General features: G+C 34.9%; 189 protein-coding genes, 4 tRNA genes, 1 rRNA gene, 1 other RNA gene and 42 pseudogenes (2 of these 237 cut by a window edge). 132 read left to right on the plus strand and 105 right to left on the minus strand.

What is annotated here, in order from left to right:
• A protein-coding gene (locus OPR24_RS00555; protein WP_265033387.1) for a F0F1 ATP synthase subunit epsilon crosses the window boundary here: on the plus strand, positions 1-35 show its 3' portion. The gene continues 310 nt to the left of window position 1, outside the view; only the last 35 of its 345 coding nucleotides appear in the window; its start codon lies beyond the left edge, outside the window; its stop codon occupies positions 33-35.
• 295 nt (positions 36-330) lie between these two features.
• A complete protein-coding gene (gene fsa / locus OPR24_RS00560; RefSeq protein WP_265033388.1) occupies positions 331-972 on the plus strand; it encodes a fructose-6-phosphate aldolase in 642 nt (213 codons plus the stop codon).
• A gap of 10 nt (positions 973-982) precedes the next feature.
• Here the strand turns inward: fsa and guaB are convergent, their stop codons facing one another.
• Together guaB and rsmA are read right to left on the minus strand one after the other, a co-directional pair.
• The gene (gene guaB / locus OPR24_RS00565; protein WP_265033390.1) at positions 983-2,476 is read right to left on the minus strand and encodes an IMP dehydrogenase; all 1,494 of its coding nucleotides are present in this window, start codon (positions 2,474-2,476) and stop codon (positions 983-985) included.
• Positions 2,477-2,507: 31 nt separating this feature from the next.
• Entirely contained in the window at positions 2,508-3,326 is an 819-nt protein-coding gene (gene rsmA / locus OPR24_RS00570) for a 16S rRNA (adenine(1518)-N(6)/adenine(1519)-N(6))-dimethyltransferase RsmA (protein ID WP_265033392.1), read from the minus strand.
• A gap of 78 nt (positions 3,327-3,404) precedes the next feature.
• On the opposite strand from rsmA, the gene OPR24_RS00575 reads away from it, so the two are divergent.
• Positions 3,405-3,477: transfer RNA gene (locus tag OPR24_RS00575), tRNA-Thr, on the plus strand.
• 24 nt (positions 3,478-3,501) lie between these two features.
• Positions 3,502-4,227, plus strand: coding sequence for a triosephosphate isomerase (locus OPR24_RS00580; protein ID WP_265033393.1), 726 nt, complete (start codon positions 3,502-3,504; stop codon positions 4,225-4,227).
• A 351-nt stretch (positions 4,228-4,578) separates the two neighbouring features.
• Here the strand turns inward: OPR24_RS00580 and dprA are convergent, their stop codons facing one another.
• Positions 4,579-5,667 carry a DNA-processing protein DprA gene (dprA, locus tag OPR24_RS00590; protein ID WP_265033395.1) on the minus strand — a complete coding sequence of 363 codons (1,089 nt, stop codon included), beginning with the start codon at positions 5,665-5,667 and terminating at the stop codon, positions 4,579-4,581.
• Between the two features lie 61 nt (positions 5,668-5,728).
• Between dprA and OPR24_RS00595 the strand changes: the two genes are divergently transcribed.
• The 3 genes from OPR24_RS00595 to OPR24_RS00605 all read left to right on the plus strand — a co-directional run bounded on the left by OPR24_RS00595 (position 5,729) and on the right by OPR24_RS00605 (position 8,290).
• Complete coding sequence (locus tag OPR24_RS00595) at positions 5,729-6,103, plus strand: ferredoxin family protein (RefSeq protein WP_182366623.1); 375 nt, start codon at positions 5,729-5,731, stop codon at positions 6,101-6,103.
• Between the two features lie 437 nt (positions 6,104-6,540).
• Positions 6,541-7,551 carry a D-alanine--D-alanine ligase gene (locus tag OPR24_RS00600; protein ID WP_265033399.1) on the plus strand — a complete coding sequence of 337 codons (1,011 nt, stop codon included), beginning with the start codon at positions 6,541-6,543 and terminating at the stop codon, positions 7,549-7,551.
• The gene (locus OPR24_RS00605; RefSeq protein WP_265033400.1) at positions 7,532-8,290 is read left to right on the plus strand and encodes a cell division protein FtsQ/DivIB; all 759 of its coding nucleotides are present in this window, start codon (positions 7,532-7,534) and stop codon (positions 8,288-8,290) included. Before OPR24_RS00600 ends, OPR24_RS00605 begins: the two co-directional genes overlap by 20 nt.
• 423 nt (positions 8,291-8,713) lie before the next feature.
• On the opposite strand, the gene OPR24_RS00610 is transcribed toward OPR24_RS00605, so the two are convergent.
• The gene (locus tag OPR24_RS00610; protein ID WP_265033401.1) at positions 8,714-8,953 is read right to left on the minus strand and encodes a hypothetical protein; all 240 of its coding nucleotides are present in this window, start codon (positions 8,951-8,953) and stop codon (positions 8,714-8,716) included.
• 62 nt (positions 8,954-9,015) lie between these two features.
• On the opposite strand from OPR24_RS00610, the gene OPR24_RS00615 reads away from it, so the two are divergent.
• On the plus strand, positions 9,016-9,210 hold the full coding sequence (locus OPR24_RS00615; protein ID WP_265033402.1) for a hypothetical protein: 195 nt from the start codon (positions 9,016-9,018) through the stop codon (positions 9,208-9,210).
• 117 nt (positions 9,211-9,327) lie between these two features.
• Here the strand turns inward: OPR24_RS00615 and murB are convergent, their stop codons facing one another.
• The 6 genes and pseudogenes from murB to OPR24_RS00645 form a co-directional block, all read right to left on the minus strand.
• Positions 9,328-10,215 (minus strand): UDP-N-acetylmuramate dehydrogenase, encoded by an 888-nt coding sequence (murB, locus tag OPR24_RS00620; RefSeq protein ID WP_265033405.1) that lies wholly within the window; start codon positions 10,213-10,215, stop codon positions 9,328-9,330.
• The gene (gene hemC / locus OPR24_RS00625) at positions 10,206-11,084 is read right to left on the minus strand and encodes a hydroxymethylbilane synthase (protein ID WP_264688058.1); all 879 of its coding nucleotides are present in this window, start codon (positions 11,082-11,084) and stop codon (positions 10,206-10,208) included. Before hemC ends, murB begins: the two co-directional genes overlap by 10 nt.
• A 495-nt stretch (positions 11,085-11,579) precedes the next feature.
• Positions 11,580-12,027, minus strand: a pseudogene (locus OPR24_RS00630) (Rpn family recombination-promoting nuclease/putative transposase); the annotation flags it as partial.
• 432 nt (positions 12,028-12,459) lie between these two features.
• Entirely contained in the window at positions 12,460-12,804 is a 345-nt protein-coding gene (locus OPR24_RS00635) for an ankyrin repeat domain-containing protein (RefSeq protein WP_265033407.1), read from the minus strand.
• Positions 12,804-13,812 (minus strand): annotated as a pseudogene (locus tag OPR24_RS00640) (IS630 family transposase). The gene OPR24_RS00635 and the pseudogene OPR24_RS00640 overlap by 1 nt, the downstream one beginning before the upstream one ends.
• A 265-nt stretch (positions 13,813-14,077) precedes the next feature.
• Positions 14,078-15,079 carry an RDD family protein gene (locus OPR24_RS00645; RefSeq protein WP_265033409.1) on the minus strand — a complete coding sequence of 334 codons (1,002 nt, stop codon included), beginning with the start codon at positions 15,077-15,079 and terminating at the stop codon, positions 14,078-14,080.
• Positions 15,080-15,186: 107 nt separating this feature from the next.
• Here OPR24_RS00645 and OPR24_RS00650 point away from each other — a divergent pair.
• A pseudogene (locus OPR24_RS00650) lies at positions 15,187-16,198 on the plus strand (IS630 family transposase).
• On the opposite strand, the pseudogene OPR24_RS00655 reads toward OPR24_RS00650, so the two are convergent.
• The 5 genes and pseudogenes from OPR24_RS00655 to OPR24_RS00675 all read right to left on the minus strand — a co-directional run.
• A pseudogene (locus OPR24_RS00655) lies at positions 16,183-16,569 on the minus strand (sugar phosphate nucleotidyltransferase); the annotation flags it as partial. The pseudogenes OPR24_RS00650 and OPR24_RS00655 overlap by 16 nt on opposite strands.
• A gap of 117 nt (positions 16,570-16,686) precedes the next feature.
• Positions 16,687-17,949 (minus strand): hypothetical protein, encoded by a 1,263-nt coding sequence (locus OPR24_RS00660; protein WP_265033413.1) that lies wholly within the window; start codon positions 17,947-17,949, stop codon positions 16,687-16,689.
• Positions 17,950-18,025: 76 nt separating this feature from the next.
• A complete protein-coding gene (sdhD, locus tag OPR24_RS00665) occupies positions 18,026-18,382 on the minus strand; it encodes a succinate dehydrogenase, hydrophobic membrane anchor protein (RefSeq protein WP_265033415.1) in 357 nt (118 codons plus the stop codon).
• Positions 18,379-18,756, minus strand: coding sequence for a succinate dehydrogenase, cytochrome b556 subunit (gene sdhC / locus OPR24_RS00670; RefSeq protein WP_265033417.1), 378 nt, complete (start codon positions 18,754-18,756; stop codon positions 18,379-18,381). Before sdhC ends, sdhD begins: the two co-directional genes overlap by 4 nt.
• Positions 18,757-18,856: 100 nt before the next feature.
• Positions 18,857-20,360: ribosomal RNA gene (locus OPR24_RS00675) — 16S ribosomal RNA — on the minus strand.
• A gap of 153 nt (positions 20,361-20,513) precedes the next feature.
• On the opposite strand from OPR24_RS00675, the gene OPR24_RS00680 reads away from it, so the two are divergent.
• Positions 20,514-21,128, plus strand: coding sequence for a hypothetical protein (locus OPR24_RS00680; protein ID WP_253309859.1), 615 nt, complete (start codon positions 20,514-20,516; stop codon positions 21,126-21,128).
• Positions 21,129-21,978: 850 nt separating this feature from the next.
• Positions 21,979-23,322 carry a DNA repair protein RadA gene (gene radA, locus OPR24_RS00685; RefSeq protein ID WP_265033419.1) on the plus strand — a complete coding sequence of 448 codons (1,344 nt, stop codon included), beginning with the start codon at positions 21,979-21,981 and terminating at the stop codon, positions 23,320-23,322.
• Here the strand turns inward: radA and ftsY are convergent.
• Positions 23,309-24,220 carry a signal recognition particle-docking protein FtsY gene (gene ftsY, locus OPR24_RS00690; RefSeq protein WP_265033421.1) on the minus strand — a complete coding sequence of 304 codons (912 nt, stop codon included), beginning with the start codon at positions 24,218-24,220 and terminating at the stop codon, positions 23,309-23,311. The two genes, radA and ftsY, sit on opposite strands and share 14 nt — an antisense overlap.
• A 192-nt stretch (positions 24,221-24,412) precedes the next feature.
• Here ftsY and iscU point away from each other — a divergent pair, with 192 nt between their 5' ends.
• From iscU to hscA, 4 genes are read left to right on the plus strand one after another with little or no spacing between them, the layout of a single operon-like run.
• Positions 24,413-24,805 carry a Fe-S cluster assembly scaffold IscU gene (gene iscU, locus OPR24_RS00695; protein WP_096617533.1) on the plus strand — a complete coding sequence of 131 codons (393 nt, stop codon included), beginning with the start codon at positions 24,413-24,415 and terminating at the stop codon, positions 24,803-24,805.
• Positions 24,806-24,815: 10 nt separating this feature from the next.
• Positions 24,816-25,220 (plus strand): HesB/IscA family protein, encoded by a 405-nt coding sequence (locus tag OPR24_RS00700; RefSeq protein ID WP_265033424.1) that lies wholly within the window; start codon positions 24,816-24,818, stop codon positions 25,218-25,220.
• A complete protein-coding gene (locus OPR24_RS00705) occupies positions 25,213-25,671 on the plus strand; it encodes an iron-sulfur cluster co-chaperone HscB C-terminal domain-containing protein (protein WP_265033426.1) in 459 nt (152 codons plus the stop codon). The genes OPR24_RS00700 and OPR24_RS00705 overlap by 8 nt, the downstream gene beginning before the upstream one ends.
• Complete coding sequence (gene hscA / locus OPR24_RS00710) at positions 25,649-27,397, plus strand: Fe-S protein assembly chaperone HscA (RefSeq protein ID WP_265033427.1); 1,749 nt, start codon at positions 25,649-25,651, stop codon at positions 27,395-27,397. The genes OPR24_RS00705 and hscA overlap by 23 nt, the downstream gene beginning before the upstream one ends.
• Before the next feature lie 3 nt (positions 27,398-27,400).
• Here hscA and lepB read toward each other — a convergent pair whose 3' ends face one another.
• Positions 27,401-28,147, minus strand: a complete 747-nt coding sequence (gene lepB, locus OPR24_RS00715) for a signal peptidase I (protein WP_265033428.1) — start codon at positions 28,145-28,147, stop codon at positions 27,401-27,403.
• 441 nt (positions 28,148-28,588) lie between these two features.
• Here lepB and OPR24_RS00720 point away from each other — a divergent pair, with 441 nt between their 5' ends.
• Positions 28,589-29,776 carry a phosphoglycerate kinase gene (locus OPR24_RS00720; RefSeq protein ID WP_265033430.1) on the plus strand — a complete coding sequence of 396 codons (1,188 nt, stop codon included), beginning with the start codon at positions 28,589-28,591 and terminating at the stop codon, positions 29,774-29,776.
• A gap of 58 nt (positions 29,777-29,834) precedes the next feature.
• Positions 29,835-30,663: pseudogene (locus OPR24_RS00725) on the plus strand (EndoU domain-containing protein).
• 131 nt (positions 30,664-30,794) lie between these two features.
• Here OPR24_RS00725 and OPR24_RS00735 read toward each other — a convergent pair.
• The 3 genes and pseudogenes from OPR24_RS00735 to OPR24_RS00745 all read right to left on the minus strand — a co-directional run.
• Positions 30,795-31,760, minus strand: coding sequence for an RluA family pseudouridine synthase (locus tag OPR24_RS00735; protein WP_265033957.1), 966 nt, complete (start codon positions 31,758-31,760; stop codon positions 30,795-30,797).
• Positions 31,751-33,796: a hypothetical protein gene (locus tag OPR24_RS00740; RefSeq protein ID WP_265033435.1), complete on the minus strand. Its 2,046-nt coding sequence runs from the start codon at positions 33,794-33,796 to the stop codon at positions 31,751-31,753. Before OPR24_RS00740 ends, OPR24_RS00735 begins: the two co-directional genes overlap by 10 nt.
• Before the next feature lie 35 nt (positions 33,797-33,831).
• Positions 33,832-34,814, minus strand: a pseudogene (locus OPR24_RS00745) (ComEC/Rec2 family competence protein); the annotation flags it as partial.
• A gap of 86 nt (positions 34,815-34,900) precedes the next feature.
• On the opposite strand from OPR24_RS00745, the pseudogene OPR24_RS00750 reads away from it, so the two are divergent.
• Positions 34,901-35,909, plus strand: a pseudogene (locus tag OPR24_RS00750) (IS630 family transposase).
• The gene (locus tag OPR24_RS00755) at positions 35,909-36,241 is read left to right on the plus strand and encodes a hypothetical protein (RefSeq protein ID WP_265033437.1); all 333 of its coding nucleotides are present in this window, start codon (positions 35,909-35,911) and stop codon (positions 36,239-36,241) included. The pseudogene OPR24_RS00750 and the gene OPR24_RS00755 overlap by 1 nt, the downstream one beginning before the upstream one ends.
• A gap of 10 nt (positions 36,242-36,251) precedes the next feature.
• Here the strand turns inward: OPR24_RS00755 and OPR24_RS00760 are convergent, their stop codons facing one another.
• Positions 36,252-37,427 carry an aspartate aminotransferase family protein gene (locus tag OPR24_RS00760; protein WP_265033439.1) on the minus strand — a complete coding sequence of 392 codons (1,176 nt, stop codon included), beginning with the start codon at positions 37,425-37,427 and terminating at the stop codon, positions 36,252-36,254.
• A 65-nt stretch (positions 37,428-37,492) separates the two neighbouring features.
• Here OPR24_RS00760 and OPR24_RS00765 point away from each other — a divergent pair, with 65 nt between their 5' ends.
• Positions 37,493-38,920: a sensor histidine kinase gene (locus tag OPR24_RS00765; protein WP_265033440.1), complete on the plus strand. Its 1,428-nt coding sequence runs from the start codon at positions 37,493-37,495 to the stop codon at positions 38,918-38,920.
• A gap of 279 nt (positions 38,921-39,199) precedes the next feature.
• A pseudogene (locus tag OPR24_RS00770) lies at positions 39,200-39,779 on the plus strand (winged helix-turn-helix domain-containing protein); the annotation flags it as partial.
• Between the two features lie 50 nt (positions 39,780-39,829).
• On the opposite strand, the pseudogene OPR24_RS06470 reads toward OPR24_RS00770, so the two are convergent.
• Positions 39,830-39,988 (minus strand): annotated as a pseudogene (locus OPR24_RS06470) (hypothetical protein); the annotation flags it as partial.
• A gap of 353 nt (positions 39,989-40,341) precedes the next feature.
• Here OPR24_RS06470 and OPR24_RS00775 point away from each other — a divergent pair.
• The 8 genes and pseudogenes from OPR24_RS00775 to OPR24_RS00805 form a co-directional block, all read left to right on the plus strand.
• On the plus strand, positions 40,342-41,424 hold the full coding sequence (locus tag OPR24_RS00775) for an MFS transporter (protein ID WP_265033442.1): 1,083 nt from the start codon (positions 40,342-40,344) through the stop codon (positions 41,422-41,424).
• Between the two features lie 72 nt (positions 41,425-41,496).
• The gene (locus OPR24_RS00780) at positions 41,497-41,802 is read left to right on the plus strand and encodes an integration host factor subunit alpha (protein WP_265033444.1); all 306 of its coding nucleotides are present in this window, start codon (positions 41,497-41,499) and stop codon (positions 41,800-41,802) included.
• A complete protein-coding gene (locus OPR24_RS00785; RefSeq protein ID WP_265033447.1) occupies positions 41,802-42,137 on the plus strand; it encodes a MerR family transcriptional regulator in 336 nt (111 codons plus the stop codon). The genes OPR24_RS00780 and OPR24_RS00785 overlap by 1 nt, the downstream gene beginning before the upstream one ends.
• A gap of 53 nt (positions 42,138-42,190) precedes the next feature.
• The gene (locus OPR24_RS00790) at positions 42,191-42,796 is read left to right on the plus strand and encodes a murein hydrolase activator EnvC family protein (RefSeq protein ID WP_265033959.1); all 606 of its coding nucleotides are present in this window, start codon (positions 42,191-42,193) and stop codon (positions 42,794-42,796) included.
• A gap of 12 nt (positions 42,797-42,808) precedes the next feature.
• Positions 42,809-45,310 (plus strand): leucine--tRNA ligase, encoded by a 2,502-nt coding sequence (leuS, locus tag OPR24_RS00795; RefSeq protein WP_265033449.1) that lies wholly within the window; start codon positions 42,809-42,811, stop codon positions 45,308-45,310.
• Between the two features lie 349 nt (positions 45,311-45,659).
• Positions 45,660-45,848: pseudogene (locus tag OPR24_RS06475) on the plus strand (IS630 transposase-related protein); the annotation flags it as partial.
• Between the two features lie 167 nt (positions 45,849-46,015).
• Positions 46,016-46,267 (plus strand): transposase, encoded by a 252-nt coding sequence (locus OPR24_RS00800; RefSeq protein ID WP_265033357.1) that lies wholly within the window; start codon positions 46,016-46,018, stop codon positions 46,265-46,267.
• A gap of 106 nt (positions 46,268-46,373) precedes the next feature.
• Positions 46,374-46,697 (plus strand): annotated as a pseudogene (locus OPR24_RS00805) (helix-turn-helix domain-containing protein); the annotation flags it as partial.
• Between the two features lie 10 nt (positions 46,698-46,707).
• Here OPR24_RS00805 and OPR24_RS00810 read toward each other — a convergent pair.
• The 3 genes and pseudogenes from OPR24_RS00810 to OPR24_RS00820 all read right to left on the minus strand — a co-directional run bounded on the left by OPR24_RS00810 (position 46,708) and on the right by OPR24_RS00820 (position 49,219).
• Positions 46,708-47,719, minus strand: a pseudogene (locus OPR24_RS00810) (IS630 family transposase).
• Positions 47,720-47,764: 45 nt separating this feature from the next.
• On the minus strand, positions 47,765-48,487 hold the full coding sequence (locus OPR24_RS00815; RefSeq protein ID WP_265033451.1) for a hypothetical protein: 723 nt from the start codon (positions 48,485-48,487) through the stop codon (positions 47,765-47,767).
• Positions 48,488-48,748: 261 nt separating this feature from the next.
• Positions 48,749-49,219, minus strand: coding sequence for a hypothetical protein (locus OPR24_RS00820; RefSeq protein WP_265033452.1), 471 nt, complete (start codon positions 49,217-49,219; stop codon positions 48,749-48,751).
• 342 nt (positions 49,220-49,561) lie between these two features.
• Between OPR24_RS00820 and nuoE the strand changes: the two genes are divergently transcribed.
• The 3 genes from nuoE (at position 49,562) to OPR24_RS00835 (ending at position 51,843) form a co-directional block, all read left to right on the plus strand.
• Entirely contained in the window at positions 49,562-50,062 is a 501-nt protein-coding gene (gene nuoE / locus OPR24_RS00825) for an NADH-quinone oxidoreductase subunit NuoE (RefSeq protein ID WP_264731629.1), read from the plus strand.
• Complete coding sequence (gene tgt / locus OPR24_RS00830) at positions 50,063-51,280, plus strand: tRNA guanosine(34) transglycosylase Tgt (RefSeq protein WP_265033454.1); 1,218 nt, start codon at positions 50,063-50,065, stop codon at positions 51,278-51,280. It abuts the gene before it with no gap.
• 143 nt (positions 51,281-51,423) lie between these two features.
• Positions 51,424-51,843 carry a hypothetical protein gene (locus tag OPR24_RS00835; RefSeq protein WP_265033456.1) on the plus strand — a complete coding sequence of 140 codons (420 nt, stop codon included), beginning with the start codon at positions 51,424-51,426 and terminating at the stop codon, positions 51,841-51,843.
• A gap of 42 nt (positions 51,844-51,885) precedes the next feature.
• On the opposite strand, the pseudogene OPR24_RS00840 reads toward OPR24_RS00835, so the two are convergent.
• The 7 genes and pseudogenes from OPR24_RS00840 to smpB all read right to left on the minus strand — a co-directional run bounded on the left by OPR24_RS00840 (position 51,886) and on the right by smpB (position 57,162).
• Positions 51,886-52,897 (minus strand): annotated as a pseudogene (locus OPR24_RS00840) (IS630 family transposase).
• 19 nt (positions 52,898-52,916) lie between these two features.
• The gene (locus OPR24_RS00845; RefSeq protein WP_265033458.1) at positions 52,917-53,270 is read right to left on the minus strand and encodes a hypothetical protein; all 354 of its coding nucleotides are present in this window, start codon (positions 53,268-53,270) and stop codon (positions 52,917-52,919) included.
• Between the two features lie 90 nt (positions 53,271-53,360).
• Complete coding sequence (ruvB, locus tag OPR24_RS00850) at positions 53,361-54,335, minus strand: Holliday junction branch migration DNA helicase RuvB (RefSeq protein ID WP_265033459.1); 975 nt, start codon at positions 54,333-54,335, stop codon at positions 53,361-53,363.
• Positions 54,332-54,904, minus strand: a complete 573-nt coding sequence (gene ruvA, locus OPR24_RS00855) for a Holliday junction branch migration protein RuvA (RefSeq protein WP_265033460.1) — start codon at positions 54,902-54,904, stop codon at positions 54,332-54,334. The genes ruvB and ruvA overlap by 4 nt, the downstream gene beginning before the upstream one ends.
• Positions 54,905-54,987: 83 nt before the next feature.
• Positions 54,988-55,146, minus strand: coding sequence for a hypothetical protein (locus tag OPR24_RS00860; RefSeq protein ID WP_265033461.1), 159 nt, complete (start codon positions 55,144-55,146; stop codon positions 54,988-54,990).
• 768 nt (positions 55,147-55,914) lie between these two features.
• Positions 55,915-56,706: a prolipoprotein diacylglyceryl transferase gene (gene lgt / locus OPR24_RS00865; protein WP_265033463.1), complete on the minus strand. Its 792-nt coding sequence runs from the start codon at positions 56,704-56,706 to the stop codon at positions 55,915-55,917.
• A gap of 6 nt (positions 56,707-56,712) precedes the next feature.
• Complete coding sequence (gene smpB / locus OPR24_RS00870; protein ID WP_253309571.1) at positions 56,713-57,162, minus strand: SsrA-binding protein SmpB; 450 nt, start codon at positions 57,160-57,162, stop codon at positions 56,713-56,715.
• Positions 57,163-57,260: 98 nt separating this feature from the next.
• Here smpB and OPR24_RS00875 point away from each other — a divergent pair, with 98 nt between their 5' ends.
• Positions 57,261-57,782 carry a Na+/H+ antiporter subunit E gene (locus tag OPR24_RS00875; protein ID WP_265033464.1) on the plus strand — a complete coding sequence of 174 codons (522 nt, stop codon included), beginning with the start codon at positions 57,261-57,263 and terminating at the stop codon, positions 57,780-57,782.
• Here OPR24_RS00875 and OPR24_RS00880 read toward each other — a convergent pair.
• The gene (locus OPR24_RS00880) at positions 57,775-58,191 is read right to left on the minus strand and encodes a hypothetical protein (RefSeq protein WP_265033466.1); all 417 of its coding nucleotides are present in this window, start codon (positions 58,189-58,191) and stop codon (positions 57,775-57,777) included. The genes OPR24_RS00875 and OPR24_RS00880 overlap by 8 nt on opposite strands.
• A gap of 438 nt (positions 58,192-58,629) precedes the next feature.
• On the opposite strand from OPR24_RS00880, the gene purN reads away from it, so the two are divergent.
• Positions 58,630-59,196, plus strand: a complete 567-nt coding sequence (gene purN / locus OPR24_RS00885) for a phosphoribosylglycinamide formyltransferase (protein WP_064125413.1) — start codon at positions 58,630-58,632, stop codon at positions 59,194-59,196.
• Here the strand turns inward: purN and OPR24_RS00890 are convergent.
• Genes OPR24_RS00890 through ribF form a run of 4 tightly spaced genes read right to left on the minus strand, consistent with a single transcriptional unit; the run spans position 59,190 to position 63,271 of the window.
• Positions 59,190-60,509 carry a M16 family metallopeptidase gene (locus OPR24_RS00890; protein WP_265033468.1) on the minus strand — a complete coding sequence of 440 codons (1,320 nt, stop codon included), beginning with the start codon at positions 60,507-60,509 and terminating at the stop codon, positions 59,190-59,192. The two genes, purN and OPR24_RS00890, sit on opposite strands and share 7 nt — an antisense overlap.
• Positions 60,496-61,836, minus strand: coding sequence for a M16 family metallopeptidase (locus OPR24_RS00895; protein ID WP_265033470.1), 1,341 nt, complete (start codon positions 61,834-61,836; stop codon positions 60,496-60,498). Before OPR24_RS00895 ends, OPR24_RS00890 begins: the two co-directional genes overlap by 14 nt.
• Before the next feature lie 29 nt (positions 61,837-61,865).
• Positions 61,866-62,342, minus strand: coding sequence for a signal peptidase II (gene lspA, locus OPR24_RS00900; protein ID WP_265033472.1), 477 nt, complete (start codon positions 62,340-62,342; stop codon positions 61,866-61,868).
• Positions 62,339-63,271 carry a riboflavin biosynthesis protein RibF gene (gene ribF / locus OPR24_RS00905; RefSeq protein WP_265033474.1) on the minus strand — a complete coding sequence of 311 codons (933 nt, stop codon included), beginning with the start codon at positions 63,269-63,271 and terminating at the stop codon, positions 62,339-62,341. Before ribF ends, lspA begins: the two co-directional genes overlap by 4 nt.
• Positions 63,272-63,338: 67 nt before the next feature.
• On the opposite strand from ribF, the gene grxC reads away from it, so the two are divergent.
• Complete coding sequence (grxC, locus tag OPR24_RS00910) at positions 63,339-63,689, plus strand: glutaredoxin 3 (RefSeq protein WP_265033476.1); 351 nt, start codon at positions 63,339-63,341, stop codon at positions 63,687-63,689.
• Between the two features lie 115 nt (positions 63,690-63,804).
• Positions 63,805-64,677 carry a hypothetical protein gene (locus tag OPR24_RS00915; protein WP_265033478.1) on the plus strand — a complete coding sequence of 291 codons (873 nt, stop codon included), beginning with the start codon at positions 63,805-63,807 and terminating at the stop codon, positions 64,675-64,677.
• Between the two features lie 778 nt (positions 64,678-65,455).
• Here the strand turns inward: OPR24_RS00915 and OPR24_RS00920 are convergent.
• From OPR24_RS00920 to rsfS, 3 genes are all read right to left on the minus strand, one after another.
• The gene (locus tag OPR24_RS00920; RefSeq protein WP_265033480.1) at positions 65,456-65,725 is read right to left on the minus strand and encodes a hypothetical protein; all 270 of its coding nucleotides are present in this window, start codon (positions 65,723-65,725) and stop codon (positions 65,456-65,458) included.
• Between the two features lie 275 nt (positions 65,726-66,000).
• The gene (tyrS, locus tag OPR24_RS00925) at positions 66,001-67,251 is read right to left on the minus strand and encodes a tyrosine--tRNA ligase (RefSeq protein ID WP_265033482.1); all 1,251 of its coding nucleotides are present in this window, start codon (positions 67,249-67,251) and stop codon (positions 66,001-66,003) included.
• Positions 67,252-67,495: 244 nt separating this feature from the next.
• Positions 67,496-67,822, minus strand: a complete 327-nt coding sequence (gene rsfS / locus OPR24_RS00935) for a ribosome silencing factor (RefSeq protein WP_253309997.1) — start codon at positions 67,820-67,822, stop codon at positions 67,496-67,498.
• 181 nt (positions 67,823-68,003) lie between these two features.
• On the opposite strand from rsfS, the gene OPR24_RS00940 reads away from it, so the two are divergent.
• Genes OPR24_RS00940 through OPR24_RS00950 form a run of 3 tightly spaced genes read left to right on the plus strand, consistent with a single transcriptional unit; the run spans position 68,004 to position 69,925 of the window.
• Entirely contained in the window at positions 68,004-68,621 is a 618-nt protein-coding gene (locus OPR24_RS00940) for an ATP-binding protein (protein ID WP_265033484.1), read from the plus strand.
• A 34-nt stretch (positions 68,622-68,655) separates the two neighbouring features.
• Entirely contained in the window at positions 68,656-69,099 is a 444-nt protein-coding gene (locus tag OPR24_RS00945; protein WP_406833286.1) for an RNA pyrophosphohydrolase, read from the plus strand.
• Between the two features lie 16 nt (positions 69,100-69,115).
• The gene (locus OPR24_RS00950; protein WP_265033487.1) at positions 69,116-69,925 is read left to right on the plus strand and encodes a TatD family hydrolase; all 810 of its coding nucleotides are present in this window, start codon (positions 69,116-69,118) and stop codon (positions 69,923-69,925) included.
• On the opposite strand, the gene mdh is transcribed toward OPR24_RS00950, so the two are convergent.
• Genes mdh through OPR24_RS00980 form a run of 6 tightly spaced genes read right to left on the minus strand, consistent with a single transcriptional unit; the run spans position 69,900 to position 73,677 of the window.
• A complete protein-coding gene (gene mdh / locus OPR24_RS00955; protein ID WP_265033489.1) occupies positions 69,900-70,862 on the minus strand; it encodes a malate dehydrogenase in 963 nt (320 codons plus the stop codon). The two genes, OPR24_RS00950 and mdh, sit on opposite strands and share 26 nt — an antisense overlap.
• A 3-nt stretch (positions 70,863-70,865) precedes the next feature.
• The gene (locus tag OPR24_RS00960) at positions 70,866-71,438 is read right to left on the minus strand and encodes an NADH-quinone oxidoreductase subunit C (RefSeq protein WP_253307178.1); all 573 of its coding nucleotides are present in this window, start codon (positions 71,436-71,438) and stop codon (positions 70,866-70,868) included.
• Positions 71,431-71,946 carry a NuoB/complex I 20 kDa subunit family protein gene (locus OPR24_RS00965; protein WP_265033492.1) on the minus strand — a complete coding sequence of 172 codons (516 nt, stop codon included), beginning with the start codon at positions 71,944-71,946 and terminating at the stop codon, positions 71,431-71,433. Before OPR24_RS00965 ends, OPR24_RS00960 begins: the two co-directional genes overlap by 8 nt.
• 3 nt (positions 71,947-71,949) lie before the next feature.
• A complete protein-coding gene (locus OPR24_RS00970; RefSeq protein ID WP_006279576.1) occupies positions 71,950-72,303 on the minus strand; it encodes an NADH-quinone oxidoreductase subunit A in 354 nt (117 codons plus the stop codon).
• Positions 72,304-72,321: 18 nt separating this feature from the next.
• Positions 72,322-72,690, minus strand: coding sequence for an HIT domain-containing protein (locus OPR24_RS00975; protein WP_265033494.1), 369 nt, complete (start codon positions 72,688-72,690; stop codon positions 72,322-72,324).
• Between the two features lie 3 nt (positions 72,691-72,693).
• Positions 72,694-73,677 carry a hypothetical protein gene (locus OPR24_RS00980; RefSeq protein WP_265033496.1) on the minus strand — a complete coding sequence of 328 codons (984 nt, stop codon included), beginning with the start codon at positions 73,675-73,677 and terminating at the stop codon, positions 72,694-72,696.
• 149 nt (positions 73,678-73,826) lie between these two features.
• Between OPR24_RS00980 and OPR24_RS00985 the strand changes: the two genes are divergently transcribed.
• Positions 73,827-75,203, plus strand: a complete 1,377-nt coding sequence (locus tag OPR24_RS00985) for a UDP-N-acetylmuramoyl-tripeptide--D-alanyl-D-alanine ligase (protein WP_265033498.1) — start codon at positions 73,827-73,829, stop codon at positions 75,201-75,203.
• A gap of 50 nt (positions 75,204-75,253) precedes the next feature.
• Positions 75,254-76,204, plus strand: coding sequence for a complex I NDUFA9 subunit family protein (locus OPR24_RS00990; protein ID WP_265033500.1), 951 nt, complete (start codon positions 75,254-75,256; stop codon positions 76,202-76,204).
• 8 nt (positions 76,205-76,212) lie between these two features.
• On the opposite strand, the gene OPR24_RS00995 is transcribed toward OPR24_RS00990, so the two are convergent.
• Positions 76,213-76,286: transfer RNA gene (locus OPR24_RS00995), tRNA-Arg, on the minus strand.
• Positions 76,287-76,373: 87 nt separating this feature from the next.
• A pseudogene (locus OPR24_RS01000) lies at positions 76,374-77,385 on the minus strand (IS630 family transposase).
• Positions 77,386-77,454: 69 nt separating this feature from the next.
• Here OPR24_RS01000 and OPR24_RS01005 point away from each other — a divergent pair.
• From OPR24_RS01005 to ubiA, 6 genes are all read left to right on the plus strand, one after another.
• Positions 77,455-79,689 (plus strand): efflux RND transporter permease subunit, encoded by a 2,235-nt coding sequence (locus tag OPR24_RS01005; RefSeq protein WP_265033502.1) that lies wholly within the window; start codon positions 77,455-77,457, stop codon positions 79,687-79,689.
• A 220-nt stretch (positions 79,690-79,909) separates the two neighbouring features.
• Positions 79,910-80,350: an efflux RND transporter permease subunit gene (locus tag OPR24_RS01010; protein ID WP_265033504.1), complete on the plus strand. Its 441-nt coding sequence runs from the start codon at positions 79,910-79,912 to the stop codon at positions 80,348-80,350.
• An 88-nt stretch (positions 80,351-80,438) separates the two neighbouring features.
• Entirely contained in the window at positions 80,439-82,001 is a 1,563-nt protein-coding gene (nusA, locus tag OPR24_RS01015) for a transcription termination factor NusA (RefSeq protein ID WP_265033962.1), read from the plus strand.
• A 9-nt stretch (positions 82,002-82,010) separates the two neighbouring features.
• Complete coding sequence (infB, locus tag OPR24_RS01020) at positions 82,011-84,335, plus strand: translation initiation factor IF-2 (protein WP_265033506.1); 2,325 nt, start codon at positions 82,011-82,013, stop codon at positions 84,333-84,335.
• Positions 84,336-84,344: 9 nt separating this feature from the next.
• Positions 84,345-84,761 carry a ribosome-binding factor A gene (locus tag OPR24_RS01025; RefSeq protein WP_164225054.1) on the plus strand — a complete coding sequence of 139 codons (417 nt, stop codon included), beginning with the start codon at positions 84,345-84,347 and terminating at the stop codon, positions 84,759-84,761.
• A 3-nt stretch (positions 84,762-84,764) separates the two neighbouring features.
• On the plus strand, positions 84,765-85,622 hold the full coding sequence (gene ubiA, locus OPR24_RS01030) for a 4-hydroxybenzoate octaprenyltransferase (protein WP_253307364.1): 858 nt from the start codon (positions 84,765-84,767) through the stop codon (positions 85,620-85,622).
• Between the two features lie 706 nt (positions 85,623-86,328).
• Here the strand turns inward: ubiA and OPR24_RS01035 are convergent.
• Positions 86,329-86,553, minus strand: a pseudogene (locus OPR24_RS01035) (transposase); the annotation flags it as partial.
• An 84-nt stretch (positions 86,554-86,637) separates the two neighbouring features.
• Between OPR24_RS01035 and OPR24_RS01040 the strand changes: the two are divergent.
• From OPR24_RS01040 to OPR24_RS01050, 3 genes and pseudogenes are all read left to right on the plus strand, one after another.
• A pseudogene (locus OPR24_RS01040) lies at positions 86,638-87,649 on the plus strand (IS630 family transposase).
• Between the two features lie 33 nt (positions 87,650-87,682).
• A pseudogene (locus OPR24_RS01045) lies at positions 87,683-88,089 on the plus strand (DDE-type integrase/transposase/recombinase); the annotation flags it as partial.
• A 74-nt stretch (positions 88,090-88,163) separates the two neighbouring features.
• Positions 88,164-89,342 (plus strand): ribonuclease D, encoded by a 1,179-nt coding sequence (locus tag OPR24_RS01050; RefSeq protein WP_265033507.1) that lies wholly within the window; start codon positions 88,164-88,166, stop codon positions 89,340-89,342.
• 155 nt (positions 89,343-89,497) lie between these two features.
• On the opposite strand, the gene coaE is transcribed toward OPR24_RS01050, so the two are convergent.
• Positions 89,498-90,085: a dephospho-CoA kinase gene (coaE, locus tag OPR24_RS01055; protein WP_265033508.1), complete on the minus strand. Its 588-nt coding sequence runs from the start codon at positions 90,083-90,085 to the stop codon at positions 89,498-89,500.
• Positions 90,086-90,251: 166 nt separating this feature from the next.
• Between coaE and OPR24_RS01060 the strand changes: the two genes are divergently transcribed.
• Together OPR24_RS01060 and OPR24_RS01065 are read left to right on the plus strand one after the other, a co-directional pair.
• On the plus strand, positions 90,252-91,655 hold the full coding sequence (locus tag OPR24_RS01060; RefSeq protein ID WP_265033509.1) for an NAD(P)H-dependent flavin oxidoreductase: 1,404 nt from the start codon (positions 90,252-90,254) through the stop codon (positions 91,653-91,655).
• A gap of 80 nt (positions 91,656-91,735) precedes the next feature.
• A complete protein-coding gene (locus OPR24_RS01065; protein WP_265033511.1) occupies positions 91,736-92,566 on the plus strand; it encodes a hypothetical protein in 831 nt (276 codons plus the stop codon).
• Positions 92,567-92,860: 294 nt separating this feature from the next.
• On the opposite strand, the pseudogene OPR24_RS01070 reads toward OPR24_RS01065, so the two are convergent.
• Both OPR24_RS01070 and OPR24_RS01075 read right to left on the minus strand, forming a co-directional pair.
• Positions 92,861-93,232: pseudogene (locus tag OPR24_RS01070) on the minus strand (IS4-like element ISWosp8 family transposase); the annotation flags it as partial.
• A gap of 8 nt (positions 93,233-93,240) precedes the next feature.
• Positions 93,241-94,252, minus strand: a pseudogene (locus OPR24_RS01075) (IS630 family transposase).
• A gap of 86 nt (positions 94,253-94,338) precedes the next feature.
• Here OPR24_RS01075 and OPR24_RS01080 point away from each other — a divergent pair.
• From OPR24_RS01080 to rnc, 13 genes and pseudogenes are all read left to right on the plus strand, one after another.
• Positions 94,339-95,274: pseudogene (locus OPR24_RS01080) on the plus strand (sugar phosphate nucleotidyltransferase); the annotation flags it as partial.
• A gap of 133 nt (positions 95,275-95,407) precedes the next feature.
• A complete protein-coding gene (locus OPR24_RS01085; protein ID WP_265033513.1) occupies positions 95,408-96,637 on the plus strand; it encodes a lipoprotein-releasing ABC transporter permease subunit in 1,230 nt (409 codons plus the stop codon).
• Positions 96,630-97,361: a hypothetical protein gene (locus OPR24_RS01090; RefSeq protein WP_265033514.1), complete on the plus strand. Its 732-nt coding sequence runs from the start codon at positions 96,630-96,632 to the stop codon at positions 97,359-97,361. The genes OPR24_RS01085 and OPR24_RS01090 overlap by 8 nt, the downstream gene beginning before the upstream one ends.
• On the plus strand, positions 97,358-98,611 hold the full coding sequence (locus OPR24_RS01095; protein WP_265033515.1) for a tetratricopeptide repeat protein: 1,254 nt from the start codon (positions 97,358-97,360) through the stop codon (positions 98,609-98,611). Before OPR24_RS01090 ends, OPR24_RS01095 begins: the two co-directional genes overlap by 4 nt.
• 208 nt (positions 98,612-98,819) lie before the next feature.
• Positions 98,820-99,692: an ATP synthase F1 subunit gamma gene (atpG, locus tag OPR24_RS01100; protein WP_265033516.1), complete on the plus strand. Its 873-nt coding sequence runs from the start codon at positions 98,820-98,822 to the stop codon at positions 99,690-99,692.
• Positions 99,693-99,710: 18 nt separating this feature from the next.
• Positions 99,711-101,045, plus strand: coding sequence for a TldD/PmbA family protein (locus OPR24_RS01105; RefSeq protein WP_265033517.1), 1,335 nt, complete (start codon positions 99,711-99,713; stop codon positions 101,043-101,045).
• 174 nt (positions 101,046-101,219) lie between these two features.
• Positions 101,220-101,471 carry a cold-shock protein gene (locus tag OPR24_RS01110; protein ID WP_064124857.1) on the plus strand — a complete coding sequence of 84 codons (252 nt, stop codon included), beginning with the start codon at positions 101,220-101,222 and terminating at the stop codon, positions 101,469-101,471.
• Positions 101,472-101,506: 35 nt separating this feature from the next.
• On the plus strand, positions 101,507-102,733 hold the full coding sequence (locus OPR24_RS01115; RefSeq protein WP_458694316.1) for a DEAD/DEAH box helicase: 1,227 nt from the start codon (positions 101,507-101,509) through the stop codon (positions 102,731-102,733).
• Between the two features lie 204 nt (positions 102,734-102,937).
• Positions 102,938-105,244: an AAA family ATPase gene (locus tag OPR24_RS01120; protein WP_265033519.1), complete on the plus strand. Its 2,307-nt coding sequence runs from the start codon at positions 102,938-102,940 to the stop codon at positions 105,242-105,244.
• 64 nt (positions 105,245-105,308) lie between these two features.
• A complete protein-coding gene (locus OPR24_RS01125; protein WP_264329045.1) occupies positions 105,309-106,205 on the plus strand; it encodes a class I fructose-bisphosphate aldolase in 897 nt (298 codons plus the stop codon).
• Between the two features lie 5 nt (positions 106,206-106,210).
• A tRNA-Cys gene (locus OPR24_RS01130) sits at positions 106,211-106,282 on the plus strand.
• 138 nt (positions 106,283-106,420) lie between these two features.
• Positions 106,421-107,488: a quinone-dependent dihydroorotate dehydrogenase gene (locus tag OPR24_RS01135; RefSeq protein ID WP_265033520.1), complete on the plus strand. Its 1,068-nt coding sequence runs from the start codon at positions 106,421-106,423 to the stop codon at positions 107,486-107,488.
• A gap of 90 nt (positions 107,489-107,578) precedes the next feature.
• Positions 107,579-108,277, plus strand: a complete 699-nt coding sequence (rnc, locus tag OPR24_RS01140; RefSeq protein ID WP_265033521.1) for a ribonuclease III — start codon at positions 107,579-107,581, stop codon at positions 108,275-108,277.
• A gap of 33 nt (positions 108,278-108,310) precedes the next feature.
• Here the strand turns inward: rnc and OPR24_RS01145 are convergent.
• The 5 genes and pseudogenes from OPR24_RS01145 to OPR24_RS01165 form a co-directional block, all read right to left on the minus strand.
• Positions 108,311-108,638 (minus strand): annotated as a pseudogene (locus OPR24_RS01145) (transposase family protein); the annotation flags it as partial.
• Between the two features lie 142 nt (positions 108,639-108,780).
• Positions 108,781-109,323, minus strand: coding sequence for a hypothetical protein (locus OPR24_RS01150; protein WP_265033522.1), 543 nt, complete (start codon positions 109,321-109,323; stop codon positions 108,781-108,783).
• Positions 109,324-109,634: 311 nt separating this feature from the next.
• Positions 109,635-109,940, minus strand: a pseudogene (locus OPR24_RS01155) (phospholipase D-like domain-containing protein); the annotation flags it as partial.
• A pseudogene (locus OPR24_RS01160) lies at positions 109,941-110,952 on the minus strand (IS630 family transposase).
• 190 nt (positions 110,953-111,142) lie between these two features.
• Positions 111,143-111,366 (minus strand): annotated as a pseudogene (locus OPR24_RS01165) (hypothetical protein); the annotation flags it as partial.
• A 54-nt stretch (positions 111,367-111,420) separates the two neighbouring features.
• On the opposite strand from OPR24_RS01165, the pseudogene OPR24_RS06575 reads away from it, so the two are divergent.
• The 12 genes and pseudogenes from OPR24_RS06575 to OPR24_RS01220 all read left to right on the plus strand — a co-directional run.
• Positions 111,421-111,554: pseudogene (locus tag OPR24_RS06575) on the plus strand (IS3 family transposase); the annotation flags it as partial.
• Between the two features lie 103 nt (positions 111,555-111,657).
• Positions 111,658-111,993: a transfer-messenger RNA gene (ssrA, locus tag OPR24_RS01170) on the plus strand.
• Between the two features lie 22 nt (positions 111,994-112,015).
• Positions 112,016-112,453, plus strand: coding sequence for a ClpXP protease specificity-enhancing factor SspB (locus OPR24_RS01175; RefSeq protein WP_265033523.1), 438 nt, complete (start codon positions 112,016-112,018; stop codon positions 112,451-112,453).
• A gap of 202 nt (positions 112,454-112,655) precedes the next feature.
• A complete protein-coding gene (locus OPR24_RS01180) occupies positions 112,656-112,889 on the plus strand; it encodes a hypothetical protein (RefSeq protein WP_406833288.1) in 234 nt (77 codons plus the stop codon).
• Positions 112,870-113,181, plus strand: a complete 312-nt coding sequence (locus OPR24_RS01185; protein WP_265033524.1) for a type II toxin-antitoxin system RelE family toxin — start codon at positions 112,870-112,872, stop codon at positions 113,179-113,181. Before OPR24_RS01180 ends, OPR24_RS01185 begins: the two co-directional genes overlap by 20 nt.
• Before the next feature lie 142 nt (positions 113,182-113,323).
• The gene (locus tag OPR24_RS01190; RefSeq protein WP_265033525.1) at positions 113,324-113,602 is read left to right on the plus strand and encodes a YggT family protein; all 279 of its coding nucleotides are present in this window, start codon (positions 113,324-113,326) and stop codon (positions 113,600-113,602) included.
• Entirely contained in the window at positions 113,603-115,717 is a 2,115-nt protein-coding gene (locus OPR24_RS01195) for an FtsK/SpoIIIE family DNA translocase (RefSeq protein WP_265033526.1), read from the plus strand.
• Positions 115,718-115,865: 148 nt separating this feature from the next.
• On the plus strand, positions 115,866-116,417 hold the full coding sequence (locus OPR24_RS01200; protein WP_265033527.1) for a hypothetical protein: 552 nt from the start codon (positions 115,866-115,868) through the stop codon (positions 116,415-116,417).
• A gap of 197 nt (positions 116,418-116,614) precedes the next feature.
• Positions 116,615-117,232, plus strand: a complete 618-nt coding sequence (locus OPR24_RS01205; protein WP_265033528.1) for a TRP75-related protein — start codon at positions 116,615-116,617, stop codon at positions 117,230-117,232.
• Between the two features lie 25 nt (positions 117,233-117,257).
• Positions 117,258-118,538, plus strand: a complete 1,281-nt coding sequence (gene ispG / locus OPR24_RS01210; protein ID WP_265033529.1) for a flavodoxin-dependent (E)-4-hydroxy-3-methylbut-2-enyl-diphosphate synthase — start codon at positions 117,258-117,260, stop codon at positions 118,536-118,538.
• A gap of 105 nt (positions 118,539-118,643) precedes the next feature.
• Complete coding sequence (locus OPR24_RS01215; RefSeq protein ID WP_265033530.1) at positions 118,644-119,000, plus strand: hypothetical protein; 357 nt, start codon at positions 118,644-118,646, stop codon at positions 118,998-119,000.
• 273 nt (positions 119,001-119,273) lie between these two features.
• Positions 119,274-119,597 (plus strand): annotated as a pseudogene (locus tag OPR24_RS01220) (helix-turn-helix domain-containing protein); the annotation flags it as partial.
• 10 nt (positions 119,598-119,607) lie between these two features.
• Here the strand turns inward: OPR24_RS01220 and OPR24_RS01225 are convergent.
• Together OPR24_RS01225 and OPR24_RS01230 are read right to left on the minus strand one after the other, a co-directional pair.
• Positions 119,608-120,619 (minus strand): annotated as a pseudogene (locus OPR24_RS01225) (IS630 family transposase).
• 263 nt (positions 120,620-120,882) lie between these two features.
• The gene (locus OPR24_RS01230) at positions 120,883-121,377 is read right to left on the minus strand and encodes a Smr/MutS family protein (protein ID WP_265033964.1); all 495 of its coding nucleotides are present in this window, start codon (positions 121,375-121,377) and stop codon (positions 120,883-120,885) included.
• Positions 121,378-121,469: 92 nt separating this feature from the next.
• Between OPR24_RS01230 and rlmB the strand changes: the two genes are divergently transcribed.
• From rlmB to OPR24_RS01250, 4 genes are all read left to right on the plus strand, one after another.
• Positions 121,470-122,234 carry a 23S rRNA (guanosine(2251)-2'-O)-methyltransferase RlmB gene (rlmB, locus tag OPR24_RS01235; protein ID WP_265033531.1) on the plus strand — a complete coding sequence of 255 codons (765 nt, stop codon included), beginning with the start codon at positions 121,470-121,472 and terminating at the stop codon, positions 122,232-122,234.
• A 93-nt stretch (positions 122,235-122,327) separates the two neighbouring features.
• Positions 122,328-123,041, plus strand: coding sequence for a Bax inhibitor-1/YccA family protein (locus OPR24_RS01240; RefSeq protein ID WP_265033532.1), 714 nt, complete (start codon positions 122,328-122,330; stop codon positions 123,039-123,041).
• Entirely contained in the window at positions 123,042-123,578 is a 537-nt protein-coding gene (locus OPR24_RS01245) for a cytochrome c oxidase assembly protein (RefSeq protein WP_265033533.1), read from the plus strand. It begins immediately after the preceding gene.
• A 270-nt stretch (positions 123,579-123,848) separates the two neighbouring features.
• Complete coding sequence (locus OPR24_RS01250) at positions 123,849-124,826, plus strand: quinone oxidoreductase family protein (protein ID WP_265033534.1); 978 nt, start codon at positions 123,849-123,851, stop codon at positions 124,824-124,826.
• Positions 124,827-125,054: 228 nt separating this feature from the next.
• On the opposite strand, the gene ispH is transcribed toward OPR24_RS01250, so the two are convergent.
• Positions 125,055-125,984 (minus strand): 4-hydroxy-3-methylbut-2-enyl diphosphate reductase, encoded by a 930-nt coding sequence (gene ispH / locus OPR24_RS01255; RefSeq protein WP_265016307.1) that lies wholly within the window; start codon positions 125,982-125,984, stop codon positions 125,055-125,057.
• Between the two features lie 2 nt (positions 125,985-125,986).
• Here ispH and OPR24_RS01260 point away from each other — a divergent pair, with 2 nt between their 5' ends.
• Positions 125,987-127,552 (plus strand): peptidoglycan D,D-transpeptidase FtsI family protein, encoded by a 1,566-nt coding sequence (locus OPR24_RS01260; protein ID WP_265033535.1) that lies wholly within the window; start codon positions 125,987-125,989, stop codon positions 127,550-127,552.
• A gap of 2 nt (positions 127,553-127,554) precedes the next feature.
• Here the strand turns inward: OPR24_RS01260 and OPR24_RS01265 are convergent, their stop codons facing one another.
• Together OPR24_RS01265 and elbB are read right to left on the minus strand one after the other, a co-directional pair.
• A complete protein-coding gene (locus OPR24_RS01265) occupies positions 127,555-127,863 on the minus strand; it encodes a hypothetical protein (RefSeq protein WP_064125016.1) in 309 nt (102 codons plus the stop codon).
• Between the two features lie 178 nt (positions 127,864-128,041).
• Positions 128,042-128,767 (minus strand): isoprenoid biosynthesis glyoxalase ElbB, encoded by a 726-nt coding sequence (gene elbB / locus OPR24_RS01270; protein ID WP_265033537.1) that lies wholly within the window; start codon positions 128,765-128,767, stop codon positions 128,042-128,044.
• Between the two features lie 123 nt (positions 128,768-128,890).
• Between elbB and OPR24_RS01275 the strand changes: the two genes are divergently transcribed.
• From OPR24_RS01275 to OPR24_RS01285, 3 genes and pseudogenes are all read left to right on the plus strand, one after another.
• Positions 128,891-129,115 (plus strand): hypothetical protein, encoded by a 225-nt coding sequence (locus OPR24_RS01275; protein WP_265033538.1) that lies wholly within the window; start codon positions 128,891-128,893, stop codon positions 129,113-129,115.
• A 44-nt stretch (positions 129,116-129,159) separates the two neighbouring features.
• A pseudogene (locus OPR24_RS01280) lies at positions 129,160-130,171 on the plus strand (IS630 family transposase).
• Positions 130,172-130,296: 125 nt separating this feature from the next.
• Positions 130,297-130,545 carry an ankyrin repeat domain-containing protein gene (locus OPR24_RS01285; RefSeq protein WP_265033965.1) on the plus strand — a complete coding sequence of 83 codons (249 nt, stop codon included), beginning with the start codon at positions 130,297-130,299 and terminating at the stop codon, positions 130,543-130,545.
• Between the two features lie 83 nt (positions 130,546-130,628).
• Here OPR24_RS01285 and OPR24_RS06490 read toward each other — a convergent pair whose 3' ends face one another.
• The 7 genes from OPR24_RS06490 to OPR24_RS01315 form a co-directional block, all read right to left on the minus strand.
• On the minus strand, positions 130,629-131,048 hold the full coding sequence (locus OPR24_RS06490; RefSeq protein WP_406833289.1) for a DedA family protein: 420 nt from the start codon (positions 131,046-131,048) through the stop codon (positions 130,629-130,631).
• A 6-nt stretch (positions 131,049-131,054) separates the two neighbouring features.
• The gene (gene cysS / locus OPR24_RS01290) at positions 131,055-132,428 is read right to left on the minus strand and encodes a cysteine--tRNA ligase (RefSeq protein WP_265033539.1); all 1,374 of its coding nucleotides are present in this window, start codon (positions 132,426-132,428) and stop codon (positions 131,055-131,057) included.
• Positions 132,421-133,077 (minus strand): exopolysaccharide biosynthesis protein, encoded by a 657-nt coding sequence (locus tag OPR24_RS01295; RefSeq protein ID WP_265033540.1) that lies wholly within the window; start codon positions 133,075-133,077, stop codon positions 132,421-132,423. The genes cysS and OPR24_RS01295 overlap by 8 nt, the downstream gene beginning before the upstream one ends.
• A 90-nt stretch (positions 133,078-133,167) precedes the next feature.
• Complete coding sequence (locus OPR24_RS01300) at positions 133,168-133,824, minus strand: exopolysaccharide biosynthesis protein (protein ID WP_265033541.1); 657 nt, start codon at positions 133,822-133,824, stop codon at positions 133,168-133,170.
• Positions 133,825-134,050: 226 nt separating this feature from the next.
• Complete coding sequence (locus OPR24_RS01305; protein WP_265033542.1) at positions 134,051-135,070, minus strand: hypothetical protein; 1,020 nt, start codon at positions 135,068-135,070, stop codon at positions 134,051-134,053.
• 289 nt (positions 135,071-135,359) lie between these two features.
• On the minus strand, positions 135,360-135,527 hold the full coding sequence (tatA, locus tag OPR24_RS01310) for a twin-arginine translocase TatA (RefSeq protein WP_006013840.1): 168 nt from the start codon (positions 135,525-135,527) through the stop codon (positions 135,360-135,362).
• A 195-nt stretch (positions 135,528-135,722) separates the two neighbouring features.
• Complete coding sequence (locus OPR24_RS01315; protein WP_265033543.1) at positions 135,723-136,430, minus strand: ABC transporter ATP-binding protein; 708 nt, start codon at positions 136,428-136,430, stop codon at positions 135,723-135,725.
• A gap of 148 nt (positions 136,431-136,578) precedes the next feature.
• Between OPR24_RS01315 and OPR24_RS01320 the strand changes: the two genes are divergently transcribed.
• Positions 136,579-136,655 (plus strand) — tRNA-Arg (locus tag OPR24_RS01320).
• 137 nt (positions 136,656-136,792) lie between these two features.
• On the opposite strand, the pseudogene OPR24_RS01325 reads toward OPR24_RS01320, so the two are convergent.
• Positions 136,793-137,796 (minus strand): annotated as a pseudogene (locus OPR24_RS01325) (IS630 family transposase).
• Positions 137,797-138,039: 243 nt separating this feature from the next.
• Here OPR24_RS01325 and OPR24_RS01330 point away from each other — a divergent pair.
• Positions 138,040-139,326, plus strand: coding sequence for an ankyrin repeat domain-containing protein (locus OPR24_RS01330; protein WP_265032673.1), 1,287 nt, complete (start codon positions 138,040-138,042; stop codon positions 139,324-139,326).
• Between the two features lie 145 nt (positions 139,327-139,471).
• The gene (locus OPR24_RS01335; RefSeq protein WP_265032675.1) at positions 139,472-139,894 is read left to right on the plus strand and encodes an IS5 family transposase; all 423 of its coding nucleotides are present in this window, start codon (positions 139,472-139,474) and stop codon (positions 139,892-139,894) included.
• 46 nt (positions 139,895-139,940) lie between these two features.
• On the opposite strand, the pseudogene OPR24_RS01340 reads toward OPR24_RS01335, so the two are convergent.
• Positions 139,941-140,812: pseudogene (locus OPR24_RS01340) on the minus strand (IS982 family transposase).
• 161 nt (positions 140,813-140,973) lie between these two features.
• On the opposite strand from OPR24_RS01340, the pseudogene OPR24_RS06580 reads away from it, so the two are divergent.
• Positions 140,974-141,145, plus strand: a pseudogene (locus OPR24_RS06580) (pyrimidine dimer DNA glycosylase/endonuclease V); the annotation flags it as partial.
• 205 nt (positions 141,146-141,350) lie between these two features.
• Here the strand turns inward: OPR24_RS06580 and OPR24_RS01345 are convergent.
• From OPR24_RS01345 to OPR24_RS01355, 3 genes are read right to left on the minus strand one after another with little or no spacing between them, the layout of a single operon-like run.
• Positions 141,351-142,937, minus strand: a complete 1,587-nt coding sequence (locus OPR24_RS01345) for a PD-(D/E)XK nuclease domain-containing protein (RefSeq protein ID WP_265032677.1) — start codon at positions 142,935-142,937, stop codon at positions 141,351-141,353.
• Positions 142,925-143,728, minus strand: coding sequence for a hypothetical protein (locus tag OPR24_RS01350; protein WP_265032679.1), 804 nt, complete (start codon positions 143,726-143,728; stop codon positions 142,925-142,927). The genes OPR24_RS01345 and OPR24_RS01350 overlap by 13 nt, the downstream gene beginning before the upstream one ends.
• 11 nt (positions 143,729-143,739) lie before the next feature.
• The gene (locus OPR24_RS01355) at positions 143,740-145,191 is read right to left on the minus strand and encodes a hypothetical protein (RefSeq protein ID WP_265032681.1); all 1,452 of its coding nucleotides are present in this window, start codon (positions 145,189-145,191) and stop codon (positions 143,740-143,742) included.
• A gap of 894 nt (positions 145,192-146,085) precedes the next feature.
• On the opposite strand from OPR24_RS01355, the gene OPR24_RS01360 reads away from it, so the two are divergent.
• From OPR24_RS01360 to OPR24_RS01370, 3 genes are all read left to right on the plus strand, one after another.
• Positions 146,086-147,573, plus strand: a complete 1,488-nt coding sequence (locus OPR24_RS01360; RefSeq protein WP_265033544.1) for a hypothetical protein — start codon at positions 146,086-146,088, stop codon at positions 147,571-147,573.
• 350 nt (positions 147,574-147,923) lie between these two features.
• Positions 147,924-148,115: a hypothetical protein gene (locus tag OPR24_RS01365; protein WP_265033545.1), complete on the plus strand. Its 192-nt coding sequence runs from the start codon at positions 147,924-147,926 to the stop codon at positions 148,113-148,115.
• 33 nt (positions 148,116-148,148) lie between these two features.
• Complete coding sequence (locus tag OPR24_RS01370; protein ID WP_265033546.1) at positions 148,149-150,779, plus strand: hypothetical protein; 2,631 nt, start codon at positions 148,149-148,151, stop codon at positions 150,777-150,779.
• Between the two features lie 11 nt (positions 150,780-150,790).
• Here the strand turns inward: OPR24_RS01370 and terL are convergent.
• From terL to OPR24_RS01390, 4 genes and pseudogenes are all read right to left on the minus strand, one after another.
• Positions 150,791-151,225 (minus strand): annotated as a pseudogene (gene terL, locus OPR24_RS01375) (phage terminase large subunit); the annotation flags it as partial.
• 12 nt (positions 151,226-151,237) lie between these two features.
• A pseudogene (locus OPR24_RS01380) lies at positions 151,238-152,246 on the minus strand (IS630 family transposase).
• A 28-nt stretch (positions 152,247-152,274) separates the two neighbouring features.
• Complete coding sequence (locus tag OPR24_RS01385; RefSeq protein ID WP_265033548.1) at positions 152,275-153,492, minus strand: ankyrin repeat domain-containing protein; 1,218 nt, start codon at positions 153,490-153,492, stop codon at positions 152,275-152,277.
• Between the two features lie 796 nt (positions 153,493-154,288).
• A complete protein-coding gene (locus tag OPR24_RS01390; RefSeq protein WP_265033549.1) occupies positions 154,289-155,305 on the minus strand; it encodes an aspartate-semialdehyde dehydrogenase in 1,017 nt (338 codons plus the stop codon).
• Between the two features lie 140 nt (positions 155,306-155,445).
• Between OPR24_RS01390 and OPR24_RS01395 the strand changes: the two genes are divergently transcribed.
• Entirely contained in the window at positions 155,446-155,892 is a 447-nt protein-coding gene (locus OPR24_RS01395; protein ID WP_253307368.1) for a hypothetical protein, read from the plus strand.
• A gap of 8 nt (positions 155,893-155,900) precedes the next feature.
• On the opposite strand, the gene OPR24_RS01400 is transcribed toward OPR24_RS01395, so the two are convergent.
• Positions 155,901-157,178, minus strand: a complete 1,278-nt coding sequence (locus OPR24_RS01400) for an APC family permease (protein ID WP_265033550.1) — start codon at positions 157,176-157,178, stop codon at positions 155,901-155,903.
• A 138-nt stretch (positions 157,179-157,316) separates the two neighbouring features.
• On the opposite strand from OPR24_RS01400, the gene OPR24_RS01405 reads away from it, so the two are divergent.
• The 4 genes and pseudogenes from OPR24_RS01405 (at position 157,317) to OPR24_RS01420 (ending at position 162,684) form a co-directional block, all read left to right on the plus strand.
• Entirely contained in the window at positions 157,317-158,069 is a 753-nt protein-coding gene (locus OPR24_RS01405; RefSeq protein WP_265033551.1) for a hypothetical protein, read from the plus strand.
• 102 nt (positions 158,070-158,171) lie between these two features.
• Positions 158,172-158,726: a hypothetical protein gene (locus OPR24_RS01410; protein WP_265033552.1), complete on the plus strand. Its 555-nt coding sequence runs from the start codon at positions 158,172-158,174 to the stop codon at positions 158,724-158,726.
• 692 nt (positions 158,727-159,418) lie between these two features.
• Positions 159,419-161,332 carry an excinuclease ABC subunit UvrB gene (gene uvrB / locus OPR24_RS01415; RefSeq protein ID WP_265033553.1) on the plus strand — a complete coding sequence of 638 codons (1,914 nt, stop codon included), beginning with the start codon at positions 159,419-159,421 and terminating at the stop codon, positions 161,330-161,332.
• A gap of 340 nt (positions 161,333-161,672) precedes the next feature.
• A pseudogene (locus tag OPR24_RS01420) lies at positions 161,673-162,684 on the plus strand (IS630 family transposase).
• Here OPR24_RS01420 and OPR24_RS01425 read toward each other — a convergent pair.
• Positions 162,641-162,775, minus strand: coding sequence for a hypothetical protein (locus OPR24_RS01425; RefSeq protein ID WP_265034026.1), 135 nt, complete (start codon positions 162,773-162,775; stop codon positions 162,641-162,643). The pseudogene OPR24_RS01420 and the gene OPR24_RS01425 overlap by 44 nt on opposite strands.
• Positions 162,776-162,912: 137 nt before the next feature.
• Between OPR24_RS01425 and OPR24_RS01430 the strand changes: the two genes are divergently transcribed.
• The 3 genes and pseudogenes from OPR24_RS01430 to OPR24_RS01440 all read left to right on the plus strand — a co-directional run bounded on the left by OPR24_RS01430 (position 162,913) and on the right by OPR24_RS01440 (position 168,755).
• The gene (locus tag OPR24_RS01430) at positions 162,913-164,262 is read left to right on the plus strand and encodes a phosphomannomutase/phosphoglucomutase (protein ID WP_265033554.1); all 1,350 of its coding nucleotides are present in this window, start codon (positions 162,913-162,915) and stop codon (positions 164,260-164,262) included.
• Between the two features lie 361 nt (positions 164,263-164,623).
• The gene (gene ppdK / locus OPR24_RS01435; RefSeq protein ID WP_265033966.1) at positions 164,624-167,305 is read left to right on the plus strand and encodes a pyruvate, phosphate dikinase; all 2,682 of its coding nucleotides are present in this window, start codon (positions 164,624-164,626) and stop codon (positions 167,303-167,305) included.
• 438 nt (positions 167,306-167,743) lie between these two features.
• Positions 167,744-168,755, plus strand: a pseudogene (locus OPR24_RS01440) (IS630 family transposase).
• A 405-nt stretch (positions 168,756-169,160) separates the two neighbouring features.
• Here the strand turns inward: OPR24_RS01440 and OPR24_RS01445 are convergent.
• Positions 169,161-170,456 carry a Na+/H+ antiporter NhaC family protein gene (locus tag OPR24_RS01445; protein ID WP_265033555.1) on the minus strand — a complete coding sequence of 432 codons (1,296 nt, stop codon included), beginning with the start codon at positions 170,454-170,456 and terminating at the stop codon, positions 169,161-169,163.
• A 175-nt stretch (positions 170,457-170,631) separates the two neighbouring features.
• Here OPR24_RS01445 and OPR24_RS01450 point away from each other — a divergent pair, with 175 nt between their 5' ends.
• The gene (locus OPR24_RS01450; protein ID WP_265033556.1) at positions 170,632-171,591 is read left to right on the plus strand and encodes an RluA family pseudouridine synthase; all 960 of its coding nucleotides are present in this window, start codon (positions 170,632-170,634) and stop codon (positions 171,589-171,591) included.
• Positions 171,592-171,598: 7 nt separating this feature from the next.
• Here OPR24_RS01450 and OPR24_RS01455 read toward each other — a convergent pair whose 3' ends face one another.
• Together OPR24_RS01455 and aspS are read right to left on the minus strand one after the other, a co-directional pair.
• Positions 171,599-172,861: an MFS transporter gene (locus OPR24_RS01455; protein WP_265033557.1), complete on the minus strand. Its 1,263-nt coding sequence runs from the start codon at positions 172,859-172,861 to the stop codon at positions 171,599-171,601.
• Positions 172,862-172,922: 61 nt separating this feature from the next.
• Entirely contained in the window at positions 172,923-174,725 is a 1,803-nt protein-coding gene (gene aspS, locus OPR24_RS01460; protein ID WP_265033558.1) for an aspartate--tRNA ligase, read from the minus strand.
• Between the two features lie 316 nt (positions 174,726-175,041).
• On the opposite strand from aspS, the gene OPR24_RS01465 reads away from it, so the two are divergent.
• The 3 genes from OPR24_RS01465 (at position 175,042) to OPR24_RS01475 (ending at position 176,618) form a co-directional block, all read left to right on the plus strand.
• Complete coding sequence (locus tag OPR24_RS01465) at positions 175,042-175,473, plus strand: hypothetical protein (protein ID WP_265033559.1); 432 nt, start codon at positions 175,042-175,044, stop codon at positions 175,471-175,473.
• Between the two features lie 3 nt (positions 175,474-175,476).
• Positions 175,477-176,100, plus strand: coding sequence for a heme ABC exporter ATP-binding protein CcmA (gene ccmA / locus OPR24_RS01470; protein WP_265033560.1), 624 nt, complete (start codon positions 175,477-175,479; stop codon positions 176,098-176,100).
• A gap of 389 nt (positions 176,101-176,489) precedes the next feature.
• A complete protein-coding gene (locus OPR24_RS01475; protein ID WP_265033561.1) occupies positions 176,490-176,618 on the plus strand; it encodes a hypothetical protein in 129 nt (42 codons plus the stop codon).
• Between the two features lie 44 nt (positions 176,619-176,662).
• Here the strand turns inward: OPR24_RS01475 and OPR24_RS01480 are convergent.
• A pseudogene (locus tag OPR24_RS01480) lies at positions 176,663-177,674 on the minus strand (IS630 family transposase).
• Between the two features lie 117 nt (positions 177,675-177,791).
• A complete protein-coding gene (pdhA, locus tag OPR24_RS01485) occupies positions 177,792-178,772 on the minus strand; it encodes a pyruvate dehydrogenase (acetyl-transferring) E1 component subunit alpha (RefSeq protein ID WP_265033562.1) in 981 nt (326 codons plus the stop codon).
• 65 nt (positions 178,773-178,837) lie between these two features.
• Between pdhA and hemJ the strand changes: the two genes are divergently transcribed.
• From hemJ to OPR24_RS01505, 4 genes are all read left to right on the plus strand, one after another.
• On the plus strand, positions 178,838-179,266 hold the full coding sequence (gene hemJ / locus OPR24_RS01490) for a protoporphyrinogen oxidase HemJ (protein ID WP_265033563.1): 429 nt from the start codon (positions 178,838-178,840) through the stop codon (positions 179,264-179,266).
• A 276-nt stretch (positions 179,267-179,542) separates the two neighbouring features.
• Positions 179,543-180,865 carry a tRNA (N6-isopentenyl adenosine(37)-C2)-methylthiotransferase MiaB gene (miaB, locus tag OPR24_RS01495; RefSeq protein WP_265033564.1) on the plus strand — a complete coding sequence of 441 codons (1,323 nt, stop codon included), beginning with the start codon at positions 179,543-179,545 and terminating at the stop codon, positions 180,863-180,865.
• Between the two features lie 72 nt (positions 180,866-180,937).
• Positions 180,938-184,264: an isoleucine--tRNA ligase gene (gene ileS, locus OPR24_RS01500; protein ID WP_265033967.1), complete on the plus strand. Its 3,327-nt coding sequence runs from the start codon at positions 180,938-180,940 to the stop codon at positions 184,262-184,264.
• Positions 184,265-184,332: 68 nt separating this feature from the next.
• Positions 184,333-187,008: a hypothetical protein gene (locus OPR24_RS01505; protein WP_265033565.1), complete on the plus strand. Its 2,676-nt coding sequence runs from the start codon at positions 184,333-184,335 to the stop codon at positions 187,006-187,008.
• Here the strand turns inward: OPR24_RS01505 and pheT are convergent.
• Positions 187,005-189,401 carry a phenylalanine--tRNA ligase subunit beta gene (gene pheT / locus OPR24_RS01510; RefSeq protein WP_265033566.1) on the minus strand — a complete coding sequence of 799 codons (2,397 nt, stop codon included), beginning with the start codon at positions 189,399-189,401 and terminating at the stop codon, positions 187,005-187,007. The genes OPR24_RS01505 and pheT overlap by 4 nt on opposite strands.
• Positions 189,402-189,513: 112 nt before the next feature.
• Positions 189,514-189,684 carry a hypothetical protein gene (locus tag OPR24_RS01515; protein WP_265033567.1) on the minus strand — a complete coding sequence of 57 codons (171 nt, stop codon included), beginning with the start codon at positions 189,682-189,684 and terminating at the stop codon, positions 189,514-189,516.
• A gap of 347 nt (positions 189,685-190,031) precedes the next feature.
• Here OPR24_RS01515 and OPR24_RS01520 point away from each other — a divergent pair, with 347 nt between their 5' ends.
• The 6 genes from OPR24_RS01520 to OPR24_RS01545 are packed head-to-tail and all read left to right on the plus strand — an operon-like array spanning position 190,032 to position 194,615.
• A complete protein-coding gene (locus OPR24_RS01520; RefSeq protein ID WP_265033568.1) occupies positions 190,032-190,757 on the plus strand; it encodes a F0F1 ATP synthase subunit A in 726 nt (241 codons plus the stop codon).
• A gap of 60 nt (positions 190,758-190,817) precedes the next feature.
• Complete coding sequence (locus OPR24_RS01525) at positions 190,818-191,045, plus strand: F0F1 ATP synthase subunit C (protein WP_265033569.1); 228 nt, start codon at positions 190,818-190,820, stop codon at positions 191,043-191,045.
• 3 nt (positions 191,046-191,048) lie between these two features.
• Positions 191,049-191,528 carry a F0F1 ATP synthase subunit B family protein gene (locus tag OPR24_RS01530; RefSeq protein ID WP_265033570.1) on the plus strand — a complete coding sequence of 160 codons (480 nt, stop codon included), beginning with the start codon at positions 191,049-191,051 and terminating at the stop codon, positions 191,526-191,528.
• Between the two features lie 8 nt (positions 191,529-191,536).
• Positions 191,537-192,013, plus strand: a complete 477-nt coding sequence (locus tag OPR24_RS01535; protein ID WP_064125097.1) for a F0F1 ATP synthase subunit B family protein — start codon at positions 191,537-191,539, stop codon at positions 192,011-192,013.
• 14 nt (positions 192,014-192,027) lie between these two features.
• Positions 192,028-193,635 (plus strand): glycosyltransferase family 2 protein, encoded by a 1,608-nt coding sequence (locus tag OPR24_RS01540; RefSeq protein WP_320157130.1) that lies wholly within the window; start codon positions 192,028-192,030, stop codon positions 193,633-193,635.
• Complete coding sequence (locus tag OPR24_RS01545) at positions 193,584-194,615, plus strand: COX15/CtaA family protein (protein WP_265033572.1); 1,032 nt, start codon at positions 193,584-193,586, stop codon at positions 194,613-194,615. The genes OPR24_RS01540 and OPR24_RS01545 overlap by 52 nt, the downstream gene beginning before the upstream one ends.
• On the opposite strand, the gene OPR24_RS01550 is transcribed toward OPR24_RS01545, so the two are convergent.
• Positions 194,598-196,676: an acetyl-CoA carboxylase biotin carboxylase subunit gene (locus OPR24_RS01550; protein WP_265033573.1), complete on the minus strand. Its 2,079-nt coding sequence runs from the start codon at positions 196,674-196,676 to the stop codon at positions 194,598-194,600. The two genes, OPR24_RS01545 and OPR24_RS01550, sit on opposite strands and share 18 nt — an antisense overlap.
• A 61-nt stretch (positions 196,677-196,737) precedes the next feature.
• Positions 196,738-197,499: a hypothetical protein gene (locus OPR24_RS01555; RefSeq protein WP_265033574.1), complete on the minus strand. Its 762-nt coding sequence runs from the start codon at positions 197,497-197,499 to the stop codon at positions 196,738-196,740.
• A 69-nt stretch (positions 197,500-197,568) separates the two neighbouring features.
• On the opposite strand from OPR24_RS01555, the pseudogene OPR24_RS01560 reads away from it, so the two are divergent.
• From OPR24_RS01560 to OPR24_RS01570, 3 genes and pseudogenes are all read left to right on the plus strand, one after another.
• Positions 197,569-198,580, plus strand: a pseudogene (locus OPR24_RS01560) (IS630 family transposase).
• Positions 198,581-198,754: 174 nt separating this feature from the next.
• Positions 198,755-199,594, plus strand: a complete 840-nt coding sequence (locus OPR24_RS01565; RefSeq protein WP_320157123.1) for a polysaccharide deacetylase family protein — start codon at positions 198,755-198,757, stop codon at positions 199,592-199,594.
• Positions 199,549-201,105, plus strand: coding sequence for a penicillin-binding transpeptidase domain-containing protein (locus tag OPR24_RS01570; RefSeq protein WP_320157124.1), 1,557 nt, complete (start codon positions 199,549-199,551; stop codon positions 201,103-201,105). The genes OPR24_RS01565 and OPR24_RS01570 overlap by 46 nt, the downstream gene beginning before the upstream one ends.
• Before the next feature lie 728 nt (positions 201,106-201,833).
• Here the strand turns inward: OPR24_RS01570 and OPR24_RS01575 are convergent.
• The 8 genes and pseudogenes from OPR24_RS01575 to OPR24_RS01610 form a co-directional block, all read right to left on the minus strand.
• Positions 201,834-202,179: pseudogene (locus OPR24_RS01575) on the minus strand (transposase); the annotation flags it as partial.
• Positions 202,180-202,194: 15 nt separating this feature from the next.
• Positions 202,195-203,526, minus strand: coding sequence for an IS4 family transposase (locus tag OPR24_RS01580; protein ID WP_406833281.1), 1,332 nt, complete (start codon positions 203,524-203,526; stop codon positions 202,195-202,197).
• 82 nt (positions 203,527-203,608) lie between these two features.
• Positions 203,609-203,922, minus strand: a pseudogene (locus tag OPR24_RS01585) (transposase); the annotation flags it as partial.
• 13 nt (positions 203,923-203,935) lie between these two features.
• Positions 203,936-204,947: pseudogene (locus OPR24_RS01590) on the minus strand (IS630 family transposase).
• Positions 204,948-205,024: 77 nt separating this feature from the next.
• Positions 205,025-205,195 (minus strand): annotated as a pseudogene (locus tag OPR24_RS01595) (phospholipase D family protein); the annotation flags it as partial.
• A gap of 43 nt (positions 205,196-205,238) precedes the next feature.
• On the minus strand, positions 205,239-206,726 hold the full coding sequence (locus tag OPR24_RS01600; protein WP_265033579.1) for a UbiD family decarboxylase: 1,488 nt from the start codon (positions 206,724-206,726) through the stop codon (positions 205,239-205,241).
• 95 nt (positions 206,727-206,821) lie between these two features.
• On the minus strand, positions 206,822-207,901 hold the full coding sequence (locus OPR24_RS01605) for a Fic family protein (protein WP_265033580.1): 1,080 nt from the start codon (positions 207,899-207,901) through the stop codon (positions 206,822-206,824).
• A gap of 10 nt (positions 207,902-207,911) precedes the next feature.
• Positions 207,912-208,064, minus strand: coding sequence for a hypothetical protein (locus OPR24_RS01610; RefSeq protein WP_196770130.1), 153 nt, complete (start codon positions 208,062-208,064; stop codon positions 207,912-207,914).
• 271 nt (positions 208,065-208,335) lie between these two features.
• Here OPR24_RS01610 and OPR24_RS01615 point away from each other — a divergent pair, with 271 nt between their 5' ends.
• Positions 208,336-209,118, plus strand: coding sequence for a DsbA family protein (locus OPR24_RS01615; protein ID WP_265033581.1), 783 nt, complete (start codon positions 208,336-208,338; stop codon positions 209,116-209,118).
• Between the two features lie 199 nt (positions 209,119-209,317).
• Positions 209,318-209,917, plus strand: a complete 600-nt coding sequence (locus OPR24_RS01620) for a TIGR02217 family protein (RefSeq protein ID WP_265033582.1) — start codon at positions 209,318-209,320, stop codon at positions 209,915-209,917.
• On the opposite strand, the gene OPR24_RS01625 is transcribed toward OPR24_RS01620, so the two are convergent.
• The 5 genes from OPR24_RS01625 to purE all read right to left on the minus strand — a co-directional run bounded on the left by OPR24_RS01625 (position 209,910) and on the right by purE (position 216,639).
• Positions 209,910-212,555 (minus strand): 2-oxoglutarate dehydrogenase E1 component, encoded by a 2,646-nt coding sequence (locus OPR24_RS01625; protein WP_265033583.1) that lies wholly within the window; start codon positions 212,553-212,555, stop codon positions 209,910-209,912. The genes OPR24_RS01620 and OPR24_RS01625 overlap by 8 nt on opposite strands.
• Before the next feature lie 313 nt (positions 212,556-212,868).
• Positions 212,869-213,393: an ankyrin repeat domain-containing protein gene (locus OPR24_RS01630; protein ID WP_265033584.1), complete on the minus strand. Its 525-nt coding sequence runs from the start codon at positions 213,391-213,393 to the stop codon at positions 212,869-212,871.
• 84 nt (positions 213,394-213,477) lie between these two features.
• The gene (locus tag OPR24_RS01635) at positions 213,478-213,675 is read right to left on the minus strand and encodes a hypothetical protein (protein WP_265033586.1); all 198 of its coding nucleotides are present in this window, start codon (positions 213,673-213,675) and stop codon (positions 213,478-213,480) included.
• A gap of 605 nt (positions 213,676-214,280) precedes the next feature.
• Positions 214,281-216,140 carry a DNA mismatch repair endonuclease MutL gene (gene mutL, locus OPR24_RS01640; RefSeq protein ID WP_265033587.1) on the minus strand — a complete coding sequence of 620 codons (1,860 nt, stop codon included), beginning with the start codon at positions 216,138-216,140 and terminating at the stop codon, positions 214,281-214,283.
• A 7-nt stretch (positions 216,141-216,147) separates the two neighbouring features.
• Positions 216,148-216,639, minus strand: coding sequence for a 5-(carboxyamino)imidazole ribonucleotide mutase (gene purE, locus OPR24_RS01645; RefSeq protein WP_253307285.1), 492 nt, complete (start codon positions 216,637-216,639; stop codon positions 216,148-216,150).
• Positions 216,640-217,074: 435 nt separating this feature from the next.
• Here purE and OPR24_RS01650 point away from each other — a divergent pair, with 435 nt between their 5' ends.
• From OPR24_RS01650 to OPR24_RS01710, 13 genes and pseudogenes are all read left to right on the plus strand, one after another.
• Positions 217,075-217,371 (plus strand): helix-turn-helix domain-containing protein, encoded by a 297-nt coding sequence (locus OPR24_RS01650; protein ID WP_265033589.1) that lies wholly within the window; start codon positions 217,075-217,077, stop codon positions 217,369-217,371.
• A 60-nt stretch (positions 217,372-217,431) separates the two neighbouring features.
• On the plus strand, positions 217,432-217,836 hold the full coding sequence (rpoZ, locus tag OPR24_RS01655; RefSeq protein WP_265033590.1) for a DNA-directed RNA polymerase subunit omega: 405 nt from the start codon (positions 217,432-217,434) through the stop codon (positions 217,834-217,836).
• Positions 217,837-217,864: 28 nt separating this feature from the next.
• Positions 217,865-218,110 carry a monovalent cation/H+ antiporter complex subunit F gene (locus OPR24_RS01660; protein ID WP_082860906.1) on the plus strand — a complete coding sequence of 82 codons (246 nt, stop codon included), beginning with the start codon at positions 217,865-217,867 and terminating at the stop codon, positions 218,108-218,110.
• A gap of 6 nt (positions 218,111-218,116) precedes the next feature.
• Complete coding sequence (mnhG, locus tag OPR24_RS01665; protein ID WP_096617042.1) at positions 218,117-218,404, plus strand: monovalent cation/H(+) antiporter subunit G; 288 nt, start codon at positions 218,117-218,119, stop codon at positions 218,402-218,404.
• A gap of 1 nt (position 218,405) precedes the next feature.
• Positions 218,406-218,933, plus strand: a complete 528-nt coding sequence (locus OPR24_RS01670; protein ID WP_265033591.1) for a DUF4040 domain-containing protein — start codon at positions 218,406-218,408, stop codon at positions 218,931-218,933.
• Positions 218,926-219,345, plus strand: a complete 420-nt coding sequence (locus tag OPR24_RS01675; protein WP_265033593.1) for a Na(+)/H(+) antiporter subunit B — start codon at positions 218,926-218,928, stop codon at positions 219,343-219,345. Before OPR24_RS01670 ends, OPR24_RS01675 begins: the two co-directional genes overlap by 8 nt.
• On the plus strand, positions 219,342-219,668 hold the full coding sequence (locus OPR24_RS01680; protein ID WP_064124916.1) for a cation:proton antiporter subunit C: 327 nt from the start codon (positions 219,342-219,344) through the stop codon (positions 219,666-219,668). Before OPR24_RS01675 ends, OPR24_RS01680 begins: the two co-directional genes overlap by 4 nt.
• 123 nt (positions 219,669-219,791) lie before the next feature.
• A complete protein-coding gene (gene rpoD, locus OPR24_RS01685; protein ID WP_265033968.1) occupies positions 219,792-221,735 on the plus strand; it encodes an RNA polymerase sigma factor RpoD in 1,944 nt (647 codons plus the stop codon).
• A 207-nt stretch (positions 221,736-221,942) separates the two neighbouring features.
• Positions 221,943-222,923, plus strand: coding sequence for an SGNH/GDSL hydrolase family protein (locus OPR24_RS01690; RefSeq protein ID WP_265033595.1), 981 nt, complete (start codon positions 221,943-221,945; stop codon positions 222,921-222,923).
• A 1,010-nt stretch (positions 222,924-223,933) separates the two neighbouring features.
• Positions 223,934-224,959, plus strand: coding sequence for an extracellular solute-binding protein (locus tag OPR24_RS01695; RefSeq protein WP_265033597.1), 1,026 nt, complete (start codon positions 223,934-223,936; stop codon positions 224,957-224,959).
• Between the two features lie 203 nt (positions 224,960-225,162).
• The gene (locus OPR24_RS01700) at positions 225,163-226,059 is read left to right on the plus strand and encodes an aspartate carbamoyltransferase catalytic subunit (protein WP_265033598.1); all 897 of its coding nucleotides are present in this window, start codon (positions 225,163-225,165) and stop codon (positions 226,057-226,059) included.
• Positions 226,060-226,438: 379 nt separating this feature from the next.
• Positions 226,439-227,444: pseudogene (locus tag OPR24_RS01705) on the plus strand (IS630 family transposase).
• A gap of 2 nt (positions 227,445-227,446) precedes the next feature.
• The gene (locus OPR24_RS01710) at positions 227,447-228,289 is read left to right on the plus strand and encodes a hypothetical protein (RefSeq protein ID WP_265033599.1); all 843 of its coding nucleotides are present in this window, start codon (positions 227,447-227,449) and stop codon (positions 228,287-228,289) included.
• Between the two features lie 32 nt (positions 228,290-228,321).
• On the opposite strand, the gene OPR24_RS01715 is transcribed toward OPR24_RS01710, so the two are convergent.
• From OPR24_RS01715 to OPR24_RS01725, 3 genes are all read right to left on the minus strand, one after another.
• A complete protein-coding gene (locus OPR24_RS01715; protein ID WP_265033600.1) occupies positions 228,322-228,873 on the minus strand; it encodes a 5-formyltetrahydrofolate cyclo-ligase in 552 nt (183 codons plus the stop codon).
• Entirely contained in the window at positions 228,857-229,477 is a 621-nt protein-coding gene (locus tag OPR24_RS01720; RefSeq protein WP_265033602.1) for a ferredoxin reductase domain-containing protein, read from the minus strand. Before OPR24_RS01720 ends, OPR24_RS01715 begins: the two co-directional genes overlap by 17 nt.
• A gap of 95 nt (positions 229,478-229,572) precedes the next feature.
• Positions 229,573-230,686, minus strand: partial view of a SurA N-terminal domain-containing protein gene (locus tag OPR24_RS01725; protein ID WP_265033605.1) — the 3' portion only. It continues 32 nt past the right edge of the window; the window shows 1,114 of its 1,146 coding nt (coding positions 33-1,146); its start codon lies off the right edge, out of view; its stop codon occupies positions 229,573-229,575.

The following is a 230,686-nucleotide window of genomic DNA, read 5'->3' on the forward strand; positions in this document are numbered from 1 at the left end:
ATTTAAGTTATCTTGATGAGAAATTTCTTTCTTAGTTATTTTAGGCAAAAAGTCGGTTATCACTTTCTTGTCATCCAAGTAGCCCAACTTTTGTCATCCAAGTGCTTTTTTTTTCTTTTATCCAGTATTCTCTTCCCTGTCATCCTAGTGCGTGACACTGGGATCTAGGTGTAAAAATATTTGTAAATTATGCAATGGGTAATAGATTCTAGGAGCATATAATGTTCATAATAAAAAAAAGATGGATCCCAGTGTCAGCTACTTTGATGACAAAGGAGGGCGTTTGGATGACAAGATTTTGCAAGGGTATTTTTTTTATGGGAGATTAATATGGAAATTTTTCTTGATAGCGTTGATTTAAATGAAATTAAAGAACTAAAGGAGTTCATTGACGGCATAACAACTAATCCTTCTTTAATAGCAAAGTCCGGGCGTAAAGATAAATACGAGGATTTAGTGCGTGAAATATGCTCTATTATCAAGGGGCCTGTTAGTGTTGAAGTTGTTGCAAATAACCATGCAGATATGGTTAAAGAAGGCCTTAAGTTAGCGAAAATCGCTGATAATGTTGTGGTAAAATTGCCCCTTACATATGAAGGATTAATTTCTTGTAAAAAGTTGTGGACAGAGCATAAAATACCTGTTAACATCACATTATGTTTTTCTCCTGGACAAGCACTGCTTGCCGCTAAGGCCGGTGCTTGTTTTATTTCTTCCTTTGTTGGTCGCCTTGATGATATAAGCTATGGTGGCTTATCGCTAATAGAAGATATATGTACTATATATTCTAATTACGGTTTTGATACTAAAGTTCTTGTTGCATCAGTGAGAAGCCCAGCACATGTAATAGAAGCTGCAAGGCTTGGTGCTGATTCAATTACTGTGCCAGCAAAAGTACTTAGACAATTAATTAATCACCCACTTACTGACCAAGGGCTAGCAATATTTGAAAAAGACTGGGGTGCAAAATAATAAACGGTCACTACTCTGAATCGGTTGACAAATTGGACGCTTGATAAGCGTAATTTGGAGCTTCTTGTGTAATGACTATATCATGAGCATGACTCTCTCTTAATCCTGATGCAGTAATAGTAACAAATTTACAATTTTTTTTCATCTCTTCTATATTCCTATTACCAGTATACCCCATTGCAGCTTGCAATCCGCCAATCAACTGATGGATTACTCCTGAAGCTGGACCTTTGAATGGAACTCTTCCTTCCACTCCTTGTGGAACTAATTTTAGTTTTGAATCTTTATCTTGAAAATAACGGCTAGCTGAACCTCGTTTCATTGCACTAATAGATCCCATTCCTCGATAGCCTTTATATGCTCTGCCCTTATACATGATAATCTCACCTGGGCTTTCGTCAGTGCCAGCAAAAATCGAACCAATCATCACAGAGTCAGCACCAGCTGCAATAGCTTTTGCAACATCTCCTGAGTATTTTACCCCACCATCAGCAATTAGTCTGACGTTTCTTGCTCTACACGCCTCTGCAACATTCTTGATTGCAGAGAATTGTGGCACACCAACACCTGTAACTATTCTGGTTGTACAGATTGATCCTGGTCCTATTCCGACCTTCACTGCATCAACACCCGCATCAATCAACGCTTCAGCAGCCTCCTTTGTTGCAATGTTTCCGCCAATTAATTGCATATTAGGATACATCTTTTTTATTTCCCTAATGGTATTGATAACGTTTTCGGAATGACCGTGAGCAGTATCCACAACAACTACATCAACTTCTTCTCCAATCAAAGCTTCACATCTGTCTATACCATCTTTTTTACCAGTGCCAGTTGCAGCGGCAACTCTGAGACGCCCTTTACTGTCTTTACATGAATTTGGGTATCTATTGTATTTTTCAATGTCTTTAACCGTAATTAAACCTATACAACAAGAATTTTCATCTACGACCAAAAGCTTTTCTATTCTATTTTCATGCAACAATTTCATTGCTGAGGCACTATTCACTCCCTGCTCCCGCACTGTCACTAACTTATCTTTTGTCATCACTTCGGAAACTTTTACATTCATGTTTTGGTCTTCAATAAACCTCACATCTCGGTTAGTTAAAATTCCAACTAACTTGCGTTGATCGACTACAGGAATGCCAGAATAATTGTGCTCTCTCATTAATGAAATTGCTTCCGCAACTGTTTTATCCGGTGAAATCGTAATTGGGTTATACACGATCCAACTTTCATATTTTTTCACCCTTCTTACTTCTAAAACTTGTTCATCTATTGATAAATTCTTATGTATGCAACCTATCCCTCCATGTTGGGCAATAGCTATTGCAAAGCCCGATTCAGTAACAGTATCCATTGCAGAGGATATGAGAGGGATATTTAGTTCTATATTATTTGTTAAATAAGTTTTTGTATCTGCATCGCAAGGCAATATATTAGAATAGGCTGGCAAAAGAAGTATATCGTCAAACGAATAACAAGCTTCCATTTTTTTCATAGGCTTTATTTAAAGCTTATACGCCAATTAATTAAATTGCAATAGGGCTTTTGCAAAATGAGCATTCTACATTATTTGCCAGCAAACAAAACTGCTCAATGGTTAAGTTTTCTGGACGTTCGTTTCCACTCAATTTAGCGTTTTCAAGGACAGTTTCAGCGTGGTTCGTTATATTTTGCAAGCTATTTCTCAGCATCTTTCTTCTTTGAGCAAAAACGGCACGTGTTAATCTTGTTAAGGTTTCCAAATTTACTGCAAACTTTGGGGTAGTCAAAGGATTTACTGTAATTACTGAAGAATGTACTTTTGGTCTTGGAAAAAACTCTTTAGGTTCAATATCAAATTCCTTTTTTATATCACATAGTAACTGGCTTAGCACTGATAAGGAACCATAATCTTTAGAATTGGGTCTTGCCGTAATGCGATCTGCTACCTCTTTTTGAAACATTAATGTCAAGTTCGTAAAAAATTTTATATTATTTAACCACTTTAAAAATAATACTACCGAGATACTGTAAGGCAAGTTAGCAATAACTTTGACTGGGCGCTCTATCAGCTCTTCTTCTATAACATGCAGTGCATCCGCTTCTATAATTCTATACTTTCCTTGATGCTCATTTAGCAGTTGGTCATGGTGTTTTACTAAATCTCTATCTTTTTCTATAGAAAGTAGAGACTTTGGATTATGCACCAATATTTCTCTTGTTAATGCACCATATCCAGGACCAATTTCAATGACATTAAAATTTTCCAGACTATCAGCTAAAGCGACGATTTTTTTTGTTATCTCACTCGATAAAATAAAATTTTGCCCTAGACTCTTTTTTGGCTTCAGTAAAAATTTTCTCATATTATTTTCATTATACAGTATTTTAAAAATCAGTTGACTAAAATCCATTGATAATTGTATATTATTAATGTGTTTAACGCCGGCTTAGCTCAATTGGTAGAGCAACTGACTTGTAATCAGTAGGTTGTCAGTTCAAGTCCGACAGCCGGCACTCTCGCCCATATAAGTAAAGTTGATGTCCTTTTTAATAGTAGCAAATTGGAAAATGAATGGAATGCGTTCTTCATTTGTTGACTTTATAGGCAAACTTAACAACAAGAGCAACGAAATTACCTCTAAATTAGTAATTTGCCCTCCTTTTACATCATTTCCAAGCAGTATAGAGTTGAACAATAATATTAATATAGGAGCACAGAATTGCCATCATAAAAAGTTCGGTTCTTACACAGGTGAAATTAGCGCAGAAATGTTAAAAGAACTAGGGTGTACTTACGTAATACTTGGGCATTTTGAAAGGGCCAATGAAAAAGATAGTGAAATAAAACTTAAGTCGGAAATAGCAATAGAATCAGGCTTACACCCAATTATTTGTGTAGGTGAAAATTCAGAAGATTATAAGAATGAAAAAACAAAAGAAGTAATAGAATATCAATGCAAAAACCGTTTGCCAACACACGGTGAATATACCGTAGCATATGAGCCAATATGGGCAATAGGCACAGGTCATGTGCCAAATAATGATGCAATTGCTGAGGTGATAGAGGTAATAAAATTGTGTACTGGTAAAAAACACATTACATATGGTGGTTCAGTCAGTTCAGAAAATATAGAAAATTTGTTAAATATTTCAAATTTATCAGGAGTTTTAATTGGCAGTGCAAGCTTAGATTTCGATCACTTTTATAAAATCATACAACAAGTTGAAAAAAAGTTTTCTCTTATCAATTCTAAAAGTAGATAAAAGGGAATTACTCACTATAGGAATAGGGCTATCACGGGCGTCTCAGCAGATTCCGCTAACGCGTACTCCCTCATCATAACGTCACGGTATCCGCTAACACGTAGCGAGATGACGGTTGTCAGAGTGACACTGGTTTCCATACAAAGGTGGTGTCATCTAAGTGGCTGACACTGATTTCCATCCAAGACGGTGTCATCCCAGTGCCCAGACACTGGGATCCAGAAGACTTAATTTCAACCAAGTGGCTGCATAATAAAGGCTGGATTCCAGCGTCACGCGCTGGAATGACATCTTTCTTGGTGGACTCAAATCACAATGTTCGTACGGTTGTGGGCTTATAGCTAAAGTAATCTAGAAAATTAATGATATTTTATTCCCCGGTGAACGCTCTATTTTGTTTTCCAACTCTAGTTCTAAAAGAGCCATTAGAGCTATGTTGGCAGAAAGTCCGCTTGCTAATATAAGTTCATCTATATCAACAGGTACAGAGTTAATATGATCAACTATAACAGATTTTGCCTGTTGTAATTTTTCTTGTTTTTGGTTAACAGCATAGTGCTCAACATTAAATAGGTTTTTTTGCTGCGGAGGTAAACTAAGCCTAATACTCTCTATTATGTCATCAGCGGACTCGATAAGCTTAGCACCGTTTTTAATTAAATAATTACTACCACTACAGCGTGAATCTAAAGGGAAACCAGAAACTGCAAATACCTCTCTCCCTTGATTTAAAGCAAAATCTGCTGTTATTAGAGAGCCAGAACGTTTCGATGCTTCAATCACTACAACACCCAGCGATAGACCAGATATAATTCGATTCCTTTGAGGAAAATACTGAGGCTTTGGTTTAGTAGCAAATGGAAGCTCAGTAATTACTAAACCACCGTTCCCAGTGATTTTTTTGTATAGATCAAAATTCTCTTTTGGATACACCAAATCAATTCCGCTTGCTGTAACAGCAATAGTGGGATGATTTTTGTATATTACACTGTTTGCTGCGGTATCGATTCCTTTTGCAAGTCCAGAAACGATAACAAAACCAGCTTCGCTTAAATCAAGTGCTAGTTTACTGGCAAAATTTCTTCCATTCATCGAAGAGTTGCGCCCACCGATTATTGCAATTATCTCACGGCTTAATAATGATATATTACCAAACGCAGTTATTATAGGAGGACAACTAGAGATATTTCTTAAAAGATCAGGGTAATCTGGGTCACATGCGGGTATAATTTTAGCTCCAATTCTTTCTGCATTATTGATTTCTTCTCGTGCATCTTGAATGCCATACACCTTATTATTAGCCACCCTATTGAGATATTTTAGCACCTCATCTAGAGATCCATGTGTTCTTAGTATACTAAAAAACTTTATTGGTCCTATAGTTCTAGCCAAGCTTAACCATACTTCTAATTCTTTGTTGTTCAATTTATTTATCTTCATAAAAGGCTTGAATTTCTTATCAATTTAGTGTACCCAAGATAATACAAATATACAGTGTTTTATGACGCATTTTGTTACAGATAAATGCATAAAATGTAAATATACGGACTGTGTGGAAGTATGTCCCGTTGACTGCTTCTATGAAGGTAAAAACATGCTCGTGATTAACCCAGATGAATGTATTGATTGCGGAGTGTGCATACCTGAGTGTCCAGTAGATGCAATTGTAACTGATGATTCCATAAAAGATATTTTAGAATTAGATGAAGAATTACTGAACAGCGAACAAAAAACTTTCAAGTTATTTTACGATATAAATGTAGAATACTCACAAAAGTGGCCAAACATCACAGCTAAAAAGCAACCTCTCTATACTGCAGAAGAGTATAAGGAAAAAAAGGATAAAACAGCTTATTTTGATGAAAATTTAGAATAATATTAACAAAGAAAAAGATCAGACTCCTTGCATAACCATATAAAAACTAGCAACTCACCCTTCTTTGTCATTCCAGCGCGTGACGCACAATCGTACAAACATTGCAATTTGCAGGTGGCAGATGGTGTCATGCAAGTAGCTGACACTGGTTTCCATCCAAAAGGGCAGTGCCTCTATGATGTCATCCCAGTGCTTGACACTGGGATCCAGGAATTTTATTAAGTTGGTAAGCATAAAAGTAGCCGTTTTATGTTAAAATACGACGTTTTGATGATTATGAAAAAGCTGGATTCCAGCGTCAAGCACTGGAATGACACCACCTGCAAATTGCAATGTCTGTACAGTTGTGCATAGGATAGAGCTATAGAATTTTTCAAAGCGTTTTTTCTATTGAAGATAAGAGCATCTTTTATATATGCTATATAGTAAAACATAGAATGCTTATGGTTCCAACTATAGCAATTTTAAGTGGTGGATTTTCTTGCGAAAGAGAAATATCACTGATGAGTGGAAAAGCAGTAAAGAAAGCGCTTGATAGCCTTTCATATAATGCAATAGAAATAGATGTTGACAGCAACATTGCTGAAAAGCTTAAAAAGATTAATCCGGGCCTTGCTTTTATAGCTCTGCATGGACCTTATGGTGAAGATGGCTGCATTCAAGGTTTATTGGAGATTTTAGGTATAAAATATACACACTCAGGAGTTATGGCTTCGGCTGTTGCTATGAATAAAGTGATGTCAAAGCATATATTTCGATCCCTTAGTATCGACACTCCAAAAGGTTATGTAATTAGCCGAGAAGATCTACTAAAAAATAATATTAAAATCGATTATCCGTACGTCTTAAAACCAATTAATGAAGGTTCTAGCATCGGAGTGCATATTGTTTCCTCACATGAGGATTATTTAAAACTGAAATTTGATGTCATTCCAGCGCGTGACCAGGCAGTATCTGGCTACTTGGATGACAAGGAAGGAGCTACTTCTATGGCAAAAGATTTGATGATCATAGAAGAATACATTCCAGGTGTAGAGTTACATACTGCTGTATTGCTGGATGAAGCAATTGGTACTATGGAAATACGACCAAAAAATAGATTCTATGATTATGAAGCAAAGTATACAGATGGATTTGCAGAACATATATTTCCTGCTGAAATTCCTGACAATATATATAAAATGACCTTGGAACACGCACTGAAAGTTCATCGATTTTTAGGATGCAAAACTATTTCCCGCTCAGATTTCCGTTATAATCCCAAAAATAACACTTTAAAAATGCTTGAGATTAATACACATCCTGGCTTTACTGAGTTATCATTAGTGCCAGAAATTGCAAAATTGGCAAAAGGAATCAATTTTAATGAATTAGTTAAAATTATTATTGAAGATAGTTTGCAGCACAAAAATATTAGGGATTTAAGTCATGTTGAGCAGTATTACTAGAAGCCAAAGGAGTTTTTTGCGTAAGTGTGCCTTGGTTATTATCACAGCACTTTTTCTTACGCTAATGCTCTACAGCTCACTTGATAAAATAATAAATCGATTTAATTACTACTTTACTTGGTATAATGACTGCCTCTCTAGTTTATTACTCAGTAGTGGATTTTCAATCGACGAAGTAGTCGTGAGCGGCAACAAATTTACAAACAAAAAGGACATTCTAAGTTTGGTAGATAGAACGCAACCTATCCTGTATATATCACTTTCAAAACTTGCCGGTAGCATACAATCTGTAAGCAGATGGATAAAACACGTAAGAATCCATAGAATTTTGCCCAATACCCTACATATTAATATAGATGAGCATAAACCGTTTGCTCTCTGGAAAGATAATAACAAAACCTCGGTAATTGATTTCGAAGGTAAAGTGATCGTAGATGACTATCCAGTAGATGATCTTGTTGTAATTACAGGACAAAACTCGTTATCAAACCTAGAATTTGTTAGAGATGTGTTAGAGAGTAAAACTCAATTAAGTGACCACATTTCTTCTTTTGCTTATATAGGGAATAGAAGATGGAATATCATACTTGATAACGATTCCACAGTGAAACTGCCTGAAGATAACCCTTCTAGTGCATGGGACTATTTAAACCACTTACACAATACAACTGATTTTACTTTCAGCGATTGGAGTATTATTGATATGCGTATTACTGATAAAATTTTTGTGAAGAGGTGATCTGCTGTCATCCAAGTAGCGGGATGACGAGCTTATCGTCATGCTGCCGCGAACCTTCATACCGCCGCGGTATCTCTTAGCCGCTAACAAGCAGCGGGATGACTGTTGTCGTTTAGCTACAAACATTAAGAAACTTACCAAATGGAAAAAAAGGCAAAAAAAGCCCCGGTTAATATCTATTTTAAAACATTGGCGTTTTTTTTATGTTTTAAACACTTAATAACCGCGACTCAGCTTATGTAGGTAAAAACCTAGAAATTTTATAAAGACATACGATGCACATAATGCAAAAAATTAAACAATAGTACGCCAAATACGAGTTTTCTTGTCATTTTAATCTGCTGCAGAGATTGCGAAGTTAAATAAAATAGCTTCAATTTTATGACGTTCAGTACAATGTTGCAAATTAAAAATTTCTCCATCCTACGCTGGTTCTTCGATCCGAAATGCTACTTCTACCTGATCACGACCAATGTTAATTTGTTCTATTAATGCTTTAATAATACCACGTTTAGTTCGCCAATCTAGCTGTTCCAAGTTCGATTTTACACTAGAATAAAGACTCTTTATGCTATTTATAATAAGATTCATTCCCTTTTCTACTGCCTTTTGGTCAACTACCTTTTTTTTCTCTTCTTCTATCCCTTTTAAGCGTTCCTTCATTAGACTTCTTGCATAACTAAAGAAAAGGAGTACTATAAGGAAGGTAATATATTAGTGAAGGTATGAAATTTGAACAAATAAACAAGCTTGATGAAGAGGAATTTCGTAGGTTAACAGGAGTAAAAAAAACATTTAAAAAAGTAATTCAAATTTTAATAGAGGAAGAGACTAAGAAAAAGGCAAAAGGTGGAAAGCCAAATAAGCAGTGCATGAAGGATCGTCTTTTAATGGCCTTGGCATCATTCTACCTTATCTAAAGCCATTTTATACCTTTTTATCCCTTCTGGGGAAACCTTTTTTCAGTTAGCTATAGATTACTTGTCTACCTTATTTGCCGTTCTCCTGAACGAATATACAGCAGCTATAAAAACTGTTTAATAGCCACCCAAAACCCTTATTTCCCACTCAAGTTCAACATTAAATTTATCCTTCACTGCATCTTTTACTCTGTTGCCAAGGTTTTCCAAGTCAGATGCAGTTGCATTATTGTAATTGAGCAAGAAGTTACAATGTTTCTTAGAGATTCTAGCTCCACCAATATTTAACCCTAGGCAGCCAGATTTATCAATTAACTCCCATGCTCGGTAGTTTTTTGGATTTTTGAATATGCACCCAGCAGTTTTTCCTCTTATTGGCTGGCTTTTATTTTTTTTCTCAACAATTTCTTTTAACCTTTGCAATATAAGCTCATACTCTGAGTTTACTCCTTTAAACTCAGCTTCAACAAAAATCCAATTTCCTTTTAGGCTATGTCCACGGTAAAAATACCCCATTTCTTCGCTGGAGAACTCATATAGGTTTCCGTCCTCTAGATTCACTGCTTTTATGGATTGTACAACGCTTGCGATGTCACTACCATACGCACCTGCATTCATTTCTATTCCGCCACCAACTGTTCCTGGAATTCCAACTAGAAACTCGAGTCCACTAATTTGTTGCTCTCCTGCAAAGTAAGCAAGGTTCCTGAGCAGCGCAGCACCACCTGCAACAATGGAGTTGTTACCCTTACTTTTAATATATGCAAACTCCTTACCTAATTTTACTGTTATTCCTCGAATGCCACTATCTCGTACTATTATGTTGGATGTTGCACCAATAACGCTAACTGGCAGTTCAGTATTTTTAATCAAGTATGTTAAATCTTCAATATCACATGGTTTAAATAACACATCAGCTCGTCCACCGACGTTTAACCACGTCGCTTTAGACATTAAGATGTCATAACGATAGATTCCACGTACTTTAGGTAAGCTTATAAGCATTTTGATTTCAACTCTAGTCCTGCATCCATACCCATTTTCTCCGCATCTTCTATAAATGAAGTGCGCTCAGTGAAGTATATATTTTTTCCACTTGCTAACATACAACAAAGGTGTAGCATATTTTCGTTCACATATTCAGCCAAAGCTGCAAGTGGTGTAAAACATGAACCATTAACTGTCTTCATAAAACTACGCTCTGATTTCACTCTTATAAAAGACATATTATTATTAATTTTCTCTACAAGATCGATAATTTTTACATCATTCCTTCTACATTGAATACAAATCGCTCCCTGTCCCACTGCACTTAACATAACTTTTGGTGGCAATACCTCTGTAATTAAGTGATTCTTTTCTAATCTTATGAGTCCTGCTTCAGCTAGAATTATTCCATCAAAACTTTGATTTTGCAATCTAGTTGTTACATTTCCACGTAGCGATATTATATTTAGATCTGGTCTAACATTTAACAACTGAACTTTTCTTCTTATTGAAGAAGTGGCAATAGTAGCCTGCTGTGGCAAAGACTCAAGGCTATTGTGTTTATGAGAAATAAACGCATCGCATGGACTTAGCCTTTCTAAAACACAAGGAATTGTTAAACCCCCTGAGAAAAACGCAGGCACATCCTTTAGCGAATGAACTGCCATATCTATATTATTTTCGAGCAATTCAGCCTCAATTTCTTTAATGAATAATCCTTTACCTCCTATTTCAGCAAGATTTGCGTTTGCATACTTATCTCCAGAAGTTTTTATCTTAACAATTTCAATAGATAAGTTAGGAAAAGAGTCCAGCAACTTTTGTTTTGCTTCCAAAGCCTGGGCAACTGCAAGCTTGCTTCCTCTGGTACCTATTTTGACTAGCATATGTATGACTGTTTGAATACCAAACCTTAACCTAATTAATTATTTAAACACTTTGGTAGCGTGTATCGCATGAACTTCGGTTACCATCTCTCTGATGTCATCCGAGTAGCTGACTACTTGGATCCAGTTTAATTCATCATATGAGCCTTTGCATTTATTGTACTTTAACTTAAAACCAAAAGCAACTTTGCCTTTACAAAATAATAACCTTTTATATGCATAAATAAGCTTACTGGATTTCAATGTCAGCTACTTGAATGACATCGTTTACTATTTGCCATATTGCAATGTTCGTACAGCTGTGTGTCACGCGCTGGAATGACATGGTGGAGTGTGTAAACGCAGTCTCAACAACCATAGGGTGTCATCCAAGTAGCCGACACTGGTTTCCATCCAAAAGGGTGTCATTCCAGTGCTTGACACTGGAATCGAGAAAAGTTGATAAGTTTCTGCCTTGTATCTTGTAAAAAGCATCTAATGCTTTAAGCTTAAGCATTGTAAGTCATGCTCATTAGTTTCCTCATCTCTTATAGTATAGCTAGATATATAATTGGATTTCTTAGGAAACAAAATACAATTTGAAATCGCAATAAAGAAGACCTTCTTTAAATTAGTGTATCTGCCAGACTGTCTTGAGTAAACTTTACCAGCATATGCTTGTGCGCGTTTTTCAAAGCCCTTGTCGCGAGCGAGCTGCATTTCGACCACAAATCTGTTCCCAACAGAATCTTGACAGAGAACATCAACTATACTTTGTCTCTCAGAGGCAAATTCAGGATTCAGAGCAGTGTTGATAAACTCTATTTCTTGTATAACATTAACTTCAGTACAACCTAAAATATCGTTCAAAAAATGAATGAGGATACTACTGTTTTTTTTCCGTACCGAAGATTTTTTTGAATGTTAAATCTAATTTTGGATCTAAAAATTTAGAAAAAGACATAGGAAATTCACTTAAAAATTATTAATAGTATACACTATTTTCCGCGATTTTTCAACTTTCCCGTATTAACCAGATATGGCACTGTAACCTTTCCAGTTGACCCGCTGCGGTTTTCTATCGGAAAGCGTAACTTCTACTACAACTCAGCTATTTTAAGTCTGTATATTATTTTATCTATGTCTCGTCAACAATAAAAATCCTCCCATACACCAAAACTATATACCATAAAGATATGCTTTTAAGTCTAGTACAGGAGGCACATTAACTATTTATTTCCTTTTCCACATTCCAGTTTTGTTACCACTAATTTTTACTTCATCAATGTCAGTGCCAGGTCCCTGTTGTATAGCTTTTATAATCATGTCCTCATCTATATTATTTAACCTCATTGATTGCTCTCTTGGTGATAAAAGATTTTCATGAATTGGTTGCTTATGTTTTGTTAAACAGGCTAGTTGCTAGAATGCCTAACATTAATGTGTTATTTACTACAGCAGTGTTTATTTCCGGTATAGCTATAACAGTATGGTTGTTATGCTCTCTAGAAGTAAGTAGAGCTGTAGCTTCTGTAGAACCCTTAACCCAATTAACAATACTGCTAATCCATAATGGTAGCTTACTTGTCCCATTTATGGGCTGACTCAAGTCTTTAGATTCAATACTACGACGGCTACGGCGAGCCCCTTTTGACTCAAGGTATTTTACTACATCTAAGTGACCGTTATAAGCAGCCTTGTAGAGAGGAGTATCATTACCATTGCTTATACCAATTCTCATTATTGGTCAGTCAAATAGGAGAAATTGCAGAGTTGTTTAATTGTGGAGCTGGCAAGAGAAGTAATAAATTTGCACAAAGCACCCTAAAGCAGAGCAATTGTATCGTATATTTTATTGCGCAAAATGTTCTGTTTTATATATAACCAAAGCCTCTCAACAAGATTTAGCTCAGGTGAATATGTAGGTAGGTATATAATGTCGATATTTTTAGGTACCTTTAAATTTTTTGACCTATGCCAACTAGCACAGTCCATAACGAGAAAAGCCTCTCGTGTTTCTAGATATTGCGACATCTGCTCAAGAAATATGTTCATGCAATCAGTGTTGACATTTGGTGCAAATAAGCTAGAACTCTCTCCATTTCTAGGATTAACCGCACTATAGAGATAGAAATTTTGCCTAACTAATTTTGTTTTAACCTGTGTTCTAATCCCCTTTTTAAACCACCCATGTCCAACCTTTGAATGTGTGCCAAACCTTGATTCATCAAAGAAAAATAGCTCTTTTTCTGGATACTTGCTAATAGCTCCATTGAGATTTTTTTTTGAATTCCTCTTGTTTGCTTTTATCTTGTCCATTATGAACTGGTCTGGGTGTAATATATGAGAATTTCATCTTTTGCATATAGCGGTGTACTGTAGATTTGCTGATATTTAATCCGAACTTTTCCTGGATTCTTATTCTCATTTCTTTAATGGTAATATTAGGATTTTCTTCTATCCACTCTTCAATTTGCCGTAGTTGATCCTGATTTAATTTAGTTTTTCTACGCCGTTGTGGAGGAGTAAACAGTTTTTCTTTTCTGCCAAATTTCAAGAGTTTTACCCACGAAGTTAGTGCGCTTCTTGAAATGCAATATATTTTTGCTACAGCCGCTATACTGTGCTTTTTTGCTGCAATTACAGCATTTAGTTTTTTTGAAACATATGCATTGTTCCTTACTTTCTTCAGCATTTCTTTTGCTGATTCTACTACTTTTTCATCCAATAATTTTAATCTTAATGCCATTTATACCTCAACTATTTTACTTGCTTCATTATGGCTTTTCTTCCATCATTGTCCATCTGGTTGCCTTGTAATGGGAATTGGTATAAGTATAGCTTTGCTTGTAACACAGATATTTTTAGTGTCAACAATTTTTTTGACAAATTCCATATGGATTAAAAAACTGTTTTTATTGCAAGAAATCACATAGTTTATTTGGAACTAGCATTAAAAGAATCACATCAACTACAGTAGTCATATACTAATCAGCGTATAGCAAGGAGAAAAATTACCTTGAAGGTTTATAGTTTATTGCCACTGTCTTTGCAATTTTATCGTGAAGAAATTGCTTGCGTCTGTCGAATATTGCAGATGTAAAAATTAGTATTATAGCTACAAAGGTTAAGCTTGATAAAGGGTCAAACCACCACTCAGAAGCATACTTATCAAGAGCATCAGGAAATATATTCATAATTAATATAGAAATCAATATGAAGTTAATAACTTCAAACAAAACACACCTAATTATTGTTTGTATTAGAGTAGGATTTTTAAGTGTATTTATATCTTTAATGCAAATATAGTACAACAATTGCCCTAAAGTGCCACTAAGTCTTCTTGTTATAAATATTCCTAACACTATTGGTAGGAAAAAAAATAGATAAAAGTATATGATTAATATTTGAGATTTATCAGGGTGGAAAGTTGTTTTTACAAGAGAAACACAAAACAAAGAGGCTCCAATAATAATAAAACGATCAATAATATATGCTATAACACGCCTAGTTATTCCCACGCAGTTTAAATTTAAGTGGCATTTTTCAGGTCTGTAATCTATTACTACTGTTTTTGCAATTTTATCGTGGAAGAACTGCTTGCGTTTATCAAATACTGCGAATGTTAAAACCAAGACTGGTAATATTAAAAACCACTCAGAAATACAGAAAGGTGCGAACACAAGCATCTTAAGAGAGCTTCTTATCACTACTTGCATTAAAGCAATATTTTCAAGTGTATTTGCATCTTTTACGTATATGCCACATAATAACTTTCCTGGAGTCCAGCCAAGTTTTGCTATCATTAATGTTTCCAATACTATAAGCAGTAATATTCCTAATACTCCTTCTTGCACTGAAAAGTCTGTATCAGTATAACTGAAGACAACATTAACAAGTTCAGTAAAGGGCTCACCTGATGATATGGACAAAATGAATAGAGAAAAGACTAGAAATATTATTTGATCAACTATAAACGCTATAACACGTTTATTAATTCCCGCATAGTTATCCATTTTTGTACCCAACACGATTGCCTAATACCAATTCCCACTATACAAAGAACGGATAGACAATAATGGGAAAAAAGCCATACTAAAGTAAGTGAAGTAGCGAGGTATAAATGGCATTAAGATCAAAATTATTGGATGAAAAAGTAGTAGAATCAGCAAAAGAAATGCTGAAGAAAGTAAGGAACAATGCATATGTTTCAAAAAAACTAAATGCTGTAATTGCGGCAAAAAAGCATAGTATAACGGCTGTAGCAAAAATATATTGAATTTCAAGAAGCGCACTAACTTCGTGGATAAAACTCTTGAAATTTGGCAGAGAAGAAAAACTGTTTGCTCCTCCATCACGCCGTAGAAAAACTAAATTAAATCAGGCTCAACTACAGCAAATTGAAGCATGTATAGAAGAAAATCCTAATATTACCATTAAAGAAATGAGAATAAGAATCCAGGAAAAGTTCGGATTAAATATCAGCAAATCTACAGTACACCGCCATATGCAAAAGATGAAATTTTCATATATTACACCAAGACCAGTACACAACGTACAAGATAAAAGTAAACAAGAGGAATTCAAAAAAAAATCTCAATGAAGTTATTGGCAAGTATCCAGAAAAAGAGCTATTTTTCTTTGATGAATCAAGGTTTGGCACACATTCGAAAGTTGGGCATGGATGGTTTAAAAAAGGCACTAGGACTCGGGTTAAAATAAAATTAGGTAGGCATAATTTTTATCTCTACAGTGCAGTTAATCCTAAAAATGGAGAGAGTTTTAGCTTATTTGCACTAAATGTTAACACTGATTGCATGAATGTATTTCTTGAGCAAATGTCGCAATATCTAGGGACAAGAGAAGCTGTTCTTGTTATGGACTGTGCTAGTTGGCATAAGTCAAAAAATTTAAAGGTAGCTAAAAATATTGAGATTATATACCTACCTCCATATTCACCTGAACTCAATCCTGTTGAGAGGCTTTGGTTATACATAAAACAGAACATTTTGCGCAATAAAATATACGATACAATTGCTCTGCTTTAGGGTGCTTTGTGCAAATTTATTACTTCTCTTGCCAGCTCCACAATTAAACAACTCTGCAATTTCTCCTATTTGACTGACCAACAATGAGAATTGGTATTAGACGCTTTCTCAACGGAAGCATAAAAATTATTCAAATCACCTATAAAATGGTCTGAAGGCAGAATTAACATTATCTCGTTTTCATTGCAGAGAAGCGCAGCAATTAATATCGCTGCTGCTGTTCCAATTTTCACTGGTTCGAAAATCACTTTATATTCTCGCAGCGCATGCAACTCCTTCTTCACTAATGACTCGTACTGTATATTTGTGGCAATTATGGGTGGCATATAACCACTTTTTAGCCTCAATAAAGTGTTCTGAAACATAGTGTTATGGCTAAATATTTTTTGAAATTGCTTTGGCTTCGATAAAGGCCAAAGTCTGCTGCCACTACCACCACATAGTATTACAGGGCGCATATAGTTAAGAAAATTAATTAAATAATTAACATCTTATACTAATAGTAAAATGCATGCAAGTTTTTGTTGTGGAATAGTTAATAAAGAAAGTAAATGTTAATTTAAAGTAGTGGCCGGTTAGCGAGTAGGTAATTGAATTTTTTCGTCTTGCAATGAATTCCGTCTGCTTAGTACTTCATTAACATGAGGAGTATCACTCACTTTTTCAACATCTGCTTTTTTAGACGCAGCTATTTTCTCATTACTTTTGTTTTGCAACTTCTCCTTCTTTAAGCTTTTTCCAATATCTGGTTCTCTAGATTTATCTATACTTTCACTACTTTTATTTGACGGCTTCTCTAAGTCTTTTTCAATACCTGGCCTTCTAGCGTTAAGCTCATCCCATGTGCCCACTATACTAAGTGGCTTATGATCCTTTTGCCCTGGCTTTAGCCTTTCTCCACCCTTAATAACATTAAAGTCACTTTTTGCTTCTTCCCAACATCCTTTCAATTGGTGTTTCCACATAGTGAAGTAAGCATCACCATACTTCTTCTTATCTGCTACAAATAATAAAATTGGAGCCTTAAGTATGGTAGCTCCCATATTCACTAAATTTTTTACTGCCATTGCAGGGGTGAACAAAAGATAGCCAAAAGACTTTGCAATTGGGTTTTGTTCGATTATTAAATACTCCCCTAACTTTATAGGAAGAGAGGTCAACAATTTAGTACAAACTTTAGCCAAGCTTGTAGCAAAAACGATAGGAACAGATATAAGACTTTTATCTAGCTCTAGATTACCATCCTGATCTCTAATTTCTGAAAAATGGGTGCTTAGCTTCTTGTAATCACTAGCGTATAGTAATTTTCCATTTCTTCCTTTTTCATCTCTATCTTTCTCATCAACTTCTCCCGTGTCATCATTGATGAAGCAACCTTTTTTAGCAAGAAAAGAAAAATTAGTTAATCTAAGTAACTTAGTATCAACCTCAAAGACCGGCAAGTGTTTTTCAAGATCTATTTTTGAAAACTTAAATGGCTTATAAAATTTACTATAATCATTAACCTCACGCCTACCTTTACTAACTAAAAAGTCAATAGTAAAGTAAGATTTTTTATCAATTTCCTTAACCAAGGCTAGATCAAATTTGTATTCATTATATATAAGCTGGTACTCTGGATTTCCGTCTTTATCTTTCACAAGCTTGTCATTTTTTTTTACAACTCTCCCAGAATCTACAATCTGATCATAATTTTTTGGATATTGACACTTTCGTCCATCCTCATATATCATTACCTTTCTAAGGTCTTTGACATAAACTTGAGACTCAGATGAACTAAATAGATCCTTCACCTTTAGCGTAAGGTCTATTCCCCACTTTTTCAATGTCTCTAACATATTGCTAAACCAAAATCGCTATAGCTCAATAATAAAACTAGTACACTAATAATATATTAACACAGAATTGGCAATTTTACAAGAAAATATGCCTGTAGAAGACAAAGATTGTAAAAGCGAGGGTTATATAAGTAATGCTTGATAAGTACTTTATGCATGTAATTGTGAAAATCCTTAGAGATACGCTGTGTATATAATCTTCACACACTACCTGCATTCCAAGAACTGCGTGCCAAAAAATGCAAAACAACAATACAACAAAAAATAAAAGCTCTAGAGGGTGATTAATAAATTTTTCACTAAAAGACAAAGAGCTATCAGTATAAAATGCGCAAGAAAATGAATAGATAAACCAAGGAAACAGGAGCAGTAAAATTACCGCAGAAACACGCTGGACCCACCAATGATGTACTGAATTTCCAAATTGACTCATATAAACATAAATAAAAAAGCAATAGTAGAAAGAAGTAGAGTTACTGTCAGCAGTATAGCACTCCTTGAAACGCCAGTAATTTCTAAATTAAGCCCAACATCCCACAATAAATGACGAATACCATTAAGAAAATGATATACAAAACTTATAAAACATAAGACATAAGCTAATTTAGCAACAGGAGTGAATAATAATGCATTTAAGTACCTTACTATAAGTAACTCAGGAAAGTAAACATGTAATATGAAATACCAAGAAAGTATCATTAATAAAAGGAATAGCAAGATACCAGTCAATCTGTGCATAATAGAGAAAAAACTAGTAACTTGTACTTTATATATTTGTAAATGTGGAGAAAGAGGCCTATCACTCATAAAATTACGTTATCGGGAAATTAAAATAAAGTAGAAGTAAAGACAGCAGTATAGCACATAACAACACCATCATTAAAAATGGTAAGTTATGCGTAAAGCCTAAGGAGGTAATCCAGCTGCAGATTCCCCTACTGCTACCTTGTTACGACTTCACCCCAGTCACCGATCCCACTTTAAATAACTCCCTCCTTGCGGTTAGGTCGTTAGCTTCGAGTGAAACCAATTCCCATGGCGTGACGGGCAGTGTGTACAAGACCCGAGAACGTATTCACCGTGGCATGCTGATCCACGATTACTAGCGATTCCAACTTCATGTACTCGAGTTGCAGAGTACAATCCGAACTGAGATGGCTTTTAAGGGATTAGCTTAGCCTCGCGACTTTGCAGCCCATTGTAGCCACCATTGTAGCACGTGTGTAGCCCACTCCATAAGGGCCATGATGACTTGACATCATCCCCACCTTCCTCCAGTTTATCACTGGCAGTTTCCTTAAAGTCCCCAGCATTACCTGATGGTAACTAAGGATGAGGGTTGCGCTCGTTGCGGGACTTAACCCAACATCTCACGACACGAGCTGACGACAGCCATGCAACACCTGTGTGAAATCCGGCCGAACCGACCCTATCCCTTCGAATAGGTATAATTTCCATGTCAAGGAGTGGTAAGGTTTTTCGCGTTGCATCGAATTAAACCACATGCTCCACCGCTTGTGCGGGTCCCCGTCAATTCCTTTGAGTTTTAATCTTGCGACCGTAGTCCCCAGGCGGAATGTTTAACGCGTTAGCTGTAATACAGAAAGTAAACTTCCCATATTTAACATTCATCGTTTACAGCGTGGACTACCAGGGTATCTAATCCTGTTTGCTCCCCACGCCTTCGCGCCTCAGCGTCAGATTTGAACCAGATAGACGCCTTCGCCACTGGTGTTCCTCCTAATATTTACGAATTTCACCTCTACACTAGGAATTCCTCTATCCTCTTTCAATCTCTAGATTAGCAGTTTTAAAAGCAGTTCCAAGGTTAAGCCTCGGGATTTCACTTTTAACTTACTAACCAGCCTACGCGCCCTTTACGCCCAATAATTCCGAATAACGCTAGCCCTCTCCGTATTACCGCGGCTGCTGGCACGGAGTTAGCCAGGACTTCTTCTGTGAGTACCGTCATTATCTTCCTCACTAAAAGAGCTTTACAACCCAAAGGCCTTCTTCACTCATGCGGCATGGCTGGATCAGGCTTTCGCCCATTGTCCAATATTCCCCACTGCTGCCTCCCGTAGGAGTCTGGACCGTATCTCAGTTCCAGTGTGGCTGATCATCCTCTCAGATCAGCTATAGATCATTGCCTTGGTAGGCTATTACTCCACCAACTAGCTAATCTAATATAGGCTCATCTAATAGCAATAAATTTTTCCCCCGTAGGGCGTATACGGTATTAGTTGCCGTTTCCAACAATTATTCCGTACTACTAGGTAGATTCCTATATATTACTCACCCGTCTGCCACTAAGTTATACCATAGCAAGCTACAATATAACTCCGTTCGACTTGCATGTGTTAGGCCTACCGCCAGCGTTCATTCTGAGCCAGGATCAAACTCTCAAATTTAGACTTCAACCTATAAAAGGTTGAGGGTACATCGGATAAATCCGACAAAAAATAATTTAGCTTAATACTGCTGTCTTTATTTCTACTTTAGAAATATTTTAATCTCCAACTATTCAAACAACTTTAAGAATATTATTATGTGATATAATCACTATGTCAATATGTTTTTGCAAATCAAAAGCATTAATGTATAAATATATAACTATTTGGAATATTACCATGAAAAAATACATCTTTCTGCTTGCACTCGCACCAATGTTAGTTGGCATCACATTATACTTATTGCGCAACATTGATAACACAAAACAATCTATAACTGCGGGTGACAAGTTTTACGAAGTATTATTCTTTAAAAAAGATAATAAGCCGCTACTAGAAGAAATAGATTCAAATTGGGGGTATTTAGCAAATTTTGAACACGCATTCAATCATATCTCAGATTCAATGCCAACAAACACAGCATCTATTTATAATGATTTGGCAGATGATAAAGATGCTCCTAATGTTTTGCGTGAGTTAGCACAATACTTAGAGGTAATGAGCTTACTTCACTCCAACGGTGAAAAAATAAATAAAGATAAAATTGATAATTTAGAATCAAGTGCAGTGTATCCTTATTCAAGCCAAGAAGCTATCGCTGTAGTAAAGATACATAATAACGACATTAAAGGTGCAACTGAAATATTGCGTTCCCTATTAAATGACAGAAAATGCCCTATCCTAATCAAAGCTAATGCACAAGAACTACTCAGGATATATGGAAGTTAACTCATTAGACTTTTTGTATAGTTTTTGGCAACAACCGTTAGAAACGAAAAACTACTTGACAAACTCCGCCAGCACCCTTATCATTATACTGAAGCTATTTTATCTAACTCCGCAATCTCTGCAGCAGATTAAAATGACAAGAAAACTTGTATTTAGCGTACTATTGTTTAATTTTTTGCACTATGTGCACCGTATGTCTTTATAAAATTTCTAGGTTTTCACCTACATAAGCTGAAACGCGCTTATAAAGCGTTCAAGACATCACCCAACGTCAAATTTTAAAATAGAGAGTGAATAACTAGCTACTGCGGGTTTTCTATGCCTTTTTTTCTGCCTGGTAAATTTCTTAAATATTTGTAGCTAAGGTTAGTTGCATTTAAAAGCAGCTAAATTGCAGTATTTAAGACTTAAAAAACGCCAATACTGAAAATAGACAATGACCAGGGTTTCTTTTGCCTTTTTTTCGCTTGGTAAATTTCTTAATGTTTGTAACCAAATGAACTGGGCAGCGCGTGACACTGCCCTCCTTTGTCATCCGAGTGGCCCCTATGATGTCATTCCAGTGCTTGACACTGGAATCCAGGAAACTTAATTTTACACCAGGTAATAAGAACTGGATCCCAGTGTCAAGCACTGGGATGACAAAAAAAGGATGCTACTGGAATGACAGGAGAATGGGCTACTTGGATCCTAGAGGGAAGCGTTCGTGCAATTATTGTGCATGAATTTAAATGGCACAACTTATGACAATTATCTTCGCACCAAAACGTTTGTGAGACTCAGTGTTTAGATTTACTTCGCCTATTCAGCTAATTTTTATTACAATTACAACAAAATAATTTTGGCTTTGATGAAAACTGTATATGTATGTCAATCCTGTGGTTACAGCACTGGTAGGTGGGTAGGAAAGTGCATTGCATGTGACAATTGGGATACAGTTGTTGAAGAAATAGCAGTAAAAACGGGCAAAAGAAGTATATCTGCGCCAATTTTAATAAAGACGTTATCGGGTAGCGAAATTATCACTCCAAATCGTTTTCTAACAGGAGTAGAAGAATTAGATAGAGTTTTTGGTGGGGGTATCGTTCAAGGTGCTAGCATTCTAATTGGAGGCGAACCTGGTATTGGAAAATCCACCCTTTTGCTTAGAATTGCAGCTAATGTTGTGCAACTTTCCTCTTTTGAATGTCTTTATGTATCCGGCGAGGAATCTTTAGAGCAGGTGAGTTTAAGAGCAAAGCGTCTTAAGATAAATGAACCTAAAATTAAGCTTTTATCTACAGTGTCTTTAACTGATGTAGTAGCAACAATAAAGGAAAATAAAAGTATTAAATTTTTAGTAATTGACTCTATACAAACAATGTATGATAGCAGAATTACATCGGCACCAGGAACTGTAACTCAGGTTCGTACTTGTGCCCATGAATTAACCATTCTTGCGAAACAATATGGTGTTTCTCTTTTAATAGTTGGTCATATAACTAAGGATGGACAAATAGCTGGACCTAAAACTTTGGAGCATATGGTAGATACGGTATTATATTTTGAAGGTGAAAATAGTAATCAATATCGCATTTTACGCACTATTAAAAATAGATTTGGTCCTGCAAATGAAATTGGTGTTTTTGAGATGTCTGAAGCAGGACTTGTGCCTGTTGATAATCCATCATCATTGTTTCTGATGGCCCATGACAGAGAAGTAGTTGGCAGCGCCGTATTTGCAGGAATTGAAGGTTCAAGACCAATTTTAATGGAAGTTCAAGCGTTGATAGCAGGGACTAATATGGCAACCCCAAGAAGGGCAGTAGTTGGGTGGGATATTAATCGATTGGCTATGATCATCGCGGTGCTAAATGCTCGCTGTAAAATGTTTTTGCATGATAAAGAAGTGTACCTAAACATCGCTGGAGGATTGAAAATACAGGAACCATCGGCTGATCTTGCTGTTGCTGCTTCCCTTATTTCAAGTGTAGTAAATTTACCGCTGCCAACTTCTTCAATAATCTGCGGTGAAGTTGCACTTTCTGGAGAAATTAGGAATGTCTCGCATGCTGATCTTAGACTAAAAGAAGCACAAAAGTTAGGATTCAAAAAAGCAATTATGCCTAAAAATGGTAATTACTCTTCTCATGATATTGAGATAATTAAGCTTGGTCACGTAAGGGAATTAAGAGAAGTTTTTAATTACAATTAAATAACGCTTCAGCAAACTCTTTACTAGTAAACTCCTTTAAGTCCTCTATACTTTCACCAATTCCTATAGCATGTAACTTTACCTTATAAGCTTCTGCAAGTCCAATTACTACTCCGCCCTTAGCAGTGCCATCTAGCTTTGTTATGATTAACCCTGTAACACTAACCATCTTACTAAATGCCTCTAATTGGCTATAAGCATTTTGGCCGGTAGTTGCGTCAAGAACTAAAATAACATCATGAGGGGCAGTGTCATCCAATTTCTTTATCGTTCTATATATTTTTGATAACTCCTCCATAAGGTTCACATTATTTTGCAGCCTTCCTGCTGTGTCAATTAGAACAACATCAACGTTATCTTTTATAGCTTGACTTACAGCTCTATATGCCACACTTGCAGAGTCGCTACCATGCTCTCCAGTAACAATCAAGCAATCAGAACGTTCTGCCCAAATGTTTAATTGTTCACTAGCAGCAGCTCTAAATGTATCGCATGCAACAAGCATAACGGACTTTCCCATCTCCTTATATTTATATGCGAGCTTACCTATAGTTGTGGTTTTACCATTACCATTTACTCCACATACCATTATTATGTGTGGTTTTCTGTTTAAAATTAACGGTTGCACGACAGGGTTCAATATAGCTTCTATTTCGTTCATTAACTGCTGTGTGATGATATTATGCTCAACTTCCTTGTCAAATTTGATGCTTGCGAGCCTATCGATAATCAACTTAGAAGTTTTATGACCAATATCCATGCTAATTAGCAATTCTTCTAGCTCATCCAAAAGCGACTGATCTAATTTTTTTTTGCCAGAAAAAATACTTTTCACCCCGTCGCTAAAGCGAGAAGAGGTTTTTAACAAGCCTTTATAAAGATTACTAAACAAACTCAAGGGAATATTCCTTTTAAAATTATAAACTTAATTACAATATAGAGAATGACACGCACTACGTGTATTTGTAAAGTAAAATGCACTCACTTTGCGGGTATTTTGTGAGCAAAATATACCGTTTGCTAGTGTATTTTACTTTAGTTTTTAACCTAAACATGTTATAATGTAGGACAGTGGTTTATAGGTAATTTTATGAGTTATAATGAAAAAATTTTAGATCATTACGAAAATCCAAGGAATGTTGGTTCTCTGGATAAAAATGATCCAAATGTTGGTACTGGCCTAGTTGGTGCACCATCGTGCGGTGATGTAATGAAATTGCAGATAAAGGTCAATGACAAAGGTGTTATTGAAGATGCAAAATTTAAAACTTTTGGTTGTGGTTCTGCCATTGCTTCAAGTTCCTTGTTAACAGAGATGATAAAAGGAAAAGCTATTGAAGATGTAACACAGATAAAGAATACTCAAATAGTGGAAGAGTTGTCTTTACCTCCAGTGAAGATACACTGTTCGGTGCTTGCTGAAGATGCTATAAAGGCTGCTATTCATGACTATCAAAGCAAACAAAGTAAAGGTGGACATTGAGAACTAAAGCATGAGTGAATATCAAGGAGTAAACGCTATAAAGAAAGATAAAAAACTTATCACTATAACTGCAAATGCAGTGGAGAGGATAAGGTATTTATTGGACCAAAAGAAGCATACTAACCTTGAGAAACCGGAAGAAGCAATAGGAATAAGAGTGCTAATTAAACAAAAAGGATGTTCTGGTTTAAAATATGATATTGAATATGCGTATGATACTCGTCCTTTAGAGTCGATAATTGAGGAAAACTGTAGTGATGGCCAAAAAGTTAAAGTGTTGATCGATCCAAAATCCGTCATGTTTATTCTTGGCTCTGAAATGGATTATGTAGAAGAAAAATTTTCATCGGGTTTTGTTTTCAAAAATCCTAATGAGAAAGGAAAATGTGGTTGTGGAGAGAGTTTTCATGTCTAGCAAATATTTTGCATTGTTTGAAATTGAACCAACTTTCAATATCAGCTTTGATGAGTTAGAGAAAAAATATATTGAGCTAAGCAGGACTGATATAAACGAAGGACAATCTAAAAATATAATTAATATTAACAAAGCTTATCAAGTGCTAAAGTCACCACTAGAACGTGCCAAGCATTTGTTGAATCTTTTTGGTGTGGAAAGCCCAAAGGATCATCCAAATTCTGAAATATTAAATGAATCAATGGAAATAAGAGAATATTTGCTGGACTGCGATGATCTACAATTTGCAAGTAGGATGGTTGATGAAAAAATAAAAGATTGCGTTAAAAACCTAATTAACACTTTTGCTGTAAAGAATTTTGATGGAGCTGCTACACAGGTTTTAAGATTGAAATATTTGTATAAGTCACTTGAGGAGATGAAGAAAAATGCAGCCAATTCAAATTTCTGAACCAAGTTCAAATGAGGTAGTTTTTGGTATAGATCTTGGCACTACTAACTCTTTAATTGCTATGGTAAATAAAGCTGGCAACGTGGAGATATTTAAAGATGAGCAGGGAAGAGAGCTACTGCCTTCTGTTATTTCGTATGAAAATAATACATTGAAAACTGGCTGTGACGTCAGTCAAAATGCAATCTACTCAATAAAGCGTTTAATGGGTGAAAGTGTTGAAGAATTAAATAAAGAAGGCCTCAATTTTGAAATAGATAACGAAAGTGAAAAAGTTATTAGAGTAAAATGCTCAGAGGAGAAGTATCTTACTCCTGTTGAGATTTCTGCTGAGATATTAAAAGCTTTATGCGAGAGGGTAAAAAAATCCACAGGGATAAAAGTGAAAAAAGCAGTAATTACTGTGCCAGCTTACTTTGACGATTCAGCACGTAACGCAACTAAATATGCAGCAAAATTAGCTGGCATAGAAGTTCTTCGCCTCGTTAACGAGCCAACCGCTGCAGCGCTTTCTTACTCCATTGAAAAGAACAATAACAGTGGAATATATGCAGTTTATGACCTTGGTGGAGGAACATTTGATATTTCAATATTGAAATTACATCAAGGAGTGTTTCAAGTCCTTGCGGTTGGTGGTGATACCAAACTCGGCGGTGATGATTTTGATCACCTACTAAGTTCAATTGTACTTGATAAGTATAGAGAAAAAGTAGGTTTAAACAAGGAGTCGACAACACACCTTAATGTCATTCCAACACATAACGCTGGAACCTGTAATATCCGTACCGCGAAAGAATACTTAAGTGAAAATGCATCAGGCACTTTTGGCTTTAACATTAACGGCAAGCCATTTGAATGTGAAATAACTAGAGAGAAGTTCGAACAGGCAATAAGTCCTTTAGTTAATAAGACTATCAATATAGTCACTCGTACTATAAGCGACATAGATCTTAAAATTGATGATATAAAAGGAGTAATTTTAGTTGGTGGTGCAACTAGAACACCATTGGTTCAAAATTCACTAGTCAAGCTCTTTGGAAATAAAGTACTAAGTGACGCAGATCCAGATAAAGCAGTGGTCATTGGAGCAGCTTTGCAGGCTCATTCTGTTCTCCTTGATGTTCTACCTTTATCACTTGGCATAGAAACTATGGGAGGCATAGTTGAAAAAATCATACCAAGAAATACACCACTACCAGTTTCAGAGATAAAAGAGTTTACAACTTATGTTGATGGGCAACCAGCAATGAAAATTCACGTTTGTCAGGGAGAACGTGAAATGATAGAGGATAACAAATCTCTAGCGCAGTTTGAACTAAAAGGTATACCGCCACTGCCTGCAGGTTCTGCAAGAATTGAAATAGAATTTACAGTTAACGTTGACGGGATCTTGACTGTTACTGCAAGAGAAAAAGCTACTGGAATTGAGCAGACAGTTGAAGTAAATTCAAATTTTGGCTTGAGTGAAGCTGATGTTCAAAATATGGTTAACCAGTCAATAAACAGCTTTGATGAAGATATGAAGGCTCGTTCCCTTGCAGAGGCTAAAATTAACGGTAACAAGCTCATACATCTAGTTGAAAATGTTTCCACTGATCAAAAGTTGAAAAACCTATTACAAAACGCAAAAAACGCTTTACAAGGCAATGACTTGAATGAAATTAACAACGCTATCGCTGAGTTAGAAAGTTCTGCTTTAGAATTATGTGAATTAACAGATAGGTAGAGTTTACACAACTTTATGCAATATCCTGTCAAATCTCAGAGCAACAGGTAACCTGAAATTAAATGGTAACCAATCGAACTTCCCCAATTTAAACGATAAACCAACTATACTTACACGCCCAATGATATTTTCCATTGGTACAAAACCAACTTCAGGAAACCTGCTATCCAAAGAATTATTTCTATTGTCTCCCATAACAAAAAATTGATCGTTAGGTACATAATAAACCGGAGTGTTATATGATAGCTTATTAGAAATGTTATCTATCAAAATCTCATGCTCCTTGCCACTTAAAAGCGTTTCTATATATCTTGGTATGTTACGATTTGACTCATAATCAAAAAAACTTTCAATTTGCCTTCGCTCTACTTTCTGATCATTTAGGTATAATTCTCCCTCTATCATTTGCACTTTGTCACCTGGTGTTCCTATTACTCGCTTAACAAACCTGATGCTGTCATTTCTTGTGGGTTTGAAAACTACTATGTCGCCACGCTTTGGAAGGGTATAAAAAATCCTGCCGCTAAAAATGTTTGGAGAAAATGGAAATGAGTGTTTACTGTAACCGTATGAATATTTACTAGTAAAAATGTAATCCCCTTCAAGTAGGGTGCTTTTCATTGAACCAGAAGGTATATGAAATGGCTCAAATAAAAAACTACGTATTGATAGCGCAATCAACAGTAAAAAAAACAATGAAGATAAAAATCTTCCCGTTCTTATCACCCAGTTTTTGCTTAGTTCTTCCAACTTTTCCAACTTTGTTTTTCTTATAGATTAAGCTTATTATAATACATAAATTAAAAAATGGTAATATGAAATTTTACTTGTGAATGTTATTCCTCTATTCAAAACAATTTTGAAAAGGCGGTTCATTTCTTTCAACGGTGTCATCCAAGTAGCGTGACACATAACCGTACGAACATTGCAATTTGCAGGTGGCAGATGAAAGTAGGCTGACACTGGTTTCTGCAATCTCATCGAAAACGTTGTAACCACTTTCTATGCTAATTTGCTTGTAAGCAACCTGGATCCCAGTGTCGGCTACTTGGATGACACCATTATAGAGTGAACCAGTGTCAGCTATTTTCATGACACCATCTGGATGCAAATTTCCTTAAATGTTCGTAAACTTAAAACTTTACTTTAGGTCAAACTGCTGTATAGTGGCTTTATAGCTTTAGTTTTACAATGAATATACCTAGTATAGAAAATTGTGATCTTCACAATAAAACCGTCTTACTCAGAGTTGACTTCAATGTTCCTATAAAAGATGGAGAAATTCGTGACGTCACTCGTATTTTGAGAGCATTGCCTACTATTGAGTATTTAGTGAATGCAAGTGCAAAGATTATTATTATATCGCATTTCGGACGCCCAAAGGCCAGAGACAATAATCTGTCGCTAAAAAATGTAATTGACACTTTATCGCAGTTACTAAATAAAAAAGTGAAATTCATTGATGATTGCGTTGGTGAAAAAGTGCAAAAAGCAGTGAGTGCTATGGATGCAAGAGATATAATATTACTAGAGAATCTAAGATTTTATAAAGAGGAAGAGCAGAGTGACTCAAATTTTGCCAAACAACTAGCATCTCTAGCGGATATATATGTAAATGATGCATTTTCTTGCTCTCACAGAGCTCACGCTTCTATTTCACGCATTACAGAGTTTTTACCTTCCTACGCGGGATTTTGCTTACAAGATGAGCTAAAGTATCTTGAAAAAGCTGTATCGTTTAAAGCTAAACCTATTACTGCGATAGTTGGGGGAGCCAAAATGTCAACTAAGATAAAAATGCTTATAAAGCTAACAGAAAAGGTTGATTACCTACTTCTCGGAGGTGCAATTGCTAATAATTTTTTGTTATTTAGCAAAGTAAATATAGGAAAATCTTTCTTTCAAAATGGTGTTGACGACCTTCTACATAATATTGTTGAAACAGCAAATAAAAACAATTGCAAAATAGTTGTGCCAGAAGACGTTCTGGTTGCAGTAAACTCTGATTACAGCACTAGTATTTCAAGAAGAACTGAGTCCATTTTGGACGGTGATATAATTTTGGATATCGGACCACAAACTTTGAGTACAATAAGCAGTATAATAGCAAGCAGTAAGACTCTGCTGTGGAATGGACCTATTGGTGTTTTTGAACATTCAGCTTTTGCAAGTGGTACAATAGGGGTAATGAAAGTCGTAAGTGACTTAACGTACAAAGGAAAGTTAACCAGCATAATAGGAGGAGGTGATAGTCTATCTGCAGTAAGCGCTGCAGGCCTTACCGATAAGGATTTTACATGTGTTTCCACTGGTGGAGGAGCGTTTTTAAGTTGGCTGGGTGGTGATGAAATGCCAGGAGTTGCTGCTCTGCAAAAATGATTAGATTAAAACTTTTTTAAATTGTTTCTTACAGGCTAGCTTTTTTGTGAACGTGATTATGTCGAAGACAGTTAAACTAATTTTATGTTTAATAATACCAATAATAGGATTGATTTTTTATATTAAGGATCATTATTTTCACACCGGCTATGTAGAAGAAAATGTTAAGGTCAATTTTGAACCATTTTTCAGTTCACAACCAGGTTATATACCACCGTTTCCAGAATTAACTGACTTCGATAGAGGAGTGTTGAAAGTTTGTGGAGATTGGGGAGCACATCCAGATAAAGAAGATTTCAAAATTTTACTTAGTTGTCCGCAGCATCAAGAAGTAGTGAAAGGAATATATGATAAGCTTGATCATCAAGTGATTACGCCAGATGCGGATTTGGAGTTATTTAAAGATGAACTGGCTAACATTTGGTTTACAAATAGTGGAAGTGAAAAAGAAACTATAGGGTTTGGACATATTTTTTGTGGTGAGCCAAACGATAAATTAGGTGATATGCATTTTGTAGGTAGATATGTTGAAGCTCAAGAAGATAAATGGGCAGGTGCAATTTGGAATGATAAATCCCTATGCAATAAATCAGATATTAAGCCACCAGTTTATACATTTGGAATGAAATATTTGGGTAAGGATGGGGAAGTTGAAAGTTAAATGCCCAAATGGATACGCATATAACCTTCATGCCGATGATATTTTAATTTCTGCAACTAAGGCGTTCAAGGAATTAGGAAAAGATGGAATGTGCCTATATGAAATGGAAGATGACAATTATCAATCAGTGTTTGTAAGAAAGAATGATGCTATACTCACGTTCTATCCCGACTTAACACCAAAATGTGATGATAAGAGTACTAATTGTAGTTGCAATAAATCTTAATTTCAAAACCAATAGGGTGAACAAATGATAAAAATGTTATAGCCAATTTATGCTGACCCAAGCAACACCCGCGGTATCTCATCCGCTAACTAATAGCGGAATGACGGTTTTTCAAATTGTCGGTTTACACTTCAAAAATCAGGTAAACCTTTCTTAGGTATATTTTCAAACTCACCAATTAAAGTTTTTATATCTTGCGGTAAATCAGAGACAAATTCCATGTATTCCTTACTTTTTGGGTGGTATAAGCCCAGTGTATAAGCATGTAGTGCTTGCCTATTGAAATTATGAATGAAACTAGAGTTTTTAGCATATTTTGTGCTTTTACTACTATTTTTTCCGTAAACTTGATCACCAACTATGGAATGTCCTATGTGGCTCATGTGGACTCGAATTTGGTGTGTTCTGCCTGTTTCTAAAGTGCATTTAACCAGGCTTGCTTGTCCTATAACTTTTTGCACTAAGTAGTGAGTGATTGCTAATTTGCCTGTGATTTTTGTTACACACATCATTTCTTTATTACCGCGTTTGGGAGCAATGTTAGTTTTTATCGTGCCTTGCTGAGAAGATAATATTCCCCAAATTACTGCTAAGTATTCCCGCTTTACTTTACGATTTGATAACAACTCAGACAAAAAACCATGGGCTTCCTCATTTTTTGCAATGACCATCAGCCCACTGGTATCTTTATCGAGTCTATGAACAATTCTTGGTCTTACATCAAGGTGAGCGATAACTGCATTTAAGAGCGTATCATTGTTTGTCCCAGCACCTGGGTGCACTGTTAATCCACTTTGTTTACTCAGAACTATAATGTCCTCATCTTCATAGACGATATCAAGTTTTATGTCATAATTAGGCTCAATTGATGTGGATATGTCAGGTTGAACGAGATGCACCACATACTCTTCATCTGGTTTTACTATATGGTCATTATTAATTATCGGTGTGCCAAGTAATTTCACCTGCTCATTCTGTATCAATCTTTGCGCTTTACTGCGTGATATATTGCATTTTCCAGCTATATAGGTGTCTAACCTTAATTTCTCTTTATCATTATTAACACTTAAGGTTATTACTGAGTGATCTATAGTGATTTACCCCGCGCCATTTCCCATGCTGCTTGAATATTTTGATTTACGAAATCAACTTTTGTACTAGGAAGATCACCTTGTTTTTTAATATGGCAAGTTGTTTGAGAGCCATCTTTCCAGTGAATTATTATCTTGTTATCAAAATTCCATAATGTTGCTTCACCAATCTTTTCTCCTTTACCACCTTTTTCTTCCAGCTTAATAGATTCTAGTATGTAATGTAAAAATTCACTTGGGTTGCCATTTATACTTTTCTGCCACTTATTTATTTCTTCTTGCTCAGGAGATTTTTTCTTTAACTTGGCGTTCTCTTCTTGCAAGTCTTTTATTTCTTGTTGTAATTTCAAGTCTTTATTTTCCTTACGCAATACATTTCTTTGTTTCTCCAGTAGATTAGTAATACTATCCACGCTTTCAGAACTAGAAGAGCTATTACCACTACCAGGTTGGTTTTGATTATTTTCCTTTTTTTTTAATACCCTCTCCAATGCTTTTATTTTCTTTTTTAGCTGCCCTATCTCTTTTACTCCTTTTTTCCAATACACTCGTTGTGCATTAGGTACTTCATCACTACTTGTCTGTTCATCTTGAGGTAACTGGTCGTTTTCTCTTCCTCCAGGTGCATTAGGTACTTCATCACTACTTGTCTGTTCATCTTGAGGTAACTGGTCGTTTTCTCTTCCTCCAGGTGCATTAGGTACTTCATCACTACTTGTCTGTTCATCTTGAGGTAACTGGTCGTTTTCTCTTCCTCCAGGTGCATTAGGTAATCTTTCATCTACAAAAGTCGCTCCGGATAATCCCATACGGGCTCCAGGTTTAAGTCTAGATATTCTATCTTCGAGAGTCTCTGCCAATCTACTTAGATTATTTACTAAATCTTTTATACTTATCTTATCCAATTTTTTTTGTACATCCTTGCCAACTCCCTTACATAACTCATCAACACTTTTGTCAATATCTTCCAGATATTGAATTATCGCTTCATTTGCAGTTGCTTCTACTCCGTCTACATTTTGTTGTATGCTTTCTTTTAAATTATTCAGTAAAGTCTCAATATCCTTTCTTATGCCATCAAGCGTTTTCTCAATTTTAATATTTGCAGGCTTTAAAAGACTGTTGTCAAACAGGTAACAAACTTCATTGACCAAATGAGTTAGGCGCTTATCAAGTAATTTTATCAATCGAGATATAGGATCATTCTCCTCTTTACTTTCAAATTTATTCTCCATTACCGACACAACAATACCTTTTCTACATGGGAGTAGAATATCTAAGTTATCGAATTTTTTAACAATATTGCATGCGTTATTTACTTCATTACTTTTACTCAATGCTATACATATTCCAGCAATGAAGACAGCACTCACGAATGCAATGAAAGTCCATTCTTCCCAACCATGAACATTGGCAAAGCTAAATTTATTTTGTATCAATGCACCAACTACAATCAGACCGCTCAGCACATATGGCACAGTAAGCAAAATAACTTTATTTCTATTCTCTTGTCTTTTGTTTTCCAATATTTCTCCCTGTCTTTTAGAGATTGGTAAAACTATTGAAAAACCTTGCTTTTTATCGACCAAATCAGGAACAATTTCTATTGTTAATGCATTTTGGGCAATCTCATTTATTTCATTACTTTTTCCACCTCGAATTTTTATATCTATTGGGCTATCACCATCTTTTGATTTCTCATTTTTTATTTCTTGCTTGTATATATATCTTAGAGCAAGAGAGGTTAATAAAACTACTCCAAGAATAACAGAAACCAGAAAGTAAGTTGGCATTAATGTTGGGTTAAAAGTAGCAATAAAGCTTAAATCGTTAAGGGTTATTATCATTGCAGTTACGTAGGCTAGAGAAAATTGAAGCCAAGTATTCACGGCTGCTATAGATAGGGTATTATTTACAGAATATTTTTTTGCTGCACTCCATGCTTTAGGGAGAAAACCAATGGCATCATTTATTCTGGCTACATTATGATCGTGAGTTAGGTTGAGGTTTAAAGAATTTCCTTCTTGAGTACCTGAATACATAAGTTTCCTTACATTTAAATTTAATTAATTATATGTTAACAACACTTTAAAATCAAGCTTTTTAACTTATGCCAAGGCCGGTTAGAGCGCACTGTATTAATCTTTACGTAACGATTTGTTAACCAAATTGAATGTGTGCCATATGTTTTTAGATTGGTGTATTTAATAGTTCTAGTATTACAAACTGAATAGTCGAATTCACTTAATTGAATTATTAAATCAACTTTATCACAATTTTCTGAAATATCTTCTTTTTTATAAGCAAGCAGTACTGATTTATTATTTCCTTTATTATATATACAGCCATAATCGTTGCACTTTAGTCTTTTATCTGGATTGCTATATTTTGTATGATTCAAAATTTGGTTCTGCCCATTTTGTTTCGCCCATGTTTTGACAACAAAGTTCCTATTTTTTCTGGTGAGAGAATATAGTAAGTTACCACTCTCCTTTGCAGCAACATTATCAGCATTTATTAGGATGTCGGGGGTTTTATATGCGGTGCTAAAGCAAATACCTAGTACAATAAAGAAAATTCCGAAGAAACGCCAATTTCTTTCCCACAAGCACAGCCACAATAAACCAAGTGTTATGATAATAATTGATGAGGCAGGAAAAGTACTAATGGGAATAACCAAATATTGAAGACTAGCGATTGCATTTGTTATATACAAGATACTGTCATTGGGCGCTCTATAAATGGCTCTATAATCCATTCAATACCTAAAGGAATCAATAAGACATAAATTATTCCAAGTGGAATAATAATTAATGTAACTATTGGTATAGCAACTAAATTTGTGATAATACCACTAATTGAAAAATAATTAAAATTGTATATCGTGTACGGAACAGTTGCTAAACTTGCTATTACTGAGCTGATCATTATCGACACAAAATATTTCATTATTTTTATTTTGAACAATTTATTAGCATTAATTTGATAACTGGCAACCAGTGCCAAAACCGCAGAAAATGACATCTGAAAGCCTGGCTTTAAAATTGCTTCTGGTTCTACTTATACCAATTCCCATTACAAGGCAACCAGATGGACAATGATGGAAGAAAAGCCATAATGAAGCAAGTAAAATAGTTGAGGTATAAATGGCATTAAGATTAAAATTATTGGATGAAAAAGTAGTAGAATCAGCAAAAGAAATGCTGAAGAAAGTAAGGAACAATGCATATGTTTCAAAAAAACTAAATGCTGTAATTGCAGCAAAAAAGCACAGTATAGCGGCTGTAGCAAAAATATATTGCATTTCAAGAAGCGCACTAACTTCGTGGGTAAAACTCTTGAAATTTGGCAGAAAAGAAAAACTGTTTACTCCTCCACAACGGCGTAGAAAAACTAAATTAAATCAGGATCAACTACGGCAAATTGAAGAGTGGATAGAAGAAAATCCTAATATTACCATTAAAGAAATGAGAATAAGAATCCAGGAAAAGTTCGGATTAAATATCAGCAAATCTACAGTACACCGCTATATGCAAAAGATGAAATTCTCATATATTACACCCAGACCAGTTCATAATGGACAAGATAAAAGCAAACAAGAGGAATTCAAAAAAAAATCTCAATGGAGCTATTAGCAAGTATCCAGAAAAAGAGCTATTTTTCTTTGATGAATCAAGGTTTGGCACACATTCAAAGGTTGGACATGGGTGGTTTAAAAAGGGGATTAGAACACAGGTTAAAACAAAATTAGTTAGGCAAAATTTCTATCTCTATAGTGCGGTTAATCCTAGAAATGGAGAGAGTTCTAGCTTATTTGCACCAAATGTCAACACTGATTGCATGAACATATTTCTTGAGCAGATGTCGCAATATCTAGAAACACGAGAGGCTTTTCTCGTTATGGACTGTGCTAGTTGGCATAGGTCAAAAAATTTAAAGGTAGCTAAAAATATCGACATTATATACCTACCTACATATTCACCTGAGCTAAATCTTGTTGAGAGGCTTTGGTTATATATAAAACAGAACATTTTGCGCAATAAAATATACGATACAATTGCTCTGCTTTAGGGTGCTTTGTGCAAATTTATTACTTCTCTTGCCAGCTCCACAATTAAACAACTCTGCAATTTCTCCTATTTGACTGACCAATAATGAGAATTGGTATAAGATATGTCGTTGTCATGATGTTATTTCCACATCTACTTGAATCTGTTACTCCAATAGGTTCTTTACTTGTAAACATAGTGCTGTTCGCAATGGTCTTTTATCCTGAAAAACCTAGAGAATTTCTATTTAATGATAATATTCAAAATGATTCATGCTCTGCAGTGAATGAACTAGACTTATTAAGTAAGCAGTCTGAAGTTAAATGCATGAATGAAACGGCTAATGATGTTAATCTCACTGCTACTAACTTATTTTCAGTCCTGATACAGCAAATACCTTGTGAAGTGAAATCTCCTTGTGTGAGTGTACCTGCTTGATACGTAGTACTTAATCAGAAGATTTCTCAGATAAATATTGAGCCAGAATTTCGATGCCTTCATCAATTTCTTTCTCGGTGATAATTAGTGGAGGTAAAATTCTCACAACGTTATTTGATGTTACCCCAACAGTAAGCAAGCCGCGATAACTTAGCTCTTCTGCAAACTTTTTATTGTTTGCTTTCACCTTTATTCCAAGCATTAACCCTTTCCCTCTCACTTCTTCTATTATTGGAAATTTACTTGCTAAGTCTTCTAATTTATTTTTTAAATACTTACCTCTAATTTCAACATTTTTCAAAAAGCCAGGACTGAGCAATTCTTCGAGCACAGCATTACCTACTGAGGTTGCAAGCGGATTGCCACCAAAAGTGGAACCGTGCATACCGACCGCCATATACTTAGCAGCCCTTTCAGTTGCAAGACAAGCCCCTAGCGGAAAGCCTCCTCCTATTCCCTTTGCAAGAGCACATATATCAGGTTCCACTCCTATATGTTCGTATGCGAATAATTTTCCTGTCCTACCAGCACCGCATTGTACGCAATCAAAAAATAACAATATGTCATTTTCATCACACAGCTTTCTTAGCTCTTTCATAAAGACTTCATTCATTACTTTGATACCGCCTTGCCCTTGTATTGGTTCTATTAATATAACGCCTATACCACTTGAAATTGCTTTCTTTACACTCTCAATATTGGGCTCGATATTATCACACCAATCAATACAGGGACTCAGTAATTCAGAAAATTTCTGTTTATCGTTTGCAGCACAAGTTAGGAAGGTTCTTCCATGAAATGCACCATGGAATGTTAAAATTCTGTGACGGTTTTTATTGCCTTTTCCGTTTTGATAGACCCTAGCAATCTTAAGCCCACATTCTACTGACTCTGATCCAGAATTTGAGAAAAATACAGTGTCAGCGAAACTGTTGTTTATTAATTTTTCTGCAAAATTATTGGCAGCAGGTATATTATAGGTATTTGATATATGCCATAATTCTTCTCCTTGCAATTTTAGAGCACTAATTAATCGCGAATTGGTGTGACCTAAGCTACTAACGGCTATTCCAGAGTGAAAATCTACGTAGCGCTTACCGTCAATATCGTACAAGTAAATACCTTTACCATAAGAAAAATTTATGTTAACAGGAGAATAAACTGGCAAAATAGGAGAAATTGTCATAAAATATTATATGCTAAATTTTATTATTAATAACATAAAAACCGTTGTTTCACAATAAGAAGGATATGTATAAGCTAGGTAAATCAATGTTTTCTGCGCTGGAGAAAAACAAATACACAAAAGTTATTGCATTACTCTCATCGATCTTTATGATTTTATTCAGTGTGATATATTGTAATTATTTACTAAGGAGTAATTTCCTTTCTTCTTACCGTGATTCAAGTGTAAACTTAAAAAGTATACTGGAAAATGGCATAATAAAAAAATACCATTGTTTACTAATAGAAAAGCATCACATTAAATACAAAAATTTTGACTACATAAACCAACTGGTAAAACTGCGTGCTGAATTATTACAATCAGTGAGCAAAGTAAAGGATTTCAGCTTAATACTGTATGATCAAAACAGCAGAATAATATTCAGTAATTTTAACACTCAAGATTATGATTATGAACAGTTACTTACAAACGATGAAATTGATGAACTATTAAGTAACCAAGAAATATTTTATACTACAGGAAATACATTAACTTCTATTTTTCCTATATTCCATGAAAATAGCGTTAAACCGTCGTTTTTTTTGAAGATTCTTCGAAACTACAATAATTCTTATGTTATAGCATATGGCCTATTTTTAACATTTTTGGGCTTATTATTAATAATTTTAATATTAATAATGTTCTATTTGCACTTTTCTAATACCCAAATGCTAGCCAAGCAACATAAAACTAACATTGAATTACAGCAGATAAAAGAGGCATTAGAGCAAGAAAATGCAAATAAGCTAAAATTTTTTGCAAGCGTTACACATGAATTACGCACACCTCTTAATGCTATTATTGGATTTGCGGAGTTGATCAAAAATGAAACTTTAGGTTCAATGGATAACTCTCAATACAAGGAGTATGCAGACGATATATATAATGCAGGAACACACTTACTTAGCTTAATTAATGATGTGTTAGATTTTTCAAAAGCTGAATCAAGTAGTTTAACAGTAGAAAAAGTGAAGTTTAACCTGAACAAAATAATAGATTCATGCGTAAATATGCTACTACCTAAATTAAAAGAAGCCGGGATTAATTTAAAAAAAGAGATGACTAATAAACAATTATTGGTCATTGCAGATCCTAAGAGAATGAAACAAGTTATAATAAATTTATTATCAAACTCAATCAAGTTTACTCCCAAAGATGGTTTAATAAGAATGGTGATAAAAGAAAATATAGAAAAAAACTTATTAACTATTGAGTTTCATGACAATGGAATAGGAATAATGCAGCAGGATATATATAAAGTTATGTCTGTTTTTGGCCAAGCAGATTCGGGATATAGAAATGAAGGTACGGGCATCGGATTACCGCTAAGCAAGAAATTAGTAGAGTTAATGGGTGGAACTTTCGACATTAAAAGTGAAGCAAAACTTGGTACTACGATAACATTGAACTTCTTTTATGAAGAACAAACATGTGAAGATTCGATTGATTTTTAATAGGATCTATTTGATATGGTCTTGAAAACCACACTTTATCAAAAGCAGCAAGCCGAGAAGGTAGATACCGTCTGGCTAGTCAACAAGAAAATTATAAAAATTGAATCTCAAGCTGTATTGTAAAATCAAAAAATACTTCTAACTGTGTAGCGGTATACAGATTATAGTTAGTGGATATGTTGATAAGTAAATTAGTTATACCAATTCCCGCTATACAAGTAACGGATAGACAATAATGGAAAAAAGCCATACTGGAGTAAGTAAAATAGCGAGGTTTAAATGGCATTAAGATCAAAATTATTGGATGAAAAAGTGAGCAAAAGAAATGCTGAAGAAAGTCAGAAATAACACATATGTTGCAAAAAACTAAATGCTGTAATTGCAGCAAAAAAGCATAGTATAACAGCCGTAGCAAAAATATGTTGCATTTCAAGAAAGGCACTTACTGCATGACCTAAAATTTGGCAGAGAAGAAAAATTATTTGCTCCACCTCAACGCCGTAGAAAAACTATATTGAACCAAAGCCAACTTGAACAAGTTGAAGCATGGATACAAGAAAATCCCAACATTACCATTAAAGAAACGAGAATAAGAATTCAGGAAAAGTTTGGTTTAGCAAGTCTACAGTACACCGTAATATGCAAAGAATGAAATTCTCATATATCACACCAAGACCAGTGCATAACGGACAAGATAAAAGTAAACAAGAGGAGTTTAAAAAAAAATCTTAATGAAACTATTGTCATGTATCCTGAAAAAGAGCTGTTTTTCTTCGATGAATCGCGGTTTGGCACACATTCAAAGATTGGACACGGGTGGTTTAAAAAAGGCATTAGGACACAGGTTAAGGTAAAACTACTATAAGGACTATCTTGTACGTTGGGATCAGCTCCCTGATCTAACAAGCATTGGACTAGTGGTGCACATGCAGCACTTTTCCTGCATTGAATGGCAATGTGCAGTAGCGTTGCTTCTACTTCATAACCATCATCTAATTTGAATCTGAAGTTTGGATTAAATTCACTACTTTTCCATTCTTCATATACATTATTAAGTTCTTCTCTCAGCTAATTTTTTATTTCATCATAAATCTCAATAGAATCACCCTTACCAGAATCAATGGTGTCACTTATTCTTGCTAATATATTGTCAAACTTTTTGAATTGAGATTTATCTTGTGGTGCCATATTACCAACCTCTAGAATAAAATTATTTAATTATACAATAAAGCTAAAGGAAGTCAAGTCCAGCACTTATTCAGGAAACAATAGCTTAAAAAAAGACTTAGTGTTAAATTTCTAATAGATTACTTATAAAAATAAATCTTATGGAAAGCAGAGCTAAGGCTTGGTTCATTTGGCTGATCAGTAACTTGGTTGTTATATTCAGCAATATTCAGATAGTTTATACTTTTATAAGTGTGAATCTTGAAAAAGAACTTGGACTTACAATCGCGCAAGTTGCACTGGCTAATTCAGCATATACTTGGACTTTTGCCATCTTACAATTTTTTAGTGGGGCAACGTTTAATGTTTTTTCCAGTAAAAAAATTTATTTTTTCTCATTATCAACTATGATCTTGGGGTTTTTTGTCCTTATTAATAGTGACAATTTTTCCCATTTGATTTTGTCTCAAGTGTTGATTGCAACTGGAGCATCATTTGGTTTTATTGGTGCTGCTCATACAAGTAGCATATGTTTTTCCGCTGCCCAATTTGGACTAATGTTTTCACTAGTGCAGACAATTTCAAGCCTTTCTGCACTGATAATTCAAATATTGTTCTCTAGCTTGCTTGCCGAAGGTGCAGATTGGAAGAATATGATTGTATGCATAATACTATTTGGTGTGTTGATATTTGTACTTACACTCTTTTGTCCAAACACACTTCCAGAAAGCAGTTCAGAAGAATGCACAATACAAAACTCTATAAGAACAGTAATGTGCTCTGTACTCACAGTGCTAAAATTAAGAGATATCTGGATAACTTCAGTGGTGGGTGCTATTACTTTTGGAACATTTTTAGCACTTAACACCTTGTGGGCTCCAAGGTTACTGGGCAACTCAGAACTCAATACAATAGAGTCAGGTATAGCAACCGCAATACTATGGCTTGGTCTTGCAGTTGGTGCTCCAATTGCAGATCGAATCTCAAACTTATTTAAAAATAGGAAATATGTAATTTCTGCTTTTGCTTTATTGCAAGGCGTCTCAATTATTATTTTACTATGCAGCCATTTAACAGTCCACGTTGTGTACTTTTCTATGTTAATGTTCGGGTTTTTTGCGGGAGGACATATGCTTAATTTTACTGTCGGCAGCGAGATTGTGAAACGAAAATACATTAGCACATCATCATCCATTATCAATGGGTTTATGTTTATTGTCAGCGGAATTATAGTGTCAATGCTAGCACTTTTTACAGATCATAAAATGGCGCTTTTTGCAATATTTGTAATGTTGGCAGTTGCTAGTATTTTAAATTATGCTACAGAAGAGACATAACCTAAAAAATAAAGTAGCTGAATCTCGAGTCGATTGCTATATTATATTTACGTATTGTAATATTTATCAATAATGGATCACGTTACAACAAAAGACACAACAGTAACTAAGGCAACAATAGCTGAAAATATAAACCAAGAAATAGGATTATCAAAGGAAGACTCTGCTTCGATAATAGATGATATATTGAACGAAATAAAGACAAGCTTGGCAAAGGATGGAATAGTAAAAATATTGTCATTTGGAACATTCTTGGTTAAGAAAAAGAAGGAAAGACCAGGAAATATACCAAATACATCAGAGAAAGTGATAATTCAGGCAAGAAATTCAATTTCTTTTAGGCCTTCAAAAATTATAAAAAAATTAATCAATAATTAATGAATAAGGAAAAATTATTTTATACGATTGGGGAAGTAGCTGAAGAGCTACATTTGGAACAGCATGTTTTAAGATTTTGGGAAGGTCAATTTCATCAAATTAAGCCTACAAAGCGTAAAGGAAGAAGGCTATATGATCGTAAGTGTATAGAGGCCATAAAGAAAGTAAAATACATGCTATATGATAAAGGATATACAATAAAAGGAGTGCAAAAAGAATTTGGTAATGATATAAAAGTCAATCGTGATCCAAAGAATTTGTTGCAAGAACTTACCGATTTGAGGGATTATTTAACTAGTAAAATAAATAACGAGGAAAGTAACGAACAGGCGTGAAACACTACGTCTCGCTAAAATTTTGGAGTTTTGTGAGAGTTGATATATCTAAAATGTGGCATATAGCTTCATTTCTTATATTATTAGCAATATTAATAGGCTGTGGCCTGCAAAAACCTGCACCTGTGCTGCTTAAAGGCGAAGAATTTTACGGAAAAAGAGAGCTGGAATATACAAGAGAGTACCATTTAATTAGGGAGCCTTTAATAAAAAAAGAAAATAGAAAAGCCATCATAAACAGGATATACAAAGATAACAATAATGCACAAAACATGGGGGTAAATTGCAAATTTGTAATGCCAGTTAAAGGTACAGTTATTTCAGCTACCTCTTCTGATGAAATGTGTAAGGATGGCATAAAAATTGCTGCTCAAAATGGAACGAATGTAGTTGCCTCTGCACCCGGCAAAGTGGTATATGTAGGCAAAGGGCTGAGATGGTATGGAAATTTAATTATAGTAGAACACAAAGATAATTACATGACTGTGTACTCCTATTTAAAAAACATACATGTTGAAATTGGTGATAAAGTAAAGCAAGGTCAAGTGATTGGATCTGCAGGTAAATCAAGCACACAAGATAAAGATCCACAGATGTGTTTCACAATACGGCATAATGGCCAAGCGGTTGATCCTTTGATGCATGTGAACTGTAATTGAATTTGGATTTATATGAAATATGATTTTAAAAGTGTTGAAAAATTTTATCAAGATAAATGGGATTTTTCTGTAAGCAAGAATAGTGAACAAGAGAAATGTTACGTATTGGAGATGTTTCCATATCCATCCGGTAAAATTCATATGGGGCACTTACGTAACTATGCAATAGGGGATGTGATAGCGCGTTACAAGAGAGCTCGTGGATTTGAGGTTTTGCATCCAATTGGCTGGGATGCGTTCGGATTACCAGCTGAAAATGCAGCAAGGGACAATAATATTAGCCCTGAAACATGGACAAAAGAGAATATAGATAATATGCGTACACAGTTGAAATCTATAGGTCTTTCTTATAATTGGGAGCGTGAACTCTCCACATGTGAGCCTGATTACTACAAACACGAACAAAAATTTTTCCTGGATTTTTTAAAGCATGGGCTTGCCTATCGAAAAGAGTCATGGGTTAACTGGGATCCAGTGGACCAAACAGTGCTTGCAAATGAACAGGTGGTTGATGGAAAAGGATGGCGATCAGGTGCAGTTGTTGAAAAACGTAAGTTATCCCAATGGTTTTTAAAGATTACTGATTTCGCTGAAGATTTACTCAAGTGCCTGCAAAGTTTGAAAAATTGGCCAGAAAAAGTCAAAACAATGCAGGAGCGCTGGATAGGAAAATCCAAAGGGGTCACCATAGAGTTTGAAATAGTTGGTCTAAATAAGAAATTAAAGATTTTTACAACTTCTCCTCATACTTTATTTGGAGCTTCTTTTCTTGCGGTAGCAGCAGAGCACCCTATTGTGCAAGGTTTAAAAAACAAGGAAATACAGGACGTCATTGATAATATAAAAACAAAAGGGGAAAATGACGAAAAAATTGGAATTTATACCGGGTTAAACGTCAAACATCCATTTCTTGAAAAGGAATTGCCACTTTACATAGCAAATTTTGTGTTGGTGGAATACGGAGAGGGAGCAATTTTTGGATGCCCTGCACATGACCAGCGTGACTTTGAATTTGCACAGAAATATAATTTGCCGATTATTCCGGTTATTTCTTTAGCCGACTTGGGTGCCATTCCAACGTGTGAAGCTGGAATCCAGGGCACTGAGATCCAGTGTCCGATGACGAAAGAGGTGCATACTGACGACGGAGTGATGTTTAACTCAGAGTTTTTAAACGGATCAACGGTCAGCAAAGCAAAGGAAGTAACCATTAAAAAGCTCGAAGAAAAAGGGATAGGCAAAAAAACGATAAACTACCGTTTACATGATTGGGGAATTTCAAGGCAGCGTTATTGGGGATGCCCTATACCTATTATATATTGCAAGGATTGCGGAACTGTTCCAGTGCCAGAAAAAGACCTTCCTGTAGTTCTGCCAACGGATGTGGAATTTACCAGTGGTGGCAATCCGCTTGATAAACATCCAACTTGGAAATTTGTTGATTGTCCAAAATGTGGAAAGCAAGCAGAGCGTGAAACCGATACATTCGACACCTTTTTTGAATCTTCTTGGTATTTTGCTGCATTTTGTAATGAAAATAAGTCTATCGATAAAGACGCGTGTAATCGTTTCATGCCTGTGGATTATTATATAGGTGGAATAGAACATGCAATTCTGCATTTACTTTATTCAAGGTTTTTCTGCCGTGCTTTAACCAAATGTAGCTATTTTGATATTAAAGAGCCTTTCTCTACTCTAATCACTCAAGGAATGGTCTGCCATGTAACTTACAAAGACGAAAATGGTAAATGGCTGTTTCCTGAAGAAGCAAAGGAATTGATGACACAAGGTGCTAAGGTTCAAGTTGGGAAAGTTGAGAAGATGAGCAAATCGAAAAAGAACACAGTTGATCCAAATTTTATCATAGAAAAGTACGGTGCTGACACCGCTCGCTTGTTCGTATTGTCTGACACTCCTCCAGAGAAAGATATGGAGTGGTCCGATGATGGTGTGGAAGGTTGTTCTCGCTATATAAATAAATTGTGGCGTATGGTAATGCAGCTAAGGCCTGTGAATATTCACTATGATAATGAAAATGTTACAGGTAAACTTTTGGAATACAGAAAAAAAATACATAAACTCTTACACGGACTTACAGATGACTTGGAAAACTGCAGACTAAACTGTGTAGTGGCAAAATTCCGTGAAATGACGAATTTGATAGCTGAAATAGATGTGAAAAATGGAAAACCTCTTATTGATGAAAGTATATGTATACTAATCAGAGTAATCGAACCGTTCATACCACATCTAGCTGAAAGCCTATGGCAAGAAATAGGAGGTGAAGGTATACAACCTTGGCCAAAAGCTGATGAATCATTATTAGTTGACGATACGGTAACTATAGCAGTGCAAATCAATGGAAAATTACGCACAACAATAAAGGTAGCAATTAACTTACCTCAAGAAGAATTGAAGAAAATAGCGATAGACTCTGTGTCCAGTAAGATCGATCAAAGCAAAGTTCGCACTGTATATGTTGTACCAAATAAGATAGTAAATATAGTTATATAAAAAATCCGAGTGTATCTGTTCAGGTAATGGCGTCAACTTAAGGGAAAATATCAGTGATAGTGTATAAAATTTCTCTCTAAAATTTTTACCATTAAATTACCCAAAAGCTGCAATAAACAGCACTTTTGTTTCTGTTTTATAGTATTTTCAAAAGCGAATGATGAAGGTATAATATATTTTTCTAAAGTAGGGAAAGCGATGGTATATAGTGTAGATTTAAGGGAAAAAGCAGTGTTTGTGGTAGAAAAAGGAAAGTCAAAGGTTGAAGTTGCAGAGGTTTTTGAGATAGACACTATATAGATGGCTAAAAAAGAAAGCTACTGGCCAAGGTCTCAAAGCGGTAAAAAGTACTGGTTTTATTCGGAAAATAGACCCAAAAATACTTGCAGACTATGTTAAAAAACACCCAGATCACACACTAGCAGAAATGAAACAAAACCTTGGCTTTGGAATAAGTGCAATTTGGTATAGGTTAAAACAGCTAAAAATAACCTTAAAAAAAAGTCACATTCTATCAAGAGCGCAATCAAGAAGATAGGCAGCAATTTATCGATCAAGTCTCAAAAATAGACCACTGTAGCATTTTATATATAGATGAAGCAGGAGTTGATAATAGACTATACCGAGAATATGCATGAGCTCCAAGAGGAGAAAAAATATATGCTGATGTTCCAGGAAAAAAGCGGGAAAGAGTGAGTATAATAGGTGGATGGATTTGAAAAGAAGTTTATTGCACCAATGACCTTCACAGAAGGGTGTAATAAAGATGTATTTAATGTATGGTTAGAGCGAAGATTACTTCCACAATTGCAGCGTAATACAACCATAGTTATGGATAATGCTACATTCCATAAAACTCCCAAAACAAAGTCATTAATAGAGTCTTTTGGCTGTCATTTGCTTTATCTTCCAACATATTCACCTGATCTAAATCCTCACTTTTACCCACAAATGTAAAAAGTGAGTAAGCTAAATAATTTATACCAATTCCCACTATACAAAGAACGGATAGACAATAATGGAAAAAAAGCCATACTAAAGTAAGTGAAGTAGCGAGGTATAAATGGCATTAAGATCAAAATTATTGGATGAAAAAGTAGTAGAATCAGCAAAAGAAATGCTGAAGAAAGTAAGGAACAATGCATATGTTTCAAAAAAACTAAATGCTGTAATTGCGGCAAAAAAGCATAGTATAACGGCTGTAGCAAAAATATATTGAATTTCAAGAAGCGCACTAACTTCGTGGATAAAACTCTTGAAATTTGGCAGAGAAGAAAAACTGTTTGCTCCTCCATCACGCCGTAGAAAAACTAAATTAAATCAGGCTCAACTACAGCAAATTGAAGCATGTATAGAAGAAAATACTAATATTACCATTAAAGAAATGATACCAATTCTCATTGTTGGTCAGTCAAATAGGAGAAATTGCAGAGTTGTTTAATTGTGGAGCTGGCAAGAGAAGTAATAAATTTGCACAAAGCACCCTAAAGCAGAGCAATTGTATCGTATATTTTATTGCGCAAAATGTTCTGTTTTATATATAACCAAAGCCTCTCAACAAGATTTAGCTCAGGTGAATATGTAGGTAGGTATATAATGTCGATATTTTTAGGTACCTTTAAATTTTTTGACCTATGCCAACTAGCACAGTCCATAACGAGAAAAGCCTCTCGTGTTTCTAGATATTGCGACATCTGCTCAAGAAATATGTTCATGCAATCAGTGTTGACATTTGGTGCAAATAAGCTAGAACTCTCTCCATTTCTAGGATTAACCGCACTATAGAGATAGAAATTTTGCCTAACTAATTTTGTTTTAACCTGTGTTCTAATCCCCTTTTTAAACCACCCATGTCCAACCTTTGAATGTGTGCCAAACCTTGATTCATCAAAGAAAAATAGCTCTTTTTCTGGATACTTGCTAATAGCTCCATTGAGATTTTTTTTTGAATTCCTCTTGTTTGCTTTTATCTTGTCCATTATGAACTGGTCTGGGTGTAATATATGAGAATTTCATCTTTTGCATATAGCGGTGTACTGTAGATTTGCTGATATTTAATCCGAACTTTTCCTGGATTCTTATTCTCATTTCTTTAATGGTAATATTAGGATTTTCTTCTATCCACTCTTCAATTTGCCGTAGTTGATCCTGATTTAATTTAGTTTTTCTACGCCGTTGTGGAGGAGTAAACAGTTTTTCTTTTCTGCCAAATTTCAAGAGTTTTACCCACGAAGTTAGTGCGCTTCTTGAAATGCAATATATTTTTGCTACAGCCGCTATACTGTGCTTTTTTGCTGCAATTACAGCATTTAGTTTTTTTGAAACATATGCATTGTTCCTTACTTTCTTCAGCATTTCTTTTGCTGATTCTACTACTTTTTCATCCAATAATTTTAATCTTAATGCCATTTATACCTCAACTATTTTACTTGCTTCATTATGGCTTTTCTTCCATCATTGTCCATCTGTTTGCCTTGTAATGGGAATTGGTATCACTTGCGAATAAAGCATCGTGTTTCCATTTAATGCCAATTGCCCCGGATTATCAAAATTGAACAATTTTCTTTCTGTAACACCTTTTTCTCCAGTCAACACCTTAAATTTTCCGCCTTTGTCTGATTTCAAATACCAAGAAACTAAAGTTTGATCCTTTAAGTTATGAGCGATTACGATTACATTACCATTATCAACTTTCACTGCTTTTGGTTGAAAGTAACTATTGCTCACATTTGCAAGACTATTATTATCAATATTCTTTTGTAATTTTCTTTTACCTAAATGTTCAACTGAAGGAGTATTAACTGATTGTTTAATTCCGTAAGTGTTAAAAGATAAGCCTTTAACGCATTTTTCTCTTTCTTCGCCAATTCCCTCTTCAGGAAAGATAACTCCAACTTTATCTATTTCAGCTGAATCTTCTATTAATGTGAGAGATAATTGATCTTTGAATTCATTTGCTACGCTGATATTTGTACCACATTCGTATGTTTTTGATTGATATAATGGACTAATAAGTAATTTTACTTTACTGCTCCCATTATCATTATCTTGATAGCTGAGTCCGTAAGCAACTCCATTCCCCTCAATTAATTCTACGTTTGTTGGATTAAAACCTATCGCTTCTTTAACTTCCGGTGTATTTGAGTTGATCCCGAGCAATCTTCTTAATATAGACATAATTTTATTTTAAACATTAATAAAATGCTATTATGATTACTCCTGTGTGTTAATGTCAATGAAAATTTTAACTAAAATTAAAAAATTAACGTCTTTATTTTATACTAAAAAGTAAGTATAGGCTCGAAAATGGCTAAGAAGTTTTATAGATGAAAGGAAGGTAGAGTTCTCAAAACCCTATAATCTATATTTAAAGGTAAATTTTTATTCGTTATGTCTTATGCAGATTCCGCTAACAAGTAGCGGAATCTTAAGTTTTGGCTAAGATTTTTGTTGACTCTCTCCTAGGGCTTCTGCCTCTAGCTCCTCCATAATTGTTTGAATTTCAGGAAGCTCCTTATGTTTTTCATGATTTGATACATATTCTTCCTTTTTGTTGGAGGCTTTATATTCATGTTCTTGATAAAGTGAGTATAGAAATCCAACTCCAAAAATAACAATTGATGCAAGTGCCATGTATTCAAGTGGTCTTTGCACTTTTTCCCTTAAATCAAAATATCGAGACAACAGAATCAGAGCACAAGATGCTATCACTACTGCACCAGAAGCAAATTTATTTTCTCTAAAATGCTTTTTATTGTGACTCTGTTCATAATTTCTATAAATAGTTGTGGCATGATCTTGAAGCCTTTTTTCTTTATCTTCTCCCTCATTGTCTAATATTGACATAATAAATTTTTTAAAACTCTCTTCACCAGTTTCCTGTCTCCATAAGTTTAATTGTTTACTCATAGTTTAACCTCATATTAATAAATATAGTTTATTATACACAACATTTATAATAAATGTCAAGAATAGTATATTTATAAATAATATACTATAATTTCTTAAGTATTTTTTTAAAGTAGTTAGCTGTAGCTAAAATAATTGAGATTTACTAAAACAAACTTATGAAACAATTGAAGTTAGCGCATGATCAGATTTTTTAACTGGATTCTATTGCCAAGCCAAAAGAATTTACAAGTTGGGCAGTATGGGTAGTATGATACTGCAAAATGCTATTTCTCAAAAAACCAACAATTGCAATCATTGGTTCTACAGGTATAATCTGTAAAGTTTACACGAGTCTCATGAATGATAGAAAAAGAAGAACAGTTTAGTTTTACATCAGAAAACCTTAAGAAAGCGGAAAAGTTTATAGAGATGTATCCTAAAGGCAGAGAAGGTAGTGCTGTCATGCCTTTACTATACCTGGTTCAAGAGCAATGTGGATGGGTTTCTGAATCTGCTATGCGTTATGTTGCTGATATGCTGCATATTCCACATATTCGTGTATATGAAGTGGCAAATTTTTACACCATGTATAATTTAAAACCAGTAGGCAAATATCTAATACAAATTTGTAGAACAACTCCTTGCTGGTTGTGCAATAGTGAAGAAGTTTTAAATACCTTTAAAAAAAAACTTGGAATCAATATCGGTGAGACTACTAAAGATAATTTGTTCACTTTAAAAGAAGTTGAATGCCTAGGTGCATGCGTTAATGCTCCCGTTGTGCAGATCAATAATGACTTCTATGAAAATCTTACTCCTGAGAAAGTAGAAAACATCATAACAGAACTTTCAGGCAAATAGATGAAAGAAGAATTTGCATTCAAGATAATCAAGCAATCAGGTTCTGCAAAAGTTGGAACAATTAAAACTCCAAATGGAAACATAGAAACACCAGCATTTGTATTTTGTGCAACCAAAGCTGCTATTAAAGCTGCAGATATCGAGAGAATTAGTGAAGCAGGTACTCAGATAATACTTTCCAACACCTATCACCTAATGCTCCAACCAGGGGAAGATACCGTAGCAAAACTTGGTGGCTTGCACAAGATGATGGGATGGAGTGGACCAATGCTCACTGATTCTGGTGGATACCAGATATTTAGCTTAGGGCACGGATCAGTTTCGGAAGAGATAAAAGGAATAAGAAAAAAACAAAAAACTCTGATCAAAATTAATGAGGATGGGGCAATTTTTCGTTCTTACATTAATGGTAAAACTTATTGCTTGACTCCTGAAAAGTCTATACAAATTCAACAAAAACTAGGTGCAGATTTAATCTTAGTCTTAGATGAATGTACTCCATTTCACATAAGCAAAGAATACACAGCAAAGTCAATGCTCATGAGCCACAAATGGGCTGAACGTTCTTTAAATGAATTTGAAAAAAACAATAATGGCAAGCAGGCACTGTATGGAATTAGTCAAGGCGGAGTATATCAAGATTTACGTAGAGAAAGTTGTAATTTTATTAACGATTTGCCATTTTTTGGTCAAGCAATAGGTGGATCACTTGGTCAAAGTAAAGAGCAGATGTACGATGTAGTTTCTTTCACTATGGACCATCTGAAAAAAGATAGGCCTACTCATTTGCTTGGTATTGGTGGAATTGTGGACATCTTTCGCGGAGTTAGTCTTGGAATTGATACGTTTGATTGCGTGCATCCAACCCGTTTAGCAAGGCATGGTGGTGCGCTTATTAAAGTAAAAAATAGAGATTCTATTTCTTCAAAGTGCAAAGAGCATATTAATTTGCGAAATCAACAATTCGAGCTGGACAATAACCCAATTGAAAGTGACTGCTTATGTTTTACCTGCAGAAAGCATTCAAGAGCTTATATACACCATTTACTGAAAGCTAAAGAGCTCCTGGCTTACACACTCGTTACCATTCATAACGTTTTCTTCATGAATAAGTTAATGGCATCTATAGGGCAGGCAATATTGGATGATAGGCTAGATCAAGAGAAAAATAATTGGATTAGTGAAATACCATTGCACTTTGATTTGGCCTCTCTTTAAGTCTTTTCTTTATGCCGTTGATTTTTACTTCTTGTTATATTTACTTTATTTATCACACTATTAATTAGAAAGGTTATAATAAATAATTAATCTATTAATGTTAGTCTCTACCCATATGATTTGTAAGGATTAGAGGTGAAGATATGGCTAAAGGAAATAATACCCTATTAATATTTGATTTTGATAACACTATCACTAATGGACACATGCATAATACTTTTTCTAGGTTAGGAAAAAGTGATTTTAATTCTGCTGCGGAAGGTGCAGTGACTGATCACAATATAAAAGATTTTCTAGAAAACACAGACGGAATAAAAAATGAAGAGGGGCTAAAGTCTGCACTGCAATCTGCGCTTTCAAGCGGAATGGAAGTTAATATTGCATCCTACACAGGATATTCAGACGCTGTGAGAAGGGTTGTAGAGAATCATTTGGGTTTATCTAAAGAACAAGCAGGCGGTATTTCTGTATTTGGTGGGTTTCCAGGAGATTATGATAATGAGCTTCCAAAAGGTCTCAAAGAACAAAAAAATCAAGTTGGAAAAAAATTTACACATCTGTAAGGCAATTGTGGAGTATAAGGATAAACATGGTGATACCAATTCTCATTGTTGGTCAGTCAAATAGGAGAAATTGCAGAGTTGTTTAATTGTGGAGCTGGCAAGAGAAGTAATAAATTTGCACAAAGCACCCTAAAGCAGAGCAATTGTATCGTATATTTTATTGCGCAAAATGTTCTGTTTTATGTATAACCAAAGCCTCTCAACAGGATTGAGTTCAGGTGAATATGGAGGTAGGTATATAATCTCAATATTTTTAGCTACCTTTAAATTTTTTGACTTATGCCAACTAGCACAGTCCATAACAAGAACAGCTTCTCTTGTCCCTAGATATTGCGACATTTGCTCAAGAAATACATTCATGCAATCAGTGTTAACATTTAGTGCAAATAAGCTAAAACTCTCTCCATTTTTAGGATTAACTGCACTGTAGAGATAAAAATTATGCCTACCTAATTTTATTTTAACCCGAGTCCTAGTGCCTTTTTTAAACCATCCATGCCCAACTTTCGAATGTGTGCCAAACCTTGATTCATCAAAGAAAAATAGCTCTTTTTCTGGATACTTGCCAATAACTTCATTGAGATTTTTTTTTGAATTCCTCTTGTTTACTTTTATCTTGTACGTTGTGTACTGGTCTTGGTGTAATATATGAAAATTTCATCTTTTGCATATGGCGGTGTACTGTAGATTTGCTGATATTTAATCCGAACTTTTCCTGGATTCTTATTCTCATTTCTTTAATGGTAATATTAGGATTTTCTTCTATACATGCTTCAATTTGCTGTAGTTGAGCCTGATTTAATTTAGTTTTTCTACGGCGTGATGGAGGAGCAAACAGTTTTTCTTCTCTGCCAAATTTCAAGAGTTTTATCCACGAAGTTAGTGCGCTTCTTGAAATTCAATATATTTTTGCTACAGCCGTTATACTATGCTTTTTTGCCGCAATTACAGCATTTAGTTTTTTTGAAACATATGCATTGTTCCTTACTTTCTTCAGCATTTCTTTTGCTGATTCTACTACTTTTTCATCCAATAATTTTGATCTTAATGCCATTTATACCTCGCTACTTCACTTACTTTAGTATGGCTTTTTTCCCATTATTGTCTATCCGTTCTTTGTATAGTGGGAATTGGTATAACTCGACATATTTACGCTTATTCTTGTCTGGTGTTGATTTAGGTATATCCTGAGTGCTCAAATCGCTAGGAAGTCCTTTTGTTTTATCAGAATTACCGCTCTCCTTTGCTTTATTACTTAGAAGGGTAAAATGCTCTTCTGGCTTTTTCTTATCCGGTTTTAAAGTTGTATCATCAGAAGGAAGTTCCTCCACCATAGGCACATGAGGACTTTTAACTTTATCCTTATTGCGAAAAACTGGAATGCTTTCCCAGAGCTTTTTCCAGAGTTCTGTAATCTTGCCTAACATATACCCTCCATTATCGTTAACACATAATGCTAGTGCACGAGCATTATATCAATTGGTCAATATATAATTACAGCAACAAAATTTTTTATATTAAAGGCTCAAATATTCCTTTGCTTGTTCGGTTAGAACGCGCCCTCTTGGTGTGCGCTTTACAAAACTAATTTTGATTAAATAAGGTTCTACTGTTTCTTCAATATTGCCAACATCCTCGGATAGCGCAATAGATATAGTGTCAATTCCAACAGGTCCTGAGGTGTTGAATAAAAATCTTAGATAATGCATATCAAGTTTATTGAGTCCCATTTTGTCTACACCCAATTTTAGCAATACAGAATCAGCGACTTCATAAGTGATTTTTTTATCATCTTTCACTTCAACAAAATCCCTTATTCTTCTGAGTAACCTCAAAGCAATTCTTGGAGTGCCACGTGCACGGCAGGCAATTTCCCGTGCTGCATTTTCTTCAATTTCAGTAGAAAGAACTCTTGCGCCTCTTTTTATAATATTAACCAGTTCTTCAAAAGAATAAAACTCAAGATGCAAGGGAATGCCAAAACGATCTCTGAGTGGCGCAGAAAGTAATCCAAGCCGTGTTGTTGCTCCAATTAGCGTAAATGGTGGTAGATCTATCCTTAAAGTGCGAGTAGATGGACCTTCACCTACTAATATGTCCAGGCAAAAATCTTCCATAGCAGTATATAAAACTTCTTCAATGCTGCGATTTAATCTATGGATTTCGTCGATAAATAGAACATCTTTTGCATTTAAAGTGGTAAGCACTGCGGCCAAGTCCCCAGCTTTGCTAAGTAAAGGACCAGAAGTTGCGCGAAAGCTGACCCTTAACTCTTTAGAGACAATTTGCGCTAAAGTTGTTTTGCCAAGTCCTGGAGGACCATACAATAAGACGTGATCTAAGGCTTCAGTTCTTGTCTGTGCAGCATTTATAAACACTTTTAAATTTTGTATTAAGTCTTTTTGCCCGACAAAATCATCAAGTTGTTCAGGTCTGATGTTGATATTGCGCACATCTTCAGTATATTCTTTATCGCACGATATTGATTTCATAATGTTTTAAGTGCCATGCGAATAATATCCTTGGTGTCCAGATTTGACGATTCGTCTTGTATTTTTTTTATCGTATCATAAGCTTTCATTTTTTCATACCCAAGATTGATCAATGCTGAAAAGGCATCTTCATTGATTGGATGAAAATTATTGTTATTTATTTCTAATTTACTCACTTTGCCACTTAATTCAGTGATGATTCGATTTATGAGTTTCAGGCCAAGTCCGCTCATCTTAAGTGCTACTTTATCTTCATTCATAATTGCCAGAAACAGCTGTTCTGGAGTTAATTTACTCAAAATTGACATTGCAGTTTTGTAGCTAACACCGCTTACTTTAACAAGCAATCTCAAGCACTGCTGTTCTTCTTTGCTTATGAAACCATATAGCTGAGCAGTGTTTTCTCTGTTATTTGCATAGGTTTCGATAAGTAATTTGATTCTACTTCCAATTGCACAAGCACTTAAAGTTTTGACTGAAAGATGCACTATATAGCCAATATCATTCACATTCAGGATTATGTGATCACTGCGCACTTCATCAACTATTCCGCTTAGATTTCCTATCATTTTTAGCACTGTATAGGGTTCAGTTTAAATACTCCTGGATCTTAGGTCAAGCAAACGAACATTATAACAGAGAGCCAAGTAGCTCATAGAAACGAAAAACTTCCTTGACATATTTTGCCAACATTTGCCGCTTCAAGTCTGTCTGCTATGACTTCTATATACTGATAATCATTATACTCACACCCCGGCACCACCGTTTGAAAGAACAGTTCAATGAATTTTAGAAAGTTTATTTTGTCCATGATATAATGTTGAAAGATGTCATCCGAGTAGCTGACACTGGGATCCAGGAAACTTAATTGCAAGTAATGCATTAGGTTTGGTGAGTATAAAAGTGTTGTGTTATGGCTAACGCTGGCTAGGTTTTCCTGCATCATACCGCCGCGGTATCTCTAGATCCCGCTAACAAGTAGCGGGATGACGATTCTTCAAATCGTCAAGGTGTCATCCCAGTGCCCAGACTACTTGGATCCAGAAAACTTAACTTTAAATAAGTGGCTGCATAATAAAGACTAGATTCCAGCGTCACGCGCTGGAATGACACCATTTTCGGTCTCTTAAATTGCTTTAGCTACAAACATTAAGAAATTTACCAAGCGGAAAAAAAGGCAAAAGAAGCCCCGTGGTGCAAGTTTTGACCCTATAATAATTTAAACTGGCGCTGTAATAATGTGCGAACGCTTAAAATAAGCGCGATTTGGCTGAATGTAGAAAAAATAAAAAAGACATGCAGCCGCTATAATTTTATGTAATCCGCCAATAAATACCCTGAGTTTTTTACTGAATTTTGTCATTGAGCCCGCAGGTCAAAAACAAGTTTTGAGTCATAAATACCCTTATTGTCATAATAAGGGGGCTGGCGGAGTTTGTCAAGCAAGTTTTATGGCCTAGCGTCACACGCTGGAATGACACCGGATCTCACATTCATTCTACTGCAACGCAGAAAATTCGTACAATTGTGCATGATGTAGGGTTTCTGACTACATTTTTCTATTAAACTCACCTTTCCTCTATGTAACAGATTTCGTGTTAAATTTTAAATTTAATGCGCCTAGATATACAAGCATTCCTAGCAAAACCATAGGTATAGAAAGCAACTGCCCCATAGTTAAATCAAGCCACAAATAGCCAATTTGATAGTCTGGTTCGCGAAAAAACTCAACGAAAAAACGTGCTATTCCATACCACATAACTGCAATACCAGTTAACGCACCGTGATACAGTCTTATTCTAGTCAAGAAAAACAGTGAATTTGCAACTGCAAAAAGTAGCAGTCCTTCAAAAAGTGCCTCATAAAGCTGGCTTGGATGACGCAGCAAATTATCACCACTTTCTGGAAATACCATACCCCATGGCATAGTTGTAACTCTGCCAAATAACTCTCCGTTTATAAAATTGCCTATGCGACCTAAAAATAAACCTATGGGAACTACGCAAGAAACTAGGTCCAGTGCATAAAATATAGGAATGTTATGTCTTTTACACGAAATTATTACTGCAAGCAAAACTCCTATAGCACCACCATGAAATGACATTCCTCCTTCCCAGGTCTTCAATATCTCGATAGGGTTGCTTATATAAAGAACTGGATCATATATCAATACGTAGCCAAGTCTACCTCCAAGGATAATGCCTACAATAGTGGCTGTTAATAATGAATCGTAAAAATTCTTAGTAAATATTTTTTGGTCGTCTAGCTTGTGTAAATACCAATATGCAGACACTATACCCAAAACGTAAGCTAAGGAATACCAATATATAGAAACAGGACCGATGCTGAAAATTACTGGATTTAAAGACATATTTTGCTATAAATTATTCTTAGACAATCTACTTTTTTCACGATCCCACTCTCTCTGTTTTATGGTTGCTCTCTTATCGTAGAGTTTTTTTCCTTTTACAATGGCAATTTTAGTTTTTGCAAATCCTTTATCATTAAAATAGATCGAAAGCGGCACAACAGTTATCCCAGCGGTTTTAATTTGACCAATTAGTTTGTTTATCTCTTTTTTATGTAAAAGCAGTTTACGTTCCCTTTTTGGTTTATGATTTTTTCGGTTTGCAGCTTTATATTCTGCAATATGCATATTGTGCAGCCATATTTCGCTATTCTTTTCGATAACGTAGGCGTCGGAAATATTTACTTTTCTTTCTCTTAGCGATTTAACTTCACTGCTTAATAAGACCATACCCGCTTCAAATTCTTCTAAGATGAAATATTCAAACCTTGCTTTCCTATTTTCTGCAATAACTTCCATATCTAAAGATATCTTTAAGCTTCAATATATTACAGAGTTTTTGACTTAATTCATAATATATCTTTCCTTAAAAAATCATTTAAGTTATACTGCAAACCATGAACCTTAGGCAAAAAATCAAGTTTTTTTCTCTATCATTTGTAATTTTATTTTCTCTATGGACTGTATTGTCTGGTTATTTTGAGCCATTTTTTATTTTTTGTGGAGTGTTTTCCTCTATATTCACATTATTTATCTTTAGAAGGTTGATAAACGCTGAAAGAGCTCTTAGCCAGATTTTAAATGGTACGAGTAGACTGTCGTTTTATAAGTTAGTAAGTTATATACCATGGTTAATGTACCAAATCATTTTATCAAGTGTTTATGTAACAAAAAAGGTGCTACGACTCAAACCTAAGCTTGAGCCAATCATTATCCTAAGAAAATGCAAAGGGCATAATGATGAAAGCATTGCGTTATTTACCAATTCGGTTACAATCACTCCTGGAACTTTAACTATCAATGTTGAAAGTAAGCAGAAAACATATTTCTCTACCATGTATCTGATAGATAAAGATCTTGAAAGCGGCATTTCTGAAATAGAAAATAAAATCTTAAAAATACTACGTTCAGTTAAGTAATTGCTTTAAATAAGTTAACAGCATCCTTATATTCCCTTACAAGACTTTCAAGCATCTCTTTTGGAAGGCTATTGTTAACAATAGAACATAAATAATTATATAAATCTTCTAACCTTAGTATGTTATTTCTCTTCTTGCTGTTGAATTTATACGGAAAAATACCTTCCATAACTTCAATAGTAGTAGCCTTGTTTAAAAATACATTTTCACTTGTCACGCTTATTCTTGCTAAAACAGTGTTAATTTCAGGTTCGTCATTTGTATAAAAATCTGATAGCTGAGTTATTCTAATAACGTATAAAGTTACTATTTTTGATAAGCAATTATCAGCATATTCACAATTTTTTATTACCTCCCACTGAGTAACCTGGGATTTACCTATTTTTGCATTGTTCGGTAATTTATTCATTCAACTTTCTCCATTTAATCCAGTAGATAGATTATACTAATACTTTGTTAAATAAATGATAACGCAATCATAAAAATATATATTCATAATGGCATGTTATGTAAAATAGTACGATATCCAAACATTAAAGTTGATTTAGGCTGGTTTATATTGGGCACCTCTTATTTCTGCATTACCTAAGCAAGCTAAGCTGTAAAATGACAGTTGGACATCAGCTCATAACAGGAGCACTCTGAAATATAGCTAACCCAAGAAAGGTTTCCCCACGTCATACTGCGATTAATTCGCGGTATCTCAACATAGATTCCGCTAACGAGTAGCGGAATGACGAATTTGTTGTTTTTCAAATCGTTTGTAAACCTAAGTCACTTTAGCTATAGATTTACTTTTTGAGTTATTTTGTTAACATTAATTATTACACCAAATCAATTGCACAAAATGAAAAAGGTGAAACTTGGGATACTAATTTCAGGCAGGGGATCAAATATGCAGGCCTTGATAGAGGCATGTCAAAATCGTAATTTTCCTGCAGAAGTTGTGTGCGCTATCACAAATAATAGCGAAGCTGCTGGCCTAAAAATAGCAGAACAAGCAGGAGTGCCAGCGTTTATTGTTAGAGATAAACCACTTGATGCTGATAAAATTCATGAAATATTTGTTCAACATAAGGTTGATTTAATTTGCCTTGCAGGGTTTATGAGAATCCTGCAAGCTAATTTTCTCAGTAAATGGAATAACAAGGTGATAAATATTCATCCCTCTCTACTTCCGTCCTTTAAGGGCCTAAATGCTCAAGAGCAAGCTCTAAAAGCAGGAGTAAAAATCGCAGGCTGTACTGTACATTACGTCACCCCTGAAATTGATGCTGGAGCCATAATTGCTCAAGTTGCTGTGCCAGTGTTACCAGCTGATGATATTCAAAGCCTCTCAGAACGCATTCTAGCTGAGGAGCATAAGTGTTATGTAGAAGCAGTAAGATCAATAGCAGAAAGTATTAATTATTGACCTTGAGTGTTTTTTCCAACTTCAACAAAAAATAAATTTTCGGGTTCCAGTAAAGAACTTGCCAGTTCGTTTACTTTCTCTGATTTAACGTCATTAATGATATTCGCATAATTATTTATATGGTTAACATCACAATCATTTATTTGCATATCATCAAGCAACATTGCTGTATTTGTGTTATTGGACAGGAAAAGGACAAAATTATTTACCATACCAATTTTTGCATCCTTGAACAACTGCTCATCAATTCCTTTCTTTTTTATTCTGCTCAATGTATCTTTTACCGCTGATATAGCTTTACCAGCAGTAGAACTATCAGTACTAAGACTTCCAATTATAAAGTTCCCATGTTTATTGGGAATAATACTTGCATAAACACCATAAGTAATACCCAAGTTTTGCCTCAGTTCTTTCATTAATATTGAATTCAATCCCATGCCACCAAGTGCATTAATCAAGACACTAGCATTATAATAATTAGGATCTTCATAAGCTATACCTTTTTGAGCAAAAAGTATCACACTCTGTGGTATATCCATAAAAATATTCTTACTTTCTGCAGAACCAAAATCATTTTTCACAAGTATTTTTCTAACTTTTGATCTTTTTGACGGCAATTTAGATAAATATTTATCTAACAACGTAATAATTTCTTCTTTTTTTGCACAACCAGCAACACTGATAACTATGTTATCTTTAGCAAAATTACGCTTTATGTATATTAAAACATCGTCCCTAGTAATGCTCATTATAGTGTCAAGAGTACCGTACACACTTTTTGAGTAAGGGTGTTTTTTAAACAATAACGTATTCAATTCTTCTCCAGCAATAAAAAAAGGATTTTTTTCAAGATTATTAAAATCAACTTTGGCTTTCTCGAAAACTCTATTCAACCCTTCAGAGTCAACTTTAGGACGTATTATAGCGTCACTAAGTAGTGAAACACCTTCTTCTAAATTCTCAGACAGAGTGTCCAACGAAACTCCAAACGTTTCTAAACCAGCACTAAAACGTAGACTAATTCCTTTATCTTCTAGCCTTTTTGCAAAATCTTTGGCATCATTTTTTCCTGCCCCTTCTTGAATTATAAGAGAAGTAAACCAGGTAAGTCCCTGTTTTTCTGCATTCTCATACACATGACCTGCATCCTTGAACGATATATTCAGTGAAACTTTTGGTAAATCACAGTTTTCAACAAATAAAAACTTAAATCCTTTACGGGTGGTGACCTCCTCTATATTTAGGTTACCACTTACTTGTAAATTAAAGCCTAGACAGAAAAAAAATAGAAGTACAAATTTACTTATTCTCATTATCATCTGCTTTTGGCAACAAACGACCAATTAACTTATTAGCAGAAAAAATAGCACGGATTTTATTATTTACATCCTCTAAATTGACATCATTAATCTTGCTATATGAAATATCTATTTCATCAAGTGGAATACCAAGCGCTAACTGTGAGCCGTAAAAGAATGCTATATTCTCTAAGCTAGATAAGTTATCAAACTGTGCTGCTTTATATCTATATTTTGAGCTTTGCAACTCCTCATCCGTTATTCCTTTAGACATGAAGTTATTAATAGCATTGTCTAACTCTCTTTCAACAATATCTAAATTAACTCCGCTTTTTGGAATTATTTTAATATCAATGTAGCCATCACTAAAAGTTAAACTATTGTAATAAGCAGATACTGATACTGCCACATCTTTATCTAAAACCAAATCTTTATACAGTTTGCTGGATTTGCCGCCACCTAAAATGTCAACCGCTAAATGAGCAGCATAGGCTTCATTTATGTGCTCAAATAAGGGAACACGATAACGAAAATATAAAATTGGTTCTTTTACTTCAGTGCTCTCTAAAATCACCAATAAACCTGCATTATGCACTGGATCCTGATTTGGATAATGCCTAATTATAGGCTTAGCTTTAATTTCGCCATATTTTTCTTCTGCTAATTTCACTACTTCATCATATTCCACATCACCCACAATCAGTAATATTGCATTGCCGGGGTGATAATAGTTATCATGAAACCTCGTTATGTCATCTTGATTGTAAGTTTTAATATCGCTCTCCCAGCCGATAACAGATCTACCATAGCCAGTACGGTAAAATGCACTATCCATTTCTTCCCATAACAAGTTGTTAGGATAATTATCAAATCTCATCTTCCTCTCTTCCAGTACAATGTTTTTTTCTCTTTCTATTTTATCTTGGGTAACATTAAAATTGCCCATTCTGTCTGCTTCAACTTCCATTGCCAGTGGTAAGTCATTTTTAAGGACTAATTCGTAGTAACAGGTATATTCCTTAGTAGTAAACGCATTAAACTGGGCCCCAATGCTACTCATAGTGGCTTCTATATCTGTGAACTTCCCTGTAGTTTCAAACATTAAATGTTCAAAGTAGTGAGCCAATCCTGCTTTGCCAATTGGATCATCCATTCCCCCAACTTTGTATATTACTGCATGTAAAACGGCTGGAATCCGATGATTAGGAACAACATAGACATCTAGTCCGTTACTGAGTCTAGCATGTTTTATGTCGTGCTCTATGCTTAAAGCCTTCAAAGAAATTGGGTAAGTAAAAAAGAGTGCAGGTAGTATAAAAAAACTAAAAAACTTATTAAGCATTATTTCGACCTAATATAAAAACAATTATTTTATTCCTCATTTTGTTTAGAAATAAACATATCGTATATATACCACTTATATAACAATGTAAACATTCCACAAACTATAGATAAATCCGCTAAATTAAAAGCTGGCCAATACCAATCATCAATATGAAAATATATGAAATCATATACAGCTCCCCAATAAATCCTATCAACTACGTTTCCGATTGCTCCACCAATCATCAGAGAAAACCCAAGGTAAATTGACTGATCATCAGACTTGTATATCAAGTATGCAAGCATACCAATTATTAGTATTGAAAATGCTGAAAAAAAGAAACCGCCATGCGGTAAAGCGCTACACATTCCAAAACTAATGCCTGAATTCCAAACTTCAACTAGCTTTATAAAGCTAGCGATCTCAATTGATTCTCCCTCATCAATCAATGAGTTTATGTACAATTTGCTCGTTTGGTCAATCAATACTATAATTAATATAACAATTAAGCATAACTTTTTCATAAATTTGCCTTTAACCTATAAACTTTAAGTATATCATAATTTATCTGTTTTGTTAACTCCTCAATACTATGGAATTTTTTTTCTGACCTTATGAATTTTAAAAGTTGTATATTGACTTTATGATTATATACGTCTTCATCAAAATCGAATATGTGCATTTCTATTATAGGCTTTTTCAGATCCTTAAATGTAGGTCTCATACCAATATTGACTACTCCATATAACCAGTTTGGGTTATTATAAGAAAACATCACTTTAGCGTAATATGTACCAAATTTTGGTTTTATCATGCAATCTTCTATAGGAATATTTATGGTTGGGAATCCTATTTCTCTACCTCTACACACACCCTTTGTCACAACACCAGAAACTTGATAAGGTCTACCAAGTAATTTATTAGCAATGTCTATTTCACCTTTCTGTACATACTCTCTGATTGAAGAAGAAGAGCAAATTTTGCCGTCAATTATTAATGGCTCTAATTTAGTCAAAGAGTATCCATATGTTTCAGAATATTTCTCTAGAGTTAATATATCACCAAATCGTTTATGACCAAAAGTGCAATTTTCTCCGACAATTATGTGTTTAGCGCCATATTTATCTATTAAAATCTCACTGATAAAGTCATCGCAGCTAACCTCAGAAAAACCTCTACTAAAATTAATAATATACAAGTAATCTATACCATAGCTGCTGATTAGTTCCTTTTTTTGTTCTTGGTCTATTAACCTAAAATTGTTTCTACCAAATAAAACAGTTGATGGGTGAGGCTCAAAAGTTAAAACTGCAGAGGGTAATCCTCTTTCTTGTGCTACCTTCTTTAGAGTGGAAATTGCAAATTCATGTCCTAAATGAATGCCATCGAAATTTCCGAAGGTTAGTGCTATATTATTTTCTATCCCTTGCTCACAATTATAAATAATTTTCATACAATTTGATGTTTTTACATGTTTCTTATTATAATAACTATATTTTAGCAAGCTACGGAGATAAATTGTGAAAAATACTAAAGGAAAAGTTATAATATATGTAAAGCATCACTGCCCATTCTGCAAAAAAGCAAAAGAGTTACTGGATAAAAAAGGTGTGAAATATGAAGAAATCGATGTGCTCAAAAACTCAGATCTATTTAACGACATAAAATCAAAGTATAACGTTAGAACAGTTCCACAGATCTTTATTAACGATAAGCACATTGGGGGGTGTGACAAATTGATGGATCTTGAAAAAGAAGGAAAGTTGGGTGATATGCTAAATAATAATGACAATCACACTGATGTCACAACCTACACAAACAGCAATGATGAATGTGGAGAGTGTGTTATACCACATGATGATTTTATGTAACTTTTTATCTTGTTTTGTCGTGTAATACGTAAATGAAAACTAGTATGCTCACTTTAAACAATTCTTAATGAATTAAAAATACAATTCATTTAGTGAGTTTTTTTAGTGGGAAAAAATGACAAAAAATATTTCAATTATTAGCAGAAACTTAATTAGTATCGAATTAGTTAACAAACAAGATTTAGAGAATTTCATCAAGATTTTCACAGTGCTTGATAAACATATAGCAGCTAAAACACTTTTTACAGAAGAAGTGAGAATAGAGTATAAACAGCGCGACGGCATAGAAGTTGTTGAATTGCTAAAAGATACAGACTTTACATATCATGAGGTTGAAAATGTATTGAACCACCTGAGTAAACATGGAATGAAGGTGCCCATCAGTGTTATAGCACACACCCTTTTTGCTGCATACAATCACGCACTTGAATCTAAGAATGTAGCATTTTCTTTTTCTGAAGGCTCTCCACAATTTAACATCAGAGTGAGCAAGAACACCTTCATAATAACTCCTATGAGTGAAGAGAATTTGGAATTGAATTCACAAAGTAGCAAGACATTAATAGAGTCGTTACAGAGCGAAAAAAATATTTATGATTGTATAGTAGAAGAAAATACCATTAAAGTTATAGTGCATTCTGAAATACATCAAGCTATAAATTTGATTATAAAATCACTGATAAAGTCTTGCCTTTTAGCAAAAGAGGAAGAAGGAAAATTCAAAGAGAAATTAAGACAACTTGCCTTTAAGGATCAAGCTTTTGTTGAGTATTCCAGTATCAAAACCATCAGTAGGTATCCACATAATCATCCTCTGAGAAAGCATGAAAGTATTACTAAGGACATAGAAAATATTTTATGTGATTTCATAACAAATGAGAATAGCGAGTTTGCTATAGAGCGGTTAAATAAGCTGAGCTCAGCAGTTTCTCCGGATACTCCAAGAATCATCACTAAAACTATAGATAAACTTGTTAAATTTCATTAAGATATACGAGAGCCAATAGACTTCTTGTACTACCTTCTGTCATCCAAGTAGCCAAGCTACTTGGTTCTTTTTTTGGGTTCCAGCACTATGTACATAGCTGTACAAACATTGTAGCCGTTATTCAAGTAGTCCGCAGAAGCGAAAAACTTCCTTGACAAACTCCGCCAGCCCCCTTATTATGACAATAAGGGTATTTATGACTCAAAACTTGTTTTTGACCTGCAGGCTCAATGACAACATTCAGTAAAAAACTTAGGGTATTTTTTGGCGGATTACATAAAATTATAGCGGCTGCATGTCTTTTAAATTTTTTCTACATTCAGCCAAACTGCGCTTAAACTAAGCGTCAGCACATTATTACAGCGCCAATTTAAAGTATTAGAGAGTCAAAACTCGCACCACGGGAGTTCTTTGCCTTTTTTTTTATTTGCTTAACGTTTGTAGCTAAAGCAATTTAAGAGACCGAAAATGGTGTCATTCCAGCGCGTGACGCTGAAATCTAGTCTTTATTATGCAGCCACTTATTTAAAGTTAAGTTTTCTGGATCCAAGTAGTCTGGGCACTGGGATGACAGGAAAAGGTACTACCCTGACAACCGTCATCCCGCTACGTGTTAGCGGATGAGATACCGCTGCGGTATGACGGTCTGCGGCAGTATGACGGTTCACGGTGGCATGACGATAACCTCGTCATTCTGCTACTCGTTAGCGCCGCGGCGGTATGATGTCTTCCTTGGATCAGCTATAGATTACCTGATCTCACCATCTTTCCAGTTGTTTTATACATAATTCTCGGATTTTGAAAGTTCACTTTGAATAAATTGCTCATATTCTTTATCCTCTAGTTCTTCAAAAATCTCTGGATGTTGGTCACCTAGAAGAACAATTATTGAAATGAGCTCTTTGTTTGTTTTTTTAAGTAAAAACCTTTCAAGGAGAGTTTGTTCATCAACATATCCCGGGCACATAGATGATCGATACTCCTTTCTGTCAAGATCAATCAAAGCAAAACCCGTTGCAGCCATATGCTTGCACGGACCATAATACACAAATGCAGGACAGGAACACTTTCCACTAAGGAATGGACTATCGTATTCTAGTTTTACCCGATATACACTTGATCCAACTACCTCTTATTTAGCGTGAGATTTGTTGATAGATACGTTTCGTACTTTTCCTTTGTTGAAATAATCTCTTCCGCTAGAGAGGTAAGATTCTTTAAGAAGATTTTTGATATCTTTATAATATAATCTCGTTTTTGCCTCCTTATTTCATATATAAAGCCCTCAATTTTCTAATATATCCTTTCTTCCATAAAAATTTATTAACCCACCACAACTTTAATATGGCGCTTCTTTCCTGCAGATAATTTTATAAATGGCTGACCTTTAAAGCTCTCGAAATTTATTATATAACTAACGTTGTTTATAATATTATCATTAACTTTGCATCCATTGCCCTGTATTAAACGCTTTGCTGCGCATTTTGAAAATTCCAAACCGGTGTCACGCAGCAGGTTTACTAAGGATATGCCGCTTGCAACTTGTGCTTTTTTTATGATGTAATCAGGAAGTAGTGAGCTATCTTCATTCTCAAAAGCAGAGACTGCAGCAGATAGTGCAAGTTCCGCTTCTTTGTCACCATGACATATTTTTGTCACCTCTGTTGCTAAAACTTTTTTTGCTTCATTTATTTCCTGATCTTTTAAGGATTCTAACTTTTTGATCTCATCAATTGACACATCAGTGAGCAATCTCAAAAAACGTCCAACATCTTGATCATCAACGTTGCGAAAATATTGCCAGTAGTCGTAAGGCTTTAGCATATTATCATCAAGCCACACTGCTCCACTTTCAGTTTTGCCCATTTTTACCCCTTGAGCATTCAATAAAAGAGGGGCAGTAAGGCCAAACAGCTCAGGTAAATTCAACTTTTTTCCAAGCTCAATTCCGTTTACTATATTTCCCCACTGGTCTGACCCTCCAATCTGCAGACGACAGCCATGCTTTTTATTCAACTCAACAAAATCATAAGCCTGCAATAGCATGTAATTAAATTCCAGAAAGCTTAAGGTTTGCTCTCTATCCAGCCTAGTTTTCACACTATCAAAACTTAGCATACGATTTACAGAAAAATAAGCTCCTATATCACGCAAAAAATCTATGTATTTTATGTTATCCAACCAATCTGCGTTATTTACTATCATTGCACCAGTCTTGTTGTCATTAAAAGACACCATTTTCTCTAATATTCTCCTTATGCTGGATGTATTTTGATTGATGTTCTCTACAGGCAAGATGCTTCTTGCTTTATCTTTGAAGGATGGGTCACCAATTTTTGTTGTGCCACCTCCAAGTAAGACTATCGGCTTATAACCAAATTTCTGCAGGTGACGGAGCATCATAATCTGAATTAGGTGACCAGCATGAAGACTTGGTGCTGTGCAATCAAACCCAATGTATGCGACTATATGATTATTTTCGGATAATAGCTGATCTAACCCTTCAATATTTGTACATTGGTATAGGTACCCTCTTTCTTGTATGAAATTTAAAAATTCAGATGCGTGTTTCATTTTGTAAACCCCAGCCTATCCTGTCATTAATGCGAAGTAACCCTAATAGGGAAAGATGTCATCCCAGTGCCCAGACACTGGAATCCAGAAAACTTAATTATAAACAAGCACACTATACAACGTTTTCGATGAAATTGCATGAAAAAATGGATTCCAGTGTCAAGCACTGGAATGACACCACCTGTGCAGGAGTTGCCTTCAAAATTACAACGTTTGTGCAGTTGTGCACCAGCTATCCAGGCAATCAGTTCCATAACTCTTCTATTTTATAATACTCCCTTACTTCTGACCTGAATATGTGAACCATTATGCCTTGAAAATTCAAAATCACCCAATTGCCTTCATCCATACCTTCTACATCTATTTTATCATGTCGCTCGAGACTTTTTATTACGTGTTCAGCTAACGCTTTCACATGGCGACTTGAATCACCAGATGCAATAATCATATATTTTGCAATAATGGTTCTATTCTGCACATCGAGAGTAACTATATCGTGACCTTTATTTTGATCTATTATACTTACAATCATGCTTTTTATTGATTCTGTATCACTGGATACATTAGTCATCATCTTAAATTATTTAATTTACTTATAATTATACACTCAAAATCTCTAAATATGAACTATTTTCAACGCGACTGTTCGTTAAAAAGGTATTACCTGCATCTATTTTATCATCATGTTTTTAGCATGTACAATGTATATACTTTTATATATAATTGAAAATAGCTTTCTACTAGTATTCATTATGGGCAAGACTCTCATCTACTTAATCGGCTTTCCAGGTAGTGGTAAGTTTACTACTGCAAAGGAACTGTGTAAAATCATTGATGCAGTAATAGTAAGCAATAATCTATTCAATAATATTATATTTGATATTGTTAAATTGCAGGATGCTGAAGTTCCAGATGAACTATGGGAAAAAATTTTTGCAGTTAGGGAAAATGTATTAGCAATACTAGAAAAACACTACATAAAATCAAAACATTATATATTTACAAATGAATTGATAGAGGGTGACCCCTATGATCAGAGAATATACAACTCTGTGGTAAATTTAAGTAAAAAAATGGATATGGAAATTCTTCCTGTAGTGTTACATTGTAATGACGAAGAACTAGCAAGGCGTATTCACTCAAAGGAGAGATGCCAAAAAAATAAAATTATTGATTCGGATTTTGTTATGAAAAGAATTGAAGGGAAAAGGCTATTTATACCGGAAGGTACACTTGAAATTGATAACTCAAACTTAAGTGCAAAGGAAGTTGCAAAGAAAATTGTTGAAGAGATGAAGGAAGAAAAAAATGGAAAATTAATTAAAACTTCTGTAACAAATCATTTAAAAACAGAGCGTACTCGTGGTTGAGCAGGAAGATAAGTATCGTCCTTGTGTTGGCATAATGCTATTTAACAGACAGGGACATGCCTTTATTGGAAAACGCTTTGATAGCGACTCTTACTGGCAGATGCCACAAGGAGGTGTTGATGATGGTGAGGAACTGGAACAAGCAGCGTTACGTGAGTTGCTAGAGGAAGTTGGTACTAATAAAGTAAAGGTTATAACTAAAAGCAAGGATTGGATATACTACAACTTGCCTGAAGAAGTTATACCAAAGTGCTGGAATGGGAAATATTCTGGTCAAAAGCAAAGGTGGTTCTTAATGAAATTTTATGGAGAGGATAAGGATATTGATATTAATTATACTGATCATCCAGAGTTCAAAGAGTGGCGTTGGCAAAGTATAGATGATTTAGTAGCCAATGCTATATCATTTAAAAAAGAAGTTTATAAGACAGTGATAGAAGAGTTTTCTTCTACAATCAAAGCCTCTATTATTGAGTAAAATTTACAATAAGCTCATGATAGTAGATTCTCATTGCCACTTGATTTATTTTTCTGATGATGAAATACCAAAAGTAATTTCAAGGGCAGAGCAAAATGGTGTAAAAATTTTGCATAACATATGCGTAAGCATTGATGATATCCCTAAATTATTAAAAATTTCTTCATCCTACAATCAAGTCTACTTCTCTGTTGGTATACATCCACTTGATGCTGCTATAGAAAACGGTGAGTGTATACATGCTGATGAATTAGTTGAATTTACTAAGAATCAAAAGGTAATTAGTGTCGGTGAAACCGGGTTAGATTTTTATAAATCTGACAACAAAGACAATCAGAAAAAAAGTTTTGCATCACACATAGAAGCAGCAAGAATAACTGGGTTGCCCTTAGTTATTCACACTAGAAATGCTGATGATGAGATGATTGATATATTAAAATCAGAAATGAAAACTGGCACTTTTGGTGGAGTAATGCACTGCTTTGCTTCCTCTAAAGAGCTTGCTTATCAATCTATAGATTTAGGGTTATATATTTCATTTTCTGGAATCATTACTTTTAAAAATGCGAGCTTACTCAGAGGAATTGCACAAGGTGTACCACGCGAACGTGTTTTGGTTGAAACTGATGCACCGTATCTATCACCTGAGCCTTACAGAGGAAAAAAGAACGAACCAGCAATGGTAAAATATGTTGTGGATTGTTTGGCAGAGTTATGGAATGAGTCACCCGACAAAGTAGCAGAAATAACCACAAGCAACTTTTTTAGGCTGTTTACGAAACTTGAGCTACAAGGAAATTCTATAAAACCATTGATTTGCTTATGAGCCTAAATAGTTCTTTCACTGCATTCACAGATTTATCGAACATTTCTCGTTCACTATTATCCATCTTAACTTCTAGGACCTTTTCAACTCCATTTTTTCCAATAATTACAGGAACACCAATAAACAAATCTTTTACACCATATTCACCATTAAGGTAAGCAGCACATGGTAATATACGCCTTTTATCTTTTAAATATGACTCTAACATGCATATAGCTGAAGATGCAGGAGCGTAGTATGCAGATCCAGACTTAAGCAGATCAACTATTTCTTTACCGCCATTGCGAGTGCGTTCAACTATTTCATCAACTTTTTTCTGCGTAATGAGATCCATATCGATAACTTGGGTAAGTGGAATGCCAGCGATAGAAGTGCAATTAATGAGTGTTACCATAGTGTCACCATGTCCTCCAAGCACAAAAGCAGATATATCTTCAACTGAAATATTTAATTCACTTGCAAGAAAATAACGGAAACGGGAAGAATCAAGCACTCCTGCCATTCCAACAACCATATTAGCTGAAAGGTTTGAAAATTTATGCACCACTGAAACCATGGCATCCAAAGGGTTGGTAACCACTATTACAAACGCATTTGGAGAATACTTCTTAATATTTTCACCAACCTCCTTCATTACTTTAGCATTGGTTTGCAGGAGGTCATCCCTGCTCATTCCAGGTTTTCTAGCAATGCCTGCTGTTATGATGATTGCATCAGAATTTTCTATATCTTTGTATTGATTAGTTCCAGTTAAACCAGAATTAAATCCATCAATAGGGGATGATTCTGCTATGTCGAGTGCTTTACCTTGCGGTATTCCATCACTAATATCAAGTAAAACAACATTGCCGAGTTCCCTTAGTGCAATCATATGGGCAAGAGTTCCACCGATATTTCCTGCACCGATTAAAGATATTTTTTTTCTTTGTACTGTCATTTTCTACTCCTTTGTATTTACTTTTATGGTTTTACCTTCCCAAGGCGATAGGCTATCAAGCATACGAAAATCTTGCGATAAATCTATAGGATTATATACAACCTTTTTTGCCTCTATATCGTATCTTACTTCCTCATAACCAGTGAGAGGAAAATCTTTTAACATTGGATGACCTTTGAATCCATAATCTGTTAGAATCCTACGCAAATCAGGGTGATCAGAGAATTCTATTCCATACATATCAAACACTTCACGCTCAAACCACGAAGCTGTGCTAAATACCTTTGCTATGCTTGGAGGCATATCGCCCTCACATAATTGAAGTTTTATGTGTACTCTAATATTATGCACAATGCTGAGTAAATTGTACACTAACTCAAAGCGCTTTTCTCGATCTGGATAGTCAACCCCAAAAATATCAACTAATAGTTCAAACCTACACTTTTCATCATCACGTAGGAAGGATAGGTGCTTTTCAATTTCATCTAAAGTTGAATATATTACAATAATGCCATCATCTTTTTGAATGCACTCACACTTGGTCTTTTTTTGTATATGCCTTGCAGTTTTATCCACGCTTTATATTCTGAGTTCGTTTTATTTTGTTTTGTAGGCATAGCATTCCATATAGCAACGCCTCAGCGGTTGGTGGGCATCCAGGGACATACACGTCAACTGGCACAATTCTATCACAGCCTCGGACTACTGAATAAGAGTAATGGTAATAACCACCACCATTTGCACAACTTCCCATAGAAATAACATACTTCGGGTCTGCCATTTGATCATAAACCTTACGCAATGCTGCTGCCATTTTATTAGTTAGTGTGCCAGCAACAATCATCACATCTGATTGACGTGGGCTTGCACGAAACATTATGCCATATCTATCAAGATCATAACGGCTGGATGCAGTATGCATCATCTCAACTGCGCAACATGCAAGACCAAATGTCATTGGCCACAATGAACCAGACCTTGCCCAATTCATTACATAATCTATTAAATCACCAAATTTAGTAACAAGAAACCCTTCTTTTTTATAACGACCCCAGTCATCATTAGATAGAATTTGATTTGTCATAAACTACTCCCACTCTAATGCACCTTTACACCATTCATAGATAAAACCTATAGTGAGTATTGCAAGAAATACCATCATAGACCAAAATCCACCATAGCTTATCTTAGATAAAGAAACAGCCCAAGGAAAAAGAAAAGCAATTTCTAAGTCAAATATTATAAATAATATTGAAACTAGGTAAAATTTAATGTCAAAATTTTTTCTTGCACTGGATAGTGGATTGAAGCCACACTCATATGTGGAAAGTTTTTCACCATCTGGCTTACTCACTGCAAGAAACATAGGCAATATACCTAAAGCAAAAGATACTACAATTGATACGCAGATAAAGATTACTATGGTTAGATATTCGCTCATTTAACAAAACATATAACACTATGAGTTTACATGCTTTCCTAACTTTTTACCACCTAAAATATGCACGTGAAAGTGTGGTACAACCTGCTCTCCATTTTCACCATAGTTAGTGACTAATCTATATCCTGTTTTTTCTAAATTATATTTATGTGCTATTTCTCTGACAATTTTGAAAAAACTTACTATCTCCTCTTCAGAAGCTTTTAGAATAAAATCATCGTATGAAATATATTGATTTTTTGGTATAACTAAAATGTGAACTGGTGCATCAGGGTACTTATCACGAAAAGCTAGTACATTTTCATTTTCATGTACCTTCTTACAAGGTAACTCACCTCTTAATATTTGAGCAAAGATGTTATTGCTATCATAAACTTCATTGCTCATATTTTAAGAGCGACCTTTCCCTCTTCCTTTATTTCTTTCTACATCAGGCGTAGATAGTGGTTTTATTACTTCACCAGAGGCATCTTCAAAATTCAAAAAAGTACTTCCCAATCCTTCTGCTTGCTTTTTGATATCTCGTTCTGATAACTGCATATTTTTTATAGGAGAAATAGCTTCTTTACTTTTACCAAAAGGAAACTCGTTAGGATTAGTAATGTTAAAAGATTTTACTAATTCATCTGTACTTGTAACAGTTTCTGAAGACTGCCCTGGTGACTTTCCAGTTTGTGCTGGCCTTAGAGTTTTTGATGGTTTGTTCTGGTTATCATATTCTCGATACAATTTTTCTGCAATACCATTCAGCAATTTTAAGTCTGTATGAATTTTAAATTCTCCACCAGTAATTCCTGCCAGCTTCTTAAGGTCTTCGTCAACTTTATTAGCAATTCCTTTAAGAACAAGCTCTTTTATTTCTTTCTCGCTCTTGCCTTTATTATCAGGATTAGTTTTAATAGTGTTAGCTATTTCCTCAACGTTAATTTCAATTACAATTTTGTTTTCTTCTCTAAAAATAGTTACATTCGGTAAACCTACTTTTATTTTACCCAATTGTTCATCGTTCAAATAAGGTATATCTCCCGTCAGAGTCCTTGACGCTAAAAAAACTACCTTTCCTGTCCCTTTCTTTTGCTCTGTTATTTGTACACCAAGATTCTCACTAGCTTGTGTGGTTTCTATAGGTGGGTCATATTCCCTTTCTTCTTTAGGTACATCTATACCAACGGCTTCCTTTAACGAAACTGTAGCATCATGTTTCATTTCACCCATTGAAGCAAACGGCTTCTTTATAGGGTAAATAAGTGTTTTAGGCACAAGAGTAAGCACACGACGTGTAGCTTCTACACCTGTTTTAACTGCTCCGCCTATCTTAGCCCAAATAGATTCTGCCATACATGCCTCCAAGGTACTTTCTATAACTAAATACATTTTAATTATAGACGAAAAAATTTAAACTTCTATATTCATTATAAGATAGAATTATAGGGGTTGCAACCATTATTTGTACATTGTCTAAAACAGGTAGTATTTTCGCTACTTTTATTGTTCAATTTATTATAAAGAATACTCTCTAAATTATGTTTAAATGGAACACAAATAATATCATTGATGCAACTGGCGGAAGAGGCGTAAATGGTTGTAATTGGACACATAGCTCAAATATTTCAACGGACACAAGAAGCATAAAAAAAGGTGATTTATTTATTGCACTCAAGGGAAAGAATTTTGATGGCCATAATTTTTTGCATGAAGCGTTTTTAAAAGGGGCTGCCGCTGCAATAGTAAGTGAGGGTAAATATAAAAATTTCCCTCTCATTATTGTACAAGATACCCTGAAAGCTTTGCACGATATGGCATCATACTATATTAGAAATATTCTTGTTGATGCTAAAGTTATTGCAATTACAGGCAGTGTCGGGAAAACCACTACAAAGGATATGCTGCACACTGTTTTATCGCAATATGGAGTGTCCCATGCAAACGAAGGTAACTTAAATAATAATATAGGATTGCCTTTGACAATTCTAAAAGCTCCAAAAAACTGCCAGTACTTAATCCTTGAAATGGGAATGAATAAAGCTGGTGAAATAAAAGAATTATCAAAGATTAGTAATCCAAATATTGCAGTTATTACCAACATCGAACCTGCACATACTGAAAATTTTTCATCACTATTTGACGTTGCACAAGCGAAGTTAGAAATTCTATATGGTATGAAAAGTAATGGTACTTTGGTCTTAAACAGAGATAATAAATATTATGATTATCTCTCATCACATGCCAATAGAAATGTAATAAGCTTCGGTAAAGATAAAAATGCTGAAGTTTGTTTGTTGGACCTAATAAGAAATGATGACGGGCTAAATTTCAAAATCAGGCTGAGTGATAATCAAACTATAAACTGTAATTTACGTGTGCAAGGTGAGCATTTTGCTTATTCGCTACTTGTTGTTGCAGCAGTTGTGCAGAGCCTCGGACTTGATTTATCAAAATTACCACTTGCACTTAAGAATTTTAGTGTAACGAAAGGTAGAGGCAATATTCATAAGGTCAAATACAATAAAAAATATATACATTTAATTGATGACTCCTATAATGCCAGCCCTGCTTCGATGAAAACTGCAATAAAAACTTTGAGTACATATTCTAATCAGAGAAAAGTAGCTTTGCTTGGTGATATGTTGGAATTTGGTGATAAAAGCATAGAATTTCATACAGATTTGGTTAAGATTGTCACAGAAAATAATATAGATAAAATTTATACAGTTGGTAAATTTATGTTAGAATTGCATGAGCTTTTGCCAGATAATATAAGAGGCGCGCATTTTAATGATTCTAATCAATTGAAAAGTGATTTAGCTAACATTATTCAGAATAATGACGCAATTCTAGTTAAAGGCTCACGAAGAATGAAAATGGATCTTATTGTACGGGAATTCATAATAGAATATTAAGCAAAATCATTGTATTAATTTACAGTAACAAATTATTAGGAACTTTAATCGTGACAAAACGTGTAATTATTTTTGGTGGAACGGGGTTTATAGGCAAACACATCGTAAGACGCTTGGCAGCAGAAGGACATTTAATAAAGATATTCACTCGTAATCAGGAAAAAGCTGCTTGTTTAAAATTGTGTGGCAATTTGGGACAAATATCAATATTTAAAGGCGATTTTTTTGATGAAAAATCAGTTCTAGAGGGTATGGAAGAATGTGATGTAGCCATAAACTTAGTGGGAATATTATATGAAGCAAAAAAGCACGATTTTTACGCTGTTCACGTTAAAATAGCTGAAAGGATAGCAAAAGCTGCAAAAATGAAAAATGTACCTATGATGATACATTTTTCCGCTATGGGAATAGAAAATAGCAAGTTGTCAAAATATGCCAAAAGTAAATTGGAAGGTGAAAAAGCTGTAACTTCAGCATTTCAAGAAGCAATAATAATTAGGCCAAGCCTTGTATTTGGTAAAGAAGATAACTTCTTTAATAAATTTGCAAGATTAGCAACTGTTCTTCCTTTTTTGCCGCTAATTGGCAATGGAACGACTAAATTTCAGCCAATATGTGTAACAGACTTAGCTGAAGTGGTATATCGTATTATCAGTTTTAATAAGCAAGACAAGAAAATTTATAACATGGGTGGACCAAAGGTTTACTCTTTCAAAAGCTTATTGAAGTTTATTCTGAATGTTACTAACAGAAAGTGTTTGTTGATCAATGTATCTTTTCCAATGGCAAAGTTAATAGCTTTCTTTTTAGAAAATAAAATTATTTCTATGCTGCTAAAACCAATAACCAGAGATACGAACCCTGTGCTTACTCAAGATCAGGTGAAAGTTATGATGAATGGCTCAATCGAAAAGTCAGCTGACCTTGAAACAATGAAGGTTCGACCATTAGCAATTGAAAATGTGGTGCCAGAATACTTGAAGATTTATAGAAAGTATTGATAGAAGAGTGTGCCCGGTAGGATTCGAACCTACGACCCACAGCTTAGAAGGCTGTTGCTCTATCCAGCTGAGCTACGGGCACACAATATATATAAAATGCTTCTTAGTACAAGTGAAGTCAAGTATTTCGTGTGAATATGATGTTTGTGGTAATATCTTATACCAATTCTCATTGTTGGTCAGTCAAATAGGAGAAATTGCAGAGTTGTTTAATTGTGGAGCTGGCAAGAGAAGTAATAAATTTGCACAAAGCACCCTAAAGCAGAGCAATTGTATCGTATATTTTATTGCGCAAAATGTTCTGTTTTATGTATAACCAAAGCCTCTCAACAGGATTGAGTTCAGGTGAATATGGAGGTAGGTATATAATCTCAATATTTTTAGCTACCTTTAAATTTTTTGACTTATGCCAACTAGCACAGTCCATAACAAGAACAGCTTCTCTTGTCCCTAGATATTGCGACATTTGCTCAAGAAATACATTCATGCAATCAGTGTTAACATTTAGTGCAAATAAGCTAAAACTCTCTCCATTTTTAGGATTAACTGCACTGTAGAGATAAAAATTATGCCTACCTAATTTTATTTTAACCCGAGTCCTAGTGCCTTTTTTAAACCATCCATGCCCAACTTTCGAATGTGTGCCAAACCTTGATTCATCAAAGAAAAATAGCTCTTTTTCTGGATACTTGCCAATAACTTCATTGAGATTTTTTTTTGAATTCCTCTTGTTTACTTTTATCTTGTACGTTGTGTACTGGTCTTGGTGTAATATATGAAAATTTCATCTTTTGCATATGGCGGTGTACTGTAGATTTGCTGATATTTAATCCGAACTTTTCCTGGATTCTTATTCTCATTTCTTTAATGGTAATATTAGGATTTTCTTCTATACATGCTTCAATTTGCTGTAGTTGAGCCTGATTTAATTTAGTTTTTCTACGGCGTGATGGAGGAGCAAACAGTTTTTCTTCTCTGCCAAATTTCAAGAGTTTTATCCACGAAGTTAGTGCGCTTCTTGAAATTCAATATATTTTTGCTACAGCCGTTATACTATGCTTTTTTGCCGCAATTACAGCATTTAGTTTTTTTGAAACATATGCATTGTTCCTTACTTTCTTCAGCATTTCTTTTGCTGATTCTACTACTTTTTCATCCAATAATTTTGATCTTAATGCCATTTATACCTCGCTACTTCACTTACTTTAGTATGGCTTTTTTCCCATTATTGTCTATCCGTTCTTTGTATAGTGGGAATTGGTATCAATGTCGGCTTAATTGGTAATTTGCCAGAAAGAGCCTTAACTGAAATAGCACGCAAGCTAAAGAAAGAAATAGAATCTCTGCCAAATGTTCTCAAAGTTGAAGTGGCAGGTATGCATAAAGAAACAGTGGAAGTTATAATTGAGCCCACAGTTCTAACAAAATATAACATTCAATCAAACGAAATATTCCAAGCTATATCAAGCAATAATAGACTAGTGGGAGCTGGGTCACTGGAAAACGATACCGGTAAATATTTGATTAAAATATCAGGGTTATTAAAAGATATAGAAGATATTATGAATATTCCTATTAGATCTCAAGGCGATGCAGTTTTGAGAATCAAAGATATAGCAAAAGTATACCCTAGGTTTGAGGATCACCAAGGGTTTGCTAGCATTAATGGATTACCTAGTGTCGTGCTAGAAATTTCAAAACGTAACGGAAAAAACATAATAGACACAGTAAATCAAGTAAAATACTTAATGGATAAGGCAAAAGATCAATTACCTGAAAATTTAAAAGTGGTGTACTTAAATGACCAGTCAAAAAACGTCCGCGATGTGCTTGATGACTTGGAAAACGGCATAATATTCGCTGTGTTGTTAATATTGATCATAATGATGCTTTCTATGAGAACAAGGATTGCTATTCTTGTGGCACTCTCGATACCCGGTTCCTTTCTCATTGGGATAATAGCTCTTTACTTTATGGGCATAACCTTAAATATCGTTGTGCTCTTCAGTTTCATCATGGCTGTTAGCATGCTGGTTGATGATGCAATTGTGATCAGCGAATATGCCGATAGAAAGATGATCTGCGGAATGGACAAAGTAGAAGCCTTTCACACTTCAGTTCGTGATATGTTTTATCCGGTTCTATCATCGACGTTAACTAAATTAGCAGTGTTTTTTCCTCTATTATTCTGGCCTGATACTGTTGGTAAATTCATGCAGTACATACCAATTACAATAATTCTAACTTTGATTGGATCGCTCATTATGGCTTTGGTTTTTATACCAACACTTGGTGCAATATTTGGTAAGCCTTCAATAACCTCAAAAAAAGAAATAAAAAAAATGAGTGCTATAGAAAGTGGTGAGATAAAAAATGCTGGGCCTATAATAAGAGCTTACATACGCATGCTAGAGAAGGTTTTAGATCATCCTAAAAAATTCATATGTGCTACTGTATTCGTCCTGTTTTCATTTAGTGTGCTGTACTTTACCTTTGGTCCTGGAGTGAAGTTTTTTCCGAAAGTGGATTCAGATAATATTTTAATCAGTGTTAAAGTAAAAGAAAGCTTATCAGCTAAAGAACAAGATCTGATACTCAAAGAAGTGGAAGAACGCATTTTGAGCGTTGAAAAAGAAATTCATGTTTCTTATGCTAGATCAGGAGCATTTTCAGACAACGTTATCGCCAGAATTCAACTAGAACTTATGGATTGGCGCTTCAGGCGCAAAGCTAAGCACATATTAAACGATATAAGAAGCAGTGTGCAAGACATGAAAGGAATAATAATTAATGTTCAAGAGGAAAAGTTAGGACCGTCGGCTGACAAGCCAATACAAATTAACCTCAGCGGAAGTGCATCTAATCTGAATTTAGCAGCAGAGAAAATTCTAAAAATTATGGACCAACCTTCATCCGGGTTTATAAATATTCAAGATAGCAGATCAGCACCTGAAATAGAGTGGAATATGAGTGTTGATAAGAGTAAAGCTACAAGTTCTGGAGTAAGTGTTGCAACCATTGGCGATTTTATAAAGATGGTTACAAATGGAGTGTTGATTGGAAAATATAGACCAAATAACACGGATGAAGAAATCGATATTGTACTCCGTTTCCCCAGAAGGGACCGCAACATGAAGACTATAGATAATCTTTTTATCAATACAGTTAATGGCCCGTATCCTATGAGCAACATAGTAAAATATGCTCCCGAAAAAAAGGTAAACAAACTAAATAGGATTGATGGATTACGTACAGTGACAATTTCCGCTGATGTGGATACTGGCTATCTTGTTAATGAAAGAGTAAAGTTCATTCAGAATTCTATTGCCCAGGATTGGGACAAGGGAGTAAAAATTGATTTTAAAGGCGACAAAGAAGATCAACAAAAATCAGGAGCATTTTTGTTAAAGGCTTTTATATTAGCGATTACACCAATGATATTGGTATTAGTGACACAGTTTAATAATGCATACGCGTCAAGTTAAGGCCCAATATAGCACCATTTAAAGTGGGTATCTTGTTTGTTACATTTATTTTTTTGGAAATTTTGATCTAAAATAAGATAATTCTTTTAGAAGAGTCTATAAATTACTAGCTTTATTACTTAATATCTAAAATAATCTTTACCACTTTTCTTTTTCCTTATGCTACTTTCCCTTAACTTGACGTGTATGGTTTAATAATGTATACCATACATTTATCGTAATGACAGCAGTGTTTTTATCCACCACATGTGTGTTTTTTGTTTTCTTTCTTATCCAACAAGTTTTCGTAGTTGTTATGTGTGGAGTGGGGATAATTGCTTTGGCAGGAATTATAGTGAATAATAACATACTATCGCTTGATGCCTTTCATCACCAAATTAAGGTACACAAAAATGACATCAAGCGATGTGTAATAAACGCTGCAATTTCTCGCGTTAGGCCAATATTGCTTACCGTTGCAACCACAGTTCTTGGTTTAATACCGATGATTACCAGGTTAAATATCAATTTTTTTACGCTACAAATCACATATGATGCTCCATCAAGCCAGTGGTGGGTTGACATTTCAACAACCATAGCAAGTGGAATATTGGCTGCAACGGTCTTAACTTTATTCTTTACTCCGGCGTTGCTTGTCATACAAAGACATGAAAAAACTTGACTTAAATTAGCAATCATTTAACATTTAAGATAGCGTTCTTTGCCCGTTGAAGCTATAATTATAATTAATTACATTGGATTTATTTATTATGATTGCTAATCGTAAAAGCAGTGTTAAGCAGAAAAGTAACAAGAATAACATAGTTGGAAGCCTTGATGTAATAAAAACAGCAGGAGAACTTTCACTTCAAAAAGGTTTAGATTTTAATGTTGTAATAAAGGCACTAGAAAGTGCTATAGAAGCAGTGGCTTATCAAAAATATGGTAGCAAAAGTAAAATTGTAGTTAATATAGATAGAAATACAGGCAAAGTTATTTCATACAGAAAACTAAAAGTTATTGATGACGAATCAGATGGAGAAAAGAATACTGAGTATGAATCAATTACGCTGACACAAGCTAAATTAATAAAAGGAGATGCAAAAGTTGGAGATACTGTTAGTGAATTGCTCTCTCTTAACACTGATCTTGCTTCAGCAAGGATTGCCCAGCAAAAGATTGCTCAAATAATTAAAGATGAAGAGTCAAAAAAGCAATATGAGGAATTTAAAGATAAGGTGGGAGAAATAAGGTATGGTATTGTTAAACAAGTAGAATATTCAGATCTTATTATAGACATAAATGGCACTAGGGCATATCTTCCATTGCGAAATTTGACCGGTGGTGAATCATTTCGTGAAGGCGATAAGGTTAAAACTTACATACAGACCGTTAAGCGCTCTGATGATGGACGTCAAATTATTCTTTCTAGGACTCATGAAGGCTTTTTAGAGGCATTATTAAATCAAGAAATACCAGAAATTGCTGACGGGTTAGTAACAATTAAAGGTATAGCTAGAGACGCCGGCTCAAGGTCTAAGGTTGCTGTTTTCTCTCCTGACAAGAACATTGATCCAGTAGGTGCTTGTGTTGGAGTTAAGGGAGATAGAATAAAAACTATTATACACGAATTAAATGGTGAAAAAATTGACGTTATAAATTACTCCTCAGATTTGGGTCAATTTGTTATTAAAGCCATTACTCCTGCAGAAGTATCGAAGGTTATTATTGATGAAAATGAAAATTGCATAGAGTTAATAGTTGCTGAAGATCAATTGAGTTTAGCTATAGGAAAAAAGGGCCAGAATGTAAGATTAGCTTCAGAGCTTGTTGGATGGAAAATTGAGATATTAAGCACTCAGCAAGAATCAGAAAGGCGAAGTAAAGAACTTAGTCAATGTTCAGCTTTATTTGCTGAAGCTTTAAACTTAGAAGAGATTATGGGTCAGCTATTGGTAACAGAAGGTTTTTCAAGCGTAGAAGATATATCCAACGCTTCAATTAAAGAGCTTGCTTCAATAGAGGGCTTTAATGAGGATATTGCAAACGAACTTCATAACAGAGCAAACAAGCACCTGAAAGCAGAAAATGATAGAAAAATAGAAGAGCTAAAAAGTCTAGGTATGGAAGATGATGTAATCAATTTAACTTTATCAATAGACAATAAAATTGCTCTGAGTAAACATGATATTAAGACTTTAGAGGACATAGCAGATTTATCAAGTTATGAGTTTTGCAGCATACTCTCTTCCTCAGCTGATAGTAAAGAAAATCTAAAAGATACAGTAGACTCAATAATCATAGAAGCACGTAAAAAGCTTGGGTTAATATAATAAAATAATATGAATAATGAAGATATCAGTAATAAAAAATTAACGCTCCAAGGCTTAAGCAAGCTTAAATTAGACCTCAATTTAAACTCTTCAGCTAGCCCAAGTACTGGAGCTACAATAGTAAAAAAAAGAAGAAAAAAATCTCATGATGCAGAAGAACATAATTTATTTGACGAGAGTAAATTAGGTTCTTTAACAGAGAAAGAACAAATTTTCCGCATTAATGCTGTGCAGAATGCTGCTTTGCTGAAAGAAAGAAATCAGAGAGAAGAAAAAGAGAAAACAGCAAAAGAAGACAGCAATAAAGAGATTGACGAGAAAAATGAAGCGGACACTTTATCTAAAGAAATAAATAAGAAAGTTTTAAGTAATACTCACTTAGTTGAACTAAGAGAAGATAATATTGACTATGAGGGCGACGATAAAAAGTCTTCTAAAGTCAACAAAGATATATATTCTAAGCATTCTAAACTGGTAATTGCACAGGCAATAGATGAAAAAACTGAACAACCCCCTGTATTTAAGCAAAGATTTGGTATAAGAAGTAGAAAGTCAAAGTTTACTAAGGGTAAAAATATATCAAGAGAAGTTATTATACCAGATAAAATAACTATCAGGGAGTTATCTGTTCGTATGGCAGAAGATAGCAAGAGTGTGCTAAAAATGTTCAAAGAAGAAGTCGGTGAGAGTTATAGAGTAGATGATCTGGTGGATCCAGATATAGCATCTGAAATAGTGGAAAAATTTAATCATACGGCTAAACGAGTGAGCGATACCAACAGAGAAAAGGATTCATTTTTTATAGAAGGCAGAGAAAGCCTGCCTAAAAAACCTAAACCACCAATCGTCACTTTTATGGGACACGTCGATCATGGTAAAACCTCATTGCTCGATGCATTTCGTGAATCTAATGTTGCAGAAAGAGAGTCAGGTGGCATAACTCAACACATAGGTGCTTATCAAATAACGACAAAAGATAAGCAAAAAATTACTTTTATTGATACACCAGGACATGAAGCGTTCACTGCGATGCGTGCACGTGGTGCCAATATTACTAATATAGTCGTAATAGTAGTTGCAGCTGACGATGGAATCATGAAACAAACAGTTGAAGCAATAAATCATGCAAAAGCAGCAAATGTTTCTATTATAGTTGCTATTAATAAAATTGATAAATCTGAACCTGGTGATGTAGAAAAAATAATTAATAGTTTGCCTCAATATGATCTCATCTCTGAAGAGCTTGGTGGTGATATTATGATTGTGCCAGTATCAGCAAAAAAGAAAACTAATTTAGATAAACTAGAAGAGGCGATTTTGTTAATCGCTGAATTAATGAAGCTAGAAGCAATAGAAGATTGTCGAGCACTTGGATGGGTAATAGAATCCAAAATAGATAAAGCGAAAGGAATATCAGCTACATTGATAGTTGAGGAAGGAACGTTAAAGGTTGGTGATATATTGGTAGTTGGTACAACATACAGCAAAGTACGTAGTATGGTTAATCACCTTGGTCAAAGAGAAAAAGCAGCACTACCCTCCGCTCCAATTGAAATTACTGGTCTAAATGGTGTGCCAAATGCTGGAGATAAATTTGTTGTTGTAAATTCTGAAAAGCAGGCGCGTGAAATTGTTGAATACAGACTAGAGTTGATCAAGAAAAAGAAAGAAGATTCAGACGACAATAATTTAGATATATTCAGTCGTAATAACAGTGAAACAGAAGAACTATCTGTAGTTTTAAAGTGCGATGTAACTGGTTCTATTGAAGCAATATCAAGTTCAATTGATAAACTCGGTAAAGACCAAGTGAAATTAAATATCCTACACAAAGCAGTAGGAGGGATAACAGATTCAGATGTGCTGCTTGCAGAAGCATCAAGTGCAGTAATTTTAGCTTTTAATGTAAAAGTGGACTCAAAAGTAAGGGACTTGGCAAAACAAAAAGGTGTAGAAATACATACTTATAACATAATATACGAGCTCATTGACGACATGAGAATGTATTTAACTAAAATGTTAAAGCCTGTTACACGAGAGGTTCGTGTTGGTTCTGCATCTGTGAGGCAAATATTTAACGTATCTAAAGCTGGTAATATCATTGGATGTTACGTAAGTGATGGAGTCATAAGAAAAGATTCTTTAATTAAGGTAGTGCGTGGTGGCAAATTGGTGCATGAAGGAAAGTTAAAAGCACTACGTAGATTTAAAGATGATGTTAAAGAAGTAGGTGTAAACTTTGAATGCGGAGTATCACTAGAGGGTAATATCGATATTAAAGTTGGAGATATTCTGGAAGCTTATCAATTAGTGCAAGAAGAAAGGGTGTTATAGTAGATGGATATGAAAAAGGAAATTAGAAACCTAAAAATAGCATCGGTATTGCATAGAGCAATATCAAGAGTCCTAATGGAAGGTAAGGTGTTCAATAAAAATGTAGCGGTATCTGACGTAAAATTAAGTAAAGATTTGAAAAAAGCAGATGTATATATTGTGTTATCTTCATTGAATATCCAAGTAGCTGACTACTCAGATTCAGAAAAAAGTACATGGATTTCAGCATCACGCACTGGAGATCCTTCTGAGGATAATTGTGATATTAACACTGTTGTTAATGAAATGAACCAATCTGCATGGTCAATACGTAAATCTATATTGTGTTATGTTGATTTGCGATTTATACCTGAGTTAGTTTTCAAGCCTGATTTAGCGTTCGATAATTTCGTTAATGTAAGCAAAATATTACATAATCACACTTAATTAATGTATTTCAACCGTTACTTTTCATTAATGAGACTGCACAGTTTAACAGGTTTGTGGCTTGTGCTATTTCCCAGTTTGAGCGGTATTCTTTTAGCCTCAACTTCTCTATCGTATCAGGCTCTTTTTCTCCTTGTTTTATTTACTATAGGTGCATTTTTAATGAGACCTGCAGGGTGCATAATCAATGACATTTTCGATAGGGAAATAGATGCGCACGTTGAACGAACAAAATATAGGCCACTTGCAAGTGGTGCATTAAACATAAAGCAGGCTTTGGTTTTACTCTCACTGCTACTATCTATCGCCTTGGTAATTTTATTGTTAACTAATAAAACCACACTCATACTTGGAATAATCTCAATGTGTATGATAGCTACTTACCCTTTATTAAAGCGGTATGTTTGGTGGCCACAATTGTTCTTAGGGTTTACCTTCAATATGGGATCGCTCATGGGCTCAGCAGCAATAATAAACCAGATCAGTATAGAATCCTTGCTGTTTTATATAGGATGCGTCTTTTGGACACTTAGCTATGACACCATATACGCTCATCAAGATAAAAAAGATGATGAAAAACTCGGAATGAAATCTACCGCATTATATTTTGGTGATACAACAAAATCTTGGTTGAAAAGATTTTATTTAATATCTCTTATGACGTGGCTATATGCTGGTATCTTATCATCATTAAATAACATCTTTTATATTGCTCTACTTGCTGTAGGGTTCATATTTCACCGCCAATACAAAAATTTCAATCCTGACGATCCCAGTCAATGCATGTCCATATTTAAAAATAATTCCTACGTAGGGTTGCTTCTCTTTTTTGGCATCCTTTTAGATAGAATTATCACCTAGGTCTCAAGAGTTTTGGCTCTAATGAAGTCAATAAACTCAGGTAGCTCGCAGAAACGAAAAAACTTCCTTGACAAACTCCGCCAGCCCCCTTATCACAACACTGAAGCTATTTATTTATCTTCGCAATCTCTGCAGTGGATTAATGACAAAAAAACTTAATGTATTTGGCGTAAATCATGCTTAATTTTTTGCACTATGTGCACCTCATGTCTTTATAAAACTTTAGGTTTCTACCTATACAAGCCGAAACGCGCTTATAAAGCGTTTAAGACAGTAAAAGACGTCAAATAGACAAGGGAGAATTTGAATACTAGCTACCCTGGGGTTTCTTTGCCTTTTTTTCCGCTCAGTAAATTTCTTAACGTTTATAATTTAGGTTAGTCGCATTTAAAAGCAGCTAAATTGCAGCGTTTAGAACAAAAAACGCCAATATTTTGAAGTACATATAAATAACTAGCCAACCATGGGGCTTCTTTTGCCTTTTTTTCACTCGGTAAATTTCTTAATGTTTGTAGCTAAAGCAATTTAAGAGACCGAAAATGGTGTCATTCCAGCGCGTGACGCTGGAATCTAGTCTTTATTATGCAGCCACTTATTTAAAGTTAAGTTTTCTGGATCCAAGTAGTCTGGGCACTGGGATGACACCTTGACAATCGTCATCCCGCTACGTGTTAGCGGGATCTATGCTAAGAACGCTAACTATGGATTAGCCGATAAAAAAAGAGCTGGAGATAGAGGGCTTTTTGGGTTGCATGGAATATGAAATGAGTGTAGAAAAAATGTGAACTAGGAAGTTAACAGGGGATCTATGGCGAGTATCTAATCTGTTTTTCAGGTAACCAAAAACCGTTTCGATGATAGATCTTTTCCTCAGGAGAATCTTCTCATTTAGCGAGATTAATGCGTTTTTCATACCTTTTTTTATCTTGGTAGTACCAATTCCCACTATACAAAGAACGGATAGACAATAATGGGAAAAAAGCCATACTAAAGTAAGTGAAGTAGCGAGGTATAAATGGCATTAAGATCAAAATTATTGGATGAAAAAGTAGTAGAATCAGCAAAAGAAATGCTGAAGAAAGTAAGGAACAATGCATATGTTTCAAAAAAACTAAATGCTGTAATTGCGGCAAAAAAGCATAGTATAACGGCTGTAGCAAAAATATATTGAATTTCAAGAAGCGCACTAACTTCGTGGATAAAACTCTTGAAATTTGGCAGAGAAGAAAAACTGTTTGCTCCTCCATCACGCCGTAGAAAAACTAAATTAAATCAGGCTCAACTACAGCAAATTGAAGCATGTATAGAAGAAAATCCTAATATTACCATTAAAGAAATGAGAATAAGAATCCAGGAAAAGTTCGGATTAAATATCAGCAAATCTACAGTACACCGCCATATGCAAAAGATGAAATTTTCATATATTACACCAAGACCAGTACACAACGTACAAGATAAAAGTAAACAAGAGGAATTCAAAAAAAAATCTCAATGAAGTTATTGGCAAGTATCCAGAAAAAGAGCTATTTTTCTTTGATGAATCAAGGTTTGGCACACATTCGAAAGTTGGGCATGGATGGTTTAAAAAAGGCACTAGGACTCGGGTTAAAATAAAATTAGGTAGGCATAATTTTTATCTCTACAGTGCAGTTAATCCTAAAAATGGAGAGAGTTTTAGCTTATTTGCACTAAATGTTAACACTGATTGCATGAATGTATTTCTTGAGCAAATGTCGCAATATCTAGGGACAAGAGAAGCTGTTCTTGTTATGGACTGTGCTAGTTGGCATAAGTCAAAAAATTTAAAGGTAGCTAAAAATATTGAGATTATATACCTACCTCCATATTCACCTGAACTCAATCCTGTTGAGAGGCTTTGGTTATACATAAAACAGAACATTTTGCGCAATAAAATATACGATGCAATTGCTCTGCTTTAGGGTGCTTTGTGCAAATTTATTACTTCTCTTGCCAGCTCCACAATTAAACAACTCTGCAATTTCTCCTATTTGACTGACCAACAATGAGAATTGGTATTATATAAAAACTAAGGAAGGTTGTTGGCAGCAATAATTGACCTATATTCACGTATGGTAGTTGGCTGGTCAATGAGTAGCTCAATAAATAAACAATTGGTTATTGACTCTTTATTGATGGCCGTTAATAAGCGCAAACCCGATAAAAATCTGCTGTTACATAGCGATCAAGGGTCACAGTATACCTCTCAAAATTACCAATTTCTATTGAATACAAAAAACATCATTTCCAGCATGAGCCATAAGGGATGTTGTTACGATAACTCTGTTGCAGAAAAGTTCACTCAAAAGGGAGCTGCTTATTGATACTTCTCGCTCAACAAACCAGAACTGCCATATTTGAATACATAGAAATCTTTTATAACAAACAACGTAGGCATTCTACTATTAATTATTGCATTCCTGCACAATTTGATGCATCATTCTCATGACAAAAACGTCTTAACTTTCTCTCTACTTTTTCTGGGTAAGGTCAGATAAAGTAGAACCACCAAGTGAAAAATATATGCTAATTAGTACAACATCAGAGCTGGAAGATACGTGTGAAGAATTAATAGCAAAAAAGCCGAAATTTATAGCAGTTGACACGGAGTTCATTAGAAATAATTTAACCTACTACCCAAAATTATCGTTAATTCAAATTTCTTACGGAGAGAAGAGTTTTATTGTAGACGCATTAGTGCCAGAAATTGATTTATCATTCATTAAGAAAATAATGCTAAATCAGGGGATAACCAAAGTGTTTCATAGCTGCCGGCAGGATATAGAATCCTTACTCACTGTGTTTAAATGTATTCCCACTCCCATTTTTGATACCCAAGTTGCCGCTATGTTTTGTCATTATTATCATGACTTTATTGGTTACTCAAAAGTAGTAGAGCAATATCAAGGAGTAGTGCTGTATAAAATTAAAGCTAAAAATTCAGATTGGTTAAGGCGTCCGTTGTCCGAGGATCAGTTAGACTATGCAATAAACGACGTGGTACACCTATATGACTTATACCAAATATTGTGCAATAAACTTGAAGAAAATAATAGGATGTGTTGGTTTCAAGAAGAGATGGAATCAATAGTTAATATAAATAAGTATTTACATAGTCCAAAAGATGCATGGAAGAGAATTAAATTTAATTATGAAGCAAATCCAAGATTGGTATTAACTGTTAAAGCAGTTAGTGAATGGCAAGAGACCTTAGCACAGCGCTATAATATGAATCGTAATAAAGTAATTAATAATGCTGTAATAGCTGGTTTTGTTGAAAAAAATGTAGAGCATGTTGATGAGATTTTAGATGATCTCAAGAGGAATGCAAAAAATATAAAAGATGCAGATTTACTAGAGTTTGTGAATATTTTTAATGAAAATGAAAGAAATTGGATGCAGCAAAACAACATCTTACCGAATAATTATGACAAATCTGTATTCGATATACTCTCAATTATTTTAGATAGTAAATGTAAAGAAAGTAACATATCAAGGAAATTAGTTTCTTCAAAAGATGAGTTAACCGGGTCAATATCTGGGCAGATAGATAAACTATTCAAGGGGTGGAGATACGATTTTTTTGGCAGGTCAGTTGAATCATTTTTGAACACAAGCTCAAAATTTGAGATTTCAGCAGTGAAATCCGCAAATAATACAACTAAAATTCGGAGTAATTTGGTGGAGAATAACTGTTGCTAAAGTAACTTAGATTGATCGACAATCGTCATTCCGCTGCTTGTTAGCGGGATCTAGAGATACCGCGGCGGTATGGCGGTTCGCGGCAGTATGAAGATAACCTCGTCATCCCGCTGCTTGTTAGCGGCCAAGAGATACCGTGACGGTATGACGTAGAGCTACGTGTTGAGGTTTAATGAATCCACTATTTTTTTTATTTGAGAAAAAACATACTCTTTGCTTACACTGGTATCGATAATAAAGTCACTCATCTTCCTTTTTTCCTCAATAGATAACTGAACATTGAAGATTAAATTTAGCTTTTCTTTATCTATGTTGCGTTCGTTAAGTCTTTGAGCTTGCACAACGCTATCTGCATAGATAAAAATAATAAGGTCACAGTATGAATGAAATTTTGTTTCTAATAGAAGTGGCACATCTAAAACTAAAAGCTTTCTATCGATCTTTTTTTCCTTGGCAATAAAAAATTCTAATTCACGCAGCACAGCAGAGTGAATCAAAGATTGAAATTGTTTCCAATTTTCATCGTAGGCTAAGAAATATTTAGACAGTACTGTTCTACCTATTTCACCATTTACTACCACTCCAGGAAAATTTTTTTCTGCATAACTTATTATGCTTTTATCCACTTTATAAAGTTGGTGTACAACAGAATCAGCATCAAACACAGCAGCACCAAACTCTTGAAAGCAATTAGCTACAAAGCTCTTTCCTACTCCAATTCTGCCTGTTAGACCTATGATCATATAGCAAAATACATTAGACTTCTTTCGAAACTATATTACAGTAGCTGCTGTGTCTACTCAAAACCCAAATTTGGCTATGCAGAGGCTCTGATGATATAAGAAAAAATAAACAGCTATTATTTTTTTAGTAATTAAGTAAAATAGAGTGAAAGATTGCGAGGAAGTTTTGAAAAATAAGATAAAAAAGATAGTAATTTCAGGAAAGGAAGTGTGGCCAATCATTGAGGGCGGCAAAGGCATCGCAATCAGTGATGGAAGGTCAAGTGGAGCATTTGCTGCAGCAGATGCTGTGGGTACGTTTTCTGGTGCAAATGCTAAGCTTATTGATGATAATGGTGAGTTAGTGCCGCTGATTTACAAAGGCAAAACAAGAAATGAAAAACACAGTGAATTGATTGAGTATAGTATTAAAGCTGGAATCAATCAGGCAAAAATAGCGAATGAAATATCAAAAGGTCATGGAAGAATACATATGAATGTGCTTTGGGAGATGGGAGCAGCAGAACGCGTGCTTAATGGCATATTAGAAAAAGCAAAAGGCTTAGTTCATGGTATTACCTGCGGTGCTGGTATGCCTTATAGGCTTGGAGAAATTGCAGCTAAATATCAGGTTTATTATTACCCTATTGTCTCATCGGTGCGTGCTTTTAAAGCATTATGGAAGCGTACTTACCAAAGAATATCTTCCTATTTGCTTGGTGGAGTAGTGTATGAAGATCCATGGCTTGCTGGAGGGCACAATGGACTCAGTAACAGTGAAGACCCAGAGCTACCACAGGCTCCATTTGAAAGAGTTGCAGAGCTTAGATCTTTCATGAACGAGATCGGTCTTTCAGAAACACCAATTGTTATGGCAGGAGGAGTGTGGCATTTGAAAGATTGGGAACATTGGTTTGACAATCTGCAAATTGGACCAATAGCTTTTCAGTTTGGCACTCGTCCACTTTTGACGAAAGAAAGCCCAATTTCTGCAGAGTGGAAAAAAAAGCTACTCACTTTAGAAGAAGGTGATGTATTTTTAAATAAATTCAGTCCAACAGGGTTTTACTCATCTGCAGTAAAAAATAACTTCATACGTGAGTTGCAGAAACGGAATTCAAGTCAAATAAAGTTTTCAGAAAATGCCAGCGAAGAATTTAGTAGTGAATTTGCAATGGGTAGCAGAGGTAGGAAGATCTACCTTACTTCAAAAGACAAAGAGCTGGCAAATACATGGACTAAAGCAGGGTATACAGAAGCAATGAAAACTCCAGATACAACTGTTATTTTTGTGACGCCAAGCAAATTTGCAGAGATAAGACAAGATCAAATCAATTGTATGGGATGCTTAAGTCATTGTTTGTTTAGCAATTGGAAGGATCACGGCAACCATTCAACAGGACAAAAGCCAGATCCACGGAGTTTTTGTATACAAAAAACACTGCAAAACATTATACATGACGGCGATATTGAAAATGAACTCATGTTTTCCGGGCACAATGTGTACAAATTTAAGCAAGATCCGTTTTATGAGAATGGCTACGTACCGACAGTAAAAGAGCTGGTGGAAAGGATATTAACCGGATATTAAGTTATGGTTGATTTGACAAGAAGACGTTACTTTATTATAATAAGTATTTATTAATTTAGTCTTAACTTAAGAGGGTATTTATGGTAGCAAGTGATAGTGTTTTAAAAAGGTATGCGTTAGCCTATATAAAGAAATCAGGTGGTAACAGTGATGTTAAAGAGTTTTTGCGGTATTTTAACAATACACGGAATTTAACTTGGGACGAGGATACATTTGCAGAGGCGTATAAAGAGCATACACGTCTAAACTCAACTAATAGACGCAATACAGAAAGCAGAAATAATCAATATAACGCAGGGAATAACAGGCAACCTACAGGCCCTCAGGTTACACACGTACATGTACATAATGATAGAGGTTTAGATTTTTGTGATTATTTACTACTTCGCAGCCTGTTTGGTGGTCATACTACAGTTATAAATAACCCTGGTTTCAGTAGTGGTAGCCATCAAAGCAGAGAAGATAAGAAAAAAGATTCAGAAGACAACAGGAAGTTATTGGCTCTAGGTATAGCAGCTGCAGTTGTGTGTGTTGCTTTCCATGCTGGTGTGTGTTTTTGGTATAACAGCAGCAGAAAAGCGGCTAGAAAAGAAGAAAAAATAGATTACCTGGATAATAAACTTAAGATGCTTAGGAATATAGAATTTGCAGTTGGCGCTGTTTCTTTAGCAGCTTTGGTAGCTTATGTTGTTTACCCAGTCTTACCAGTGTGGGGTTTAGTTATCCTTGGCGTTAATTTTCTCGTATGTTTTGCTGGTGGTTTAGCTTTTCATATGAAGCATGAGAAAGAATCAGATAATATTGAGAAGGCTAAAGGAGCGGTAAGAAGCTATCTTCAGGATACTTCTCCAAGTGCTCCTCTTTTGAGTGAACTTAATAATTCTAATGTGGGAGGGGTGTTTGGGAATTGAAGGGGTGCTAAACCCATAACTGTACGAACATTTTGATTTGGGCCCATCAGGAGGGTGTCATCCCAGTGCTTGACACTGGAATCCAGTTTTCCATATAATCTCATTGAAAACGTTGTGTTTTAACAAACACTTTCTATGCTAGTTTGCTTGCTTACAAGCAAACTTTTCTGGATCCCAGTGTCTGGGCACTGGGATGACACCCTACTTAACCGTCATACCGCGATTCATTCGCGGTATCTCATCCGCTAACAAGTAGCAACTGTTCTCCCAATGGCGTCAACTTAAGAGCATACATTAGCAAACTCTCCTAAAGACATGATGGCGTTTAGGCTTATCTACTTTATCGCGGCTATAGAATCTTCCCGGTCGGATCTTAACTTTAGCGCGTATACTTGCTCTATCAAAAAGGGCTTGAAAATCTTTTGGCGCAACAAGCACTTGATAAAGTTTCTGTCTCATCACACCAAATAAAACTGAAAAATTTAAACGATACTCAGCAATTTGATCTGGGTTCCAAGGCCCTTGTGCATCACACATATGAAGCGATAATATATTGCACATGACCAAGTTTGCCCAAAATTCTTGTAATACAGCCTCTCCAGAAAAATTCTCTAACTCTGCTCCTACTTTGAGTAGTTTATAGCACTCCTCTATGTGCCACCTTATACCAATTCTCATTGTTGGTCAGTCAAATAGGAGAAATTGCAGAGTTGTTTAATTGTGGAGCTGGCAAGAGAAGTAATAAATTTGCACAAAGCACCCTAAAGCAGAGCAATTGTATCGTATATTTTATTGCGCAAAATGTTCTGTTTTATGTATAACCAAAGCCTCTCAACAGGATTGAGTTCAGGTGAATATGGAGGTAGGTATATAATCTCAATATTTTTAGCTACCTTTAAATTTTTTGACTTATGCCAACTAGCACAGTCCATAACAAGAACAGCTTCTCTTGTCCCTAGATATTGCGACATTTGCTCAAGAAATACATTCATGCAATCAGTGTTAACATTTAGTGCAAATAAGCTAAAACTCTCTCCATTTTTAGGATTAACTGCACTGTAGAGATAAAAATTATGCCTACCTAATTTTATTTTAACCCGAGTCCTAGTGCCTTTTTTAAACCATCCATGCCCAACTTTCGAATGTGTGCCAAACCTTGATTCATCAAAGAAAAATAGCTCTTTTTCTGGATACTTGCCAATAACTTCATTGAGATTTTTTTTTGAATTCCTCTTGTTTACTTTTATCTTGTACGTTGTGTACTGGTCTTGGTGTAATATATGAAAATTTCATCTTTTGCATATGGCGGTGTACTGTAGATTTGCTGATATTTAATCCGAACTTTTCCTGGATTCTTATTCTCATTTCTTTAATGGTAATATTAGGATTTTCTTCTATACATGCTTCAATTTGCTGTAGTTGAGCCTGATTTAATTTAGTTTTTCTACGGCGTGATGGAGGAGCAAACAGTTTTTCTTCTCTGCCAAATTTCAAGAGTTTTATCCACGAAGTTAGTGCGCTTCTTGAAATTCAATATATTTTTGCTACAGCCGTTATACTATGCTTTTTTGCCGCAATTACAGCATTTAGTTTTTTTGAAACATATACATTGTTCCTTACTTTCTTCAGCATTTCTTTTGCTGATTCTACTACTTTTTCATCCAATAATTTTGATCTTAATGCCATTTATACCTCGCTACTTCACTTACTTTAGTATGGCTTTTTTCCCATTATTGTCTATCCGTTCTTTGTATAGTGGGAATTGGTATTAGTTAGCCTATGAGGCTGACTCTATAGTTACTTTTGGAGTCAAACTTCATGAATTCGATTCTGAATACGGCTATATAAATGCAGTTTATGATCATAAGGAAAAGTATCATATAGTAAAGGATTTCATAGAGAAACCTGAGCATGTATTAAGTAATGATTATTATTGGAATTCTGGAATATTTGTGTTCAAAGCAAAACGCTATATAGATGAGATCAAAAAATCTGCCCCAAGTCTTTATAATTTATGTTTTGCAAGTGTGAAACATTTCATACCGCAAGAGAGATTTCTGTATTTAAAACAACGAGATTTTGCAGGAATTGAAGGCATATCCATTGATTACTTGGTAATGGAAAAAGCAAAGAACATTACAATGGTAGAGGCTAATTTCGATTGGTTGGATGTTGGAACTTGGAATTCAGTTTTAGAATTGAGTGAGGAGTTTAGCAAAGAACCGGTGTCATTTCAGCATGTGATTAGAGAAAAAGAACCAGTTTCAACGACAGAAAGTAATAAAAATTTATTGGGTGGAGCTTATAAGCAACAAAACAAAAGCCCAATATCGTTTATTAATAAGGTTAAGAAAGCAAAAGCGATAAGAAGAGAAATCAAGCCATGGGGATTTTATAGTATAATTTTAATGAGCGAAAATTTTCTTATAAAATATCTTTTTATAAATCCATTAAGCTGCACTTCTAAGCAATTCCATCACTATAGAGATGAATACCATATAGTACTATCGGGAGTTGGGTATGTTAGTTTAGGCGACAAAGAATATGCTATAGTAAAAGACCATATGATAGAAATCCCAAGGGAAGTTTCCCATAGGATTGAAAATAGAAGCACAAGCTCTCCACTTGAAATAGTTGAATTTCAGATAGGAGAGCATTTATCTGATAATGATATAGTGAGATTGGATGATGTATATGGAAGATTTTGAAATTCTAATGTTAAAGATACTCTATAAGTCTGCTAAATTTAAAGGAGTAAAAATATCTAGTTTTCAAATAAAGAAAAGTCTACAATTATACGAAGTTTCAAGAATATAATGTTTAACCTCAAAATATTTTGTAATGTCCATTGCCTTTGAAATTACTATGGCTGCTTGCTATTTGCGAGCGAAAAATGCCAGATTTTGCTCTATAACAACTTTGTTCTCTATTATCAGCATTGCCCTTGGAGTTGCAACACTAATAGTGGTGATGTCTGTGATGAACGGATTCAGAGCAAAGTTGCTTGACTCAATACTTGGCATTGATGGCCATATTAATGTTTATTTTGATAGGAACATAAATTCAGATTACTGCACAGTTTCGAAATCTATTGAGAAAATTCCTGGTATATTAAAAGCTACTCCTATGACCAATGATCAAGTTATTATTGTAGCAAATGGTAAAATTGCAGGTAGCGTAGTGCGAGGTGTTTCAACTAAAGATTTGCTTGATAGTACTACCATTACAAATAATGTAATTATAGGTGATGTAAAAAAATTTGATGAAGGGATAATAATAGGAGCACGATTGGCAGAAGCTTTGAACGTTGACTATGGCGACGAAATTACGTTTATATCATCTGAAGAATTTGATGCATTACTTGGTGAAATGCTGCGAATGAAAAAATATAAAGTTATAGCAATATTTGATATGGGTATGTTTGAGTATGATAATACCTTGATATATATGCCTCTAAAATCAGCACAAGCCTTTTTTAATTATGAAAATAGCATAAAAAATATAGAAGTACTTGTAGACGACGTTACTAGAGCTGGTAAGCTGGCAGATGCTCTAGAAAAAGAAATAGGAATGAAAGCTGAAAGTTGGCAATCACAGCAAAGCCATTATTTTAGTGCTTTAAAAACTGAAAGAAATGTGATGTTTTTAATTCTTACTTTGATTATAGTTGTAGCAGCGTTTAATATTATCTCAAATTTAATGATGATAGTGCAAGAAAAGAAATCCGCAATTGCAATTATGCGTACATTTGGTGCAACAAGTGGAAGCATTATGCGCATATTTTGCGCTTGTGGTCTATTAATCGGTTTTACGGGAACTTGTCTTGGCTGTATTATAGGTGTCGTTTTTTCTCTCAATATCGAAAGTATTAGAGTGTTTTTAGAAAACATTACTAACGTCAAGCTGTTTGATCCTATGATATACTTTTTTTCAAGTTTACCGGTGATATTAGTCCCTCAAGATGTAGTAAGTATTTCTGCACTTGCGTTACTCTTATCATTTTTAGCGACAATTGCTCCTGCATTGCAGGCAGCTGCACAAGATCCTGCGGAGATACTACGTTATGAATGATACTCAGCAAAAGTACATAGGTTGGTTCTTAATTGTATTGTTATTTACCGGTTACATCACAATAAATAACATAATCTTTTTAAAAATAAGTCAGCAAGAAAGCGAAGACAATATAAATGTTTTAACGGAAAAAATAGATGAATTCAGAATGTCACTTGAAGTTAATCAATCCAGGGTAGAAAAAAAGATATTTGACTTAAAGAGAGTTCTGCACACTCAATGTGAGCAAGGTGATGGTAGCTCAAGGCATAAGAACCTCGCAAGATTGCTGCTACTTGTAGTTAAAATGAAGAATTCGTTATTGCGAGAAGCAAAATTTGATAATCATATAAATTCAATAAAGCCTTTGATATCAGAGCTTGATGATCCAGAGATAGAAAATGCAGTAAATGAATTGGAAAGTTTGAAAGAGGTAGATACTTTACGTGAGTTGAAGTTATCTTTTGAGAAGACCATTGCTGTTATTAACTACAATAAAAGTACATTGTCTAAAAAAATCATTTCAAACTGGATTAGAATACAAGATAAAAATGACCCATTAAGGGCAAAATTCGCAGAAATTGAGGAGTCAATAAACGATAATGATTGGCAAAATATAACTGTTACAGTAAGCAATTTAACGCATTCAGAATTCAAGCCATGGCTGAATAAATTGAATGGTTTTATTGTAGCTTCTAAGAATATTTCAACAATATATAATCACTTATTACAATATATCTCATGATTTATTTTATAATTTTCGTTCTTTCGTTTTTATTTGGCATATGGGTCAAGGTAAGTGGTGAAGTAATAAAATTGGAATTAGGCAATTACACTATAAGTATTGATCTATATTTCATTATTTTTACTTGTGTAGTTTTATTATTTTTATTAATTACACTTGTACGCTTTTTTTCCTCTATTTTATCAACATTTGCCAACATAAGAAATAGAAGAAGGGATAGGGAAGAATTGCTTCTCTTTGAAGCTTTCTTTAGCATAGACTTAAACAATATAGAGAATGCCCAAAAGGTAGTTAAAAGTCTAAATGAGAAGAGCGATAGGTTGTCTTTAATAAAGCTCTTTAACTCAGGTAAGACGGGAAATTACAGCTTTTTCAGTAACGGTTTAACAAATATTGCAAATAAAAATCGTAACTTAGCTCTACTTCTGGCCAATAAGCTGATTGTTCACCTCAAACAAGAAAAAGTAATCTTTCAAAAATTTATAGAATATTGCTCTAGTTCAATTAATGAAAGATCTAAAATTGCTTCTGCAGGAAAAAATGATAAAATGCTATCTATTCCCTTTCAAATAGAGCATTGCATATTGAAAGAAGATTGGATTAATGCGATTTTGAGGTTAAAGGAAGCAGTTAAGTTCAATATTTTTCTTCCATTTGACCATAAAGAAATGTTTGCAGTTTTTTATTGTGCTTTGGCAAAACAATATGAAAGTAAAGGGGATTTTAAAGGAGCTATAAAGTCTTTATTCAGAGCACAAAGTTATTATGCAACCTTTCGGTCCATCAATTATTTAAAAGCAGAATTATATATTAAACTTGGAAAAATTAGAAAAGCTTCTGCAGTGCTAGAGGCAGAATATGCAGTAAATCCTACTCCTCAGTCAGCTAAAATGTACATCAATTTAAATAGTAAAGGTGCTGAAAGACTATACAACTTATGCCCTGATTATTATTTTAGTTACTGTTTACTTGCTTTGTCCTCAATGAGTTCAGGTAAATATGATCTTGCAAGTCAATATTTAGACACTGCTATGAAAAAGGCTAATTACATGTCAATCTACTTTATTGTAATACAACTTAAGGTTACATTGCAAGAACACGACAAGGTAATTTATTGGCTAAACAAGATGGGCTCAGAAGCTTTGCCTGATCCGGGCTGGAAGTGTAAAAATTGTAACAGAGAACTAAAGCAATGGGATCATAAATGTTCAAATTGCAATAGTTTTAATTGCGTTTATTATATATTATAAGGTTCCACAAAGTGTGATGATAATAATATATGGGAAATTACCATCAAAGACCTCTATTGAACAATTTTTGGAGTAGATCTCTTAATATAACCCTTATTTCAAAATAATAAACCTGCAGGTTTTTAGTTAGACTTGGTTCTAATGTCAAAAAAACTTGCTTTTAGACACTAACAATTATATATTTTAATAAATCAGGGTTGTATACAAAATGAAGAGCTTAAAGGAATTATCCTTAAGAATTAAGAATATTAGGTCTGTACAGAAAACCACGAAAATAATGCAAATGGTTTCTGCAGCAAAGTTATTACAAAGCCAAAAGAAATTATCAAATTCAAAATTATATATATCTAAGCTGCATAGCATTATTTCTTCATTAATGCTATCAGTTGATCAAAAATTACTGGCAAAAATTCTAAATATCAGTAATGACGGTTCTTACCTAGTATTCATTGTTGCGTCTGATCGTGGCTTGTGCGGCAACTTTAACTCTTCTATTGTCAAATTTAGTCAAGAGCATGTAAATAAGTCAATCGCAAATGGCAAAAAAGTAGATATTGTATTTCTTGGTAAAAAAGCTTTTGATGTAGGTAAAAATAGATTTGACTCTAAAAGTATCTTAAAAATTGAAAATAGTAAGGGGATCGCGTTAAAGCACATAGAAGCTTTGGTTGATGGTATAGATTTAAGTAAATACGATAAAGTTAAAGTTTTTTATAGTAAATTCTATAATACCTTCACGCAAAAACCAATGTTGGAAACAATAAAACCATGGAGTGAAGACTCATCCTTGATTGACAACTCTCTGGCTGGTCCAACAACAGATTACGGCTATGAGTATGAACCACAAAATATTGAATTTATTTTAAAATCTTTGGTTCAAGATTACGTTGTAATTGCTCTTTACTCTGCTTTGCTTGAAAGTGCAACAAGTGAGAATAGTGCTAGGATGGTTGCTATGGAATCAGCAAACAGAAACACTAAAGAGATGCTGAACAAACTAGCATTGCTTTATAATCGTTCTCGTCAAGCAGCAATTACAACTGATTTAATTGAAGTTATAGGTGGTGCAGAGTCTTTATAAAAATCTAAGGAATAGAAAATGAATATATTAAATATTGCAGCAGATATCACTAAATTAATAAAAAAGCAGAATCAAGATGCGGAAGTTACAATATATGAAACTAATAAGACTTCAGTTTCTCAGCGTCTATCAAAAATTGAGCAAATATCACAATCTAAAAATTGCACTGTAGGAATCAGAGCTATAGCAGGTAAAAGCAAAGCTGCGTATATTTCTACAAACGATTTGAATAATCTTAGTGATACGGTAAGCCAAGTGGTAGAAATGGCAAAGAATGCGCCAGAAGATCCTTGCATTAATTTTGCTGTAAATGGTAGTAATTATATCTCTTCTGCAGATTTAAGTATCTCAGATAATAATGTTGTAACCGTTGATAACCTAAAAGAAATTGCTGAAGCTGCAGAAAATTCAGCCCTTGCACATAAGAGTATCACTAATTCTGAAGGAGCCTATTCTTCATACGCTTTAGTGAATACAGTATTATCGACTGTTTCTGGTTTTATTGGCTCGTTTAGTAAATCAACCTTTGCTAATCAGGTCTCTGTTGTTGCTGGAAGAGAAAGTGAAATGAAGGTTGGTTACGATTATGATATAGCATGTAATTTTAGTGATTTAAAGTTGCCAGAGTTAATGGGAAAAGAAGCAGCAAAGAGAGCAGTTGATCAATTGAATTCACGTACAATTAAAACTGGTAAATTTCCAGTTATTTTTGAAAAAAGAGCAGCAAAAGGGCTAGTAAAAAGTTTTGCTTCTGCTATAAATGGGAGCAGTATTATAAGCAACAGTTCTTTCTTGAGGGGTAGTTTAAACGCTCAGATTTTCAACGATAGAATTAATATTATCGATGATCCATTGTTGCCAAGAGGCATAGCATCGAGACCATTTGATGGAGAAGGGATAACTAGCAAGAAAAATATATTTGTAAAAAACGGAATATTACAAAATTGGATTTTAGACTTATACTCGGCTAGAAAATTAGACTCAGAAACAACCGGAAGTGCAACTCGTGCAAGTAATGCTGCAGTTATTCCTGCAGCTAGTAACCTCTACATTGAGAATGGTAATGTATCGTTTGAAGAATTAATTCAGGAAGTGAAAGAGGGAATATATGTAACTGATTTATTTGGTTTTGGTGTTAATTTAATCAATGGCGATTACAGCCAAGGCGCTTCCGGATTTTTTATAGAAAATGGAAAAATAACGTACCCAATACATGAGATTACCATTGCTAGCAATTTGAAGGATATGTTTAGCAATTTAGTCGTTGCAGATGATCTAACTTTTTGTGGGCAATTTAATTCACCAACGATTAAAGTTAGCGAAATGACGGTTGCAGGTTCGCTTAACGATTAAAAAATTTATTTGCATTAAGTACAACAATTGTGTATTATTATCATGTAATGTTAAGAATAGACTATGGAGTATAAAGGTTTAGTTTCAATAGCTAAGCTTAAAGCATTCTCAATCGTAATTTCAAAGTTTTTCATCACATTAGTAATGTTAGTTAATAATTTAGGAGTTGTTTAAATGGAATTTGGTAATGTAAAATGGTTTAATGCCGAAAAAGGCTATGGTTTCATCAAGCCAGAAGGTAAAGGGGGTGACGTTTTTGTACATATTAGCACGTTGGAACGTTCAGGAATAAGGCCTGAGACACTTAAAGGAGAGAATAAAGAGAAGGGGATAAAAGGAGAAAGGGTGAGTTATGAGGTTAAAGAGGAGCGCGGTAGAAACGGAGAAGATAAAAAATCTGCAATAAATTTAAGATTGGAAGATTAATCTATTATGAAGTCTTTTAATAGGGTTAACGTATTGTGAATAATTTTCATGAGATGGGTCTCCCAGCTTCGCTTACACAAGCTCTAGATAAAAATAATCTTTTCGTCCCAACTCCGATTCAAATACAAGCGATTCCCTTAGCGCTACAAGGTAAAGATATTCTTGGTTCTGCTCAAACGGGAACTGGAAAAACTTTGGCATTTGCTATTCCGTTGGTTGCTAAGTTGCTGAATGAGCCTAACACTGGTTCAGCTTTAGTCATCGTGCCAACCAGGGAGCTTGCGCATCAGGTAACAAATGAGATAAGAAAACTCTTATTTCAAAATTCTGCACTAAGGGTCGCTTTATTGATTGGTGGTGAGCCTATTTTTAGGCAGCTAAATCAGCTTCAGAAAAAACCACAAATTGTAATAGGTACTCCTGGTCGTATTATAGACCATATTGAGCGTAAAACTTTGATTACTCGCAATGTTAGCGTTCTTGTGCTTGATGAAACGGATCGTATGTTTGATATGGGCTTTGGAATTCAAATTGAAGGGATCATGAAATATCTGCCAAAAATACGGCAGACTCTTATGTTTTCTGCAACTCTTCCTAGTGATATAGTTAAACTTACTGAGAAGTACCTTAATCGACCAGAACGTATTTCTGTTGATTGTGAGACTACAACTTCTGTAAAAATTAAGCAAGAGATTGTTTATGCATCAGAATCAGAAAAATATGAAAAGCTTGTTACACAACTATGTCAGCGCGAAGGGTCAATCATTATCTTTGTCAAAACAAAGCAAGGAGCGGATCAGTTAGCTAGCAGATTGCACAAAGATGACTATAGCGCTTTAGCAATTCATGGTGATTTAAGGCAGCACAAGCGCGAAAGGGTCATTAATTCTTTTCGTCGTGGCCGCAATCAAATCATGGTTGCAACAGATGTTGCTTCTCGCGGCCTTGATATTCCCCACATTCAACATGTTATCAATTATGATGCACCACAATCGCAAGCTGACTATATTCATCGTATAGGCAGAACTGCACGTGCTGGAGCTGAAGGGCATGCGCTATCTTTTGTTACACCTCAAGATAAGAGAAGACTGCCTGCATTAGCAGACAAAGAAGGAGAGCCAAATTTTGATTGTAGTGTGCAATTTAAAAAACGTAATAGCAAAAAGGTCTTTAAAAGGCTAAGTACATTAAAGACTAAATACGGTAGAAAAAAGATCAATGCATTTAAGAAGAAAAGCAGAGTACTAGAAAAAGCGTATTAAATAGGATTTACCTACAACTTGATAAGCGTAAAACTCGTCATTCCGCTACTCATTAGCGGAATCTATGTTGAGATATCGCGGTGCTATTACGTAGATCCAGAGTGGGGATTCAAATTGGCTACAGCGAACTGCTGGATTTCAATTTTTTTAATAATTGCGTGTTATTCATTATATATGAGTTCCCACTTTTAAAGAGAATAGGAGATGATTTCCAAAAACTTAGAGGCAAGTTTGAATAGAGCGCTACTCATTGCTTCTAATTTTAATCTAAAATATGCGAAAGTAGAACATTTATTGCTGGCGTTAACTAAAGACGTGGATGTAAATTACGTTTTATCAAGATGTAATATCAGAGCCGATGAAATCATCAATATGGATAACATTCTATCAAGATGCAATATTAAGGCTAATGATTATAATAATAATATAAAAGGGTTTTTACAAAGCAGTTCTGAATTGATTATCAGTGGAGTTAAACCTAGCTCAATGTTTCAATGCATAATACACAGAGCAATAATACGGGCTCATAGCTTGGGGAAAAAAGAAATAAATGGAGCAAGTGTTCTAGTAGAAATTTTGTCTGGGCAAGATTTATACGTTGAAGATCTATTGCAGAAACAAAGTGCGAAAGATTCCAATTTGATTTACCATATATCTAATATGAAATACTCTAACGATATAGATGAATACACCACCAATCATAAAGTAAAACTTGATAAAAATAATGATGCTCCTACTACAGTAAATAAAGGTGAGCTACTAAAAGATGAGGAAATTCTACAAAGTTATTGTAAAAATTTAAATGACTATGCAAGAAGCAAAAAAATAGATTATGTTATTGGTCGTGATTATGAATTAAATCGCACTATAGAAATATTATTGAGGCGTAGAAAAAACAACCTTTTATATGTTGGAGACCCAGGTGTTGGCAAAACAACAATAGTTGAGGGTTTGGTATTGAAGATCATTGAAGGCAGTGTTCCCAATGCGCTCAGGTCCAGTATAATTTATGCTTTGGATTTAGGATCACTCCTTGCAGGGACACGCTACAGAGGTGATTTTGAAGAGAGAATAAAATCTATAATAAAAGCGATTGAGGTAAAACCAGGTGCTATCCTTTTTATTGACGAAATACACACTATCATTGGAGCAGGTTCTACAAGTGGTAGCTTTCTTGATGCAGGTAACCTACTCAAACCTGCGCTTGCAAGAGGTACACTACGTTGTATAGGTGCAACTACATATAGAGAATACAGCACTAGTTTTGAAAAAGATAAAGCACTAGCGAGAAGGTTTCAAAAAATTAATGTTAAAGAATCTTCTGTTAATGAAACGATAAAGATACTAGATGGCATAAAGCACTACTATGAAGGGTATCATGGAGTATATTATACAAAGAATGCCATTAGGTCTGCGGCTGAACTTTCGCATAAGTATATTACTGGGCGAATATTACCTGATAAAGCGGTTGATGTTATTGATGAGGCAGGGGCATATTGTAAATTGCTAAGAAACAGGGGTAAAATTGTAAATAGTAGAGATATTAAGAATACCATTACTAGAATTACAAATGTGCCTTGCGGATCTGAATCTGATGATTTGCAGAAAGTAAAGTCTTTAAAAGCTAATCTAGAAAAGGTGATTTTTGGCCAAGAGCAGGCAATAGAATCTCTTGTTAATTCTATTAAAATTGCTAAATCTGGGTTGAGAAATTACAATAAGCCTTTAGCAAATTATCTTTTTGCAGGGCCAACCGGTGTTGGTAAAACCGAGCTAGCAAAACAATTAGCAGAAAGCATGGGCATGAATCTTATACGCTTTGATATGTCCGAATATATTGAATCTCATACGATATCAAGGATGATTGGTTCTCCTCCTGGATATGTAGGTTATGATCAGGGTGGATTACTCACAGAGTCTGTATCTAACAATCAATATAGTGTTGTGCTGCTTGATGAAATTGAAAAGGCCCATAGCGATATCTATAATATATTGCTACAAATTATGGATTATGGTTGTGTTACAGACACTTACGGACGTAAAGTTAACTTTTCCAATATAATTTTAATTATGACAACTAATGCAGGAGCAGTTGAACGCAGCAAAAGTTTTGTTGGCTTTGGGCATAAAAATTTTAACATTGGTGATAGCGAAAAAGCAATAGAACAGGTTTTTAGCCCTGAATTTCGTAATCGTCTTGATGCGATTATTTCTTTTTCTGACTTAAGTACGGATGTGATTTTGCATATTGTGGATAAATTTGTCCTAGAACTGAAAAAGCAACTGACGCAAAAAGGCATAAACTGCTTAGTAGAGGATGAAGTGAAATCTTATCTTGTACAAATGGGTTATAGTAAGGAAATGGGAGCACGTCCGATAGAGAGACTTATTGAAAAAGAGATAAAAAGTTACTTAGCGGAAGAAATACTGAATTGTAAATTAACAAAAGGAAAGAAACTAAGAATCTATATGAATAAAGTAGAAAATAAAATTGCTTTTGATATAGTTTAAAATCCTTGTATTGAACTTCATCTTTGTTACAATTTATAACTTAAATTTAATTTGAATTATAGTGATAAGTGATAAAGTAAAACAAGTCCTAAGCTACTACGAAAGTGAAAACCCGGGGGTAAAAGCAAATCTTACTCGTATTCTCATGCATGGAAAGCTTGGCGGTACTGGCAAGTTAGTGATTCTGCCAGTAGATCAAGGATTTGAGCACGGGCCAATAAAAAGCTTTGAAGTTAACCCTGATGCTTATGACCCACATTATCATTTTCAGCTTGCAGTTGATTCGGGAGTAAGTGCATATGCTGCTCCACTTGGTATGATTGAAGCTGGTGCTTCAACTTATGCTGGAATGCTCCCACTTATTTTGAAACTTAATAGTTCCAACTCCTTACATTCAAAAAATCTGACTTCTGATCAAGCAATAACCTCTTCTGTGAAAGATGCACTGCGTTTGGGCTGCTTGGCTGTTGGATTTACTATATATCCTGGTTCTGCTAAGTGTTTTGATATGATGGAAGAAGCCCGTGAAATCGTAGCTGAAGCCAAATCTTATGGGCTTGCAGTAGTGCTATGGTCTTATCCACGTGGTGAAGGAATTTCCAAAGAAGGTGAAACAGCAGTTGATGTTATTGCCTATGCTGCGCACATAGCAGCTTTACTTGGCGCTAATATAATCAAAGTAAAACTTCCAACTAAATATTTGGAAAGGGAGAAAATAGAAACAGAAAATATTGAATCATTATCTAAAAGAATTGAATATGTTAAAAGATCTTGTTTTGCAGGGAAAAGAATAGTAGTTTTTTCTGGTGGCGAATCGAAATCAGTGAATGACATATGCAATGAAGCGAAAGAAATTAAGCAGGGTGGTGGTAATGGTTCAATCATTGGACGTAACACTTTTCAACGCAAAAGGGAGGAAGCTTTATCTATGCTAAAAGATATAATGGATATCTACACATAAAAAATGGCTGGGTGGCAGAATGGCTTATGCGGAGGACTGCAAATCCTTTTATACCGGTTCAATTCCGGTCCCGGCCTCTTTCATTTTCTATATCTTGTAAAAGTTGCTCAATTCAACAGTAGCTTTAAGTGTGTAACCTACAGAGAAAGCTTATCCATTATTCATAAGTAAAATCAATTTCTTTTCAAGTTATGGTTATACTCTTATAGTGTTGCATGGTAAAAAATAAACTAAAAATAAGCAAAGTGTTTTACAAAATGATATTACGTAATTTATTGTTTTTACTGCCGCCTGAAGTTGCTCACTCTTTGGCAATCATGGCATTAAAGAAAATACCTTATAAGAATCCTATAGAGCTGCCAGAATCTTTGAGTGTGAATTTTTTTGGTAATAAGCTCAGAAGCCCCGTGGGCCTGGCTGCAGGTTTTGACAAAAATGCAGAAATTATAAGACCTATGCTTTCATTTGGTTTTGGGTTTATTGAAACTGGTACTGTAACTCGTAATCCACAATATGGAAACAAAAAACCAAGAATTTTTCGGTTAATTAAAGATCAAGGGGTAATTAACAGATTGGGATTTAACAATAAAGGAATAGACTATTTTCTTAAACAAATAGATGAAACCAAGCTTGATGACTGCATTTTTGGCATAAATATAGGAAAAAATAGTGCATCGAAAGACCAAATTAGTGATTATGTTGATTTAATAAAGATGGTATATGGAAAAAGCAATTATATAGTGCTGAACATCTCGTCTCCAAACACGCCTAATTTACGCAATCTGCACAATAAGCAAGAATTATCGAAATTGTTGAAATCCATAACTCTAACCCGGAAATCAATTGATAGTTCTGCAATAATATTAAAAATCTCACCAGATATAGATCAGCAAACGAAAGAAAATATCGCTGAGCTTGCGTTGGAATATAAGATTGACGGATTAACAGTAAGCAACACTACGGTAAGTAGAGATAATCTGCATTCCCACCACAACGAAAGTGGCGGATTGAGTGGCAAACCACTGTTCAAACTTTCAACCGAGTTATTGGGCGATATGTACAAATTTACTAAGGGCAAAATATTATTGGTAGGGTGCGGAGGAATCTCAAGTGGTGCTGATGCATATAAAAAAATAAAGGCAGGAGCCTCTTTGGTGCAGTTGTACACTGCTCTCATATACCACGGACCTCAAGTTGTAAACAAAATTAATCTAGAACTTGCAGAACTAATAAGGAGAGATGGATTTAGTAACATTAGTGAGGTGGTGGGTTGTATACATTAATTTTGGAAGTTGGTGGTATTATTTTAATAAAATAAAACTAATTCTCTGGTATAAAGGTGGTAGAAAGTGCTTTTCTTTTAAATAATGGGTATGAAGAGTTTGAATTATGCAATATCTAAGATCATTGATTATAAATTTACAAATTATGCAATATTAGAAGAGGCACTAACTCACCCAAGCGTAAATAAAAGGAATAGCAAAAACCAGATTGTAAGCTACGAAAGACTAGAGTTTTTGGGCGATAGTGTTTTGAATATGGTCGTATCTGCCATACTGTTTAAACTATTTCCTGAAGAAAAAGAAGGAGCATTGGCAAAAAGAAAGACGGATTTAGTTTGTGGCAACACCATTGCTAATGTTGCTAAAGAAATAAAATTAGGCAGCTTTATCATCATGAATAATAGTGAACGCTGCAATGGAGGGAGATGTAATCTAAAAAATTTAGAAAACTCGCTTGAAGCACTAATAGGTGCAATTTATATTGATGGCGGACTTGAAAATGTTGAAAAATTTATTACCCAATATTGGGAAAAGCTAGCTAAAGGCATGCTTGACCCCCCTCAAGATCCTAAAACCTCACTGCAAGAGTGGACTCAGAAAAACAAATTGCCTTTACCAGAGTATGAGCTTGTAAAACAAACTGGACCAGCGCACAATCCTGAATTTACTATATCAGTTTGCATAGAAGATTATGGTAAAGTTTCTGTATGTGCTTCTAGTAAAAAGATTGCTGAACAAAAAGCTGCTGAGTTGATGCTAGAAAAAATTGGAAAAGACGCTTCAGTTTAGGCAAAATAGGCATTAATAGACTTCTTTCAAAATTCATATAAGGAGCTCAAAATTGTGGATAGCAGCAATCAAATTAAATCTTAAACCAAAACGTTTTCGTCGGTTTCTATGTCTATCGGAAATGATTTTAAACCTTTTCAATTACGTTTTCAACTATTGCCCTTTGGATCATAAGTGTTCTGTTCTCTTTTTTTTGTTCTTTGCTTAACGGATTCTTTTTCATTTTCCTGTGCGGTAATACAACATTTTTGTGTATCTTCTGCATTTCCCTGTAGCCGGCATCAGCTAAGGTTTTAGTTTGTGGCAATACTGCTACCTTTGATTTTCTAAACATCCGAAAATCATGTTTTCTACCATTCGCTCAAATGTTGCTTTTTTTACCCCTGTTAAACGTCAAAACTTTTCTCCTTCTAACTTTTCTATTTCCTTATATTTCATGCTTTCAAATACTTGATCTTACACCCCCTCTAACAATTTTGAAAGAAGTCTAGTGAATGGTCACGTTAAAACATGTTTTTAAATTTTTGCCAAAATCCTGGTTTATTATCATTAACCTTTGTAAATGTTATATTTAAACTGTATTTCGGATCATTTGGCACGTCGTATTTTATGCTAAATGTTGAAACTTTATCGTTATTGTAAATGTGTACATCATCATATGATAGCTTTGTTGTGTAACACTTTACATGCTTTTGCTTATCATACACTAAATCACCTGACTCCCTTTCTAGTTCCACAAATTTCGTTTTTTTCTGACATTGCTTCATTTTTATTAAATCCTTATCTAGTGATATTGAAACTGGCAACGTATTTCCAGCATATTCTTTAGCTAAAAGTTCACTTTGAGGATACATTTTTATTTCCCTGCCAAAATGTGAGTCTATGAAATTATTACTCCAAAATTTATCGCCAGAATGCACGTACTCATCAGTAGCATACGGCACCCCACCATAACTGCATTGAACTTTGTAATCTCCAACACCGTTGTTTTGAAAAAAATCATGAATGGCAGTGTAGCTACCGGCAGCATCATTTATATAATCCATTACTTTATTCCTTAAACTTTTAGTTCATTATATCATAATCATTATGCCAATCAATCAAAAAAGCTCTCCCTTGCTGTTTTTAAAACCGATTTTGAGCAAGCGCTCTCGATTAGTTGGGAGCGTATTTATAAGCATACGCGTCAAGTTAAGGCCCAATATAGCACCATTTAAAGTGGGTATCTTGTTTGTTACATTTATTTTTTTGGAAATTTTGATCTAAAATAAGATAATTCTTTTAGAAGAGTCTATAAATTACTAGCTTTATTACTTAATATCTAAAATAATTTTTACCACTTTTCTTTTTCCTTATGCTACTTTCCCTTAACTTGACGCGTATGGTATTTATAAGATTGTGACATTCGTGCCTCCCAGTTTTTCACATACTGCTGAATCAATTCAGGATAATCTGTAATAATTAATAAATTTTCAGCATTTCCTTTTTTAGCTGTCTTACTAAGGTTAAATGACCCTGTGATGACTTTTTGATTGTCAACAATCATTATCTTATTATGAGCAATCTTTGGCTTATCATCGATCCAAATTGGTACTCCACCTGAAAATAATTCATTTATAACACTATATTTTGAGTAGAGTTGCGATTTATCTAATACCAATTCTCATTGTTGGTCAGTCAAATAGGAGAAATTGCAGAGTTGTTTAATTGTGGAGCTGGCAAGAGAAGTAATAAATTTGCACAAAGCACCCTAAAGCAGAGCAATTGTATCGTATATTTTATTGCGCAAAATGTTCTGTTTTATATATAACCAAAGCCTCTCAACAAGATTTAGCTCAGGTGAATATGTAGGTAGGTATATAATGTCGATATTTTTAGGTACCTTTAAATTTTTTGACCTATGCCAACTAGCACAGTCCATAACGAGAAAAGCCTCTCGTGTTTCTAGATATTGCGACATCTGCTCAAGAAATATGTTCATGCAATCAGTGTTGACATTTGGTGCAAATAAGCTAGAACTCTCTCCATTTCTAGGATTAACCGCACTATAGAGATAGAAATTTTGCCTAACTAATTTTGTTTTAACCTGTGTTCTAATCCCCTTTTTAAACCACCCATGTCCAACCTTTGAATGTGTGCCAAACCTTGATTCATCAAAGAAAAATAGCTCTTTTTCTGGATACTTGCTAATAGCTCCATTGAGATTTTTTTTTGAATTCCTCTTGTTTGCTTTTATCTTGTCCATTATGAACTGGTCTGGGTGTAATATATGAGAATTTCATCTTTTGCATATAGCGGTGTACTGTAGATTTGCTGATATTTAATCCGAACTTTTCCTGGATTCTTATTCTCATTTCTTTAATGGTAATATTAGGATTTTCTTCTATCCACTCTTCAATTTGCCGTAGTTGATCCTGATTTAATTTAGTTTTTCTACGCCGTTGTGGAGGAGTAAACAGTTTTTCTTCTCTGCCAAATTTCAAGAGTTTTACCCACGAAGTTAGTGCGCTTCTTGAAATACAATATATTTTTGCTACAGCCGCTATACTGTGCTTTTTTGCTGCAATTACAGCATTTAGTTTTTTTGAAACATATGCATTGTTCCTTACTTTCTTCAGCATTTCTTTTGCTGATTCTACTACTTTTTCATCCAATAATTTTGATCTTAATGCCATTTATACCTCGCTACTTCACTTACTTTAGTATGGCTTTTTTTCCATTATTGTCTATCCGTTCTTTGTATAGTGGGAATTGGTATTAGTTCATAAAGGTAGAGACAATGTTGAGGATGAAATAAACAGCATTGAAAAAATCTGGAAATATATGAGATACTTTTCGAATATGGTTTTAAATGCTAACTATAGATTAAAAAAATAACAAGAAAAAGGGTAAACTCCAGTATTTGTAACCGTTCACGGATTGTGAGAATGAATAAGGAACTAGGTCCAAAGTGTGATGGTATGGATTTAGTATAAATAATTCAGGATGCTTGTGTCCACTGGTTACATATAAATTCATAAGGTTTTGAGAGTTTTGAGTCTTTTTGTGTAATTGTAAGCCATAACAAAGTTGTAAAGGTGTAACCATAATTCCTCCTTCGATGGCAATTTCTTATATATCATACCATCACACTTTGGAACTGTACACCTAAGCACTCCGTTCAACAAGCTAGAACTGCTATATTTGAATACATAGAAATTTTTACAAAAAACAGCGTAGGCATTCTGCTATTAATTATTGCATTCCTGAACATTGTGATTCATCATTCTTTTTGTAAAAAATTTTCTTAACTTTCTCTCCACTTTTTCTGGGTAAGGTCACAGAATTTTTTACTGGAAATCTTAATTTTGTCTTAGCAATAAATCAACTTAAGGTCATAATATCTTGACATTTATTTAATGTTGCTATATAATAACTATGTACATTTTGTGTACTATAGCAATAAAATCACCCTGTAATAGGTGTATTGGACCCGAGGGCAGTACTCGGCGCCTCCACCATATTTTTAATTTATATGGGGGCGAATAAGGATCGACATGCATAGTAAAGATGGTAGTTTTGCTCGGTTAGACACCACCGCTAAGAGTTCATAATTTAAATGCAAACGATAATTTTGCTGCTGAAGACAATGATGCAATAGCTGCTTAATTTAAGCACTATAACTTCATTGCTATAAGCACGGTTCAGGGAACGCCGGGTAACAGAAGTTCCCCAAAAATTTACGTATGTGGAAGTTATATGGAGCAAACAGATTACAAAAAATTGCTTAATTCTGCCAAGTTTCAAGTTATCAAAAAGACTTTAGATGTTATATCAGGTAATGGTTTTATCCCTCATTTAGAAACATTATTTTTCACATATTTTAATGGTGTAATCATGCCAGATCGTTTGAAAAAGTCATACCCCACTCAAATGCTTATTATATTACAGCATCAATTCTATGATTTAAAAGTTTCTGAGGATAAATTTAGCGTCAGTTTGAGTTTTCAAGGAAAACAAGAGCGAATTACTATACCGTTTTTTGCTATTAGTGAGTTTCGTGATAAAATTTCAGGAGATGTTTTAATATTTGACAAAATCAGTATCGATTCTGATAAAGAATACAAAAGTGAAAAATGTACTGAAAAATTATCAAACGGTAGTGTTATATCCATAGATCAACTGCGTGATGAGTAATTGCTCATCTTTGTAAACAAAAAATATTAATAGAAAAAAGTGATCTAACTTAAGTAATAGAATAGAGGAATACTATCGTAGACAAATATGCTAAATCTTTAATTGTTTATTAACGCAGGTGGCAAAATTTTTCTTACATATCATCAACTTTCTTTATTGAAAAATTCAGAAAAATGTTGTAAAATAGTTGTGGTAGTAGACTTTGGTAAAACTTATGGCAGATTCAGGAATTAGTATAACTTTTGACCCAAAAACTTCGCAGCATCTTGTTGAACTAGCTAGAGCCACTAAGCAGTCTGTTCAAAAATTAACAGAAAAGCTAGTCAAGGAAGCAATCGAACTTGAAGCGGAAGATATTGCATTTTCCAAAATTATTAGGGAGTTAAATGCTGATGATGCAGAAGAAGTAGAGGATAGTGAAGACATCTGGAAATAAGCGATACACCATTAAATATCTAAAGCATGTTCTTAAAAGAAATTTGCCTTTCTTGCCGAAAGATGTAAAGCCAAGTATTAAAGACACAATAAAAAAGTATCTTGAGATTGATCCTATTGGTAACGGTGTGTTGCTACGCAAGAGATTAAAGGGACATAGAAGAATAAAAGTTGCTGATGATTACCGTATTGTCTATCGTGTAAATACTGCAAAACGTATAGTAATTATTGTTTCAATAGGACACAGGGACAATATTTACAAGCAGGCAATATTGGACCTACTGAAACATTAAATATATTTTATACAGCCCTCCTTCCTCCTACCTTAGGTGCAGCTCAAAAAATGAAGTTTTTTTTGGTTCAGCAAAAACAACATTTTGAGTTTGAAAAGGCTAAATACTTGTCTTTATTATAACTTTCGTGTAATAGATATACATGCATCCAATTATATATCTACTCAACACGTTACTTGATCTTTATAGCTTCATTCTAATATGTTGGGTTGTCTTAAACTGGCTGGTTAAACTTAATATGGTGAACATATATAATGAAACTGTCAATAGCATAATGCACATCTTGAACCAATTGACATATCCACCACTAAAGATTATTAGAAGATATATACCACCGTTCAATAGATTAGATTTATCTATAATGATATTGCTAATAACAATTCACTTTGTAAAATATACAGTAGCTTACTACTTTAGGTAGATGTTAAAAAAATATCTAAAATCAGCAATATATCTATCCCTTTTAATATATGTATATATATCAGTTTTTAGCTACAACTATAAAGATCCTTCCTTAAACACGGCTACAAATAAGGAAGTGACAAATTTAGGTGGAATAGTAGGTTCATATTTAGCTGATATATTGGTTCAATTTCTTGGATTAACTAGTGTTACAATAGCTACAACCATAGTTTACTTGTTGATCTTCAGACCAGCAAAAATACTGCTGAAAATTCTCTATTTAATATTAATCAATTTAGGGGTATGTGCTATATTACCACAACTTTCGCTAGGCATCACTGCAAGGTACAGACACAGTGGAATAATAGGGAATGCACTCGTTAATAACTGCCCATTTTATGTATTTGTGATAGTAACATCAATAGGTCTTGTAGGATCGGTTGGTTGGAAGAGAGCAATTTACTCTATATTTTTTCTATTCAAAAAAATAGCTTGCTTATTTATAAATGTTCCATTCTTCAGATCACATAAAACTGCTGAATATTCAGTTGCACCATTAGTAGTAGAAGAAAAACATAGAACTAAAATCACTACTAAACAACAACCAAAAGAAAGACAGAAAAAATCTACCGAGGAGATTTTAAGTGAGTTTAAGTTTCCAAGTATCCATTTACTTTCTAAAGCAGAAGAGTCTTTGCAGAGAAAACAGCTAAATGAAATGGAGAGCAATAAAAATTTATCTCTGCTGGAACAAGTCCTGAGTGATTTTGGCGTGCAAGGAAAAATTATCAGTGTATGCTATGGGCCGGTTGTGACTTTATACAAACTTGAACCACAAGCTGGTACGAAATCTGCAAGAGTAATTGGCCTTGCAGATGACATTGCACGTTCGATGAGTGCACTCTCTGCACGTATTTCAATAATTCGTGGGCAAAATGCTATGGGAATAGAGTTGCCGAACAAGGAACGAGAAATTGTAATGCTGCGTGATTTGCTTGAATCACCAGAATACCAGAATGCAAACTTAAATCTCCCAATTGCGCTTGGCAAAGAAATAAGTGGAAAACCGGTTATTGCAGATCTGACTAAAATGCCCCACTTGCTCGTTGCTGGAACCACAGGGTCGGGTAAATCAGTTGCGATTAACACTATGATTCTTTCGCTCGTTTATCGATTAAGTCCTGATGAATGTAAGATGATAATGATCGACCCAAAAATGCTTGAGCTTTCAATATATGATGCAATACCGCACCTAATGGCGCCAGTAGTAACAGAGCCAAAAAAGGCTGTTATCGCTCTTAAGTGGATAGTGAAAGAAATGGAAAATCGCTATCGCATGATGTCGTATTTAAATGTACGCAATGTAATAAACTATAACCAAAAAATCACAGAAGCAATGAATAGTGGAATAGAATTGGAGCGCGTTGTGCAGATTGGCTTTAACTCAACAACAGGCAAACCTTTGTTTGAAAAAATACCAATCAAGATGGAGACATTTCCGTATATTGTAGTGATCGTGGATGAAATGGCAGATTTGATGCTTGTTGCCGGCAAAGAGATAGAGTGCTCTATTCAACGTTTAGCTCAGATGGCTCGTGCTGCAGGAATACACATCATAATGGCAACACAACGCCCATCTGTGGATGTGATCACAGGTGTGATAAAGGCGAACTTTCCAACGAGAATCAGTTTTGCTGTTACTTCTAAGATAGATAGCCGTACAATACTTGGCGAACAAGGGGCTGAACAATTGCTCGGTATGGGTGATATGCTCTATATGGCCTCTGGTGGTAAGATCATTCGAGTTCACGGCCCATTTGTAAGTGATAATGAGGTGCAAGATATAGTTGATCATCTAAAAATGCAAGGTGAGCCAAATTATATGGAGGAAATCACCAAAGAAGATGAAAATTCTTCTGTGGAATCAGAAGGTGAAACAGAGGATGAAGAAAACAACCTCTACAATCAAGCAGTGGCCATCATTCAAAGAGATCAAAAAGTTTCAACCAGTTACATTCAGCGACAACTTAGAATAGGCTATAACAGAGCTGCAAATATTGTTGAAAGAATGGAAAAAGAAGGAATTGTCAGCTCTCCAAATTACTCAGGAAAGAGAGAGATATTGGTTGAATAACAGGGCTTCTTTCTTAACTTAAGTTTCTACACCCTCAAAAAGCAAGTCAAACGAAATTATTAAAAGATCAATACATAATGACAATTGATTTAATACTAATTTAAGTACTAAGAACGTACAATAGTAATATATTAATTAGGGGATAAAAATGTCAACAAATTGGCTTCATGATTTGTTATTCGGTTCTAATGAATCGACAATAAAAGCACTAGAAAAACTTCAACAGATGGATGCTGAGCAGTTTCAAAAGGCATTCAGTGCACTAGAAAGATTGCAAAAAGGTCAACAGATCAATACTGATCAACTTCAAATTGCATTTAGCAGGTTAGAGGAATTGCAGGCAGCTCAAAAGATCGATGCTGGACGGTTCGAAAGTATACAAAAGTACTTAGAAGGTTTGCAAGAAAGACTCGCGGACGTGGAAGAAAAAGTGGAAACACTCACAGAAACAGTAGCAGATCAAGAAAAAACACTACTAATTTGTGCCATAGTCAGTGCTGTTGCCGCAATAGCGATAACTTCTTTTGTTGCATTCTGCATCTATCAGGGAGTTAAGCTTGAGAGGGAGGAAGAAAAGAACTTGTCTAAAGATACATCAGACGCAAAACTTAATAATGCAGATGACGCTGGTATTCCTGAAAAACTGGATAACTCAACAGTGGAAGGCTTACAAAAATCTTTAAACGATATAGCTGCATAACACTCTTCTTGAGGAGGTGTTACGCAACTTGTAACACCTTACTCTTCTCTCAGCCTATGTAGGTTTTTTTGATAGCAAACATATCACTTTTTAGAAAAATATTTGTAACATATTATTGTAAAGTTAGTAAAGATTCTGGTTTACTTAAAGTTTGTTAATTGCTATCTTTTAAAACACGATATTTACTATAGCACCATATGCTTAGGATTTTTTCTAAAGTTTTGTTTATATTAATGTTTTTGGTTTCTAGCTTTTTTACTGTGCATAGTGCTGAAGCTAAGTCTAAGGTAAAGCTCAGTAAGAAATACATACCTCCTGGTAACCCTGGTGGTGCAAACTTTCATACAGATGAGGATTTTGCTGAGTCGTATAAACTGTATGAGAAGCGTAGGGAATTGCTCAAGAAAAAAAAGTCACAAGATCGAGCTATAAATAAAGAAGATCTAATCAAAAAATTAAAAGAGAAAAAAATTGCTAGTCTTGATAATGAGCCAAATGACATGGAAGCGTGCATAGTCGACGATGAAGAGAGCGCTATGATAAATCAGCATGGTATTAATATCGCACGTTTAAAGGGTGCTGTATTTATAGATCAAGAGCCAGTTTCCCAGTATGAAAGCGAGCAGCATGAACAAGAAGAGAAGAAAGTTACTTCAACACGAGAAAAGAAAGTTTCTCCTATAAATATCATTATAAAAGAAACTCCTTCAAGAAGAACGTGCTCACATGATTCTATTGCTAATTTGGATAACGTAGATGCTTATAGTTTGAATGGTTTGAGTTCATTTGGCAGCGTAGCTGACACAGTAAAATAGTATCACAATATTGGCCATTAATAATATGCTAGATAAAGATATGATATTGAGTGATGATGCATATAAATTATCGCCGATTTCCAGGCACAAAACTCATGTTGTAGAAGTTGGAAAAGTAAAGATAGGTGGAAATAATCCTATAGTCGTACAATCTATGGCGCTTGGTGTGTATATAGATTCTGATAACATAAAAGGCAGTGCTAAGCGATATGCAAAAGAAATAATGGAACTAGCGCGTGCAGGTTCAGAGTTAGTACGGATTGCTTTGAATTCAGAGGAAGTAGCAAGGGCAATACCTTATATGGTAGAAGAGATAAATAAAGAAGGTTTTGACGGTAAAATATTGGTAGGCTGCGGTCAATATGAGCTAGATAAATTAGTTCAAGATTATCCAGACAACATCAAAATGCTGGGTAAAATTAGGATGAATCCAGGCAATGTAGGCTTTGGCGACAAACGTGATGAAAAATTTGAAAGAGTTATAGAGTATGCAATAACATATGATCTTCCTGTCAGAATTGGAGTAAATTGGGGTAGTCTTGATAAGTACCTTTCACAAAAACTAATGGATGAAAACTCCTTGTCCAGTGATCCAAAACCTTCTGACGTTGTATTACGCAAGGCACTTGTAATGTCTTCTCTTAATAGCGCACGGAAAGCTGAAGAAATTGGCCTCAGTGCAGATAAAATAATCATTTCGTGTAAAGTCAGTAGAGTACAAGATTTAATTTCGGTCTACACAGCGCTTGTAAAATTTTCTAATTATGCTTTGCACTTGGGCTTAACTGAAGCTGGTATGGGCAATAAAGGCGTGATAAATACCACAGCAGGGCTTACTTATTTATTGCAAAATGGTATTGGAGACACAATACGTGCTTCTTTAACTCAACGCCCTGGTGAATCGCGTACTAGTGAAGTGATAGTGTGTCAGGAAATATTGCAGTCTATAGGCTTGCAACACTTTAACCCTCAAGTTAATTCATGTCCTGGTTGTGGGCGCACAAGTAGCGATCGTTTTCGTATATTAACTGAAGAGGTGAATGGCTATATAAAAACTCATATGCCGATATGGAAGAAAAAGAATCCAGGTGTAGAGCATATGAGCATCGCTGTTATGGGATGCATAGTAAACGGTCCTGGAGAAAGCAAACATGCAAATTTAGGAATCAGCTTACCTGGATATGGAGAAAAACCTGTTTCAGCAGTTTACAAAGACGGCAAATATTTCAAAACTTTACAAGGTGATAATGTCTCTGAAGAATTTAAGGCAATTATTGATAATTATGTGAAGGAGCATTACATGTAACCTTTCACGGTTAATCAATAGATAAATCGCAAATAAAAATTAAATCTAGTTTTTCTTTTTTCGTTATTAATACATTTGTAACACAATTGAGTTTAAATAATTGGTATGAAAAGCTTTTTACGAAATTTCTTGCACTATCTTCTGTTATCCCAGTGCTTGACACTGGGATCCATATCTTTTTTTCTCTGGTCACGCGCTGGAATGACACCCAGGACGTGGTGTAATAGTTGTACAAGAATCCTACTAACTTTACTATTAATTCTATTTCCACTTTTAGCATCATCTATAAGCATCGAGGACATCGAAGAAAATTGCGATTACGAATATTACCCTAAATTAGATTCTTCTTCTGCTGATGAGTTACACGTTATAAAGCGAAATTATTATAGATACGGTGAGGAATTAAAAATACTAGCAGATGAGAGGATAAAGGAGATCACTTTAGGCACTAGTGATAAATAATTGTAACCAGACTGCATTCTGTGATTTTTAGCAAAACACGATCTTTCATTTGAGCTTTCTTCAATTTAAAGTAAATACAGAAAATTGCTGCCTATAGCTGAACTGACCTTACCCAGAAAAAGTGGAGAGAAAGTTAAGACGTTTTTGTCATGAGAATGATGCATCAAATTGTGCAGGAATGCAATAATTATACCAATTCCCATTACAAGGCAAACAGATGGACAATGATGGAAGAAAAGCCATAATGAAGCAAGTAAAATAGTTGAGGTATAAATGGCATTAAGATCAAAATTATTGGATGAAAAAGTAGTAGAATCAGCAAAAGAAATGCTGAAGAAAGTAAGGAACAATGCATATGTTTCAAAAAAACTAAATGCTGTAATTGCGGCAAAAAAGCATAGTATAACGGCTGTAGCAAAAATATATTGCATTTCAAGAAGCGCACTAACTTCGTGGATAAAACTCTTGAAATTTGGCAGAGAAGAAAAACTGTTTGCTCCTCCATCACGCCGTAGAAAAACTAAATTAAATCAGGCTCAACTACAGCAAATTGAAGCATGTATAGAAGAAAATACTAATATTACCATTAAAGAAATGATACCAATTCTCATTGTTGGTCAGTCAAATAGGAGAAATTGCAGAGTTGTTTAATTGTGGAGCTGGCAAGAGAAGTAATAAATTTGCACAAAGCACCCTAAAGCAGAGCAATTGTATCGTATATTTTATTGCGCAAAATGTTCTGTTTTATATATAACCAAAGCCTCTCAACAAGATTTAGCTCAGGTGAATATGTAGGTAGGTATATAATGTCGATATTTTTAGGTACCTTTAAATTTTTTGACCTATGCCAACTAGCACAGTCCATAACGAGAAAAGCCTCTCGTGTTTCTAGATATTGCGACATCTGCTCAAGAAATATGTTCATGCAATCAGTGTTGACATTTGGTGCAAATAAGCTAGAACTCTTTCCATTTCTAGGATTAACCGCACTATAGAGATAGAAATTTTGCCTAACTAATTTTGTTTTAACCTGTGTTCTAATCCCCTTTTTAAACCACCCATGTCCAACCTTTGAATGTGTGCCAAACCTTGATTCATCAAAGAAAAATAGCTCTTTTTCTGGATACTTGCTAATAGCTCCATTGAGATTTTTTTTTGAATTCCTCTTGTTTGCTTTTATCTTGTCCATTATGAACTGGTCTGGGTGTAATATATGAGAATTTCATCTTTTGCATATAGCGGTGTACTGTAGATTTGCTGATATTTAATCCGAACTTTTCCTGGATTCTTATTCTCATTTCTTTAATGGTAATATTAGGATTTTCTTCTATCCACTCTTCAATTTGCCGTAGTTGATCCTGATTTAATTTAGTTTTTCTACGCCGTTGTGGAGGAGTAAACAGTTTTTCTTTTCTGCCAAATTTCAAGAGTTTTACCCACGAAGTTAGTGCGCTTCTTGAAATGCAATATATTTTTGCTACAGCCGTTATACTATGCTTTTTTGCTGCAATTACAGCATTTAGTTTTTTTGAAACATATGCATTGTTCCTTACTTTCTTCAGCATTTCTTTTGCTGATTCTACTACTTTTTCATCCAATAATTTTGATCTTAATGCCATTTATACCTCGCTACTTCACTTACTTCATTATGGCTTTTCTTCCATCATTGTCCATCTGTTTGCCTTGTAATGGGAATTGGTATAAATACCCTTATTGTCATAATAAGGGGGCTGGCGGAGTTTGTCAAGCAAGTTTTTTCGTTTCTGCGGGCTACTTGAATAACGGCTACAACGTTTGTACAATTGTGTGTAAAGCGCTGCCGAACACTGGTTTTTATATGGCTATATAAGAAAAATTAAGACTTGAAAGGAAACTTAAGCAGCTAATAGGGCCTAAGCCTTCTTAATAAAACATAAAAAGCCCCTTTACCACCATGTTTTTTCGTAGCTTGCTGGTAGTATAGAACCATATGCTGGATTTTAGTATCATTTAACCACTTATTTAAGTTATTCTTTATAGTGTCTGTTTTATTTGTTGCACTGCCGTATCCCGTAATTACCAATAAACATCTATTTCCTGCTCGATAATTTTTGATAATAAAATCTATCAATTTACAGTAAGCATCCTCTATACTATAGCCGTGCAAATCGAGCTTATCGCTTATAAAATATTTACCCCTATCAACTTTTAATTTTGTGTTTTGGTCAAGACAAAATGATGAGTTACCATTATTGGTATTAAGAAAATTCCTTTGTAAGTCGGAGGTACCTTTATCAACCATAGACTTTATATTTACTTTATGATCAACTTTCAAAGTAACTTTTCCACATTCTATTGGCTTAACATTTTTTTGCCAATCCAACTCATCGTCCGACATAAACGCATTAATCGAATTGTATAATTTTACAACAATATCCAAACATAGTAAAATGTTGCTTATTCTGTAAAAACCCGATTTTTGATAATACGATGAAATCGTCAAAAACTAATGAGAATTTTTGGCTGTATGGAAAGCACACCTGCATGTCAGCACTGAAGAATAAAAATAGGCGGTGTATAGAACTGTTAGTAACAGAAAATTTCTATAGAGAACATGAAAAAGAAATTAGGCAATGTGTAAATAGTAAGGGCATTAAAGTTCGATTAGTAGAAAACAAAATACTTAATGACGTTTTATCTAAAGGTGCTAACCATCAAGGAATTGCTTTAAATGTTGCCCCTATTCTTTATAACTTAAGCATCGAAGAAGTAGCTGAAAGCTCAAACGACAGCTCTACTATAGTCATTTTAGATCAAGTCACTGACACGCACAATATTGGATCAATTTTAAGAACTTCAGCTTGTTTTAATGTCAACGCATTGGTTTTACCACATAATCATTCACCTGGCGAAAATGCATCTATTGCAAAAGCAGCAAGTGGAGCATTGGATATTGTTCCGCTAATATACGTTACAAATATAGTAAAAACTATGCAGTATTTAAAAAAGGTCGGCTATTGGTGTTACGGGTTTGATTGCAATGCTAAAGAAAATATAGATGAAATAAAGAGCTTTGAGAAAAAAAGAGTAATTATTTTTGGTTCTGAAGAGAAAGGAATGCGGAGGTTAGTTAAAGAAAATTGTGATTATCTTTTAAAAATACCAATGTCAAATGCAATTAACAGTTTAAATGTTTCAAATGCAGCAGCAATAGGCCTATATTCTATTTATATTAAAACAAATGCCAGCGCATAGCTGTTTATAATAAAAATACTTGATAAAAATACTTGATAAAAATGTGGTTTTATATTATAATGTGTTAAATAATGGACAAAAGGAGTTATATTTATGTCTTACATGAGAAATGAACAGGATATCCGCTCTCAGGGCGTTTATTATAGCGCTGGGCTCAGAAGTTACCTAACTAAAGTATATAACTACATGGCTTTAGCTTTAGGCGTTACAGGGCTTGTTGCATTCCTAACGGTATTTTCCGGTCTTTATCAAGTAATTCATTCTAATCCCGTCTTATTAATCGTGGTAATGCTATCTCCTTTTGCATTGGTGTTATACATGCAGTATAGAATTCAGCACCTAAGTGCTCAGTCCGCCATTGCTATGTTTTTTATGTTTTCAGTGTTAATGGGGCTTTTCTTATCTTATATTTTTGTACGTTACACTGCAGAAAATATAACAAGAGCGTTCTTCATTACATCAATTATGTTCAGCTCTATGGCTTTGTATGGCAATACTACAAAAAAAGATCTGACTAGCATGGGTTCTTTCTTGATTATGGGAGTCTTGGGATTATTTATTGCACTCATAGTAAATTTATTCCTTAGAAGCAGTCCTCTCTATTTTGCAATATCGTTCATATCAGTAATAGTCTTTACCTTAATGACTGCATATGATGCTCAGAGAATCAAAGACGTTTATTATAGATATAATGATGGCTCAGAAGTTGCCACTACTAAATTGGCAATACTCGGTGCAACTGATCTTTATTTTAATTTTATTATTATGTTTAAACATTTACTCCGGTTACTTAGCAATAGAGATTAAATGTTCTCCTTTTTAAGGAGAAATGATAAAAATTCTATAGTCTTCTTTTTAATATCTTTAGTTGTGTTGATGCTGTGTCTTGCATATGCATCGGTACCATTATATAGCATTTTTTGTAAAGCTACTGGATATGGTGGCACAACAAGAAAAGTAACTAATGCAACAATAAGTGCAACTGACCAAAAAATCAGGGTCCACTTCAATGCTGATATAATGTCCGATCTACCTTGGGAATTTAAATCAGAAACTAACTACGTTGATGTAAACATAGGAGAACAAAGTTTAGCATTTTATTACGCAAAAAATCTATCTGATCATCTTTCATTTGGTATGGCAGTATATAACGTTACGCCTTTCAAAGCAGGTAAGTATTTTAATAAAGTTGCATGCTTTTGTTTTGAAGAACAAATGTTGCTACCAAAACAAAAAGCAGCTATGCCCGTATCTTTCTATATAGATCCTGAGATAATGCTCGATAGTAATACAAAAGATTTAAGTGAAATAACGCTATCATACACGTTTTTTAAGCTTAAGTAACAGAATGTTTGCAAACCATGTCATTTCAAGTAATCAATAGGGTGTCATCCGAGTAGCTGACACTGGGATCCAGAAAAAATGTATAGCTCATACAGATAAGGTTGACTTTTTGCCATCTTATGACTTGATTATATAAAAAAATCTGGATTCCAGCGTCACGCGCTAGAATGACAGGAGGTAACGCAAGAAGTCTATTGATTGTGAAAACAATAACTTTGCAAAATATTAATTGTTAGATAACATAATTAAAGTTTTTATCTTACATTCATCATGGTTAGAGCTATACAAATAAAAAAAACTGGGGGACCAGAAGTATTAGAATTTGTAGATAAGAATATAGGTGAGCCAAAAGGCGAGGAAGTCTTAATACGTCATACAACTATCGGCTTAAATCGTTATGATTTAGAGTACAGAAAAGGTACACGCAAAATTAAAAATTTACCATCAGTGCTTGGAGTGGAAGCAGTTGGGGTTATTGAAAAACTTGGTAAAAAAATCAGTGATGGATTCAAAGTTGGAGACAGAGTTGGATATTGCACAGCTCCTCCAGGGGCATATTGTGAAAAGCGCATTATACACCAGAAATATCTGATAAAAATTCCAGATGACATACCTGATGAAGTTGCTGCTGCAGTGCTGTTTAAAGGTATGACAGCTCACTATTTAATTAATCAATCTTATAAAGTTAGGCCTGGTGCTTTCGTGCTAGTTCATGGGGCTAATGGTGGTTTAGGACAAATAATATGCCAATGGGCAAAGGATAAAAAAGGTGTAGTGATAGGTTCTGTAAGCTCTGATGAAAAAATGAAGATAGCTTTACAAAGTGGCTGCACATACGCAATAAACTACAATGATAAAGACTTCGTTTCTAAAGTTATGGAGATTACGCAAAACAGAGGAGTAGGTGCAGTGTATGACCCTATAGGTTACGCTACAAGCAAGCTTTCTTTTGAATCTTTAGGCAGGTTCGGCATATACGTTTCCTATGGGCAGATATCAGGTAACGCTCCTATTAGTTTTTCTTTACTTAGTTCACGTTCGTTATTTGCAACTGGAACCTCAATATACCATTATAAGCATGATAGATTCACATTAGTGCTTACCACAATGGAAATCTTCGAGATGATAAGAAAAAAACTTTTAACTGTACGGATCAATAAAAAATATAAATTTGATGAAATAATTCAAGCTCATCGCGATATGGAAAATAGAAAAGCGAGTGGGTTAAATATTATCAAAATCTCTTAAATAAATTAGTAATTTAAACTAACCATTCATTAAATCATATCAACTAGAACTTCACATATTTAATTCTCCTTTTGGGGAATTAAAAGCATATAGCTAAACTGACTTAGGCTTACCAACAACCGTCATCCCGCTACTTGTTAGCGCCGCGGCGGTATGACGTCTTAGCTATAGATGCTGGTTTGTGTGCTCCCAGTAATTTCAAGAGAAGCTTAGTAGATAAGTTGTGTTTTAAACCAGATTCGGTATTTTAAACTGAACATTTTCAATAATACCACCTGGCATAACTGAAATTTTTACACTCAGGTTTACTTTTAGGTAGTCCATTAATTCATCAACCAATATGTCAGGAGCAGAAGCACCTGCAGTGATTCCTATCTTTTCTACGCCCTGAAACCAGCTTTTATTCACACAGCTGTAATTATCAATTAAGTAGGCTCTTTTTCCTCTGGCAGTGCACAGATCTAATAAGCGGTTTGAATTTGAGCTATTTTTACTTCCTACAACTAACACCATGTCTACAATTTCAGCTAGCTTTTTAACAGCATTTTGTCTGTTTTGCGTTGCATAGCATATGTCCTTTAAATCTGGACCTGTTATGCTTGGAAACCTGAGCTTCAGGGCAACAATAATTTCACGGGTATCGTCGATGCTTAACGTGGTTTGTGTAACATAAGATAAATTATCTGGATCTTTAACTTTTAAATTGCGTACGTCCTGCACAGTTTGCACTAAAATGATAGGATTATTTACTCTTCCTCTAATTCCCTTAACTTCTGGATGGTTTTCATGCCCAATGAGAATTAATTCTTTACCACTGTTTTCATACCTTTTTGCCTCTTTATGCACTTTGCTGACTAAAGGACATGTTGCATCAATCACTTGAATACCCTTTCTTTTTGCCTTATCTTCTATATTTTTTGATACTCCGTGCGCGCTGAAGATCAGTATTCCTCCATTATCTTCAATTTCCTCGATACTGTTCACAAAAACCACTCCTTGTCTCTTAAAGTCCTCTACTATATATTTATTGTGAACAATTTCGTGTAGCACATAAACTTGGCACTTGTTTTTGTATTTTTCTAAAGTAATAGCTAATATGTCCACAGCTCTTTTTACCCCGGCACAAAAACCTCGCGGCTCAGCTAAGATAATTTCCATTTTTGTCAAATCAAGTAAATATGCAAGCATTACTTAAAAATAAGCTCCGCTCACTGTGTTTTATAGTACCATTATTTACGTTTTATATAATAATTATTTTTCGCATATTCTCTTTAACATTTGATCAACCTACTACTTCAGAAAATTTTAGAAAAGATAATACAGTATATAAACAACCTGATATTTTAGATAGAAATGGAGTAGTAATAGCAACAAATGTGCCCACAACATCACTATATACAGATGCAACCAAAGTAAAGAATCCGGAAAGTATAGCAGCACAACTGTGTTCTATTTTGAATGATCTTGAATACGAGAATTCATATAGAGTACTTACTTCAAAAAAGAAATTTGCTTGGGTAAAGCGGCACTTGACTCCAAAAGAACTGTTAGCAATAAAAAATGCCGGCGTGCCAGGAATAAACTTCTATAACGATGTAAAACGTATATATCCTCACAGTAATTTATTTTCACACGTGCTTGGTTACACTGACATAGATGGTAACGGTATTGCAGGAGTTGAGGCATATATAAGTAAAAACAATGAGCAAGAAAAGCCCATAATACTATCCTTAGATACACGAGTGCAAAGCATAGTGCATGAAGAGCTAACTAAAGCTGTAAGCAGATATCAGGCACTCGGCGGAGTAGGAATTGTTTTAAATGTGAGAAATAGTGAAGTCATCTCGATGGTCAGTCTACCTGATTTTAATCCTAACCTACAGAATAAGGCGGAAGACGTACAAAAGTTTAATCGCGCCAGTCTTGGGGTGTATGAGATGGGGTCGGTATTAAAATTCTTTACAATAGCCGCAGCGCTTGATGCAAACGTTACAAAAACTAGCGATTTATATGACGTATCAACACCAATCACCATTGGAAAGTATAAAATTCAGGATTTTCACAAATCTAAAATTCCAAAAATTACTGTGCAAGATATATTTGTAAAATCATCCAACATTGGTGCAGCAAAAATTGCAGTCAAATTAGGTATTGAAAAACAGGTAGAATACTTTAAAGCTATGAAGCTATTTTCTCCTTTAAAAATAGAAATACCAGAAAAATCTACACCGATAATCCCGGATAAATGGAGTGAAAACACTTTAATAACAGCATCTTATGGTTATGGTATAGCTGTAACTCCTATACATCTTGCACAAACTGCAGCAGCATTAATCAACAATGGGATATTTCATAACGCAACCTTGATGTTGAATAAAAGAAGTATAGGAGAGCAAATTATCTCAAGAAGAACCTCCAGGGAAATGAGAAAATTATTACGCGCAGCAGTAACAGATGGCACTGGCAGAAAAGCAAAAATGAAGGCATATTCAATAGGAGGAAAAACTGGATCGGCGGAAAAAGTTGTAGATGGTAAATATAGCAAAGATGCAAACATAGCGTCATTTATAGGAGTGCTAACTATGCTTGACCCAAGGTATATAGTGCTAATTGCTATTGATGAACCTCAAGGAATGCACCACACCGGGGGAATAATTGCTGCACCTATAGTAAAGAACATTATAAATAGAATAGCACCTGTACTAAATGTTACACCTGAGATATAAAATTATGATTGTTTTACTATAACTTCAAATCTATCATTGCCAAAATCCTTATTAATATACCAAGAACCATCATCTTTAGTTACAAATTCAAGACCTTTAAGATTTCTTTTCATTGTCTTTCCATTTTGACCATCGATAGCGATATTAATATCGAATGTAATAACGTCTAGATTTATCATAGCTTCTTTCCCGCTGCACGAATTTAGACTGAACTTGCCTAACATGACATCATTAAAACTCACTTCCCCTGTATAGACATCACACTGACCGTCCACACAACACGTAGTTTCAATATAGAAAAGGTCTGACATATAAAACACCTTGCGTTTATAAAAAAAGAGCTAAATATATATAGCTAGTGCAGCCCTACGCCACGCCGCTAACAAGTAATAGTCGTAAACCTAGAGCACTTTAGCTATATAACCATAATACAGCTAGGAATGTAAAATTCAACAGTTAATTGTGTAAGGAAGTCTAAATTACTACATCTTAGAGGAATGGCTGTTTAGTTTTTTTGTTAATCTTTTTTACCATGCTGTCAATCATATGCTTTATCCCTTGATATACAGAGTATATACTTTCGTCGCTACGCATATAAGCAGAACAGGAAAATACATTATGTTCTTCGTCTTCTATTGATAACCCTATATCACACTTTATGTGTTCACCACCAAGCTTCTCTATCAACTGTTCTCTGTCATCTCCTATAGTTACCTTAACCTTACTTTCTTCTTTACCTATCTTGCTACTTAAAATTGAAACAATGATGGCTGGAGATATGCATATCGCTCCTATCGGCTTTTTTGTAACAAAAAATTCTGAAACTAATCTTTCAAATTCAGGCATTACTGTCACCATGTCTTTATTTTCAGCTAAGTCAGACAAATTTTTTGCAACCCCGTATCCACCAGGTACAACTAGCATGTCAAAATTTTCAACTTTGGCTTCTTTTAAGTCATATATTTCGCCTCTTGCGATTCTTGCAGCTTCTGCAAGTACATTCCTTTTTTCTTTTGTTGCCTTTTTTGTTTTATGATTCATAACTTGTGTGATATTGATATCAGGTGCAAAGCATTTAACATCCACTTCCTGCTGATCAAGCACAAGCAAACTTAAAACCGCTTCTCTTACCTCTGCACCGTCAAGGTGACCACACCCTGATAAAACCACAGCAGCTTTTAATTTTTTTTCACCCATAAAGTACCTTAATTTCATGTAATCTAGATATTTTAATACAAATTCTATATTTGGGAAGGGGTAAATTATTTCATACTAATTATAATATAATTAATAATTAGTATGTATAATCAAACATATTTGTAGTTAATGGAGTTTGATATGGCCCTTGAAGAAGATGATGATGAATTTTTTGACGCTCAAATTGACCATCAGGAACTAAGAAAAGCTATTTCAAATATAATAGAAGGCATTGTAAAATCTTCATCGGAGGAAAAAAAAGCGTTATTGAGTAAGATAAGTAATACAGTTAATGAAATAGATATATACGAGCTTAAATTAGTAATTATACCAATTCCCACTATACAAAGAACGGATAGACAATAATGGAAAAAAAGCCATACTAAAGTAAGTGAAGTAGCGAGGTATAAATGGCATTAAGATCAAAATTATTGGATGAAAAAGTAGTAGAATCAGCAAAAGAAATGCTGAAGAAAGTAAGGAACAATGCATATGTTTCAAAAAAACTAAATGCTGTAATTGCGGCAAAAAAGCATAGTATAACGGCTGTAGCAAAAATATATTGAATTTCAAGAAGCGCACTAACTTCGTGGATAAAACTCTTGAAATTTGGCAGAGAAGAAAAACTGTTTGCTCCTCCATCACGCCGTAGAAAAACTAAATTAAATCAGGCTCAACTACAGCAAATTGAAGCATGTATAGAAGAAAATCCTAATATTACCATTAAAGAAATGAGAATAAGAATCCAGGAAAAGTTCGGATTAAATATCAGCAAATCTACAGTACACCGCCATATGCAAAAGATGAAATTTTCATATATTACACCAAGACCAGTACACAACGTACAAGATAAAAGTAAACAAGAGGAATTCAAAAAAAAATCTCAATGAAGTTATTGGCAAGTATCCAGAAAAAGAGCTATTTTTCTTTGATGAATCAAGGTTTGGCACACATTCGAAAGTTGGGCATGGATGGTTTAAAAAAGGCACTAGGACTCGGGTTAAAATAAAATTAGGTAGGCATAATTTTTATCTCTACAGTGCAGTTAATCCTAAAAATGGAGAGAGTTTTAGCTTATTTGCACTAAATGTTAACACTGATTGCATGAATGTATTTCTTGAGCAAATGTCGCAATATCTAGGGACAAGAGAAGCTGTTCTTGTTATGGACTGTGCTAGTTGGCATAAGTCAAAAAATTTAAAGGTAGCTAAAAATATTGAGATTATATACCTACCTCCATATTCACCTGAACTCAATCCTGTTGAGAGGCTTTGGTTATACATAAAACAGAACATTTTGCGCAATAAAATATACGATACAATTGCTCTGCTTTAGGGTGCTTTGTGCAAATTTATTACTTCTCTTGCCAGCTCCACAATTAAACAACTCTGCAATTTCTCCTATTTGACTGACCAACAATGAGAATTGGTATAAGATGTCTTGTTGAAGATGGTAGTGATGTTGATGCTAAAGACAAACGTGGCTGGACACCATTGCACTTGATTGCCAAGAATAACCGTCTATTATGAGGGGATGATTTGAATGAAATGTTGGGAACAACAGAATACTTCATTCAAAAAGGTGCTGATGTTAACGCTAAGGATAAAGACGGCAACACACCACTACACCTCGCTGCTATGAAGGGAAAGATTGATGTAGTTAAGATACTATTAGAGTACAACGCGGACGTTAACACTAAAAATAATGAAGGAAGAACAGCATTGTATTATGCAGCTAATAATAATCACCAAGAGCTTGTGGAATTGCTTTTAGCTCATGGTGCATCCTATTACTAGAAATTTGCATTTAATTTATAGCTCCGCTTCTGTCAGGCCATAGGATGACAGAAGTGGGCTTTAATAGCTGTAGTACTATAGTGTTATACTCCAAAAGTAAGTATTAGATATAACAAATAGAAGAAATTAGATAGAATGATTAAAGGGGCAAGGATATAAAGGTTTAACTTAAAATAACCTGATAAAATTTGAATCACACTTCCAAGTGCTGGCACCCACGAAAGTAATAAAGTTGCAAAAATTAGCAAATTTTTTGTAACTTTTGGCATTGTATATTCGTTTTCTAATTTGTGGTATGATTTTCGTATAGAGATTGTTATTCTACCTAAGTACCAATTAACTGTTCCACCAAGGCTTGATCCTAGTACTCCAAAAAACAACATCAGTAGTAGATTGTGATGTGATCTAAAGTACAGCATAGCTTCAAACATAAAGCCTTGGTGTGTAGGCAAGATTAACGATGATAATAGGCTGTCTTTAAACAGCAGAAAGTAATCTTCCATATAAGTTTACCAAGTTGTTGTACCATCTTCATTGTCAGAAATTGTAATCCCCTTTTGTTTCAACTGATCCCTTATTTTGTCTGCAGTATCGTAATTTTTATTTTTTTTTGCAATTTTTCTTAAGTCTATCAACCTTTCTATTTCTTGATGATTTACATCTACAGCAAACCACTTTTCATAACTTGACTCAAGAAGACCAATAAATCTGGCACTCTTAACAAAACTCTCAGTTAATTTAAGCTTTTCACTTTCATTACTCATTTTGTTAATTTTTGCAGCCATTTCATGCAGTATAGCTAGAGCTTCAGGAATGTTTAAGTCGTTTTTTAAAGCGTCTATAAAATCTTTAGAAATCTCTGCGTTACTTTCATCAATATTCGTTGTATCTAAACCACGTAATAACCGATAAAATTTATTTAAGGTTTCCTGTGCATCAGAAATAACGTTTTCTGTCCAATCAAGTGGTTTTCTGTAGTGAGTTTTGAGCAGTGCATAGCGTATTACTTCATCCTTTATTCCACTATCTAGCAAATCTCTTACTTTGACTATATTAAATAAGGACTTGCTCATTTTTTCTTCATTTACTGTAAGAAAGCCGTTATGTATCCAGTATTTTGCAAACATTGATCCAGCAAATGCAGACTTACTCTGTGCAATTTCATTTTCATGGTGAGGAAATTGTAAATCTATGCCGCCACCATGAATATCAAAATCTTTGCCAAGATAAGCATATGACATTGCTGAGCATTCTATATGCCAACCAGGCCTGCCCTCTCCCCATGGGCTATTCCAATAACTTGAAAGTTTGTAGTCAATATCACTTGCAGGCTTCCACAGTACAAAATCTCCAGGGTGCTTTTTATTTTCATTAACTTCAACTCTGCTACCTGGAACCAATTCATCAGTTTTTTTTCCTGATAAAGCACCATATTCATGGTAAGATTCTATATTAAAATACACGTGTTTGTCAGATTCGTAAGCGTGGCCTGATTGCAGTAAATGTTCAATTAATTCTATAATATAATCTACGTTTTCCGTTGCTTTTGGCTCGTGTGTTGGCTCTTTACAATTTATGCTTTCCATATCATCATGAAAAGCTTTAATGTAATATGTGGTTATACTTTCTATGTTGCTATTTTTCTCGCTTGCTGCATTAATTATCTTATCATCAATGTCGGTTATGTTACGCACATAGGTAACTTTGCCATAACAAAACTTAAGTAGCTGAAATAACACATCATACACAACAACAGACCGTGCATTGCCTATATGTGCTGTGTCATATACTGTTGGTCCGCAAACATACATTTTCACATGATCTTTATCGATTGGTGTAAAAAGTTCCTTTTTTTTTGTTAAGGTGTTGTAAAGCCTAACCATATACGAAGCTTTTGAGAAAAGAAAATGCCCCAATGATAAGTTGTGGCCCTTTGACTACTACAACAAGAGTAAGCAATAGTCCACACAATGATATTAAAACTCCCAATATGGATAGAAACCCATCTTTACTCATAATACCAAGTGAAATAAGAGTCGTACCAATTGCAGGAATAAAGTTGGTAAGAGGTAATGGAAGAGCTATTGATAATGCACAAAGCAACATTACAAAAGCTAAAATTTTTTCGCCAGGCCCATAGAAAATAAAAGACATTCTTGGCTTCATGAATTTTTCTATTTTTCTTAATGGTGGAGAAGTTTTCTCCACCACAAGAGCTAGTGTTGAACGCTGAAAAGATTTTCTTTCTAGCCAACTGGGCATCCAAGGAGAATCAAATCCAAATAGAAGCTGCAGTGAGAATAAGATTAAAGGTATAGAAAGAATAGTTGTATAACCAGGTGGAACCGGTATAGGCACCGATAGTGGCAAGGAGAAGATGATTATTAAAATACCAAAACCGCGCTCATGCAAAGCTGTTTTAATATCGAACAAAGTTACTTTATCGCTATCATTGTTATTGGTATCTGCAACCTCTTTTAGAATATCAGAAGCTAGTTTATCACTTTTAGTCAACTTATCATTTTTTGACACGAAAAACCCTTGATAAAAATAATTCTTAACACAATTATTGTTTTATTTCAATATGCAATACTCATTTCGCGCTAGTACTTCATTCTTTTGTTAAAGTGTTGTAAAGCTTTTAAGAAGAGAAAGTGCTCCGGTTATAAGTTGTGGTCCTTTGACTATTACAACAAGAGTAAGCAACAACGCACACAATGACACTAAAACTCCCAATATGGATAGAAACCCGTCTTTACTCATAATACCAAGTGAAATAAGAGTTGTGCCAATTGCAGGAAGGAAGTGAGTAAAAGGTAATGGAAGAGCTATTATTATTGCACAAAGCAACATCATAAAAGCCAAAATCTTCTCACCAGGCCCATAGAAAATGAAAGACAGTCTTGGCTTCATGAATTTTTCTATTTTTTCTAATACAGGGGAAGTTTTTTCTACCACAAGAGCTAGTGTTGAACGCTGAAAAGACCTTCTTTCCAACCAATGCGGCATCCAAGGAGAATCAAATCCAAATAGAAGCTGCAGTGAGAATAAGATTAAAGGTATAGAAAGAATAGTTGTATAACCAGGTGGAACCGGTATAGGCACCGATAGCGGCAAGGAGAAGATGATTATTAAAATACCAAAACCGCGCTCATGCAAAGCTGTTTTAATGTCAAACAAAGTTACTTTATCGCTATCATTGTTATTGGTATCTGCAACCTCTTTTAGAATATCAGAAGCTAGTTTTTTATCTTTAGTTAGTTTCTCACTTTTTTGCACAATTATCCTTTAATCAAACTATTCCTTTTAAACTAACGTAATTATTGTTGTATTTCAATATACATTTATTATTGTTAATTGTTAGAGTTAAAGTACAATCGTAATTTTGTCATTATACTTGCAGTTGGTGCAAATGAAGTTGTTTATTACAGCACCAATGCAATACAGTTTTCCCTTGCGTGTTTTTTGGGTTACACGCAAGGGTTAAACTACCTATAAAAAAAAGTTATAGTATATCATTAGTATCTGACTGTGAATAATGACTTTCGTCACTTAATGGATCAGAATACAATGAACTCTGTGATAATTCGATAGATTCACTTTCTTCTTCTGTGCCCCATATCCATGATATAAAACTTCTAAAAATAGATGCAATAGATGAAAATATACCAGGTTCACTCGTTTGTGTAGATTGACTTTCTTCTGTGTTGTCATCTAGCTTAGCGGTTTCTTTTTGCACTTCTCTTTTATCATCTTCATCGCTTTTTCTAAGCTCTAATGCATCGTTATGAGCTGGATTTCCATATTCTTCAGTTTTATATTCTTTTGTCTGTCCACTATCTATATCTTTTTTATTTTCTTCTTCTACTTGATTCCCGATTAAATTTCCAACTAATTCAGGGTCTAATGAATTCTTCATATTTGTTAATAGCTCATTTTGGAACACATGGCCCAGCTCATGACCTAAAACAAAGTCCATACCGGCAAATTTGTATACTACTATCGCTTTACCATCAGTTGCACCATAAGCATTATCTGCGTCAATGCCAGCTAATTCATTATATTTCTGGTAATCATTCTTGTTGTTAAAAACATTAACTTCTAAATTTAAAGTTGTTTCAGGTTTGTTTACATCAAACAATTTTTTAAAATTTTCATAAGCAGCATGAATGTCCTTTTGAATTTGGAATTTCTCTTGTGATGACATGTCGTCATACCTTATGCTATATTTTATACCTTCATCTTGGAATGAAAATACTTTTGGTAATACTTCCTCTATAGTTTCTGGTGCTTTGTCAAAGATCTTTGACTCTGAAGGCTTATATATCTTATTAAAGAATTTTGGTATACATTGTTCTCTAATGCTATATATATGATTTCCATCCATATCACGAACTTCATAATTGTATACAGGATTTGAGTTATTTTTGATTAATTGAAACTTTTGTCCATTAGTGTCAATACCTATTTTACCATTATAATCTTCAGAATAGTTTTTGTATTGTTGATTGTTATTTTTACTCATTTTCGTACCTCACTATTTAAATAAATTTACTCTTACATTATCAGTATAGTATGTATAAAAATTTATTAATAATAATGATTGTATTTTTAAATTTTCACTACAAGACTTGTTTGTATGCTATATAAAGTGACCGCGAAAATTTCTATAAAGCATTTTAACAATATTAGAAAAATTATGAATTCAGAGGAAGGTGAAGCAGACTCAACAGCTTAAGCGGAAAGATTGAAAAATAATTGATGCTTTAAGTGAGTAACACGCACCTTAGTGCGTGTCACGAAGTATGAGGACGCTAACGATCTGGTTCATTAGACGATAATTTTTCTGAGTCCTTAAGCTCCTGTTTAAGGTTTTTGATGCCTTTTCCTAAATCACCCATAACTTGCGGTAATCTGCCTGCACCAAACAGAACTAAAATTATTATTAAGACTAGAAACAATTGCCATGGTCCTAAACTCATTTTCACCTCCATTTAAAATATTGACCTTTAAATATTAAAACTTGACTGAAGTCAAGTAACACATAGATTATATCACCTTTATTTAATTATAAATCAAGGTTTTTTAATTATTTTATAACAATTCCAAATTAGATTGTTTTCTTGCAGCGAATAGGTGGAAACTTTTCGCTTAACTATAGAGTAGAGGAGAGCTCACTAAAAAAACTTTGCTAGCGTATCATCTTTAGGCCTATGGTATATATCGCTAGAAACTCCTGATTGAATAATTTTACCATTTTTCATTACGTAGATAAAATCTGCAACTTTCAATGCTTCTTGCGGGTCATGAGTTACCATTAGCACAGGGATATTTTTACTTCTAAAAAGGGACAATATATGTTGTCTTATTCGGCACTTGAGCAGTATATCCAAATTAGAAAATGGTTCATCTAACAACACAACATCAGGGTTTTGTGCCATCACTCTTGCTATTGCAACTAATTGTTGCTGTCCTCCAGATAAGGCGTTAGGGTACATATTTTCATATTTTTCTATATTGAGTAACTTCAAGATTTCCAATGCAATTAGGTGCTTTTCTCTCTTGGAAGAGCTGCGGATAGCAAAGGTTATATTTTCTACTACTGTTTTGTGAGGAAATAATGCAGAATGCTGAAAAATCAATCCGATATTTCTATGCTCTATAGCGACTGATGCCTTATTGCTTGCAACTAACCTATCATTTATAAAAATAGTTCCAGATTTTGGGTTTTCTATCCCTGCAATTAATTTCAAAATTGTTGACTTGCCACAGCCAGAATGCCCCAATAAACATGCAACACTTCCTTTTTTTACTTTAATGTTTATATTGCTTAAAGCAAAGTCGTCTTGATTGTTATAGAAATAACCAATGTTGTTAACTAGCATTAATCTTACTTAAACTATGTTATTAAATATAATAGCATTATACTCAAGAAGTACAGAAATGTTTCTTGTCGTCATAAATTGGTTACGCAAGAAATCTAGAAAAGAGAAGGATTTTTTGCTATAACTTTACATAAATGGTAGGAAACACGGGACTATAGCTCAGCAGGATAGAGCGTTGGACTCCTAATCCGAAGGTCGTGCGTTCGAATCGCACTAGTCCCACCACATTGCTTCACAAATTTCATGGAGATTTTTTTTCACAAATACACACACCTATTCCAGTGTCAAGCACTGGAATGACAAGTTCTTGGCAACCCCTACGTCATACCGCGATTCATTCGCGGTATCTCTAATACCAATTCTCATTGTTGGTCAGTCAAATAGGAGAAATTGCAGAGTTGTTTAATTGTGGAGCTGGCAAGAGAAGTAATAAATTTGCACAAAGCACCCTAAAGCAGAGCAATTGTATCGTATATTTTATTGCGCAAAATGTTCTGTTTTATGTATAACCAAAGCCTCTCAACAGGATTGAGTTCAGGTGAATATGGAGGTAGGTATATAATCTCAATATTTTTAGCTACCTTTAAATTTTTTGACTTATGCCAACTAGCACAGTCCATAACAAGAACAGCTTCTCTTGTCCCTAGATATTGCGACATTTGCTCAAGAAATACATTCATGCAATCAGTGTTAACATTTAGTGCAAATAAGCTAAAACTCTCTCCATTTTTAGGATTAACTGCACTGTAGAGATAAAAATTATGCCTACCTAATTTTATTTTAACCCGAGTCCTAGTGCCTTTTTTAAACCATCCATGCCCAACTTTCGAATGTGTGCCAAACCTTGATTCATCAAAGAAAAATAGCTCTTTTTCTGGATACTTGCCAATAACTTCATTGAGATTTTTTTTTAAACTCCTCTTGCTTATTTTTATCTTGTCCGTTATGCACTGGTCTTGGTGTGATATATGAGAATTTCATTCTTTGCATATTACGATGTATTGTGGACTTGCTGATATTCAAACCAAATCTTTGTTGGATTCTTATTCTCACTTCTTTAATAGTAATATTAGGGTTTTCCTCTATCCACACCTCAATTTGTTCAAGTTGACTTTGGTTCAATATAGTTTTTCTACGGCGTTGAGGTGGAGCAAATAATTTTTCTTCTCTTCCAAATTTTATGTGCTTTATCCATGTAGTAATTGCCTTTCTTGAAATGCAACATATTTTTGCTACAGCTGTTATACTGTGCTTTTTTGCTGCAATTACAGCATTTAGTTTTTTTGCAACATACGCATTATTTCTTACTTCCTTCAGTATCTCTTTTGCTCATTTTTTCATCCAATAATTTTGATCTTAATGCCATCTAAAACTCGCTATTTTACTTACTTTAGCATGGCCTTTTTCCATTATTGTCTATTCGTTACTTATATAGCTGGAATTGGTATAAGAACCGGATATGAAGTGGGGAATATAAATTCCGTCTTTGATGGTAATATAGACTGTTTCATAGTTAGTGTGCTGACTAATAAAAATTAAGTGAAGTTGACTTTTGCCGTAATATGTTATAATATAAATATTATTTAAGGCCATAGGTAGAGTGATGACAATGCAATATGAACAGTGGAAAAGAATATTAAGTGCAATCGATAAAGAAACAAATTTAAGTAAAGATAATGTAATTGAAAAAATAAAGAAGAGGTTAGAGGAAGAAAGCAAATATGAGCATAAAAAGTGGGGTGAAACTAATTTTAATGTAAATTGCTCATTTATAAGAAAAAATGGATTATTGCATTTAGCTGTTCAAAATAATCTAAAAGGTGTGGTAAATGCTCTATTGGGGGTAGGAGGAATTGATGTTAATTCAGTAAATGAAGATAAACGTACTCCTTTGCATTCGGCTATCCAATATGTTTGTAAAGAGACAGTAAAAACTCTAATAGGAGCAGGGGCAAGTGTTAATGCACAAGATAAAGAAGGAAAAACTCCTTTGCATTATGCTGCTGAGCATGGACACACACAAATAGCAAAGGTTCTATTAAAAAGAGGGGCAAATGTTAATTCAGCAGATAAAGATAAATGTACTCCTTTGTATTCGGCTATCCAATATGGTTGTGAAGAGACAGTAAAAACTCTAATAGGAGCAGGGGCAAGTGTTAATTCAGCAGATGAAGATGAACGCACTCCCTTGCATATAGCTACTCACTTTCCCCGTAAAAAGATAGTAAAAATTCTAGTAGAAGCAGGAGCAGATGTTAATGCAACAGATAAATATGGAAGGAGCCCTTTACATTTTGCTAAGGGGGTAGAGACAGTAGAAGCTCTAATAAGAGCTGGAGCAAATGTTAATGCACAAGATAAAGAAGGAAAAACTCCTTTGCATTATGGTAGAGATCAAGAGACAGTAAAAACTCTAATAGGAGCAGGAGCAGATGTTAATGCAGTGGATAAAGATAAATGTACTCCTTTACATATGGCTGCTCGACGTGGCTGTAAAGAGGTAATTGAGACTTTAATAGAAAAAAGAGCAGATCTTTTATCGAATAATAATGATAATAAAATTCCGATCGATTTTGACAAAAATCACTATATAATTCGGCATGTGGAATCACTTTGGTCTGAAGAGAGGATGAAGCGACTTGACCAAAATAATAAAATAGCTTTTGTTATCTTCTGTTCAACGATATTATTTGGCACTGCTGTAGCAACAACGCTTTTTGTAACAGAAAAAATCGCATTTGGGCTATATCCTATAATAGGAGCAGTAGTTATAGTTGCGGCGGCAGCATGGGCGGTATCTTGTGCTACAGCTAAAATATTAGAACCTAACACCAAAGTAGAGGAAACGAAAGAAGTGCAAGTAAATGGAGATGTGCCAGCACCTTCCCGCATATAGTTCATAAAACCTCACTATCACTACAAGACCACAGATCCTATTTTCGTCGTGCGCTACTTTGTTGCTCCATAGACAATATGCCACCATCGCTAGGCTCTGTGGACAAAAAATATAAAGAGGGAGAAAAAAGTGGTAGTTTAACCAAATGAATATAAGAATGGAGAAATTACCGAATGGAATATTATATAAAAGAAGGAAATTGGAAACAATTTCAGAGTTCATAAAAAGTGTAAAAGGAATGCACAGCAAAGACGAAAAACGTTTAAGAATATTCATAGAAGCGGTGTGGTATGTTGCGCGAAGTGGTTGCCAGTGGAGGATCTTGCCGAAAATCTATGGCCATTACAGAAGCGTACATAAACGATTTAAGAGGTGGTGCGAAAGGGATATTTGGAAGAATTTATTGGAGTACACTAAACAAGAGCCAGATTTAGAAGCTGTCATAATCGATGGTACGATCGTTAGAGCCCACCAATGTTCAGCTGGTTATACAAAAAACTCCAAGGATCAAGAGGCTTTAGGGCGAAGTAAAGGCGGCTTTACAACAAAGATACATGCATCTTGTTGATGCACTTGGAAATCCACTGAAATTTACTTTAAACGCGAATTCTGGATTAAGGAAGGAAGAAAGTATAGGAAATAGAAGGCTTTGTGGATTTGATGGAATAGGAAATGAGAGTAGAAAAGATATGAACCAAAAAATTAACAGGGGATCTATGGCGAGAGTGTGTTCAATTTCTAGTCTATTTTTTAGGTAACCAAAAACAGTCTCAATGATAGACCTTTTTCTCAGTAAAATCTTCTCATTTAGCGAAATCAATGTATTTTTCATACCTTTTTTCACCTTGGTAACAAGTTTCAAACCTCGGTCAAACAGCTTCTGAAAAAGCTCTTTTGCAATATAACCTTTGTCACCAAACAAAAGGCCGATTAATTTTTCCGTCAGATTTGGCACAGGTATCCTATCATTAACATTGCCTTTTGTTAGCGTAAGTGCATGAATTTCACCATTTTCATTGATTAGCATATGTAATTTGAAACCAAAAAACCAGCCGTAAGTGCTCTTGCTTAATTTTGCAATTCCAGCAAAAACTTTGTTTTTGGATATTCTTTTTCCATGACAAACTGCAATGGGAGTTGTGTCTATATATGAAATTCCAGTGTTTTCTGACTGTCCACAAAGCCAATGCAACAACATTGCTAAATGCCACAAAACCCTAGGCTTGAGAGCAACAAACCTGGTATATGAAGGCAACTTTGGAAACTCTGATTTGTAGAGCAACGTTAGGTAATGTAGATAGAAAGTTTTGAAATTTTTACACGGAGATTGTTGATATAGCAGGATTATTGTCATGATTTCGTAGTGCTCAATTTCCGTTGTTCTTGTGGGTTTTTTACCATTTGGCAGTAGTTTATCTGCAAAATTTTTCTCTATATCTCTGCAAAAATCATCGACCAAACAAAACAGTTTTGTTATATCTTCCATGGGTAACCTCATCTATTTTTTTATCACTGCTGAGTTTACCCTGTTTTCTTGCCTTTTCTATTCTCCTTTAATCCAGAATTCACGTGAAAAGGGTAGAGAAGCACCAGATTGGATAACAGAAAATTTCACTGTACAATGTTACAACAATACAGCTCATGGGTAAAAAAGCCATCCAAATCGGCCAGGAAAAAGGGAAAAAAAGAAGGCGAAAAATAGGCTAAAATAGCAGCAGCTAAAAATTCACTCAAGGCCGGTGTCTCTGTAGATGTTATCGCTCGGATTGCCGGTCTTTCGGTGGATGAAATAAAACAACTTCAGGAAGAAATAGCTTAAAATCTGGTGATCTCTTTAATTGGTTATTCACTGTTACACCACTTAAACAAGATTCAGGTTTGTCATCTGTCCCGCAAGTAGTTCCTGGTAACTGATTCTTTAATCGAGTAGCGCTAGCAGGATAAACAGTATTAAGATTACCAGTTATAAATTAATTGCTCCTTTAACCAACTCTTCTAAGAGCTATGACTATTGTTAATGATAATTATCTTACTTCTCTAGATGTACTTGGCTCATTAACACCTAGCTTAGCTACCCCTAATGTTATTTCCGATGCTGATGTAGATAATTGACCACCCATAATCTCTATCGAGCTGTGCGGAACACCAGCCACAATAAACTTTTCGCTTACTAGTATCAAATTATCTCTTTTATCAGCATTGCTGTTGAAAACAACTCCAATAAACGCTACCTTGTCACCTTCTGTTATTGATTTGATATTTTGAGATCTTGCATATCCCTCTATCTGATTATTTGCTTCTTTTAACTTTTCACTAGCTACCTCCTTTGTTGTTTCAGAGTACTTCAATTCAAACCCCACAGATACAGATTCTTTTAGCTCTTCCATCTTTTTCTTTTCATCAGGATTTTCGTTATCTACAACTTGTACCATAATATCAACTCTACCTCCTTCTCCAACTTGAAATTCTGTAAGTACAGCAATTACTCTATCTTTATCCAAATCACTTAATCCAGTGAATAGCCCATCTAAAAAAGCTTTAAACCTGTTTTCACTACTAATTATTGATACAAGACTTTGTTTTGGTTTCCCATTTTCATCACACATTAACTCTTTAACTGCATCAAACAAGTTTTTATATGCACCTAACTCAAATTTATTGTCATTTCTTCCTAACTCTTTCTCTTTTCCTTTAATTTCTTCCCTTAATCCTTTTTGTTGATAATTTATTGCTTCTCTAAATTTATCAATTAATTTAGGTGCAGGATTGATTAGTTGCACCTCTCCTTTGAACTTATTCTTAGATGTGATAGATCTTGTTTGTCTCCCTTGAGAAGAAAAAGTTCCTTCAAAGTATTCCCTTGAATCTTTATTTTCAACCTTTACTAAGTTTTTATTTTGATAAAAAGTGCCAGGTGAAGGTGCTGATTGACTAGGTCCGGTTTCTCCATAACCCATTACATATACCTGAGTGACTTGTCTAATTTCTCCTTGTTTGAGGCCAATTTTATTTAATATTTCTTCAGTAAATGAATACTTGTTATACTTAAATTTTTCACTACCAGCTTCCTGTACATGAAAAATAAATATCTTGCTTTTATTGATTTGTTCCTTAATAACAATCATGTACGTAGTAAGACGGTCCTGTATATCTGCTTCTGAGTGGTTAAATAAGCATACTTTTATATCTTTTGCCTTTTTAGGCTTTTTTACTAAAGGCAACTGTCCAAGTAAGAACCTACTTAAGTAATCTCTTGTATATTGCTCTGAAGGAAACGTGTAGTATACTTGGCCTAATAGATTTTCCATTCTATTTTGAGTATCTTCATTACTATAAACCGTATTAAACAAGGATTGCATAATAGGTTCTTCATTTCTTTTTATCTTAGATGCTACTTCAGAAATTTTATATGATTTTTTCTGCTCATTAAGGTTAATACTTACACAAATAGCTTTATCAGCATTTGTTAATAAGCGCATCTTATTACGACGCAATCCCCTAGCATAACTTTCTGCTTCTGTTAATGCATTATTTACATTACCCTCTGCCTTTAATTCCATTACCAAAGGAACAGCTGACCAAGATCGCTCTTTTCCTCTTACAAGCAACATAATATCACTATACCCCTCCCTGTTAATAACTCTAAGTATAACTCCAAGTTGTAGCGATAACGAAAGTTTATCAACATACCACTGATAAAGCCATGTTGTGCTGCTTCTTTGCTACTATTTTGTACGAGATTTTTTCCTTTGAGGTCAGAGTAAAGTTTTTTAGCTTCTTGAATTATCTTTTCAATAACATCTATACTATCTTGAAAGTCACCTGTAGCTAACTTAACTATACTGCCTTCTAAATTTTCATCTGCTTTGCAATCTACTTTTTTAAAATATTTGACTTCAGGGTTCTTACTTGTTGTATGTTCTACTAAGACTTTAAACTTCCACCTCTGATCCTCTTTTTTCTTTTTTTCTTCTCCTTCAAGTATTTCTCTACCTATTAGAACCTTAGTTCCTACATTTTTGCCTATATTCTCGCCTATATTCTTTATTTCTTCCTCCAAATTGGCACTGGACTTTTTGCCTTTGCTTTCTGAGAAAACAAAAAGATGTTTTTTCTTATCTTCTCCAAATTCTGCAATAACATGTAAATCTTTTCTAATTACCTGAACTTCCCGAAAATGCAAATTTTGTAGCTCAAGTTTTGCAGCAAGTTCTGTGCTCTTTAAACTAGCGAACATGCCAAGAAAGAAGTTTATAAAGAACCCTTCCTTTTCTGGTGCAGCAGAAGCTCCACTTGGTTTTGGTATTTGATCCAAGAATGACTGAAATCTTTCTTGAAATTTTTTATTAGCAGTGCTCGCCTCGAAAAGATGCTGTATTAACTCCTTTTTATCATCTGGCATATTACCACTCCTTAATGTGTTCTATACTTAGATACGTCTGCTTGAATAGAAGCGGTAGACTTCAGATCATTTAAAGATGATGATACATCGCCACCAGCCTGACTAGCTTGCTCGAACTCATTTATTTTCTTATCTATAATATCACTTAACCCGTAGTCCAATAGTAATTCCAAGATTTTTGTCATAGATTCTTTTATTCTAAATTCCTTATGTAGGTTGCACGCGCAATCCAATTTTTGTTTGTAAGCAGGATTTTGTTTTAGAATTTCCTCTATAGCCCTTACAAAATTATTACTATATTTAGTATCATCAAGAACTTTATCCAACAGATCTTTTCTGCCTTGAATGTATAAAGCACAACAAGGTTCCTGTAACATACGAAATGACTCGGCTATCTCCTTACGCCCTGCTTTAGTTGCAGAGTCTAATATCTTCTCTAAAGGCTCAAATGCACCAGCTTTGGAAAGTTCTGATAACATATTAATTAATCCAGGATCACCTTTACTTAATTTATTGAGACAGTATTCCCTATGTTTTGCAAAACCTTCTTTATCCCATATACACGTTAAAAAATCACCTCTTACCTGCATTAATTTCTTATCAGGCGCCACACATACTTGACGTCCTATCCCAGAAATCAAGTGAATAGAATATTTCTCAAATGAGATATTCTCAGGCTCCAAACAACTAATTAACTCTTTTACATACCCGAACAAATACCTACCTTCTAACTCGTCTAATATAGAGTAATTGCCACGAACCTCAAAATCTTTCTGCAGAAGCATCTTATACTTATCAGCACCTAGATTAGCAAGACAAAAGTCTATGACATTAGCATTGCTATGCCTGAGATTGAAACTACCCGAGGAAGTAGCATACAGTGCTGTGTCAATTAAAATTCCATCACGTTCATCTTGTGTTATTCTCCCTTCTAATTTACCTAAAAAGAATTCAAGAGCTTCTATACACCCTTCTTTTTTTGCACATTCAAACCCATATTTCCATAAGTCAACTTGGGTGTTATAGTCTAAGTTTTTATGATAGTTCTTATTATATTTTGCTATTAATTCTTTGAAGTTATTTAGGATTTCCTCATTAGGATTTGAAATAAGGTCACCATTTTTATCCATTATCTGAATATAGTGTGACCAGAACTCCATCAGCCTAGAATACCTACTCAGTGTGTCTGTAACAAACTCCCCTTCTGACTCTGAATCGCCTTGATATTGCTTTAGAGATGGAAAATTTTTACGTATACTTTCCTCTGAGCAAAGCCAACAAACAACTTGATACCTGTCGTAGTCATCTAATAGATCTTCATCGTCTGTTCTCTTTATGCCAAGTAATTCATTTACAACAGAGGCTCTATTGAGAATAAAATCACCAGATTGCCTGTGCATCCAATATTTAGCATCTGAGAAATTATTTAGCTTTTCAGCAACATAAGAAAGATCTGCACTCATTAAGACTTTTTCCCCAAATGGCTCATACCATTCCTTAATCTGAAAGCGCTTTACAGCATGATCTGGGTCACTTTCTGGAACTGAATTTTATAAACTTTTTTTCATTTTCTTCCACGACTATCTTACCTCCACCAAGTTAATAGTAGCATCATTTTTTATGAAAGCATATATTAGCCAGAATTGTAAGATTTTTAATGAAGAAAGAGTAGGGTTAAGGAAGGCTATAAAAAATTAATTAAAAAGAATGTTTAAGGCTTACGATGCTAGGGGTAATATTGGCCTCAAGTTGTATTGTTTCTATAAATTTGCCTTAATTCTTCTTCGTTATTCTTAAATAAATTAATATTAATTTATTATTGTATATTATTAACAATCTAAACAATTCAACCATTTCCAGTGCTAAAAACCAATGGCCGTGAGAAGAGTTTATTTTGGGATGAGTTGGTCTAGAGTTAAGATCTTGGATGTTTTGGAGCATCTTTAGTAAATAAGCATTTCCTCCATTTTCAAGTTTCCGGATCGAGGTTTAGAGAGTTTTTACTATTTGTATTGCTCTGCCTCTGTTGCTCTCTCCTTTGATGGTCATTTTATATCATTACACTATAATATGTTGTACAATGTTATGCCAGAGAGTATAATAAAACTTATATCAAATACTTTAGAAGAAAAAGTGGTGGCAGAGGCAAAAGTGAACATTAATAAGAAGGAAAGCTCATGCTAGAGCTTGAAAAAGCAGCAAGAATAAAAAATATTATTGAAAGGTTAAATGGCGTATGATATAATATATATAGTGTAAAGATATCAATAATTTTATTGACATCTTTACATTAATAGTTCTTAAATGTTTAGTACTGTAGAATTAAATTATTAAGTTTTATAAAGGGAGTAAAAATAGTGGAAAGCTTTTCAGGTAGTAATAAAGACACTAATTTTATTGAGGTGACAAAAATAATGGAAAATTTTTCAGATAATAACAAAAACGGTAGCTCAATCTTCCAAGGAAAAATCAGGGAGCAAGATTTCTCTGCAGAGCAAAAGCTAAACGAGCTAAAAGTAGCAATAGAGGAGCTTGACGGACAAGATTTGCTCAGAAGAACCGAGTGTGAGCTTCAGGCCTCTAGTTGTATCGATGAAATATCATCTCAAGCAGAGCTACATATCGAAGATGGTGACGAGGGCTACTTCAATTGTGAAAAACCACTGGAAGATTTCTGGAGTTTCTTTGAATCTCTCTTCAACCTTTTTAAAGTAAATGTGAGTCCGCAAGACTACCAAATGCTCAAGGAGAAGAAGGAAAAAAACCTGATTGCTGCGATAATTAAGTTTTTGCATGATAAGCTTAAGGAGTTAATCAAGAAGATTTTTGCACGCGATTTAAGTTTCGATCAGAGGTTGGACAAAGAGATAAAAGAATTGGAAGAAAAATTATTCGGTGGTGGTTTATCTCCGGAAGAGGAAATGGCAATACTAGAAAGATTGGAAGCGCTGAGAGGACTGAAACTCAAGTTACAGATGGCCGTTACCGGATGGATTATTACAATGTTTGCAGAGATGTTTGGAGTCGAACTAACAGCTATAGTAGAGGCATCTAAAGAAGAAACAGCTAAAGCAGAAGATAAAAAAGCAGGAAAAACATCATTAAAGGAAGAAAATAAAGAAGTTTGCGAAAACGTAGAAATGAAAGTGTATGAAAGAGAAAAACCTAAAGTGCCAGTTTCCCTGTTTGAAGTTTCACCCGGATTTGTAAGGCCGGTTGTTCTGAGCAAACCGGAACTTGAAATTGTGTCAGATCCTTTGAAACATCTATTGCGTTTTGCTGAGCTTGAAAGAAAATATCATGAAAATTCACAAAAACCAGAAAAAGTGAATGAAGAGAAAAAAGCGAAGCCAGAGGAACCGAAGGAAAAGTTGTGTCCACCGAAACCTGCGGAGAAGAAGCCCGTGGTGAGTGGGATAAAATTTTATACTAAAAAAGGTGTAAAAAAGGATATTGGTTCCGAAGAAAGGCGTCCAAATACTAGTGTTAATGGAAGAGGAACCACGTCTACCAATACTACTAACGGTTTTAATGAAAAGGAACTCAAGCCTACTAATGAGCAAAAATTTGATGGGAAAGAATCTAAGTCTACTGGTAAGCAAGAAACAGATGATCCTTACGCTAAACTTGCCGAAAAGGTTGCTCGCAAGAATGCGCGAAGAGAAGAATCTACCACTATTAAACACGATTATCCAATTGATACTTGGCAAGCTCCATCAGGAGCTACTGGTAATGAAAAATCTAGTGCTAGTTCTGCAAGTGATGCTCAACCACCAAAAGGATTGACTAATGATGTAAGAGTTGAGAAATGTGTAGAAGGTCAGTCAGCAGGGAAGGCACCATAGTGTAGTACTTAAATGACAAAAAAGGGCAGTACTTGAAACTGGAATCCAGGATGTGCATTGAGTTTGATAAGTGTAGAGTTTTATGTTAAGAGGGAGCGTTTTTGATGAAATTGTGAAGAACCAGTGTTAGCTACTTGGATGACACCTATAGGTATTTGGTATGACATAAAGAAACACGAGTATCATTCAGCGTCTTTTTTTGTCATTCCAGCGCGTGACGCTAGAATCTAGAAAACTGAATTTTATGAAAAAGAGTGAATAAAATTTTTTAAAAAAAAATATAAAAAAGTGCTTGCACTTAATTTTATTTTTAGTATAATGGCTACATAATATTTTTACTGGAGGTTAATATGCATGGTAGTAATGATAATGATAATGGTGGTGGTAATAAGTGGATTTCAGATAAAAATGTTGAGTGGATTGGTCCTGATAAGTATAAAAACTACGAACGGGAACGTGAAAGCAGTAAGCCCAACACACAACTGGGTAGTAGTAGTGCTACTGGTGCCGGTAGTAGTAAAGATAAAGGCAAAAGCAAGTAGTGTTGTTTCATCACAATTTTAGTGCGGGGAGTTATGGGTAATTCTACAAAAGAGCTGGTTAATGCGTTTAACTTAAATAATTATTTTTCTAATAAGATTAATACTAATTTTACTGTAGAAGGTAAAAAGATTGTTGGTTTGTTTGCTAGTAGTACTAATATAGGAGAATATCTGCGAGGAATAGGAAAGGAGATAATAGAGCGGCACTATCCTAGTGGAACTGTAGCAGGTGCATTCTATAATTTGAACTGTTTTCCATTTGTTCTAGGTGTTAACCCTGATAAAAAGTATTTAGATAATGGCACAGTGAAAGTGAAGCTTGCAGATTCTACAAATAATGAAGTAATTAGTAACTTGAAGGTTCATTTTGCTAATGAGTTTGAGAGGGCTGTGATATCCAAAGTGGTTGCATGTCTACAAAAATCAGGGATAACGAAGGAGGAAGCATATGAATGGGTAAGAGAAACTGTTCAAACAGGAGCGATAGGTAGTCCTTATCTATACTGTATGGCTTTTAGCAACGAATACCTTAAGAGGGAATATGATTTAGAGACTTTTGAATTTTTTAAGCAGGCATATATTAAAGAATTTAACTCAAGGTTAGAAAACTGTGGCCTGAAGAGCTCGGACTTTTACGAATATAAAGATGATATGTTATGCGTCAAAAACGTTAGCAATAAGGTAATCAAGAGTGTAACAGAATATGTTAAAAAAGAAGTAGCACTTGATTTTAGAACTCCAAGCACAGAAGATTCTAAAGTCGAAAATTTTAAAGATGTTCTTGGCGATTTTATTTTTAAATGGACAGGGAAATCAATTAATGCTTATGAGCATGATATTTTTACGGATAAAAAGGAAATAGAGAATGGTAATGATTTTGTCCTTGTACCTTTAACAAAAAGATATAGTGGTCAGCTTGAATCTTTAAAGCATAAGGATGTGTACAGAATTAATATAAAATATAAAAATATTATGAGTGATATCAGAGGCAAGACTGCAAAACCAGATGTTGCCAGTTATGAAAACCCAGTTTACGCTATCTCTAATAAAGGAATTGCTCAGTTACTTCCTAAAATTATGGAGTCTCCAATTGCATATAATCAAATAAACAGACGTTTTGAATTTGCAGTTGATCTTACAAATTTTAAGAGACGTGGCTCGAGTCGATTCTCCTCAACAGTAACTTCTCCATTCAATTCTCCTACACATGCAGGACAGAGTGGACTAAGAACACCGCCCAACCAAAGGAAAGCAGACAGTGGTTATGATAGTAATTCACCTCCGAAACCTAAGGATTCTGTTGCACATTCTTCAAGTAGCGATCCAAGATCATCCTTTGAAGAGATACAGGAGCCACAGTCGTGTTTTCTTAGGCAAGTGCGCCATCATGTAGGTGCTGCTGAAAGTAGATCAGCAGGGACTAATACTTGTACTCAGAACCCTTGTTCATCACTGAAAGGTGCTGATAAAAGTGTGCGAACTACTTGGTATGTGTCTTCTCCTCTTACGACAGGAAATGATCCAATGTCCTCAAGTCTTGGGGTTTTTGCAGATTCTCCAAGTGTTAAAGGTAAGGAGAGCATTTTTAGTGTGGAACCTGAAAAACAGCAAGTTACTGATAAAAGTGATCGAGAAAGTAGTGATGAGTGTTCTGAAGCAAAGTTACAAAAGAGTGAATCTCCGAGTAGCCAGAAAGAGTTAAAAAGTAATTTATCTTTAGATAGTAACACTTCATCAAAGTTACAATTAATTAAAGAGCATCTAAGGAACAAGTTGTCTAAGAAAAAGAAAGGGTCAAAAAATAATTCGTTTTCAGATGGTAGCACTCCATCAGGGTCTCTAGGGAAAATGTCTTTTAAGCGAAATAAAGAAGAACGTGATTCGATATCTTCAAGTGTAAGTGCTCCTGGGGGTTTTGTAAGTAAAAAACCACTTCTTTCTAAACGATCTGTCTCAGAAAGAAAAGCAAAAAGTAATCCACCCTCAAAAGTGACTTCTCCTGTACATTCTACAATTAATGGTAGTATTCCAGAACTTCCGTCACAAGGTGTCGTAGGCGAACTAAACATGCCCGGGGACCGTAGTTCTAAAATTTCTGCAGATAGTGGTTTAGGGTCGCTTGAGCGGGGACAGTTATTGCCGCTTGCTGAAGAGTTTAGTGATTCATCTCAGCAGAGCCTGTCAATAGGTATTAAACTTGGAAATATGCTTAGTGAATTATTAAATTCTGCTCAAAATCTACTCAAAAACCCGGCTTCTTCTACTCATAAAGGTGTGCCAGGTGGACCAAAGAGGCAAACATCTCTTACCCCTAGCCAGAGGGAGGAACTATACAAAGTTTTTTCTGATAAGATGAAGGGGAAGCTAAACTCCAGCTCTTTTCCTTCTGGGTACGAGAAGTTACTACACTTACTTTATGTTGATCAGAGAGAGCTGCTCTTACTTCTTTCTGAGCCTAAGGCAAAAGAGCAACTGTGCTCAGTTCTTCCTCTTCCTCCTGAGAAGATGGAGCAAGTACAATCAAGTTCTCCTGAGGAGGTATTACGCTTATTTCACACGTTCTTTAGTAATCAAAAAATTAGTGATAACTTTCTTATAAGTTCTAAGGTAGATTCTCCTAAGACCGAGAAACACTTGCAAGAAGAAAAAGAAGTTTTGGTATAAGCGGTTTGTACCTAATACACCGTTCTGAGCCATCTAAGCGTTTTATTAGGGTTAGGGCCAAAGTCTCTGACCCTAAAGGCGCTGGTGTTAGTTTTTCTCATCCATTGCAGATACTGCACGGTACTATCTACTTGATCATCGTGGCGAGTTTCTGGGAATATTAAAATTTCGTACTCAAAATCATTGAGCCATACCGCTTGGTGCAGCAGAAAAACCCTGCCAGACTCTATCACCGGAACAATTTGATAAAATCGAGTGAGTTTGTCATTGTGTGGCACTATTTCAATAATCGGTAGATCGCTATTTGCCTTTAGCTCTTGTGTTAATTGCTGACCACTCGTTTTTGCTTCAATCAAAATTGCGTGTGGTGCCCATCTTGCAGCTAGTGACAGAACTTGCTCTTTAAGCTTTGGGTACTCAAGCTTTGCTCGATATACATCAAGTAATACCAATTCTCATTATTGGTCAGTCAAATAGGAGAAATTGCAGAGTTGTTTAATTGTGGAGCTGGCAAGAGAAGTAATAAATTTGCACAAAGCACCCTAAAGCAGAGCAATTGTATCGTATATTTTATTGCGCAAAATGTTCTGTTTTATATATAACCAAAGCCTCTCAACAAGATTTAGCTCAGGTGAATATGTAGGTAGGTATATAATGTCGATATTTTTAGGTACCTTTAAATTTTTTGACCTATGCCAACTAGCACAGTCCATAACGAGAAAAGCCTCTCGTGTTTCTAGATATTGCGACATCTGCTCAAGAAATATGTTCATGCAATCAGTGTTGACATTTGGTGCAAATAAGCTAGAACTCTCTCCATTTCTAGGATTAACCGCACTATAGAGGTAGAAATTTTGCCTAACTAATTTTGTTTTAACCTGTGTTCTAATCCCCTTTTTAAACCACCCATGTCCAACCTTTGAATGTGTGCCAAACCTTGATTCATCAAAGAAAAATAGCTCTTTTTCTGGATACTTGCTAATAGCTCCATTGAGATTTTTTTTTGAATTCCTCTTGTTTGCTTTTATCTTGTCCATTATGAACTGGTCTGGGTGTAATATATGAGAATTTCATCTTTTGCATATAGCGGTGTACTGTAGATTTGCTGATATTTAATCCGAACTTTTCCTGGATTCTTATTCTCATTTCTTTAATGGTAATATTAGGATTTTCTTCTATCCACTCTTCAATTTGCCGTAGTTGATCCTGATTTAATTTAGTTTTTCTACGCCGTTGTGGAGGAGTAAACAGTTTTTCTTTTCTGCCAAATTTCAAGAGTTTTACCCACGAAGTTAGTGCGCTTCTTGAAATGCAATATATTTTTGCTACAGCCGTTATACTATGCTTTTTTGCTGCAATTACAGCATTTAGTTTTTTTGAAACATATGCATTGTTCCTTACTTTCTTCAGCATTTCTTTTGCTGATTCTACTACTTTTTCATCCAATAATTTTGATCTTAATGCCATTTATACCTCAACTATTTTACTTGCTTCATTATGGCTTTTCTTCCATCATTGTCCATCTGTTTGCCTTGTAATGGGAATTGGTATTACTGCGTATATCTTCATTTTTTTCCCATATGCTAGCTAGTTCATTAATGTTGCTTTCTTTTAAAAAATCATATAGTGGCTTGTCTTCTTTTGTAAGTTTTTCAATCTCTTCCTTATACTTCCGAAGACCTTCTCTATAACTACTAGCTATATCACTATTATACTCTAATTGAACGGAATCTTTTAACTGCAAATTATCTTGACTGACATGTAAACCAGCAGCTTCCAGTTTTGCTATATGACCTACCAGAGTTTTTACCATCTTTGTATGGTTATCGTTATTAGTATAATAGCGATTGTGGTAATTGCTAACAGCAAAACCTAGCGATATGTCCTCATCTTTATCTGCTTTATTAATATCAGCACCTTTATCAATTAGAGCTTTTACTATTTCTACATGCCCCTTCTCAGCAGCAAAATGCAACAGCGTTCTTCCATTTTCATCCTCTTTGTTAACATCAGCCCCTTTATCGATTAAAACTTTTACTATTTCTACCTGGCCCTTTTTAGCAGTCAAATGTAATGGAGTCCTTCTGCGACGTACCATATCGATGATTGGTGAAAGATCTTGCTCGCCTGTTTCATTAACATCTGCTCCTTTATCTATTAGAATTTTTGCTATTTCTACAAGGTTATTTTCAATGGCAAAAAATAATGGAGTACATCCAACTCTATCCACCACATTAACTTTTGCCCCTTTGTTTATCAAAACTTTTGCGACTTCTATATGACTATATTCAACAGCATAATGTAATGGAGTAGTTTCATCACCACCTGTCTTATTAACATCAGCACCTTTGTTTATTAGAGTATTTACTATATCTATATGACCACTTACAGCAGCATAATGTAATGGAGTATTTCCATGCTTATCTCCTACTTCAATATTTGCCCCATTTTTTATTAAAGCATCTATTACCCTCTCACAACCACCCTCAGCAGCACAATGTAATAATGCTTTATCGTTATACCACTTGTAATTAATACCTAATCCAGCATCCTTCCAATTTTTGGCGATATCAGACCATATCTTACCATCTTCATATGGTGTCTTCATCTCACTTGCTATTTTCTCGATTACATTATCTACACTCAAGTCTGGAAGAGCGTTTATTTCTTTTAATATATCTGTAATCACACCCTTAGTCATAACTTCTTTCACTCAACACTACCGTATAAATATTTTACCCAGTATCTCAGTAATTGTCAATTTTGCTAACAAATCACGTAAAAATTTGTAGAAAACACTGGACTCCGTAGCATTACAAAAAATCCAATTATTTTCTTGCATTACTCTCTGTCATCCAAGTAGCTGACACTGGTTCACTTTATGATGGTCAGTACCTTCTTCTGTCATCCCAGTGCGTGACACTGGGATGACAGAAGAAGGTGCTGAGATGACAAAAAAAGGAGCACTGACTTCTCTTGGGCTCTTTTAGCTATAAATATTAAGAAATTAACTAATTAAAAAAAGGCAAAAGAAGCCCCGTGGTTAACTAGTTATTTATATGTACTTCAAAATATTGGCGTTTTTTTCTAAACGCTACGATTCAGCCGCTTTTAAATGCGACTAACCCAAATTATAAACGTTAAGAAATTTACTAAGTGAAAAAAAAGGCAAAGAAACCCTAGGGTGGCTAGTATTCAAATTCTCCCTTGTCTATTTGACGTCTTTTACTGTCTTAAACGCTTTATAAGCGCGTTTCAGCTTGTATGGGTAAAAACCCGAAGTTTTAAAAAGACATGCAGTGCACATAGTACGCCAAATACAAGTTTTTTTGTCATTTTAATCTGCTGCAGAGATTGCAAAGATAAATAATTAGCTTCAGTTTCATGATAAGGGAGGTGGCGGAGTTTGTCAAGGAAGTTTTTGTAGCTCTCATGGTTTTTGCGTCACACGCTGCCATGTGGTATACAAATTTCCTTCGAATTACAACGTACGTGCACTCTATATGCACTTAATACTCTCTTATCAAAATCTCAAGAATCTGCATTATATTTAATGCTGCGCCTTTGCGCAGATTATCAGCCACTATCCACATATTTAATCCGTGTTCAACAGTATTGTCTCTTCTAATACGCGATACATATACAGCATTCTCCTGTACAACATCAATTTGAGTGATGTATTCACCGTCTTTACGCCTGTTGTACACTAAAACTCCACTATCTTCGGCTTCACTTAGCACTTCACGAGCTTGTTCTTCAGTGATATGTTGATCAAATTCTACATTTACTGCCATAGCGTGACCGATAAAGACGGGTACTCTTACACAAGTTGCAGTAACTTTTATATCTTCCTCTAAAATTTTTTTTGTCTCCTCTTGCATTTTCCATTCCTCTTCTGTAGAACCATTCTCTATGAATTTCCCTACATGGGGAATGCAATTAAACGCTATTTGCTTGGGGAATATCTCGGGCTTTTTAGTCTCATTCATGAAGATTTTTTTTGTCTGGTCATAGAGCTCATCCATTGCTGCTTTGCCTGCGCCAGAAGTTGATTGATAAGTTGAAGCAACGATTCTCTTTATTTTTGCTTTCTGGTGTAATAGATATAGTACTAGCAGCATCTGTATTGTAGTACAGTTTGGGTTGGATATTATGTTGTGGTTTTTATATTCCATAATTTTTTCTTTATTAATCTCCGGAATAATGAGTGGCACACCTTCTTTCATTCTAAAATGGGAACTGTTATCTATCACGATGCATCCACCCTGTGTTGCAATTGGTACATACTTTTCAGAAACATGATATCCAGCACAGAAAATGGCTAAATTAGTTCCAACGAAGTCGTAATTCTCAAGGCATAAAACTGTTAACTCTTTGTCACCAAAACTCACCTTCTTCCCTTCTGATTTTTTCGATGCAAGTGCAATTACAGAATCTATTGCCTCATCTTGAAACTCAGCAAGCGTGCTTAATACCTCACGCCCTACTCTTCCGGTTGCTCCAATAACAGCAATTTTGTATCCCATATAGATGAACCTCTAACTTTAAAGTTCTATTATATTTTTGCTGACAAAATTTACAATTGTTTTAATATTTTCACCTTGCAATTAATTGTAATTTAGCTATTATTATGCAATATTAGTAATATTACATAATAAAGTGAAAGATGAATAAAGAATACAATGAAACTAAGGTTAAACCTGCAATGTCTACACCTCAAGAGCCTGAAAGAACCAATGGATTAAAGGCTCAAAATGTTCTTTCGAAAAAAAGAAAGCCTGCAATAAATTTTGATGATAAAAAATATGGTGTAAAAAACCTTAAAATAGACCAACAGTTCCTAAATAAAAGACAAGAATCTTCAAAGCTAAGAGATTTCTTAAGATCAATACCAATAATAGGGAGATTTTTAGCAAGGATTTTCACACCTGAAAAAATAGAAATCATCAGTAACCCTATATATGACAACATGGAAGCATATGAAAAATCGCAAGCAGGTCACTCCAGTAAGATAAAAGATGAGACTAGTGTAGATGATGAACACGCAAAAGAAGTAGATAGTAAACTTGAGAAGGGTAATGTTGAACAAGTGGACAATAAGAAAAGTCGTTAAACTCTATTTTATTGTGCAGGAGCTCTGCAGTACCAAAATAAATAAATGGGTATGCCACTTGCGGTGAATAAGCTTGCGATCAGCAAGGTATTCACAGAAGTTTCAAATATTACCCAGCAGCAAAAGGTTGTTGCTATACTGCCAATTAAAAATTTGTAATAGTTTTTCTCCTTTATAATAACCTTGAGAAAAGCAAGACTGCATGCAAGGTAAACAAATAAAAATGAAACTACAGAAAAGTCGATAATTGATGTGATCTGTTTAGCAAAATTGTTGCTTGAAGTGAGAATTAGTAGAACTGAAGTGCCAACGGAGCTGATTGTTATGCCCCAGAAAGGAGAACCGTGCTTGTTTCTTTTAGCAAAGAACTGTGGCATCAGTTTATCTTCTGCAAGGCCAAGGGCCACTTGTCCACTAGCTAGTACCCAAGCATTTAAACTGCCAACACAAACAATAAAAGCAACAATAGAAATGATCAAATGCCAATTACCTGGAAACATAATTTTTATTGCGTCAACATACGGCGCTTTTGAATTAACTAGATCATTGCCGTTTATCAATCCTATGATTGCAAGGCTATTAATGAAATATATAACTGCAACAGAGATTGTGCCAAGCACTATGGCTCTTGGTATAGTCTTGGCTGGATCGTTTACTGATCCTGCAGGTGCTGTTGCTGATTCAAGTCCAATAAAACACCATAGAGTGAGTAGTGTAGAGCGAGCAAGGACTTGAGACATCGTGAGGGTTGATATTTCCTCACTTATGATAAAATTATTCCTATCAAAGAAAAACAACGCTGTTACTGGTATAGCAAGCAGTGCGGTAATTTTGACAGTCATCAATAAAAGCTCAACACATCCAGCAGCAGTGACACCTCTTAAATTTATTAGTGTAATGATCGTAAATAATAGTATTTCTAAAAATAAGCGTATATTTTGAATATCTCCATGAAAAAGCGAAGTAAGATAGCCAATACTTGCAACGATTACTGCTGTCGTGCTAACCCATGAAATCACCCAATACGTCCAACCAACAAAGAAAGCTGCAGCAGGGCCAAAAGCATGCTTTACATAGACGTGAGGGCCACCCGTTTCTGGAAATTTTGCGCAGAGTAAGGCAAAAACCAAAGCAAGAGATATAGCACCAAGCCCTGATATCACCCAGCTTATAAGGCTATAAGCGCCATATGGAGCAAGGCTAATTGGAAGCATAAAAATTCCAGAGCCAATTTGACTACTAATCACTAAGGCAAAAATAGCCCAAAAACCTATTTTATTTGACACAATAGTTTCTAATTTCTATCTGAATAGATTAACAATATAACTGAAGCTCAGAAATTTCAATCAATCTCTATAGAAACTTGCATTTTTTTCAATTTATTTCTAAAATAGATTATATTAACAAGTTATTAAGTGAAGGTTATGAATCCGAGGTTAAAAAGATTTTTAGTTGCGTGTGGGTATATTTTACTATTTGTTTCTGCTATTGGAGCAATTATTTTATTTGACTACTTACTTGAGATCTTTATTGATGCGCTTTATGCATTCCTTCTTGCCAAAACTTCAAGTGAGGTGTTAGCTGTTTTTGGAACACTTGCAATTTTTCTAGCTATTGGCGTTTCGTGCTACGGGCTGCATAAGCTCTGTTCTATCTTTACAGAAAAGATTACAAGCAGCTATCAATCTTTCAAAAATGAAAATAGTGGTGATGGTATTTTTTCTGAAGTATATAATGACCCAACAATAGGGTTGAAAGATAAAATTTTGTTTTTCTCTATATATTTGATATATTGCATTCAATTACCATTTTTGTACTGTGCTTCGAAGGTATCAGAGCTCAGCAGAATGTTATCAGGTAATAAAGCAGTAAGTGCTAGAATATGTCTTGTGCTTATAAATGCTATATTATTAATCCCAGTGGCACTTCTTGAATTGATAAAGTATCCATTAGTGAGGCTTTTCTCACCTTTGGGTTTGAATGTAAAGCAGCTAAGCTTTTTGTTTAATGTAAGTGATGTGGGCACTAGTAGTCAGAGTGTTCACACGAGTAGTTTTGAACATAGTATTCTCCAATGCGCTCAAGAGTTAAAACAGAAATTTGGAGCTCAACCAAATGTACTCAATAAAGAGCTTGAAGACTACATAAATAATTCAGATGGGCTTACAACTCAATAAAAAGAGCAATTAAAACTTTATCTTAACTTTAATGGCTCCAATGAAGCAGTTTGGCAAGAGTCAAGAACTAGCCTTACTCTCACGCAAACTGCAAATTTAGTTTTGACTGCAGCTAAGGATCAAAAGTCAGATATAGATTTTCTAAAGTGCATGTTACTGATACGTTTCAAAGAGGGAAATGGTAAGTGCAATCTAGGAATGTTCAATCGTATTATTTACTCGCTTAGTTGTCTTGAAGCAAAAAATAACTTTACAGTTGAAGTAAACTCTCAAGTGTACGAGAGAATGCCAAGCATTACGGAAAAATTCCTTAGAAGCTGTAACAATAAAAAAATTACAGTTTTAAAGGACAATTTTGATAATTTTTATTCTGATGGTGATATGGATCCTCAAATAAAAAGCAACATCAGTAAACTGATAGAAGAAGCAAAACAATCTGTCTTTAATGAATTGTATGTGGATTATTACAATAGGTATGGGCAAGATGCTGGAAGAGGCCCTATAAAGCATAAATTAAAAGAGTTAATTACAAGCGATGATGTAAAAGAAGCAATAAGCGCTGTTATAGATGGTATAGAAATTCCTCCAGTACCACCTACTTATCTTGAAAGAGTAAAAGCATTTTTTGGAGGTCATGCAAGGTCTTCTGCTACTTAGTGGTGCTATAGCAGAAAACTTTTTTATTTTAACTAAAAAAATTACTTCTGCATATTCAAAGCCTTATTATAATGACAATTAGAGATATTTAGAGAGCTCAAAATCTATCTCCGTCTGCAGACTTTTCATCTAAATTTCAGTTAAAAATGTGGCGTATCTTCTTCAGCGTGTATACATATACTTAATCTCTGCCCAATGTACGTTGCATTTTTTTTGAATCTTGTTCATATGGGGGATTCTATGTCTAAAATTCCAGACACTTGACTTTAGCTAAAAACCATCTGGCGCCTATGGTTTTTTACAGTTTTGTCTTCCCTTTTCTGAATGGTTTGCAAGCTGCTGTAGCTAACCCAAGAAAGGTTTCCCTACGTCATACCGCCGCGGTATCTCTAGATCCCGCTAACAAGTAGCGGGATGACGAAGTTATCGTCATGCCACCGCGAACCGTCATATCGCCGCAGACCGTCATACCGCGATTCATTCGCGGTATCTCTTAACGCTAACTATGGATTAGCCGATAAAGAAAGAGCTGGAGATAGAGGGCTTTTTGGGTTACCTGAAAAACGGTTATGCAAGAAGTCTATTGTTGTTTAATGTTTTATGGCTTTACGGAAAGTTTATAGCTATACAACTTATCTTAAAAGCAATATAGTGTTCACTATGCAATGAATCAAAGATAGTAAGTAAAGTCTATGAAATTTCAAATCACTACACATTTTCAACCCGCTGGAGATCAACCGCAGGCAATCGATAGTTTAATTGCGGGGCTAAATAGCAATAAAAGAGACCAAGTTTTACTTGGGGTTACTGGTTCTGGGAAAACTTTCACTATGGCAAATGTTATAGCAAGGACAAACAGACCTGCGCTGATCATGGCACACAATAAAACCTTAGCAGCACAACTTTATGAGGAAATGAAAGGATTATTTCCCAATAATGCTGTTGAATATTTCATTTCTTATTATGATTACTATCAGCCCGAAGCTTATTTGCCGCAAACTGATACTTATATCGAAAAAGACTCTGCAATCAACGACAGAATTGACATGCTGCGTTATTCTGCCGTCTGCTCCCTCTTGGAGCGCAGGGACACGATCGTAGTTGCCAGTGTTTCTTGCATATACGGTCTTGGTTCGCCTGAAAGCTACCGCAGCATGACTATATCTTTAAGTGTTGGAGATAAAATTCATGTTAATGATTTCTTGAGTAACTTAGCTGATCTCCAATACAAGCGCTCTGATACCAGGTTTGAGAGAGGATATTTCAGAGTGCGTGGCGATATTATCGATATATTTCCTGCCTATTATGAAAATAAAGCTTGGCGTTTATCGCTGCTTGGTGATGAAATAGAAGAAATTTCTGAAATTGATGCTATAACGAGTAATATTACCAAAAGCCTAAATACAATCACCATTTTTCCAAACAGCTATCACATTACATCACGTGAGACTCTGTTGCAGACAGTTGAGCTAATCAAAAAAGAGCTGCATGAATGCTTGGATTATTACTACTTGCAAAACAAGATTGTTGAAGCAAAGCGCCTCGAGCAACGCACTAATTTTGATATTGAAATGATGAGAACAACAGGAATATGTAAAGGTATTGAAAATTATTCGCGTTATCTCTATGGAATGGAAGCTGGGGATCCACCGCCTACCTTGTTTGAATATTTACCCAAAGACGTAATTTTATTTGTTGATGAGAGTCATGTCACCGTTCCTCAGATTGGTGCAATGTACAGTGGTAATGAGGCGCGTAAAAAGAAATTGATTGACTATGGCTTCAGGCTCCCTTCCGCTTTTGATAATCGTCCATTAAAATTTGAAGAATGGGAGGAAGTTAGGCCGCAGACTATTTACATTTCAGCTACTCCTGGAAAGTATGAGTTGGCAAAGACCAATAATGTATTTATAGAGCAAGTTATCCGTCCAACAGGGCTTACAGACCCAATCTGCATTGTGAAACCAATAGAGAGTCAAATTGATGATGTAATTCATGAGGCACAAGTGACAATAGGAAAGGGATTTTGTGTTTTAATCACTACACTGACAAAAAAAATGGCTGAAAATTTAGCTGAATATATGAGTGAATTAAATATGAGAGTAAGTTATTTGCATTCTGATATTGGTGCGCTGGAGAGAATAGAAATTATATGTAAATTAAGGTCTAAAGAAATTGACGTTTTAGTAGGTGTTAACTTGCTTAGGGAAGGTCTTGATATTCCAGAGTGTGGTTTGGTTGCAATTTTAGATGCTGATAAAGAAGGATTTTTGCGATCAGAAACATCGCTCATTCAAACGATCGGTCGTGCTGCACGTAATGCTGAAGGTAGAGTAATTTTATATGCAGATAAAATCACTGGTTCTTTAGATCGTGCATTAAGGGAGACCGAAAGAAGAAGAAAAAAACAAGAAGAACATAATATATTGCACAATATTGTCCCGAAGACTATAATAAAACCTATATCAAACACCTTACAGGAGAGGGCAATAGCAGAACCAAAAGTAAATACTAATAAGGATGACTTGAGAAAGCAAATGATAGAGCATGCTGAAAATTTAGAGTTTGAAGAAGCAGCAAGAATAAAAAAATTATTGCAAGGTTAAGTAATATATGATGCTATGGGCATAGCATGAAAGTGTAAACAACTAAACTTCCACTATTCTTCTTTTTATTTTAACTCATCTTTTTGAGACTTTTGACAATTTCTTAGAACTGAAGAAGAAAAAGGGTATTTTTTTATTGACTTACCTATGTATTACGGTAATCACTAAAGAATTAGTGAGTAATGGTTATAGAATATGAATGGTGGGGTACCAAACAAGGGATTTAATGAACAATTACGTGACATTTTAAATGAGTAATACCAATTCCCATTACAAGGCAAACAGATGGACAATGATGGAAGAAAAGCCATACTAAAGTAAGTGAAGTAGCGAGGTATAAATGGCATTAAGATCAAAATTATTGGATGAAAAAGTAGTAGAATCAGCAAAAGAAATGCTGAAGAAAGTAAGGAACAATGTATATGTTTCAAAAAAACTAAATGCTGTAATTGCGGCAAAAAAGCATAGTATAACGGCTGTAGCAAAAATATATTGAATTTCAAGAAGCGCACTAACTTCGTGGATAAAACTCTTGAAATTTGGCAGAGAAGAAAAACTGTTTGCTCCTCCATCACGCCGTAGAAAAACTAAATTAAATCAGGCTCAACTACAGCAAATTGAAGCATGTATAGAAGAAAATCCTAATATTACCATTAAAGAAATGAGAATAAGAATCCAGGAAAAGTTCGGATTAAATATCAGCAAATCTACAGTACACCGCCATATGCAAAAGATGAAATTTTCATATATTACACCAAGACCAGTACACAACGTACAAGATAAAAGTAAACAAGAGGAATTCAAAAAAAAATCTCAATGAAGTTATTGGCAAGTATCCAGAAAAAGAGCTATTTTTCTTTGATGAATCAAGGTTTGGCACACATTCGAAAGTTGGGCATGGATGGTTTAAAAAAGGCACTAGGACTCGGGTTAAAATAAAATTAGGTAGGCATAATTTTTATCTCTACAGTGCAGTTAATCCTAAAAATGGAGAGAGTTTTAGCTTATTTGCACTAAATGTTAACACTGATTGCATGAATGTATTTCTTGAGCAAATGTCGCAATATCTAGGGACAAGAGAAGCTGTTCTTGTTATGGACTGTGCTAGTTGGCATAAGTCAAAAAATTTAAAGGTAGCTAAAAATATTGAGATTATATACCTACCTCCATATTCACCTGAACTCAATCCTGTTGAGAGGCTTTGGTTATACATAAAACAGAACATTTTGCGCAATAAAATATACGATACAATTGCTCTGCTTTAGGGTGCTTTGTGCAAATTTATTACTTCTCTTGCCAGCTCCACAATTAAACAACTCTGCAATTTCTCCTATTTGACTGACCAACAATGAGAATTGGTATTAGAATATCATTTTTCTTTTGTTCATCTACATCTAAACTTTGACCCTCAGCTATAAATACACTTTCGTTCTCCCATGGCATAATTTTACACTTTTAGAAATGTACTATAATACTAACAACTTTAATTAAAAAATCAACTAATTATGTGGGTAAATAAAGAAGAAACTTGAGCACTTGTCCATTATGTTATATAGTAGTTACTTCTTAAGCAGTGCAGTATGGACAATACCATTATAAGAAAATACGATATTAGAGGTATAGTAGGCAAAGATTTGCAGATTAATGATGGGTACGAGATAGGTAGAAAGTTTGGCCAAACCGTAGCTAGTGTTTGTGTCGGCTACGACAGCAGAATAGATTCACCGGGTATAGAAAGAGAATTAATTAGGGGCTTAACTTTATCTGGAGTAAATGTTATACGCGTTGGGCTATGCTCTTCACCTATGCTCTACGCTGCAACACAAATCACACAGGCGGATCTTGGTATCATAATAACTGCCTCTCATAACCCCAGCGAATATAATGGCTTTAAATTTTTTAGTAATAAAAAAGTCTTCTCAGATCAAGAGATAAAGGAAATTATAAGCAATCCAATTAAAGACAGTACAAGAATTGGAAGCTTAATTAACATAAATATATATAGTGAGTACATTCGCATATTAAAAAGTGCAGTGAAGAATATTACTACACAGAAATTAAAAATAGCCTGGGATTGTGGAAATAGTCCAGCAAGTGGAATTATAAGGTATATTGAAAAGATCTTGCCTGGTCATACGCATATCGTAACCAATAACTCTATAGATGGGGCATTTCCACTGCATGATCCAGATCCCATAGAGGAAAAAAATCTCGCTCAATTAATTGACATTGTGAAGGAATATGGATGTGATCTTGGCATTGCGCTAGATGGCGATAGCGATAGGGTGCGCTTAATTGATAATAAAGGCAACGTTGTTTCCAATGACCATTTATTTATAATTTTTGCACGTGAAGTGCTGGAGGAATATCCAGAAAGCAAAGTTATTGCTAACGTAAAAATGAGTATGAAGGTGCATGATTTTGTTAGTAAGTTAGGAGGGCAAGTTATTACCTGCGCTACTGGACATTCACTAGTTAAGAAGAAGATGGTAGAGGAAGAGGCAAAGTTTGCTGGTGAGTTAAGCGGGCACTTCTTCTTTTCTGAGCTAGGTTTTGATGATGGGCTATATTCTGTTGTTAAAGCAGTTGACATTTTGCTTAAGAAAAACCAAAGACTATCTCAGGTGATTGAGGATTTACCGAAGTTATATATCACTCATGAAGTAAAGATTGTAGTGAAAGATGAGAAAAAATTTCAAATAATTGAATCAATAAAGAAAACACTAGAGAAGCAAAATATTGTATTTTCAGATCTTGATGGTGTTAAAGTAACCGATAATAAAGGTTGGTGGCTTCTTAGGGTATCAAATACGCAAAACTGCATTACAGCAAGATGCGAAGGAGAGACTTTAGAAGGTTTTGAACTTACTAAAAAGGTTTTGTTCCATTACATTGATGAAGCAAGGTCTTTAAATTGTAGCTGCTCATAGAAAAATTAACCCTATCTCTTAAATAGAGCCACTTAAGGTGGCTGCTCCTGAAACCCGATTTTGAAGGGCCTTCCTTCATCTTCAATAAAACAAACATTACTTTGTTCGTTACTGCAGCACACCATTATTCTTAGGGTTGAAAAACTTAGAAAGAGCCATAAAAAAATTTTTAAATATATCTTTATATTATATATTCTTATTGATAATAATTTGTCATCTTTTTTGTTAACTTTACTGATGTTGCCAGAAGGAACGTTGTTGCCAAATTTTGTAAAATTTATTATCCTAAGGTTTCAAGTCCTCACAGGTTTATTGGAACTATATGTACAATGTGTTTATCAGTGAAAATCCGGAGAAAATGATGGGGGAAAAGTTAATACATTACTTCAGCCAGAACAAATGTGAAGGCAATGCAGAAATGAAAAATCTGCTGGGAGGAAAGGGGGCAAATTTAGCAGAAATGTGCAATGTTGGCATTCCGGTTCCACCTGGTTTCACAATTTCCACCTCTGTTTGTCAGGCCTACTGTCAGGATAATGAATTGTCTAACGACCTACGTAACGAGATTAAAAACTACATGGCGATGCTCGAAAATGACATCGGTTGTAAATTCGGGGATTTAAATAACCCCTTATTAGTTTCAATACGCTCTGGTAGTGTTAGTTCAATGCCGGGCATGCTTGATACTATTTTAAATGTTGGTTTAAATGATGAAACAGTTATTGGGCTTGCAAAAAAAAGTGGAGAACGTTTTGCCTATGATAGCTACTGCCGTTTCATCATGATGTACTCCAATGTTGTACTACAGCTTGACCATCACCTATTTCAAGATGTTGTTGATAATAAGCAGCAAAAGAGTGGAGCAAAAAGCTTAGCTGATCTTGATGTTGATGTTTTAAAGAGAATTGTTAACAATTTCAAAAGGATAGTATATGAAAAAACTGAGAAACATTTTTCGCAGAATGTTGAAGAGCAATTGTTAAACTCAGTTAATGCAGTATTTACCTCTTGGAAAAATGATAGGGCTGTTTCCTATAGAAGAATACATAATATTCCTGAAAACCTTGGAACAGCGGTCAACGTGCAAGCAATGGTTTTTGGTAATTTAAATGATAATTCTGCAACTGGTGTGATATTTACACGAAATCCTTCAACTGGAGAAAAAAAGCTTTTTGGTGAGTTTTTGGTTAATGCTCAGGGTGAGGATGTGGTTTCTGGTGTTTATACTCCTATGCTAATTGACGGAGAGCAAGAAAACACCATGGAGAAGTTGCTGCCAAGTGTCTACCGAGAATTATGTGTGGTATGTGAAAAACTTGAAAGGCATTATAAAGACATGCAGGATATCGAATTTACTGTGCAGGACGGTAAGTTATGGATTTTGCAGACTAGGTCTGGCAAGCGCACGGCTGAAGCTGCTATTCGCATAATAGTTGATATGGTAAACGAAGGAACGATTACAAAAGAAGAAGGAATATTGAGAATTGATCCAAAAACTTTTGACAATTTATTGCATCCAGTTCTTGACGTTAAGAGTGACCAAAAAGTAATAGGGAAGGGACTGCCGGCTTCTCCAGGGGTTGCTTCTGGATATGTAGTGTTTAGTGCAAGTGATGCTGAAAAAGCTGCAGAGCAGGGTAAAAAAGTGATTTTAGTAAGGTCAGAAACGAGTCCTGAAGATATTAATGGAATGAATGCTGCAAGTGGCATAGTAACAGCACGGGGAGGGATGACCTCGCATGCTGCTGTTGTAACCCGTGGAATGGGTAAGCCATGCATTTGCAGTGTAAGTGGACTTTATATCGATAAAGATGGAACTTTCTTTTCTGTGGGGGGTACAAAAGTAAATAAAGGTGAACCAATTACCATCAACGGAGGAACAGGGGAGGTTATGCTTGGCATTCTTCCTACAATTTCACCTGAATTATCGCAAGAATTCAAAACGATAATCAACTGGATAGATGAAATCAAAACGGTCAAAGTGAGAGCGAACGCTGATACTCCAAAAGATGCAAAAATTGCAAAAGAATTCGGTGCAGAAGGTATAGGCTTATGTCGCACAGAACATATGTTTTTCGCTAGTGATAGAATCGAATTCATTCAAAAGTTGATAATAGCTGACGATGAAAATGAAAGGGCAAATGCGCTCATTAAACTGGAAGAAATGCAAAAGTCTGATTTCAAAGAAATATTTTCTATTATGGAGGGCAGGGAAGTCACTATACGGTTGCTTGATCCGCCTTTGCATGAATTTTTACCCGATAATCAGTCTACTATAGAAAAAATTGCTAAATCGCTCAATAAGTCAGTTGAATCAGTAAAAAATAAAATAGCACAGTTGTCAGAAAAGAACCCAATGCTTGGCCATCGAGGTTGTAGACTTGCCATTTCTCATCCTGAAATATATAGCATGCAGATTAGGGCAATACTTAGTGCTGCAAATGAGCTAAAAAAGGAAAAAAGTGTAGAAATCAAGCCTGAGATCATGATCCCTTTTATAATGAATGAGAAAGAATTTATTCTGATATGCGAGCTAGCAAAGAAAGAATCCTCTGTCATCTCAGCTGGAATCCAGACGCAGATTCCAGCGTCACGCGCTGGAATTACATCAGACAAGGCTTATTCAATTGGAACGATGATAGAACTACCAAGAGCAGCACTGATTGCTGATAAGTTAGCAAAACATGCAGAGTTTTTTAGTTTTGGCACTAATGATTTAACGCAAACAACCATGGGACTTTCAAGAGATGATTCAGTTAGTTTCCTCGATTCTTATAAGGAAAGCAATATATTTGACAATGATCCATTTGAAGTGCTGGACATCGAAGGGGTAGGGGAGTTAATCAAGATAGCCATTGAAAGAGGCAAAAAAACCCGAAAAGAAATAAAACTAGGTATATGTGGAGAGCACGGAGCAGATCCAAAATCTATAGAGTTTCTCATCGAATCAGGGGTGGATTATGTTTCATGCTCACCCTATAGAGTACCGGTTGCAAAGTTAGTGGCAGCACAGTTTAGTGTAAAATCTAAGTTTGTTGGGTAAGTAAGAAATATAGCAATAATATAACCACTGGTGACTTTCCTCACTTAGACAACTGTGTCAAGCACTGGAATGACACCCTACTTAACCGTCATACCGCGATTCATTCGCGGTATCTCAGCCGCTAACACATAGCGGAATGACGATTCTTCAAATCGTCAAGGTGTCATCCCAGTGCCCAGACTACTTGGATCCAGAAAACTTAACTTTAAATAAGTGGCTGCATAATAAAGACTAGATTCCAGCGTCACGCGCTGGAATGACACCATTTTCGGTCTCTTAAATTGCTTTAGCTACAAACGTTAAGAAATTTACCAAGCGAAAAAAAAGGCAAAAGAAGCCCCGTGGTTGGCTAGTAATACCAATTCCCACTATACAAAGAACGGATAGACAATAATGGAAAAAAAGCCATACTAAAGTAAGTGAAGTAGCGAGGTATAAATGGCATTAAGATCAAAATTATTGGATGAAAAAGTAGTAGAATCAGCAAAAGAAATGCTGAAGAAAGTAAGGAACAATGTATATGTTTCAAAAAAACTAAATGCTGTAATTGCGGCAAAAAAGCATAGTATAACGGCTGTAGCAAAAATATATTGAATTTCAAGAAGCGCACTAACTTCGTGGATAAAACTCTTGAAATTTGGCAGAGAAGAAAAACTGTTTGCTCCTCCATCACGCCGTAGAAAAACTAAATTAAATCAGGCTCAACTACAGCAAATTGAAGCATGTATAGAAGAAAATCCTAATATTACCATTAAAGAAATGAGAATAAGAATCCAGGAAAAGTTCGGATTAAATATCAGCAAATCTACAGTACACCGCCATATGCAAAAGATGAAATTTTCATATATTACACCAAGACCAGTACACAACGTACAAGATAAAAGTAAACAAGAGGAATTCAAAAAAAAATCTCAATGAAGTTATTGGCAAGTATCCAGAAAAAGAGCTATTTTTCTTTGATGAATCAAGGTTTGGCACACATTCGAAAGTTGGGCATGGATGGTTTAAAAAAGGCACTAGGACTCGGGTTAAAATAAAATTAGGTAGGCATAATTTTTATCTCTACAGTGCAGTTAATCCTAAAAATGGAGAGAGTTTTAGCTTATTTGCACTAAATGTTAACACTGATTGCATGAATGTATTTCTTGAGCAAATGTCGCAATATCTAGGGACAAGAGAAGCTGTTCTTGTTATGGACTGTGCTAGTTGGCATAAGTCAAAAAATTTAAAGGTAGCTAAAAATATTGAGATTATATACCTACCTCCATATTCACCTGAACTCAATCCTGTTGAGAGGCTTTGGTTATACATAAAACAGAACATTTTGCGCAATAAAATATACGATACAATTGCTCTGCTTTAGGGTGCTTTGTGCAAATTTATTACTTCTCTTGCCAGCTCCACAATTAAACAACTCTGCAATTTCTCCTATTTGACTGATCAACAATGAGAATTGGTATTACTTACATTATACTTTCAAGTATGGCGTTTTTTATGTTTTAAACGCTTGACAAGCAAGATTTAGCTGCTTTTAAATGCAACTAACCTACGCTGCAAATGTTTAAGAAATTTACTAAGCAGAAAAAAAGGCAAAAGAAACCCCGCGTTAGCTAGTTGTCACTCTCTAATCCTGCAAATTGGCTTACTATACTGTCTTAAACGCCTTATAAGCTCGTTTCAGCTTGTGTAGGTAAAAACCTAGAAATATTGTGAAGACATAAGACGCCAACTACGTTGTTTTCTTGCTGTTTAATCTGCACAGATGAAGATAATTGAATAGCTTCAGTATAATGATAAGGGGGGCTGGCGGAGTTTGTCAAGTAATTCCGTTTCTTATGGGTAAAAAAGAGAAACTCTAAGTTGCAGACGCACAATGTTTCTCTTTTCTGCTGTTGATGATTATTTCGCCTATTGTAACTGCTGCTAGAATAAAGCAGTAATATACCTGTGTTAATAAAGAAACAGGTGATACAGAAGCTATACTTCCTGCTAGCAATAGTTGAGAACCATAAGGTAAGATGCCTTTTGTAGCACAAGCAAAAACATCTAATAAGTATGCACTGCGGTATGGTACAATATCGTGTTTCTGTGCGAGTCTTTTTGCAATGCCACCACTTAGTAAAATAGCAATGGTATTATTGGCAACTAAGGTAGTAAACATAGACGCAATTCCTGCTATCAAAAATTCAGCTTTAGTTTTTGTGATATTGCTTTCATCGATGAGTTTATGCAACGCTTTTTGACCTTGTTTGTACATTATATGGCTCAACCCACCGATAAATAGAGCAAATATCACTATTTCGTTTACTTTTTTGAAACCGTCGTACACGTCATGAGGAAATTGAACGATGGCATAATCAAAAAAAGCTATTCCTAGCATACCAGCAATAATTATGTTTACAGTTATTGTTACTAAAGTGGTGACTTCAAGCAGCCCCATGATTATTAAAGAAATATAAGGAATAATTTTTATTATAGAATAATAATCTAAATTTGATATAGAAATAATTTTTGTACTACTTGAAATCACTGCCAGATAGGTGAGTGTTATAATACCTGCAGTAAATGCAACCTTAGAGTTTATTTTAAGTTTATCTTTTGCTGAAGCTCCCTGTGAAGAAACAGATGCAATGGTGGTATCAGATATCATTGAGAGGTTGTCACCAAACACGGCACCACCTACTACAGTTGCAGTTCCTATTTCAAGGCCAAAAGCTCCACTCTTTGCCAGATTAACAGCTATAGGTACCATCAGCGCAACAACTCCCATAGATGTACCAATTGCAGTTGAAATAAAAGCAGAAGCCAAAAATACTCCAGGCAGCATTAATCTTGCTGGAAGGAAATTAAGAATTAAATTAGCAACAGTGTCTGCGCTACCAATTGATTGAGTAACCGCAGAAAATGCTCCAGAAAATAAAAAAATTAAACACATAGTAAGGGTATTTTTGTCACCCATGCCCTTGATAACAGTATCGATGTTATGCTGAATTTTATTTGTACCACGTGAGACAGCAAAAAATAGCGCTGGTAACAAGCAGATTACTGGTGAAACCTGATGAAGTGGATTATCAGTTCCGATAAAAGAAAAATAAGCACCACTTCCAAGGTATAAGATTAAAAAAATAATCAAAGGGACAAAAGCTGTCATTTTACTGTACCTCAAACTTATGACTATAACTAATTAAGTGGTTTTAAGCAAGTTTGGTTTTCGCTAGTTTTGCAGGAAGTTGACAGCAGAGTTTTAAACTTCATATTTAATCTACTAAATAAATAGCACATGTAGCCGAAGGGTTTATATCTTGTGCTATACTTTATTTTATGTCATGCAAACAGTTGATATTAGCATACATCCAAATAAAGTAATGGAGAATATAAAAACCATATCAGTAAAAGACGATAACGTTAGGCTGGATAGGTACATCAGAAGAATCTTTCCTGATCTAAAGCAATCTGTAATTGAAAAATCTTTAAGGAAAGGGTTAATCAAAGTTGATGATTGCAAAGCAAAGTCTAGTGATAGAGTAAGTTCTGGACAAACTATAACGCTGAAGCACTTGAATTATATTGAGAACGCTAATTCTGATCACAAATATAATGAAAAGTTAGTGAATCTACTAAGAGAGAACATATTATATGAAGATGAATATATACTAGCTATAAACAAACCCGCAGGGGTCATTGTTCAAGGTGGCGTAAAAGTAAAGATTAGCATTAGTGATTTGCTTGACCAAATAAGAGAGGAAGAAACATTTAAAATTGTCCATAGGCTGGATAGAGATACGAGTGGAGTGATAATATTCGCACGCAATGCTAGTGTTGCCAGATACCTTATGGAGGAATTTAAAGGACAAAGGGTAAAAAAAACTTACTTGGCATTGACTTCTGGCATACCGAGCAAGGATAGTGGAACAATAGACTATCCATTGGTGAAAAAATATGTTTCAGGTCAAGAAAAAGTGGTCGTTGATGAAAATTCACCTCAGAATGCCACTACGCATTTTTCAATTATAGCAAGGTTAGAACATAATGTCGCTTATTTAAAATTACAACCAATTACCGGCAGGACCCATCAGTTACGTGCACATTTAGCTCATATAAATTGCCCTATTCTTGGTGACGGTAAATACGGTGGTAAAAAAGCTTTTATTAATGGGGTAGCAAATAAAATTCACCTTCATTCGCATTCTTTATCTTTAAAATTACCAAACAATAAAGAAACCACTATTACCGCTCCTATCCCTAAGCACATTGAAAAGTCTATTGAAGCGCTATTTTTCGACTGAAACGATTTCACCAATCAACTTTTTTGTCTTTGGCTTTGATTTGAAGCATAGATATCAGGCTAATTAATGAGCAGGCAGTAAGATAAATGCCTGCTGCAAGTTTTGTTTCGGTTTTTTCTATAAGCCACATGCATATGGATGGAGAGAGGCCACCAAAAATTCCTGCAGATATATTATTTGCTAAACTTACACCGATGCATCTAACTTTTGTTGGGAATAGTTCACAAACAATAGAGCCATACATTCCAAAAGATGCGCCTACTGGTATAGTAATCAATAAGTAAGTTATTATTACAACGTAGTGGTTGATAGAAGACAATAATAGTAACACAAATAAACCAATTAAAGATAGTATTGTTAGTATAGAAACCATTACACGCTTTCTTCCAACTTTATCAGATAGAATTGCAAAAAGTACTGCAGATACTGCAAATACAATCTGTATTACTATCCTCATTAAATCTTTAATACTAATAGATAAAATAACTAGCTCTTTTATTGATACATTATAAAACATTATTGCTGCGTAGACAATCGCATTCTGAGCAATCCCCAGATTAATTGAAATGATAAGCGGTCTTTTATAGTTTCTTATTAGTTCTAACAGTGGTGAACGTGATAAATTATCAGCATACTTATTAGTTTTATATGCTAAGCTTTCTTTTAATATGTACCTAGTTAAAAAACCTATTGTCCCCAAAAAAAAGCAAAAATAAAAAAGCAACTTCCATCCCCATATTTCATAGTTCTCACCTGTAACTCTTTTGCAGATAAATATCATTGTTATGCATAAGAGCGTTCCAAGGGCTCCGCTAAAGGGCTTCATACTTCCTAAGAAACCTAGATTTTTTTTATCTTTTGAATGCTCTATCATAAATGCTGTATTAATGCTTGTTTCACCTCCTGCAGTTATTCCTTGCACTATTCTACAAAACACAAGCAATACAGGTGAAAGCAACCCTATTTCTTTATACCCAGGTATAATTCCCATAATTGTGGATGATATTGAAATTAATATTACTGAAGTAAGTAAAGTCTTTCTTCTGCCATACTTATCTCCCATGTAACCAAAAATTACTGCACCAATTGGTCTAAACGCAAAACCAATTGCAAAAACACCAAGGAATTTGAGTGTACTCAAATAATGATCTTCTGATGGGAAAAAAACGTTGATGATTGTATCTGTTAATACTCCAAAAAGAGTGAGTTCATACCACACAATCATGTTACAGATCATGCCCGATAGTATTGCTTTTTGGATATTATTCATGGTCTTTCAATTTAACATAACCTAATATATCATTAACCGGTGCTCCTTGCTATAAGATTTTTCACTCAATGATCTGCAAAGACAGTTCACGTAAGTGTTTATTGTCCACTTTGGAAGGGGCGCCCATTAGAACATCTTCACCCTGCTGATTCATAGGAAAACAGATTACTTCACGAATATTTGGCTCATCAGCAAGCAGCATAACCATTCTGTCAACTCCTGGTGCTATTCCGCCATGAGGCGGCACTCCGAACCTGAATGCACGCACAAGCGCACCGAATTTTGTATCAACTTCTCCCCGGCTATAACCTGCAATGGCAAAGGCCTTATACATGATATCCAGCTTGTTACTACGAATCGCCCCGCTTGACAGTTCTATTCCATTGCAAACAAGATCATATTGGTGAGCAAGGATATCCAGTGGATTTTTGTCCTCTAAATCTTTCAAGCCGCCATGTGGCATGGAGAATGGGTTATGAAAGAAATCGATTTTTTTACTTTTATCGTCATATACAAAATAGGGAAAATCAATGATCCAACAAAACTTGAAGATATTATCATCTATAAGACCTAATTCTGACCCTAAAAGAGTGCGCACTTTTCCTGCAATTGTTGCTGCCTCATTCTCTTTGTCAGAAGCAAAAAACACGCTGTCTCCAGGCTTTATATCCGTTATTTCTTTTATGGAATTTAGCCTATTGTCATCAAGGAATTTAGCAATCGGTCCTTTCGCAGTTCCATCTTTATCAAACGTTATATATCCAAGACCCTTAGCACCGAATTCTCTTTGCGCATGTTCTATCTTTTTATCAAAGAAGCTGCGTGGTTCCTCTGTTGTTTTAGGTGCAGGGATGGCTCTCACTACCATACCGCGCTCAATATTGCTTTTGAAAATATTGAACCCTGAATCACGGAAAATTTCTGTAACATCGCTGATTAATAATGGATTGCGCAGATCTGGCTTATCAGAACCATATTTGAGCATTGCTTCTTTATATGTAATACGTGGAAAATCTTTATCGACAGACTTACGAGAAAATTTAGCAAACACTTTATATAAGGTAGACTCAATAATCTGAAAGATGTCTTCTTGAGTCACAAAAGACATTTCAAGATCTAGTTGATAAAACTCCCCCGGAGAACGGTCAGCCCTTGCGTCTTCGTCACGGAAACACGGTGCAATTTGAAAATATTTATCAAACCCTGAAACCATGAGCAATTGCTTAAAAATCTGTGGAGCTTGCGGCAATGCATAAAATTTACCAAGATTTAGTCTGCTTGGCACCAAATAATCACGTGCACCTTCAGGGGACGAAGCAGTAAGTATTGGAGTCTGAATTTCCAAAAACCCTTGCTCTATCATGAGCTTGCGGAGTTCTGCAATAATTTGTGAGCGCAGAATAATATTGTTGCGGGTGTTTTCTCGCCTTAAATCAAGAAAACGATATTTAAATCTCATATTTTCTGGGTATTCTTGTTCGCCAGCAATGCTCGCTAATATACTTCTTTCTTCTTTTGCTATTTCTTCATCACAGTGGAACTCAACTTCTGATTCAACGTGTAAATTGCTAACTACAACCTCAATTTTCCCGGTTGCGATAGAGCTGTTTACCGTATCTTCAGTTCTAGCTTCAACTATTCCTGTAACAGTAATTATACTCTCCAATTTTAAATTTGATGTCTCATCAAAAAAGTCTTTGTCATTATTCAATACTAGTTGAGTGATTCCATAGAAATCTCTTAAATCAACAAAGATTAGGTTACCGTGATCGCGCTTACGGTATAACCATCCAGAGAGGGTAACTTCCTTTCCTACATCATTCTTTCTTAATTCATTGCACGTGTGAGTCTTGTAGCAGTTCATATTTGTTTTACTTCTAAATTCTTTAAGAAGTATAGAAATAAACCTTACTACATACAAGCCCATTCATTCGGGTATAGTTAAAGTAATTCAGGTTTACCTATAATTTGATAAGCGCAAAATCCGTCATTCCGCTACGTGTTAGCAGCTGAGATACCGCGGCGGTATGACGTAGGGAGACCTGTTCTGTAGCTGTATTTGTCCAATTTACGAAATAGAGCAGTATTACTTTTATACTGTCTTTACCCGCAAAAAATTGCACAATTTCTATAATTATGGTATAATAGTAAGGGTATTTTTAATGAATTAGATACAGGAAATGCCACTTACACAGATCATATTATATAGCGTAACATTACTTGCTGTAGCTGCAGTATTTCTCTTTTTGAGAAAAATATACAAAAATCGCATTAGAAAAATCATATTTCCTAGAAAAGTTTTTAAAGAAGAGTGGGAAGAAGACAGAAAATTCAATGAATTATATCAAAAAAATAAGCAAAAAGAGTTGATGAAACAACAAGAAACGCTACGCGAGAAACAAAAAGATGTGCGAGTTTATAAAGAAGATCCAGAAATAGTTGACATAGCAAAACCGGTAGGTAAATGGACAAAGATGGTTATGATGGGTAATGGTTTAATGCAGCGTTTTGCACAATTGATACATAGAGAAGGCGGACAGAAAGGATTTTGGGAGCTGTTTGTAAAAGCTCAGGCTTCAACTCAAGGTAAACATAAGGGGAAGGGCAGATAATTCATGCTCGAATGTGAAAATTTATCCTGCGCTCGTAATAACAAAGTATTATTTAAACATCTCAGTTTTAAAGCTGAGCCAAAATCAAAGATTCTAATCACTGGTCCAAATGGTAGTGGTAAAACCAGCTTAATTAGAAGTTTATCTGGACTTTTACCGCCGGTATCAGGCAATATAAGGTACTGCGGAAAAGACATATATGATGATCCAAAATCCTATATACCTTCTATGGTCTATATAGGCCATAAGAATGCCTGTAAAGATAGCTTAACTGTTGCTCAAAACATAGAATTCTGGGCAGGAATACGAAATACTAGGGAATTGATTGTGGCAGCTGTTTGTTGCTTGCAGTTGCAATCTGTACTTAATATTAGATATGGCGAACTTTCTGCAGGCTGGAAAAGAAGAGTTGCGCTTACTCGCCTCTTGATTTCTAATGCAAACGTTTGGCTGATAGATGAACCATTTTGTAATCTTGATAGTGCAACGTGTGAATTAGTGCTGAACCTAATCTCAATACGCTCTGAGCAAAATGGTATAGTAATTATTACAGGGCATAGCTCTACAGAGCAATTGTGTGATTTTACAACGATTGATATACGCGATTTCAATAGACTTCTTGCATAGTTTTTGGCAGCACGTTAACAACCGTTAGAAACGAAAAAACTTCCTTGACAAACTCCGCCATCCCCCTTATCATGACAATAAGGGTGTTTCTGACTCAAAACTTGTTTTTGATCTGCGCAGGTTCAATGACAAAATTCAGTAAAAAACTTAGGGTATTTTTTGGCGGATTACATAAAATTATAGCGGCTGCATGTCTTTTAAATTTTTTCTACATTCAGCCAAACCGCGCTTAAACTAAGCGTCAGCACATTATTACAGCGCCAATTTAAAGTATTAGAGAGTCAAAACTCGCACCACTGGGTTTCTTTGCCTTTTTTTTATTTGGTAAATTTCTTAAATATTTATGGCTAAAGTAATTTAAGAGACCGAAAATGGTGTCATTCCAGCGCATGACGCTGGTTCACTCTATGACGGTGTCATCCCAGTGTCTGGGCACTGGGATGACAAGAAGAGGGCACTGGGCCGTCATAAAGGAATCAGTGTCAGCTACTCGGATGACGGGAGAAGGAGCTACTTGAATGACATCGTTTACTATACAATGTTCGTACAGTTATACCAATTCTCATTGTTGGTCAGTCAAATAGGAGAAATTGCAGAGTTGTTTAATTGTGGAGCTGGCAAGAGAAGTAATAAATTTGCACAAAGCACCCTAAAGCAGAGCAATTGTATCGTATATTTTATTGCGCAAAATGTTCTGTTTTATGTATAACCAAAGCCTCTCAACAGGATTGAGTTCAGGTGAATATGGAGGTAGGTATATAATCTCAATATTTTTAGCTACCTTTAAATTTTTTGACTTATGCCAACTAGCACAGTCCATAACAAGAACAGCTTCTCTTGTCCCTAGATATTGCGACATTTGCTCAAGAAATACATTCATGCAATCAGTGTTAACATTTAGTGCAAATAAGCTAAAACTCTCTCCATTTTTAGGATTAACTGCACTGTAGAGATAAAAATTATGCCTACCTAATTTTATTTTAACCCGAGTCCTAGTGCCTTTTTTAAACCATCCATGCCCAACTTTCGAATGTGTGCCAAACCTTGATTCATCAAAGAAAAATAGCTCTTTTTCTGGATACTTGCCAATAACTTCATTGAGATTTTTTTTTGAATTCCTCTTGTTTACTTTTATCTTGTACGTTGTGTACTGGTCTTGGTGTAATATATGAAAATTTCATCTTTTGCATATGGCGGTGTACTGTAGATTTGCTGATATTTAATCCGAACTTTTCCTGGATTCTTATTCTCATTTCTTTAATGGTAATATTAGGATTTTCTTCTATACATGCTTCAATTTGCTGTAGTTGAGCCTGATTTAATTTAGTTTTTCTACGGCGTGATGGAGGAGCAAACAGTTTTTCTTCTCTGCCAAATTTCAAGAGTTTTATCCACGAAGTTAGTGCGCTTCTTGAAATTCAATATATTTTTGCTACAGCCGTTATACTATGCTTTTTTGCCGCAATTACAGCATTTAGTTTTTTTGAAACATATGCATTGTTCCTTACTTTCTTCAGCATTTCTTTTGCTGATTCTACTACTTTTTCATCCAATAATTTTGATCTTAATGCCATTTATACCTCGCTACTTCACTTACTTTAGTATGGCTTTTTTTCCATTATTGTCTATCCGTTCTTTGTATAGTGGGAATTGGTATTAGTTGCCACCTGGATAAAAAAAAAGAAGCCTACTTAGCTAACAAATTTATAAACATCAGTATACAACTCATCAACGCTTGGTTCTTTACTATTTTTGGCAAAATCTTCCGACTTTTTTACTAAATCACGTACTTCCTTATCAATTACTTTACATTCTTCTTCTGAAGCAATTTTATTATCTATCATGTATTTCTTTGAAGTGCCTATAGGGTCATGATTTTGCTTCATATCTTCAACTTCTTCTTTTAAGCGATAAGTAGCAGGATCTGACATCGAATGGCCGCGATATCGATATGTCTTCATTTCAAGCAGGATAGGCCCTTTTCCGCTGCGTGTGTGTTCCGCTGCTTCGCTTGTAGCCGCATAAACAGAGAAAAAATCCATTCCATCAACTTGTTTTCCAGAAATACCAAAACTTTCTCCTTTTTTATATAACTCTGTTACTAAAGTTGATCTTTGCACAGAAGTTCCCATTGCGTATTCGTTATTTTCTATGATGTAAACCACAGGCAACTTCCACAAAGCTGCTATATTAAATGATTCATATACTTGTCCTTGATTTGCAGCACCGTCACCAAAATACGTGAATACCACGTTATCTCTTTTCTTATATTTATTAGCAAATGCTATTCCTGTGCCAATTGGAACTTGTGCTCCCACTATTCCATGTCCGCCGAAGAATTTTTTTTCAACGTCAAATACGTGCATCGAACCACCTTTACCTTTCGAGCATCCTGTTTCTTTGCCGGTAAGCTCTGCCATCACAACATTCTGATCAGAATCACATGCGAGCATTAAGCCATGGTCTCTATAACTTGTGATAAAAGCGTCACCTAACTTTGATGCAGCTTGAGTTCCAACTGCAACTGCTTCTTGCCCTATTGATAGGTGACAGAATCCGCCTATTAATCCCATTCCATATAATTGTCCTGCTTTTTCTTCAAATCTGCGTATGAGTAGCATTTTCCTGTAGAATCTAATTATCTGTTCTTTAGTGAAATTTTCTGCTTTCATATCGATTTCTTTTTCATTAAACTAAAATAATATCAGAAATTTTTAACATTTTGTAATAAATCTCAATGGATTACTACCACTGGCTTGAAGCTTTTCACGTTATCTCCGCCATTATGTGGATGGCAGGTATGCTTTATTTACCCAGGCTTTATGTCTACCACGCAACTGTAAAACCGGGATCGGAAAATGATAGCTTGCTTCAAACAATGGAAAAGAGGCTACTTAGATATATCATAAACCCTGCAATGCTTTTCTCACTTGGTCTTGGAATCACATTAATGGTTATTAGGGAAGCATATCGCGAAGGGTGGTTTCATGTGAAAGCACTAGCATTATTTTTTATGTTTGCTATTCATGGACTGCTTGCAAAATACAGAAAAGATTTTGCAATGGGTTCAAATGAAAAAAAACACGTTTATTTTCGTGTTTTAAATGAAGCAGTTACAGTATTGATAATAGTTATAGTTATTATGGTTGTTGTAAAACCTTTTTGACTGACCTTACCCAGAAAAAGCAGAAAGCTCAGCTACTCTTCTATTTTCATTTTTGACTTTTTTGAAAATAACATAAGCTAAAGTTACTGAGGTTTACCAATGATTTTTACAGGGATACTGGTGAAGTCGAGTTGCAATAGCTGTGTGCTTGACATTGGGATCCAATTTTATAAAAATCTATTGTGCTAGCAAGTTCACTAGATTCCAGCGTCACGCGCTGGTCTGTTGGACATTTAATGTGATTGTATGTAAGGTTTTGAAAAAGACATACCAAATATGAAAGGCCTATATATTAAAACTTACGGCTGTCAGATGAACGTTTATGACTCCGTTTTAATGGAAAATATAATTAAACCTTTGGGGTTCAACGTTGTTAGTGATGCAGAAAAAGCTGATTTGGTGATACTGAACACTTGTCACATTAGAGAGAAGGCAGCAGAAAAGCTTTATTCTGAGCTCGGGAAGATTCATTCGTCACGAAAAGAAATTACTATAGTGGTGGCTGGATGTGTAGCGCAAGCAGAGGGAGAAGAAGTATTCAGAAGGGCTCCTTTTGTTGATATTGTTGTTGGTCCGCAGAGTATCGCTACCTTACCGGAGCTGATAGTCAAAGCAAGCAGAAGTAAAGGTCATGTAATAAACACTGATTTTCCTGAAGTTGCAAAGTTTGATAAATTGCCAGATGAATGCTATGGCAATAGCCAGGGGTCTTCTGCGTTTCTTGCCATACAAGAAGGTTGTGATAAATTTTGTACGTTTTGTGTAGTACCATATACTCGTGGAGCTGAGTATTCACGGCCAGTGAATGAAATATTTCGTGAAGCATTGAAATTAGTTGCAAATAGGGCGAAGGAAATCAATTTGCTTGGTCAGAACGTCAATGCTTACCATGGGAAATGCGAAGGGGAAGTGTGGGATTTAGGCAAATTAGTTAGTCATGTTGCTAAAATTGAAAAGCTAGAGAGGATTCGTTATACAACTTCTCATCCAAGAGATATGCATGAATCTCTCTACTTGGCACATGCGGAAGAGCCAAAACTCATGCCATTTATTCACCTGCCTGTGCAGTCAGGTTCGAATAAAATATTGCACGCGATGAACAGAAAGCACACTGCAGAGGAGTATTTGGAAATAATAGACAGATTTCGCAAATTGAAACCTGAAATCGAATTTTCTTCTGATTTTATTGTTGGTTTTCCTGGAGAAACCGAAAAAGATTTTGAAGAAACTGTAAAATTAGTAGAAAAAATTAGATATGCTCAGGCTTATAGCTTTAAATATAGCCCAAGACCAGGTACACCAGGAGCAGAAAGAAAAGATCAAGTACCAGAAGAGGTTAAAACAGAACGCCTTCTTCGTTTACAGAAATTAATTAGTAAGCAACAACTTGAGTTTAACCAGAGTATGGTAGGCAAAACTATACCTGTTCTGTTCAGTGATAAAAAAGGTAAACACCAAAACCAAATTATTGGTAAAAGCCCATATATGCAATCAGTGTGCATTGATGATCCTGAAGGTAAATACAGGGACAAAATAGTAAACGTGAAAGTGTTGGAAGCTCGGCAGAACAGTTTGTTGGGGCGTGGGGTGCAGGAATAAGTTTGTTTCTTTTTGCATTTGTAATTTTCTAGAAAGCCCTATATTCTTTGGCTTTATCCGGTCAAAATGAACATGAAGTCAAAGCATTATCCTGATACAGTAAGTAGTCCTGATTTTTCGTCGTTAGAAAAAGAAATCATAAAATTTTGGCAGGAAAATAAAGTTTTTGAGCGGTCAGTTGGAGAACGTTCCAAGGATAATTGTTTTGTGTTTTATGATGGGCCTCCGTTTGCAAATGGACTTCCACATTATGGACATTTACTCACTGGTTTCATCAAAGACGCATTTGCAAGATATCAAACTATGCTTCAAAAAAGGGTTGAACGTAGATTTGGTTGGGATTGCCATGGATTACCGGCTGAGATGGGTGCAGAAAAAGAACTTGGAATATCTGGTAGAACTGAGATAGAAAAATTCGGCGTTGAAAAATTCAATAACCATTGTCGTACTTCTGTAATGAGATTTTCATCAGAGTGGGAAAAATATGTCAATAGGCAGGCAAGGTGGGTGGATTTTCATAATGGCTATAAAACCTTGGATAAATCATTCATGGAGTCGGTCATGTGGGCATTTAAACAGCTTTATGATAAGGGTCTAGTGTATGAATCAGTACGCGTTGTTCCATATAGCTGGGCGTGCGAAACTCCATTATCCAATTTTGAAACAAGGCTTGATAACGCGTATAGAGAAAAGACTAGCAAAGCTGTAACTGTTGCATTTGAGCTTTTAGAAAACCCACAGCAGTTTAAAAGTGTTAAACAAAAATGTAAATTACTTGCTTGGACTACAACTCCTTGGACTCTTCCTAGCAATCTGGCATTGGCGATAGGAAAGGACATCAAGTATTGTGCAGTGTCAGTCCACTCTTTGGTGTCATTCCAGCGCGTGACGCTGGAATCTATTTCTGGATCCCAGTGTCGAAGCACTGGGATGACAGAAGTTAATGAAAGGAGTTCAGTGAACAGTGAAATTTATATTTTCGCTGAAAGCTACCTAGAAAAATTTATCAGCCACTCTGAACAAAACAATATTCCATATGAAAACTGCAATATAAAACTTAAAGCGAATGATCTTGCAGGCCTTTCCTATAAGCCGCTGTTTGATTACTTTAAAGATACAAAGAATGCATTCCGTGTTTTTGTTGCTGATTATGTTACAGGAGAAGATGGTACTGGCGTTGTACACACTGCTCCTGGATTTGGTGAGGAAGATTTTTACCTTTGCCAAAGCCATGATATTCCAGTTATTTGTCCAATTGATAACAGTGGAAAATTTACTGCTGAAGTTTCAGATTTAGCAGGGGTTCATGTTTTTGATACCAATGATACAGTAATAAAAAAATTGAAAGAACAAGGAAACTGGTTCAAAACTGAACAATATATTCACAATTATCCACACTGCTGGAGAACTGACACTCCTTTGATCTATCGCACTATGCCTTCTTGGTATGTTGCCGTTACAAAATTCAAAAGCAGAATGGTAGAGCTAAATAAGAGAGTTAATTGGATACCAAACCACATTAGAGATGGTCAATTTGGAAAATGGCTTGAAGGGGCACACGACTGGTCAATTTCACGCAATCGATTCTGGGGTACTCCGATTCCTGTGTGGCAATCAGATGATACAAGATATCCAAGAGTGGATGTATATGGTTCGATAGAAGAACTAGAGCGAGATTTTAATGTTAAAGTAGATGATTTGCACAGACCATTTATCGATACTTTAACGAGGCCAAATCCTGATGATCCAACAGGAAAATCAGTTATGCGTCGTGTGCCTGACGTATTTGACTGCTGGTTTGAATCTGGCTCGATGCCATTCGCACAAGTCCACTATCCGTTTGAAAATAAGGAGTGGTTTGAAACTGCAGATTTTATCACTGAATACATAGCGCAAACCAGGGGGTGGTTTTATACGCTCTTTGTATTGTCCACTGCTTTGTTTGATAGGGAACCATTTAAGAACTGCATATGCCACGGTGTTGTTTTGGATGTAAAAGGGCAAAAATTGTCCAAGCGTTTGAATAACTATGCAGATCCAATGGAGGTTTTTGATAGATACGGTTCTGATGCACTGCGTTTTCTTATGCTTTCTGGATCTATTGTTTGTGGTGGTAATTTGCTACTCGATAAAAAAGGAAACTCAATACGAGATGTTCTGAAAAACGTAATAAAACCTATTTGGAACAGTTATCACTTTTTTACCATGTATGCAAATGCAGATGGAATTAAAGCTGAAGTTTGTAAGGATTATCAAAGTACTATTGATCGCTACATGATTTCCAAATGTTTTGAAGCTGTAGAAAGTATCCAAACTTCTATGAACAGCTATAACTCCCAAGAGGCTTGCAAAATTTTGATGAACTTTTTTGAAGTGCTAAATAATTGGTATATTCGTCGCAGTCGCGAGCGTTTTTGGAAAAGTGATTTGGATCAGGATAAAACTGATGCTTATAATGTTCTATATACGGTTTTTTATTACATACTAAGAGCTGCAGCCCCTTTGTTGCCACTTATAACAGAGAATATATGGCAAGGGCTTAAGTATGAAGAAACATCTGTTCATTTGGCTGATTTCCCACAATTAGAGAAGTTTGATAGTCAGCTCATTGCCAAAATGGATCTAGTGAGAGAGATATGTAACTCTGCACTCTCTATTAGAAACACTTTTAATATACGTATCAGACAGCCACTTAGTAGTATGACGATTTATCATAAGTCTTCCTGCGGTTTTCTTGAAGATGAATATCAAGAGATGATAAAAGATGAGGTAAATGTAAAAAAACTGAAGTTAGTAAACAGACTTGAAGGTATTGCATCACTAGAGTTAAAACTCAACTTCCCTGTGCTTGGAAAAAGAATTCCGGAGAAGATTAAGACACTGGTTCAATATGTTAAACAAGGAAAATGGAAACAAGTTGAATCCGGTGTCATCCGAGTAGCTGACACTGGGATCCAGACGCAGATTCCAGCGTCACGCGCTGGAATGACAGAAAGAGATCTCATATTTTTGGGGGACAAGTCAGAAAATTATATCATAGAAAAAGGCGAATATGAACTATTATTAAAAGCAAACAGTGAATTCTCCTCTGTATTTGATAACAACAAAGGGGTTGTTATCCTAAACACTACTTTAAATGATGAATTGATTCTAGAAGGGCTTGCAAGAGATGTAGTGAGGCTCATTCAGGAAACTAGGAAACAAGCTGATTTTCATATGTCTGATAGAATCAGAGTAATAATCAAAACAGAAGATGAGAAAATTAAGGAAGCAATAAATACGTGGATTGAATATATAAAAGAGCAGACCCTTGCCTTATCTTTGGACATTAATACAGAAATTGGAACTAACTTTTATTCTAAGGAATATCAGGATTTAAATGTTAGCATTGAGCGTTAAATTTTTAATAAAGTTGCAAGATTGTTAGTATTTATGCTATACTTAAGGTAATTGGATAAGGTTATGGTATGAATGCTGTTGTAGGTTGTGAGGAAGTTGTTGACTTAAATAACAATAGTGGTGATTTAGATGCATTAAATGGACAACCTAATTTACAAAGAGAATCTTTTGCTACTTCAGAAAAACAGGAAGGACCTGTTGCTACTTTGGAAGAGCAAGAATCTGTTAGTAATTTAAAAAAAATAGGTGCTGATTTTAGCATTCCACTAAGTATATTTCATTATAAAGATTACGGCTCCGATTTTTTTACTTCCTGGTATAATATATCAAGCGAAATATTTAAGGAAATAAACAGAGCTTGCCTGGAGAAGAAAGTATTAAATTCAGCTCTATCAGTTTTAATGTTTCCTTATGTTGCATTGGGGTTAGTTATATATAAAACAAACAGTAAAACACAAACCAGTTCAGAGGAAAGTAAAACAAAAAAGAGTGAGGTAAGTACAGCAAAAAGATTGGCATATGGCGTTCTTGCTGCAATTGCAATTCTTGTTGATATAGCTGTGCTTATAGTCTTAATTATTCCTGCAACACCCGCCTTAGCTACTTTTTATCTTACAAACAGAAAGTTATCTCATTCTTTGGTTGCTGCTCTAAAAATAAGTAATGGGTTATATCAGAATGAACACCAGAATATTGAAGTGTCTTTTCGTGAAATAGATGCTGGTAAGTCAGACATTAAGTGGGATATGGAAGTTAAGTTTCCACCGCAATTTGAACAATTACTTAGAGATTTATATGAAGATAAAGATGGTAGTTGGTTTAATGTTGCACGTGATTCAGAACATAATACCATACTGAAATTATCAGCTAATATCAATTTAAAAAACGGCCTTAGGCCTTTACGTAATGAGATCAAGAATGTGCTTGCAATTTCGATTAAGGGATTCGCAAAGACTATGGAAGAACTAATGAAGCTAGAAGGAAAAGATATTACATATGATAAGCTGAAGGAACTGTTGAACGAATTCAGACTGAAAGTGGTGGATAGTGTAGATTCTAAACTGGTGAATTACTTAATACAAAATGCTTATCGAGTTGCTTTTATACAAGCAATTAAATTTGCACAAAAAAGAAGAGAGGAAAAGGAAGATTTTTCATTAGAAGAAAGACTGAAAGAGGTATTAGTGGAGCAAGAACTGAGAAGCCAAGGTAAGGAATTGCCGACTGAAAAGGAAATGATACTAGAAGATCTAAAAAAAGCAGGAGCAAAAGTACCAGATGACTTGGACGATAGAGGGCTTCCTATGTTTAAAGCAAAATGGAAACAGCTTATAAAAGAAGGGAAAATAGCTAAAAAAACAATAATTGGTGTTTATAGAGATATACATCCACAGGCGACAGAGGAAGCTCTGGGTAGTGTGAAAGAAGAAATTGAGTGCTTAAAAAAGATAGGGCAAACAAGGTATGACAAAATACGTAAAAAATTAGAAGAGATGCATAAAAATAGGAAAAACGGTAACTTAAAAGATGGTGCTTTAAAAAGGAAATTAGAAGATCTTTTTAAATTTGAATATGATGATCAAAAAGTTGAGGAAAGGCTAATAGAATCGAAAATAAGGACTATTCAAACTCTACTGAATAAGTCAGATAACAAAATAAAGCAATCTTTAGCAGAAGATCTTAGTGAATTAAATGAAACAAGGACTTCGGATAAAGTGAATGACTTTGTAGAGAAGATGTATTTAGAAATAACAAGATGTAGAATTCAAGAGTTATTTGAAAAGCAAGGGGAAAGTATAAAGAATGTAGAAGATAATAAGGACATGCTATTCAATGGAGAAGATGAAAAACGTCTAGTAAACAAGATTGTTTCTTATCGAAAAGAAATTGGAGAATATTTTACGCAACCTACAAGACTGAAGGAAATAATAGGAAAGCAGAATGAGGATTTGGATGTTGAGAAAAATAGTAAAGAAGAGAAATCTTCAAGTATGGAGTTAATAGAGTTATGCTTGCGAAATAACCAAGAAATTTTAGAAGCATTGGAACAATTAGAGTCAGACAAAAAAGAATCATTGGTAAATGAAGAAACAAGAAATGATTACAAAGAAGAACTGACGTTTCGCGAAAAAATAAAATTTGCAGTAATAGAAGATAAGTTGTTGGGGGTGCTCAAGCAAGAAATTTTTGATGAAAAAGAAATCAAGAAATTATTCGAGAAAGCAGAACTTGAGTACTGTTTAGCAGAAAAACGCATCAAATATCCTGTAATTAAAACAAAAGATAATATCAAACATTTTAGTCAAAATTTATTGTCTCCTTTAATAGACAGACTGGTGAAAAATATAATAAATAATGTGCCAAAAAGTGGTAAGAGTCCACTTTTGCAACCTGTGAAATCTTTTTGGACATGTTGGGGGTATATTAAGACGGGCTTAGTTACTGCAATGTACGGGGATGAGAGTACAGAAGGAAAAGCGTTAGATGTGGCACATGATACTTATAATGAAGTAAGGACATTTCTTGAACATTTTCAGTCAAGTTATGAGAAAGCTGGGGCTTTTTTAGGTGATTTATTTTCTGATGATGGAGAAACATTTAAGGATGATGTATGGCCTAAAATAGAAGAGCATTTGCATGGAATGTGGAATAGATTTTTTAAGGATGTTGAATTCAAGATTGGGAATAGATTGGATGAAGTAAGTGTGACACAGCAAAAGCAGAACACTATGATTGCGGCTTAATGATGAGTTCTCAAAGTTCCTCCGGTATTTTCATATACCAAATTGACTATAGCACTTGATTCTTTTTGGATCTCTTTTTCAGTTAAAGTGTGGATTGGAGAGCAGAAAGTAACTGACAATGCTATAGACATCTTATTCGATTCTATATTATTTCCATGGTATACGTCAAATACTAAAACTTCTGTGATGAGCTCTGAGCTTTTTTTTACCACATTGATTATGTTACCTACTTCCACATCCTTATTTACAATAAATGCAAAATCACGTTTTACACTTTGGTATTTATAATCGATAAATTTCTTTCTACTTACAGGTAAATTTTCAATATTTTCTAGTATTACCTCAAAACCTACAACTTTTTGCTTGATGTCAAAAAGATCTAATATATTAGGATGCAACTCTCCAAAATAACCTGCTACTTTATTCTTAAAAGAGAGAGTGCCTGACTTTCCTGGGTGGTAATGTTCTTTTTCTGCTCTCTCTATCGTTAAATTATCGCAATTGACGTTAAAAAACTCCAAAGCTGCTATGCAATCAGCCTTTGCGTCAAAAACATCTACTTTCCTATCAGTATTATAATGGTTTCGCGGTAAATTATTTCCTGTTCTTATTCCACTTAAGACATGTTTAGACTGAGCTTCACCATCGTAAATCGGCCCAATTTCGAAGATTGCAAGATCAGATACTCCATGGGCAATATTATCAGCAGTGACTTGCAATAAATTTGGCATAATACTTGGTCTCATCATATTAAAGTTATTGTTAAACGGATTATCGATGATAAATAACTTATTCGAGTAACCAAATTTTTCAGCTGTTGATTCACTCATAAACGACCAGGTTAGCACTTCATGAAACCCTCTGTTTGTCATCAAAATACGCAAATTGTCGTATGTACTATCTACTTCTTCAACATTATTTGGTAGTGGTTCTTCTTTTATTTTGTCATAGCCGTATATTCTTGTTACTTCTTCAATTAGGTCAGCAGGTATAGTCACGTCCGGTCTCCAGCTTGGTACTTGTACATTCCAATTGCCTTCGGTTTTTTTATCAATACTAAACCCTAGTTTCGTTAAGATATCGAACGTCTCATCAGGTGATACAGATACACTTCCAAACTTGTTTATATCTTGGTAGTCAAGGCTTATCTTAGCATCATTCCGGCATGGTTTTTTCTGGATCCCAGTGTCAGCTACTTGGATAACAGAGGTGTATTCTTTATCTAGATTACCGGCAGACACTACGCTTGAGACTTTTCCACCACATAAATCCAAAATCATTTTGGCTGCAAGATTGAGTCCATCAAGGGTAAATCCATGATCGATTGAACGTGCAAATCTGTAACTAGCGTCTGTGGAGATGCTGAGCTGTCTTGAAGATTTAGTGATAGAGATTGGATCGAGCAAAGCTAATTCCAAAAAAATATTGGTGGTTTCAAGAGTACATTCACTGCACTTTCCACCTATAATTCCAGCAACTCCATGAATATTTTTACTATCAGAATAAATGTTTATATTATTGTCCAGTAAATATTCCTTACCATTTAAAGCAAAGAAGCTTTCTCCATCATTTGCTTTTCTTATTGTAAGTTTGCCATCTACTTTGTTTGCATCAAACGCATGCATTGGACGATTAAAAGATATCATAATATAGTTAGTAATGTCAACTATTGTAGAAATGGAGCGCATTCCTATCGATTCCAATTTATCTTTTAGCCACTTTGGGCTTTCTTGATTTTTTACATTGGCGATGTATATTCCACTAATAAAACTTTCTCCGTCAGTCACTTCAACATCGATTGGTGAATTTATGGAGCTGGTAAGTTGTGGAATGCTTAAAGTCTTTAATGTCCCAATTCCAGTTGCAGCAAGGTCGCGAGCTATTCCATAAATGCCTAAGCAATCTCCACGATTTGGAGTAACATTTATATCAATTACAGTGTCACAATTGAAAAATTTATCCCCTGCTTTATAATCATCAGAAAGCTCGATTATTCCTTCACTTTCCTCTTGAACTAGCGCAAGTTCAGAAGCAGAGCAGAGCATCCCTTCACTTAGCACTCCTCGTATTTTTGTGGGCTTGATTGTAAAATCACTTTCTGGCAATGTGCTACCAAGAGATGCAAGCACAGTTTTCATACCTTCTCTAACATTGTTTGCTCCGCAAACTATTTGTAGAGTTTTACTTCTGTCATCTACTTTACATAATTTTAATTTATCGGCATTTGGATGAGGTGCAACTTCTAATACTTTTGCAACAATAAAACCAGCTAATTTGGTATTGTCGATCACATCTTCTACTTCTAACCCTATGTGAGTTAATTTATCGGTAATTTCTTCTAAACTAGCATTGGTTTCTAAGTGTTCTAATAACCAAGATAATGTGAATTTCATGAACCTTTAAAGAAATAAAAGAGTTATTGTAATATAAAATGTAGTGCTTTTAAAGCTTGTTGTAGTGGAATACTTCTACATCATAAACAATGATGTAGAAGCTTTTGTAACTTTATATCTTCTTGTAAAGAGAATCGATCTTCTCTATATCACCTTCTAAGTTTACTTCCATGAAATACTGAAGATTAACCTTATGGTCATCATGGTGAAAATGACAAACATAGCCGCCAACGGTTAGTGGTTCTAACGTGTTATGATTTTCATCTAATACTTGACCTATCATTCCATAACCACCGGTATTCTCATCAAAATAACCGTCAGTGAATCTAATATATCCACTACCAAATTCTTGCTCTAAGTTTAAAGGATGATTAGTGTTAATAAAATCTATTTCGTTTATAATAATACCTCACTAAAAATTAAATTATAATTAAAATAAGATGTTAAGTCAAGATATTGAATGATTTAATAAGATTAGTAAGTTTTAAAATACAGAGCTGACTGTAATTAACACTCTAATTACATATTTTGTTAATGTATCAATGTTATAATGATACAGGGTTTTATCTTAATTCTTGACTTTGTCCTATAAAATTCATACTTTATTTACTGTTTATAGTTCAGATTAAAATGGCATTAAATCCACTGGAACAGTTTAAAGTATATACAATAATAGAGTTACCTAGGTTATTTGGGTATGACGTAAGCTTTACCAATTCATCTCTTTTCATGATGATTTCGGTGATATTGGTGATACTCTTTTTGCTTTTTGGAATAAAGAAGGGGTCAGTAATACCAGGATATTTGCAAGCTGCAGTTGAATATGTATATGATTTTGTTGTTTCAATAATAGAAAATAACACTGGAAGCAAAGGCTTGCAGCACATTCCATTGATATTCACAGTATTTATTTTCATTTTATCATGTAATTTGGTTGGTGTTCTTCCTTATAGTTTCACGGTCACAAGTCATGTGATAGTCACCTTCGCTTTATCGATGGTAGTTTTTACTTATATAACGATTGTTGGGTTTAAGGAAAGGGGAGTAGAATTTTTATGTATATTGTTGCCAAAAGGCACTCCATTATGGCTTGCACCCATGATGATTTTTATTGAGTTATTTGCTTACCTGGCAAGGCCTATAAGCTTATCAATAAGGCTTGCTGCAAACATGATTGCAGGTCATACAATTATCAAAGTAATAGCAGGGTTTATCGTAAACATGAACGTGGTTCTAACCCCTATACCATTTTTATTTATAATCGCATTAATAGGGTTTGAAGTGTTTGTTGCAATTCTGCAAGCTTATATATTCACCTCTTTAACATGTGTATATTTATCAGATACAGTAAAATAATTGACTTACCTGCAGAATATTTTATAATTAATACTATAAAGAAATAGTTAAAGGTAATATATGGATTTAGAAGCTTTAAAATTTGTAGCGATTGGTTTTTCTATATTTGGAATGCTCGGAGCAGCTTTGGGTGTGGCAAATATATTTTCTACTGTGTTAAATGGGCTTGCAAGAAACCCTGAATCAGAAGATAAAATGAAAAAATATGTCTATACAGGAGCAGCTTTAGTTGAAGCAATGGGATTATTTGCGTTTCTACTTGCGCTATTGTTAATATTTGTTGCTTAACATATGCCACAGCTTGATGTTTCAACCTTCTTTTCTCAAGTTTTTTGGTTTTTAATTTTTTTCTCTTCACTTTTTTTTATAGTAAGTTGTTTGTTTTTACCAAAGTTAGATGAAATAATAAGCACTAGAAGTAAAGAAGTATTGGGTTCTTTTAATAGTTCTGTTCATCTTTTAAGACTTACGGAAGATCAGATTGCCAAGTATAATGCCGCTTTAAACCAAGCTAGAATACAGGCAAAAAAAATCATAGATGATGCACTTGCTCAGGTAGAAGAAATGAGAGCGAATGTTAAGAATATATTAGAAGAGGAAGACAAAAAAAAGAGCAAGCTTATTGAAGAAAAAGTGGCAGAATTTAAATCTGAATATGCTGATCAGTTAAAACAAATGGCTACTAGTATTGCTTTAATTTATTATACTAAATTGACCAATTCTGAAATTGAAGAGGAGTTTGTTGCTGACTTGGTGTCCAAAGAATTTTAGGGGTTTTTATGTCTACATCACTGATTATCGGTCTTGCCTTCTTGGTAAGTTTTGTCCTTTCGTATAAATTGCTAAAGAAAGTGATAAAAAATGCGCTTAACAATAAGCGTAACAAAAGCAAATTTTCAAGTGAAGAAACTGAAAAATTCAGGAAAGATATGTTGGAGTATTACAAAAAATCTTCTGAAAAATACAAAGAATTAGATGCAGAAGTTAATAAAATGATGAATGAAGCACTTGATAAAGCTAATAGTATCATTAAGCACAATAGACAGCAGCTAGATCAGACATTAGATGACAATGCCCATTCTAACTTGAAGAAAGTCACTGACCAAGTTGAAAAAGCTCTTGGAGATTTACAGGCTAACACAGCGAATATAGCTGCTGATGCTGTAAAAAAAATAATGCATGAACGTAAAGATGATAAGCGTAGTAGCGAGGTCATATCTTCATTTTCACGTGACTTAAATAAAAAATTGCATTAGGTTTAATGCAACAATTGCCTATACTTCAAGCTGATAATGTAGAAAAAATTAAGTTTGATTCTAGTTTGTGCAAAGAGCCAGAGAAACTTTTTTACTATAAATTTAATATAATTCCTTGGCAAAAATTAAATGATACTACTTTTTTTATGGTTGAAGACACAAGCCGAGATATCAACCGTTGGGTCGAAGCTCATTACGGTACTGACTATGTATTAATAAAAGTGGATAGCGAACAGATTTTAAATCTTCTTAACTCTCACTTTGGTATTTCAGAATTTGCAAGCAACTACTTATATTACAAGAATGCTAATTTTTCAGCTAAAAGCATTAAACTAAGCCCAATATTTTTTGCTTCTTTCTTTATTGTAACTTCAATTTTAACACTAACAGAGAAATATACATATTTTGCTTTGATGTTGATATTTATAATCGGATGTTCTAGTTATTTATTCAAGTTTATAGCTACAATTTTTAACTTATGTGAAACCTCCAACCAAAAAGTGGATTATAGTAAGCTGAATGAAGAAGATTTTCCTATATATACTATTTTATTGCCTGCTTTTAAAGAAAGTGCAGTGATAGAGCAATTGATCGAAAGCATTGAAAGTTTGGATTATCCAAAATCGAAATTAGATGTGAAGCTTCAGGTAGAAAGTGATGACCAGGAAACGCTAGCAGCTATAGAAAAGTACACTTTACCACAGTATTTTGAAGTAATAAAAGTGCCTCATTCTTTGCCTAGAACAAAAGCCAAGTCATGCAATTATGCTATGAGCTTTGCTAGAGGAAAGTATGCAGTAATATATGATGCGGACGATAAACCAGACCCATTGCAGTTAAAAAAAGCACTGATTGAATTTAATAAGGACGACTATAAGCTTGCCTGTGTACAGGCGAAATTAAATTACTATAATTGTGATTATAATTTTCTCACAAAATCCTTTTCTCTGGAGTATATGAACTGGTTTCAATACTTATTGCCTGGATTCCAAAAAATGAACATGCCAATGCCTTTGGGTGGTAGCAGTAATCATTTTTCAGTAAAAATTCTAAAAAAATTGTTTTTCTGGGATGCTTATAGTGTTACCGAAGATGCTGACCTTGGTTTGAGATTTGCGCAAATGGGATATAAAACCAGGATGATTGACTCAGAAACATTGGAAGAGTCACCAATTGCTGTATTTGCTTGGATTAAGCAAAGAGCGCGCTGGATCAAAGGCTATATGCAAACTTATATTGTTCATTTAAAAAATATAAAGTCTCTTTATAAACACACTGGATTTAAGGGAATTTTGCTATTGAATCTTTTTGTTGGCTCTGCAGCTTTTATATTTTTTACTACTCCATTTTTACTGCTTTCATTGATATTAACTAAAGTTTTAAATGAATTATTTTTGTACTACTTTGTAGTGGTATACGTTACTAACCTGATTCTTTTGGTAATAGCTTTCAAACAGCAAAAGATGCCTTTTTATTTTTATATAGTATCGATATTTTTTCCGGTCTATAGTCTGCTACATAGTGTTGCAGCTTTTCTTGCCTTGTGGGAATTTATTCTTTACCCTGAGCGATGGAACAAAACTCAGCATGGTTTATGGAACAAAAGCAATCAAAACCTGTAGCTATTTGGCTTTTTCTCTGCTGTATTATGGTAATTCTCATGGTGGGGATTGGTGGATTTACCAGACTTTCAAAAGCAGGATTGTCAATCACGGAGTGGAAACCCATCACTGGAACATTGCCACCACTGAGTGGACAAGATTGGCTACAAGAAAAATTAAAATATGAAACTACACCTGAGTATAAAGCATTCAACTATGGTATGAGTATGGAGGAATTTCAGGCTACATACTTAATAGAATATGTACACAGATTGGTTGCAAGACTAACAGGTTTAGTTTTTGTCCTGCCATTTATATATTTTACATTAAGAAGAAAAATATCTAAAAAGGTAGTAATAAGGCTATTTGTGGCATTATTATTTGGAGCTTTACAAGCTTTTGCTGGTTGGTATATGGTTAAAAGTGGTTTAGTAACTGAACCTCATGTTAGCCACTATAGGCTTGCACTTCACTTATTATTAGCATTAATTGTCTTTGCATTATTGTCATATCAATTTTTTGATTACCAAATCAGGCCAAAGCAAACTAAACTTAAGATTAGTAGTGACACTATATACTACACAGGGATGATTTTGGCCCTAATTGTAATACAAATAATTTTCGGTGCGTTTGTTGCGGGATTAAATGCTGGTTTGATTTACAATACCTTTCCACTAATGGACGGACAAATCGTTCCAGAAGATTTATTTTTCTTACACCCTATATGGCTGAATATCTTTGAGAACAGAGCGACAGTGCAATTTATACATCGAGCACTGGCATTGCTAATACTAGCTTTGGTAGTAATACTCACAGTAAAAAATGCTAGCGTAAAACCGGTATATATTATGCTGCTCTCCGTTATCATTCAGATCATTTTGGGTGTAATTACTCTATTATTGCACATACCAATAGCCATTGCCATAGCTCATCAAGTGTTTTCATTTATCTTGTTTGGGTCAAGTTTATACTTCTTGTGTTATTTAAGAAAGCAGAGCTAATACTACATCACCAATCTGCACATTTTTTCCTTCTTGAACGAGAATATTTTTTATCACCATTGCTGCTTCAGCACATATGATATTTTCCATTTTCATTGCCTCCACCACAAATAAAGGTTGTCCTATTTCCACCTGATCTCCTATATTTACGTGCAACTTAACTAATAAGCCAGATATTGGGGATTTTACAGCATCTGCTGAAATCCCTTCTGTTTCATTATTTAGCATTAACCTACTTAATTCAGCTACATGAGGCTTAAATATACAACACTCAGCTTTCATGCCTGCATGTCTTATGAAGTATTTGCTGCCTTGTTTTTCTACTTTAAATGTTATATCAGCATCATCATTAATTGTAATATATAGTAACTTATGACTTGATTTCCACTTGCCTACTACAGAGTATGTATTGTGGTTATATACTGTTGTTAATATATTATCTTGATATCTTGCACTTACGGAGTACTCATTGTCATTTATATTCACTATGAATAAATCTCTTGCACGGTCACCTGCCATCCGAGTAGCTGATACTGGTGCCTCTTCTTTTTTACTAGATTCCAGTGTCACGCACTGGAATGACACCTGGGGTGTTTCATTCACTGCTTTATGATGGTACCTTTCTTCATTTTCCAAATGAACATATAACGCAGTGAAAATAAATATTTTAATATACTCCTCTGTAACAAAATCGCCGTGAAACCCACTAGGGTAATGGTCTGGAATGAATCTCGTATGGAGCTTTGCTGCAATAAAATTTGGGTGATGGAAGATGGATTCTAGAAATTCTATATTATTTGTTACTCCTTCTATATAGCATTCAGACAATGCTTTTTGCATTCTACTGATCGCTTCTACTCTATCTTTTCCATATGTTATAACTTTTGCAATCATTGAGTCATAGAACGTGCTAATTTCTGAACCTGCAGCAACTCCATCATCTATTCTTACATAATCATTTTCATCCGGTTTATCGTAATATTTTATTCTTCCGCTGGAAGGGAAAAATTTCTTCGATGGGTCTTCAGCGCAAATTCTACTTTCTATTGCAGAACCAGTAAGTTTAATATCATCCTGATTGAATCTCAATTTCTCTCCACAGGAAGTTCTAATCATTTCTTCTACTATGTCTATTCCAGTTATAAATTCTGTTACTGGATGCTCAACTTGCAATCTCGTATTTACCTCAAGAAAATAGAAGTTTTGGTCTTTATCTACAACAAACTCAACAGTGCCTGCTGAAAAATAGCCAACTTGCTTTGCCAGAGAAACACATTGGACATACATTTTTTGTCTTACTTCTTCACTAATGAATGGACTTGGCGTTTCTTCCATTATTTTCTGGTTATTCCTTTGTATCGAGCATTCTCTTTCTCCAAGACACACTATATTGCCATATTTATCTGCTATGATTTGTATTTCAATATGTCTTGGTAGTTCTATATATTTCTCTATAAAGATACTGCCATCCTTAAAACTTTTCTCTGCTTCATTTGTTGCTGATGTGAACGCTAGTTCAATTTCTTTTTTGGAATTTACAATTCGCATTCCTTTGCCACCACCGCCTGATGCAGCTTTGAGCATAACGGGAAAACCGACCTCTTCAGCAACTTGAGCTGCGTGGGCAGCATCGCTGATCTTACCCATATATCCGGGCACTACATTCACTCCAGCTTTTCTTGCCTCTTCTTTTGCTGTTATTTTGTTGGCTGTAACTTCTATTGTTTCTGCACTGGGACCGATGAAGTCTATATTATGTTTTTGAAGAGCACGTGGAAAATCTGGATTTTCTGCTAAAAAACCGTAGCCAGGATGAACTGCCTCAGCACCTGTTTCAACTGCTACCTCGCATATTTTTTCAATATTTAAATAACTAAGGCAAGATGGCGAAGGGCCGATATATCTTGACTCATCTGCTTGTCTTACATGCACAGAATTTACATCTGCATCCGAATATACGCATACACAAGATATACCCATCCTATGAGCAGTCCTGATAATTCTGCGGGCAATTTCCCCTCTGTTTGCTATTAAAATCTTACTGTACTTCTTTTCCGTCATCGTATGAGTATACTTTCTTAAGTTGAGAAAGTAAATTATTGCCTGCAAGTAATTTCTAGCTTCATTGAGCAAAACCCATTTTCTTGTTGCTGAACAGGCTATCAGTACTAACGACCTCCATTGGAGTGCTTACGTCATGCAAGTCATATATCTTACTATATACTTTGCCTGCCAGATATCCAAATCCACCAGAAGCTATTGTCGCTACCGAAGCAAGTGCAAGAGATTGAGAAACCATATACAGAAAGTATAAAGAAAGACACAAAGCAGCAATACACGCTATAGCTCCTACTATATATAAGCACAGGCGGAACTTCTGATTACATATAAGACTGTCTTTTATGCCTGCGATTTCTCTAACTTTTTTCCTAATTTCCTTACTAACCCAATCAAGAGGAGTCCTTTTAGATTTATCTAGCGCACATCTATTGCACAATGCCTCTTTAATATAACTTTTGCAATTTTCTAATTTTTCCGAATCACACCCTGGATTAGTTTTTTCAGACTCCAAATGCTTAAATATTCCTTTTGCTACCTCCGGTAATATCCCCATCTTCGCTGCTATATGAAATGGGTTTTCATGATCTTCATTGTACTCTAACAAATAAACATCTTTTTCAACACTGTTCTTGAAAATAGACAGAAATTTTTCAATATCTCTTATTCTCGCAGCTAGATGTAGAAGATTATCTGCATTCACTATTGGTTTTGTTTTGTCAGATGGACCAGCGTAACGCCAACTGACATCAGCTTCACTAGCTGGGAGAAGTTTTTTTATCTCATCTGTAGATCCGATCATAACATACCTAATACCAATTCCCACTATACAAAGAACGGATAGACAATAATGGAAAAAAAGCCATACTAAAGTAAGTGAAGTAGCGAGGTATAAATGGCATTAAGATCAAAATTATTGGATGAAAAAGTAGTAGAATCAGCAAAAGAAATGCTGAAGAAAGTAAGGAACAATGCATATGTTTCAAAAAAACTAAATGCTGTAATTGCGGCAAAAAAGCATAGTATAACGGCTGTAGCAAAAATATATTGAATTTCAAGAAGCGCACTAACTTCGTGGATAAAACTCTTGAAATTTGGCAGAGAAGAAAAACTGTTTGCTCCTCCATCACGCCGTAGAAAAACTAAATTAAATCAGGCTCAACTACAGCAAATTGAAGCATGTATAGAAGAAAATCCTAATATTACCATTAAAGAAATGAGAATAAGAATCCAGGAAAAGTTCGGATTAAATATCAGCAAATCTACAGTACACCGCCATATGCAAAAGATGAAATTTTCATATATTACACCAAGACCAGTACACAACGTACAAGATAAAAGTAAACAAGAGGAATTCAAAAAAAAATCTCAATGAAGTTATTGGCAAGTATCCAGAAAAAGAGCTATTTTTCTTTGATGAATCAAGGTTTGGCACACATTCAAAGGTTGGACATGGGTGGTTTAAAAAGGGGATTAGAACACAGGTTAAAACAAAATTAGTTAGGCAAAATTTCTATCTCTATAGTGCGGTTAATCCTAGAAATGGAGAGAGTTCTAGCTTATTTGCACCAAATGTCAACACTGATTGCATGAACATATTTCTTGAGCAGATGTCGCAATATCTAGAAACACGAGAGGCTTTTCTCGTTATGGACTGTGCTAGTTGGCATAGGTCAAAAAATTTAAAGGTAGCTAAAAATATCGACATTATATACCTACCTACATATTCACCTGAGCTAAATCTTGTTGAGAGGCTTTGGTTATATATAAAACAGAACATTTTGCGCAATAAAATATACGATACAATTGCTCTGCTTTAGGGTGCTTTGTGCAAATTTATTACTTCTCTTGCCAGCTCCACAATTAAACAACTCTGCAATTTCTCCTATTTGACTGACCAACAATGAGAATTGGTATAATTCCCTGAAGCGCAACAGTATTTATATTTGCAATCATAATATATTATATAAAATTATTAATATATTATATTAAAGAAGTGATGAAGTAAAGGCTACAGCAATTAAAGATGGCTTAACTTAGCAAAAAAGTGCATAGTATCTTATCACTTTGCTGATTATAAAATGTTCATAAGGATAATAACTTTTCTTTTGCTATACTCAAGCGCGGTTTTCTGTGGTGATTGTAATTTTAATTTACCATACTGTGGGCTCAGTTGTAATCTGGATCTATCATATAGAAATTTAAGTAATATAAAAAAATTGTTGAATAACGACGATAAGTTTGTTGCGCTTACGTTTGATGATGGGCCTTCCAACAATAGAGTAAACGATATTATTAATGTTCTGGAAAGCTATGAAGCAAAAGCAACGTTTTTTGTGCTTGGTGAACGTATAAATAAAAAAACATATGAGATAGTAAAGAAAATCCATGAAGCAGGTCATGAGTTAGGCAATCACTCTTGGTCGCATAGGAAGTTGACATCACTTTCAAGTGAGGAACAATTGCAAGAATTGGAAAAGACAAATACAGCAATTAAAAATGCAATAAAACAAGATGTAAAATGGTTTCGCCCGCCATATGGATGTCATGACGATAATCTGATTGAAAATACTAATAAATTGGATATGTATTCGATATTATGGACAGTTGATTCGCTAGATTGGCAAGGTGATAAACCAGAAGCTTTAGTTGAAAGAGTTTTAAGTAATGTACATAATGGGGCAGTTATACTACTTCATGATCACAATAACAGATCAAACACAATTGAAGCTTTACCTCATATTATTAAAATACTAAAAAAATCGGGTTACAAGTTTGTTACCTTAAGTGAGTGGGAGGAAAGGGTTTGTAATACGGTAAAAGCCAGAAGTGTAACAATAAAAGAGGGGGAAAAAGTGCGTTTTGAAGGAATGTTATGTGGACAAAAAACAAAGTCTTTAACCGCAGAGCATTTATATTAGGTGGTATTCAGCTTACCATTTCCGCCATTTTTAGTTATAGGTTATATAATTTACAAATACGAAACAGACAAAAATACGAAACGCTGTCTAATAACAATAGGGTACGAATCACCGCTATTATGCCTCAGCGGGGCAAAATTTTAGATAGGAATAGCACTGAACTTGCGGTAAACAAAATTTCGTATGTTGTTCTGTTTGATGGGCAAAAAACTTCTGCTGAGGAGGTCGATTTGCAAACATTATTAGAAGTCGAGTCTAAAATAGCAAGATCGTCAGGAACAAAAGTAACTGCTCTTTATAAACGTTATTACCCGTTTGGTTCAATATGTTCTCATGTAATTGGATATACAAAAAGACAGCAAGGTATAAGCGAAGTAGGAATCAGCGGTATTGAATATACATATGATCATATATTGAAAGGCAAGCCAGGAAAATCTGAGCAGGAAATAAATTCTAAAAAACGCGTCATAAAAGAATTATCAAGCATACCACAACAAGATGGACAAGATGTACAGCTAACAATTGATATTAATCTGCAAGAGAAAATCGCAGAGGTATTTAAAGATCACCAGGGCTCCGCAGTGGTAATTGATGTAAATAATGGAGAAATTTTAGCATTATATAATTCACCTTCTTACGATAATAATCTTTTTGCTAGCAGACTATCAAATGAGACTTGGGAAAGCTTGAATACTCCTTCATTACCACTTGTGAATCGTGCATTGTCGTATCAAATTCCACCTGGTTCAATATTTAAAGTAATAGTTGCGCTTGCGGGGTTAAAAGACGGGATAATAACACCAGAAGAGAAATTCTCGTGTAAGGGCTATATGAAAATAGGTGAGCGGAAATTTCGTTGCCTGAAAAGCAAAGTCCATGGGTATGTATCTTTAAATGAGGCAATGGCATTATCATGCAACACTTACTTTTATAACATAGGAAAAAAAATAAGTGTAGACTCTCTGGTGGAAATGGCCAGAAAATTTGGTATTGGCGGTGGGTCGCTGATTGGAACGTTTAAGGAAGAAGCTCCGGGATTGTTGCCCGATAGAGATTGGCGCGCACGAAAACTATATTCGCAGTGGTATTTAGGTGACACTATCAACTTAGTTATAGGACAAGGGTATTTGCTTACAACACCACTGCAGCTTGCAGTTCTTGCAGCGAGGATTGCAACAGGAAAAGAGGTAATTCCCCACATTGAAATGAGTAATACAGTGCAAAATTTCCCTGACATTGATGTAGATTATGAGCATTTTAGCATAATTCGAAAAGCTATGTTTGACGTGGTGAATTCTAACTATAGAAAAGGGCTAAGCGGCATACAAATTGCCGGCAAAACCGGTACACCAGAGATAAACTCTAAGGGTGAAAGTCATAAGTTATTTATCGCTTATGGTCCTTACCATAACCCGCGCTACGCAATCTCTGTGTTTATAGAACACGGCAAAGCCCCGCGCCAAGATGTCGCTATAGCTAATGAAACATTTCAATATATGCTTAAAAGATGATCCCTATGAGTATTAGACTTCTTGCATAACCATATAACGAACTTTTCTTGGGATAGAAACGAAAAAACTTGCTTGACAAACTCCGCCAGCCCTCTTATCATGAAACTGAAGCTATTTATTTATCTTCGCAATCTGTGAAGGTTAATGACAAAAAACTTTGGGTATTTGACGTCTCATGTTTAATTTTTCGCACTACGTGCATCGCATGTCTTTAAAAATTTTTAGGTTTTTTCCTATATAAGCCGAAACGCGCTTACAAAGCGTTTAAGACAGCAAAAAACGTCAAATTGACAAGGGAGAATTTGAATGCTAGCTACTACGGGGTTTCTTTACCTTTTTTCCTGCTTGGTAAATTTCTTAAACACTTGCGGTGTAGGTTAGTTGCAATTTAAAAGCAGCTAAATCGCTCTTAATCAAGCGTTTTAGAATAAAAAAAACGCCGATATTTTAGTACATAGTGAATAGCCAACCACCAACGGGGTTTCTTTTGCCTCTTTTTTCACTTGGTAAATTTCTTAAATATTTATGGCTAAAGTAATTTAGGCCTACCGACAACCGTCATCCCGCTACTTGTTAGCGGGATCTATGCTAAGAGATACCGCGGCGGTATGACGTAGAGTCAGCGTTAGCCATAACACAACACTTTTATACTCACCAACTCAGTATCCAATCTAGATTCCAGTGGGCTTTGTTGCATAGCATCTTGTATTGGATAGATCAGGAAAAACTTATGTAGCCATTTCAAACTTAGGCACGCCTATTTCGATAAATTTATTCAGCAAATAACACTTGAGTAGCAGTTCCTTCTCACGATTAATTTCAGATTTGTTCCGAAAATTAAACCCGAATGTTTGTTTCAGTCGCGAGAAAAAACTTTCTACATAAGATCTTTTTCCGTAGTTTGTTTGCCTTTTCCACCTCTTCATTCCATCTTCGCTGTATGACTTTATTAGTCTAATTGCAGCATTTCTCTCTCCCATACTTTGGATGCTCTGCTGCATCGTTTTTTGGAGGAATTTTTGTCTTTATGCCGCATTCATAACACAATTTATAGAGTTTATGTCTGTCATATGCTCCATACGCGTCAAGTTAAGAAGCAAGGGTAAGAAAATTCAATGAACTTAAGGTGGATACTCTAGTTTTTCTATATCTGTCTTTCACAGAAAATTGTGACCAGTCTGTGGTAAGTTTTTTCAGGAAAATTCTCAAATTATTAATTTTACTGCTTAACGCTAAAAACAACTTCCTAATCCTTCTTTTTAATTCAATGAATGCCTTTGTTAAACTCAGCTCTGTATTATCTTTCAGTTTTATACAACCAACTATTCCATGAAATATAAGAATTGCACACAATTTAGCGTATAGTTCACATAATACTCTGTATGGTTTTCCTTTAAGTTCGTCAAGCCTGATGTGACTCTTATACAATTTAAATAATAATTCAATCTGCCATCTTACCCTGTAAACTGTTAATACTTGTTCAGCGCTGATTTTACTCTCTGGAACGTTAGTTATGAATATCGACCAATCCAGCAATTTTTGATTCTTTTGAGAAGATGTATATCCATGTGATTTTGCTAACTTATTAGCCCTTCTTCTTCTAATTATAGACTGTTCTTCAGTTAATTTTTGACATATAATTCTCACTTTAATTTTTACTTCTTTTCCTAATAGCACTTCCATCTCTAGAAGGGATTGACCTTCTAAACATTCCAACAACTCTATTTTTTGATTTGTTTCTATATCATATATATTGGTATCAGACTTATAACGACTAACAAAATATGCACCTGCTTCATCAATCTGTTTAAAAGAACTAGGCACAAAGTAGCCCAAATCAAATATTAGCAAATCATTGGCTGATAAACCGTTCAGATAATCCCTATAACCTTGATCCGACCTTATTCCTTCCATTAAATTTAACTTATCTAGCGCTTGGTTCAGGTAATCAAAGACTAACTGCAGCTTTATTCCTGATTTGGTATTACTCTCACAATCTCTATAGCTACTGCCATATCCTTTGTACATATCTTCCATGCTACTGGGCAGGCTAATATAGCTACTATCCAATAGCTTAATGCTTCTAAATTGCTTCAAAATTCTGCAATCAACCTGTAAGCTGTGTTTAAATAAAACTAAAGATTCATTATACATTCTTTTCATAAATTCCACTGCTTCTTCAGTAAATCTAAAATCCAAACCCTGTTTTGTAATTTCTATCGAGTCTTCATTTAGCAATTGGCACATTGTTTCTATGCTGCAATCACCAACTCCTATGTTACCAAAAACCATAGCTTTTATGAATGATGAGCCATTAAGTTTTCTCTTTCTTTTTATAAAACCTACTGCAATTGATATTTCGTCTGCTTTTTCATTAAAGAATTCATTGAGGTCTTTTGATAAGCAAGCTATTCTGTCCATTGTAAGTTCTCTCATTCACATATCCAAGAGAACTTATACCTTATTATTTTCCTTCACTCTATCAATTTTACTTACACTTTTCCTTAACTTGACGCGTATGGTCATATGCTCTGTCTGCATATAGTGCTTTTATGGCATGCTGAAAATTAACTTCTTTAAGCAAATCGCAAGCTCCATAGTGATCAGACCGTTACTGTATTTTGCAGCTATGGCTTTTTTGCTGTTTATATTCAACATTACGTGTAGTTTCTTTACTTGTTCATAGCTGCGATACTTTCTATTTTCGCTATTTTCCTTGCTGTGGCCAGGAGTGTTGTTATAAATGCTGATGCTTGTGCTATCTATGGCAATTTCGATATCTTCCATATTATTTTTATCAACTCTGCAATCATTGATCTAATACCAATTCTCATTGTTGGTCAGTCAAATAGGAGAAATTGCAGAGTTGTTTAATTGTGGAGCTGGCAAGAGAAGTAATAAATTTGCACAAAGCACCCTAAAGCAGAGCAATTGTATCGTATATTTTATTGCGCAAAATGTTCTGTTTTATATATAACCAAAGCCTCTCAACAAGATTTAGCTCAGGTGAATATGTAGGTAGGTATGTAATGTCGATATTTTTAGGTACCTTTAAATTTTTTGACCTATGCCAACTAGCACAGTCCATAACGAGAAAAGCCTCTCGTGTTTCTAGATATTGCGACATCTGCTCAAGAAATATGTTCATGCAATCAGTGTTGACATTTGGTGCAAATAAGCTAGAACTCTTTCCATTTCTAGGATTAACCGCACTATAGAGATAGAAATTTTGCCTAACTAATTTTGTTTTAACCTGTGTTCTAATCCCCTTTTTAAACCACCCATGTCCAACCTTTGAATGTGTGCCAAACCTTGATTCATCAAAGAAAAATAGCTCTTTTTCTGGATACTTGCTAATAGCTCCATTGAGATTTTTTTTTGAATTCCTCTTGTTTGCTTTTATCTTGTCCATTATGAACTGGTCTGGGTGTAATATATGAGAATTTCATCTTTTGCATATAGCGGTGTACTGTAGATTTGCTGATATTTAATCCGAACTTTTCCTGGATTCTTATTCTCATTTCTTTAATGGTAATATTAGGATTTTCTTCTATCCACTCTTCAATTTGCCGTAGTTGATCCTGATTTAATTTAGTTTTTCTACGCCGTTGTGGAGGAGTAAACAGTTTTTCTTTTCTGCCAAATTTCAAGAGTTTTACCCACGAAGTTAGTGCGCTTCTTGAAATGCAATATATTTTTGCTACAGCCGTTATACTATGCTTTTTTGCTGCAATTACAGCATTTAGTTTTTTTGAAACATATGCATTGTTCCTTACTTTCTTCAGCATTTCTTTTGCTGATTCTACTACTTTTTCATCCAATAATTTTAATCTTAATGCCATTTATACCTCAACTATTTTACTTGCTTCATTATGGCTTTTCTTCCATCATTGTCCATCTGTTTGCCTTGTAATGGGAATTGGTATAAGATAGATTTTTTAGACTGATCTATTACGCTGATTATCGGTACAGCGCAATCTTCTCCAGGTGAAAAGCAAACCGTAGCTTTTGGGCAGGGCGAAAATATAAAACCCGCATAGTAATACAGAGAAAAACACATTAACAAGAATAAAAAGTGAAAAAGCCTCACAACAACCCACCCCCGGATATACGGCGATAGGCTACATCATAATTTAATCACCTGTCAATCCATATTCTTCCCACTTCTCCGTGATTTTTCTTACTATTTCTTCGCTCATTTCAATTTTCTCTCCCCATTCTCGTTTGGTTTCAGGCGGGATTTTATTTGTTGCATCAAATCCCATCTTACCTCCCAGGCCACTTTCAGGGGAAGCAAAATCTAAATAATCAATAGGTGCGTTCTCTATTATGATTGTGTCACGCACAGGGTCCATTCTCGTTGATATTGCCCACATCACTTCCTTCCAATCACGTACATTTATATCATCATCAACAACGATAATAAACTTCGTGTATAAAAATTGCTTTAGAAAGGAAAGTATGCCCATAACAATTCTTTTTGCCTGCCCTGGATAAGACTTTTTTATCGATATCACCGCTATTCTATATGAACAACCTTCTGGTGGTAGATAAAAATCCACTATCTCTGGAAATTGATTGATAAGAATGGGCACAAAGATTTCGTTGAGCGCTTCACCAAGAATTGATGGTTCATCAGGTGGCTTGCCAGTGAAAGTGCTGAGATAAATTGGATTTTTGCGCATAGTAATTGCAGTAATATTAAATTCTGGAAATTGCTCAACAGAATTATAGTAGCCGGTGTGATCTCCGTATGGCCCTTCATCTTGATATCTATCCAAACTTACATAGCCTTCCAGAACAATCTCTGCATGAGCTGGCACTTGAAGCGGAATAGTCTTACAATTTACAAGCTCAAGCGGTTTTTTGCGCAGCAACCCAGCAAATTGGTATTCTGACAATGTTTCTGGCACTGGAGTTACCGCAGCAATAATTGTTGCAGGATCACTACCGATCACAGCAGCAGCAGGAAATTTCATATTTTGTTCCTTCTCTTTCCATCGTTTGTGGTGACCTGCACCACCACGATGTGCAAGCCAGCGCATTAGAGTAGTTTTTTTATCCACAACTTGCATACGATATATTCCAAGATTGAAATTATCTTGCTTGTCTTCCGTTGGGCCTTTTGTTACCACAATTGGCCAGGTGATAAGTGGTGCAGGTTCATTTGGCCAGCATGTTTGAATAGGTAGCAAACTAAGATCTACCTCATCCCCAGTTAGCACCACTTCTTGACATGGAGCCTTGCTCACAACTTTACTTCGCATCGACAATACAACTTTTAGTAAAGGAAACATTTTCACGGCATCTTTGAAGTTTTTTGGTAGCTCAGGTGATCGCAAAAATGCGAGAAGTTTACCCAAATCTCTCAGTTCATCAGGGTTTATGTTCAGTCCCAACGCAATTCTTTCAATAGTACCGAATAAATTCACCAAAACTGGAATCGAATTTTTACCGTTTTCCGTGACAACATTTTCAAAGATGATAGCTGGTCCCTTATTTGACAAAACCCTGCGATGAATTTCTGTCATTTCAAGAACTGTTGAAACTTCCTCCTTAATCCTAATCAGATCTTTTTTTTCTTCTAAGGCTTTAATGAAGTCGCGTAAGTTGTTGTACATATTCCAGTTTTTAAAACTTTAAGTCTACATTTAGTTTTCAAGCACTTTATTGAAATTTGACCTATGCACTGCTTTCCTGTCTAGCGAGCTTTCAGTTAATTTGAGATCAAATCCTCATATTGCTTGCTAAGCTTGTATTTTCTTCCTCTGTTGGAAAAGTCTACAATCTCAATAAACCCCATTTCTACCCACTTTTTACAAAGTTGCGCACTAGTACGAGGCTTAAAATTAAATAGTTCGCCAACCTGACTAGCTGTAATAGCGGAAAACTCCTGGAAGAGCTCAAGAGCTTTGCGTTGTTTAGGATCAAGCTTGCGTATAAGATCAGTCTGATTAGTGTGGTATTCTTCTTCATTTATACGTTGTAAAACGTTCTCAAATGAATTTGCCATACCTTCTACGAAATACTCCACCCACTTAGTGATATCTGCTTCAGCTCGTCCCATGTAATAGTTGTGCGATGGACCTACACTTATTGCTTCATAATAAGCCCCTAGATTTTTAGCATAATATTCTTCCAATGAGTAAAGCCCTTTTAGGTCATATCCACCAAGGTGTAAAATTAATGTAGTCAGCAATCTTGCAGTACGACCATTACCGTCATAGTACAGATGAATTGTTACAAATTGATAATGAGCAATACCTGCAATAATTGGGTAAGGCACTTGTTCACTGTCACGAATCCAATCAATCATACTGCTCATGAGCTTTGGTACATCCTTTGCTTCAGGTGGCATATAAATTATTGCACGTGTACGGCTATCACGAATAACGTTTTGACCATCACGATAAGAGGTTGGCCTCACTTTAGATTTTCCACTCGCCATTACTAGGGCATGAAGCGTTTGAATGGCTTTCTCAGTAATAGGGATCGTTCTCGCTGCCCATTGTTCAACTTGGGTTAAAGCTGCATAATATCCTTTAACCTCATTTTCATCTCTCCTATATTTTGGAAAGTGGCTTTTACCACTTAAAACCTCTTCAATCTGTTTAGGCTCAAGTCGATTTCCTTCAATCATAGTAGAATAGTGTGTGGTATAAAGCCGTGCAGTTTCACGAAGGGACGAGAGCATCGATACAGTGAGTGGCAAATGTAACACTTTTTCTTTTACTGCTTCAATCCTCATAAGGCAATTAGCAATTTTAGAAGTAATCGTATAATTTGGCATCGGCATAATATCTGCATTACATTACTTCTATATTATGCTGATAAAATGCAGATAATACAACGTTTACACAACGCCGACCATAAACAGCAATAAATTCGGCTGATTGAGAAAGAAGTTTGTCTTGTAGAATAGCTATTTCTTTTTCTCTACCAATTATCGGTTCACTCATATGTTTATTCCGCGGAGTTTATCAAAATTATACACAGCGGAATAAAACAAACAACTTAAATCTATGCTCCGCGCGCCTCTGCTACCAAGTCTTCTGATGAACTTTGTGGTAATGTGCCTGAGTTTTATTGTGTAAAGTTTGCATTTGAGGCAAAACTGGTTATAAAATACACTTGATATAAATGTTTTCATATATTAATATTAGATGCTTCTTTTAATATACAGATAAATGTGTACTAAAGTTTTATGTTGTAGGTTTTTAAATAAATTGTATGTCTAGAATATCGTTTTTATTGATCCTTATACTGGCAGTAGCAAGTTTACCAGTAATAAACAATTGGCTTTCAAATCGCAGCCAAATGCTAAGCGATGATTATATAGGTGAGAAATTAGATAATTATATAAGTAGAAATTTTGATAAGATCATAAAAACTCTCAAAGAGGAGTCGATTAAAAGTAGTTACGCTACTCGAGATAATGTGACCAAAAGTAAAATTTCACAATACAAGGATCAAATATTTGACCTTACTTATCCTTACTCCGGAAATGAAAACAGTAGTGTTATAGCTGTAGGTTTCTTTGACTATTCTTGTGGATATTGCAAGACTATAAAAGACGATATAAAACAGTTAATTAACGACGGTAAAATTAAGTATATCTTTAGGGATGCTCCAATACTTGGTAATGACTCTTTAAGGGCAGCAAAAAGCGCTTTAGTTGTTTACTTTATTGATAAAGAAAAATATTTCGACTTTCACTATTCTGCTTTAAGTCACAAAGGAGGATTTTCAGACGAAAGCATATTGGATATAGTGAAAAGCATAGGGATTGATGAGGACGATTTTAATAGTTCCATGAAAAATAATGCAGACAAAATTGAGCAAATGATAAATGGCAGTAAGCTCCTAGTAAGAGATTTGGGAGTAGGTGGCACACCTTTTTTAATAATTGGGGATAGTCTGTTTGTAGGGGCAACTGATTTGAATGTATTACGCAAAAAAGTAGATGAATTAAGTCGCAAGCAAAAACTAGCTTCAGCGATTAATTTGCTATAAAATTTTATTTTTTTACTTGACAACGTAAACGAACCTGAGTACAATCTACCGTAGGCGTGGTGCTTAAATTACACTTAAGATACCATTCAATTAGCAAGTTTTCTCTCAAGCACAGACATCAATAATTGTACTTTTTAATCAGGATGACCTGGTGTTATTTAGCTCAAATTACTTTAGTTTTACTTTCATAGGAGGACATATGTCATTCACAGAAATTAGATTTCAAGAAAATATATCTTATGGTTCCACTGGAGGACAGGAATTTTCCACTGACGTTGTAACAACTCATAACGGTTGTGAACAGCGCAACATCAATTGGTCTCATGCACGCACTAGATACAACATAGCTTACGGGGTCAGATCAAACGAGCAGCTAACAGAACTCATAACATTTTTTCATGCACGAAAAGGTAAAACAATAGGGTTTCGTTTTAAGGATTGGTCAGATTTTATAGCCATTAATCAAAAGATTGGTATAGGAGATAACAAAAAAACGACTTTTCAGCTAATCAAAACTTATGTAAGTGGGGAAGATAAGCATATACGCATGATCAAAAAGCCAGTACATGGGACAGTAAAGATTTATTTAAATGGTAAAGAAGAGAGTGAATATTCAGTAAATTATTCAACGGGAGAAATAACATTTATGAAGCCACCAGTAAAAGATGCGATAATCACTGCGAGCTTCGAATTTGATGTGCCCGTGCGCTTTGATACAGATTACTTAAACGCTTCTATTGATGACTATGGAAGCAATAGCTGGAATAACATTCCACTAGTAGAGGTGAAGTTTAATTAAGCTGCTTTAAAATTTCCTCCTGTTGCTGAGTGTGAACACTAGCATAACCACATGCAGGAGATGCAGCAGCAGGTCTTGCGATACACTTAGGTCTTTTTGCTTGAATATTGAGGTCAGATAACACCTCGTCTATCAATGGGTTGACAAAAAACCATCCCCCCATATTTTTTGGTTCTTCTTGACACCATATAATTTCAGCGTTCTTGTACTTTTCAAGTTCGCTGCTTAATTTATCGGCCGGAAACGGATAGAATTGTTCTAAACGTATCACTGCTATATCGTTTATTTTTTGTGTTTCAAGCATTTCAATTATATCGTAATAAACTTTACCACTGCATATTACAACTTTACGTATTTCATTATTTGAAACTAAATCTGTTCTATATTCTGGAATTACCGTGAGGAATTTTCCTTCAAAGTCAGATAAATCAGAAACTGCTCTTTTATGGCGTAATAGAGATTTAGGTGTAAATACTATAAGAGGCTTACGAAAGTCTCTATGCATTTGTCTGCGTAAGACATGGAAGTAATTTGCCGGAGTGGAACAATTAACTACCTGCATATTATCCTCTGCGCAGAGTTGCAAAAATCTCTCTATACGTGCGGAGCTATGCTCAGGTCCTTGCCCTTCATAACCATGGGGCAACAATAAAACTAGACCGCTTGATCGCAACCACTTTGTTTCTGCAGATGCGATAAACTGGTCGATCATAATTTGTGCACCATTTGCAAAATCACCAAATTGTCCTTCCCAGAGCACCAGTGAATACGGAGAATCAAGACTATATCCATATTCAAAGCCCATTACAGCATACTCTGATAAAGCGCTATCTATGACCTCAAAGTGAGCTTGCTTTTCATTTATATTGTTTAGCGGAATAAACGCTTCTTCTGTTGCCTGATCAACAAGCCTTGAATGACGGTGCGAAAAAGTTCCACGACCGGAATCTTGTCCTGATAAACGCACTCCTATTCCTTCTGTAAGCAGTGACGCAAATGCAAGACTTTCGGCAGTTGCCCAGTCTATATTGCTACCAGAATTTATGCTGTCTATTCTTCCATCGAGTATTTTTCTAACCTTATTGTTAATGTTAAAGTGACTTGGGATGTTGCTATTTATATGCACACCTAATTTTTTCAACTCATCTGGCGGAACACCAGAATCCGTGTAGTATTCGCTCAAATCGTTCAGCTTTGCTCTTCTTAATTTTGAACACACTCCACCGAACCAGTCAGCTTTTTTTGGAGTGTAAGTCACTGATTCAGCAAGACTTTTATCTAATTTTGCCCTGAACTCACTGCGCAATTTATTTACCTCATCACCACTTAATACTTTCTCTGCGATCAACTTCTCTTCATACAGTGTTCCTGGAGTTTTATGCTTTGATATCGCCTTATACATAAGTGGCTGAGTGAAATTCGGTTCATCGCCTTCATTATGGCCGTATTTACGGTAGCATATTATATCAATCACTACGTCCTTTTTAAATTTCTGCCTATATTTCATCGCCAGACTTGTAGCAAAACTCACAGCTTCTGGGTTATCTCCATTAACGTGAAACACTGGAGCTTCTATCGATTTTGCTATGTCAGTGCAATAAAAAGAGGATCGTGCGCAGCATGGGTTAGCAGTAAAACCAACTTGATTGTTTATAACAATGTGTACAATACCACCCACTTTATAACCTTCAATGTTGCTTAGGCTCAAGGTCTCGGCAACGACACCTTGACCGATGAAAGCCGCATCACCATGAATTGATATGCCAAGCACAGACCTTATATTCTGTTTTGCTCTTATTCTTCCAGCCGAAACCGGATTTACCGCTTCAAGGTGAGATGGATTAGGGCATAAACTTAAATGTATTTTTTTACCACCCGAAAGTGCTCGATCAGAAGAGTAACCAAGGTGATATTTAACATCGCCAGACACCTCAAGACCACTTGGGTATGCAAGGTTGCCTTGAAATTCAGATAGCATTGCTGCATATTCTTTGCCCATAACTTTGGTTAGAACATTGAGCCGTCCGCGGTGAGCCATGCCAAGGACTATTTCTTCAATACTAAAAGCTGCAGAATCACTAATGATTTTTTCAATTGCAACGATAGCTGATTCCCCACCTTCGATAGAAAAACGTTTATATCCAGGAAATTTCATATGGAGAAATTGCTCGAACATCTCAGATTCGATCAAGTGCCTCAGGATTTCCTTTTTATCTTGTGAACTCAGCGTATAGGTTTGATTTTCGATCTTTTCCTGCAGCCATATTCTCTCCTCATAAGAGGAGATATGCATAAATTCAAAACCGATATTCTTGCAGTAAATATCTCTGTAGATTCTAGTGTCACCCGTAGGAGAGATACTCAAATATTTCTGATAATCTATTAATTGATTCTCATTTGGCGATAATGGATCAAGGTCTGCAAAAAAATGACCGTAAGACCTGAAAAAATTTGCCAAACTAGAAACTGAATCATCCACCTTAGTTGCATTGCAGGGCTCCGCTTTGTTAATTTCTAAATTGCTTGAAAAAATTCTATACCAATCTTCCCCGATTGATTTATCGCCCTGCAGATAACGGCTATACATTTTTTCCAAAAATTCTGCATTATCACCATAAAGGCAGCTTAAATTCGACATAATTACTATATAAGATATCAAACACTTATAAGTATAACTTAAGTTTTTTAAAAAAGAACTTTTTTAGTTTCTATGGCTAAACACGTCATACCGCGATTCATTCGCGGTATCCCAGCATAGATTCCGCTAACAAGTAGCGGAATGACGGTAAACCTAGATTACTTTAGCTATAATTATTAAGCTGCACCTGCTGGATTTGGTGATTGACTATTAAGAAATTCTGCTCTAGCTTCGGTAAAATCTGGTGAGGGTTTTGAAAAAAACGCAGTTTTTATTGCACAGTATGCGCAATATAATGCAACAGCAGCAGTACCTACTGCAAAAATGGCAAACCCGATTTTATCTGCTTTTCTGAAATCTCCAACTGCAGCCTCAAGTGCGCAGCCGATACTAAAAAGCGAAAAATCACTATACCACCAGAGTATAGTAACACCGTACCACGATCAACGGCACCAAATAGCTGCCCAACTTTACTGTCGTGTTCAGCATAATCTACTGGTCTTTTATTGTACTTATCTTTTAAGGATGGATCAGCGCCTCTCCTCAAAAGCAATTTTGCAATTTCAACATAATTATTAATACGATTATCACATAAGTAATGTAACAATGTTTTACCTTGATTATCTTTTGCATTAGGGTCAGCACCTTTGTCTAAAAGTAATTCAGTAACTTTGTGACAAAAAACACCATCCCAGTTATTAGTAGTACAGTGTAATGATGATTTGCCTTCTCGATCTCTCGTATTAGGATTAGCACCATGCTCTAAAAGCAAAGCTATGATCTTAACTCTTGACTCATGCTTATAACCTGTATATCCTAATGCAAAGTTCAATGGCATACTGCCACTAGTGCTTTCTGTATTTCAATAATCAAATTTATCATCATTTTTTACTGTCTCTAGTAATAATCCCAAAAAATCTAGCTAATTACTGTCAATAGCTGATATTACAAGATCCGAAAAAGCTTCTGCTTGACTATCGGTAAGCGATTTATATGCCTCGATCTGCGTTTTTAATACATCTGAGTTTTTTTTACTAACAAATAATTTCTTTCTGGCTTTAGAGATAACGTTATGGCTATCTGTTAGTTCCAAAATTTTTAAAGCTTCTTCTTTATTCATGATCATTACCCCTGCTAATAGTGTTGAAGTTAAATATAACCCAAAATTTCAAAAAGCAAAGCTTTTTATGTCAAACTGCGCCTGTTGCACAATTCCATAACTGTACGAGCATTGTCTACAAGGAGGGTGTCATTCCAGCGTGTGACGCTGGCGACCCCTACCGTCATACCGCCGCGGCGCTAACAAGCAGCGGGATGACGGTTGTCGTTTAGCTATAAAATTTAAGAAAATATTTAAGAAACTTACCAAATGAAAAAAAAGGCAAAAGAAGCCCCGAGTAGCGAGTTTTGACTCTATATTACTGTAAGTGGCGCTGTAATAATGTGCTGACGCTTAGTTTAAGCGCGGTTTGGCTGAATGTAGAAAAAATTTAAAAGACATGCAGCCGCTATAATTTTATGTAATCCGCCAATAAATACCCTAAGTTTTTTACTGAATTTTGTCATTGAGCCTGCAGGTCAAAAACAAGTTTTGAGTCATAAATACCCTTATTGTCATAATAAGGGCGCTGGCGGAGTTTGTCAAGCAAGTTTTTTTGTTTAATCCGTTTCTATGAGCTACTTGGATGACGAGGAAAGAGCACTTACATATTTATGGCAACCTCATTACCTGCGCTCAAAAAGTTTTTCAATATCACTCAATTTCATTTCTATATAAGTTGGTCTTCCGTGGTTGCATTGCCCGGAATATGGAGTTTTTTCCATTTGTCTTAACAACTCATTCATCTCCTCTAACCTCATTTTCCTGCCTGCTCTAATTGATCCATGACAAGCGATAGTAGCCAATATCTTGTTCACTTTGTCTTCTACTGGCAATGTATCTTCTATTTCCGTTAATCTACCCACTATATTAATTAGCATCTCTTTCACATCTATTGCTCCCAAAATTGCAGGGATTTCTTTTACTATCACTTTATTCTCTGATTTGATTTCAATATCAAAACCCATTTCAAATAACTTATCTTTATAGATTTCAATCATCTCCATTCCAGCTTGATTTTTGATTTCAACCGTTTCAGGAAGAAGTAGTTTTTGTCTTTTTATACTTGATTTTTGTTTTAGGCATTCATATACTAATCTCTCGTGGGCTGCATGCTGATCAACTATAATCAATTTGTCTCTTACCTCGGCAATAATGTAAGTATTATAGACCTGACAACGTGCAAACCCGAGCGGGTGGCTCTCTATCAAATCAACTTGCTCTAACACCTTTTTTTCTAGAACCATAATTTCCGCTTGTGATGGGGATTTCTGTATGCCGGTATAATCAAACGATTTTGACTGTTCTGATGAGCCTTTTGCTTTTTCATTTGGAGAAGCAAATTCTTTTATTAGTTGATTTTCAAAAGGACTTGGCCTTCTTTCATAAAATTCATTTTGAACATCAGATTTATCAAAAGAATCTGATAATGAACCTTTCAAAAAACCCTCTATTGTATTAGTAGTTTTCTGGTTACTAGCTGAAATGACATCAAAGGTGCCTATCCTTCTTGACAACGCTTTGATTAATCCTCTTGTCACTATCTCATATATGAGCTTCTTATTCTGAAACCTTACTTCTGACTTATTTGGATGCACATTTACATCTACTTGATCATAAGGTATCTCTAAATGTAACGCTGCAAAAGGATACCTATCGCTTGGAATAAAATCATGATATGCATACCTAACCGCACCAATAAGTAAATTATCTTTAATTGGCCTTCCATTAACAAATGTATAGATCTGAGTTGACTTACCACGATTGACGGTTGGCTTACAGATGTGTCCCGTAAGTTTGATGCCGTCTTCTTCTTCATTGACCTCCAAAGAATTGCCCTGAAATTCTTCTTCTACTTCACACAATCTATGAAATAACGAAGTCTGCTTAGCGTATTTTAAGAGCTTTTTATTATCTGAAGTGAGAGTAAACCCTATATGATAGTTAATCATTGCTAGGTTGTTTACAATATCAACAATGCTTTGAGTTTCTGCTCTTTTGGTTTTTAGAAATTTTAGTCTATTTGGGGCAGCGAAAAACAAATCTTGTACTTCAATATGTGTCCCTTGTGATAAAGAGTAAGGAGTTAGCTCCCCCATCTTTTCTCCACCCTCATAACTTATAGACCATGCTTCACTTGCTCCGCTTGCTTTAGACGATAATTTTATCCTACTTACTGCTGCTATTGAAGGAAGAGCTTCTCCTCTAAAGCCAAGATGCTTGATTTCTATCAACTCACTATCGCTCAATTTTGAAGTAGCATGGCGCATAAACGCAAGTTCTAAATCGTTTTTTTCTACTCCGTTACCATCATCTGTCACAATAATAAGGTTACGCCCACCACTTTCTATTTTGATCTCTATTTCTAAACTTCCAGCATCTATTGCATTTTCCACTAATTCCTTTACTACACTTGCTGGCCTTTCTATCACCTCCCCCGCTGCTATACGGTTTATGGTTTTTGTGTCTAAAAGAATTATTGCCATAGATTTATTATGAAACTGGTTTTTCTTTTACTTCTTTGGTCTGTCTCTCTCTCCACTTTTTTAACCTACCTGCAATTTCACTGTTGGAAATTGACAATATAGATACGGCGGTAATGGCAGCATTATATGCTCCATTTTCTCCTATAGACATGGTTGCAACTGGAACACCCTTTGGCATTTGAACTATAGAGAGTAGACTGTCCAGCCCATTTAATTGTTTACTATGCACAGGAACGCCGATAACTGGTAAACAAGTTAATGACGCAACCATACCAGGTAAATGAGCTGCACCTCCTGCACCAGCTATAATAACCTTAAAACCTTCTTCTTGTGCAGATTTAGCAAAATTGAAGAGCCTTTCTGGTGTTCTATGTGCAGATATTATGAATATGTCATGTGAAACTTCTAATGCTTTTAGCATATCGACGGTATGGACCATAGTGGTGTAATCTGACTCACTTCCCATAATAACAGCAACATCTTTTTTTATTTTTGTCATATTCAACACAATTTTACTTACTAACTAAATAGTGTTCCAGCTAAAAAGCAACAAATATTTAAGTTATATTATAAATATAATATATAGAATTCTCGTTAAAATAGAAATTTTAAAAATTTAAATAAATATCTATGTTAAGATATAGAGATATAAACTTCTTATGTAAGATAAATTTATAAAATAATTATTTTTGTATTTCAAGCTTTGTAATTTTAGCTTGTTCTTTCTGTAAATGATTTTTTCAGATAGGCTGATGGTAAAGTGGTAATTTAAAATTACTAGAAATTTGATTGAAATATTAATATACAATCAACTTAAAGTTTTAAATTTGATATCATATAATTATTGACAAGTTATATGATATTAATATCTTGGTATATTAAATATTATGTTATAATGTTTAATAAAGTTAATTGATATGTGAGTGTAAGAATTATGGAAATAATATCGTTAAATAACTTAGACAGTGCAGCAATAAAAACAAAGTTGCTTTATATAATAAATAAAATTATAGAAAAAAATGCTTGGACTCAGGCTTTTGCAGCTGAGAAACTTGGTATTGATCAGCCAAAGGTATCACAAATTAAAAATGGTAAAATAGATGGTTTTTCTTTAGAGCGATTGTTAGGATTTCTAAAAAAACTTGATCATGAAATAACAATCACGATGACAGAAAGCCAAGAAATAAAATCTGAGGCAGAAAAAGTAAAACATGAAATTGAATCGCAATAGATACAAAGTTGACAACTTGTTTTTTGTGATATAGTATAAAACTTATTAAGGTAGTGTCTTATGGATGAGTCTATTGTAGAAAAGTGTACAGAACAGGTAAGTAACCGTTTCAAATTGGTTCTATTGGCAAGTCAAAGAACACATGATTTAAATACAGGAGCAAGTAATCCAGTTCAAACAGTTCAGTTTAAAGACCATAAAAACACCATAGTTTCCTTATATGAAATAGCAGAAAAACAGGTGGATACTCATGAGCTATTTAACCTTTTGGTAGGTAGATGCAAGGAGTACATGAAAGGAAGTATGAATAATGTTTACAGCAGTAATACAAGTAAGCTAGCGAATTTATTAAATTTTTCTGATGGTCAATTTAACACAGATCTTGATACAAGTCAAGAAAGCCAAGATTATGAAGTGGATGGTGAAATAAATGATCAAGATGGCGATGAAGAAGTATCCGTTTAGAAATCTACTGAAGTTACATAGTCTTTAAATGCTTCACATTGCTATCTATACACTGTTGTTCTGTATGAGTATAATGTTGTGCCGCATAGTGTCTAAGTCAAGTGATGTGTACAATAAGGTTTTAGCGTTCAATAATTTCTCAACGCAAGTAGTTGTACTCATAACAGCAATATCAATCATTCTGAATAATTTTTTTTTAATTGATATAGCATTGTTGTATGCTAGCGTTAGCTTTATATCAACTATAGCACTAATGAGATTAATGTTGTTTTAATAATTTATGATAGGATCCGTTCTTATATTTTTAGGCATTTGTTCAGTAATCATTTCAAGTGTGGGAGTAATTAGATTTCCTGATTTCTATACTAGGTTACATGCAGCAGGTATTACAGATTCTAGCGGTGCAACGCTATTGTTAATTGGTTTTGCTTTGCAGAATGGATTTTCAATCAATACTGTTAAAATAATATTATTAATTCTTATAATATGGGTAGCTAGCTCAACTAATGGCTATATTTTAGCGCGCACTTATTATAAAGTTAAGAAAAAAACTGTTAAAGAAGGTTAAGGTGTTAGAAATATTAAATGTAGTGCTACTTTTGTTGTTACTAACAGTTACGGTTTTTATAGTCTTCTCGCGACATTTAGTCGTAAGTGCTGTTCTAATGTGTGTATTTAGTTCACTTATTGCGCTTATATACTTAATTATGAATGCACCTGATGTTGCAATTACTGAAGCTTCTGTTGGTGCGGGGCTCAGTACGATTTTTACGTTTGCAGCACTCTCCTTGATAAAGAATCATAAAGTAAATCTATCTCATAACCCTATAACGCTTTTTTTTATGTTATTTCTGGCTGTATGTTTGCCATATTTTATGATTCAATTGCCAGATTTTGGCAGCCACAATGCTCCGATCCACTTGCATGTTGCTCCTTATTATGTGGAAAATACCGAAAAAGCTACCGGTATTCCTAATATAGTGACAGCTGTTTTGGCAAGCTTTCGTGGTTATGACACGTTTGGAGAAACTATAGTAGTTTTTACTGCTGCGCTTTGTATAACGTTGATATTAAAAGAAGAAAAAGAAAATGATTAAAGATCCGATATTAAATGCAGTAACATTTTTGATGATACCTTTTATCATTTTATTTGGTTTATACATACAATTTCACGGTGATTACACTCCGGGTGGAGGTTTTCAAGCAGGAATAATTATTGCCTCCGGGATAATATTATATTCAATGCTATTTGGTGTATCTACAACTCTAAAAGCAATACCTTATTCTGTGATTAGATTGACTAACGTGTTAGGTATTTTAATTTATGGAGGAACGGGCGTTGCAACAACTTTACTTGGCCAAAATTTTTTATCTTATAATATCTTGTCAGCCAATAATAGAACCGGTCAAAAATTGGGTATTTTTTTGGTGGAATTAGGTGTAGCATTTACTGTCTGCTCCTCTATGTTAATTATATATATGAATTTTGCTCGTAGGAAAAAACAATGACTTTATATAATTATACGATTATTATTGTATTAATGGTGCTAGGTTTATATATTATTGTAAACGATAAAAATTTAATCAAGAAAATGATAGGGGTAAGCGTCTTCCAAGCATCTGTTTTGTTGTTTTACATATCTCTAGGATATATAAAAAGTTCTTTGCCTCCTATATTGGTTTCAAATTTTTATTCATATAGCAATCCTATACCTCATGTTTTAATGCTTACTGCTATAGTGGTTGGAATTGCAACATTTTCAGTTGGATTGTCCATAGCAGTAAAAATGGAAGAAAAGTATGGAACAATTGATCAAGACAAGTGTACATAAATTAACAGTATCTTAAACTATATGAAGTAACAAACAGCCACAAGTTAAAAGTAAAATTATAGACTTGCTCGTTGTAAGTTTATTTGTTAATAAGAAATAAAATTATAAACTATAAAGGTAATGATGTCAACTATTAATGATGCAGAAGATAAGAAAAAAATTATCAGAGATCTTGTAACTAAAAGTATAAAAAAAGGTGGTTTTATCACCTTTGATGATATAAATGATAAATTATCAGATGAAAATTTTTCGTCTGATTTTATAGATGATGCTATATCTTTATTGCAGGATTCCGGAATTAATGTGCTTGAAAGTAGCGAAGATGAAGAAGATATTCCTTCCAACAGTGATGATAGTAAACTTGATGATGATGACACATCGCCAAATTTTACTGCAACTTTAGTACAAAATGATGATCCAGTGAGGATTTATTTACAAGACATGAGCTCTGTAAAGCTTTTGTCAAGGGCAGATGAAATCGAGATAGCAAAAAAAATTGAATCTGAAAAGCATAACATGTTACGTGCAATAATTGAAACATCAGTAACATTAAAGGTGATAAAAGTATGGCGTGATGATTTAAGTAGTGGAGCTCTCTTACTGAGAGAAATTATAGATCTGGATGCAATTTATAACTCTGACTTTAATGTGGTACCCAAAGAAGAGAGTGAAGAAAGTGCTGAAGATGTTGAGGATTCTGAGGATGTTTCTGAAGATGCTGAGTACTGTAGTGATGATGAGAAAGATAGTAAAAAAAGTGATGATGAGAAAGACGGTGATAATGAAGATATAAATTCAGCGAATTTAAATGTTTCTATTCTTGAAATGGAAAGTGACTTATTGCCAAAGGTCATAGTTGCATTGGATGAGATAATTACTTTAACAAATGAAGCATTGGTATTAAGAAAAAATTCTAAAGATTCCTCTGATGAACTAGAGAATTTATATAGTCAAATATGGTCTATAGCATTACAAATTAAGTTAAGTGATGCTGCTGTTGCCAGAATTACACAAGAACTTTATAAGATAAATAGATCCATCACGCTTGAAGAGGCTAATCTTATTGCTGAGGCTAGAAAATACGATATCGATAGAGAAAGTTTCTATAAAGTTTATGATGACGTGCTTTTAAAGCACGAATTGAAAAAGATAAGTCTTTTAAAGATCAATGAAAATCAGTCCTCTTTTACGGGTGAATTAAAAAACAAATTTTTAAGGTTTATAGACGGTAACTCTGAAAATATAGCTAGTACTTTGAACGGTATTAAGCAGCATATACAGGAAGATAACGTGCAAGAATTTAAGGAGCTAATCAGGAGAATACAAAAACACGAACGAGAAGTCTCTGAAGCAAAGCAAGAGATGATTAAGGCTAACTTAAGGCTAGTAGTTTCCATTGCTAAGAAGTATTCAAAAAGAGGCCTTGATCTGCTTGATTTGATACAAGAAGGCAATATTGGTCTTATGAAGGCCGTGGATAAGTTTGATTACAAACGTGGATATAAATTTTCAACTTATGGCACTTGGTGGGTAAGACAATCAATCACTAGGGCAATACCTGAGCAGTCTAAAGTAGTTAGAATACCAGTTCATATGGTAGAAATTATCAGTAAAATCAACAGAGCATTAAGAAAAATGACTCATGAGATGGGAAGAGAGCCGACGTTAGAGGAATTAAGTGTAGAACTGACAATGCCACTGGAAAGAATACGCAAAGTTATGAAAATAGCAAGGGACCCAGTAAGTCTTGAAGCTCCAACAGGAAAGGATGATAGTAGTACCTTCGGTGATTGTATAGAAGATAAGCGAGTCTCCAGACCAGAGGATGCTGCAATACTTGCTGACTTGCGTGGCATTACAACCAATGTTCTTGCAACTTTAACACCAAAGGAAGAAAGAATTCTAAGAATGCGTTTTGGCCTTGGTAAAGATGGGAAGGAGCATACCTTAGAAGAAGTAGGAAAAATTTTTAATGTAACACGTGAGAGAATTAGGCAAATAGAGGCAAAAGCACTGCGCAAGTTGAAACATCCAAGCCGCGCTAGAAAACTTAGAGGGTTCTTTTAAGTATACGTGTCAAGTTAAGAAGAAGCTGATTTTGCCTGGAAAAAGTGGAGAAAAAGTCAGAGCGTTTTTAAAATAAAACGTTTTTTCAAAAAGGTATGATATGAAGGAAATGCATAATAAAGTTTAAAATGGGGGTTGTAAAAAAGTTGCACCGCTATTTTTTTTTATGAATCTAATGAAACAACATGCTAATCTACGGTAAATATTATGACAAATAAAAATGACAATTCTAATTCAAAGTATAGAAATTTTTATGTTCTAGGTGATAGTTTATCCGATAATGGCGCAATCATTGGAATTTTAAATAACTTATCCTTTGCAAAAAGCGTAAAGTTTGATGACCCTTTTTATCAAGGAGGATCTTTTAGCAATGGCCCTACTGCTGTTGAATATGTAGCAAAATATTTAGATTTAGACGAATTTAAACCTGGGTGGAGTTATTCATTTTTTGGTAGATGCCACGAACAGCAAGGTCAAAACTATGCAGTTTCATGTGCAACAGCGTCGGAAATTTTTGACCCTATTTTTTCTTATTTCTTCAATAAAATTCGTTTAGCTAACCAGCTAGATGCGGTAATTAAACGTCATCCAGATATAGGTAAAGAAGATTTATTTTGCATCATAATCGGCGGAAATGATGTTATGGTTGCCACTGCTTATGACGATACTAAAGCGGAAGAAGTGTTGGAACAAGCAGTGAGTGAAATATGTAATGCACTTAAGGTTCTAAATGAACATGGTGTTAAGCATGTAGTTGTTGCAAACGCACCTGAAGTTGGCTCAATACCAGCTTTTAATAGAGATAAAGAAGCAAGGGAACTAGCTACGAAGCTCACAGAGAGTTTCAATGCAAAATTGGCTAATGGCTTAGATTATATGAAGAAAAGTACAAATCTTGAAATAAAAGCATTTGATCTTAACTCTAAAATGAAAAGTATGCTTAGCGAATACAAGAGCAAAGGTTTAAATTGTCAAGATGCATGCACATCGAACATTGCAGACCAAATTGGGAGATTTAAAGAAAATATAAAAATACTCTTAAAGTTGATATTTAAAGGGGAACTTGACGTTCACTATAACCCTGGGTGTAGCGAAGAAACACTAAAGGATTATTTCTTTTTTGATTATTTCCATCCAACTGCAGAACTTCATCATGAAGTTGGTAATGAAGTGTATGAGTTGATTTGACACAGTTTTTTGAAATACCCTTTTAAACCGTAACCGTTCACGCAATGGCGTCAACTTAAGAGCCTCCATTAACAAACTCTCCTATGGATTTTCTGAAAAGTTTTTGAGTATATTGTATTTTTAATTTGTAGAATAAGATTTTTTCCTTTTTGCATGTTTCACCTAAAAAGGATACATTTTAGACTTCTTTGTTGAAATAAAACAGAAACAAAAGTGCTGTTTATTGCAGCTTTTGGGTGATTTAATGGTAAAAATTTTAGAGAGAAATTTTATACACTATCGCTGATATTTTTCCTTAAGTTGACGCCATTGTCCGTTCAGCCAATAGACTTTTTCGGTGTCATTCCAGTACTTGGATCCAGAAAAAAGAATGATGTCATCCCAGTGCGTGACACTGGGATCTAGTTTTCCATAAATGGTGCATTTTAACATAACTTTTATACTTAATAAAATTCCTAGATCCCAGTGTCAGCTACTCGGATGACATCATCCTTTTTTTGGGATTCCAGTATCAAGCGCTGACCTCTCTTGGGCTCTTAAATTGCAATTATAAATATTTAAAAAATTTACCAAATAAAAAAAAGGCAAAAGAAACCACGTGTTAGCTAGTTGTCACTCTCTAATCCTGCAAATTGGCGTACTATACTGTCTTAAACGCTATATAAGCGCGTTTCAGCTTATATAGGTAAAAACCTAGAAATGTTGTGAAGACATAAAGTGCACATAGTGCAAAAAATTAAAAATAAGACGCCAACTACGTTGTTTTTTTGCTGTTTAATCTGTACAGATGAAGATAACTGAATACCTTCAGTTTCATGATAAGGGGGCTGGCGAAGTTTGTCAAGTAGGTTTTATGGCCTAGAGTCACGCGCTGGAATGACAATTTCGATTATTTCATACATTGACTTCGGTAAATCCAAATTATATTAGCTACATCTAACGAATTTTACACTTGCTAAGATTGCGCTATTTGAGTATCTTTAACTGAAAGAAGTTATTTTTTATCCAATATGAAAAAAGCCTTTATATTCACATCCTTAATAGCAGTTGTATTAATAGTCATTACTTTTTTGTATAAAAACAGCGGAACTGACAATTCACAAGTAGTGAATGTCTATTCATCGCGCAAAGAAGAATTAGTACGTACTTTATTTGATGAATTTACAAAAAATACAGGCATTAAAGTACGTTACATCATTGATGATTATTCTCAGCTACTTTCACGCATGGAAAATGGCGGTGAAGCTGACTTACTTTTAACTGCAGATGCAGTGAACCTGATTTTGGCAAAAAAAAGAGGGCTTTTATCTCAAGTGGATTCAGAGATTTTAAAAAGTGTTATACCTGTAAAATTTAGAGATAGTGAAGATTATTGGTTTGGCCTTACAAAAAGAACCAGAATATTGGTTTATAATAAAGAGTCAGTAAATCCTAAAAACTTAAGTACTTATGAAGATTTAGCAAATGAAAAATGGAAAGGAAAAATATTAGTGCGTTCTTCCACAAGTCCATATAACCGATCGTTAATTGCTTTTATGATTGCAAATAATGGTTTTGAAAAGACGAAAGAATGGGTAAGCGGAATTGTGGGCAATATGGCAAGAAAACCAAGTGGTGGTGATACTGACCAAATTTATGCTGTAGCTGCTGGTGAAGGAGATGTTGCAATAGTAAATAGTTATTACTTTGCAAGAATTCTTTCATCAGAAAATAAAAAGAATGTTATAGACAAGCTAGGGGCTTTTTTTCCTAATCGCAATGATCACGGCGTAATGGTAAACATCAGTGGTGCAGCAGTAACAAAAAACGCAAAAAACAGGGAAAATGCTATAGTCTTATTGGAATTTTTAGTAAGCAAACAGGCTCAAGAGCTATACGCTAAAAAAAACCAAGAATACCCTATTATTGAAGGCGTTGAAACTTCCGATATACTAAAGTCTTGGGGAAATTATCCACAAAGTGATTTACCTCTAAGTGAACTTGAGAAGCATCTTTTTGAGGCTATTATGATAGCGGATGAATGTAAGTGGAAGTAATCCCCAGTGCCACTGAACACTGGGATAAAAGATTTATGCTAATGTACCTTACTCTTGGCTCGCTGAACTTTTTCTTCCTTCTAACTTAATTTTGACTTTACTATCTTTTTCTGTTCTTTCACCAAAACAATTGCTGTACAAGAGGTCTATTGAAAAACAATAATAAGAAAGTAGAATAGGTTCAAGTAGTTGAAAAGGAAACTATGCACAAGAGAAGGAATTTGTTAAACATCTCAGACCTTACAGTCGATGATGTAGAAAATATAACTAAGTTGGCTAACCAGTACCTTAAAAAAGAAGCTGCAAATAGTCATATCTTGGAAAATAAGACAGTAATAAATTTATTCTTTGAAGATTCAACGCGTACACTTGCGTCTTTTGAAATAGCAGCAAAAAGCCTTGGAGCAAATGTTGTAACTTTGCCAATAAGATCTTCTTCTATTAACAAGGGAGAAGATCTAAAAGACATGATCAAAACATTAAATGCAATGAATCCTGACTATATAATAATCAGGCAAAAAAATAGCGGTATTGTTAATATGCTGGCTAAGAATATTAGCTGCTCGCTAATCAACGCAGGCGATGGAAGCAGTGAACACCCAACTCAAGCTCTTGCAGATTATCTTGTAATCAGCAGTCATAAAAAGCAAATAAAGGATCTCAAAGTTGTGATATGTGGAGATATTCTGCACAGCAGAGTTGCAAGGTCAAATATAAGGTTGCTAAAAATGTTTGGAGCAGAGATAAGCTTGGTCGCACCACCAACTTTGATTTGTAAGCATTTTCCTGAAGTAGATTCAGTCCATTATTCATTAATTGAAGGTATAAAGGATGCTGATGTAATCATGCTTTTAAGACTGCAGAAAGAGCGCATGAATAATAGTTGTTTTGTTCCTTCAGAGAAAGAATATTTTCATTTGTATGGACTTGATTCACAAAAGCTATCATACGCAAAACCAGATGCGATTGTTATGCACCCAGGGCCAATAAATAGAGGGATTGAGATTAGCAGCGATGTAGCAGATTGTGTTATTTTACAGCAAGTAGAATTTGGATTGGCAATACGTAAGGCAGTGCTGCACTATTATAGGCCTTGTTAATATTAAAAGATGCTACACAACTAATGCGAAAGAAGGGTTTTTTCATGAAATGACGAGGCTTGTAAATGGTTTGAGAATGGCCATTAAGATGTTAAGGCCGAGGATATGGTGTGGAAGTTTTTACGAAAGCCTGAAGTCAATCAACAACCTTGCAGAACGGTAAATTAGACGGCTATCGTAAAAACAGCTTTTTCACCTGGTTGGAACGTGGGGAAAGGTTCGTGGAAGAATGTTGTAGATATTTTTGACATCACGTCTCGATGGCCAAAATCCCTTCCAAAAGTTACGACTGCTAATATCAATTCCCATTACAAGGCAAACAGATGGACAATGATGGAAGAAAAGCCATAATGAAGCAAGTAAAATAGTTGAGGTATAAATGGCATTAAGATCAAAATTATTGGATGAAAAAGTAGTAGAATCAGCAAAAGAAATGCTGAAGAAAGTAAGGAACAATGCATATGTTTCAAAAAAACTAAATGCTGTAATTGCAGCAAAAAAGCATAGTATAACGGCTGTAGCAAAAATATATTGCATTTCAAGAAGCGCACTAACTTCGTGGGTAAAACTCTTGAAATTTGGCAGAAAAGAAAAACTGTTTACTCCTCCACAACGGCGTAGAAAAACTAAATTAAATCAGGATCAACTACGGCAAATTGAAGAGTGGATAGAAGAAAATCCTAATATTACCATTAAAGAAATGAGAATAAGAATCCAGGAAAAGTTCGGATTAAATATCAGCAAATCTACAGTACACCGCTATATGCAAAAGATGAAATTCTCATATATTACACCCAGACCAGTTCATAATGGACAAGATAAAAGCAAACAAGAGGAATTCAAAAAAAAATCTCAATGGAGCTATTAGCAAGTATCCAGAAAAAGAGCTATTTTTCTTTGATGAATCAAGGTTTGGCACACATTCAAAGGTTGGACATGGGTGGTTTAAAAAGGGGATTAGAACACAGGTTAAAACAAAATTAGTTAGGCAAAATTTCTATCTCTATAGTGCGGTTAATCCTAGAAATGGAAAGAGTTCTAGCTTATTTGCACCAAATGTCAACACTGATTGCATGAACATATTTCTTGAGCAGATGTCGCAATATCTAGAAACACGAGAGGCTTTTCTCGTTATGGACTGTGCTAGTTGGCATAGGTCAAAAAATTTAAAGGTACCTAAAAATATCGACATTACATACCTACCTACATATTCACCTGAGCTAAATCTTGTTGAGAGGCTTTGGTTATATATAAAACAGAACATTTTGCGCAATAAAATATACGATACAATTGCTCTGCTTTAGGGTGCTTTGTGCAAATTTATTACTTCTCTTGCCAGCTCCACAATTAAACAACTCTGCAATTTCTCCTATTTGACTGACTAACAATGAGAATTGGTATTAGTAGCCAGAGTCTAGAGAAAGCCACAAATAAGGAATTGTTTATAAAATTAATTGAAGAAGCGCTTGAGAATTTAAAGCCAGAAGATGTTGGGCCAGAGATAATAGAAAAGGCGCTACAATCTGTTGAGCGTGAAACAATAAGTAATGTTATAAATAATAATAAAGGTCCGCTGGACAATCTAGTCAATTATTTTAAATCAGCATCTGCAAATAAAAAAATTGGAATAGCTTCTACCGGAATAGTATTGGGAGTAGCATTTTCTCCGCTTATTGTGCTTGCTACATTAATAGCGCTTGTAGCTATTGGAGCGCGTTATGTAGGAATAGGTATAGGAAAGGCAGGGGAAAAAATAAAAGAAGGAGCAATTGATGCAGGAAGAGCAATAAAGAGTTCATATAAAGATTTAATAGATAAATTACCTGAGATTCAAAGAAGAGAAAATAATTTTGAAAAGTTAATAAGCAATTTAATGGAAAAGAATCTTGAAGCTGATGAAGGAGAAAGAACAATGCTTAGTAATGAAATAAAAATAATAAAAATGCTTCAGAATCAAGAGCAACTAGCAGCCATAGGACAGTTAATAGGGGAAGATAAGGCTGGTCTTTTGAACAATCTTATGAGCAAGGGTACTAGTACTCATGAGGAAGACATGGAGAAACTTGTAGATTTTATGAGCGAATTTCAACCTGCAATTATGGCAATTGGTAGTGACATAAAAGAGGTAGAACAAAAAGTTAATGAGAAAGCTCAGGAAATAAAGCCAGATTCTCAATTAGGTAGTTCAAGTGCTGAACGAGTGAGTGAAGAAGAAAATAAAACCCTCTGATGGCTTGGGGAGGGAATGGAAAAAATAGAGATCTACTCCTTTCTATCCACTTTTTTGAGCAATCCACCTCCACATCTAACACACATCTCAGTGATTATAATATCCAATTTTTGATCATGTTTTTCTACAGGTAAATCTTTACAATATTGTTTCTCATAGGCTACACCTATAAATATTTTTCCAAGTGGCCGTAATTTTTTTATCATTGTATCATACCAACCACCGCCAAAACCTAATCTATTAAAATGATCATCAAAAGCAACAACAGGAGTAATGATTGTGTCGGGAATTACATATTCATTTGTTTCGTTCCATCCCTCAAATCTTAGCAACTGATTTTTATCAGGAATTGCTACTTTATAACCTAAATAGAGCAAACGACACATCAAAGGGATAACATTTATTTCCCCATCCATTGGAATGTAAGCCGCAATTGTTTTGCCTTTAACGTAACTTAAGTTCTGATTAAAGAGATTAATAAGGGAACTTGCCGCATAACTGGAACAACTTTCATCAATATCTTTTCTTATAGCTCTATATTGCTCTCTTATTTCCTTTTTGTGCTGTTTAATATCTTTGAACATGATCTATCCATTTCGCAGTGAGTTTTTCTTGTAAACTATTTTGCTTTAAGCGCTCACTCAAAAAATCAAAGTCAATAAATTCCATATCCTGGTCTTGATTACTGCAACTATAAACAAAACTCCTTTCTCCTGTTTCCGTATTTATATGTTGCTGAACACACTGAGCGCAGATTTCTTTCATCATGCACTGCATAGGAGAATTAACTGACGATATTGCTATGTGACTTGACTTCAGATATGGCTTTAAAATTGTTTTTCTAGCTTCATTCACAGCTTTCATCATTTTATCAGAACCAATAGTGATAATTTTATCTATAGTGTTTAAATTAATACCTAATCTTCCTTGTTGATAAAAGACTATTGCATCAACTATATTACCATGAAAGGATTTATCTTGATCTCTGCTTGTTTCTATCAATCCTTCTTCACATGCCCAAACTACCGCATTTGATGCACGCTCTATCAGTGCTCGTTTAAATACATCACTTAACTTCTTATAGCCAGCAAAGTACAAAACCTTATTATTATTTTCAAGACACGCCTTCCCTATCGAAAATAACACTGCATTTCCAACTCCACCACCAATTAGCATTATATTCTTCATGTGCTATTTTAACTATATTTGTTCAAATTTTTTGAAATTTTATAGAACAAAGTAATTTTCGTACACAAAGACAGAGACAAGGACACTCTCTGACTTCAACTATACCGATAACTGACAGCTGAATTTTTACGCATATCATCTAATAACAAGTTGCTTTGTATCATAATCTTTTGTTGGTACATCTGCTGTTTAATTGCTTCTATATCCGCTGCATTACTCTTGATATCACACAACATCATTAACTTTGCAGTGCCATTTTCTCTTAATTCTACTACTTCATTCACACTTGTTTTACTAAATAAAATCTGTAAATCAGGATTTAAATCTCGCATTTTTATTTCAAACTCTTTTGCGTTTGGCAACTTAAAATCATCTGCTAATTTGTCAAAATTTAAACAATTGACCTTTTGCTCTTTAAAATTAGAGAATAAACTTTCTGAACCCTCAACCACAATCTGTTTTAATTTTAAAGTGCTTTCCAGCAGTGCATAATTAAGTTGTACCTTGTCTATGACTTTTATAATAGAGTAACCTTCACTGAAACTGAATGGACCTGCTATATCGCCGGTTTCTAGTCTTTCTAAAACGCTCTTAAGTTTATCTTTGAGCTGACTTAAATTAACTGTTGCTTTACGCATCTTTATTGGAGATTCTGGGTTATTACTATTACGTAATTTTTTTACTAGATCTTCAGCTATACCATAAACGTCCTTGTCTTTTTGATCAGGAATTATAAACTCTTGGAACGTGATAAGATAATCCGGCTTTTCTGTTTGCCTTTTTACATCATCTACTTCTTTATCGCTTATATTAATAAATGGCACAATTCTTACTTCAATAATTTTGCTCCATAGTAACTGACATTTTATTTGTTTTCTTAAAATACTAAGATCTATATTATGCTTTTTTATGTATTGATCAACTTCATTAGCCTTAAGTTTAAAACTTTGGGTTAACAATAATATGATAGCATTATCTAACTCCTCGTTGCTCAATTTTATATTCAGCCTCTGCGCTTCATTGATAATGATAATTTCGTCTATTAGCTCCCTAAGAATTTGAGGTTTTGTTTCTTTTTGATTAACACTTTGAGTGCCAAACAATGAATTTATAAAGTTGATGCGTTTTTCGATATCTAAATTTGAAATTGGCTCACCATTTACATCTGCAACAATTTCAATCTCGGTTGCAAGCAACCTAAGTGGCAAC

Source organism: Wolbachia endosymbiont (group A) of Sicus ferrugineus (assembly GCF_947251515.1).
Lineage (GTDB): Bacteria > Pseudomonadota > Alphaproteobacteria > Rickettsiales > Anaplasmataceae > Wolbachia.

What these genes read in the sequence shown, in the direction of transcription:
- OPR24_RS06490 (WP_406833289.1), bottom strand. Translation starts at nt 131,048, where the DNA reads ATGGAAGATTACTTTCTGCTGTTTAAAGACAGCCTATTATCATCGTTA.
- ppdK (WP_265033966.1), top strand. Translation starts at nt 164,624, where the DNA reads ATGGGGGAAAAGTTAATACATTACTTCAGCCAGAACAAATGTGAAGGC.
- OPR24_RS00755 (WP_265033437.1), top strand. Translation starts at nt 35,909, where the DNA reads ATGAGAATTGGTATAAGATATGTCGTTGTCATGATGTTATTTCCACAT.
- OPR24_RS01455 (WP_265033557.1), bottom strand. Translation starts at nt 172,861, where the DNA reads ATGAATAATATCCAAAAAGCAATACTATCGGGCATGATCTGTAACATG.
- OPR24_RS01365 (WP_265033545.1), top strand. Translation starts at nt 147,924, where the DNA reads ATGCATGGTAGTAATGATAATGATAATGGTGGTGGTAATAAGTGGATT.
- ccmA (WP_265033560.1), top strand. Translation starts at nt 175,477, where the DNA reads ATGCTCGAATGTGAAAATTTATCCTGCGCTCGTAATAACAAAGTATTA.
- OPR24_RS00765 (WP_265033440.1), top strand. Translation starts at nt 37,493, where the DNA reads ATGTATAAGCTAGGTAAATCAATGTTTTCTGCGCTGGAGAAAAACAAA.
- OPR24_RS00950 (WP_265033487.1), top strand. Translation starts at nt 69,116, where the DNA reads ATGATAGTAGATTCTCATTGCCACTTGATTTATTTTTCTGATGATGAA.
- tatA (WP_006013840.1), bottom strand. Translation starts at nt 135,527, where the DNA reads ATGAGTTTAGGACCATGGCAATTGTTTCTAGTCTTAATAATAATTTTA.
- OPR24_RS01150 (WP_265033522.1), bottom strand. Translation starts at nt 109,323, where the DNA reads ATGGATTATATAAATGATGCTGCCGGTAGCTACACTGCCATTCATGAT.
- purN (WP_064125413.1), top strand. Translation starts at nt 58,630, where the DNA reads ATGAAAAAGGTGAAACTTGGGATACTAATTTCAGGCAGGGGATCAAAT.
- OPR24_RS00760 (WP_265033439.1), bottom strand. Translation starts at nt 37,427, where the DNA reads ATGACAATTTCTCCTATTTTGCCAGTTTATTCTCCTGTTAACATAAAT.
- OPR24_RS01475 (WP_265033561.1), top strand. Translation starts at nt 176,490, where the DNA reads ATGACGCTGGTTCACTCTATGACGGTGTCATCCCAGTGTCTGGGCACT.
- OPR24_RS01630 (WP_265033584.1), bottom strand. Translation starts at nt 213,393, where the DNA reads ATGCCATTGAACTTTGCATTAGGATATACAGGTTATAAGCATGAGTCA.
- OPR24_RS01090 (WP_265033514.1), top strand. Translation starts at nt 96,630, where the DNA reads ATGAATGATACTCAGCAAAAGTACATAGGTTGGTTCTTAATTGTATTG.
- OPR24_RS00940 (WP_265033484.1), top strand. Translation starts at nt 68,004, where the DNA reads ATGGGCAAGACTCTCATCTACTTAATCGGCTTTCCAGGTAGTGGTAAG.
- sdhD (WP_265033415.1), bottom strand. Translation starts at nt 18,382, where the DNA reads ATGAGTCAATTTGGAAATTCAGTACATCATTGGTGGGTCCAGCGTGTT.
- OPR24_RS00815 (WP_265033451.1), bottom strand. Translation starts at nt 48,487, where the DNA reads ATGTCTATATTAAGAAGATTGCTCGGGATCAACTCAAATACACCGGAA.
- rnc (WP_265033521.1), top strand. Translation starts at nt 107,579, where the DNA reads ATGAAGAGTTTGAATTATGCAATATCTAAGATCATTGATTATAAATTT.
- OPR24_RS01570 (WP_320157124.1), top strand. Translation starts at nt 199,549, where the DNA reads ATGTGGACAAAAAACAAAGTCTTTAACCGCAGAGCATTTATATTAGGT.
- OPR24_RS00780 (WP_265033444.1), top strand. Translation starts at nt 41,497, where the DNA reads ATGGATCACGTTACAACAAAAGACACAACAGTAACTAAGGCAACAATA.
- OPR24_RS01190 (WP_265033525.1), top strand. Translation starts at nt 113,324, where the DNA reads ATGCATCCAATTATATATCTACTCAACACGTTACTTGATCTTTATAGC.
- OPR24_RS00610 (WP_265033401.1), bottom strand. Translation starts at nt 8,953, where the DNA reads ATGAAGGAACGCTTAAAAGGGATAGAAGAAGAGAAAAAAAAGGTAGTT.
- pdhA (WP_265033562.1), bottom strand. Translation starts at nt 178,772, where the DNA reads ATGAAAGCAGAAAATTTCACTAAAGAACAGATAATTAGATTCTACAGG.
- nusA (WP_265033962.1), top strand. Translation starts at nt 80,439, where the DNA reads ATGATTGCTAATCGTAAAAGCAGTGTTAAGCAGAAAAGTAACAAGAAT.
- OPR24_RS01105 (WP_265033517.1), top strand. Translation starts at nt 99,711, where the DNA reads ATGAATATATTAAATATTGCAGCAGATATCACTAAATTAATAAAAAAG.
- leuS (WP_265033449.1), top strand. Translation starts at nt 42,809, where the DNA reads ATGAAATATGATTTTAAAAGTGTTGAAAAATTTTATCAAGATAAATGG.
- lgt (WP_265033463.1), bottom strand. Translation starts at nt 56,706, where the DNA reads ATGTCTTTAAATCCAGTAATTTTCAGCATCGGTCCTGTTTCTATATAT.
- OPR24_RS00970 (WP_006279576.1), bottom strand. Translation starts at nt 72,303, where the DNA reads ATGAGCGAATATCTAACCATAGTAATCTTTATCTGCGTATCAATTGTA.
- OPR24_RS01580 (WP_406833281.1), bottom strand. Translation starts at nt 203,526, where the DNA reads ATGGACAGAATAGCTTGCTTATCAAAAGACCTCAATGAATTCTTTAAT.
- ruvB (WP_265033459.1), bottom strand. Translation starts at nt 54,335, where the DNA reads ATGAAATCAATATCGTGCGATAAAGAATATACTGAAGATGTGCGCAAT.
- OPR24_RS01430 (WP_265033554.1), top strand. Translation starts at nt 162,913, where the DNA reads ATGGACAATACCATTATAAGAAAATACGATATTAGAGGTATAGTAGGC.
- OPR24_RS01335 (WP_265032675.1), top strand. Translation starts at nt 139,472, where the DNA reads ATGAATATAAGAATGGAGAAATTACCGAATGGAATATTATATAAAAGA.
- iscU (WP_096617533.1), top strand. Translation starts at nt 24,413, where the DNA reads ATGAGTTATAATGAAAAAATTTTAGATCATTACGAAAATCCAAGGAAT.
- OPR24_RS01530 (WP_265033570.1), top strand. Translation starts at nt 191,049, where the DNA reads ATGCCACAGCTTGATGTTTCAACCTTCTTTTCTCAAGTTTTTTGGTTT.
- OPR24_RS01550 (WP_265033573.1), bottom strand. Translation starts at nt 196,676, where the DNA reads ATGACGGAAAAGAAGTACAGTAAGATTTTAATAGCAAACAGAGGGGAA.
- OPR24_RS01405 (WP_265033551.1), top strand. Translation starts at nt 157,317, where the DNA reads ATGAATCCGAGGTTAAAAAGATTTTTAGTTGCGTGTGGGTATATTTTA.
- OPR24_RS00785 (WP_265033447.1), top strand. Translation starts at nt 41,802, where the DNA reads ATGAATAAGGAAAAATTATTTTATACGATTGGGGAAGTAGCTGAAGAG.
- OPR24_RS01515 (WP_265033567.1), bottom strand. Translation starts at nt 189,684, where the DNA reads ATGATAGGTCAAGTATTAGATGAAAATCATAACACGTTAGAACCACTA.
- OPR24_RS01350 (WP_265032679.1), bottom strand. Translation starts at nt 143,728, where the DNA reads ATGCCAGATGATAAAAAGGAGTTAATACAGCATCTTTTCGAGGCGAGC.
- OPR24_RS01710 (WP_265033599.1), top strand. Translation starts at nt 227,447, where the DNA reads ATGAGAATTGGTATTAGTAGCCAGAGTCTAGAGAAAGCCACAAATAAG.
- OPR24_RS01600 (WP_265033579.1), bottom strand. Translation starts at nt 206,726, where the DNA reads ATGTACAACAACTTACGCGACTTCATTAAAGCCTTAGAAGAAAAAAAA.
- OPR24_RS00635 (WP_265033407.1), bottom strand. Translation starts at nt 12,804, where the DNA reads ATGAGAATTGGTATAAGCAATGGTAATGATACTCCTCTCTACAAGGCT.
- mnhG (WP_096617042.1), top strand. Translation starts at nt 218,117, where the DNA reads ATGATAGGATCCGTTCTTATATTTTTAGGCATTTGTTCAGTAATCATT.
- OPR24_RS01445 (WP_265033555.1), bottom strand. Translation starts at nt 170,456, where the DNA reads ATGACAGCTTTTGTCCCTTTGATTATTTTTTTAATCTTATACCTTGGA.
- miaB (WP_265033564.1), top strand. Translation starts at nt 179,543, where the DNA reads ATGAAAGGCCTATATATTAAAACTTACGGCTGTCAGATGAACGTTTAT.
- OPR24_RS00820 (WP_265033452.1), bottom strand. Translation starts at nt 49,219, where the DNA reads ATGAGTAAACAATTAAACTTATGGAGACAGGAAACTGGTGAAGAGAGT.
- OPR24_RS01200 (WP_265033527.1), top strand. Translation starts at nt 115,866, where the DNA reads ATGTCAACAAATTGGCTTCATGATTTGTTATTCGGTTCTAATGAATCG.
- OPR24_RS01370 (WP_265033546.1), top strand. Translation starts at nt 148,149, where the DNA reads ATGGGTAATTCTACAAAAGAGCTGGTTAATGCGTTTAACTTAAATAAT.
- OPR24_RS01250 (WP_265033534.1), top strand. Translation starts at nt 123,849, where the DNA reads ATGGTTAGAGCTATACAAATAAAAAAAACTGGGGGACCAGAAGTATTA.
- OPR24_RS01305 (WP_265033542.1), bottom strand. Translation starts at nt 135,070, where the DNA reads ATGAGTAAAAATAACAATCAACAATACAAAAACTATTCTGAAGATTAT.
- OPR24_RS01245 (WP_265033533.1), top strand. Translation starts at nt 123,042, where the DNA reads ATGTTCTCCTTTTTAAGGAGAAATGATAAAAATTCTATAGTCTTCTTT.
- OPR24_RS01205 (WP_265033528.1), top strand. Translation starts at nt 116,615, where the DNA reads ATGCTTAGGATTTTTTCTAAAGTTTTGTTTATATTAATGTTTTTGGTT.
- OPR24_RS01680 (WP_064124916.1), top strand. Translation starts at nt 219,342, where the DNA reads ATGACTTTATATAATTATACGATTATTATTGTATTAATGGTGCTAGGT.
- OPR24_RS01095 (WP_265033515.1), top strand. Translation starts at nt 97,358, where the DNA reads ATGATTTATTTTATAATTTTCGTTCTTTCGTTTTTATTTGGCATATGG.
- OPR24_RS00860 (WP_265033461.1), bottom strand. Translation starts at nt 55,146, where the DNA reads ATGGACAAAATAAACTTTCTAAAATTCATTGAACTGTTCTTTCAAACG.
- OPR24_RS01195 (WP_265033526.1), top strand. Translation starts at nt 113,603, where the DNA reads ATGTTAAAAAAATATCTAAAATCAGCAATATATCTATCCCTTTTAATA.
- OPR24_RS01285 (WP_265033965.1), top strand. Translation starts at nt 130,297, where the DNA reads ATGTTGGGAACAACAGAATACTTCATTCAAAAAGGTGCTGATGTTAAC.
- tyrS (WP_265033482.1), bottom strand. Translation starts at nt 67,251, where the DNA reads ATGAAACACGCATCTGAATTTTTAAATTTCATACAAGAAAGAGGGTAC.
- OPR24_RS00975 (WP_265033494.1), bottom strand. Translation starts at nt 72,690, where the DNA reads ATGAGCAATGAAGTTTATGATAGCAATAACATCTTTGCTCAAATATTA.
- ubiA (WP_253307364.1), top strand. Translation starts at nt 84,765, where the DNA reads ATGTATTTCAACCGTTACTTTTCATTAATGAGACTGCACAGTTTAACA.
- OPR24_RS01525 (WP_265033569.1), top strand. Translation starts at nt 190,818, where the DNA reads ATGGATTTAGAAGCTTTAAAATTTGTAGCGATTGGTTTTTCTATATTT.
- uvrB (WP_265033553.1), top strand. Translation starts at nt 159,419, where the DNA reads ATGAAATTTCAAATCACTACACATTTTCAACCCGCTGGAGATCAACCG.
- OPR24_RS01720 (WP_265033602.1), bottom strand. Translation starts at nt 229,477, where the DNA reads ATGAAGAATATAATGCTAATTGGTGGTGGAGTTGGAAATGCAGTGTTA.
- OPR24_RS00915 (WP_265033478.1), top strand. Translation starts at nt 63,805, where the DNA reads ATGACAAAAAATATTTCAATTATTAGCAGAAACTTAATTAGTATCGAA.
- OPR24_RS00965 (WP_265033492.1), bottom strand. Translation starts at nt 71,946, where the DNA reads ATGACAAATCAAATTCTATCTAATGATGACTGGGGTCGTTATAAAAAA.
- radA (WP_265033419.1), top strand. Translation starts at nt 21,979, where the DNA reads ATGAAAACTGTATATGTATGTCAATCCTGTGGTTACAGCACTGGTAGG.
- OPR24_RS01620 (WP_265033582.1), top strand. Translation starts at nt 209,318, where the DNA reads ATGTCATTCACAGAAATTAGATTTCAAGAAAATATATCTTATGGTTCC.
- OPR24_RS01265 (WP_064125016.1), bottom strand. Translation starts at nt 127,863, where the DNA reads ATGTCAGACCTTTTCTATATTGAAACTACGTGTTGTGTGGACGGTCAG.
- OPR24_RS01695 (WP_265033597.1), top strand. Translation starts at nt 223,934, where the DNA reads ATGAAAAAAGCCTTTATATTCACATCCTTAATAGCAGTTGTATTAATA.
- OPR24_RS00985 (WP_265033498.1), top strand. Translation starts at nt 73,827, where the DNA reads ATGTTTAAATGGAACACAAATAATATCATTGATGCAACTGGCGGAAGA.
- OPR24_RS01715 (WP_265033600.1), bottom strand. Translation starts at nt 228,873, where the DNA reads ATGTTCAAAGATATTAAACAGCACAAAAAGGAAATAAGAGAGCAATAT.
- lspA (WP_265033472.1), bottom strand. Translation starts at nt 62,342, where the DNA reads ATGAAAAAGTTATGCTTAATTGTTATATTAATTATAGTATTGATTGAC.
- OPR24_RS01025 (WP_164225054.1), top strand. Translation starts at nt 84,345, where the DNA reads ATGAAAAAGGAAATTAGAAACCTAAAAATAGCATCGGTATTGCATAGA.
- OPR24_RS01395 (WP_253307368.1), top strand. Translation starts at nt 155,446, where the DNA reads ATGAATAAAGAATACAATGAAACTAAGGTTAAACCTGCAATGTCTACA.
- OPR24_RS01345 (WP_265032677.1), bottom strand. Translation starts at nt 142,937, where the DNA reads ATGTTGCTTGTAAGAGGAAAAGAGCGATCTTGGTCAGCTGTTCCTTTG.
- mutL (WP_265033587.1), bottom strand. Translation starts at nt 216,140, where the DNA reads ATGGCAATAATTCTTTTAGACACAAAAACCATAAACCGTATAGCAGCG.
- sdhC (WP_265033417.1), bottom strand. Translation starts at nt 18,756, where the DNA reads ATGAGTGATAGGCCTCTTTCTCCACATTTACAAATATATAAAGTACAA.
- OPR24_RS00700 (WP_265033424.1), top strand. Translation starts at nt 24,816, where the DNA reads ATGAGTGAATATCAAGGAGTAAACGCTATAAAGAAAGATAAAAAACTT.
- mdh (WP_265033489.1), bottom strand. Translation starts at nt 70,862, where the DNA reads ATGACAGTACAAAGAAAAAAAATATCTTTAATCGGTGCAGGAAATATC.
- OPR24_RS01700 (WP_265033598.1), top strand. Translation starts at nt 225,163, where the DNA reads ATGCACAAGAGAAGGAATTTGTTAAACATCTCAGACCTTACAGTCGAT.
- ruvA (WP_265033460.1), bottom strand. Translation starts at nt 54,904, where the DNA reads ATGATAGGAAATCTAAGCGGAATAGTTGATGAAGTGCGCAGTGATCAC.
- OPR24_RS01120 (WP_265033519.1), top strand. Translation starts at nt 102,938, where the DNA reads ATGATTTCCAAAAACTTAGAGGCAAGTTTGAATAGAGCGCTACTCATT.
- rsmA (WP_265033392.1), bottom strand. Translation starts at nt 3,326, where the DNA reads ATGAGAAAATTTTTACTGAAGCCAAAAAAGAGTCTAGGGCAAAATTTT.
- OPR24_RS01565 (WP_320157123.1), top strand. Translation starts at nt 198,755, where the DNA reads ATGTTCATAAGGATAATAACTTTTCTTTTGCTATACTCAAGCGCGGTT.
- OPR24_RS00605 (WP_265033400.1), top strand. Translation starts at nt 7,532, where the DNA reads ATGTTGAGCAGTATTACTAGAAGCCAAAGGAGTTTTTTGCGTAAGTGT.
- OPR24_RS01240 (WP_265033532.1), top strand. Translation starts at nt 122,328, where the DNA reads ATGTCTTACATGAGAAATGAACAGGATATCCGCTCTCAGGGCGTTTAT.
- OPR24_RS00595 (WP_182366623.1), top strand. Translation starts at nt 5,729, where the DNA reads ATGACGCATTTTGTTACAGATAAATGCATAAAATGTAAATATACGGAC.
- smpB (WP_253309571.1), bottom strand. Translation starts at nt 57,162, where the DNA reads ATGGAAGTTATTGCAGAAAATAGGAAAGCAAGGTTTGAATATTTCATC.
- pheT (WP_265033566.1), bottom strand. Translation starts at nt 189,401, where the DNA reads ATGAAATTCACATTATCTTGGTTATTAGAACACTTAGAAACCAATGCT.
- rpoD (WP_265033968.1), top strand. Translation starts at nt 219,792, where the DNA reads ATGTCAACTATTAATGATGCAGAAGATAAGAAAAAAATTATCAGAGAT.
- coaE (WP_265033508.1), bottom strand. Translation starts at nt 90,085, where the DNA reads ATGATCATAGGTCTAACAGGCAGAATTGGAGTAGGAAAGAGCTTTGTA.
- murB (WP_265033405.1), bottom strand. Translation starts at nt 10,215, where the DNA reads ATGCTTATAAGCTTACCTAAAGTACGTGGAATCTATCGTTATGACATC.
- hscA (WP_265033427.1), top strand. Translation starts at nt 25,649, where the DNA reads ATGCAGCCAATTCAAATTTCTGAACCAAGTTCAAATGAGGTAGTTTTT.
- OPR24_RS01535 (WP_064125097.1), top strand. Translation starts at nt 191,537, where the DNA reads ATGTCTACATCACTGATTATCGGTCTTGCCTTCTTGGTAAGTTTTGTC.
- rlmB (WP_265033531.1), top strand. Translation starts at nt 121,470, where the DNA reads ATGAAATCGTCAAAAACTAATGAGAATTTTTGGCTGTATGGAAAGCAC.
- OPR24_RS00740 (WP_265033435.1), bottom strand. Translation starts at nt 33,796, where the DNA reads ATGTATTCAGGTACTCAAGAAGGAAATTCTTTAAACCTCAACCTAACT.
- OPR24_RS00580 (WP_265033393.1), top strand. Translation starts at nt 3,502, where the DNA reads ATGTCCTTTTTAATAGTAGCAAATTGGAAAATGAATGGAATGCGTTCT.
- OPR24_RS01175 (WP_265033523.1), top strand. Translation starts at nt 112,016, where the DNA reads ATGGAGCAAACAGATTACAAAAAATTGCTTAATTCTGCCAAGTTTCAA.
- OPR24_RS00680 (WP_253309859.1), top strand. Translation starts at nt 20,514, where the DNA reads ATGTCAATATGTTTTTGCAAATCAAAAGCATTAATGTATAAATATATA.
- OPR24_RS01050 (WP_265033507.1), top strand. Translation starts at nt 88,164, where the DNA reads ATGCTAATTAGTACAACATCAGAGCTGGAAGATACGTGTGAAGAATTA.
- ribF (WP_265033474.1), bottom strand. Translation starts at nt 63,271, where the DNA reads ATGAAAATTATTTATAATTGTGAGCAAGGGATAGAAAATAATATAGCA.
- OPR24_RS01390 (WP_265033549.1), bottom strand. Translation starts at nt 155,305, where the DNA reads ATGGGATACAAAATTGCTGTTATTGGAGCAACCGGAAGAGTAGGGCGT.
- OPR24_RS01450 (WP_265033556.1), top strand. Translation starts at nt 170,632, where the DNA reads ATGCAAACAGTTGATATTAGCATACATCCAAATAAAGTAATGGAGAAT.
- OPR24_RS00600 (WP_265033399.1), top strand. Translation starts at nt 6,541, where the DNA reads ATGCTTATGGTTCCAACTATAGCAATTTTAAGTGGTGGATTTTCTTGC.
- OPR24_RS01110 (WP_064124857.1), top strand. Translation starts at nt 101,220, where the DNA reads ATGGAATTTGGTAATGTAAAATGGTTTAATGCCGAAAAAGGCTATGGT.
- rsfS (WP_253309997.1), bottom strand. Translation starts at nt 67,822, where the DNA reads ATGACTAATGTATCCAGTGATACAGAATCAATAAAAAGCATGATTGTA.
- dprA (WP_265033395.1), bottom strand. Translation starts at nt 5,667, where the DNA reads ATGAAGATAAATAAATTGAACAACAAAGAATTAGAAGTATGGTTAAGC.
- OPR24_RS00705 (WP_265033426.1), top strand. Translation starts at nt 25,213, where the DNA reads ATGTCTAGCAAATATTTTGCATTGTTTGAAATTGAACCAACTTTCAAT.
- OPR24_RS01545 (WP_265033572.1), top strand. Translation starts at nt 193,584, where the DNA reads ATGGAACAAAACTCAGCATGGTTTATGGAACAAAAGCAATCAAAACCT.
- OPR24_RS00945 (WP_406833286.1), top strand. Translation starts at nt 68,656, where the DNA reads ATGCTATTTAACAGACAGGGACATGCCTTTATTGGAAAACGCTTTGAT.
- elbB (WP_265033537.1), bottom strand. Translation starts at nt 128,767, where the DNA reads ATGAAATTAAGGTACTTTATGGGTGAAAAAAAATTAAAAGCTGCTGTG.
- OPR24_RS00875 (WP_265033464.1), top strand. Translation starts at nt 57,261, where the DNA reads ATGAACCTTAGGCAAAAAATCAAGTTTTTTTCTCTATCATTTGTAATT.
- purE (WP_253307285.1), bottom strand. Translation starts at nt 216,639, where the DNA reads ATGACAAAAATAAAAAAAGATGTTGCTGTTATTATGGGAAGTGAGTCA.
- cysS (WP_265033539.1), bottom strand. Translation starts at nt 132,428, where the DNA reads ATGGTTAGGCTTTACAACACCTTAACAAAAAAAAAGGAACTTTTTACA.
- OPR24_RS01275 (WP_265033538.1), top strand. Translation starts at nt 128,891, where the DNA reads ATGGCCCTTGAAGAAGATGATGATGAATTTTTTGACGCTCAAATTGAC.
- rpoZ (WP_265033590.1), top strand. Translation starts at nt 217,432, where the DNA reads ATGGATGAGTCTATTGTAGAAAAGTGTACAGAACAGGTAAGTAACCGT.
- hemC (WP_264688058.1), bottom strand. Translation starts at nt 11,084, where the DNA reads ATGCTAGTCAAAATAGGTACCAGAGGAAGCAAGCTTGCAGTTGCCCAG.
- tgt (WP_265033454.1), top strand. Translation starts at nt 50,063, where the DNA reads ATGAAAGAAGAATTTGCATTCAAGATAATCAAGCAATCAGGTTCTGCA.
- OPR24_RS00645 (WP_265033409.1), bottom strand. Translation starts at nt 15,079, where the DNA reads ATGGATAACTATGCGGGAATTAATAAACGTGTTATAGCGTTTATAGTT.
- OPR24_RS00835 (WP_265033456.1), top strand. Translation starts at nt 51,424, where the DNA reads ATGGCTAAAGGAAATAATACCCTATTAATATTTGATTTTGATAACACT.
- OPR24_RS01465 (WP_265033559.1), top strand. Translation starts at nt 175,042, where the DNA reads ATGCCACTTACACAGATCATATTATATAGCGTAACATTACTTGCTGTA.
- OPR24_RS01635 (WP_265033586.1), bottom strand. Translation starts at nt 213,675, where the DNA reads ATGAATAAAGAAGAAGCTTTAAAAATTTTGGAACTAACAGATAGCCAT.
- OPR24_RS01010 (WP_265033504.1), top strand. Translation starts at nt 79,910, where the DNA reads ATGACAGCAGTGTTTTTATCCACCACATGTGTGTTTTTTGTTTTCTTT.
- aspS (WP_265033558.1), bottom strand. Translation starts at nt 174,725, where the DNA reads ATGAACTGCTACAAGACTCACACGTGCAATGAATTAAGAAAGAATGAT.
- OPR24_RS01085 (WP_265033513.1), top strand. Translation starts at nt 95,408, where the DNA reads ATGTCCATTGCCTTTGAAATTACTATGGCTGCTTGCTATTTGCGAGCG.
- OPR24_RS01625 (WP_265033583.1), bottom strand. Translation starts at nt 212,555, where the DNA reads ATGTCGAATTTAAGCTGCCTTTATGGTGATAATGCAGAATTTTTGGAA.
- nuoE (WP_264731629.1), top strand. Translation starts at nt 49,562, where the DNA reads ATGATAGAAAAAGAAGAACAGTTTAGTTTTACATCAGAAAACCTTAAG.
- OPR24_RS01610 (WP_196770130.1), bottom strand. Translation starts at nt 208,064, where the DNA reads ATGAGTGAACCGATAATTGGTAGAGAAAAAGAAATAGCTATTCTACAA.
- OPR24_RS00980 (WP_265033496.1), bottom strand. Translation starts at nt 73,677, where the DNA reads ATGTATTTAGTTATAGAAAGTACCTTGGAGGCATGTATGGCAGAATCT.
- OPR24_RS01615 (WP_265033581.1), top strand. Translation starts at nt 208,336, where the DNA reads ATGTCTAGAATATCGTTTTTATTGATCCTTATACTGGCAGTAGCAAGT.
- OPR24_RS01215 (WP_265033530.1), top strand. Translation starts at nt 118,644, where the DNA reads ATGAAAAGCTTTTTACGAAATTTCTTGCACTATCTTCTGTTATCCCAG.
- OPR24_RS00845 (WP_265033458.1), bottom strand. Translation starts at nt 53,270, where the DNA reads ATGTTAGGCAAGATTACAGAACTCTGGAAAAAGCTCTGGGAAAGCATT.
- ispH (WP_265016307.1), bottom strand. Translation starts at nt 125,984, where the DNA reads ATGGAAATTATCTTAGCTGAGCCGCGAGGTTTTTGTGCCGGGGTAAAA.
- OPR24_RS01425 (WP_265034026.1), bottom strand. Translation starts at nt 162,775, where the DNA reads ATGCCATGGGAGAACGAAAGTGTATTTATAGCTGAGGGTCAAAGTTTA.
- ispG (WP_265033529.1), top strand. Translation starts at nt 117,258, where the DNA reads ATGCTAGATAAAGATATGATATTGAGTGATGATGCATATAAATTATCG.
- OPR24_RS01675 (WP_265033593.1), top strand. Translation starts at nt 218,926, where the DNA reads ATGATTAAAGATCCGATATTAAATGCAGTAACATTTTTGATGATACCT.
- OPR24_RS01660 (WP_082860906.1), top strand. Translation starts at nt 217,865, where the DNA reads ATGCTTCACATTGCTATCTATACACTGTTGTTCTGTATGAGTATAATG.
- OPR24_RS01315 (WP_265033543.1), bottom strand. Translation starts at nt 136,430, where the DNA reads ATGCTAGTTAACAACATTGGTTATTTCTATAACAATCAAGACGACTTT.
- OPR24_RS01355 (WP_265032681.1), bottom strand. Translation starts at nt 145,191, where the DNA reads ATGAGTGCAGATCTTTCTTATGTTGCTGAAAAGCTAAATAATTTCTCA.
- ileS (WP_265033967.1), top strand. Translation starts at nt 180,938, where the DNA reads ATGAAGTCAAAGCATTATCCTGATACAGTAAGTAGTCCTGATTTTTCG.
- fsa (WP_265033388.1), top strand. Translation starts at nt 331, where the DNA reads ATGGAAATTTTTCTTGATAGCGTTGATTTAAATGAAATTAAAGAACTA.
- infB (WP_265033506.1), top strand. Translation starts at nt 82,011, where the DNA reads ATGAATAATGAAGATATCAGTAATAAAAAATTAACGCTCCAAGGCTTA.
- OPR24_RS01135 (WP_265033520.1), top strand. Translation starts at nt 106,421, where the DNA reads ATGGTAAAAAATAAACTAAAAATAAGCAAAGTGTTTTACAAAATGATA.
- OPR24_RS01605 (WP_265033580.1), bottom strand. Translation starts at nt 207,901, where the DNA reads ATGCCGATGCCAAATTATACGATTACTTCTAAAATTGCTAATTGCCTT.
- atpG (WP_265033516.1), top strand. Translation starts at nt 98,820, where the DNA reads ATGAAGAGCTTAAAGGAATTATCCTTAAGAATTAAGAATATTAGGTCT.
- OPR24_RS01690 (WP_265033595.1), top strand. Translation starts at nt 221,943, where the DNA reads ATGACAAATAAAAATGACAATTCTAATTCAAAGTATAGAAATTTTTAT.
- OPR24_RS01650 (WP_265033589.1), top strand. Translation starts at nt 217,075, where the DNA reads ATGGAAATAATATCGTTAAATAACTTAGACAGTGCAGCAATAAAAACA.
- OPR24_RS00890 (WP_265033468.1), bottom strand. Translation starts at nt 60,509, where the DNA reads ATGAGAATAAGTAAATTTGTACTTCTATTTTTTTTCTGTCTAGGCTTT.
- OPR24_RS00720 (WP_265033430.1), top strand. Translation starts at nt 28,589, where the DNA reads ATGAATATACCTAGTATAGAAAATTGTGATCTTCACAATAAAACCGTC.
- OPR24_RS00660 (WP_265033413.1), bottom strand. Translation starts at nt 17,949, where the DNA reads ATGTTAGAGACATTGAAAAAGTGGGGAATAGACCTTACGCTAAAGGTG.
- OPR24_RS00790 (WP_265033959.1), top strand. Translation starts at nt 42,191, where the DNA reads ATGTGGCATATAGCTTCATTTCTTATATTATTAGCAATATTAATAGGC.
- OPR24_RS01230 (WP_265033964.1), bottom strand. Translation starts at nt 121,377, where the DNA reads ATGTCGGACGATGAGTTGGATTGGCAAAAAAATGTTAAGCCAATAGAA.
- OPR24_RS00615 (WP_265033402.1), top strand. Translation starts at nt 9,016, where the DNA reads ATGAAATTTGAACAAATAAACAAGCTTGATGAAGAGGAATTTCGTAGG.
- OPR24_RS00880 (WP_265033466.1), bottom strand. Translation starts at nt 58,191, where the DNA reads ATGAATAAATTACCGAACAATGCAAAAATAGGTAAATCCCAGGTTACT.
- OPR24_RS01330 (WP_265032673.1), top strand. Translation starts at nt 138,040, where the DNA reads ATGCAATATGAACAGTGGAAAAGAATATTAAGTGCAATCGATAAAGAA.
- guaB (WP_265033390.1), bottom strand. Translation starts at nt 2,476, where the DNA reads ATGAAAAAAATGGAAGCTTGTTATTCGTTTGACGATATACTTCTTTTG.
- OPR24_RS00895 (WP_265033470.1), bottom strand. Translation starts at nt 61,836, where the DNA reads ATGCTTAATAAGTTTTTTAGTTTTTTTATACTACCTGCACTCTTTTTT.
- OPR24_RS01520 (WP_265033568.1), top strand. Translation starts at nt 190,032, where the DNA reads ATGGCATTAAATCCACTGGAACAGTTTAAAGTATATACAATAATAGAG.
- OPR24_RS01505 (WP_265033565.1), top strand. Translation starts at nt 184,333, where the DNA reads ATGAATGCTGTTGTAGGTTGTGAGGAAGTTGTTGACTTAAATAACAAT.
- OPR24_RS01065 (WP_265033511.1), top strand. Translation starts at nt 91,736, where the DNA reads ATGGTAGCAAGTGATAGTGTTTTAAAAAGGTATGCGTTAGCCTATATA.
- hemJ (WP_265033563.1), top strand. Translation starts at nt 178,838, where the DNA reads ATGGATTACTACCACTGGCTTGAAGCTTTTCACGTTATCTCCGCCATT.